Here is a 226036-nt window from a genome sequence, read left to right as displayed (position 1 = left end):
GAACTCATCGTCGTCGTTGGCGGCAGCGTGATCTCTCCGGAAGTGGCAAAGACTGTCGCGATGCCGATCCCGGCCATCACCGAGCGCACCAATACCGCCGCTCTCGGCGACGTGCTCTATACGAATTACATCTACTTCTTCCAAATCGCCGGCCTGATCCTTCTCGTCGCCATGATCGGTGCGATCGTGCTGACGCTGAGGCACCGCACCAACATCAAGCGGCAGAATATTCCGAGGCAGGTTGCCCGCACGCCTGCGACCGCCGTCGAGGTGGTCACGGTCAAGCCGGGGCAGGGCCTCTAAAGGCAGGGATAAGGAACAAAGAACATGGTCATCGGTCTTTCCCACTACCTGACGGTCAGTGCCATCCTCTTCACGATTGGCATTTTCGGCATCTTCCTCAATCGAAAGAACGTCATCATCATACTGATGTCGGTCGAACTTATCCTGCTTTCGGTCAACATCAACATGGTCGCTTTCTCGTCGTTCCTGAACGATATCGTCGGCCAGGTTTTCGCATTATTCATTCTGACGGTTGCTGCGGCTGAAGCGGCGATCGGTCTTGCAATTCTTGTTGTCTTCTACCGCAACCGCGGCTCGATCGCGGTCGAAGACGTCAATATGATGAAGGGCTGAGCGGCTCATGTTCCTCTATAAGGCTATCGTCTTTCTTCCCTTGATCGGCGCGATCATAGCCGGCCTCTTCGGTCGTGCGATCGGCGCCAAGGCATCGGAATACGTCACCTGCGGTCTGATGATCGTCGCTGCCGTCCTGTCCTGGTACGTCTTCGTCACCGTCGGCATGGGCCATCTCGAAGGCGGACCGATCAAGGTCGAGGTTCTGCGCTGGATCCAGTCCGGTGGCATCGATGCTTCCTGGTCGCTGCGTGTCGACACGCTCACCTCCGTCATGCTGATCGTCGTCAATACGGTCTCGACGCTGGTGCACGTCTACTCGATCGGATACATGCATCATGATCCGCATCGCCCGCGCTTCTTCGCCTATCTCTCGCTTTTCACTTTCGCCATGCTGATGCTGGTGACCTCCGATAACCTCGCCCAGATGTTCTTCGGCTGGGAAGGCGTGGGTCTGGCCTCGTATCTGCTCATCGGTTTCTGGTACAAGAAGCCGTCGGCAAACGCGGCCGCCATCAAGGCCTTCGTCGTCAACCGCGTCGGCGACTTCGGCTTCGTGCTTGGTATTGCGGGTATTTTCGTTCTCTTCGGTTCGATCAACCTCGACACGATTTTCGCCAATGCCTCGAGCTTCGCGCCGCAAGAAGGCGCCGAAGCGGCGGGCGATGTCGTCCTCAACCTCTTCGGCATGCAGCTCGACAAGGCGCATGCGCTGACCGGCATTTGCCTGCTGCTCTTCATGGGCGCGATGGGCAAGTCGGCGCAGTTCCTGCTGCACACCTGGCTGCCAGACGCCATGGAAGGCCCGACCCCGGTTTCGGCGCTCATCCATGCCGCAACCATGGTCACCGCCGGCGTCTTCCTCGTCGCCCGCATGTCACCGCTCTTCGAACTGTCGCCCGATGCGCTGGTCTTCGTCACCTCCATCGGTGCGATAACCGCCTTCTTCGCGGCGACCGTCGGTCTCGTGCAGAACGACATCAAGCGCGTCATCGCCTATTCGACCTGCTCGCAGCTCGGCTACATGTTCGTGGCCCTGGGAGTAGGGGCCTACGGCGCGGCGATCTTCCACCTCTTCACGCACGCCTTCTTCAAGGCGTTGCTCTTCCTCGGCGCCGGCTCGGTAATCCATGCCGTCGATGGCGAGCAGGACATGCGCTACATGGGCGGCCTTCGCACCCACATCCCGGTCACCTTCTGGATGATGACGATAGGCACGCTGGCGCTCACCGGCGTTGGCATTCCGTTTACCCCGATCGGCTTCGCGGGCTTCTTCTCGAAGGACGTGATCATTGAAGCGACCTACGCCTCGCATTCGCCGGTCGCAGGCTTTGCCTTCACGCTGCTGGTGATCGCGGCTCTGTTCACGAGCTTCTATTCCTGGCGCCTGGCGTTCCTCACTTTCTTCGGCACCCCGCGTGCTTCCCACGAGGTGATGCACCACGTCCACGAATCGCCGCAGGTCATGCTCGTGCCGCTCTACCTTCTGGCGATTGGCGCGGTTCTCTCGGGTGTCGTGTTCGAAGGCTACTTCTACGGCCACGACTATGCGGAGTTCTGGAAGGGCGCGCTCTTCACCGGTGCCGAGAATGAATTGCTGGAAGAATTCCACCACGTTCCGGCCTGGGTGGCGCTCAGCCCCTTCATCGCGATGCTCCTCGGCTTCGTCACGGCCTGGTACTTGTATATCCAGTCGCCCTCGACGCCCCGTGTTCTGGCGCAGCAGCACCGCGTGCTCTATCAATTCCTGCTCAACAAGTGGTACTTCGACGAGCTCTACGATTTCCTCTTCGTCCGTTCCGCCAAGGCGCTCGGCCGCTTCCTGTGGAAGAAGGGTGATATCGGCGTCATCGACGCTTACGGCCCGAACGGCGTTGCCGCCCGCGTCGTCGACGTCACCAATCGCGTCGTCCGCCTGCAGACCGGTTACCTCTATCACTATGCCTTCGCGATGCTGATCGGCATTGCCGCACTCGTTACCTGGATGATGCTCGGGAGTTCCTTCTGATGACCGATTGGCCCATTCTTTCAACGGTCACCTTCCTGCCGCTCGTCGGCGTGGTGCTTCTGCTGCTGATGAACGAAAACGGCCCGAGCGGCCGGCGCAACGTGCTCAACATCTCGTTGGTCACGACCATCGTCACGTTCATCGTTTCGCTGTTCATCTGGATCGGCTTCGACAATGCGAATCCGGGCTTCCAGATGATCGAGAAGCACGGTTGGCTCGGCACCGGCATCGGCTATCACGTAGGAGTCGACGGCATCTCGATGCTGTTCGTCATCCTAACGACGGTCCTCATGCCCTTCTGCATTCTGGCGAGCTGGCTCTCCATCGAGAAGCGCCTGAAGGAATACATGATCGCCTTCCTCATCCTTGAAGTGATGATGGTCGGCGTCTTCGTATCGCTTGATATCGTGCTTTTCTACGTCTTCTTCGAAGCCGGCCTCATTCCGATGTTCCTCATCATCGGCGTCTGGGGTGGCAAGGACCGCGTTTACGCGAGCTACAAGTTCTTCCTCTATACGCTGCTCGGCTCCGTGCTGATGCTGCTCGCGATCATGGCGATGTACTGGCAGGCCGGCACGACGGATATTTCCGCGCTGCTCGCCTATAAGTTCCCGCCGGCCATGCAGACCTGGCTGTGGCTTGCCTTCTTCGCCTCCTTTGCCGTCAAGATGCCGATGTGGCCGGTTCACACCTGGCTGCCGGATGCGCACGTCCAGGCGCCGACGGCTGGTTCCGTCATCCTGGCAGGCGTGCTGCTGAAGCTCGGCGGCTACGGGCTCATCCGTTTCTCGCTCGGCATGTTCCCGGTCGCGTCCGATTTCTTTGCGCCGCTGGTCTTCGCCCTGTCGGTCATTGCCATCATCTATACCTCGCTCGTCGCGATGATGCAGGACGATATCAAGAAGCTGATCGCCTATTCCTCGGTGGCCCACATGGGCTACGTCACCATGGGCGTCTTCGCGGCGAACATGCAGGGCGTGCAAGGCTCCATCTTCCAGATGCTGTCGCACGGCATCGTCTCCGGCGCGCTCTTCCTCTGCGTCGGCGTCATCTATGACCGCACCCATACCCGCGAGATCGTGGCCTATGGCGGGCTGGTCAACAACATGCCGAAATATGCCGTGGCCCTCATGGTCTTCACCATGGCGAATGTCGGCCTTCCGGGCACCTCGGGCTTCATCGGCGAATTCCTGACGCTGATCGGCGTCTTCCGCGTCAATACGTGGGTAGCGCTCTTCGCTGCAACCGGCGTGATCCTATCGGCGGCCTACGCTCTCTGGCTCTATCGCCGCGTGATCTTCGGCGCGCTGGAGAAGGAAAAGCTGAAGGCGCTTCTCGATCTTTCGCCGCGTGAGCAGATGATCCTCTATCCGCTGGTGGCGCTGACGATCTTCTTCGGCGTCTATCCAGCCCCGGTCTTCGATGCGACCGCCGCTTCCGTGGACCTGCTGGTGAACAACTATACGGCCGCTGTAAACGCCGCGCACGACGTTGCGCTGTCGATGAAATGATGACGGGACTTTTTGCACATGACTGCTGAAACCATTCTCGCAAGCCTGTATCTTTCCGCGCCGGAGATCATCCTCGCGGTCGGCGCCCTTGTCCTGCTCATGATCGGCGTCTTTGCGGGCGAGCGGTCGGGCCGCATGGTGAGCGTTCTAGCGCTGATCCTGTTTGCGGCTTCGGCGCTGTGGCTGATCTTCGTGCCCGGCGATGGCCTTGCTTATGGCGACGTCTACCAGGCAGACGGCTTCTCCCGCTTCATGAAGATCACCGCGCTCGTCGGCTCCTTCGCGGCGCTCTTCATGTCGATCGGCCTTGCCAGGGAAAACCAGCTCGACAAGTTCGAGTTCCCGGTCCTGCTCGTGCTCTGCACGCTCGGCATCATGCTGATGATCTCGGCAAACGACCTGATCGCCCTCTATCTCGGCCTCGAGTTGCAGTCGCTGGCGATCTACGTCGTGGCGGCGATCAACCGGGAAAACCTGAAGTCCACGGAAGCGGGTCTCAAGTACTTCGTTCTAGGCGCGCTTTCCTCGGGCTTGCTGCTCTACGGCATGTCGCTGGTCTACGGCTTCACCGGCCACACGCATTTCGCCGATATCGCCCAGGCGCTGTCCGCTGAAGGCGCCCGCTCGCTCGGCCTGGTCTTCGGTCTGGTCTTCATCCTCGCAGGCATCGCCTTCAAGATCTCGGCCGTTCCCTTCCACATGTGGACGCCGGACGTCTACGAAGGTGCGCCGACCCCGGTCACCGCCTTTCTGGCTAGCGCGCCGAAGGTTGCCGCCATGGCCATGATGACGCGTATCGTCATCACTGCCTTCCAGCCGGTCGCTGCCGACTGGCAGCAGGTCGTGGTCTTCATCTCGATCGCTTCGATGCTGCTCGGCGCCTTCGCCGCCATCGGTCAGCGGAACATCAAGCGGCTGATGGCCTATTCCTCGATCGGTCACATGGGCTACGCGCTCGTCGGCCTTGCCGCCGGCAACCAGACGGGTGTGACTGGCGTCATGCTTTACATGGTCATCTACATGGTCATGACGCTCGGCTCGTTTGCGATCATCATGTCGATGCGCCGCAAGGACGGCACGATCGTCGAAGCCGTCGACGATCTGGCAGGTCTTTCCAGCACGAACCCCTTCATGGCGACGGTGCTGACGATCCTGATGTTCTCGCTCGCCGGCATTCCGCCGCTTGCAGGCTTCTTCGCGAAGTATTTCGTCTTCGTCGCCGCCATCGAAGCCAAGCTCTATGCCCTCGCCATCATCGGCGTTCTCGCATCGGTCGTCGGCGCCTACTATTATCTGCGTGTCATCAAGCTGATGTGGTTCGATGAGGCGACGGATGAGTTTGCCCGCGTTTCCGGTCCGCTTCGCCTCGTCTTCGGCCTTTCCGGGCTGTTCGTTCTTGCCTATGTCGTCATCGGCGGGCCGATCGGCGGGGCGGCCGAACTCGCGGCTGCGACGCTCTTTTGATGATGTCTCCCGCGCGGCGCCGGATATCGCTCGGCGATTTCCGGCACGAGGCGCTGTCGGAGACATCATCCACCAACAGCGAATGCCTTGCCCGCGCCAGGGCAGGGGACGGCGGTTTCCTGTGGGTGACCGCGCAGAAGCAGACGAGCGGCCGTGGCCGCCGCGGCCGCACCTGGGCTTCGGAACGCGGCAATCTTTACGCCTCCCTTCTCTTGATCGATCCGGCGCCGATGGAGCGTCTTTCGTCGCTCCCGCTGGCGATCGCCGTTGCCGTGCATCGAGCGATCCGCATGGTTCTGCCGCCCGGCGCTGCACCGCTTGAGGTGAAATGGCCGAATGATATCCTGATCGGGCGCAGGAAGACCTGCGGGATCCTCGTCGAAGGTGAAAAGCTTGCGGATGGGCGCTATGCGCTGGTGATCGGCATCGGCATCAACGTTTCGGTCATGCCCGACAATTCGCTCTACCCGGTGACTTGCCTGCGCCAAGAGGGAAGTACCGCCGCCCCCGAGGAACTTTTCGCCCATCTCTTCGCTTCGATGGCCGAGGTGCTCGATATCTGGAACGAGGGGCGCGGCGTTCGCGAGATCGCCGCCCGCTGGCGAGATGTGGCCTGCGGCATCGGCGAAAAGATCACGGTCAACCTGCCGGACCGCTCGATTTCCGGACAATTCGCCGGGATTGATGATAATGGCGTGTTGATGCTCGAAACCGGCGCGGGCAATATGATGCGGATTGCCGCCGGGGATGTATTTTTTGGATAGTGGAGCTTATGGCTAAGCAGGACGAACTGGTATTTCTGCCCTTGGGCGGTGTCGGCGAGATCGGCATGAATCTCGCGCTGTACGGTTACGGCCCGGCGGGAAACCGCCAGTGGATCATGGTCGATTGCGGCGTCACCTTCCCCGGTCCGGATCTCCCGGGCGTCGATCTGGTGCTGCCCGACATTCGCTTTCTCGCCGCCGAGCGCAAGAACCTCAAGGCGATCATCATCACGCATGCGCATGAGGATCACTACGGTGCGTTGGCCGATCTCTGGCCGGGCCTGAATGTTCCCGTCTACGGCTCGCCTTTCACCGCGGGCCTGCTCGAGGCTAAGCGCAATTTCGAGAAGGATGCGATCGGCGAAGTGCCCGTGACGATGTTCAAGGCGGGCGATACGATCAATGCCGGTCCCTTCAGCATCGAAGGCGTGGCCGTCAATCACTCGATTCCAGAGCCGATGTCGCTGATGATCCGCACGCCGCTGGGCAATGTGATCCACACCGGCGACTGGAAGATCGATCACGAACCGTCGCTCGGGCCGCTGACCGACGAGACCCGCTTCCGCCAGCTCGGCGACGAAGGCGTGCTGGCACTGATGTGCGATTCCACCAACGCGCTGCGCGACGGCGTCTCGCCGTCCGAAAGGGACGTTTCGGAAAGCCTGAGCAGGATCATCGAGAATGCCGAAGGTCGGGTGGCAATCACCAGCTTCTCGTCGAACGTCGGCCGTATCCGCACTATTGCTGAGGCCGCCGAAGCCGCGGGCCGTGAGGTGTTGCTGCTCGGAAGCTCGCTGAAGCGCGTCGTCGACGTTTCGCGTGATGTTGGCCTGATGGAAGGCGTAAAGCCCTTCATCTCCGAGGACGAATACGGCTACATTCCGCGCGACAAGGTTGTGGTCATCCTGACCGGCAGCCAGGGCGAGCCGCGCGCCGCGCTTGCCAAGCTGTCGCGCGACGAGATGCGCAACGTGGCGCTTGCCGCCGGCGATATCGTCGTCTTCTCCTCCCGCGCCATTCCCGGCAACGAGAAGGCGATCCAGGATATCAAGAACGGCCTGACGGAGCAGGGCGTGCACGTCATCACCGACAACGAAGCCCTCGTTCACGTCTCCGGCCATCCGCGCCGCAACGAGCTGCAGAAAATGTACGAGCTGACGCGTCCGAAGATTGTCGTGCCCGTGCACGGCGAGGCGATACATCTGTCGGCCCATAAGGAGCTGGCGGAACAATCCGGCATCGGCATCGTTCCGCGCGTGCGCAACGGCGACATCCTGCGGCTTGCGCCCGGTCCGGTCGAAGTCATCGATGAGGCGCCGCACGGGCGTATCTACAAGGACGGCTCGCTGATCGGCGATTTCGATGAGATGGGCATCGGCGATCGCAAGAAGCTTTCCTATGTCGGCCACGTCGCGGTCAACGTCGTGATCGACAGCCGCTACGACATCGTTGGCGATCCTGATCTCGTCGCGATCGGCCTGCCGGACTACGACGACGAGGGCGACGAAATGGAAGACACACTCTTCGACGCTGTCGTCGGCGCCATAGAAAGCATCCCGCGTGCCCGCCGCAAGGACCTCGACATGATGCAGGAAGCGGTGCGCCGCGCAGTCCGTGCCGCGGCAAACCAGACCTGGGGCAAGAAGCCGATCGTAACCGCGTTCATCACAAAGGTCTGATCGATGCTCGGCCGCGTCAACCATATAGCCATCGCCGTTCCCGACCTTGCCGCAGCAACGGCAAGCTACCGCGATACCTTGGGCGCCAGGGTCTCGCAGCCGCAAGTTTTGCCTGAACACGGCGTCACCGTCGTCTTCGTGGAACTGCCGAACACGAAGGTGGAGCTGCTGGAGCCGCTCGGCGAATATTCGCCGATCGCCGCCTTCCTCGAAAAAAATCCTTCTGGCGGCATGCACCACATCTGCTACGAGGTTTCGGACATCATTGCCGCGCGCGAGCAACTTGTGAAATCAGGGGCAAGGATGCTCGGCAGCGGCGAACCTCAGACTGGTGCCCATGGAAAGCCCGTGCTCTTCCTGCATCCGAAGGACTTCTTCGGCACGCTGATCGAGTTGGAACAGATTTGAGGCGAATTCTCTAAGAATCCACCACTCTTGGTTGCTTTCAGTGCTTGGTGCTGTCCGTTCATGAAGAACAGAGGGATCGACATGCGAGGTTCAGCAGCCATTTTGCTTGCTATGTTGCTTGTGGTTTGGAGCCCCACCTTTTCGGCGGCGAAAGAAAGACTGCCCCCAGTTCAGGAGAAGGGCACACGGCAGTTGGAATGTGCGGCCTTATACCGGCTGCTGGTCGAGATTTATCCCGCCAATTGGCAGACGATACGACGCGAAAGCATGAATGACCGCTATGTACTCTTGCGAAGCGTTGGCCGCCGTAACCTGCAGCGCGCCGGCAATGCGGCGACGGACGCAGACAGACTTATGAAGGCCAGCATCACCCAATACATTAAGCTTGCCGAAAATAATGAAGCACGGCGGCTGACGGATAGGCTCCCAGCATGCAAAGAGCTTTATGACCGGGCGCTGCATGAAGATTGATGCTGCGGCAGAGCGAACCGACTGCGCAAGGCGGCCGGACACCATTTGAGCTATCCGCCATTTCGCTCTATAAGCGCGTCTGTTGCAATGTTTGCAACGGCGTCTTAGGACACAGGAAATGCTGCAGGTTTTTCTACAGGGCTTTGCCGTCTATTTCATCGTCTGGTGGATCACGCTTTTTGCCGTGCTGCCGATCGGCCTGCGCACGCAGGCGGAGGACAATGACGTGGTTCTCGGCACTGTACCGAGCGCGCCGACGCGTTTTCGGGCGCTCTTCACCTTCTCGCTGACGACCATCGTTTCCGCGGTCATCTACGGCGCCTGGTATATCTCCTCGACCTATTTCGGCTGGGGTTTTGACGCTCTCCCGCAGATAGGCCCAAGCTTCCGGTGAGGCGGAGCTTTTGCTCAAACTTTGGGCATGTGTAACTCCGAGGGCTTCGGAGCTGTCATGCACGTGTCATGGAATTGCTGCATGGAACTCACGCTACGGCATGAGAAACGTGCCGTGAGGGAATGAAGACGGTTTTTCTGCGAACGAGCAGGTCGAAAAACCAAAAAAAAACAAGGCTGAAAGCCTTGTTTTAAGTATCGCGTGATCTGTAACCGTTGCCGGGGCTGCGACGAGCGCGCCTAAGATCTGATCCTCCCAAGACTTGACCGCGAATTCGACAGGAATTTAATCTCCCTGCCTGTTTTGTGAGCTAAAGCTAGCTCAAAGAATAAGCTTTGTCACCAGCTTTTTTTGCATTTTTGCTACACTTCAGAAAAAAATTCCTGTTGACAACATTTTGATGCAAACCTTTAGAAACGCCCGCTTTTCTTTGCATTGGCATTTTTCGGCCGCAAACTTGCGTCTACGATAGGCTGCTCGCGCGTCACGCGGGTTTCTTTCCGGCCGCGAAGCGGTTATGAACGCACCCGATATCAACGATTGCTGTCGATTCCGCATGAGATGCGGAATCCCAACTGCTCTGGAATCCGTCATGCGACTGTCCCGCTATTTCATGCCTATCCTCAAGGAAAACCCCAAGGAGGCGGAAATCGTCTCCCACCGGCTGATGCTGCGCGCCGGCATGATCCGCCAGCAATCGCAGGGCATTTATTCCTGGCTGCCGCTAGGCAAGCGCGTTCTCGACAAGGTGAACACCATTATCCGCGAGGAGCAGAACCGCAGCGGCGCAATCGAGCTTTCCATGCCGACGCTGCAGTCCGCCGAGCTCTGGCAGGAGAGCGGGCGCTACGACGCCTACGGCAAGGAGATGTTGCGCATCAAGGACCGCCAGGACCGGCCGATGCTCTATGGACCGACGAATGAGGAGATGGTGACGGATATCTTCCGTTCCTACGTCAAGTCCTACAAGAACCTGCCGCTGAACCTCTATCACATCCAGCTGAAGTTCCGCGACGAGATCCGTCCGCGTTTCGGCACCATGCGCTCGCGCGAGTTCATGATGAAGGACGCCTATTCCTTCGACCTGACGCGCGAAGGCGCCGAGCACTCCTATAAGAAAATGTTCGCGGCCTATCTGCGCACCTTCGACCGCCTGGGCCTGCGCGCCATTCCGATGCGCGCCGACACCGGTCCCATCGGTGGCGATCTCAGCCACGAATTCATCATTCTCGCGGAAACCGGCGAATCCGAAGTTTATAGCCACAAGGATTTCGTCAATTTCGATATCCCGCCGGCCGACACCGACTTCGACGATGTCGCCGGCCTGAATGCGATTTTCGACAAGTGGACCTCTGTTTATGCGGCCACCTCGGAGATGCACGACGAAGCTGCGTTCAACGCCCTTCCGGAAGGCGAGCGTCTTTCCGCCCGCGGCATCGAGGTCGGCCACATCTTTTATTTCGGCACCAAATACTCCGAGCCAATGGGCGCTAAGGTGCAGGGTCCGGACGGCAAGGAACACACCGTCCACATGGGTTCCTACGGTATCGGGCCGACCCGCCTTGTTCCCGCCATCATCGAAGCATCGCATGACGACAACGGAATCATCTGGCCGGCTTCTGTTGCGCCGTTCGATGCGATCGTAATCAACATGAAGGCGGGCGATGCCGCCTGCGACGGTGTCTGCGATAAAATCTACGCGGCACTTTCGAAGGCCGGCAAGGACGTCCTCTATGACGACACCGATGATCGCGCCGGAACGAAGTTCGCCACCGCTGACCTGATCGGCATACCCGTGCAGGTCATCGCCGGCCCGCGCGCGGTCGCAAACGGCGAAGTGGAACTCAAGGACCGCAAGACCGGTGCCCGCGAAACGATGACGATCGACGCGGCGATCAACAAGCTCTTGGCGTAAGGCCGAACGGAGGCGAAATGGCAGATGCGGCGGTGGACCAGCGGGGTTCGAAATCCGGCCTCGGTCCGGCGGGCAGGCCATTTTCCGCCTTCGAACGCCTCGTGGCGTGGCGCTATCTGCGCGCTCGCCGCAAGGAGGCCTTCATCTCGGTCATCGCGGGCTTTTCCTTCGTCGGCATTATGCTGGGCGTCGCAACGCTGATCATCGTCATGGCGGTCATGAACGGTTTCCGAACCGAGCTGATCTCGCGCATTCTCGGCATCAACGGTCATATGATCGTCCAGCCGGTGGACGGGCCTTTCAATGATTATGCGGCATTGACCGACAAGTTCGCGGCGGTGCCCGGCATCAGGATGGCGCTGCCGCTGGTCGAAGGTCAGACGCTGGCCTCCGGCCAGGCGGGTGCCGGGACCGGCGCCCTGGTGCGTGGCATCCGCGCTGAAGATCTCACCAAGCTCAAGACGGTTTCCGACAACATCAAGTCCGGAGACCTCGTCGGTTTCGCTTCGGGGCAGGGCGTTCTCGTCGGCTCGCGCATGGCGGAGCAACTCGGCCTGCAGGCAGGCGATACCATCACGCTGATTTCCCCCGAAGGCGACGTGACGCCGATGGGCATCAATCCGCGGGTCAAATCCTACACCGTCTCCGGTATCTTCGAGATCGGCATGTCGGAATATGATGCGGCGATCATCTATATGCCGCTCGAAGAGGCGCAGCTCTATTTCAATGCCGAGGGCCTCGTTCAGTCGATCGAGCTCTTCGCCAACAATCCCGACGACATCGACAATCTCCGCCCCAGGGTGGAGGAAGCGGCCGGCCGCCAGATCGGCATCACCGATTGGCGCCAGCGCAACCAGACCTTCTTTTCCGCTCTGCAGGTGGAGCGCAACGTGATGTTCATGATCCTGACGCTGATCGTGCTCGTTGCGGCGCTAAACATCATCTCCGGCCTGATCATGCTGGTGAAGGACAAGGGCAGCGACATCGCGATCCTGCGCACTATGGGTGCGACGTCCGGCGCCATCATGCGCATCTTCTTCATGACCGGTGCTGCGATCGGCATCGTCGGCACCATTGCCGGCGTGCTGCTCGGCGTCGTCGTCTGCATCAATATCGAGTCGATCCGCCAGTTCTTCTCCTGGATTACGGGCACTGTGCTCTTCAATCCGCAGCTCTATTTCCTGAGCCAGTTGCCAGCCGAGATGAGCATTGGCGAGACGGTCTCTGTCGTTGTCATGGCGCTGTCGCTCTCCTTTCTCGCGACCATTTTCCCAGCTTGGCGGGCCTCGAAGCTCGATCCGGTGCAGGCGCTCCGCTACGAATAAGGAATGCTGATTTCAATGAAACGGAATGTCGTTCTCAAGCTTTCGGGCGTCGAGCGTCACTATGGCCAGGGCGATACCGTGCTCACCATTCTGAAGGGGGCCGATTTTGTTCTCCACAGCGGCGAGATCGTCGCGCTGGTCGCTCCGTCGGGCACAGGCAAATCGACGTTGCTGCATGTCGCCGGCCTGCTGGAGCATCCGGACGGCGGCGAAGTCGCCGTCAATGGTCAAGCCTGCGAAGGGCTGAACGACGAGAAGCGCACGGCAATCCGCCGCAGCGAGATCGGCTTCGTCTACCAGTTCCACCATCTCCTGCCGGAGTTCTCGGCGCTCGAAAACATCATGATGCCGCAGTTGATCGCCGGTTTGCCGCGCAAGGAGGCGGCCGAGCGCGCTAAGCAGTTGCTCGACTATATGCGCATCGGCCATCGCGCCAATCATCGTCCCGGCGAGCTGTCGGGCGGCGAGCAGCAGCGGGTCGCGATTGCGCGCGCCGTTGCCAATGCGCCGACCGTGTTTCTCGCCGATGAGCCGACCGGAAACCTTGATCCGGAAACCGCGCATTACGTGTTTGACGCGCTGGAGGCGCTGGTGCGCCAGTCCGGTCTCGCAGCGCTGATCGCCACCCACAACCACGAACTCGCCGGCCGCATGGACCGCCGCGTGACCATCAGCGACGGCAAGATCGTCGAATTCTGATTAGGGGCGGATGAGGCCGCCGCGATAGTCCAGCTCGTAGGCTCTCCGCTCCTCGACGATGATCATTTCCCGCCCGCTGAAGTGGTCGCAATCGCCGGTGCTGTCGTCGGCGTAGAAGCCGAAGGCATGTTCAAATTCCATGCCGCCCAGAAAGCGCTGGTGCTCGGCATACATCGTCGAAAGCGCAGCCTTGATCACCACGCCTGCCTTCTGCCCATCGATCAGCGACGGCTCGACGATGCGGCCGAAATAATTCATCACCCAGATAGGCTCGCCGCTCAGCCACACGACTTCCTGTCCGGCGAAATCCGTTCCGCCAAAGTAGCTGTCGAGATAGCGCCAATCTCCGCGCTCGTAGCCGATGTCGTGCGACCCGGCGCGGCAGGCGCCTAACGTTTTCCCGCCGCCGACATAGGTATTTGCCTTCGCTTCGACGATAAAGCTGTTCAATGCTGCAAGATTCATAGCGCTCGGCCCCCGCGCCGAACCTCTCCGAAAAACGTATGCCTGTAAAGAACAAAATGAGAACTCGTCACTACTGGCCGCAGATCGATTGACCGGTCTCGTCGCTCCATTGCTCGATCGCGATGACGCGCGGCACGGTCTTCACGTCCTTTCCGTCCTTCTGCAACTTGCCAGTCAGCGCATTGTAGTCGCAGGAACCGCCGGCATTGGCGAGCGTGTCGTAGTGATTATAGGTGTAACCGGCTACCACGAACTGCTTGTTACGATAGGCGAGCGTCAGCGTCTGGTCCCAGCGCTCGCGGCCGATCGCGCTGTTCTGGGAACGGACGGCAATGGAGGTCTTCCCGGCCGCCTTGATCGACGGTTCCTGACCGAGGACGCCGTCTGCATCCGTGCTGCCCCAGATTTTGTCGGGCGCTCTCGCCGAAAGCCTGAGCAGCTCGTGATCGGCGTCGCGCAAATAGATATAGATGCCGATCTGCTCGTCGCTTGCAGCTTCGGCCGGTCCGGCGAGGATTGCGAGATCCGGCTTGCCGTCGCCGTTCCAGTCTCCGGTCGCGGCATCGACGATATGGCCAGCGTCTATGTCCGCAGCCGATGTCGCCGTTGCAGCGAGAATGGCGATGAATGCGATGGCGGTCCTCATGATTCTCCTCCGGTTCGGCCGTTAACTATGCGGAAAAGATCCCTGTTGACAACAGAACAATAGCGGAACAAATTGGAAACATAACGAGTAAGGAGAGCAAGATGACTGACATGATCCGTGATATCGCAGCATTCACCTCCATCGCAATGTTTGTTGCCAGCTTCTCACTGATTCTCATGGCAATGTAATTTTTCAGGGGACCGCATCGCTTCATGTGGTCCGCGCAAGGGACCGCTTCTGGACATCGCCGTCATCAACACCGACAATGCAAATCGATTCATTCGGGCGATTGGAAGGGTATAAGATGGCGGATGCGGAGAGCGGCTTTGTCAGCGGGACTCCGGGTTTCGTGCATCTGCGCGTCCACTCGGCCTATTCGCTGCTTGAAGGCGCGCTGCCGCTGAAGAAGATTCTCTACAAGGCATCGGGCGACAGCCAGCCGGCGATCGCCATCACCGACACCAACAACCTGTTCGTCGCTCTCGAGTTTTCGCAGAAAGCGATGGAAGAGGGGCTGCAGCCGATCATCGGCTGCCAGCTGTCGATCGACATGGAAGACGGTCTGGAGACCGAAAGGCGCGGCGGCCACCAGGCGCTGGCCAAGCTACCGGCGATCGTCGTGCTTGCCTCGACCGCGGCAGGTTACGAGCGCCTGGTTGATATCGTCAGCCGCGCCTATCTCGGCGGCGGCGACGATCAGGCGGTCCATATCCGCGCCTCCTGGCTGGAGGAGGCGGGAACGGAGGGCCTGATCGCGCTGACGGGAGCGCTTGGCGGTCCCGTCGATGTGGCACTGAAGCAGGGGCATGCCGCACAAGCGGAAAACCGGCTGCTCGCCATGAAGCGCCTTTTCCCTGGCAGGCTCTATGTCGAATTGCAGCGCCATGGAACCTACGACAAGCGTCATGAGCAGAGGGTCGTGGGGCTTGCCTACGAGCACGATCTGCCGCTGGTGGCGACCAACGAGGCATTCTTCCCGGCACGCGACGACTACGATGCCCATGACGCGTTGATGGCCGTTGCCCATAACGCCATCGTGTCGGACGACAGCCGCTTCCGCCTGACACCGGACCATTATCTGAAGAGTCGCGCCGAAATGGCGAAGCTCTTTGCCGATCTGCCGGAGGCGCTGCAAAACACGGTCGAGATCGCCCGGCGCTGCTCCTTCGTGCTGAAGACCCGCAAGCCGATTCTGCCGCGCTTTACCGGCGCCACCGACGATCCGGAGGAGGCGGACCGCGCCGAATCGCTCGAGCTCCGCCGGCAGGCCGAGGAGGGGCTCGACATGCGCCTCGCCACCCTCGGCATGTCGCCCGGTTATGAGGAGAAGGATTACCGCGAACGGCTGGAATTCGAACTCAGCGTCATCGAGCGCATGAAGTTCCCCGGCTACTTCCTGATCGTTGCGGACTTCATCAAATGGGCGAAGCAGCATAGTATCCCGGTCGGTCCCGGCCGCGGCTCGGGCGCGGGCTCGCTCGTCGCCTATGCGCTGACGATCACCGACGTCGATCCGCTGCGCTTCTCGCTGCTTTTCGAACGCTTCCTCAATCCGGAACGCGTCTCGATGCCCGACTTCGATATCGACTTCTGCCAGGACCGCCGCGAAGAGGTGATCCGCTACGTCCAGCAGAAATACGGTCGCGCGCAGGTGGCGCAGATCATCACCTTCGGTTCGCTGCAGGCGCGGGCCGCCCTTCGCGATGTCGGCCGCGTGCTGGAAATGCCCTATGGCCAGGTCGACAAGATCTGTAAGCTAGTGCCGAACAACCCGGCCAATCCGACGCCGCTTTCCAAGGCGATCGAAGAGGAGCCTAAGCTCCAGGAGGAAGCGGCAAAGGAGCCCGTGGTGGCGCGCCTGCTCGATATCGCCCAGAAGATCGAGGGCCTTTACCGCCATGCCTCGACGCATGCCGCCGGCATCGTCATTGGCGACCGGCCGCTCTCGAAGCTGGTCCCGATGTATCGCGACCCCCGCTCGGATATGCCGGTTACCCAGTTCAATATGAAATGGGTCGAGCAGGCCGGCCTCGTCAAGTTCGACTTCCTCGGCCTGAAAACGCTGACTGTGCTGAAGGTCGCCGTTGATTTCGTCGCCAAGCGCGGCATCAACATCGACCTCGCTGCAATCCCGCTCAACGACAAGAAAACCTACGAGATGCTTTCGCGCGGCGAAACGGTCGGCGTGTTCCAGGTGGAAAGTGCCGGCATGCGCAAGGCGCTGATCGGCATGAAGCCGGACTGCATCGAGGATATCATCGCCCTCGTCGCCCTCTATCGCCCGGGCCCGATGGAAAACATCCCGACTTACAATGCCCGCAAGCATGGCGAGGAAGAGCTCGAGTCGATCCATCCGATGATCGACCATCTGCTCAAGGAAACGCAGGGCGTCATCGTCTATCAGGAACAGGTGATGCAGATCGCCCAGGTCCTGTCCGGCTATTCGCTTGGCGAAGCCGATCTCTTGCGCCGCGCCATGGGCAAGAAGATCAAGGCGGAAATGGACCAGCAGCGCGAACGCTTCGTCGACGGCGCCATCCGCAACGGCGTTTCGAAACCGCAGGCCGATAACATCTTCGAACTGCTGGCGAAGTTCGCGAATTACGGCTTCAACAAGTCGCACGCAGCAGCTTATGCCATCGTCTCCTATCAGACGGCCTATATGAAGGCGCATTATCCGGTCGAGTTCCTCGCCGCGTCGATGACGCTCGACATGTCGAACACGGATAAGGTCAATGATTTCCGGCAGGATGCCAAGCGCCTAGGCATCGAGGTCATTGCGCCTTCGGTTCAAAGCTCATTCCGCCAATTTGAAACGGGCGACAACCGCATTTATTATGCACTGGCGGCGCTGAAGGGCGTCGGCGAAAATGCCGTCGATCACATTGTCGAGGTGCGCGGCGACAAGCCTTTTACCAGTATCGAGGATTTCTGCCTGCGTATCGATCCGCGCCAGGTCAACCGTCGCGTGCTGGAAAGCCTGATCTATGCCGGCGCCTTCGATTGCTTCGGCCAGGATCGCGCCCAGCTCGCCGCCGGCCTTGATCGAATTCTGGGTTATGCCCAGCGCGCGCAGGAAAACAAGCTGAGCGGCCAGTCGGATATCTTCGGCGGCGCGCTGTCGTCCGGTCCGGAGAAGATCGCGCTGCCGCCGTTTTCGCCCTGGCTCGCCTCCGAGCAGCTGCTCAAGGAGTTCCAGGTGCTCGGCTTCTACCTGACGGCGCACCCGCTCGACAGCTACAACAACATCCTGCAGAAGATGCGGGTCCAGACCTTTGCGGAGTTCTCCGCCGCAGTGAAGCAGGGAGCAACCAATGCCCGCCTTGCCGGAACTGTGATTTCGAAGCAGGAGCGCAAGACCCGCACCGGCAACAAGATGGGGATCATCGTCTTTTCGGATTCGTCCGGACAGTTCGAAGCCGTGCTGTTCTCCGAAATGCTGAACCAGTACCGCGATGTGCTGGAGGCCGGGAAATCCTTCGTGCTCACCGCCACCGGCGAAGAGCGTCCGGAAGGCGTAGGGCTGCGCTTGCAGACGATCCAGTCGCTCGAGGAGAAATCGCTGCAGATGCAGAAGGCGCTGCGCGTTTATGTTCGCGATTCCGGCCCGCTGCGCGCCGTTGCAGCACATCTGAACGCCAAGGGCGACGGCCTCGTCTCCTTCATCGTCATCAAGGAGGACGGCAAGCGCGAGGTCGAGGTGGAGCTGCCGCAGAAATACCGCATCACGCCGGAAATCGCCGCCGCCTTGCGCGCCGCCCCCGGCATTGTCGATGTCGAGCTTGTCTAGGTCGTGAACTGAACCTGCACTTTGAAGCGCTCAGTTCTTCAAGGAAAGCTTGGGTGATCTGCTCCGCTAGCCGTGCCATCTCGTCGGCCGGAATCTGCAGCACGCCATGCTCGGCCATGAGTGCGTGGTACTGTTGCTCCTGGAGCGGAACGCCTGCGGGCAGAGGGACCACATGGAAATGGATGTGGCTGTTGGCTTGCTGGCTGCCCAGCGAAAGAACGTAGATCCTTTCGGCCTTGAGTAGCTTTTTCAGAGCACGAGACAAGACGTGTATATGCCTTTGCAATCGCAGGTATTCTTCGGTCGAGAGATCCTGCGCCAAGTCTTCGCGGTGTTTCTTCGGGGAAACCAAGCAGTATCCGGGCAATGTTGGATACTTGCTGAGAAAGATGATTGTCTCCTCATCCTCGAAAATGCGATGATGGAAGAACGCGGGATCTCCGCTCACCACACCGCAGATAAAGCAGGGCCGTGTCGTGATATCACGCAGGTATCCATCGAGATCGAACGGCGTGCGCTTGCTCATGCTGAATCTCATCAGGGCCATGTGCATAAATCAAGATTTCCTGCGCTCGCTCTCAAGCGAAGGTCGTTTGAGCGCCTTCGCCGCATCTTGCGTGTAGCGGCACTCTAACGCGTGATCGTGATGAAATCCGTGCCGGCGCCGGTCTCCGGGCCGATGCCGGTGTCGGAGATCGTCAGCGTCGAGCCTTTGGCCAGCATGCCGTCGATCCGGCTGCGTGTTCCGTCTGGTATTGTGATGCGGTCGAGCGCATCGGCGATCGGCGTACCGCCGGTCACGATCGAGCTCTCGTTGGCGACGATCCCGAGCCGCTTCATCGCCTGCCTGGAAAGATTGTTCTTGAGCGTCACGCCCAGCCAGTCAGCCCTGCCGTTTTCGACGTCGACGGCGTGCAGCGTGAAAAAATGCGTGCCGAGCGCCTGCCGCGGATTGCCGATCGTGATCGGCGCCTCGAAGACCGGTTTGAAATCCTGGCGCACCATGATGACGCCATTCGGCGGTTCGCCCTTGCCTGCCGCCGCGTAAATTTCCCTCAGGAGAGTGTCGCTGACGAGCGCCTTGTCGTCCTTGAACTGCATGGATCGAAGCGCTTTGAAGGCATTGATGGCCTGAATGGTTGCAGCACCGAGAAGCCCATCAGGAGCGCCGGCGGAAAAGCCGAGCTGGTTGAGATAGGTCTGGATATTGATCACCGTCTCGCGCTCGGTGCGGCGGGTGATGAGAATGCGGATCGGATTGGTGTTTTCCGGTACTGCGGCCCGCGCGACCGGAGGAGGCACTGCGCTGTTCATCGCCAGTCGAACCGGCTCGCCGCCGGTTTCGCCGATCGCCGGACGCAGTGCCGCATCCGAAAGCAGCAGCGGCGGTTCCGGCAGATCGGGACGGAAGAGATTCGGATGCGCAACCGGCTCGGGCGCCACTTCCGCATCGCTGATGATGACCGGCACGCTGAGGCTCGTCATCTGGTAGAGCTGTTTGGCAAAGGCGGCGGGCATGCGCACGCAGCCGTGGGAGGCCGGATTGCGCGGCACAGAATTCGATTCATGAAGCGCGATGCCGGACCAGGTCAGCCGCTGCATCCACGGCATCGGAGCCGCCGAGTAGAGGTTGGACTCGTGATATTTCTGCTTCTCGAGCACGGAAAAGATGCCGCTCGGCGTCGTGTGGCCGGCCTTGCCGGTCGAGACTTTCGACGTTGCGATCACATCCGCGCCGTCATAGACGGCAAGCGACTGCTTGTCCTTTGAAACGAAGATTTGCAGCGTGCGGGCATCCGCCGCAAAAGCGGGGTGATGCACGAGTGCGGTCGCCGACAGCAAGCCGAGGCCGAAAACAAAACGCGAGAACATGTTAGCCAACCAATACGCAATACTTGACCGGCATATTACGGCACGATGCTTAAGGAAGGCTTGAGCATTGGTCGCTGGATCGGCGTTCACGCATTGGTGATCTATAGCCGGCTCAGCATGTAGTTGCGATTGCCAGATTATCCGTCGCGTTTGCCGCTGCCGAACGTGGAGCCGGTCTCCACGGTCTTCTTGCCAAATTTCTCGCGCAGCTTGTCCATCGCGGCTTCCGCCGCCGCCCGACGCGTGGATTGCTGGTCGATGAGATCCGGCGGGTCGGCGCGTGCCGGGTCGCAAAGGTCGGTGACGCCGATGCCGATCAGGCGGAATTTCGTGCCGTCCGTTTCCTTCTCCAGAAGCTCGATGCCGGTGTGGAAAATCCTGTCGGCAAGCTGCGTTGGGTCCTCCAGCTTGCGGTTGCGTGTACGGGATTTGAAGTCCGCCGTCTTCATTTTCAACACGACGGTGCTCCCGGCAATGCCGCTCTTCTTCAGCCGCCAGGAGACCTTCTCGGAGAGACTGCGCAAGATCGGCACCAGATCCTCATAGCGCGAAATATCGTCGAAGAAGGTCGTCTCCGAGGAGACGCTCTTTGCCGGATCGTTGAGGTGCACCTTGCGGTCGTCGATGCCGCGCGAAAGGCGGGCAAGCCTCTGGCCGATACTGCCGTAGCGGCGCATCAGATCGGTCTCCTCCATCGTCTGAAGCTGGCCGATCGTGCGGATGCCGTCCGCTTCGAGCGTTGCCGCAAAGGCCTTGCCAACGCCCCAGATGGTCGTCACCCGCCGCGGCGCCAGAAACGCCACGGCTTCTTCGCGGCCGATGATGGAAAAGCCCCGCGGCTTCTGCAGGTCGGAAGCCACCTTGGCGAGGAACTTGCAGTAGGACAGCCCGACGGAAACCGTGATGCCGATCTCCTTTTCCACGCGGCGGGCGAATTTCGCCAGCGTCCGCGCCGGCGGATCGTGGTGCAGGCGCTGGGTGCCGCCGAGTTCGAGGAATGCCTCGTCGATCGAAAGCGGCTGCACCAGCGGCGTCAGCTCCTGCATCATGGTGCGGATCTCGCGGCCGACCTTGACGTATTTCTCCATATCGGGGCGGATGACGACCGCCTGCGGGCACGCCTCCAGCGCCTTGAACATCGGCATGGCGGAGCGGACGCCGTGGATGCGGGCGATATAGCAGGCAGTGGACACGACGCCGCGCTTGCCGCCGCCGATGATGACCGGCTTGTCGGCAAGCTCCGGATTGTCGCGCTTTTCGACCGCGGCGTAGAAGGCGTCGCAATCGATATGCGCGAGCGTCAGATCGTAAAGCTCCCTGTGCCGCACGAGACGCGGGCTGCCGCAGGCCATGCAGCGGCGTGCCTCGCCCTTCTGCTCGGCAAGGCAGTCGCGACAGAAGCCGGGTGTCTTGTCAGGCGTTGGCGTCATCGTGATGAGAACAAAGATTGAACATCGAGAGATTACGCCTTAAGCTTCCGAGTCTCAAGAGACGGGAGAGGTTTGGCTTTGGACATCGATCTGCGTTTTGAGCCGGTGACGCCGGAGCGCTGGACGGATTTCGAGACGCTCTTCGGTCCGCGCGGCGCGTTCTGCGACTGCTGGTGCGTGGCGCTGAGGCTGCCGCATGCGGTGCGCACCAAAATGCGGCCGGAGGAGCGGAAAGAGCATATCAAAAGCCGCATCGCCGCCGGTCCGCCGCCCGGCATTCTCGCCTATGCGGATGACCGGCCGGTCGCCTGGGTGCAGATCGGTCCGCGCCATGACGTTCCGCAGTTCAACTCACCGCGCGTCGTTTCCCGGCCGCTAGAGGATGGCGATGCACTGGACGCGTCCATCTGGGCGATCAGCTGTTTCTTTCTTGCAGCACCGTTGCGCGGCAAGGGCCTCAGCCACCATCTGCTGCAGGGCGCAATCGACCACGCGAGGCAGAACGGCGCGCGCTATCTCGAAGGCTGCCCCATCGATCATACGAAGCAATCAAAGTCGGTCACGCTCTGCATCGGCTCGACCGCGATCTTCGATGCGGCGGGCTTCGAGCCGGTGGCGCGGCGAAAGGACGGCCGGCCGCTTATGCGGCTGGAATTGCAGCAGTGAGGCTTCGAGCCGCGTTGGCTTCGGCAAAATGCCGTCCGATCATGGATGCGGCTTCGTTCCAGTTGTTGACGCGTGGAGTGCCGTCCATCGCCGCAGGCGCGAAACGGTGAATTTCGGAGACCGGCATCAGATGTAGCAGAAGGCAGTTATCGACATGTTCGCGCACCGAATGAAGATTGACCGCCATGTCGTCGATGAAAGCGACGGGCAGGGGGCGAGCGCCATGCAGCATCTTGACGATCGGCCCTTTCGGCTCACGCGCCGCCAAAAGAGGGTGGGTCAGGCCGAAGCGGTCGAGCAGCCGCCGCCGCTGATCGGCATAGACCGGCGGCATTGCGGTCAGGAAAACGATATCGGCCTCGGCGGAGAGCCTGCTGAGCGTCTCCGCGGCCAGTGAAACCGGCAACTGCCACTCTTCCTGCCGTTCGAAGAAGGTTTCGACCAGCCGGCTGACGTGGATATCCTCGAGCGCAACCCCATCTTTAGAAACGATATTGCCATGAAGACGGAAGGAACGCGGCAAAAGCTCATGCCCTTCGCTGAGAAGAAACCGCTGGAAAGGATCGATAAACTGCAGCACGACGTCATCGACGTCGCAGACGATCAGCGGCCGGTCGCCGAGCCGCACATGCGAGATGTCGAAGGTCACGGTCTCCATTGCGCTCAGTATTCTCCGGAATCGAGGCCGGGAGAGGAGAAATGCCGCCACGCGGCAGTGAGCGTATCAGGCGCCGTGCCGGTCGTTTGGCAGAAAGCCACCGCCGTCGGCTCGTGGTTCATCAGGAAATCCAGCATGCCGGCAAGGAAGCCCGGATCGTTGATGGCGTTGCGGACCTGGGCAGGCTCCACGCCCGTCAGCGCCAGGAAACGCGAGAACATGTCGGGCTCGTTTGCCAGCCAGCCGAGAACGGCGATCGCCGTTTCCTGCGGGTCTGTGGCTAAATGTTTGGAAGTCTTGAAGTTGCTTTGCATTTCGCTGGGTAAGTTACCTTTTCTTCAACCAAATACCGGTAGTTTACCACTATCGGTTTCCCGGATTCGCGCGCGCAGTGTTCTGTCACGGCGCGATCGGCTGCAGGGACGAGACGTAGGGACAAGCGTGCAATGCCCAAACAGGTGATGATTGTAGAAGATAACGAGCTCAACATGAAGCTCTTTCGCGACCTGATCGAGGCGTCCGGCTATACGACGATTCAGACCCGTAACGGAATGGAAGCGCTTGATCTTGCTCGAAAATACAAGCCGGACCTGATCCTGATGGATATCCAGCTTCCGGAGGTTTCCGGCCTGGAGGTCACCAAATGGCTGAAGGAAGACGACGAACTGCATGTCATCCCGGTGATCGCGGTGACCGCCTTTGCCATGAAGGGCGACGAGGAGCGTATCCGTCAGGGCGGCTGCGAAGCTTACGTGTCCAAGCCCATCTCGGTTCCGAAATTCATTGAAACGATCAAGACTTATCTCGGTGATGCATAGCGCATCTGAAAGACGTTTATGACGGCGCGCATATTGGTGGTTGATGATATTCCGGCGAATGTGAAGCTGCTCGAAGCGCGGCTCCTCGCTGAATATTTCGACGTGCTGACGGCCGCCGACGGTTATCAGGCGCTGGCGATTTGCGAGCGCAACCAGGTCGATCTCGTCCTGCTCGACGTGATGATGCCGGGGCTCGACGGCTTCGAAGTCTGCGCGCGCCTGAAGGCGAACGCGAAGACCTCGCATATTCCCGTCGTGATGGTCACGGCGCTCGACCAGCCGGCCGACCGCGTGCGAGGCCTGAAGGCGGGCGCGGACGATTTCCTAACCAAGCCGGTGAACGACCTGCAGCTCATCTCCCGCGTAAAGAGCCTTTTGCGCCTGAAGACGCTGAGCGATGAACTGCGTATCCGCGCCGAAACGGCTGAGACGATGGGGATCGACGACCTCATCCGCGCCGGCGAAACACGTCCGGAAGAGGCCGGTCAGATTTTGCTGGTCGACAGCCGCGCCAATTCGCAGGAGCGCGTCATCAAGGCGCTGAAGCCGATTGCCGACGTGACCGCCATCTCCGACCCGCAGGCAGCTCTGTTCGAAGCCGCCGAGAACGCCTTCGAACTTGTGATCGTCAATGCCAATTTCGACAATTACGATCCCTTGCGGCTCTGCTCCCAGTTCCGCTCGCTGGAGCGTACCCGCTTTCTGCCGATCCTGATCATGACGGAGCAGGGCGCAGATGACATGGTGATCCGGGCGCTCGATCTCGGCGTCAACGACTACATCGTCCGTCCGGTCGATCCGAATGAACTCGTCGCCCGCAGCCTGACGCAGATCCGCCGCAAGCGTTTCAACGACCGTCTGCGCGCGAGCGTCAAGCAGACGATCGAACTTGCTGTCACCGATCCGCTGACAGGCCTCAACAACCGCCGCTATCTCGACAATCATCTCAAGGTTCTCTTCAACCGCTCGATGGCGCGGGGCCGGCCGCTTTCCGTGCTCATCACCGACATAGACCGCTTCAAGCAGGTGAACGACACGCACGGCCACGATGCTGGCGACGAAGTGATCAAGGAATTTGCCAATCGCATCCGCTCGACCGTCCGCGGCGCCGATCTCGCCTGCCGCTACGGCGGCGAAGAGTTCGTCGTGGTGATGCCGGATACGTCGCCCGAGGTGGCCGCTGCGGTTGCCGAGCGTCTGCGGGCCTCCGTCGAAAGCATTCCTTTCGAGCTGAAATCGGCGGGGCAGGAGCTGAAGGTCACCGCCTCCTTCGGCATTTCTTCGCGCCTCTCTTCGGTCATCACGCCGGATCAGCTTATGAAGCAGGCTGATCTTGCTCTTTATGAAGCAAAGAACACCGGCCGGAACCGCGTCGTTGCTGCTGCGGCTTGACGGCAATACTGTTTCAAGAACGGCTCCGGACACCGTTTTCCACCGGAAAAGGGTGAAGCTTACAAATTTGTAATCGTCGCGCAGGCAAAAGACATATTTCTTTTGTGGAAAAGATCTGGAAATGGATTTCTGCCTTCGGTGACCTTCTTATGGTGCATCTCCGGCGGCGGGAAGAACAAAGGCGTACCGCCAAAGAATACACCCATCGCGACCGGTAACTGTGCAAGCAGTGCTATTTCCTCAGCGAAAATGTTGCGACATTACGTAACGTCAGTATCCGACAAAGTTACTGCTATGTGCCTATAGGTTTCTTCGCAAAACTGGTTCATTTCCTGAGCGCCTAAGTCATTCGGCTGATCTCCACCTGCCCCAAAATTGGACTTTTAACCATAGGAGCAGGCAGGAATTTCTCATCATTAAGAATTTGTTGATTTTCTTTCTTTTTTGCGCAAATTATCGGCTCATAAGAGAAAGTGCTCCCTCTTGAGGAGCCCGCATACCCCATGATGCTCAGGTCCGCCGCATCTCCTGGGTCGTGGGGTCGGTCGGCTAGCATGCAACTTACGCGGTTCCTCGTGCCGCGTTGCCTGCTGGCCGACCCCTTATCGGAAAAACGCCGTCGTTCCCATCATAGGGAAAGACGGCGTTTTTGTTTGCGCTTTTGCGGAAAATAACAATCCAGAAATGAAAAAAGCGCGCAACCATGTGGCGCGCGCTTCCTGAAAGAACCTGAAATCAAGGGTTACTTGATCTTGGTTTCCTTGAACTCAACGTGCTTCTTAGCAACCGGGTCATACTTGGTCTTCGTCATCTTGTCCGTCATCGTACGGCTGTTCTTCGTCGTGACGTAGAAGAAACCGGTGTCGGCCGTCGACAGCAGCTTGATCTTGATTGTGGTAGCCTTGGCCATGGTCGTCCTGCCTTTAAGAAAATGAAAGCCGTGGAAAGCCGGATGGGCTCCACGGCAAATTCTGGCGCGAAACTACGAATCCAGCCCGAAAAGTCAAGCCCGCTTTCGGAGGAAAAGCAGCCTTATGCCCGCCAGCAAGGCATAAAGGCCGAAGAAACAGGCAATCGCCCATGCAAAACCATTGTTTCCGGCAACGTCGATAGCAACTCCGATCGCCTGCGGGCCGGCAACGGTGCCGACCGCATAACAGAAGACGAAGGCGGCATTCGCCGCCGCAAGGTCGGATCCTGTTAGCCGGGAGCCGAGATGGCTGAGGCCGACGGTATAGAGACCGGCAACGCAGCCGCCCCAGAAGAGCAAGACCCCTGCCATCATGATCCAGCTGTGGGAGAGCAGCGGCAGCATCAGCGAGCCGATGAGGCCCATGAAGGCCATGGCGGCAAGCAGCGGGCGCTTGTCGGAAATCCGATCGGAGAGCATTCCGACCGGGATCTGAAAGATGACGTTGCCGATGCCCATGACCGTCAGCAGCAGTGCCGCCTGAGATTCGGTGAAGTTCGCGCGGATCGCATAGATTGGAAACAGCGAAAGGCCACCCGCCTCGACCGCGCCGAAAATGAAGACCGCGGCTGTTGCCGTCGGCACCAGGAAGACGTAGCGCATGAAATGCAGTTCCGGCTTCTCTTCGAGGATCGGGCTTTCGTGCCGCGCGATAAAGATCGGAATGGCCGCAAGCAGAATCGCGGCCGCACCGACAATAAATGGGAGAATTCCATCGCTGCCGAGAATCGAAAAGAGCAGAGGCCCCGCCGCGAAGCCGAGCGAAAGCACCGTCGCGTAAATACCAAGCACGAATCCGCGTTTCGTGGGCGGTGAGGCGGCGTTGATCCAAAACTCGGACAGGATGAACAGGGTGGTCGTCGCACCGTGGAAGGCAAAGCGAAGAGGAAACCAGAGCCAGAAATCCTCGGCGTAGTAAAATCCGAGCGAACTGAGCGCCGAAATCACCACCGCCCAGAGCATGGTAGGGGCCACTCCGTATTGATGCGCGAGTTTCGTTGTGATCGGGGCGGCGGCCATGGCGGCGACCCCCGCCATGGCCGTATTCAGGCCGATGAGCGTTGAGGGGATGCCGCGTTTTTCCAGGATGATGCTGAGAAGCGGAAGGCCGAGGCCGATCGCGATGCCGACAGCGGAAATCGACGAGACGGCGGCAACCAGCGACGGCCAATGGATTTCTTCGACATCGCCAGGTGTGCCGTTTCTCGGCTGAGACATGAATCCATCCTTGAATGACTGAAACGAATCGCCCGTTTTGTGGCACATAGAAAGGCACATGCGTGCCAAATCCAAGTGACGGGCTGTGCTTTATGGAAAGTCCGGCGCCGATGGCAATAGATCAAATAATCCAGCTCATGTTCACTCAGGACTGGCGCTGCAACCTTGCAGCGCCGGCGAGCGTTGCCCACTACACGCGAATTATGTCTGGACGGTGAAGGTGCAGGACTGCTTACGATGAGCGCCCGCGGCCGGGGATATCGTAATCATCGTGGTCATCGCTCTGGCCGCCGAAACCATGCAGGCGCAGCGCCCATTGCAGGCCGATCACGCCGCCCTTGATCGGCTGGATCGAGGCCAGGGCGGTCAGAACGGTGATAGGAGCCCAGATTGCCAGCGTCAGCCAGAGCGGCAGCGGCCAGATCATGTCAGTCATCATGTAGCCGCCGACCACGACGTGTCCGATAACGAGGATCACGAGATAAGGCGGCAAGTCGTCGGAGCGGTGGTGGTGCATGGCCTCGCCGCAGGCGGCGCAATGGTCGACAGGCTTCAGGAAAGCCCTGAAAAGCTTGCCGCTGTTGCAGTGCGGACAGCGGTTCAGCATGCCGCGAATGATGGAGCGGCCGAGCGGACGCTCGGTCTTTTCTGCATCCCCATAGCGGACCGGTTGTTCGGTCGAGGCAGTGGTCATGATCGTTCCTTTTCGAGCGTCCCTACACGCATGGAGCGCCGCAAGCCCGCCTCGCGGGCAAGGGACGCTCCTTACTTCAAATGCAGAGCATCCCGAAAGAAGGACGCCCTATCGCCGCCCTCTTGGCGGCCTTGTTCCGGCCATCTTGCGGGCCTGCCGGTTGTCCCGGCGGCCTGCCTTGTGGAACGAGCGCACTGCCGTCGGCATGTTGCGTCCTTCGCTGACCATCTCGAAACGAAGCGCGCCGGCGAGCGGGATCGCTTCGGCAAGCTTCACGGTGACATCATCTCCGAGACGGTAGCCCAGTCCGGTCTTCTCACCCGACAGCGCCTGATGCGCCTCGTCGTAGATGAAGTAGTCCGTACCGAGCGTAGATATAGGTACGAAGCCGTCGGCTCCATAGTCAGGGAGGGCGACAAATAGTCCCGATTTCGTGACGCCTGATACGCGCCCCTTGAACTCTTCGCCGACCCGCGTGCTGAGATGGTGGGCGATCAGCCGGTCGACCGTCTCACGCTCCGCGGCCATTGCACGGCGCTCGAAGGTGGAGATTTCGGCGGCGATGTCGTCGAGTGCGGCTTCCTCCTCCGGCGTGATGGCGCCTTCGCCGAGACCAAGCGAGCCGACCAGCGCGCGGTGGACGATCAGGTCCGCATATCTCCGGATCGGCGAGGTGAAGTGCGCATACTTCATCAGGTTCAGCCCGAAATGGCCGATGTTTTCCGGGCTGTAGATCGCCTGGCTCTGCGAGCGCAACACCATCTCGTTGACCATCGTCTGATGCGGCGTGTTCTCGGCCTTTGCCAGGATGCCGTTGAAGCTGTTCGCCCTCACATTGCCGCCCTTGGCAAGCGAGATGCCGAGCGTCGCCAGAAAGTCGCGCAGGATCTCCTGCTTGGCAAGCGTCGGGCTATCGTGGATGCGATAGATCAGCAACTGGCGCTTCTTTTCGAGCGTTTCGGCCGCACAGACATTGGCCTGGATCATCATCTCTTCGATGAGCTTGTGCGCGTCGAGCCGCGGCGGCACGAAGACGCGGTCCACTGTGCCGTCCGGCTTCAGCAGGATCTTGCGCTCGGGCATGTCGAGCTCGAGCGGCTGGCGCTTGTCGCGGCCGCGTCTTATTATCTCGTAGGCATGCCAGAGCGGCTTCAGGATCGGTTCCAGCATCGTCCCGGTCTTGTCATCCGGCGTGCCGTCGATCGCCGCCTGCGCTTGGCTGTAGGAGAGCTTCGCCGCGCTCTTCATCATGACGCGGTGGAACGTATGCCCGGCCTTCCGGCCATCCTTCGAGAAGACCATGCGCACGGCAAGCGCCGGGCGGTCGACGCGTTCCTTCAGCGAGCAGAGGTCGTTGGAAATGCGCTCCGGCAGCATCGGCACGACACGATCCGGGAAATAAACCGAATTGCCGCGCTTCAGCGCTTCGCGGTCGAGTGCCGAATTGGATCTCACATAGTAGGATACGTCGGCGATCGCCACGGTGATGATCACGCCGCCGGGATTGTCGGGGGAGGGGTCCGGTTCAGCATAGACCGCGTCGTCGTGGTCCTTCGCATCGGCCGGGTCTATCGTGATCAGCGGCACGTCGCGCCAGTCTTCGCGATGCGACATGGTCGCGGGCTTCGCCGCTTCGGCTTCATCGATCACCGCCTGCGGGAAGACATGCGGAATGCCGTGCGCGTGGATCGCGATCATCGAGAGCGCCTTCTCCGAGGCGACGGAACCGACGACCGACAGCACCTTTGCGCGCGGTAGGCCGATGCGTCCGAGGCGCGCGATCTCGACTTCGACCAAATCGCCATCCTTGGCGCCGCCGGTATCATCCGGATCGATCAGCATTTCCTCGCCGCGCCGTTCGATCGGCAGCAGCCGTCCGGCGCCGCCGGGTGCCGTGCGGAAGACGCCCATGGTCGCGCCGCGGCGCTTGTCGATGATCTTGATGATGCGCGCGGTATAGGCCGGCCCGCCGCGGTCGGCCGCCGGAAATATCTTCGCCACCACGCGGTCGCCCATGCCGGCAACAGGGGCCTTGCCTTTGCCCTGACGCCCGGCCGGCGACGTCTGTCGGATCGCGACAGCGGGCGCAACGCCCTGATCCTCCGGCCATTCCGCCGGCCGGCCGATCAGTTCGCCGTCCTTGTCGCGCGTCGTGATGTCGAGCACCGTCACAGGCGGCAGCGCGCCCGGCCGGATGAGAGACTTGCGCGTCTTCTGCAGCATGCCTTCCTGTTCGAGATCCCGCAGCATGTGCTTGAGTTCGACGCGACTATGGCCCTTGAGCCCGAATGCCCTGGCGAGCTCGCGTTTGGACGCCTTTTGCGGATGCTCGGCGATGAAGCGCAGGACGACTTCGCGCGACGGCAAGGCGCCGTGCACGATGTTCAGCGGCTCGACCGCGGGGGCATCCGGGCTCGCGCGGCCGATTTTGCCCATGGTCTTCGTTCTTTCGCGCGGGATCCTGCTCACACTCAGCTCTTCTTCGTTTTCGCGGGCGCCTTTGCTTTTGCCTTTGGTTTGGCGGCCGTCTTCGCCGCCTTGCCTTCGGCCGCGGCGGCCTTTGCCTTCGGTTTTGCTCTGCCCTTTGCCACCGGCGCCTTGCCGGCCTTGGCGGTGATCAGCGCCAGCGCTTCCTCGACCGTGATTGCCTGCGGGTCCTTGCCCCTTGGCAGCGTAGCGTTCACCTTGCCCCAGCTCACATAGGGGCCGTACTTACCATCACGAACGGTGATCGCTCCGCCATCGGGATGTTCGCCCAACGCCTTCAGCGCAGCTGGTGTTCCACGGCCGCCCGGCGCCTTGTTCGCTTTCTCGGCAATCAGCGTCACTGCGCGGTTGAGGCCGATCGAAAACACGTCCTCGACGCTTTCCAGGTTGGCATAACCGCTGTCGTGCAGGAGGAACGGCCCATAGCGCCCGATGCCGGAGGAAATCATCTTGCCGGTTTCGGGATGCTTGCCGATATCGCGCGGCAGTGAGATCAGGGCCATCGCCTTCTCGTAGTCGATGTCTTCCGGCTTCCAGCCCTTCGGCAGCGAGGCGCGCTTGGCATCCTTGCCGTCGCCGCGCTGGATGTATGGACCGAAGCGGCCGGAGCGCAGCGTCAGTTCCTCGCCGGTCACGGGATCGGTGCCGAGGTTCTTCGGCTCGTTCTGTGCCCCGCCTTCGGCTTCCCCACCGTTTTCGGAGGAGAGCTGGCGGGTATAGTTGCATTCCGGATAGTTCGAGCAGCCGACGAAGGCGCCGTATTTGCCGAGCTTCAGCGACAGGTTGCCGGTGCCGCAGACCTGGCAGATGCGCGGATCGCTGCCGTCTTCCCGCTTCGGGAAGACGAGCGGCGCAAGCGACTCGTTCAGCGAGTCGAGTACGTTGGTGACGCGCAGTTCCTTCGTGTCCTCGATCTGCGCGAAGAAGTCTTTCCAGAAATCGCGAAGCACCTGCTTCCAGTTGAGCTCGCCTGCCGAAATCCGGTCGAGCTTCTCCTCCAGGTCGGCCGTGAAGTCGTATTCGACATATTTGGTGAAGAAGCTTTCGAGGAACGCCGTCACCAGCCGTCCCTTGGAATGCGGGATCAGCTTGCGCTTGTCGATGGTCACATATTCGCGGTCGCGGAGCGTTGCGAGCGTTGCCGCGTAAGTGGAAGGACGGCCGATGCCGAGTTCTTCCATTTTCTTGATCAGCGTCGCTTCCGAATAGCGCGGCGGCGGTTCGGTGAAATGCTGCGTGGAATTGATCTTCTGCTTTGCGAGGTTCTCGCGCGCATTGATCTCCGGGAGGCGGCCGCCCTCTTCGGCGTCGTCGCTCTGCTCGCCGTCTTCCTTCTGGTCGGTATAGGCCGCGATGAAGCCGTCGAAGCGGATCACCGAGCCGACGGCGCGCAGGCCAGCCTTCTGGCCATTGTTGTCGGCGGTGATTTCGGCGGTCGTGCGCTCGATTTCGGCAGACGCCATCTGGCTTGCGATGCCGCGCTTCCAGATCAGGTCGTATAGCTTGATCTGATCGGCATCGAGGAATTTCCGGACGCGGTCGGGCGAACGGTTGAAATCTGTCGGGCGGATCGCTTCGTGGGCTTCCTGGGCGTTCTTCGCCTTGGTGGAATAGAAGCGGGCCTTTTCCGGCATGTAGCGCTCGCCGAACTGATCAACGATGGCGTGGCGCGCCGCATCGATCGCTTCGGACGCCATCTGCACGCCGTCGGTACGCATATAGGTGATGAGACCGACAGTCTCGCCGCCGATATCGACACCTTCATATAGTCTCTGGGCGATCTGCATGGTGCGCGATGCCGAGAAGCCGAGCTTGGAGGACGCCGCCTGCTGCAGCGTCGAAGTCGTGAACGGCGGTCCCGGGTTGCGTTTGACCGGCTTTGCCTCGACGCTGTCGACAACATAGGCAGCACCCTCGAGCAGCGCCTTCAGCTTGCCGGCCTCTTCGCCGTTGCCCACCGAGCGCGCCTGCAACCGCTTGCCATTGGCTGCCACCAGCTTGGCCTCGAATTCGTCACCGCGTGGTGTCTTCAGGAGAGCCGAGATGTTCCAGTATTCTTCCGAGATGAAGCGCTCGATCTCGGTTTCGCGGTCGCAAACGAGACGTAGCGCCACCGATTGCACGCGGCCGGCCGAGCGGGCGCCCGGCAATTTGCGCCAGAGGACGGGCGAAAGATTGAAGCCGACGAGGTAATCGAGCGCACGGCGCGCGAGATAGGCATCGACCAGCGGTACGTCGATGTCCCGGGGCTCGGCCATCGCGTCCAAAACCGCCTTCTTGGTGATGGCGTTGAAGACGACGCGCTTCACCGGCTTGCCATTCAGCACGCGCTTCTTGTTCAGGACGTCGAGCACGTGCCAGGAGATGGCTTCACCCTCGCGATCCGGGTCGGTTGCGAGGATGAGCCCGTCGGAAGACTTCACCGCATCGGCGATGTCCTTCATGCGCTTGGCCGAGGCGCTGTCGACCTCCCAAAGCATTTCGAAATCCTGGTCAGGAAGAACAGAGCCGTCCTTGGCAGGCAGATCGCGAACATGGCCGAAGGAGGCGAGCACCTTGTATCCGGGGCCCAGATACTTGTTGATCGTCTTGGCCTTGGCAGGCGATTCCACCACTACAACATTCATCATGATTCTCTAAAAAACTACCGCGCCCGGCGAGGAGGAGAGCGTAATACTTGCCGCTCGAAGAATACCGGCCCCCCGACATGGACAGGGAAATCGTTCCGGTCAAGGGGTTTGCTGAATTTTAGGCGTTGCAACGCGATACTACCAGCGGGCGATTATAAACGCATTGCAATTTACGATATTTGAGTTATCGCTTTTCAAGTGTGGTCAGATGCTTGCCGAGCTGCGCCAGGTCGCCGAAAAGGAAAAGGCGGATATGCTCTGCTATCTCTTGGAAATGGCCTATGTCGAGGCCGGCGAACTTCACAACCGCATGTAAGAGGCTTAGTCACCCATCGCAAGGGAGACGAGGCCGCCGGGATGCCGGTGCCGCCTTCCGGGGATATCGAGCTCGAGCAGAACGAGATAAACCGCCGAGGCGGAGAGCCCAGTATGCCGGCAACCGGTGCCGAAAAAAGATCGAGCTGCGACAGCGGTGCTAGCGTCTCGACCACATCTTCGGGCGTCGCGCCGCCACGCGAGGAAAGGGCAGGCAGCATCGAAAGCGCCGTTTCCGCTGAGCCGAAATGATTGATAAGATCGCGAAAGGTGGCGGGACCGACCTTGTCGGAGCGGATCAGCCTCAGCCGGGCAAATCCGTTGCCGTTCCGTCAGCGCAAGTCCCTGTGGCCTTGCGCTTGCCGCGTCCATCTTATCCCTTCGCCCCGATCTTGCTTTCCGTCCCGCTCAGCAGGCGGGAGATGTTGGCCTTGTGCCTGTAATAGGAGATGGCCGACATGATCGCCATGACAGCTGCAACCTTCTCGGCCCCTAACATCCACAATGCAACCGGAATGACTAGCATCGCAACCAGCGCCGACAACGAGGAATAACGCGTCGAAAAGGCAACCGCGAGCCATACGGCGCCGAAAAGGAGGACCATGACCGGTGCGATGCCGAGCAGCGTGCCGATGTATGTCGCAACGCCCTTACCACCCTTGAAACCGATCCAGACCGGGAAGAGGTGGCCGATAAAAGCAAAGAAGCCGGCAATGATGCCCGCTTCCTCACCAGCAAAATAGGTCATGATCCAGGCAGCGACGGAGGCCTTCAGCGCATCGAGCAGAAGCGTCGCTGCCGCAAGCTTCTTGTTGCCGGTACGCAATACGTTCGTTGCACCAATGTTGCCCGAGCCGATGTTGCGCACGTCACCGAGCCCGGACGCCCGCGTCAGGACAAGGCCGAAGGGGATGGAGCCCAGAAGGTAGCCGATGACGGCCGCCGCGAGCGCCAGCGGCAGCGTAATCTGCCAAGTGGTAAGATCGGATATCATCGTCCCCTCCCGGACCCCTGTTCTTAAAGAGAATGCACGCACTGTCCCGCGACATAGGTCGCGACAGCCCGTCCGCTGAAGCGTGCATCCTCGAAAGGCGTGTTCTTCGAACGCGAGAGAAGCATGTCTTCCGAGACAAGCCAAGGCTCGTCGAGATCGATCAGCGCGATATCGGCTTTTGCTCCCCGCTTCAGCGTTCCGGCATCGAGGCCGAAGATCTGCGCAGGGCGCGTCGACATCGCATCGATCAGCCGCATCAGGCTCACTTGGCCGCTGTGGTGGAGGCGCAAGGCGGCCGCAAGCATGGTTTCGAGGCCGATCGCGCCGTCGGCCGCTTCGCTGAAGGGCAGGCGCTTGGTATCGACATCCTGCGGGTCATGCGAGGAAACGATGATGTCGATCGCGCCTCTCGCCAACGCTTCCACCATCGCCACGCGGTCGTCTTCGGCCCGCAGCGGCGGATAGAGCTTGAAGAAGGTGCGGTATTCGCCGATGTCGTTTTCGTTGAGCGCCAGGTTGTTGATCGAGATGCCGCAGGTGACCTTGGCGCCGCGACGCTTCGCAAGCTCGATCGCCTCCACCGATTCCGGCACCGAAATCATCGCCGCATGATACGTGCCGCGCGTCAGCTGCGCGATGCGAAGGTCTCGTTCAAGAGGAATGAGTTCCGCTTCCTTCGGAATGCCCCCGAGACCGAGCCAGCTCGCAAGCAATCCTTCGTGCATGACGCCTGTCGCGCCGAGATATTTGTCGCGTGTCTCGCAGGAGATGACGGCGCCGAATTCCCGCGCATAGGTCATGACCCGCCGCAGCACCTGCGTGTCGTGCACGCTGGAGCGGCCGTCCGTGAAGGCAACGGCACCGGCTTCCATCAAGAGGCCGATCTCGGTCATCTCCTCGCCGGCCAGATGCTTGGTGATCGCCGCTGCCGGGTAGACGTTGACAAGCGCCGTGTCTCTCGCCGTCTTCTTGACAAATTCAACGAGGGCGATGTCGTCGATGACAGGATCGGTGTCCGGCATCATGATGATCGAGGTGACACCGCCTGCCGCTGCCGCCCGGCTTGCCGAAGCGATCGTCTCGCGATGTTCGGCGCCCGGCTCGCCGATATTGACGCATGCATCGACCAGGCCCGGCGTTGCGACGAGGCCGCTGCATTCGCGAACCGCGGCGCCTTCCGGCGCCCCCTGGTTTTGGGCATCCTTTCCGGCAGCAGCAATCATGCCGTCCTTGACGATGATCGTTCCGATCTCATCGAGATTGCGCGAAGGATCGATGATGCGGACATTCTTGAGAACGATCGAGTTCGTCATGCGCGCGGCCCCCGGTTCTGAGACACAAGCAAAGTCTCCATCACCGCCATGCGCACAGCGACCCCCATTTCTACCTGTTCGGCAATCACGCTCTGCGGTCCGTCCGCCACTTCGGAGGAGATTTCCACCCCGCGGTTCATCGGTCCCGGATGCATCACCATCGCATCGTCCTTGGCGGCCTTCAGCGTTTCCGCATCCAGACCGTAGAAATGGAAGTATTCGCGCACCGAAGGCACGAAGGCACCGGACATCCGCTCGCGCTGCAGGCGCAGCATCATCACCACGTCGACGTCCTTCAGTCCTTCCTTCATCGAGTGGAAGACCTCGACGCCCATCTCCGCAATGCCGGCCGGAAGCAGCGTCGCCGGTGCGACGACGCGTACCCGCGCGCCCATGGCGTTCAGAAGCAGGATGTTCGAGCGCGCCACCCGTGAATGGAGCACGTCGCCGCAAATCGCGACGATGATGCGCGACAGCTTGCCCTTGGCGCGCCGGATCGTCAGGGCGTCGAGCAGTGCCTGCGTAGGATGCTCGTGCTGTCCGTCGCCGGCATTGACCACGGAGCAGGAAACCTTCTGCGCCAGCAGTGCCGCGGCACCGGCGCTCGAATGGCGGATGACGAGCACATCCGGCCGCATCGCATTCAGCGTCATCGCGGTGTCGATCAGCGTTTCCCCCTTCTTCACCGAGGAATTGCCGACCGACATGTTCATCACGTCGGCGCCGAGGCGCTTTCCGGCAAGTTCGAAGGAGGATTGGGTCCGAGTCGAGGCTTCGAAGAAGAGGTTGATCTGCGTCAGACCTCTCAGCGTCGACGTCTTCTTTTCGCGCTGCCGGCTGATCTTGACGGCCTCGTCCGCCTTGTCGAGCAAATAGGTGATATCCTGCTCCGTGAGGCCTTTGATGCCGATGAGGTGGCGGTGGGGAAAGAAGACCATGAACCTGCCTCTTGCTGTGTCACGCGCTCTATAAAGAGTGGAGAGGTGAGGGGCAAGCATGTGCTGTGGGCAAAGGCTTATGTCCCCATGCAATTTTGCCCCAAATCCATTAGAGCTGGAGGCGGAAATGCTTAAACTTCCGGTTTCCCTTTGCCTGCCTCTTGCACTAGAAGCGACTCATGACATCCGCTGAAGAAAAACTCGCCGAACTGAACCAGCCAAGCCTCTGGTCCGGCATCAATGCCTACCGGTCCGATCCGCTGATCGTCGACCTGACGGCGGCGCTGCCGCGCGGCACGCGCGAGGACCTGGAAAATATGGGCCGCTATGTGACCTCGCCGGAGGCGCAGGAACTGGCGCGCATGGCAAATCAGGGAACGCCGCAGCTTCGTACCCATGGTCCGCGCGGCGAGCGCCTGGATGTCGTCGAGTTTCACCCCGCATGGCATGCGCTGATGCGCCGCTCGATGTCCGTCGGCCTGCATTCGTCCGTCTGGGATCCGCAGGCCGATGCCGACGCAAAGGATCAGGCGCACAAGATTCGCGCCGCCCGCTTTTATCTGACCGCCCAGCTCGAAGCCGGCCACCTTTGCCCGCTGACGATGACAAGCGCTTCGGTGGCGGCACTCTCCGCATCGCCTGCCGTGCAGAAGGATTGGGCGCCGAAGATTCTCTCGCGCAAATACGATTCTTCGAACAAGCCGGCCATGCAGAAGTCGGCGGTGACGATCGGCATGGGCATGACCGAAAAGCAGGGCGGCACCGACGTCCGCTCCAACAAGAGTGCGGCCGAAAAGGTCAGCGAAGGCATCTACCGCCTGTCGGGCCACAAATGGTTCATGTCGGCGCCGATGAGCGATGCCTTCATCATGCTGGCGCAGACAAAAGAGGGCATGGGCTGCTTTCTGGTTCCGCGCCTGCTTGAGGACGGCTCCGCCAACGGCCTGCAGTTCCAGCGGCTCAAGGACAAGGTCGGCAACCGCTCCAATGCTTCCTCGGAAGTCGAATTCAACGACACCTTCGGCTTCCTGCTCGGCGGTCCCGATGCCGGCATCCGCACGATCCTCGATATGGTGACGCTGACGCGCCTCGATTGCGCGCTGGCCTCGTCGGGCATCATGCGTGCCTCGCTCGCCGAAGCCGTGCACCACACCCGCGGCCGCAGCGTTTTCGGCAAGATGCTCGTCAATCAGCCGATCATGACCCGCGTGCTCGCCGATATGGCGCTCGACGTCGCTGCCGCGACGGCTCTGTCCTTCCGTCTTGCAGACGCCTTCGACAAGGCGCGCGGCAATGCGGAAGAGGCGGCCTATGCCCGCGTCATGACGCCGGTTGCGAAATACTGGTGCTGCAAGATCGCGCCTGCGCTGATCTACGAGGCGATGGAGTGCATCGGCGGCAGCGGCTATATCGAGGAGCGCCCGATCGCTCGCCACTATCGCGAAGCTCCGGTCAACGCCATCTGGGAAGGCTCCGGCAATGTGATGGCGCTCGACGTGCTGCGTGTGCTGACGCGAGGCAAGGACCTTTTCGAAACGGTATTCACCGGTCTTGCCCGCGATCTCGGCCCGGCCGGCAAGAAGACGATCGACGTGCTTCGTGCGGCAATGGCGCTCTGCGAACGGGATGAGGGGGCATCCCGCCTGCTAGTGGAACAACTGGCGCTCGCCGCCGCTGCAGCCGAACTCTATCGCCTCGGCGCCGGCCGCATCGCCGACGCCTTCATCGAAACCCGCCTCGCGGGCGGCTGGCGCGCCACCTACGGCATGCTCGATTCCCGCTTCGACGCTACGTATATTGTCGACCTGCTTTATCCGCCGGCAACGTAGGTCGCGCCGGTCAGGATGATCGGGATGGTCACGAACGAGCTCGCGGTCTGGATCGTTGCGGCCGCAGCGTAGAGCGGAGCGTCTCCGCCCATCTGCTTGGCGAGGACATAGCCGTTCATCGCGGTCGGTACGCTGGCGCTTAAGGCGAGCATCACGAGCGGCTGGCCATGGAGGCCGAAGGCGAGACCAATACCGAACATGAGCGCAGGAAAGGCGAGAAGCTTCAGCAGCACGGATACGAGGGCCACGGAGCGCGGCCGAAGAGCGTCGGAAATTCTGAGCCCAGCACCGACCATGATGAGTCCAAGCCCAAGGGAGGACCGGGCAACCAGGTCGACGGTGACCGTCAGCGGCTCATAGACTGGTATTTGTGCGAGATTGACAAGAAGTCCGAGCGCGCAGCCGATGATCAGCGGGTTGGTCACGATCTTCACGAGAAACATCCGCAAGTCGCGCGAAGCGCCTGAGAACCACACCAGCATCCCGACATTGATAAGGTTGATCGGAATGATGACGACCGCCATCACCAACGCGACGATGGCAAGTCCCTGAGGCCCCGCGAGTTTTTCCGCTATCGCGAGGGCGATGAAGGCATTCCAACGTGTGGCCGTCTGGAAAAGGGAGGAATAGGTCGCTGACCCGACGCCGGCGCGGGCGAAAACCGGCCATAGGGCGAAGACAAGTCCCGACATGATGAGGATGGCAAGGATCGATACTGCACCGATCGTGCCCGTCTCCATGCCCGAGAAGTCGGCTTTCGCGAGCGTGAGGAAGAGGAGTGAAGGGAACAGAATGTAGTAGCCGAGCTGTTCAAGCCCCGGCCAGAGGCTGTCGTTGAACAATGGACTGCGGCGGAGCGCAACGCCGAGCACCACAAGAAGGAAAATCGGGAGGATGCTTTCGAAGATTATCAGCATTGGCGGCTCCGGAACGTCTTGCCCCGGTTAACCGGCTGGTGGGATCTTCGCAACCCGTAAATGCACTCGCGGAAACGCTTTTCTCCACAGGGCTTTTGGTTCGCAGGCATCCTCGCCCGTTGTCCGTCCCGCCTTGAGTTGCTAATCACCGTCGGGTGACAGGGTTGGGTTGAAAAGCAATGCTGATTGATGAAGCGGCGGCTGAGGCGCCTTTGGCGACGCCGGTGCCGGAAAAGCGGGTGCGCGACCGCGCCGCGACGGAACGCGCCATTCTGGATGCGGCGAAATCGCTGCTTGCCGAGGAAGGGTTCCAGAATTTCGGCATCAATGCGGTCGCCCGCCGTGCCGGCTGCGACAAGCAACTGATCTATCGCTATTACGGCGGCCTGAACGGTCTTGTCGAAGCGATCGGCGCCGATCTAGGCACCTGGGTTAGGGACCGCATCCCGGAAGATGCCGGCGGCATGTTCCTGCTCACCTACGGCGATCTCATGGAGCGCCTGGCGCTGCTTTTCCTGGAGGCGCTTCGCGACGACCCGCTGATGCGCCGTATCGTCGCCTGGGAGGTCTCGGACAATACCGAGCAGGTGAGGCGGCTTGCTGAATCCCGCTCGAAGGCGCTGTCGCAATGGCTGGAGCGCATGAAGGGCTCGCTGACGCCGCCGAAGGGCATCGATGCCGCCGCCGTCAACGCAATTCTCATCGCCGCGATCCAGCATCTCGTGCTCTCGGCTTCTGCAGGCGGCCAGTGTGCGGGCTTAGCACTGAAGAGCGCCAAGGACTGGGAAAAGGCCGCAACCGCTCTGAAGCGCATCGTTCGCGGTGTTTACGGCTGACGCGGCGTCGCGTTATCCACAGGCGTTCCCCCGCCCGTTAACCTTAACGAATGGTTTACATTGCGCCCTGCCAGTGGACGGGACAGGGTATCCGCAGTCTAAATCTTAGCTGTCGGGATCATGGGAACCAAAGCTGCCAAAGCGATGCTGCTCTTTGCCGCGATGATGTTTTTCGCGATTCTTGCGCTGGACATCGCCGTGCCTGCGCTGGTTCTGAGCGTCATGGCATTGTCGACATGGGCGGTCACTCCCGACGCGTCTTTGAGCCGGCATGAAGGGAAGGCCGCATGAAGTGGTTCCTGGTCTTCTGGTTGGGCCCGATCGCCTTTCTAGGCGGCTGGTACTGGCTTTCCTATTATGACATGAACTTCGGCATCTTCATGCTGACGCGCCAGGTCCATGATCTGACCTTCCAGCTCTATGGCAATGTACTCGGCGTGCCGCCCGAAACCATCCCGCCGCTCGTCGCCCGCGCCATCGCTGTCGACAGCCTCGTCGTCTTCGCCATTATAGGCTTCCGCAAGCGCAGGAAGCTCATTGCCTGGTGGAAGGCGCGTCAAGCCTCGAAATCGTCCGATCTGCCGAGCAGCGAAAGCCTGTCCAGCGCGCCCTGAAGAATGAAGCTGGCGGCCGCCGAATCGATCCGCCCGGCGCGCTTGGCACGCGACACGTCCATCTCGATCAGCGCCCGCTCGGCCGCCACCGTTGAAAGCCGCTCGTCCCAATAGACGAAGGGTAGGGCGGTCTTTTGCTCCATGTTGCGCACGAAGGCTTTCGTCGCCTGGACGCGCGGACCGGCCGAGCCGTCCATGTTCATTGGCAGCCCGATCACGAAGCCGGCGACTTTTTCCTTCGCGGCAAAAGCCAGCAGCACTTCGGCGTCGATCGTGAACTTCTGCCGTTTGATGACCGGCCGCGGCGTTGCAAAGCGCCGCCCGAGATCGGACATCGCGAGCCCTATCGTCTTCGTGCCGAGGTCAAGCCCGGCGATCGCCTGTCCGGGGGCGAGCTCAGCCGCCAGTTCCTCGATCGTCAGCACCGTCATCGTCATTCATCCCGTCAAAAGAAATTGAAGCGCTGCCCGCTTTTCCTTGCGGCCATACCGGATATGTCCTTAGCATCCAACTCTGCTTTTGCATCACGTATTGGAGTGATTCCATGAAGATCACCTGGCTCGGCCATTCCGCCTTCCGCATCGAGACCAAGGCGGCAAAGATCCTGATCGACCCGTTCCTCACCCAAAACCCGTCCTTCGCCGGGCAGGACATCAAGGAGGTTGCGAACGGCATCACCCATATCCTCCTGACGCACGGCCACGGCGACCATGCCGGCGATACTGTTTCGCTTGCGCGCGAGACCGGCGCCGTCGTGCTTGCTAACGCCGATCTTGCCGCCTGGCTGGGCTCCAAGGGCGTCGAGAAGATCGAGATGGGCAATACCGGCGGTACGGTTTCGTTCGATAGCTTCACTGCGACCTTCACCAATGCGCTGCATTCCTCCGCCCAGATCACCGAGGACGGCGTCTCCCATTCGCTCGGCAATGCGAACGGGCTGATCCTGCATTTCGACGACGAGCCGAGCTTGCTGCACATGGGGGATACCGACATCTTCTCCGATATGGCGCTGATCAACGAACTGCACCAGCCGGACATCGGCATCGTTCCGATCGGCGACCGCTTCACCATGGGCGGCGCCGTCGCAGCGCTCGCCTGCCAGCGCTACTTCAACTTCAAGACCGCAATCCCCTGCCACTACGGAACCTTCCCGATCATCGACCAGACACCGGAAAAGTTCGTTGCGGGCCTGGAAGGTTCGAAGACGGCCGTGAAGACGCCAAAGCCGGGTGAGACGCTGTTCATCTAAGCAAAACGCCGTTGCGCACGGCGAACATGGCCTTTATAGCGGGTAGGAAAAATCCTATCGGAGAATGCCATGTCCGTCGATCTTGCCACCGTTAAGCGCGTTGCTCACCTTGCCCGTATTGCCGTTTCGGAAGAAGAGGCAAATCGCATGGTCGGCGAGCTGAATGGCATCCTCGGCTTCGTCGAGCAGCTTTCCGAAGTGAATGTCGAAGGTGTCGAGCCGATGACCTCCGTCATGCCGATGGCGATGAAGAAGCGGACCGACGAGGTGACCGACGGCAGTAAGGCCGAGGACATCGTCGCCAATGCGCCGGTCACCGACCACAATTTCTTCCTGGTGCCGAAAGTCGTCGAATAAGCGCCGGACGCGCCCCTTTCCGACCCCGTTGCCATTCAAAAATTCGAGCGAACACGATGAGCGAACTCACCAGCCTGACCATTGCCGAAGCCCGCGAGAAGCTGTGCGACAAGGAGATCACGGCAACCGAACTGACGGAAGCCTATATCTCGGCGATCGATGCGGCCAATGAACGCCTGAACGCCTATATCAAGATCACGCCCGATCTCGCCCGTGTCATGGCGAAGAAATCCGACGAGCGCATCGCCGCCGGCAAGGCCGGTGATCTCGAAGGCATCCCGCTCGGCATCAAGGACCTCTTTGCGACGGTCGGCGTCCACACTCAGGCCTGCAGCCATATCCTCGACGGTTTCGAGCCGCGCTATGAATCCACCGTCACCCAGAACCTATGGGACGACGGCGCCGTCATACTCGGCAAGCTGAACATGGACGAGTTCGCCATGGGCTCCTCCAACGAGACTTCGTATTATGGCGCGGTCATCAACCCCTGGCGTGCGGCCGGCTCGAACCAGCAGCTCGTTCCCGGCGGCTCTTCCGGCGGTTCGGCCGCGGCGGTCGCGGCCCATCTCTGTGCCGGTGCGACGGCCACCGATACCGGCGGTTCGATCCGTCAGCCGGCCGCCTTCACCGGCACCGTCGGCATCAAGCCGACCTATGGCCGCTGCTCGCGCTGGGGCACGGTCGCCTTCGCATCCTCGCTCGACCAGGCCGGCCCGATCGCCCGCGACGTCCGCGACGCTGCCATCCTCTTGAAGTCGATGGCGAGCGTCGATGCCAAGGACACGACCTCCGTCGACCTGCCGGTACCGGATTACGAAGCAGCCCTCGGCAAGTCGCTGAAAGGCATGAAGATCGGCATCCCGAACGAATACCGCGTCGACGGCATGCCGGAGGAAATCGAGACCCTTTGGCAGCAGGGCATCGCCTGGCTGAAGGATGCCGGCGCCGAGATCGTCAATATCTCGCTGCCGCATACCAAGTATGCGCTCCCGGCCTATTACATCGTCGCGCCCGCCGAAGCCTCCTCGAACCTCGCCCGCTACGACGGCGTGCGCTACGGCCTGCGCATCGACGGCAAGGATATCGTCGACATGTACGAGAAGACCCGCGCCGCGGGCTTCGGCAAGGAAGTCAAGCGCCGCATCATGATCGGCACCTACGTGCTGTCGGCCGGCTACTACGACGCCTATTACCTGCGCGCCCAGAAGGTCCGCACGCTGATCAAGCGCGACTTCGAACTCGCCTTTGACGCCGGCGTCGACGCGATCCTGACGCCCGCCACCCCGTCCTCGGCCTTCGGCGTCGCCGACGAGAACCTCGCCTCCGACCCGGTCAAGATGTACTTGAACGACATCTTTACGGTGACGGTGAATATGGCGGGCCTGCCCGGCATCGCCGTCCCCGCCGGCCTCGACCGCAAGGGGCTCCCCCTCGGCCTTCAGCTCATCGGCAAGCCGTTCGACGAAGAGACCCTCTTCAAGACCGCGCATGTCATCGAACAAGCCGCCGGCAAGTTCACGCCGGCGAAGTGGTGGTAACGGGGCTCATTATCCGCAAGATGACGGCCGCCGACCATGAGGCAGTTGGCACCGTCGGTTTCGCTGCATGGTCTGCAAGCGACGCATTCGAGGAGAGCTAGCTCAATCCTCGGGTCATCGCAAAAGTGCAGCACGAATTCGCGATCTTCCCCTCGCAAACCGACGCCGATATCTATGTAGCGGAGCTTGACAGGAATGTCGTCGGCTGGAGCGCACGAGAAAGTTCGCCAAATTATGTCTCCGACCTCTGGGTGAAGCCGGACCATCAGGGCAGGGGCATCGGCCAAGCCTTGCTTCTGCACCTTTGCGACATAATGGCGGCGCAAGGTCACGTCAAAGTGCGCCTCGATACGCATGCGAAGAACTCAAAGCGATCCGGCTCTATGAGCGCTGCGGCTTCACCATCATCTGGCGCGGTTTGGAATATTCTAAGAATGTGGGCGTCGATCTCGAAAAGGTGCATCTTGAGAAGGCGCTGGCTCTCAAGTAACCAACCGAGGAGGAGGCTTCATGTCGAAATCCGATCTTGCTCAAATGGTCGAGGCTTTTGGCCGCCTAGCGGCAGCGGGCTTCACCATGGGCACTGAATGGCAAGCCGTGCACGAAATCTGCCAGGCCCATGAAGGCGAAACGCCCTTCGATTGGGGTCATGCCCTTTGCCATCGCATCGAAGGCGAGGACTGGAATGCTGATTACTGGTATCGCCGGGCGGGCAAGAAGCGCGCAGCCGGTACCGTGACTGAAGAGTGGTCGGTGATGAAGGCCGAGCTTTCGGAGCAGCTCTGAATCGCACCCTGAGCGCGCGCCGGAAACGACGCGCGGTCAGGGTGATACGGCGAACTATCGGTTGTCGAGCTGCGATCGCACAAGCCTCAGGCCTTGTTCGGTGATCCGGTAGGGTTTTCCGGATTTCGACTTGATCGCCTTCAGCCGTTTCAGCCTGCGGAAAAGCTTCAGATCGAAGCCGGGATAAACCCAGCCGTCGCGGGTGAAGCAACTGGCAGCTTCAAGCTTTTTCCGTTCGTCTCGCCTGATTTCGATGCGGCCGCCCTGGGCCAATAGGTGCAGGATGCGCTGCTCCGTGCGGGAAATGTCCATTTGAATGTTGATCCGGTCTTCGCGCCGTAAGAGCGCGTAAAAAAACGATCCGGCGTTCGCGGCGAACGTCGGGGTTTCGTTTTTTTGGCCCATGCGCGCAAGCAGGCTTGCGGGCAGGGCCTCTACCGGGTCTGAGAAGAGCTCAACATAAGGACTTCGTAGCTCGCCTCGAACACGAGGTCAAGCAAGTGCCGGGCTTCCGGAAAACGGCTGATAACGATGGCACGGCTGCGCAAATCATTGGAAAAGCCGCCGACTCGGTGCTCTACTGAACGTGTTGAGCGGAGGTGCCATTGGTACACATTCGCAATGCCCGCGAGGGCGAAGCGGAACTCTTGAGTGAGATCGGCCTCAGAGCCTGGCAAAAGGCGATGATGGCCATGGGCGAGTCGGACGCGCTGCTGGATGCAGCGCGGAGCGCTTTCGTCAATTTTACACGAAGTACATGGTTGACGATCACCGTCATCGAGTTCAACGGCAATATTGCGGGCTGGGCGGCGCGGGAACATCTGGACGAGACGATTTCAGATTTCTGGATCGATCCGGCCTATACCCGCGAGGGCCTCGGCTCTGCGCTTCTGGAACAGATCGAAAAGGACATCGCCGAGCAGGGTTTCGCGAAGGCGGCAATGCAGACGCATTCGGGAAACACCGAGGCGATCAGCTTTTTCCAGAAGCACGGCTACGCCATCCACTGGCTTTCGATCGCTTATAGCCCCAAGCTCGACCGCGATGTGCCATCGGTCGGATTGACGAAGGCGCTCGGAGCCGAAGGCGACGTCAGCTACGGCCCTGGCTTCTGACGTGCCGAAACCCTTGCACCGGCAGACCATTTCCTTTACCTCACCTGTTGAAAAGAACAGCCTTTCAAAGAGCATCAAATGACCATTGTCGACGTTCGCACGCCTGATCCGAAACGCTTCATCCCCGGCGCCACCGGCGATTGGGAAGTCATCATCGGCATGGAAGTCCATGCGCAGGTGCTGTCCAATTCGAAGCTCTTCTCCGGCGCTTCGACGGAATTCGGCAAGCCGCAGAATTCGAACGTCTCGCTCGTCGATGCCGCCATGCCCGGCATGCTGCCAGTCATCAACGAGGAATGCGTCAAGCAGGCAGTGCGTACCGGTCTCGGTCTGAAGGCCCAGATCAACAAGCGTTCGGTGTTCGATCGCAAGAACTATTTCTATCCTGACCTGCCACAGGGCTATCAGATCTCGCAGTACAAGGATCCGATCGTCGGCGAGGGCAAGATCGTGATTTCGCTCGGTCCCGACCGTCAGGGACAGTTCGAGGATATCGAGATCGGCATCGAGCGCCTGCATCTGGAGCAGGATGCAGGCAAGTCGATGCACGACCAGCACGCTACGATGTCCTATGTCGACCTCAACCGCTCCGGCGTTGCGCTGATGGAAATCGTCTCCAAGCCCGATATGCGTTCGTCCGACGAGGCCAAGGTCTACATGACGAAGCTGCGCTCGATCGTGCGCTATCTCGGCACCTGCGACGGCAACATGGACGAAGGCTCGATGCGCGCCGACGTCAACGTCTCTGTCCGCCGCCCGGGCGAGCCTTTCGGCACGCGCTGCGAGATCAAGAACGTCAATTCCTTCCGCTTCATCGGCCAGGCGATCGAATACGAAGCGCGCCGCCAGATCGGCATTCTGGAAGACGGCGGCACGATCGACCAGGAGACCCGCCTTTTCGACGCGAACAAGGGTGAAACCCGCTCCATGCGTTCCAAGGAAGAAGCGCATGATTACCGCTACTTTCCCGATCCGGACCTGTTGCCGCTCGAATTCGACGATGTCTTCATCAAGGAACTGGAAGCCCACCTTCCGGAGTTGCCTGACGACAAGAAGGAGCGCTTCGTTCGCGAACTCGGCCTTTCGGTCTACGATGCTTCGGTGCTGGTCTCCGAAAAGGCGATTGCAGATTATTTCGAGGCCGTGGCCGAAGGCCGCGACGGCAAGACGGCTGCAAACTGGGTCATCAACGACCTGCTCGGCGCCTTGAACAGGCTCGGCAAGAGCATTGAAGAGACGCCGGTTTCTCCGGCTCAGCTCGGCGCGATTATCGATCTCATCAAGGCGGAAACCATCTCCGGCAAGATCGCCAAGGACCTCTTCGAGATCGTCCTCAATGAGGGCGGCGATCCGGCGGAGATCGTCGAAGCCCGCGGCATGAAGCAGGTGACCGATACCGGCGCCATCGAAAAGGCGGTCGACGAGATCATCGCCGCCAACCCGGATCAGGTCGCCAAGGTTCAGGCCAAGCCGACGCTCGCCGGCTGGTTCGTCGGTCAGGTGATGAAGGCAACCGGGGGCAAGGCCAATCCGCAGGCCGTCCAGGCGCTAGTCAGGGCCAAGCTCGGCATCGAGGAGTAAGATCGTGTATTTCGTGCGCACGGCGAGCGAGCGCGACCTGGAAAAGGTCCGCGCTCTGCTGGGCGAGACGTGGCACGCGACCTACGATGAGCTCTACGGCGCCGATAAGGTGAGGGAATTGCATGACACGTGGCATTCCCTTGTGGCGCTGAAGGCGCGGCTTGCGCGGAAAGACGCCGAGTTCCTCGTTGCCGACAATTGCCGCGATATCGGCGGCATGGGTTATGCCGCCATGTCATCCGAAATACCGAAGACGGTCATGCTGCACATGCTCTATGTCCGCCCGTCCTGCCAGCGGCATGGCATCGGCCGCGATATCTTCGCGGAGATCGAGACATGCTTCCCGGACGCCGAAATCATGCGGCTGGAAGTCGAACCGGGCAACAAGGCGGCGGTCGCCTTCTACCACGCGCACGGCTTCACCGAGGCCGGACGGACGGAAAATTGCGGTCAGGAGCAATCGGGAATTCCAGCACTGATATTCGAGAAGCCTCTTTCGGGTCATTGATGGAAAAGATTGTGGAAACCAGCCTCCTCATTCGCGAAGCCCGTGAAGACGATCTCCCGGAGCTGATCGCCATGTTTGCCGCCGATGATCTTGGCGGTCACGGTGATACGAACGATCCGGCGGCCCTTTCCGGTTATGCCAGGGCTTTTGCTGCCGTAGCTGCGTCGCCCGACCAGACGCTCTACGTCGCAGAGCGCGGCAGCGAGGTCGTCGGCACCTTCCAGACGATGATCACCACGTCTCTGACCGCCCGCGGCTCGTCCTCGATGATCATCGAAGCGGTGCAGACGCGCGGCGACATGCGCGGGCAGGGGATTGGTGCACGGATGATGGAATTTGCGATCGCCGAGGCAAAAGGCCGCGGCATGCGGATGGTCCAGCTGACCTCCAACGCCAAGCGCAAGGATGCGCATCGTTTCTACGAGCGCCTCGGTTTCAAGCCGTCGCATCTCGGCTTCAAGATGGCCTTGAAGTGAGGCTTCGCGTGACGAGAATCGCTGGACAATCCGGCGTTCCGGCGCCATAAGCGAGGGATCGAATTCCAGTCCCGCTCGCCTTCGGCAAGCACGAGGAAAAGACATGAAGAACCTTCTCTTGCAAATCTTCACTTGGTGGAACGGCCAGACGTTAGGCACGCGTTTTGCGACCTGGCGTTTCGGCAAGCGCGTCGGTGAGGATGAATTCGGTAACGTCTACTATGAAGGGGGCATGTCTTCCTACGGCCTACCGAAGCGCTGGGTGATCTACAAGGGCTATGCTGAAGCCTCCGCCATCCCGCCGGGCTGGCACGGCTGGATGCACCACCGCACCGATGTGCCGCCGTCGCAGGAAAGCTACGCCGCCAAGGACTGGCAGAAGACCCATCGTCCCAACCTGACCGGCTCTCCGCAGGCCTACCGCCCGCCGGGATCGCTTGCGGTTTCCGGCGAGCGCCCGCGTGTGACCGGCGACTATGACGCCTGGACGCCCGGCAACTGACATCGCTCTGCGAAGCGGGCCGTCCGGCCCCGCTTTTGGCCACAATTGACCTTTACCCGCAGATTGGCCGCACGAGCTGCGGCCTTTGATCTGAAATGCGCTGGAGACGGGTAGATATGAAGCTTTTCACGCGGAATCATGTCCTGCGTGCCGCCGGGTTGGCCCTGGCGCTTGGCTCTTCCTTCCTGCCGCAGGCGGCGTCTGCCGCACGCATCGACAATCCCGTTGCCGTCTTCTCCGGTCTCGACAAGATCACCGGCCGCATCACCACCTTCGACGTCTACGTCAACGAAACCGTGCAGTTCGGCGCGCTTCAGGTCACGCCGAAGGCCTGCTATTCGCGCGACCAGGCGGAAGCCCAGAAGATCGACGGTTTCGTGGAAGTCGATGAGATTACTCTCGACCGCAAGATCCGCCGCATCTTCACCGGCTGGATGTTCGCCGACAGCCCAGGCCTCAACGCCGTCGAACACCCGATCTACGACGTCTGGCTGAAGGACTGCAAGGCGCAGTCCGAGGTGCCCGCGCCTGTGGGTGATGCGAAGTAGCGCTCCATTCCTATTTCCGCTTAGCTGAAATTCTCGGTGTTGTCGCAAGTCTCTTCTCCCTTTGGGGAAAAGTGCCGGAGCACCAGCGAGGCGATGAGGGGGCGACCCGCTGTGCCTTTAAGCGTGGAGTACTTGGTTCCCCTCATCCGGCTGCCGCCACCCTCTCTCCGTGGGGAGAAGGGAACTCGCGGCTCTCAAAACTCCAGATGCGGTGAATCCATCGCGGCAGCCAGCATCACCGCATAGTCGTCCTTGGGCATGTCGATGGCGCCAAAGGTCTTCAGGTGCTCGGTGGTGAATTGCGTGTCGAGCAGGGTGAAGCCTCTGTCGCGCAGACGCTCGACCAGATGAACGAGACAGATTTTCGAGGCGTCCGTGCGGCGGGAGAACATGCTCTCGCCGAAGAAAGCGGAGCCGAGCGAGACGCCGTAGAGGCCGCCGGCCAGTTCATTGCCGTCCCAAGCTTCGACGGAATGGGCATGGCCCATGCGGTGAAGCATGGAATAGAGCGACCTGATGGTATGGTTGATCCAGGTGCTCGGCCGGCCGGAAGTTGCCTCCGCGCAGGCCGCGATCACTGCGTCGAAATCATGATCGAAGCGGATATCGAAGGGTTGCTTGCGGATGGTCTTCGCGAGGCTTTTCGAGACATGGAAATGATCGAGCGGCAGCACGCCGCGAAGCTCCGGCTCGACCCAAAAGATTTCCGGGTCGTCGGCTGACTCGGCCATCGGGAAGAGTCCGATGGAATAGGCGCGCAGGAGAATCTCCGGGGTAATGCCTGGGGACTTCCTGCGCGAGCCTGCCATTTCCGTTATGCCGGATGGTGGGCCAGGTAGTGTTCCAGCCAGTGGATGTCATAATCGCCATTGGCGATATCCTGGTTGGACACGAGATCCTGGAACAATGGTAGCGTCGTCTTGATGCCATCGACGACGAATTCGTCAAGAGCACGGCGCAGACGCATCATGCATTCCACACGGGTGCGTCCATGCACGATGAGCTTGCCGATGAGGCTATCATAATAGGGCGGGATCTTGTAGCCCTGATAGGCGCCGCTGTCGATGCGCACGCCAAGACCGCCCGGCGCATGGAAATGCGTGATCGTCCCGGGCGAGGGCACGAAGGTGCGCGGATCCTCGGCATTAATGCGGCATTCGATGGCGTGGCCCTCGAAGGTGACCTCTTCCTGCGTGACGGAGAGGCCGCGGCCAGAGGCGACGCGGATCTGCTCGTGCACGAGGTCGATTCCGGTGATCGCTTCGGTAATCGGGTGCTCCACCTGCAGGCGGGTGTTCATTTCGATGAAAAAGAACTCGCCATTTTCGTAGAGGAACTCGATCGTGCCCGCGCCGCGGTACTTCAGCTTCTTCATGGCGTCAGCGCAGATCTGGCCGATCTTCATGCGCTGCTCGACGTTGAGTGCCGGAGAGTTTGCTTCTTCCCAGACCTTCTGGTGACGGCGCTGCAGCGAGCAGTCGCGTTCGCCAAGGTGGATCGCATTGCCTTCGCCGTCGCCGAATACCTGGATTTCGATGTGGCGCGGCTTGCTGAGGAATTTTTCCATGTAGACGGCGTCGTTGCCGAAAGCGGCTGCCGCTTCCGTGCGGGCCGTCGACCAAGCTTCGATAACGTCGGCTTCGGTCTTCGCGACCTTCATGCCGCGGCCTCCACCGCCTGCCGTTGCCTTGATGAGCACCGGATAGCCGATCAAGGCTGCCGTCTTGATCGCATCTTCCGCAGTCTTCACTTCGCCGTCCGAGCCTGGAACGACGGGGATGCCGAGTTCCAATGCGGTCGTCTTGGCGGTGATCTTGTCACCCATGATGCGGATATGGTCCGCCGTCGGACCGATGAAAGTGATGTCGTGGGCATCGAGGATGTCCGCGAATTTCGCGTTTTCCGAAAGGAAGCCGTAGCCCGGATGCACGGCATCCGCACCGGTGATTTCGCAGGCGGCAACGATCTGATGGATGTTCAGATAGCTATCGCGCGAGGGCGGCGGGCCAATGCAGACGCTTTCGTCGGCTAGGCGCACATGCATGGCATCGGCATCGGCGGTGGAGTGAACCACCACGCAGGGAATGCCAAGCTCTTTGCACGCGCGCAGTACGCGCAGCGCAATTTCCCCGCGATTGGCTATGAGGATTTTCGAGACCATGACGTCCGCCTTATTCGATGACGACGAGGAGCTGGCCGTATTCGACGGGCTGGCCGTCCTCGACGAGGATCTCCGTGACCTTGCCGGACTTCGGAGACGGAATCTGGTTCATCGTCTTCATTGCTTCGATGATGAGAAGCGTCTGGCCTTCCTTGACGGTAGCGCCGACTTCGATGAAGGCGCGGGCCCCGGGAGCCGGAGCCATGTAGACAGTGCCGACCATCGGCGCGTTGACGGTGTTGGCCGGGTTGCGCACTGCGGCGGCCGGAGCAGCGGGGGCGGGCTGCGATGCGGCTGCGGAAGAAGCGGCTGCAGCATAGGCCGGAACCCCTATCGGAGCCTGGACGTAATGCGTGTTGCCGGCGCGCGAAACGCGGATACGCAGCTCGTCCTGCTCGACCTCGATCTCCGTCAGGTCCGTTTCGTTGAGGATGTTCGCGAGATCGCGGATCAGCGCCTGATCGATACCTTTTTTCGTCTCAGCCATGAGTGTGCCCTGTCTTCTTCTTATGCCGTGAGGTTCTTCAGCGCGTGCAGCGCCAGGATATAGCTATGGGGGCCAAAACCGCAGATGACACCCTTCACAGCGGGCGCGATCATCGACTTGTGGCGGAATTCTTCCCGAGCATGAACGTTGGTGATGTGGAGTTCCACCACCGGAATGGAAATAGCGCGGATTGCATCGTGCAGCGCGACCGAGGTATGCGTATAGGCGCCGGCATTGAGCACGACACCCGCTGCCTTGCCGTTTGCCTCGTGGAGCCAGTCGACGAGGACGCCTTCGTGGTTGCTCTGGCGGAAGTCGACCTCCAGGCTGAGTTCGCGGCCCGCCGCCTTACAATCCGTCTCGATATCCGTGAGCGTCTTTCCGCCGTAAATGCCGGGCTCTCTGGTGCCCAGCAAATTCAGGTTAGGTCCGTTCAGGACGAAAATGGTCTGCGTCATCGAATGTTCCGTCAAAAGCACGAGGGCCACCTATAGACTCCCCATGCCTTGATTGAAAGCCCTTTGGGGAGGGCAGCCCGAATCGTGCCATCTTTGTCCACATGGCTGAAACACTTGGATTTTGGCGAATTGATGGGCGGGCCCTCAGCAGTTCGTCTTGCCGCAGGCGCGCATGTTCTTGATCTTGGTGTCGAGGTCGGCGGCACCGACCGCCCCCTGTACCAGCTCGTTGCCGATCACATAGGACGGCGTGCCGGTGATGCCGAGGTTCTGCGCCAGTTGATAGGTCTTCTGAACACTCTCGTCGTTCGGGCTTTTCTTCATCTCCGCGCGGATCTGCTCCTTGCCGATACCCAGCGATTCGGCGACGGTAAGCGCCGTATCCTCGTCGGCGCGTCCGCCGCTGCCAAGCAGGGCGACGTGGAAATCCCAGTACTTCTCCGGCGCGAGCTTGCGGAAGGCGTCCGCCACCTTGTGGGCGGCCGCCGATTCAGGGCCGAGGATCGGGAATTCCTTCAGCACGAAACGGACGTTCTTGTCCTTTTCGAGCAGGGTCTGCATGTCGGCAAGCGCTTGGCGGCAATAGCCGCAATTGTAGTCGAAGAACTCGACGATGGTGACGTCGCCCTTCGGATTGCCGACCGTCGCGTCGTATTTCGCGTCGAAGATTTCCTTCTCGTTGTCTTCGATAGCCCTGTTGGCTTTTACGAGACGCGCCTCTTCCTGCTTCTTCTGCAGGGCATTCTGCACGTCGATCATGATCTCGGGGTTCTGGATCAGGTATTCCTTGATAAACGCGCCGAACTCCTTCTTCTGCGCGTCATCGAGGGCTGCTGCCGGAAGCGGCAGGGCAACGCTCGCTGCGAGCGCAAGGGCGGTGAAGGCTTTCGGGAAGAAGGTCATTTTATCCTCGTCTACTACAGATGGGGCGCAATATTTGCCGCATCTTATCATCGCCGTGTTAACAGGTAGAACTGCAAAGCACCAAATTACGGCGCGTGGTCCGGTCCTCAAACAGGATTTTTCGCAGGCGCGGCGCAATCGCGGGATTGTGATGACCCGATTATTGCGGCAATTGTCTGGCGCCAAGTGTGAACTTCCGGAGAGATGCAGCCTTGTTTTCCGTATCGAGACGCAGCGAAGTCGAACCCTTCCACGCCATGGATGTCCTTGCAGAGGCGACCAGACGGCGCGCAAGCGGACATCCGGTCATTTCGATGGCCGTCGGCCAGCCTTCCCATCCGGCGCCGCAGGTAGCGCTCGAGGCGGCACGCGCAGCACTCGCCGAGGGCAGGATCGGCTATACGGATGCGCTCGGGACCGCACGGCTGAAGCAGGCGCTCGCCGGATACTACCGCAATCGGCGCGGGCTCGACATCGACCCGCTGCGGATTGCCGTCACCACCGGCTCGTCCGCGGGCTTCAACCTTGCCTTTCTCTCGCTCTTCGACGCCGGCGATGCCGTGGCGATCGCCAGGCCCGGCTATCCGGCCTATCGCAACATCCTCGGCGCGCTCGGCTTGAAAATCCTGGAAGTGCCGGCAACGGCGGAGACGCATTTCACGCTGACGCCGGAAAGCCTGGAGGCGGCGCAGCACGAAAGCGGCGTCAGGCTGAAAGGCGTGCTGCTCGCAAGCCCGGCAAACCCGACTGGCACGGTGACGGGCAGAAAGGCACTGAAGGCGCTTGCGGATTACTGTGCCGCCAACTCGATCGCCTTCATTTCCGACGAAATCTACCATGGACTGACATTTTCCGGCGAGGAGACGAGCGCCCTGGAGCTGACCGGCGAGGCGATCGTCATCAATTCCTTCTCGAAATATTATTGCATGACCGGCTGGCGCATCGGCTGGATGGTGCTGCCGGACCGTCTGGTCCGGCCGATCGAACGCGTGGCGCAAAGCCTCTACATCTCGCCGCCGGAGCTTTCCCAGATCGCCGCAACGGCGGCGCTTGGCGCTACCGCAGAGCTCGACGTCTACAAGGCAAGCTATGCCAGGAACCGCGATTTCTTGATGCGGCGTCTTCCCGAGATCGGCCTGTCGATCGCTTCGCCGATGGACGGCGCCTTCTATGCCTATGTCGACGTCACCCGCTTCACCAACGACAGCATGGCCTTCGCCAAGCGCATGCTGTCGGAGATCGATGTCGCCGCCACGCCGGGATTCGACTTCGATCCACTGGAGGGCAATCGGACGATGCGCATGTCCTATGCGGGCTCCGAGGCCGAGATCGCCGAGGCGGCGGAGCGGATTGCCGGCTGGCTGAAATAGGCTCCGATTTCCGGGACTTGGCGGGGTTTTTGAAAGCATTTTCGAACGTTCTTGATCGGAATACCAGAGCGCATGGTTTCCCGTTCACGCGACAAGCTCACCGGTGGTTTGATCTTTTATTTCACCTCGGACGGGCGCTGGGAATTGCCGCGTTAAGATGAAAATATATGGCGCATCCCAGCGCCCCGTTCGGCAGTGCTGGGTTTTCGGCGTTTGTTATGCGCGGGGATCTGCCGCATTTCCCCCTCACCAACGAAATATCAGACTTGGCCGGTGGCCAAGGGTAAGGTTTCGTATGCTCTCCCACAGGTGGAGAGGAAGGGTGCCAAGCGCGCCGCGAGGTTCCTCTGTCCACTGCAGGATTGAAGTGCCGAGGGGAAGCGATGCGTTATCAGCCGCCAGCAATCAACGGAGTGCGTGCGAAAGTCATTCGGGCGGATTCGACCCGGGCTGGGAATATGCTCTGACAGGTTATACGTGCCCGGAAGCTGAAAGGTCGCAAGTTCCGGCGGCAAGTGCCTCTAGAACGGTATATCCTCGACTTCGTCTGGCTCAACGCGAAACTCATCGTTCACCTCGACGGATCACAACATGCCGACAATACCTCAAACAAGGCACGGGATGCGCATTTCAGAGCGCAGGGCGTTCTGCGATTCTGGAATGACGAGTTCGAGAGAAATCTGGATTTCGTCTGCTTGGCTACACTCGATCAGTTGCGGGATGCTGGCGAATAGCATTTGCCTCTCGCCCAAAACAAAAAATCCGGCCGCGTCGCCGCAGCCGGATTGATTATTTGATCGCTAGGAGCGCTTCTCAGAAGAAGCCGCGGCGTTGCCACCAGCCGGCTTTTTTCGGCTTGCCGTCATTGTCGGCTTCGGCCGGCTCGCTGCGTGTGGATTTGACCGTCGGGATCGCCGAAGAAGAGATGTTCGATTCGCGGTTGGCGCGAGCCGGCTTTGCTTCGTCCTGCGCCGGCGTTGCGAGGTCGGCGGAGGCTTCGACCGTTTCGGCCTCCGCTTCCACGACGGGCGCTGCTTCGGCGACCGGCTCTTCGACAGGCGACACGGCGGCCTTGCGGCGGCCGCGGGGCTTGGCTGGCTTTACGTCTTCAGCGGCGACAGGGCCGGTTTCGATGGCTGCCATTGCGGGCTGGCCTTCGCCGGCTTGTTCAGCAACGGCTTCGACGATTTCAGCCTGCGTTTCTGCCTCGGTGCCACCCTCTGCATCGGCGTTGGTTTCGTCGCCGGCGCTCAGTTCGCCGCCTTCCTCGCGGTTGCGGCGGCCGCCGCGCTTGCCGCGGCGGCGGCGCTTGCGGCGCTGGGATTCTTCGCTTTCAGCCTGGGTTTCGGAGGCTGCTGCGGCTGCCTCATCGCCCTCGCTGCCCTCGTCGTCGCCTTCATCCTCGTCGCCAGCTTCGCCGGAAACGGCATCCTGGGCGGTGAGCGGTTCACCGGCACCACTGCGGCCACGGCGGCGGCGGCGGCGCTTACGCTTGCGGCCGCCTTCGCTATCAGCCTCGGCGCGCTGCTGGGGCGCGCGCTCGGCGGCTGCGGGCTTTTCGTCGAGCTCCTCGTCTTCTTCCTCCTCCATCTCGATGACGACATCGTCGTCGTCATCCTCGGGAATGGCAGCGAAGTTGAAGAGGGTTTCGATCTTGACCGGGTTTTCGACCGGCTCGCCGCGATCGATCGCGAAATGCTGCGAACCGACCGCACTGTCGGCATCGACGACGATCGCGACGCCGAAGCGGCTCTCATAATCGATGATTGACTGGCGCTTGTGGTTGAGCAGGTAGAGCGCGATCTCCGGGGTGGTGCGCACGGTGATGTCGTGCGTTGTGTTCTTCAGCAGATATTCCTCGATGCCGCGCAGAACATGCAGCGCGACGGAGGACTGCGAACGGACGTGACCGGTGCCGCCGCAATGCGAGCAGACCTGGGTCGTGGATTCAAGCACCGAAGCGCGGATGCGCTGGCGCGACATCTCGAGCAGGCCAAAATGCGAGATGCGGCCGACCTGGATGCGTGCGCGGTCGTTCTTCAGGCATTCCTTCAGTTTCTTCTCGACGGCGCGGTTGTTGCGCTTCTCTTCCATGTCGATGAAGTCGATGACGATCAGACCGGCCAGGTCGCGCAGGCGAAGCTGGCGGGCGACTTCATCGGCCGCCTCGAGATTCGTCTGAAGCGCGGTGTCCTCGATCGAGTGCTCGCGGGTCGAGCGGCCGGAGTTGACGTCGATAGATACCAGCGCTTCCGTCTGATTCATGATCAGGTAGCCGCCGGACTTCAGCGTTACCTGCGGCTGCAGCATGCGGTCGAGCTGCGCCTCGATGCCGGAGCGCGAGAAGATCGGATGGATGTCGCGGTAGGGCTGAACCACCTTGGCGTGGCTCGGCATCAGCATCTTCATGAAGTCTTTCGCTTCACGATAGCCTTCCTCGCCGGACACGATGATCTCGCTGATGTCCTTGTTGTAGAGGTCGCGGATCGAGCGCTTGATCAGCGAGCCTTCCTCGTAAACGAGGCAGGGGGCCGTCGACGCCAGCGTCAGCGTGCGGACGTTTTCCCACAGGCGCATCAGATATTCGAAATCGCGCTTGACCTCGACCTTGGTGCGGTTGGCACCGGCCGTGCGCAGGATGACGCCCATGCCTTGCGGCACTTCGAGCATGCGGGCGATTTCCTTGAGACGCTTGCGGTCCTGCGGATTGGTGATCTTGCGGGAAATGCCACCGCCGCGCGCGGTGTTCGGCATCAGAACCGAGTAGCGGCCGGCGAGCGAGAGATAGGTGGTGAGTGCTGCGCCCTTGTTGCCGCGCTCTTCCTTGGCGACCTGCACGAGCAGGATCTGGCGACGCTTGATGACTTCCTGGATGCGGTACTGCTTGCGCGGCTTGCGCTGCACGCGGTCCGGAACCTCTTCCATCGCGTCTTCGGCGCCGACGGATTCGATCACTTCCTCTTCATGGTCGTCGTCGTCATCGTCGTCATTGCTGCGGCGGCGGGAATCGACGTCTTCGGAGATCGAATCGGTCTCAACGGCAGCGGCCATGCTGCCGCCGACGGGGCCTTCGTCATCGTTATCGGCGACGGCAGCGGAAGGCGCTTCCACGTCGGAGGGCACGGCATCTTCCGTTGCGGTGGTTTCGACGACCTTCTTGCGGCTGCGGCGCGGCTTGGCCTTCTTGGCCGGAGCCTCTTCGGCGGCCGGAGCAGCCTCTTCGGCCGGAGCGGCGTCCCCGGAAGCTTCGGCAGCGGCCGGCTGTTCCTTGGGCATGATGCCGATGTCCGGCTGTTCCTGGGTTGACAGGTCGCTTACCGGTGCGGTTTCGACGTGCTCGACATCCTCGTCGCGGCGGTGCTCCTCGGCCTCGGCGCGCAGCAGCGCCTGACGGTCGGCCAGCGGGATCTGATAATAGTCGGGGTGGATTTCGGCAAAGGCCAGGAAGCCGTGCCGGTTGCCGCCGTAATCGACGAAAGCAGCCTGCAGCGAAGGTTCGACCCTCGTTACTTTGGCGAGATAGATGTTGCCGCGTATCTGCTTCTTGTGCTGCGACTCGAAGTCAAATTCTTCTATGCGGTTCCCGCGAACGACAACGACACGTGTCTCTTCCTCGTGAGACGCGTCGATAAGCATTTTGTCTGCCATGTAAGGTGTGCTCCTCGGCGCAGCCGAAGACTCACATTCCCGCCTGTATCTGTAACAGGGGGCATGCGGCCGAACGTGGGTGCGCCGGATAATGAAAGTCGCGCTTGGTTCGGGCGGGACAGCAGCAGCCAGGCAACAGCGGGGAAATCATTCTCCCGGAGCCTGTAGACTTTGGATAAAACCTGCTGCGAAACCATTATGACCAAGCGAGATCGACAATACTTAAGACCCCTTCGGGTCCGATGAGTTTGCTCCTCGGAGCGTTTGGTGGCTATCCACCGATGAAGTTTCCGCATACGCCGGAAAATTCAGGATCCAGTTTACCTTGGAGAGAAGTGTGTACGACGGCGGACGATTGCCGGTTGTGGCGCCAGGTCCTCGTGGGGTTGGCAGCCGCGCGGCGACTCTATCCCGTCAACACTTCTAACCTGAAAATCGTTGTATGGTTTCTCTGTCACAATAGCAAGGGAAAAGCCAAATGCGCCATAATATTGATGGATTTCGAAACGCATAGACATTCGGGGAATCAGCGGTCCTGATTCGGTGGCGGCGCGACAAACGCTGAAGGCCAGGCGATGCGTGCATCAAGCCGCAGGGATCCATGCAATAACAGATAGGATGTGGCGGTCGATTGTTTAAGAGGGTGCGGCCCGCAGCGGGGGAATCCGGCAAGCGGAAGATGAGATTCGTAGGCGTGCTCGCGGCGGCGGTTTCGCTCCAGGCCACCATCGCGCTTGGTGCCGATCCGAAGAAGCCCGAGGCACTGCTTGCCTATGGCGCACGCATCATCGGCGACGACGCCCGCACGCGCGTCGTCATCGATTTCGACCGGCAGCCAAGTTTCTCCGTTCATTATATCGCCAATCCCGAGCGCATCGTCGTCGATCTGCCGGCGACCGCCTTCGGCTTCCAGGCTAAGGATCTGGCGGCGAGGGGGCTTTTCAAGGACATTCGCTACGGCACGATGGATGAAGGCAGCGCCCGCATCGTGCTGACGGCCGTCAAGCCGGTGAAGCTGGCGGCGGCCAAGGTACAGGCGGACGAGGACGACAAGGGCTATCGCCTTGTGCTCGACGCCGAGATGACCGGCAAGGAGGAGTTCGCAGCCCTCGTCAAGGCGCAATCCTGGAGCGATCCGGCAGACCGTCCGCAGCCAGCGAACGCCATGCCGGCGCCCGAGGCGGCAAAGCCCGGCGATTTCATCATCGCCGTCGACGCCGGCCACGGCGGCATCGATACCGGCGCGATTGGCGTCGATACCAAGACCGAGGAAAAGCAGGTGACGCTCGCCTTCGCCAAGGCTCTCACCGACCGGCTGAACCGCGAGCACGGCATCAAGGCGTTCCTCACCCGCAGCGAGGATGAATTCCTGTCGCTTGCCGAACGCGTGCAGATCGCCCGGCAGAACCACGCGGGCCTCTTCATCTCGCTGCACGCCGACACGCTCAAGCAGAAGGACATCCGTGGCGCGACGGTTTATACGATCTCGGACAGGGCCTCGGACAAGCTCGCCGCCGATCTCGCCGAGCGCGAAAACCTGTCGGATCAGATCGCCGGCAAGGAAACGGTGGCCGAGCCGCCGGCAGTCGCCGATATCCTGCTCGATCTGACGCGCCGCGAGACCCAGGCCTTCTCGATCTCGCTGGCCGAAAGCGTGCTCGGCTCATTCAAGGACCAGATCAGCACGATCAACAATCCACACCGGCATGCGGGCTTCCAGGTTCTGCGCGCGCCGGACGTGCCCTCGATCCTGCTCGAGCTCGGTTTCCTTTCCAATGCCGAAGACGAAAAGCTGCTGCTCGATGAGAAATGGCGCGGCAAGATGGCAGAACTTCTGACCGACGCCGTCAAGCGCTACCGCTCTTCCGTGGTTGCCAATGGCGGCTGAGGCCGTGGCCGAGATGTGACACCTGCTGCGAAAGCAAAGCGGCGCATGTGAATGGGGCAGGCGGGCCCTATTTTGCTCACATTCAGGCCGTTACTCGCCGCTATGTTTCAATAGGCGGGTTGGATTCAGCTTGTCGCGATGCCACTCATGGAGTAAGCCGCGCGGCGTGCAAATCGCCCGCTTCCATGCAAATATAGCGCCTGCGCCGATTGAAGATTTGGAATACCGGTAGCTCAATATGATCAGACTTCTTGGATATTTCTTCGGAATTGCTTGCGTCCTGTTTCTTGGCGCTGCAGCCGTCGTTGCCGTCTACCTGGTAAGCGTCGCGAAGGATCTCCCCGATTACGCTGTCCTGAACAGCTATGCGCCGCCGGTCACCACTCGCGTTCACGCCGGAAACGGCGCGCTGATGGCCGAATATGCCAAGGAGAAGCGTCTTTTCCTGCCAATCCAGGCGATCCCGGATCGTGTCAAAGCGGCGTTCCTTTCGGCCGAAGACAAGAATTTCTATAACCATCCCGGCGTCGACCTGAGCGGCCTTGCGCGCGCCATCGTCGTCAACCTGCAGAATTTCGGCTCTGGCCGCCGTCCGGTCGGCGCCTCGACGATCACGCAGCAGGTGGCGAAGAACTTCCTGCTCACGTCCGACCAGACGATCGACCGCAAGATCAAGGAAGCGATCCTCTCCTTCCGCATCGAGCAGGCCTATAGCAAGGACAAGATCCTCGAACTCTATCTGAACGAGATTTTCTTTGGCCTGAATTCCTACGGCATCGCCGGTGCGGCACTCACCTACTTCAACAAGTCGGTCACCGAACTCACTGTCGCCGAAGCCGCCTATCTCGCCTCGCTGCCGAAGGGCCCGGCCAACTATCATCCCTTCCGTCATCCGGATGCCGCGGTCGAGCGCCGCAACTGGGTCGTCGACCGCATGGTCGAAAACGGCTATGTGAGCCAGAGCGACGGCGCAGAAGCCAAGAAGCAGCCGCTCGGCGTAACCGTCCGCAGCAACGGTCCCTCGCTTTTTGCCTCGGACTACTTCGCCGAGGCCGTCCGCCGCCAGCTCATCGGCCAATATGGCGAAAAGACGCTTTACGAAGGTGGTCTTTCGGTTCGCACCTCGCTCGATCCGCAGATGCAGCTTGTCGCGCGCAAGGCGCTGCAGGACGGGCTGACGAGCTACGACGAACGCCGCGGCTTCCATGGACCACTGAAGACGATCGACACCACGGCCGACTGGGGCAAGGCGCTCGCGGAAATTCCGACACTCTCCGACGTGCCGGAATGGCGCCTCGCCGTCGTGCTTGCCGTCTCCACTGAAAGCGTCGATATCGGTCTCCAGCCCGCCAGGGACGGCGCCGGAAAGGCTGCCGCCGAGCGCGAGCACGGCGTGATCGAGGCGAAAAACATGCAGTGGGCCTACCGCTCCTCGACTGGCGAGCGCAAGACGGCCAAGTCGCCGGAAGGTGTGCTTTCGCCGGGCGACGTTGTCTATGTCGAGCGCCTGGGCGGCGAAGGCTCGACCGCCTACCGTCTGCGCCAGCCGCCCAAGGTTCAGGGCGGCTTCGTCGCCATGGATCCGAAGACCGGCCGCGTTCTCGCAATGGCGGGCGGCTTCTCCTATGGCCAGTCGGAATTCAACCGCGCGACGCAGGCGATGCGCCAGCCCGGCTCCTCGTTCAAGCCGTTTGTCTACGCAGCGGCCATGGACAACGGCTATACCCCGGCTTCGGTGATCATGGACGCGCCCATCGAGATCGTCTCCGGCAGCCAGGTCTGGAGGCCGGAAAACTATGGTGGTGAATTCAACGGTCCGTCGACGCTGCGCTCCGGCATCGAGCACTCACGCAATCTCATGACCGTGCGCCTTGCCAACGACCTCGGGATGAACATCGTTGCCGAATATGCCGAGCGCTTTGGCATCTACGACAAGATGCCGCCGCTGATCGCCATGTCGCTCGGCTCAGGCGAAACCACGGTCCTGCGGATGGTCTCGGCCTATTCGGTTATCGCCAACGGCGGCAAGCAGATCAAGCCGACGCTGATCGACCGCATCCAGGACCGCTACGGCAAGACGATCTTCAGGCACGAGGAACGCCTCTGCGACAGCTGCAATGCCGGCGACTGGCAGAACCAGGAAGAACCGACCATCGTCGACAACCGCGAGCAGGTTCTCGACCCGATGACGGCCTATCAGATCACCTCGATGATGCAGGGCGTCATCACCCGCGGCACGGCGGCAGGCAAGATCGATCTCGGCGCACGCGACGTGGCCGGCAAGACCGGCACCACCAACGATGAGAAGGATGCCTGGTTCGTCGGCTTCACGCCGGACCTCGTGGCCGGCCTTTATATGGGCTTTGACAATCCGGCGCCGCTTGGCCGCGGCAGTACGGGCGGTGGCCTCTCCGCGCCGATCTTCAACGAGTTCATGCAGGCAGCCGTCAAAGACATGCCAGAATCGAAATTCGTCATTCCGCAGGGCATGAACCTGATCCCGATCGACCGCAAGACGGGCATGACGGCGATGGAGGGCGATCCGAACACTATCATCGAGGCTTTCAAGCCCGGCACCGGCCCGGCCGACAGCCTGTCCGTCATCGGCATGGACGGCACCATGGCGCCGGAGGAGATCCTGAAGACCTCGCCGCAGGCGAACCAGGCCGTGCAGTCCGGCGCGGGCGGCCTCTACTGAACAATCCCATAATAGATGCGGCGGCCGCGGCTCTTTACATCCGCGGCCGCCGCAACTATTTGACGGACCAACTCAAGACAACGCAAAGAAGCAGGAAAATGCGAGCGGAAATCGAAAACGTAGTCGATGAAACCAAGCAGGCTATCACCCTGCTGAGGAGGCATCTTTGACTGGGACCAGGCGGTAAGACGGCTGGACTGGCTGAACAACAAGGCAGAGGACCCGAGCCTCTGGAACGATGCCCAGGAAGCACAGAAGCTGATGCGCGAGCGCCAGCAGCTTGATGACGGCATCAACGGCGTGAAGCAGCTCGAACAACAGCTGAACGACAATGTCGAACTCATCGAGATGGGTGAGGAAGAGGGCGATGAAAGCATCGTCAACGAGGCCGAGGACGCGCTGAAGAGCCTGAAGGCCGAGGCGGCGCGCCGGCAGGTGGAGGCCATGCTGTCCGGCGAGGCCGACGCCAACGACGCCTATCTCGAAGTGCATTCCGGCGCCGGCGGCACCGAGAGCCAGGACTGGGCGAACATGCTGCTTCGCATGTACACCCGCTGGGCCGAACGCCAACGCTTCAAGGTCGAGCTTCTCGAAGTCCATGACGGCGAAGAGGCGGGCATCAAGTCCGCCACACTGCTCATCAAGGGCCACAACGCCTATGGCTGGCTGAAGACGGAATCGGGCGTGCACCGGCTCGTACGCATCTCGCCCTATGACAGCAATGCGCGCCGACACACGTCCTTCTCGTCGATCTGGATCTATCCGGTCGTCGACGACTCCATCCAGATCGACATCAATGAAAGCGACTGCCGCATTGACACCTACCGCTCGTCGGGGGCCGGCGGTCAGCACGTCAATACGACCGACTCGGCCGTGCGCATCACGCATATCCCGACGGGCATCGTCGTGCAGTGCCAGCAGGAACGCTCGCAGCACAAGAACCGCGCCAAGGCCTGGGACATGCTGCGCGCCCGCATGTATGAAGCGGAACTGAAGAAGCGCGAAGAGGCGGCAAGCGCCGAAGCCGCCTCCAAGACCGAGATCGGCTGGGGCCACCAGATCCGCTCCTACGTGCTGCAGCCCTACCAGCTGGTAAAGGACCTGCGCACCGGCGTCACAAGCACTGCACCGGGCGACGTGCTCGACGGCGATCTCAACGCGTTCATGGAAGCAGCGCTTGCGCACCGCATCAGCGGCAAACCGGACGCTGTCCTGGAGGACGTCGATTGACGGTGTGACCGGCGATTTGGCTTATAGCCGCTTGCAGCAGGTGGTTGCAGGCGGCTTGCCGCGCCCAGAATATTTTTGCAGCCGGCCCGGCAAACGATTATCGAGATGATTTTCCGATGGAAAACATTGCTTTACCTCCCAATCTACGGGCGCTGCTATCTCAGTACGAGTGGAAACAGGACGATCTCGGATGTTCATCCGCAGACGTGTTCGTGCTTGCCGAAGGTGGCCAGAAGCGATTTTTCCTGAAAGGCGAAATGGCTGGTCCTTTTGCGGAATTGCCGTTGGAGGCGGAGCGTCTGCTGTGGCTTGCCAAACAAGGAATGCCGTGCCCCAGCGTCGTTGCTATGGAAAGCCATGAGGACAGAAACTGGCTGCTGCTGAACGCGCTTCCGGGAAGCGACCTGGCTTCGTCCAAATCAACGGCAGATGCGCGGTGCATTGAGATCCTGGCGGCCGCCTTGCGCCGGTTGCACGAACTTGATCCGGAAACCTGCCCTTTCGACCACGGGCTGACGGCTCGCTTGAGGCTTGCCAGGGCGCGGATGGATGCGGGCGCCGTAGACGAGGATGATTTTGACAAAGAGCGGCAAAGCGAAACGGTTGCGAGCCTTTTTGCCTACCTGGAAGCCAGCCAGCCTGACGTCACCGATGCCGTCGTTGCGCATGGCGATGCTTGCTTGCCGAACTTCATGACGCATGAAGGGCGGTTCAGCGGGTATGTTGATTGCGGCCGCCTGGGCGTTGCGGATCGATATCAGGATATCGCGCTGGCAATGCGAAGCATACGGTACAACCTCGGGGAGGCGGGGGTCCGACATTTCCTCGATTGCTATGGGCTTTCCGGCATCGATGACGCGAAGGTCGCCTATTACCTGGTGCTGGACGAGTTCTTCTAGGTGTCGCGGACCGGGATTTCAGGCAGATCGGACGCAATTCCGTTCAGTTCGGTCAGATCGGAAATTGCAGCGAGAGCGCTTTTCTCGAGCAATTCCAACGTTTCGGATTGTGCTGCCAGTCCTTCCACGTCGTTGCTCGTTGCGACCCAGACACGCTCGTCCTCATCCCACTCCGCGGACAATACTTGACAACTGCTTTCAGTTCTCCTCGCGCCTCTACCTCGGACAATATGCGCCACCGAGGATCATTTAGTTGCTGAATGAAATTTCATCGGTTCGTCCGTGGTGACCAATTGAAAGTCAAGTTGTGACCAATTGGTAGTGGCATCCGACAAATCACACGCTGGCCACTGCAGCGGATCCTGCTGTTGCATGTCGACAACACTGGGCGATCTCTTTCCGCGGTGGTCTTGAATCGGTCGCGGTTGTCCGCGATGCTTGAGCCTTCAATTTGTCCGATCCCGGGGAGACTGACATGAAAGCGAACCTGTCCAACCAGAAAGGAAACATCGCCCACAAGGACATTCCGCTTCATGCACACTCTGTTCCCCCGCGCGAGGAAAAGCCCGCCGCGCCATAACCGCTTCCTGAAATTCTTCCGCGATTATCCAGGCACCGCCGACGGCACCCGGCGCCGTTCGCGCATACGCAAATTCCTCTCCTACTATCGTCCGCACCTGCCTTTGCTGCTGGCGGACCTGCTTTGCGCGATTCTCGTCGCTGGCACGGCGGTGGCGTTGCCGCTTTGCGCCAACTTCGTGACAAGCCACCTTCTGGCTCTGCCCAACGCGCCGGAGGCCTACGGGCAGATTCTTGCCTTCGGCGGCTTCATGCTTGCCATCCTGGCGGTCCAAATCGCCGCCATCTTCTTCGTCGACTATCAGGGGCACGTGATGGGCGCCCGGATCGAGGCGGCCGTCCGGCAGGAGCTCTTCGAACACTGCCAAAAGCTCTCGTTCAGCTTCTACGACCGTCAACGCACAGGCCAGCTGATGAGCCGCATCACCAATGATTCCCTGTGGTTGGGCGAGCTCTTCCACCACGGCCCGGAAGACATCTCCATCGCCGTGCTCAAGTATGGTGGTGCGATGGTGGTGCTGTTTTTCATCGATCCTCCTCTGGCGAGCCTCATCCTGCTGCTCACGCCGGTGGCGGTGGCCTATGCGCTGCATTTCAACCGGCGCATGAACCGCGCACTCGAAGCCAGCAAGCGGCAGATCGCCGCCGTCAACGAGCGCGTGGAGGACGCCCTGGCGGGTATTCGCGTTGTCCAATCCTTCGCCAACGAGGCGCTGGAGCAGCAACGCTTCGCCAAGCTGAACCGGCGCTTCCTGGAGGGCCGCGCAGACGGCTACCGCAGCGAGGCCTGGTTTTCGGTGGGCACAGAATCCTTCGCGCAGCTCATCACCATACTCGTCATTGTCATCGGCGGGCTGCGCATCCTGACGGCGGAGCTGAGCGTCGCAGAAATGCTTACCTTCCTGCTCTGCGTGGCGGTGCTGGTCGATCCCGTGCAGCGGCTCGCGAATTTCGTGCGCCTCTGGCAGGAGGGCTATACGGGCTTCGTCCGGGCCATGGAGGTCCTGGAGATCGCACCGGACGTCACCGACCGTCCGTCCGCGCGTCCCATGCCGGTCCCGGGCGGCGAGATCAGTTTCTCCGATGTCGCCTTCGGCTATGAGGCTGATGGCCCAAAGGTGCTCGAGCGGTTGTCGCTCACCATCGCACCGGGCGAGTTCGTGGCCCTGGTTGGCCCTTCAGGGGTCGGCAAGAGCACGTTGTGCGCACTCATCCCGCGCTTCTACGATGTGCAGGCCGGGGCGATCCGCATCGACGGCACCGACATTCGCGACGTGACGCTGGCGTCGCTCCGGCGCCATGTCGGGGTGGTGCAGCAGGATGTCTATCTCTTCGCCGGCACCGTGGCGGAAAATCTCCGTTACGGCCGGCCAGGCGCCACAGGTGCCGAGGTGGAGGCAGCCGCCCGTGCCGCCAACGCGCACGACTTCATCATGGCTCTGCCGGGGGGCTACGACACCGATATCGGCCAGCGCGGCGTCAAGCTCTCGGGCGGCCAGCGGCAGCGCCTTACGATCGCCCGCGCCTTCCTCAAGGATCCGGCGATCCTGATCTTCGACGAGGCGACCAGCGCGCTCGACAACGAGAGCGAACGGGCGGTTCAAAAGGCGCTGCTCAGTCTGGCGAGCGGCCGCACCACTCTGGTGATCGCCCACCGCCTCTCCACCGTCCGCCATGCCGACCGCATCCTGGTGCTCACAGGCGATGGCATCATCGAGCAGGGGACCCATAGCGACCTCATGGCGCAGGAAGGTGTCTATGCCAACCTCCACAGCGTACAGGCAAGCATCTAGCGGCCTGGCCGAAACAGAAGCAAGCGGAGTTCAGGCTGTGTTAGACCGGCCCGTCTCCGCGGGGCGAAGGACGCATTGCAAGGGCGCGGCCGCCGGCGGCGATGATGATCGCGACGGCGGTCAGAGCTGCCGCGACGGCGAAGGTGACCTGCATGCCGCTGGCGACGGCTTCGGGACGCGCAGTTGTGATGTCGGCCGTCATCGCGGCAAAGGCGAACACGGCGCCTATGACGGAAGCGCCGGTGATGAGCCCGAGATTGCGCGACAGGCTGAGCAGACCGGAGACGACGCCGCGCCGATCGGCGGGTACATCCATCATGGCGGCGGTGTTGTTAGCGGTCTGAAACAGCTGATAGCCCGGAGTCAGGACGACGATGGCGGCAATATAGCCGGAAACGCCGAACATTGCCGGAAGCACGGATAGGGCAACTGCACCGAGAGCCATTCCGATCAGTCCGGCGATGACCACGAACGGCGCACCCAGACGGTCGACAAGACGGCCAGCCGGAGCGCCGCTCAGCGCGGAGACGATCGGGCCAATCGACATGACGAGTCCGACAAGAGCCGCGTCAAGCCCCAGCGCACGGGAAAGGTAAAACGGGCTCACCACCAACGTCGCCATCATCACCGTCGAAACGAGCGCGTTCGCAGCCAGGCCGGCGCTGAACGCCGCATTGCAGAATGCCGCCAACCGGATCAAAGGCGATGCCACCTTCGCCTCGGTGAAAACAAAGAGCACGGCGCCGGCGAGGGCGGCGATCAGGAGCGCCGCATTCAAAGCGCCGAAATGGCCGCGCCCCATCGTCATGGCGAGCGCATAGGCGGCGAGCGTGCCTGCAAGCAGCAGCGTGCCGAGAGCGTCGAAGCCGGGGCGGCCCGTTCTTGGTGTTTCGCGGTCGACGGGCAGGAAACGGTGGGCAAGAAAGAAGGCCAGCAGACCGAGCGGGATGTTGACGAGAAAGACCGCACGCCAGCCAAGCCAGGCGATCAAAACGCCGCCAAGCGACGGACCGAGCGCGGTGCCGATTGCCGACATCGTGCCGAGCAGCCCGATGGCGCTGCCGGTTCTCTCCCGGGGGACCGTCTCGCCGACGAAGGCCATGGTAAGCGCCATCAGGACGGCGGCGCCGAGGCCCTGCGCGGCCCGCGCGGCAATCAGCCACCAGAGCGAGGGAGCAAGGCCGCAGAGCGCCGAGGCGGCGGTAAACACCATCAGCCCCGCCAGGAGCACCCGCCGGCGTCCAGCGATGTCGCCAAGCCGCCCGACGCTGACGATCAGGATCGTGATCGTCAGGAGATAGGCAATGACGACCCATTGGACTTGCTGGAATGGTGCGGCGAACATCTGAGCCAATGCCGGCAAGGCGACATTAGCGATGCTGGTGCCGAGCGAAGACAGCAGCATCGACAGGCAAAGGCCGGCAAGCGCCCATCGAACCGAGGCTGCGGAGGGTATGCCTTTGTCAGTGGCGTCAGGGAAGGCGGCGCGGGCAGAGCGGACCGATGTCATGAAGAGCTACTCCAAGATTGCGTTTGGGCAGAGATAGCTCGCGGGTAGACAGGGCGGAAGGCGCATCATATGCATTGCATTCGTGCGTCTGGCGCCATGTCATATTGCGCCGGCCGTGCTATGGTCGCTCCCATGTCGCATCCCGATCTCAATCTGCTGGTCGCCCTTGATGTGCTTCTGACGGAGGGCAGTGTCGCCCGCGCCGCCAGAAGGCTGTGGCTGAGCCCGTCGGCGATGAGCCGCGCATTGGCGCGGTTGCGGGAGGCGACCGGCGACCCGCTGCTCGTGCGGGCCGGGCGCGGCCTTGTTCCGACGCCGCGGGCGCTCGAGCTTCGCGAGCGCGTCGGCCAGCTCGTGCGGGACGCCGGAGCCGTTCTGCGGCCTGCCGAAACGCTCGACCTGTCACGGCTTGTGCGAACATTCACGCTCAGAAACCAGGATGGCTTCGTCGAGAATTTCGGGCCGGAGCTCATTGCGCTCGCCGGCGAACAGGCGCCCGGCGTGCAGTTGCGCTTCGTCCCGAAGCCGGACAGGGACAGCGCGCCGCTGCGCGACGGCAGTGTCGACCTGGAAACCGGCGTCGTCGGAAAGGCCATGGGGCCGGAGGTGCGGGCACAAGCGCTGTTCCGCGACCGTTTCGTCGGCGTCGTCCGGATAGGGCATCCGTTGTGCGAGGCTGCGATCACGGCCGCCCGCTACGCTGCCGGCCGGCATATCCTCATCTCGCGGCGCGGGCTCGACAGGGGACCCATCGATGACGCGCTTGAGCCGTTCGGCTTGAGACGGAAGATCGTGACGGTCGTTGGCGGCTTTTCGGAAGCTCTGGCTCTGGCGCGTGCCTCGGATCTGATCGCCAGCGTCCCCGAACGCTATACCGGGAACCTGCGCGACGGGATGTTCTCTTTCCCCATGCCGGTTTCGCCGCCGGATACGACGATCTCGCTGTTGTGGCACCCGCGGATGGACGCCGACCCGGCACATCGCTGGCTGCGCGAATGCGTCCGGGAGGTTTGTGCGGGCAGGCCCGCCGGCTCAAGCAATCTTCTGGAGTCGTAATTCGTATCATTGAAACGAGCGGTTGTGGCTGCGCTGGACATCGCGACGGGCGCAGTCATCGGAAAATGCTACAAACGCTGTCGTGCGACCGAGTTCTTCGACTTTCCCAAGCGCATCCACGCAGCTGTTTCCGGAGGGCCGGACGTGCATCATGCCACCGAATTGGAGGCCGACATTGCCGCCTTCATCGAGGCCTACAACGAAAACCCGAAACCCTGCAAATGAGTCAAATCCGCAGACGAGATCCTCGCTTCCGTAAAACGGTTCTGCCGGCGAACGCAGCAAGTCTTATGCCGCGAACTTTAGATTCAGGTGACTAATCTAGTTCGTCGACTTCTCGATCTTGATCTCGCCGAGTTCGTCGATCAGCACGGTCCAGCCCTCGGCTTCGGCGTTCGGATCGGTCTTCAGGTAGACGGTGGCGAAGAGGCCAGGCTGCTGAGCCATGCCCGTGGAACCTTCCGGACGGATGTCGGTGACATAGGGCTTCAGCGGCGTGAACTCGTGCAGCTCGACGCTGGAGACGATCTCCGGGCCGCTCTCGGCCTGCGCGATCTGCTGCAGATAGATTTTCGAGGTCCTGTCCGGCTGGCGGACGGCAAAGAGCTTGTAATAGCCGCGGCGCGGCTGAGGTTCCGCCTTTCCTGGATCGTCGCCGCCGGGTGCACGTTCGATGGCAATATCCGCGCGGCTTTCTTCCCAATAGCCGGTGCTGGTTGCGAAGATCACAGCGGGCGGAAGGATGGTGTCGCCCGGCGAAGCGGCCTTCGCAAGGTCTGCCGGGCCGGTGAAGAGCATTGCGGCGAGGAGAGCGGTTCGAAGCTGCATGGCCTCAATCCTCGAATTGTTCGGCAAGGATGCGATCCGACCAGGAGCGGTCCGGATCGGAAAGGATCCGCGCCGTCATGTGCTCCGACTGGCCGATGCGGATATGCAGCACTGACTTCACCTCGGCGTTGTCGGCAACCGCATTCACCGGGCGTTTTTCGGCCTCGAGAATATGGATGTCGACCGTCACCTTGTTCGGCAACAGCGCGCCGCGCCAGCGCCGCGGACGGAAGGCGCTGACTGGCGTCATGGCAAGCAGCGGCGCTTCGAGCGGCAGAATTGGGCCGTGGGCCGAAAGATTGTAGGCGGTGGAGCCTGCGGGCGTTGCCACCATCAGGCCGTCGCAAATCAGTTCCGCGAGGCGCACATGCCCGTCGACCTCGACGCGCAGCTTGGCGGCCTGATAGGACTGGCGGAAGAGCGAAACCTCGTTGATGGCGAGCGCGGTGGAATTGGTGCCGTCCGCATTGGCCGTCGTCATCTGCAAAGGATGGAAGGCATTTTCGACGGCCGAGCAGATGCGGTCGTGCAGTTTCTTGGTGCGGTAGTCATTCATCAGGAAACCGACGGAGCCGCGGTTCATGCCATAGACGAGCTTGCCGGAATTCATTGTGCCGTGCAGCGTCTGCAGCATGAAGCCGTCGCCTCCGAGCGCCACGATGACATCGGCTTCCTCGGCGGGGACATCCCCATAAAGGCGAATCAACTCCTCCCGCGCAGCAAGCGCCTCCGTTGCCGATGAAGCGAGGAAACAAAGTGTCTGAAATGAACGGCCCATGCGATGCCCTTTATGATCTTCGCCTAGCTAAAGGATAAAGGGCTTCTGCGACAAGGTTTTTTGCGCGCAAGCAAATAGCTCCGCCTGCGCTGCGCGCGCCGCCGGAGAGACGATGGAGACCGCTATTTCTGTTCTCTCGTGCCCGGCGCTGCTTCGCGCTGATCCTGGTCTTCCAGGTCGGATTCGACGATGTAGGCGTCGCCGTGCAGGCGCGCGTGTTCCTTCACGGCGGACTGTTTCGCGCGTTCATCGGGCTCGATTTCCCCTGCGCGCTGGTCCCGCGCTCGATTGACGTCCTCGGGCTTGATGTCCAGCGAGCCTTCGTGCAGATGGCCCATGCCGGATGCCAGCCCGCGCGCGGCCCGCGATTTGGCCTCCTCGCGGCGCTGCGCAGCGGCCGCAGAGTCCGAGCAGCGCGCATCATCGGTGCCCGAATCAAATCTCTTGTCCTGAGCAGCCATCTCGACCTCCTACTGTGACTGGTCGATCGCGTGAGGCGAGGGCCGGCCGGGCGTTTCGGTCGGCTGGAAATAGCCGGCGCTCTCGGCGGCGAGGACTGCGGCAAGCGCCAGAGCAACGGCGACGCCCCAAGCGAACCGGCGGTTCATCGCGATGCCTCGTGCGGCGGTTTCTCGTAGAGTTTCCGCACCTTGCGGTCCTGCGCGTCCTGCTCACTGTGCGAGAGTTTGCGGTTTGTGAGCATGCCATAGGCGATCGCGCAGCCGAGAAGGAAGGCGCCGCCGGCGATAGCGAAGAGCCAAAGATAATCTGCAACCATGCTTTGATCCTCCTTTGATGATTCGAACCGGCGGAGGACGGATTTGTTCCGTTCCGGCAAAAGCACGCAATAATGTAGATCTGAGGGAGGGTGGAGGGTGGATAGTGGTCGGCGCTTCGGATCGGTGAGCTGCAACGGGCATGCTTGCCTCCAAGGTAGGATGTTTGTGGTTAAGCGACCCTCACTTTGACTTTGCCACAGCGCTGATTGCTATCCACCCCTCCTCATAGGATCTACCCAATTTCGAAGAAGCAGGCCGACCGGTTGCCGACAGGCAGGATCAATCTTCGACTGCAGATTTTCAGGAAACGCAAAAAAAGGCCGTCAGGCGCTCCGGCGCGAGGACGTCGCGTAGCGATCCGACGCCCGTTCGATGCTGTCGAGTGTATTCATGAGATCGACCATATCGCAGGCTTCCGCCCACTGCATGCCGCAGATCGGGATACCGTCCAAAGCGGCCGGCTGCATTGTCATTCCATCAACAACAAGCCAGCGATCATCGGCTTCATGCCGGAGATTGTACCGTCGCATCACCTCTCTCCCGCGGCGACCATACCATATTTTAGCATGAGCGCGAACGCGTTGGTCAAGCGGCGGAATAACACGTGCGCCGGGGTCAGTGCACGGATGGCTCACTGTCGTCCAGGAACGACCGAATGCCGTCGCGCGCAACTGTCGCCAGGAATTCGTCGAACGCCTCGCGATCGGTCGCAAAAGGCTCGTCCCAGCGGATCAGGTCCTCATCCTGCGTCACGACCTCCATCGACCAGTCCTCATTGGAACCGGCCGTCCGGAAGATGTCGACGAGTACGGTAACGTCGTCCTCTGTGAATTCGCCGGCGAGTTCCGAATGTTCGAGTTTCGGCTTCTTGGGCATTCGATATCGCAATCCATAATTGTCAAAGCGCGCACGAGCGGGATACTTTCAAGTGCGCCTGGTGGATTTGTCAAGGAAACAGCCATGCAAAAGCAATACCGCGCGCGGTTGCGCCGGGCTCCCCGCAAAGGCGGAACTCTCTTGGCCGCGTGTCGTTGTTCCCCTGTCACCACCATCCAATGGAGCGACAAAATGAGCAAGACAGACGTCAAAAAACTAGTGAAGCGGGCCGAACGCCAGGTCGAAAATACCAGCGCCGGCGGCCATCTAGGCGGCACCTATTTCGGCCAGCAGCCCGACGGGAAGACGGCGTCATCAACCAACAACGAGGCCCGGAAGTCGCGGTCGAACGACGGCAGCAACTGAGAAGTAGGCTGGAAGCCTGTTCTCGGCGGACGATGCGATCGGGAGCGTCCGGGGGTCCGGGCGCAAGCTCTACGTGAGGATCGACAAATCTACTGGCCGCTTCAAAGAGAAAGAGCTGTTGACGAAAGGGGCGATCTTCGAATGACGCGAATGGCCTGTTCGAGATTACTTAAATAGCGGCTGCAGAATGGTTCCGAAATCTGGTGGCTGTAGGCCTGCGATCCCGCGCAGCACGTTTGCCAATTCATAGGCTCTCTTGCCAATCGTAAGCGGTGCATTGACCCCGTCTGGCGCGAATAGACCCTCGGCTTAGCCGTCGCTAGATGGGGTTGTTTCATCGCTTACCTTCAATGTGTTCTCTGTACCATCGGAAAGAAGGTGTGGTCGTGAAGCTGAGAGACGATCTGATGTCGGCCTTGCGCTATGGCGTGATGATGCTGCTGAATTCAAGGCAGCACGCCCGACGAAGCGGCGGTCCGATGCGCTCGCTGGCTTTCGATGATCCGGGAGCCGTTACGACTCCTTCATCTTCCAATGGAAAATCTCAACGCTTCCTGGCCCTACCCATGTCACTTTCCCACTTCCGTTCCCGCCGCACGCTGAGCATTGCCAACGAACATAGGCGCCGACAGGATCGGGAGGGACGAAAAAGTGACTGCCCGCATGTTTGACAACCGAATCGAGCATCAGCCGATCGACATATTGCAAACAGTCGGCGCTCCCGCATTTTGGGCATTTTGTCTGGTCGGGCATGACAAGCCTCGCTGACACTCACTCGATCGGAGAATGTAATGCAATTCGCCAACGCTGTAACCGTGACGGAAGTGTGCCGGATCGAATTCGTACAACGGCTGTCCCGGCCGTGTCATCGGTGAACCGTCGAAGGCAAAGTTTAACGATCCGGCCGGCCGACTCATCGAAGACATTGAGCCGAGACGATCACACGGGAGCTCGGCGGCACCCCGACGTGTACCAGAAGGCGGAGAGGGTGGAATTCGCTCCTAACAGCCATGCCGCATTTCGAGTGTGGTGCGCAGATTTTGGCCGTCAGTTGGCGGCGCTTGCCCGCTCCAGTTCGGAAAGACGCTCCTTACAAATCGCCGCGACAATCTGATGCAAGTGTTCTGTCCGCTCAAGTAGCCAGCCAAGCGCCTCGTCGGTGATCTCGAAGTGCTTCGAGTAGCGCGCCTTGACATAGGCTTCGTTGAGAATGTTGTACCAGGCGGTATAGCGGTGCTGGTCGCGCGGCCATGCGTCGATCAGCCGGCGGTCCTGATCTTCAGCCAGCCCGCGCAGGAATTTCAGATTGTGCGATGGCGGGCTGTAGTTGGTCAGGGTGAGAAGCAAAGCGGAGTACGCCGACTCGACGGACTGGTGTAGTTCGAATGCCGCGTGGCTGAGTTGGTCTTTCCCAAGCAGATACTGAGTGGTATCCAGAAAGCTCAATGCTGAGGGAAACTTGTTCGCGAAATGCTCCTTCGCCACCCTATAGGAATCGAGAGCGGAGAGTTTTCTCGGTTCGGCCAACGGCCGGTCGTCGAGCTCGTAGAGCACGATGCCCTCGCGCAGGATGTCGACGAAGAAATACTGGCCGTCGGCGAGGAAGTTGTTCACCTCCCTGGCGCCATGGACGATCAGCCCGACCGGCGTCTTCACATCCCTATCCCACATCAGCCGGTCGGCGCTTTCTCCCAGTATTGTGGCTCCGCCAGCTGTTTGGAATTGACGAGCACCAGGATGTCGTAGTCGGAGCGGTAGCCCTTCATCGTGTGCGGCTCGTCGACCCAGGTGCCGCGGCTATACGAACCGAAGAGCAAAATCTTTAAGATCCGGCCGCGCTTCTTGAAGGCGGCAGATGTGCCTGACAGCGCATCGGCGAACTCCTCATGGATGATCGCAACGACGCGGGCAAGCTCGCGCTGCTTTTCTTCCGGCAGATGTTCCAGGGACGATCGCATGGGTCCATCGATAGGCCAAAGACGATTCGCCGTCTACTACTGGAAACTGTAGGAACTGCGGCGGCTTGCAAGCCGACGAAATCTCCCGCGGCTACGGGGAGTGGGATGGTTTCTTGTATTTTTTTTGGGGGGCAAGCTGAAGCCAAAGCACGTCCGCCGATCTCGGAATCGGAATTGTGCTGACAGCGGTCGCTCGCGACCCCCGCGAGAGTTTTCTCGGACCGTTCGTCGGCTCCGATGACTTTTCTGCGCCGCATTTTACCCGCCGGAGCGACGGAATCGAGGGAGTTTCATCCGCGCCGCTTGCGTGTTTAACGATGAGGCGAAACTGGAGTGTGCGGCAATCTAGCCTCGTTCAACGGCGCGCCGCAAAAAAGAGAACAGAAAATGAAGAAGCTACTAGCGTCATTCGTAGCGATAAACGGGTTTCTCGTTTGGAGACTTCGGAAAACCAGGAATTAGGCTGCGGCGGCTGTCCCTTGTTCCAGCATGCGGATGCGCACTTCCAATTGCTCGATCCGCTGATCACTGGCGAGTTGTTCCGCTGCACGTCGCTCTTTTTGCCTTGCATCGGCGACCAACTCCAAGAATGAGACGATCGCCGTAACCATTGCCGAGGCCATTGCGCACCCAAAGGCGAGCTGTTTTGCGCTGATAGAGACGTCGCCATAAAATGCAACTGACATAATCGACGCGGTAGTCCCAAACGCCGCAATAGGAAGCGCCACCAGCTTATAAGCTTTGTACTTGTCCGTATATTTTTCCCACATCAATGTAATCCCCAGTTGCTGCGCCCCGAATACAGGAGTCAACGGCAACCGAGAGGAATGGTTGGTGATAGAGACAGAGAAACGGTATCGATAGGAGATATTTTCAGAAGCGATGGGGTGTACGACATGGGATTGTTTGACGGGTTTCTTGGTCATGGTTCAAAGGTCGATCCGACCGAGCTCAACAAGCGTTTGAATGGCGTCTTGATCGAAGGCGAGCAGCCCCAACTGGCGTTCAAGATTATCCGCGATTTCTTTGTCTTCACGCAGTGGCGCCTCATTCTGGTGGACATTCAGGGGATCACCGGTAGCAAAGTCGACTACATGTCAGTGCCCTATAAGGCGATAACCCGTTTTTCGGTAGAAACTGCGGGCACGTTCGACCTGGAATCGGAACTCAAGATTTGGGTCTCCGGAACATCCGATCCCATCCAAAAAACCCTTAAGAAGGGCACGGATGTTCGCGGCATTCAGCGCGCACTGGCCACCGCTATTTTTCGCTAGTCGAGCGGGGAGGCGGATGATCAAGCGCATTGGAATGTGGGCTGCTTTCGCCATTGCAGCAGTCGTCGTCGCCGTCCAGAAGCAATTCAACATTCCCGATTACGTCATCGGGCTGGGTGTCCTGACTGTCGTGCTTCTCTGGATAGGAAAGCAGGCTACAGGCGCTTGAGGAGCGAGTGGTCCGCAAGGAATACAGCGGCATCATCGCGGCCTTAGGGGGCGAACGTCACAAGCCGGAGCATAAACAGCCGGCATCTCTCGCGGCGGGCCGCGCTATTGCATCATGGATCACTCCAGCGCACGAAATCCTGTTCGACGATTTCCGCTGGTTCGCCGCCCTCCTGAATATGCAACTCACGGATCCTTGGGCCATTGAAGAGCTGAACGACACGAGCATTCGAGGTTTCGAAGGGCAGGAGTTCGGTCGGCGATATCAAGTCTGGTACAACGCCTGCAAGGTCGGCACCATGCAAGTGATGATGAGCTTCGACGGGATGCTGAAGCGGAACAATTTCTCCGAGAACAGGTCGGCGAGGGTAAAGCTCGATCTGGACTATCTCCGGTTCATCCCATGTATCGACGCTGGCTCCCTAATCTACCAAATCGTGTTGATGGTAAGCGACTTCGACTTCACGAACGGCGACGCCTCCCGCGCAAAAGCGCGGGCCACCGCAGCGGACGCTCTCGGCGGCTATCTGTGGGAAGCCGTCAGGGAGCCGGAGTTCGATCCGTCGTTCGACTTCTCCATTGACGGCTCCTGTGACCTTCTCCGGCACGTGGTCGATGACTGGAAGAAGCAGGGCATCGATCCGATGGTGAAGTGGGGCGGCGACCGAGAGAAGGCCTGATCGGTCTGACCGCGATCATCAAACGAAGCGAAAAGCGGATTTGACGACCGGCAGTGGCTGCGTTTGCGATTCGGGCCGCGCCAAAAAATGCGCCAAAATTTGCAAATCGATGTAGCCGGCTAACATGCCGTTTTCTTTAGTATATTGATTTTATTGAGGATTATGGTGCCCCCGGCAGGGTTCGAACCCGCGACCCCCTGATTACAAATCAGGTGCTCTACCAACTGAGCTACAAGGGCAATGCGTGCCAACTAGCAGATTCTTCCCGGGTGTAAAGGGAAAATCCAGCCCGGGCGCGATTTCGTGATCGATCATAACCCAATCGCTCTCCATTTCATGAACAAAAGCTGAAGTACCGATTCAGGAGAAGTTCAGGGCAGGAGGAGCAGATTTCGCTCACAGTCATCAAGGAGGTGAGCCATGAGAATTGTCCATTTTGCTGTTGCAGCGCTTCTCTCGGTCGGCTCGGCCGCCGTTGCCGGTGAGCCCGTGGTTGCCGCTCCCGTCTATACACCGGTTGCTTCCGTCGAAAAGAGCGACGTCGTGAAGGTGCATTACCGGGATCATCACCGCCATTGGCGTCATTCGTGGCGGCATGAACGTCGTGACTGGCGCCACGATCCGTATGCCTATGAGCGCAGCTATTACTACCGGCCCTGGCGCGCCGAACGGCGATGGAGGGAACGCCATTATTGGCGTCATCACCACCGACCGCACCATTACCTGCAATTCCGCATCGATCTGTGATCGTCCGCTGGGCTTCGTCTGACCGGCACTCAAAAAGGCGGCATCATCGGGATACCGGGAGTGGGCCGCCGGTGCGGACGTCGATCAGCAAACGCGATGCCGCCGCGTGCGATTCCCGGCGGCTATTGCGCAGGCGGTGTCGGTGTGGGTGCCGGCGTTGTCGGCGCCAGGGGATCCGGCTGGCGCGTCGGCTGGGTGGGATCGACCCATATTATACTGAGAACGATGGCGACGAAGACCGCGATGAACAGGATGCCGAACAGGAGGGGCCGGATTGCCATGCCGGATATTTTCCTTCTCTCTTGCTGTTGCTCTCTTTGCTGCTGCGCTCAAGCGGCTCTTAGGGCCGCCATTCGTTCATTTTGAGACGCCTGCTTATTTCTTCAGGTGAAGCCGGGCGGCATACATCGCGATCGCAGCCGCATTCGAGACGTTGAGCGATTTGATCGCGCCTGGCATGTCGAGCCGCGCTAGCGCGCTGACGGTCTCCCGCGTCTTCTGCCTGAGGCCCTTGCCTTCGGAGCCGAGAACGAGCGCAACCTTTTCGCCTGAGAACGTGCCCTCGATCGGCGCTGGCCCTTCTGAATCGAGGCCGATCGAGAAGAAGCCGAGCCGGTGCAATTCACCGAGCGCGTCGGCAAGATTGGTGATCTGTATATAAGGAATGAGTTCGAGCGCGCCGGAAGCCGATTTCGCAAGCACTCCCGATTCGGTCGGGCTATGTCTCTGCGTGGTGATGACGGCGCCGGCATTGAAGGCGACGGCTGAGCGCATGATGGCGCCGACATTGTGCGGATCGGTGACCTGGTCGAGCACGAGGAGCAACGGGCTGTCCTTCAGCGCCTCCAGACGCCGGACGGGCAGGGGGCGGGTTTCCAGCATCACGCCCTGGTGGATCGCCTCGGGGCCGAGCACCTTGTCGATATCCTGCGGTGAGACGATCTCGACGGGAATGCCGAGCCGTTCGGCATCGATTTCGAGGCGTGCAAGCGCATTCTGCGTCGCACTCAGCCTGACGTTTTTCCGCTCGGGGTTTTCAAGTGCTGCGCGCACGGTGTGCAGGCCGTAGAGATGGACCTGGTCGGCCGCGAGTGCCGGCGGTTTCCAGTCGTCGCCGCCGCGTTTGCGCTTCTGCGGATGCGGCGTCGGGATTTCGCCGCGCTCGCGCTTGGCATCGCGATGGGCGCGCCGCAGAGTGGCGTAATGCGTGTCCTTGGGGGACTTGTCGGTTGCGGACTTGCCGCCGGATTTGTTGTCTTTGCTCATGCGGCTTTATAACGGTAGCACTTCACCGCGCATAGGGTTTCTTTGCCGGCGGCGGCTTTCAACAGGCGATGAAGTTTTTCGTATTTTTTCTATTGTCTTCATGTTGACATGGGCAAATGCTCCGGTCATATACGCGGCGCAGATCGAGGGGCGGCAACGCTCCTGGGTCTTCGAGCTTGGTTCTTACGATCCAGACGAAAAACTGGAGAGATGCCCGAGTGGTTAAAGGGGACGGACTGTAAATCCGTTGGCTCAGCCTACGTTGGTTCAAATCCAACTCTCTCCACCATTCGTCACTTGGATCGGACCACCCCGCGGGTATAGCTCAATGGTAGAGCAGCAGCCTTCCAAGCTGAATACGCGGGTTCGATTCCCGCTACCCGCTCCAGCTCTCAGAGATTTAAGCATTGCGTCCGACCGGCGCGTTGGCCGCACGCATTCAAAGGCGTGAAATTTCCGTTTGAATGCCGTGGGCACTGCTGCTTAACATGGCCCTCATGAGAGGTCCTATGCGAAACCTGATATTAGCCGCCTTATTCTTGCTTCCCTCGGCAGCCTTTGCTGCCCAGACCTTTGAAGTCAAAGCCCGCGATCACAGCTGCAGCGCGCTTGCGCAGATCATCCGGCAAAACAAAGCGGTATTCGTGCGAATCGGCATCGGAGGCCGCAGCTTCCGTTACCCGCCGGCCAGCTGCAGGCTGGGTGACAAGCGCTCGACGACCAGTTTGCGGGATGCCGGAGGAAGGCTCTGCGTCCTCGATTACGCCTGCGTCTATGATCCGGACTCTTTTTATAACAAGATTCCGAATTAGGACTTGGAGCTAAGCCAAGGTAAGCCATGCAACTTCGCCACCTGACGCGGTCTTCACCTCCGGTCCAATCAGCCCCATAAAAGGACGAAGGGCGAGGCGAGGGCGACGATCGCGGCGATGATCCACCTTGCCTGCCCGTAGGAACGGAGTTCCGCCACGGAAAGCCATTTGCGGAAGACGAAGAAGCCGATCGCGATGACGGCGCTGTAGATGAGCGCGCGAACGAAGATCGTCCAGCCTCCGCCGAAAAGGCCGATCGCTAGGCCGAAGCCCGTCAGCGCTCCGAGAATGCCGTATCCGACATCGAACATCAGCGTTGTGGTCGTGGACAGGGGCGTCAGTATCCTGGGAAATGCGATCGCAAGGGCAGCCGTCAGAAGCCATATGCTGACGAGCGCCTGCAGCGTCGACGAACTGGTAATGGACGTGGCGACAGCCGTAAGGCGCTCCGGCGTCGACAGATGCACGATCTGGGCCACCCAGTCGATTGCGCCCGCCATTATCCAGAGTACGAATGCGCAGGCAGCAAAGATCAGAAAGTTGCCAGCCGATCGTTTTGCAATTTCTGCCGGTTCCATTCTTCCCCCCTAGGAATCGCGCTTCAGCAGCGCCAAGACGGCATAATATCATATGCACGGGCGGCTGTGCCCCTGTTCGGAAATATGCTGGTTTTGCCGGCTGATATTGCCGATTGACGATCCGTTCCCATATGCGGTTCCAGGCCTGGAATGGCGTTCACAATTAGGTCTTGCGCAATCCCGCCGAAAGCCTTAAACGGCGGCACTAAACCGGTTCGCCGGGGTCACCCATTTCGTTCACAGGAAGCATTCAAATGGCAAAGAGTAAGTTTGAGCGCAACAAGCCGCACGTTAACATCGGCACGATCGGCCACGTTGACCACGGCAAGACGTCTCTGACGGCGGCGATCACGAAGTATTTCGGCGAATACAAGGCGTATGACCAGATCGACGCTGCACCGGAAGAAAAGGCCCGCGGCATCACGATCTCGACGGCGCACGTCGAATACGAGACGGCTGCCCGCCACTACGCGCACGTCGACTGCCCCGGTCACGCCGACTACGTGAAGAACATGATCACCGGTGCGGCGCAGATGGACGGTGCGATCCTGGTGTGCTCGGCTGCTGACGGCCCGATGCCGCAGACCCGCGAACACATCCTGCTCGCCCGCCAGGTCGGCGTTCCGGCGATCGTCGTGTTCCTGAACAAGGTCGACCAGGTTGACGACGCCGAGCTTCTCGAGCTCGTCGAGCTGGAAGTGCGCGAACTTCTGTCGTCCTACGACTTCCCGGGCGACGACATCCCGGTGGTCAAGGGTTCGGCGCTGGCCGCACTTGAAGATTCCGACAAGACGATCGGCGAAGACGCGATCCGCGAGCTGATGGCCCAGGTCGACGCCTACATCCCGACGCCGGAGCGTCCGATCGACCAGCCGTTCCTGATGCCGATCGAAGACGTGTTCTCGATCTCGGGCCGCGGCACGGTCGTCACCGGTCGCGTCGAGCGCGGCATCGTCAAGGTTGGCGAGGAAGTCGAAATCGTCGGCATCCGCCCGACCTCGAAGACGACGGTGACCGGCGTTGAAATGTTCCGCAAGCTGCTCGACCAGGGCCAGGCCGGCGACAACATCGGCGCGCTGATCCGCGGCGTGAACCGTGACGGCGTCGAGCGCGGCCAGATTCTGTGCAAGCCGGGTTCGGTGAAGCCGCACAAGAAGTTCAAGGCCGAAGCCTACATCCTGACGAAGGAAGAAGGCGGCCGTCATACGCCGTTCTTCACGAACTACCGCCCGCAGTTCTACTTCCGCACGACGGACGTGACGGGCATCGTGACGCTGCCGGAAGGCACGGAAATGGTGATGCCGGGCGATAACGTCACGGTTGACGTCGAGCTGATCGTGCCGATCGCCATGGAAGAAAAGCTGCGCTTTGCCATCCGCGAAGGCGGCCGCACCGTCGGCGCCGGCATCGTCGCCAGCATCGTCGAGTAATCTTCGGATTAGCTTGGATTGGAGAAGCCCCGCTGGAAACGGCGGGGCTTTTTGTTGTGGTGCGCCAGGCATGGGCGCATTCTTGTGGGTGCAAGTCCCACCGTAAGCTGGTCATAGCGAGCGAAGAGAAGCGCAACTGCGGTAGGGTGAGCGACCGTGGGAAGGAAGCGTGGGCAGGACGATCTTCCGGGGACTGACGGCGAGGGGAGGACCGTAAGCATGGAGGCTTTGGTTATGTCCATCAGCAAATCGCCCGCCATTCATCCCGGTGAAATTCTCAGAGAAATCTATATGGAGCCTTTGGATCTGACGCCCTATTCTCTCGCGAAGAAACACGGTGTTCTCCGAACCAGAATCGAGAGGATCGTCTCGGAATAAAATCGGAATCAGTACCGATACCGCGCTCCGGCTCGCCAAGTTCTTCAAGACTTCGCCCGAGTTCTGGATGAACCTCCAGGTGGCTTACGACATCAAGACTCCAGCGCTGAAAGAGGCGCTTTCCGCCATCGCGGAAGTGGAAGCCGCATGGGCGGAATTGAGCCGTGACTTGAGAATAGCGGCGCCTTCACCTTGCACCCTGTTGCGGAGCCTTTATCTATTTCTTCGATTTCATGACGCGGAGGAGATTTCATGAAGAAGCGCATTCTTTTTACGGGCGGCTCGGGCAAGGCGGGGCGCCATGTCGTGCCGTGGCTGGTGAATGCCGGCTATGAGGTCCACAACGTCGATCTCGTGTCGCTCGACAGCCCCGGCGTCACCAACCTGATTGCCGACATCACCGACAGCGGCCAGGTTTTCAACGCGCTGTCCATGCATCGCGATTTTCCCGATCTGGAGACGGGCAAGGGCGTCCAGGGCTTCGACGCTGTCGTGCATTTCGCTGCGATTCCGCGCATTCTTATCAAGTCGGACAACGAGACGTTCCGCGTCAACACGATGGGTACTTACAACGTCCTCGAGGCGGCGGTGAAGCTTGGCGTCCGGAAAATCATCCTCGCGTCAAGCGAGACCACCTATGGCGTCTGCTTCGCCGAGGGGCAGAAGGATTTTCATCAGTTTCCGCTGGAGGAGGACTATGACGTCGATCCGATGGACAGCTACGGCCTGTCGAAGGTGCTGAACGAAAAGACGGCGCGCGCCTTCGCCGAGCGCTCCGGTGCCGATATCTACGCGTTGCGGATCGGAAATGTCATCGAGCCGCATGAATATGACAGGTTTCCCAGCTTTATCGCCCATCCGGAGACGCGCCGGCGCAACGCCTGGAACTACGTCGATGCCCGCGACCTCGGGCAGATCGTCCATCTGTGCATCGAAAAGAGCGGATTGGGTTTCCGGGTCTTCAATGCCGTGAACGACACCGTGACCGCCAACATTCCCTCCAAGGAACTCGCCAAACGCTTCTTCCCCAACGTGCCCTTCACCCGCGAGATCGGCGAATATGAGGGCCTGCTCTCCAACCGCACTATCCGCGAGGTCCTAGGTTTCAAGGAAGAGCACGACTGGCGCAAATATGTGAAGGTCTGATCGTAGCCTATGCCGGGCGACGGCGGATTGGGAAAAATCGAAAATCGCACTTGCATATCCCGTGCCGCCGTCTTAAAGGAGCGCCATGCTTGCAGGAAGCGCTTCGACCCTCAAGGTCAACGGGCTGAATGTAAAGCATAAAGGGGTATAGCTCAGTTGGTAGAGCGGCGGTCTCCAAAACCGCAGGTCGTAGGTTCGAGCCCTGCTGCCCCTGCCATCCTCTTCGAACGGAAAGCGCGAACGTTCTTGCAGCGTTTCGTTGGGGAGGGTATATGGCAAATTTCGCTAAATGGCGGTTTCCCTCTTGTGCAATTGGGAATCGGTGTTTATGTAGGGTTCAACAGACACGCGGTGCGTGGGGCTGATATATTCAGCTTTACGCGCCGTAATTGCGTGGGCAGTCGATGGCATCCAAATCCAATCCGTTTGCGTTCCTGCAGCAGGTGCGCGCCGAAACGTCCAAGGTTACCTGGCCGTCTCGCCGTGAAACTATGATCTCGACGATCATGGTGCTGGTGATGGTGGTATTTGCCGCGCTGTTTTTCTTTGCTGCTGACCAGCTGATTGGCTGGGCTTTGAGCTACGTGCTCAACACCGGCAACTGATCGGGTGGAGATATAAGATGGCGGCACGTTGGTATATCGTCCACGCGTATTCGAATTTTGAAAAGAAGGTGGCTGAATCCATCGAGGAGAAGGCCAGGCAGAAGGGTCTCGGGCATCTTTTCGAAAAGATCCTCGTGCCAACCGAGAAGGTGGTCGAAGTGCGCCGCGGCCGCAAGGTCGACAGCGAGCGCAAGTTCTTCCCCGGCTATGTCATGGTTCGTGCGAACCTGACGGACGAGGCCTACCACCTGATCAAGAACACGCCGAAGGTCACTGGTTTCCTCGGCTCCGACAACAAGCCCGTTCCGATTCCGGACTCCGAAGCCGAGCGCATTCTCGGTCAGGTCCAGGAAGGCGTCGAGCGGCCGAAGGCTTCCATTACCTTCGAGATCGGCGAACAGGTCCGCGTTTCGGACGGCCCGTTCGCGTCGTTCAACGGCACGGTTCAGGATGTGGACGAAGAGCGTTCGCGCCTGAAGGTGGAAGTGTCGATCTTCGGCCGCGCGACCCCGGTCGAACTGGAATACGGTCAGGTCGAGAAGGTCTGATTTTTTTGAGATCGGAAGTCAGTCGGTATTGACTGGCTTCTGCGCGGCGAAAGCCGCGAACCGCGTGGAAGGTGAGAGGGGTCTTAGCCGGGCCTTCGAGATCCGCACCACGCAACCGCAGCCGCCGGAGAAATCCGGCATCACTGGCCGGGCGACCGGTCATCAATGAAAGGCAGAGAGTTATGGCTAAGAAAGTTGCAGGCCAGCTCAAGCTTCAGGTCAAGGCAGGATCGGCAAACCCGTCCCCGCCGATTGGCCCGGCGCTTGGTCAGCGTGGCATTAACATCATGGAATTCTGCAAGGCGTTCAATGCCGCCACGCAGGAAATGGAAAAGGGCATGCCGATCCCGGTCGTCATCACCTATTACCAGGACAAGTCCTTTACCTTCGCGATGAAGCAGCCGCCCGTCAGCTACTTCCTCAAGAAGGAAGCGAAGATCCAGTCCGGCTCGAAGACGCCCGGTAAGGGCGCCGTCGCAGGCAAGCTGACCAAGGCTCAGGTCAAGGCGATTGCCGAAGCGAAGATGAAGGACCTGAACGCCGCGGATATCGAAGGCGCAATGGCCATGATCGAGGGTTCTGCCCGCGCCATGGGCCTGGAAGTGGTGGCGTAACATGGTAAAGCTTGCAAAGCGTATTCAGAAGATCCGCGAAGGCGTGGATCCGACCAAACTGGTCGCCCTTAACGACGCCATCTCGATGGTCAAGGAACGTGCGATCGCCAAGTTCGACGAAACGATCGAAATCGCCATGAACCTCGGCGTCGATCCGCGCCACGCAGACCAGATGGTCCGCGGTGTGGTCAATCTGCCGAACGGTACGGGCCGCGACGTTCGCGTCGCCGTTTTCGCTCGCGGCGTCAAGGCTGACGAAGCCAAGGCAGCCGGTGCCGACATCGTTGGCGCAGAAGAGCTGGTTGAAATCGTCCAGGGCGGCAAGATCGATTTCGATCGCGTTATCGCGACCCCGGACATGATGCCGCTCGTCGGTCGTCTCGGTAAGGTACTCGGCCCGCGCGGCATGATGCCGAACCCGAAGGTCGGAACGGTTACGATGGACGTTACCGGCGCGATCAAGGCTTCCAAGGGCGGCGCCGTCGAGTTCCGCGTCGAGAAGGCTGGTATCGTGCATGCCGGTATCGGCAAGGCTTCGTTCGACGCCAAGGCTCTTGAAGAAAACATCAAGGCTTTCGCTGATGCCGTCATCAAGGCGAAGCCGGCTGGTGCGAAGGGCAACTACCTCAAGCGCGTGGCGATCTCTTCGACCATGGGTCCGGGTGTCAAGATCGACCCGTCGTCGGTCACGGCCTCTTAACGAATTTCATCGGGCTCTGCCCGGTGGCAAGAATTCCGGCCTCGAAAGGGGCCGGAATATTCCGGAGAAATCCGGAATCCTGTCCGAGATTGCAGGTGGTTTTCCCTTAATCACTTTGGCCTGCATGAGACGGGTAAGACCCGAATTTCGATGAAGCCTGGCTTCATGGATTTGGTTCGAGCCTTGGATGCCTTGTGCCTTCGGCCTTTTGGCGCGAAGCGCGAGGGGACAGGATCCTCAAGCGCCGCTTGGGATCGCTTCTGATCCCGGGAGGCAAAGGCAACCCGGTGGGGTCCGTTTCACGGTCCCGCCAACTGGAGATAGGCAGTGGAAAGAGCGGAAAAACGCGAATTCGTCACGGAACTGAACGAAGTCTTCAAGGCTTCGGGCTCGGTTGTCGTGGCCCACTATGCTGGTGCTACAGTCGCGCAGATGAACGACTTCCGTTCGAAGATGCGCGCTGCTGGCGGCACCGTCAGAGTCGCGAAAAACCGCCTGGCCAAGATCGCCCTTCAGGGTACGGAAGCGGAAGGGATTTCCAATCTCTTCACCGGTCAGACGCTGATTGCATACAGCGCCGATCCGATCACCGCTCCGAAAGTCGTCGTGGATTTCGCCAAGGGCAACGACAAGATCGTTGTGCTCGGCGGCGCCATGGGAACAACCACGCTCAACGCCGATGCAGTCAAGTCGCTTGCGACCCTGCCGTCGTTGGACGAACTGCGCGCGAAGCTACTGGGCATGATCCAGACACCGGCTACTCGCATCGCAAGCGTTGTTGCAGCACCGGCAAGCCAGCTTGCCCGCGTGTTTTCGGCTTACGCCAAGAAGGACGAAGCCGCTTAAGGCGGTTTTTCGCTGTTTATAGAAAACCGGTTCGAACCGAACAAAAGGAACTGAAAAAATGGCTGATCTCGCAAAGATCGTAGACGACCTCTCCTCGCTGACCGTTCTGGAAGCTGCAGAACTGTCCAAGCTTCTCGAAGAAAAGTGGGGCGTTTCCGCCGCTGCTCCGGTAGCTGTTGCTGCCGCTGCTGGTGGTGCTGGCGCTGCTGCTGCCGTTGAAGAAGAAAAGACCGAGTTCGACGTCATCCTCACGGATGCCGGCGCAAACAAGATCAACGTCATCAAGGAAGTCCGCGCTATCACCGGCCTCGGCCTCAAGGAAGCCAAGGACCTCGTTGAAGCCGCTCCGAAGGCTGTCAAGGAAGGCGTTTCCAAGGCTGAAGCCGCTGACCTCAAGAAGAAGCTTGAAGACGCCGGCGCAAAGGCCGACGTCAAGTAATCTTGAACTGCATCTGGGAGGCGGTGCTTACCGTCTCCCATTTGCCGTTTTTGTGAACGAATTACCCAAAAGCCGCGTGAAACCGGCTTTTGGGTAATGGGTTCTTCAAGAGCATAGTCTCGAACCGAAGCGCAGGGCGATCCGGCCATGTGGCTTCGGGAAGTGGGACGAGATTGAATTATCCATTGATCGACGGGATCGCCTGGCCAGCGGTTCCCGTCCGTTGCAGGCCCGGATGCAATTTTTGAAGGAGCGACGATGGCTCAGACCCTTTCGTTCAACGGTCGTAGGCGCGTACGCAAGTTTTTTGGTAAAATCCCCGAAGTCGCAGAAATGCCGAACCTCATCGAGGTTCAGAAGGCGTCCTACGACCAATTCCTGATGGTTGAAGAGCCCAAGGGCGGCCGCCCTGACGAAGGTCTCCAGGCTGTCTTCAAGTCAGTTTTCCCGATCACGGACTTCTCCGGCGCTTCGATGCTGGAATTCGTGTCCTATGAGTTCGAGCCGCCGAAGTTCGACGTCGACGAGTGCCGCCAGCGCGACCTGACCTACGCCGCGCCGCTGAAGGTCACCCTCCGCCTTATCGTGTTTGATATCGACGAGGATACCGGCGCGAAGTCGATCAAGGACATCAAGGAACAGTCCGTCTACATGGGCGACATGCCGCTCATGACGAACAACGGTACCTTCATCGTGAACGGCACCGAGCGCGTTATCGTGTCCCAGATGCACCGTTCACCGGGCGTCTTCTTCGACCACGACAAGGGCAAGAGCCATTCTTCCGGCAAGCTGCTCTTCGCCGCTCGCGTGATCCCGTACCGCGGTTCCTGGCTCGACATCGAATTCGACGCCAAGGACATCGTCTACGCCCGCATCGACCGCCGCCGCAAGATTCCGGTGTCGTCGCTGCTGATGGCCCTCGGCATGGATGGCGAGGAAATCCTCGACACCTTCTACACGAAGTCGCTCTACAAGCGCGACGGCGAAGGCTGGCGTATTCCCTTCCAGCCCGAAACGCTGAAGGGCGCCAAGGCGATCACCGAGATGGTCGACGCCGACACCGGCGAAGTCGTTGTCGAAGCCGGTAAGAAGCTGACCCCGCGTCTGCTCCGCACTCTCTCCGACAAGGGCCTCAAAGCTCTGAAGGCGACGGACGACGATCTCTACGGCAACTACCTCGCAGAAGACATCGTCAACTACTCGACGGGTGAGATCTATCTCGAAGCCGGCGACGAAATCGACGAGAAAACCCTGCCGGTCATCCTCGCCAACGGTTTCGACGAAATTCCGGTTCTCGGCATCGACCACATCAATGTCGGCGCCTACATCCGCAATACGCTCAACGCAGACAAGAACGAGAACCGCCAGGACGCGCTGTTCGACATCTACCGCGTCATGCGTCCGGGTGAACCGCCGACCATGGAATCAGCCGAAGCCATGTTCAACTCGCTGTTCTTCGATGCGGAGCGTTACGACCTCTCCGCCGTCGGCCGCGTGAAGATGAACATGCGCCTCGACCTCGACGTCGAAGACACCGTCCGCGTGCTGCGCAAGGACGACATCCTGGCCGTGGTCAAGATGCTCGTCGAGCTGCGTGACGGCAAGGGCGAGATCGATGACATCGACAACCTCGGCAACCGCCGCGTCCGCTCGGTCGGCGAGCTGATGGAAAACCAGTACCGCCTCGGTCTGCTCCGCATGGAGCGCGCGATCAAGGAACGTATGTCCTCGATCGAGATCGATACGGTGATGCCGCAGGATCTGATCAACGCGAAGCCGGCCGCTGCCGCCGTTCGCGAGTTCTTCGGCTCCTCGCAGCTGTCGCAGTTCATGGACCAGGTCAATCCGTTGTCGGAAATCACCCACAAGCGCCGTCTTTCGGCACTTGGTCCGGGTGGTCTGACCCGCGAGCGCGCCGGCTTTGAAGTCCGCGACGTTCATCCGACCCACTACGGCCGTATTTGCCCGATCGAAACGCCGGAAGGCCCGAACATCGGTCTTATCAACTCGCTGGCGACCTTTGCGCGCGTCAACAAGTACGGCTTCATCGAGAGCCCATACCGCCGCATCATCGACGGCAAGGTGACGAACGACGTTCTTTACCTGTCGGCGATGGAAGAGGCGAAGTACTATGTCGCGCAGGCCAACGCCGAGCTCGACAAGGAAGGTTCCTTCGTTGACGAATTCGTCGTCTGCCGTCACGCCGGCGAAGTCATGCTCGCCCCGCGCGACAGCATGAACCTGATGGACGTCTCGCCGAAGCAGGTCGTTTCGGTCGCTGCCGCTCTCATCCCGTTCCTGGAAAACGACGACGCCAACCGCGCCCTCATGGGTTCGAACATGCAGCGTCAGGCAGTTCCGCTGCTGCGCGCTGAAGCACCGTTCGTCGGCACCGGCATGGAGCCGATCGTTGCTCGTGACTCGGGTGCTGCCATCGGCGCACGCCGCGGCGGTGTCGTCGACCAGGTCGACGCGACGCGTATCGTCATCCGCGCAACGGAAGACCTCGAAGCCGGCAAGTCCGGCGTCGACATCTACCGCCTGCAGAAGTTCCAGCGTTCGAACCAGAACACGTGCGTCAACCAGCGTCCGCTGGTCACCGTCGGTGACGTTGTCAACCGCGGCGACATTCTCGCGGACGGTCCGTCGACCGACCTCGGCGACCTGGCTCTCGGCCGCAACGCGCTCGTCGCGTTCATGCCGTGGAACGGCTACAACTACGAAGACTCGATCCTGCTTTCGGAGCGCATCGTTGCCGACGACGTGTTCACCTCCATCCACATCGAAGAATTCGAAGTGATGGCGCGCGACACGAAGCTCGGTCCGGAAGAAATCACGCGCGACATTCCGAACGTTTCGGAGGAAGCGCTGAAGAACCTCGACGAAGCAGGCATCGTCTACATCGGCGCCGAAGTTCAGCCGGGCGATATCCTCGTCGGCAAGATCACGCCGAAGGGCGAGAGCCCGATGACGCCGGAAGAAAAGCTCCTGCGCGCCATCTTCGGCGAAAAGGCGTCCGACGTCCGCGACACCTCCATGCGCATGCCGCCCGGCACCTACGGCACAATCGTCGAAGTGCGCGTCTTCAATCGTCACGGCGTTGAAAAGGACGAGCGCGCCATGGCGATCGAGCGCGAAGAGATCGAGCGTCTTGCCAAGGACCGCGACGACGAACAGGCGATCCTCGACCGTAACGTCTACGGCCGCCTGATCGAGATGCTCCGCGGCCAGATGTCCATCGCCGGCCCGAAGGGCTTCAAGAAGGGCGCGGAGCTTTCGAACGCAGTCGTTTCCGAATATCCCCGCTCGCAGTGGTGGATGTTCGCGGTCGAGGACGAGAAGGTCCAGAGCGAACTCGAAGCACTCCGCGGCCAGTACGACGAATCCAAGTCGCGCCTTGAACAGCGCTTCATGGACAAGGTCGAGAAGGTCCAGCGCGGCGACGAAATGCCTCCGGGCGTCATGAAGATGGTCAAGGTCTTCGTTGCTGTGAAGCGCAAGATCCAGCCGGGCGACAAGATGGCCGGCCGTCACGGCAACAAGGGTGTCGTGTCCCGCATCGTACCAGTCGAAGACATGCCGTTCCTCGAAGACGGCACGCATGTCGACGTCGTTCTGAACCCGCTCGGCGTGCCTTCGCGCATGAACGTCGGCCAGATCCTCGAGACGCACCTCGGCTGGGCTTGCGCCGGCATGGGCAAGCAGATCGGCGATCTGATCGAAGCCTACAAGGCGAACGGCAATATCGAGCCATTGCGCAAGACGATCGGCGACGTTGTCGGCGACGGTCCGAAGGCCGAACAGGTCAAGGACTTCGACGACGACTCGGTTCTGCGTCTTGCGGACCAGTGGAAGCGCGGCGTTTCGATTGCAACGCCGGTCTTCGACGGTGCCCATGAAGGCGATGTAAACGACATGCTGCGTCTGGCTGGTCTCAAGGACTCGGGCCAGTCGACGCTGTACGACGGCCGTACCGGCGAGCAGTTCGACCGTCAGGTGACCGTGGGCTACATCTACATGCTGAAGCTCAACCACCTGGTCGACGACAAGATCCATGCCCGTTCGATCGGTCCTTATTCGCTAGTGACCCAGCAGCCGCTGGGCGGCAAGGCGCAGTTCGGCGGTCAGCGCTTCGGCGAAATGGAGGTCTGGGCTCTGGAAGCATACGGCGCGGCCTACACGCTGCAGGAAATGCTGACGGTGAAGTCGGACGACGTTGCCGGCCGCACCAAGGTCTACGAAGCCATCGTCCGGGGCGACGATACGTTCGAAGCGGGTATTCCCGAAAGCTTCAACGTTCTCGTCAAGGAAATGCGCTCACTGGGCCTTTCGGTCGAGCTGGAGAACTCGAAGGTCGAGGACCTGCAGCAGGCGAACCAGCTGCCGGACGCGGCCGAGTAACCACTTGATAGGGTGTGCGCCTTTAAGAGGCGCACACCGTTCCCGCCAAGGCCCCGCAACGTGTCGGCCGGGCAGGGACGTTTCTGCCGCATTGTGCGGTTATTGTCGTTTTGAGCGTTGGCGCGGCTCCCGGGATTTGCCGCCGACCATCGCAAGCCAAGGGCGCATTCGCCCATGAAGGAGACAGGCATGAACCAAGAGGTCATGAATCTTTTCAATCCGCAGGTGCCTGCACAGAATTTCGACTCCATCCGGATTTCGATCGCCTCTCCGGAGAAGATCCTTTCCTGGTCCTACGGTGAGATCAAGAAGCCGGAAACCATCAACTACCGCACGTTCAAGCCGGAACGCGACGGTCTCTTCTGCGCGCGCATCTTCGGGCCGATCAAGGACTACGAGTGCCTTTGCGGCAAGTACAAGCGCATGAAGTACAAGGGCATCATCTGCGAAAAGTGCGGCGTCGAAGTCACGCTGTCGCGCGTTCGCCGCGAGCGCATGGGCCATATCGAGCTTGCCGCGCCCGTTGCCCACATCTGGTTCCTGAAGTCGCTGCCGAGCCGCATTTCCACGCTGCTCGACATGACGCTGAAGGATGTCGAGCGCGTCCTCTACTTCGAGAACTACATCGTCACCGAGCCGGGCCTCACTGCCCTCAAGGAGCATCAGCTCCTCTCGGAAGAAGAGTACATGCTCGCCGTCGACGAATATGGCGAAGACCAGTTCACGGCGATGATCGGCGCTGAAGCCATCTACGAGATGCTCGCCTCGATGAACCTCGAGAAGATCGCCGGCGATCTGCGTTCCGAGCTTGCCGACACCACGTCGGATCTCAAGCAGAAGAAGCTGATGAAGCGCTTGAAGATCGTCGAGAACTTCATGGACTCCGGCAATCGTCCGGAATGGATGATCATGAAGGTCGTTCCGGTGATTCCGCCGGACCTGCGTCCGCTCGTTCCGCTCGATGGCGGCCGTTTCGCGACGTCGGACCTCAACGATCTCTATCGCCGTGTCATCAACCGTAACAACCGTCTGAAGCGCCTGATCGAGCTTCGTGCGCCGGGTATCATCATCCGCAACGAAAAGCGTATGCTGCAGGAATCCGTTGACGCGCTATTCGACAACGGCCGCCGCGGCCGCGTCATCACGGGCGCCAACAAGCGCCCGCTGAAGTCGCTCTCCGACATGCTGAAGGGTAAGCAGGGCCGCTTCCGCCAGAACCTGCTCGGTAAGCGCGTCGACTATTCCGGCCGTTCCGTCATCGTGACCGGTCCGGAACTGAAGCTGCACCAGTGCGGCCTGCCGAAGAAGATGGCGCTCGAACTCTTCAAGCCGTTCATCTATGCCCGCCTCGACGCCAAGGGTTACTCCTCGACCGTCAAGCAGGCGAAAAAGCTGGTCGAGAAGGAAAAGCCGGAAGTCTGGGATATCCTCGACGAGGTTATCCGCGAGCATCCGGTTCTCCTGAACCGCGCACCGACGCTGCACCGCCTGGGCATCCAGGCCTTCGAGCCTATCCTGGTCGAGGGCAAGGCGATCCAGCTGCATCCGCTCGTCTGCACTGCCTTCAACGCCGACTTCGACGGCGACCAGATGGCCGTTCACGTGCCGCTGTCGCTCGAAGCCCAGCTCGAAGCCCGCGTCCTGATGATGTCGACGAACAACATCCTGCACCCGGCAAACGGTGCACCGATCATCGTTCCGTCGCAGGACATGGTTCTCGGCCTCTACTACCTCTCGATCATGAACCAGAACGAGCCGGGCGAAGGGATGGCCTTCTCGGACCTCGGCGAGTTGCATCATGCTCTCGAAAGCAAGGTCGTGACGCTGCACACCAAGATCCGCGGCCGCTTCAAGTCGATCGGCGAGGACGGCAAGCCGTACTCCAAGATCTATGAAACGACGCCTGGCCGCCTGCTCATCGGCGAACTACTGCCGAAGAACGGCAAGGTGCCTTTCGACATCTGCAACCAGGAAATGACCAAGAAGAACATCTCCAAGATGATCGACACGGTCTACCGTCATTGCGGCCAGAAGGACACGGTCATTTTCTGCGACCGCATCATGCAGCTCGGTTTCTCGCATGCCTGCCGCGCCGGCATCTCGTTCGGCAAGGACGACATGGTGATCCCGGATACCAAGGTGAAGATCGTCGGCGATACCGAAGCGCTCGTGAAGGAATACGAGCAGCAGTACAACGACGGTCTCATCACCCAGGGCGAAAAGTACAACAAGGTGGTCGACGCTTGGGGCAAGGCCACCGAGAAGGTCGCCGAAGAAATGATGGCCCGCATTAAGGCCATCGAATTCGACGAGGCAACCGGCCGTCAGAAGCCGATGAACTCGATCTATATGATGAGCCACTCCGGCGCCCGCGGTTCGCCGAACCAGATGCGTCAGCTGGGCGGCATGCGCGGCCTGATGGCCAAGCCCTCGGGCGAGATCATCGAAACGCCGATCATCTCGAACTTCAAGGAAGGCCTGACCGTCAACGAGTACTTCAACTCGACGCACGGCGCCCGCAAGGGTCTGGCAGACACCGCCTTGAAGACGGCAAACTCGGGCTACCTGACCCGCCGTCTTGTCGATGTCGCGCAGGATTGCATCGTCAACTCCGTGGATTGCGGCACCGACAAGGGCCTCACCATGACCGCCATCGTCGATGCCGGTCAGGTCGTCGCCTCGATCGGCGCACGCATCCTCGGCCGTACGGCGCTCGACAACATCGATCACCCGGTCACGGGCGAGCGCATCGTCGATGCCGGCAGGATGATCCTCGAGCCCGATGTCGTCGAGATCGAAAAGGCTGGTATCCAGTCGATCCGCATCCGTTCGGCACTGACCTGCGAAATCCAGACGGGCGTCTGCTCGGTCTGCTATGGCCGCGACCTCGCGCGCGGTACGCCGGTCAACATGGGCGAAGCAGTCGGGGTCATCGCGGCTCAGTCGATCGGCGAGCCGGGCACGCAGCTCACCATGCGTACCTTCCACCTTGGCGGTACGGCAACCGTGGTCGACCAGTCGTTCCTGGAAGCGTCGTATGAAGGCACGGTTCAGATCAAGAACCGCAACCTTCTGCGCAACTCCGAGGGCATCCTCGTTGCCATGGGCCGCAACATGACCGTGCAGATTCTGGACGAGCGTGGCGTTGAGCGCTCCTCGCAACGCGTTGCCTACGGTTCGAAGCTCTATGTCGATGAGGGCGACAAGGTGAAGCGCGGCCAGCGTCTGGCTGAGTGGGATCCGTACACCCGCCCGATAATGACGGAACTGGCCGGTACCGTTCAGTTCGAAGACGTTGTCGACGGTCTCTCCGTTCTCGAAGCGACCGACGAAGCCACCGGTATCACCAAGCGTCAGGTCATTGACTGGCGTTCGACGCCGCGTGGTTCCGACCTCAAGCCGGCAATCGTCATCAAGGACGCAAGCGGCAACGTCGCGAAGCTTTCGCGCGGCGGCGATGCCCGCTTCCTGCTCTCGGTCGAGGCAATCCTTTCGGTCGAGCCGGGCCAGAAGGTGTCTCAGGGCGACGTGCTTGCACGTTCGCCGCTGGAAAGCGCCAAGACCAAGGACATCACCGGCGGTCTGCCGCGTGTCGCCGAATTGTTCGAAGCCCGCCGTCCGAAAGACCATGCCATCATCGCTGAGATCGATGGTACGATCCGCCTCGGCCGCGACTACAAGAACAAGCGCCGCGTTATCATCGAGCCGGCGGAAGACGGTGTCGAGCCTGTCGAATACCTGATCCCGAAGGGCAAGCCCTTCCACCTTCAGGAAGGCGACTATATCGAAAAGGGTGACTACATCCTCGACGGTAACCCGGCACCGCACGACATCCTGGCGATCAAGGGCGTGGAGGCTTTGGCTTCCTATCTCGTCAACGAAATCCAGGAAGTCTACCGCTTGCAGGGCGTTGTCATCAACGACAAGCACATCGAGGTGATTGTCCGTCAGATGCTGCAGAAGGTGGAAATCACCGATGCGGGCGACTCGACCTATATCGTCGGCGACAATGTCGACCGTATCGAGCTTGAGGACGTCAACGACGGCCTGATCGAACAGGGCAAGAAGCCTGCCTATGGCGATCCGGTTCTTCTCGGCATCACCAAGGCGTCGCTGCAGACGCCGTCCTTCATCTCCGCCGCTTCCTTCCAGGAAACGACGAAGGTGCTGACGGAAGCTGCGATCGCCGGCAAGACTGACGGCCTGCAGGGTCTCAAGGAAAACGTCATCGTCGGCCGCCTCATCCCGGCCGGTACCGGCGGCACCATGACGGCGATCCGCCGCATCGCCACGTCGCGCGACGAGATGATCCTCGAAGAGCGCCGCAAGGGCACGGGCGCGGATGCCGCAACCCCGATGCTCCAGGACATGGCCAGCGAGAATGCCCCTGCTGGCGAATAACCGGCAGCCTCGGCCCTAGAATTGAAAAACCGCCCGGATCACCCCGGGCGGTTTTTTGTTTGGATTCGCGAGAGCATGAACGCCGGGGACGGTTCTCCTTTTGGTTGGCAACGATTACCGGGTCGGCACCAGAGTAACTTATGGAGGTAGTTCACATGGCTCAGAAGGGCGCGCGCCTTGTCAATGAACGGGAGAATTTGCTCGATGCCGCTTTGGCCCGCGCGATGGCCGACATCGAGGCTGGTCGTGTTCGACCGGCAGAGGACATTTTTGCAGAGTTGAAGGATCGATATGAGCGCCTCGTGGGACGTACATATTCTGCACGTCTTCAAGAGTGCGATAAACTAAGACGCGGATTAGTTAGGGAAGCTGGATGAGGCAGTTCTGCATTCCGTAACCGAGCTTGGTCTTTGCCGACGCTATGTCCATCCAGAAGAAGCGAAACAGAATCGGCTTGCCGCCGTCGAATGGCGTCATTTCGTGATGACGCCAGGTGTGGGGGTAGGGGTCTGCGAGAGCTGCATGATAATAATGCCGCCGGTGGCAGATGGTGGTGCCGTTCTTGATGAAGCGATAATCGTCGATTGCAAGCGGACGAAGAGGGTTGCTCAGCGCAAGACCTGTTTCCTCGGCGAATTCGCGGGCCGCCGCTTGCGCAAGGTCTTCGCCGCGTTCGACTGTCCCACCCGGAACCTGCAGTTTGATCTCCGGAAAATCCGGCTCGTCGAAAACCAGGAGCCGGCCGCGCCAGGTGGCGTAGATCAGCACCTTTTGCGCATCCGGCATAGTCACCTCTCAGTTGAAGCGGATGATCGCGACTTCGCCGTCGAGCGCGCCCTGGTAGGCCGACGCATGCGGCTCTTCGTCCGGCGCGTCGGTCAGCATGCCGATCTGGTCGAGGTCGGCTTCGATGAAGCCCTCTTCGGCAAGCGCGTTCAGCGCCTCGCGCACCGCGCTGTCGTCGTCGGCCGCCTTCAGCATCACATGCAGGTCAACACCCTCGGCGCCGTCAGACTCGTAGCCCTTGCCGATGATGATGAAGATCATCGGGCCCACGCTATTATTGTCGTTATCAGGCTTTTCGATCATTCATCGGTCCTTTGGCTCTGGCGATTCGAAAACGCGAATCTGCTTTGACAGGGCGTGCAGCCCGCGATCGCTGATTCCTTAGCCGTTTTTGCTGCGATGCCCAAGTTCAACTTGGCATGCGGCGTCCATTTCGTCTAAAAGCCTTCAAAGAGCGCACGGAGCCCGGGTTTCAAGGCGATCCGCCGAAGATTATTTATTAACCGGCCTTGACGAACCTGCGGGAAACCAGTAGTACCCGCGCCATCGGAACCCATGTGAGGCATGGCTGTCTGAGGCGTCTCGCCTTAGAGTTCTCCTCAAACAAGGTTCGAAACGCACGTTGAAGATATGATGCCTGCACGCATGACGCATGTCTTTTTTGCGTCCTCTGCCTTCGGTGGTCCATCTGCGCAAGCAGATCGGGCCACATTTTGCGCATTGACGTCAGTCGTGTGATCTTGCCGGAGACGGCGCGAGTTACGCCCGCAAGGGTTTGAAAGATAAACGTAAGGGATGGTTGAATGCCTACCGTAAACCAGCTGATCCGCAAGCCTCGCCAGGCAAGTGTAAAGCGTAACAAGGTTCCTGCACTGCAGGAAAACCCGCAGAAGCGCGGCGTTTGCACCCGCGTCTACACCACGACGCCGAAGAAGCCGAACTCGGCTCTGCGTAAGGTTGCCAAGATCCGCCTCACCAACGGCTTCGAAGTCATTGGTTACATCCCCGGCGAAGGCCACAACCTTCAGGAGCACTCCGTCGTCATGATCCGTGGCGGCCGCGTGAAGGACCTTCCGGGTGTCCGTTACCACATCATCCGCGGCGTTCTCGATACCCAGGGTGTCAAGAACCGCAAGCAGCGCCGTTCGAAGTACGGTGCGAAGCGTCCGAAGTAATTCGGGTTTGGTTTTCCGGCGCTGCGCGAGGTTCTCCGCGTGGTAAAGCGCCTTAACAGTTGAAGAGACGAGAAGTATGTCCCGACGTCACAGAGCAGAAAAGCGCGAAATCAACCCGGACCCGAAGTTCGGCGATCTGGTTGTCACGAAGTTCATGAATGCCATCATGCTCGACGGCAAGAAGTCCGTCGCTGAAAACATCGTATACGGCGCATTCGACGTCGTGCAGGGCAAGTCGAAGCAGGAGCCGGTTACGGTTTTCCATGCTGCGCTCGACAACATAGCCCCGCACGTTGAAGTCCGCTCGCGCCGCGTTGGTGGTGCGACCTACCAGGTCCCGGTCGACGTCCGTCCGGAGCGCCGTCAGGCTCTCGCCATTCGCTGGCTCATCGCTGCTGCCCGCAAGCGCAACGAAACGACCATGGTTGACCGCCTTTCGGGCGAGCTTCTCGATGCATCCAACAACCGCGGCAGTGCCGTTAAGAAGCGCGAAGACACGCACAAGATGGCTGACGCCAACCGTGCATTCTCGCACTATCGCTGGTAATTCCGCACGGTATCGAAAGGCAGTCCACAATGGCCCGCGAATATAAAATCGAAGACTACCGCAATTTCGGTATCATGGCGCACATCGACGCCGGCAAGACCACGACCACCGAGCGTATTCTTTACTACACCGGTAAGTCGCACAAGATCGGCGAAGTCCACGACGGCGCAGCCACGATGGACTGGATGGAGCAGGAGCAGGAGCGTGGCATCACGATCACGTCCGCGGCTACCACGACCTACTGGAAGGGCCGTGACGGCAAGACGCGCCGCTTCAACATCATCGACACCCCTGGCCACGTCGACTTCACCATCGAAGTCGAGCGTTCGCTGCGCGTTCTCGATGGTGCCATTGCGCTTCTCGACGCCAACGCCGGTGTCGAGCCGCAGACGGAAACCGTCTGGCGCCAGGCCGAGAAGTACAATGTTCCGCGCATGATCTTCTGCAACAAGATGGACAAGACCGGTGCGGACTTCTATCGCTCGGTCGAGATGATCAAGACACGTCTCGGCGCAACGGCTGTCGTCATGCAGCTGCCGATCGGTGCGGAGACGGAATTCAAGGGCGTTGTCGACCTGATCGAGATGAACGCTCTCATCTGGCGCGACGAGTCGCTCGGCGCGCAGTGGGACGTCGTCGAAATTCCGGAAGACATGAAGGCCAAGGCTGAAGAATATCGTGAAAAGCTGATCGAGACGGTTGTTGAGATCGACGAGGCCGCGATGGAAGCCTACCTCGAAGGCAACATGCCCGACAACGATCAGATCCGCGCGCTCGTTCGCCGCGGCACCATCGACGTCAAGTTCCATCCGATGTTCTGCGGTACTGCCTTCAAGAACAAGGGCGTTCAGCCGCTGCTCGACGCAGTTGTCGATTACCTGCCGTCGCCGCTCGACATTCCGGCGATCAAGGGTATCGACGTGAAGACGGAAGCTGAAATCGAGCGTCACCCCGATGACAGCGAACCGCTCTCCATGCTCGCCTTCAAGATCATGAACGACCCCTTCGTCGGTTCGCTCACGTTCGCCCGCATCTACTCCGGCAAGCTCGAGAAGGGCGCGTCGGTCATGAATACGGTCAAGGACAAGCGCGAGCGCGTCGGCCGCATGCTGCAGATGCACTCCAACTCACGCGAAGACATCGAAGAAGCCTTCGCCGGCGACATCGTCGCGCTCGCGGGCCTCAAGGAAACCACGACTGGCGATACGCTCTGCGATCCGCTGAAGCCGGTTATCCTCGAGCGCATGGAATTCCCCGAGCCGGTCATCCAGATCGCCATCGAGCCGAAGACCAAGGGCGACCAGGAAAAGATGGGCCTTGCGCTCAACCGTCTGGCTGCCGAAGATCCGTCCTTCCGTGTGAAGACGGACCAGGAATCGGGTCAGACGATCATCGCCGGCATGGGTGAACTTCACCTCGACATCATCGTCGACCGCATGCGTCGCGAGTTCAAGGTTGAAGCGACCGTCGGTGCGCCGCAGGTTGCCTACCGCGAAACCATCACGAAGAAGCACGAAGAAGACTACACGCACAAGAAGCAGTCCGGTGGTACCGGCCAGTTCGCACGCGTCAAGATCGTCTTCGAACCGAACCCCGAAGGCGACGACTTCAAGTTCGAGTCCAAGATCGTCGGCGGTGCTGTTCCGAAGGAATACATCCCGGGCGTCCAGAAGGGCATCGAAAGCGTTCTGTCCTCTGGTCCGCTGGCTGGCTTCCCGATGCTCGGCGTCAAGGCGACGCTCATCGACGGTGCCTACCACGACGTCGACTCGTCCGTGCTCGCGTTCGAAATCGCTTCCCGCGCCTGCTTCCGTGAAGCAGCGAAGAAGTCCGGCGCTCAGCTGCTCGAGCCGATGATGAAGGTCGAAGTCGTCACGCCGGAAGATTACGTCGGCGACGTCATCGGCGACCTGAACTCCCGCCGTGGTCAGATCCAGGGCCAGGAGAGCCGCGGTATCGCTGTCGTCATCAACGCCAACGTTCCGCTGGCGAACATGTTCAAGTACGTCGACAACCTGCGCTCCATGTCGCAGGGCCGCGCTCAGTACACGATGACCTTCGATCACTACGCGCCGGTCCCGTCGAACGTCGCAACTGAAATCCAGGCAAAGTATTCCGGTCAGAAGTGACCGGAATACCAATTGACCGATAACAAGAATTAGATCCCTTCGGGGACTAGCAGAATGGAGAGCCGGAAATGGCAAAGAGTAAGTTTGAGCGCAACAAGCCGCACGTTAACATTGGCACGATCGGCCACGTTGACCACGGCAAGACGTCTCTGACGGCGGCGATCACGAAGTATTTCGGCGAATACAAGGCGTATGACCAGATCGACGCTGCACCGGAAGAAAAGGCCCGCGGCATCACGATCTCGACGGCGCACGTCGAATACGAGACGGCTGCCCGCCACTACGCGCACGTCGACTGCCCCGGTCACGCCGACTACGTGAAGAACATGATCACCGGTGCGGCGCAGATGGACGGTGCGATCCTGGTGTGCTCGGCTGCTGACGGCCCGATGCCGCAGACCCGCGAACACATCCTGCTCGCCCGCCAGGTCGGCGTTCCGGCGATCGTCGTGTTCCTGAACAAGGTCGACCAGGTTGACGACGCCGAGCTTCTCGAGCTCGTCGAGCTGGAAGTGCGCGAACTTCTGTCGTCCTACGACTTCCCGGGCGACGACATCCCGGTGGTCAAGGGTTCGGCGCTGGCCGCACTTGAAGATTCCGACAAGACGATCGGCGAAGACGCGATCCGCGAGCTGATGGCCCAGGTCGACGCCTACATCCCGACGCCGGAGCGTCCGATCGACCAGCCGTTCCTGATGCCGATCGAAGACGTGTTCTCGATCTCGGGCCGCGGCACGGTCGTCACCGGTCGCGTCGAGCGCGGCATCGTCAAGGTTGGCGAGGAAGTCGAAATCGTCGGCATCCGCCCGACCTCGAAGACGACGGTGACCGGCGTTGAAATGTTCCGCAAGCTGCTCGACCAGGGCCAGGCCGGCGACAACATCGGCGCGCTGATCCGCGGCGTGAACCGTGACGGCGTCGAGCGCGGCCAGATTCTGTGCAAGCCGGGTTCGGTGAAGCCGCACAAGAAGTTCAAGGCCGAAGCCTACATCCTGACGAAGGAAGAAGGCGGCCGTCATACGCCGTTCTTCACGAACTACCGCCCGCAGTTCTACTTCCGCACGACGGACGTGACGGGCATCGTGACGCTGCCGGAAGGCACGGAAATGGTGATGCCGGGCGATAACGTCACGGTTGACGTCGAGCTGATCGTGCCGATCGCCATGGAAGAAAAGCTGCGCTTTGCCATCCGCGAAGGCGGCCGCACCGTCGGCGCCGGCATCGTCGCCAGCATCGTCGAGTAATCTTTTAAGCAAGCGGCCTCAGGGCCGCTTGCTTATGACATAAAAATGTAGCAAATGGCGCGCGAGCGCGATTTGCTTCTGCTTCGGCTTCGAGGCAGGCAATGAACAGATAAGGTGGGCCTTAAGGCCCGGAGACTGGAAAGGGACCTCGTTTCGGTGTCCCCTTCGATCTTTGAAACCGGTGGTCCGCCTTAGGAAAAGAAGAACAGCCCGTGCCGTTTTGCTGGCACGCGGAGTAACAAAGACAAGGATAACGTCGAATGAACGGCCAAAATATCCGCATTCGCCTGAAGGCGTTCGATCACCGAATTCTCGATGCTTCCACGCGCGAGATTGTGTCGACGGCGAAGCGCACCGGCGCAAGTGTCCGGGGCCCCGTTCCGCTTCCGACCCGCATCGAGAAGTTTACGGTCAACCGGTCCCCGCACATCGACAAGAAGAGCCGCGAGCAGTTCGAGATGCGCACGCATAAGCGCCTCCTCGACATCGTAGACCCGACCCCGCAGACGGTAGACGCGCTGATGAAGCTCGATCTCGCCGCCGGTGTCGATGTTGAGATCAAGCTCTGAGCCTGGCTCGAGCGGATTTGGAAGGATTGAACCGATGCGTTCAGGTGTGATTGCACAGAAGGTGGGAATGACCCGCGTCTACAACGACGCCGGCGAGCATGTCCCGGTAACGGTATTGCGTATGGAAGGCTGCCAGGTCGTTTCTACGCGCACCGTCGAAAAGAATGGCTATACCGCAGTTCAGCTCGGTGCTGGCCAGGCGAAGGTTAAAAACACGTCCAAGGCGATGCGCGGCAACTTTGCCGTTGCCAACGTCGAGCCGAAGGCCAAGCTTGCTGAATTCCGCGTGACGGAAGACAATCTGCTGGAAGTCGGCACGGAGATCAAGGCTGGTCACTTCGCTGCAGGTCAGCTCGTCGACGTGACGGGTACGACCATCGGTAAGGGCTTTGCCGGCGCCATGAAGCGCCACGGCTTCGGCGGTCTGCGCGCCACGCACGGTGTGTCCGTTTCGCACCGCTCGCATGGTTCGACGGGTTCGCGCCAGGATCCGGGCAAGGTTTTCAAGAACAAGAAGATGGCTGGTCACATGGGCCAGACGCGCGTAACGACTCAGAACCTGGAAGTGGTTTCGACCGATGAAGATCGCGGTCTGATCCTGATCAAGGGTGCAGTACCGGGTTCCAAGGGTGCCTGGATCATCGTGCGCGATGCCGTCAAGTCGGCAGCGAAGTAAGGGAGCCGGACCAATGGAATTCAACGTCAAGACCCTCGAGGGAAAAGACGCAGGGAAGGTTTCTCTTTCTGATGCGATTTTCGGCCTCGAGCCCCGCGAAGACATTCTCGCCCGCGTTATCCGCTGGCAGCTTGCCAAGAAGCAGCAGGGCACGCACAAGACCAAGGGCCGCGCCGAAGTCTGGCGCACCGGCGCCAAGATGTACAAGCAGAAGGGTACGGGCCGCGCTCGTCACCATTCAGCTCGCGCTCCGCAGTTCCGCGGCGGTGGCAAGGCTCACGGCCCGGTTGTTCGCAGCCACGAACACGACCTTCCGAAGAAGGTTCGCGCTCTCGGCCTGCGTCTCGCTCTGTCGGCAAAACTGAAGTCCGATGATGTCATCGTCATCGACAACCTGGTCGCTGCTGAAGCAAAGACCAAGGCTCTCGCCTCCGTTTTCGAGACGCTGGGCCTGACCAATGCGCTCTTCATTGGCGGCGCTGAGCTTGATGGCAACTTCAAGCTTGCAGCAAAGAACATCCCGAACATCGATGTTCTGCCGATCCAGGGCATCAACGTTTACGACATCGTGCGCCGCGGCAAGCTCGTGCTTTCCAAGGCAGCCGTTGAAGCGCTAGAGGAGCGATTCAAGTGACCGATCTTCGCCACTATGATGTGATCGTCTCGCCGGCGATCACCGAAAAGTCCACGCTGGTATCGGAAAACAACCAGGTTGTTTTCAATGTCGCCAAGGCGGCCACGAAGCCGGAAATCAAGGCTGCAGTCGAGGCGCTCTTCGGCGTCAAAGTCACGGCCGTCAACACTCTGCTCCGCAAGGGCAAGACCAAGCGTTTCAAAGGTTTTGTCGGCAAGCAGAAGGACGTGAAGAAGGCTGTCGTCACTCTGGCTGAAGGCCAGACGATCGACGTCTCCACCGGTCTCTGAGGAATAAGAAAATGGCATTGAAAACATTCAATCCTACAACCCCGAGCCAGCGCCAGCTGGTCATCGTCGATCGCTCCTCGCTCTACAAGGGCAAGCCGGTCAAGGCGCTGACGGAAGGCCTGACGAAAAGCGGCGGTCGTAACAACCTCGGCCGCATCACGGCCCGCTTCATCGGCGGCGGTCACAAGCGTACGTATCGTCTGGTCGACTTCAAGCGTCGCAAGTTCGACGTCGAAGGCACCGTCGAGCGTATCGAATACGACCCGAACCGCACCGCGTTCATCGCGCTCGTCACCTACGCCGACGGCGAAAAGGCCTATATCCTCGCTCCGCAGCGCCTTGCTGCCGGCGACAAGGTTATCGCTTCGGAGAAGGCTGTCGACGTGAAGCCCGGCAACACCATGCCGCTGCAGTTCATCCCGGTCGGCTCCATCATCCACAACGTGGAAATGAAGCCGGGCAAGGGCGGTCAGATCGCACGTTCGGCTGGCGGTTACGCACAGCTCGTCGGCCGCGACGCTGGCATGGCTATCCTTCGCCTCAACTCCGGCGAACAGCGCCTCGTGCACGGCAGCTGCCTGGCGTCGATCGGTGCGGTTTCGAACCCGGACCACGGCAACATCAATGATGGCAAGGCCGGTCGTACTGTCTGGCGCGGCAAGCGTCCGCATAACCGCGGTGTCGTGATGAACCCTGTCGACCATCCGCACGGCGGTGGTGAAGGCCGCACGTCGGGTGGCCGTCATCCGGTTAGCCCGTGGGGCAAGCCGACCAAGGGCAAGCGTACCCGGTCGAACAAGTCGACCGACAAGATGATCATGCGCTCGCGTCATCAGCGTAAGAAGTAAGAGAGGAAGTCTCCAATGGCTCGTTCAGTATGGAAAGGTCCGTTCGTTGACGGCTATCTTCTCAAGAAGGCTGAGAAGGTTCGTGAAGGCGGACGTGCAGAAGTAATCAAGATCTGGAGCCGTCGCTCCACGATCCTGCCGCAGTTCGTCGGTCTCACCTTCGGCGTCTACAACGGCAGCAAGCATGTTCCGGTCAGCGTCAATGAAGACATGGTCGGCCACAAATTCGGTGAATTCTCTCCGACCCGGACCTATTACGGTCACGGTGCGGACAAGAAGGCAAAGAGGAAGTAACAATGGGCAAGGCAAAAGCCGAACGCCGGCTGAAGGACAACGAGGCGCAAGCAGTCGCCCGCACGCTCCGCGTCAGCCCACAGAAGCTCAACCTGGTTGCTGCGACCATCCGCGGCAAGAAGGTTGACCGTGCACTCGCTGAGCTGGAATTCTCCCGCAAGCGCATCGCAGGCGCCGTCAGGAAGACGCTCGAATCTGCGATCGCCAACGCCGAGAACAACCATGATCTCGACGTTGACTCGCTGGTCGTGGCGGAAGCCTATGTCGGCAAGTCGATCGTCATGAAGCGCTTCCACGCTCGTGGCCGCGGCCGTGCATCTCGCATCGAGAAGCCGTTCGCGCACCTGACGATAGTCGTCCGCGAAGTGCAGGCACAAGAGGAGGCCGCATAATGGGTCAGAAAATCAATCCAATCGGTTTCCGTCTTGGCATCAACCGTACCTGGGATAGCCGCTGGTTCGCGGACAATGCCGAATACGGTCAGCTGCTGCACGAAGACCTGAAGATGCGTAAGTTCGTCATGAGCGAACTGAAGCAGGCTGGTATTGCAAAGGTCGTCATCGAGCGTCCGCACAAGAAGTGCCGCGTCACGATCCACTCGGCTCGTCCGGGTCTGATCATCGGCAAGAAGGGTGCAGACATCGACAAGCTCCGCAAGAAGCTGTCGGACATGACGAACTCGGAAACGCACCTCAACATCGTCGAAGTGCGCAAGCCGGAAGTCGACGCGACGCTCGTCGCCCAGTCGATCGCCCAGCAGCTGGAACGCCGCGTGGCCTTCCGCCGCGCCATGAAGCGTGCTGTTCAGTCTGCAATGCGTCTTGGCGCCGAAGGCATCAGGATCACCTGCGCAGGCCGTCTCGGCGGTGCGGAAATCGCTCGTACCGAATGGTACCGCGAAGGCCGCGTTCCGCTGCACACCCTGCGTGCGGACATCGACTACGGTACGGCTGAAGCCGAAACCGCATTCGGCATCTGCGGCATCAAGGTCTGGATCTTCAAGGGCGAAATCCTTGAGCACGATCCGATGGCCTCCGAGCGCCGCGCACTCGAGGGTGACGCTCAGGGTCCGGCAAGCCGTGACCGCGATCGTCGCCGCGACAACGCTTAATAGCGTTGGTGGCAGATAAGTTCGGAGAATAAGAAAATGTTGCAGCCAAAGCGTACCAAGTACCGCAAGCAATTCAAGGGCCGCATCAAGGGCGTCGCCAAGGGTGGTTCCGACCTCGCCTTCGGTGAATTCGGCCTGAAGGCTCAGGAGCCCAACCGCGTCAACGCACGTGAAATCGAAGCGGCCCGCCGCGCGATCACGCGCTACATGAAGCGCGCCGGCCGTGTATGGATCCGCGTGTTCCCGGACGTTCCGGTAACCGCAAAGCCGACCGAAGTCCGCATGGGTAAGGGTAAGGGCTCCGTCGAATATTGGGCATGCAAGGTCAAGCCTGGCCGAATGATGTTCGAGATCGACGGCGTCACCGAAGAAATCGCCCGCGAGGCGCTTCGTCTCGGCTCGGCCAAACTCTCGGTCAAGACGCGTTTCGTTCAGCGCATTGCAGAGTAAGGAGAGGCAGATGAAAGCCGAAGAAGTCCGCGGCCTCACGGCCGATCAGCTCAAGGACAAGCTCGCCAACCTCAAGAAGGAGCAGTTCAACCTGCGCTTCCAGAAGGCAACCGGTCAGCTCGAAAAGTCCTCGCGCATCAACGAAGTCCGCAAGGACATCGCCCGCGTGAAAACCATTGCCCGCCAGAAGGCGGCAGAAGCAAAGGCGTAAAGGAAAAAGAACATGCCGAAGCGCATTCTGCAGGGCGTTGTCGTTGGCGACAAGAACGAGAAGACTGTCGTAGTTCGCGTTGAGCGCCGTTTCGCTCACCCGCTGCTTCAGAAGACCGTTCGTCGTTCCAAGAAGTACAAGGCCCACGACGAGAACAACCAGTATAAGATCGGCGATACCGTATCCATCGAGGAATGCGCACCGATCTCCAAGGACAAGCGCTGGACGGTCATTTCCGCCCAGGGCAAGTAACAGAATTTTGTGCGAGGCCTTGCGTCTCGCTGAAATTTCTGTATGAAGCAGCGTCAGAACGCTCGAATGCCGGGCGTTCTTTTGCTTTGAGCGCATGGAAGGTCCCGTCGGGAAACCACCTTGGCACGATTTTTCCCGCGCTATTCAAGCTATTGCCGTGTCTGTACCCGTCCTTGAGGCGGGTTCGGTGGGCTGACAATTTTCATGAGCCGGGGTAGGGGGCGAAAGCCCAACCATTCCGGTAAAACAAGAAGGCGACCTGATATGATTCAGATGCAAACAAACCTCGACGTCGCGGATAATTCCGGCGCGCGTCGTGTCATGTGCATCAAGGTGCTGGGCGGCTCAAAGCGCAAGTATGCCTCGATCGGCGACGTCATCGTCGTTTCGATCAAGGAAGCGATCCCGCGCGGCCGCGTGAAGAAGGGTGACGTGATGAAGGCGGTGGTTGTTCGTACCGCCAAGGAAATCCGTCGCGTAGATGGCAGTGTCATCCGCTTCGACACGAATGCAGCAGTCCTCATCGACAACAAGAAAGAGCCGATCGGCACCCGTATCTTCGGACCGGTTCCGCGCGAACTTCGCGCCAAGAACCACATGAAGATCATCTCGCTGGCTCCCGAAGTACTGTAAGGAGCGGGAACGATGCAGAAGATTCGTAAAGGCGACAAGGTCGTCATGCTCGCAGGCAAGGACAAGGGCCGTACCGGCGAAGTCCTTCAGGTTCTTCCGAAGGAAGATCGCGCGGTCGTCCGTGGCGTCAACGTCGTCAAGCGCCATCAGCGCCAGACGCAGTCGCAGGAAGCCGGCATCATCAGCAAGGAAGCCTCGGTTCACCTGTCAAACGTTGCAATCGTCGACAAGGACGGCAAGCCGACTCGTGTCGGTTTCAAGGTCGTTGACGGCAAGAAGGTCCGTGTGGCCAAGCGTTCTGGAGATGTGATCGATGGCTGAGGCAAAATACGAGCCGCGGCTCAAGAAGGAATATGTCGAGCGCATTCGCAAGGCGATGCAGGAGAAGTTCTCCTACGCCAATGAGATGCAGATCCCGAAGCTCGACAAGATCGTAATCAACATGGGTATTGGCGAAGCCACGGCTGATTCGAAGAAGCCGACGGTTGCCGCAGCCGACCTGGCAGCGATCGCTGGCCAGAAGGCGGTCATCACCCGTGCACGCAACTCCATCGCTGGCTTCAAGGTCCGCGAGCAGATGCCGATCGGCGCCAAGGTTACCCTGCGCGGCGCCCGCATGTACGAGTTCCTGGACCGTCTCGTGAACATCGCGCTTCCGCGCGTTCGCGACTTCCGCGGCCTGAACCCGAAGAGCTTTGACGGCCGTGGCAACTTCGCCATGGGCATCAAGGAACACATTGTGTTCCCTGAGATCAACTACGACAAGGTTGATCAGATGTGGGGCATGGACATCATCGTTTGCACGACGGCAACGAAGGACGACGAAGCGCGGGCTCTGCTGACAGAGTTCAACTTCCCGTTCCGTCAGTAACCGTAACGACGAGCGTAGAAAAGGAACCTGACATGGCGAAGACAAGCGCAGTTGAAAAGAACAAGCGCCGCCGTACTACGGTCGCAAATCAGGCTGCCAAGCGCGCAGCCCTGAAGGCGATCATCATGAACCAGTCTCTTCCGATCGACGAGCGGTTCAAGGCCTCGATCAAGCTGGCATCCCTGCCGCGCGATGGATCAAAGACCCGCATTCGCAACCGTTGCGAAGTATCGGGCCGCCCGCGCGCGTACTACCGCAAACTGCGCATGTCGCGTATCGCGCTGCGTGAACTGGGCAATCTCGGCAAGGTGCCGGGCATCGTCAAGTCGAGCTGGTAAGGAGCAGGTTAGATGACAATGACTGATCCGTTGGGCGATATGCTCACTCGCATCCGCAACGGCGCTTCCCGCCGCAAGTCGTCGGTTTCGACGCCTGCGTCCAAGCTCCGTGCACGCGTTCTTGATGTTCTGCAGTCCGAAGGCTACATCCGTGGCTATTCCGTTGTCGATTTCGGCAATGGCAAGTCGGAACTCAGCATCGAGCTGAAGTACTACGAAGGCACATCGGTGATCCGTGAGATCGGCCGTGTGTCCAAGCCGGGCCGCCGGGTTTATGTCTCGGTCAAGTCCATTCCGCAGGTTGCGAACGGCCTCGGCATCACCATCCTTTCGACCCCGAAGGGTGTGATGGCCGATCACCAGGCTCGCGAACAGAACGTTGGTGGCGAGGTTCTTTGCTCTGTCTTCTAAGACAGGGCAGGGATCTCCATAGCGAACAGACAGGATTGAAACATGTCTCGTATCGGTAAGAAGCCCGTTCAGGTACCTGCTGGGATCACGGCTACGGTCGATGGCCAGAAGGTTACTGCAAAGGGCCCGAAGGGCGAGCTGTTCTTCGTCGCAAACGACGAAGTCGGCGTAAAGCTCGAAGATAATGCGGTCGTGGTCACGCCGCTCAACCAGACCAAGGATGCTCGCGCAAAGTGGGGTATGTCCCGCACGATGATCGAGAACATCTTCAAGGGCGTCAAGGACGGTTACGAGCGCAAGCTCGAAATCAACGGCGTCGGTTACCGTGCATCCTTGCAGGGCAAGAACCTGCAGCTGGCTCTCGGCTTCAGCCACGACGTGGTCTATGAGCCGCCGGTCGGTATCTCGATCGCTGTTCCGAAGCCGACGGAAATCGTCGTCACGGGCATCAACAAGCAGCAGGTCGGCCAGGTTGCAGCGGAAATCCGCGAGTACCGCGGCCCCGAGCCCTACAAGGGCAAGGGCGTGAAGTATGCTGACGAGCGTATCGTCCGCAAAGAAGGCAAGAAGAAGTAAGGATCACGCGAAATGGCTAGCAGGAAAGAAGCACTTGCACGTCGTGCCAACCGCGTGCGCCGTCAAATCAAGTCGGTGGCCAATGGCCGTCCGCGCCTGTCGGTTCATCGCTCCTCGAAGAACATCTACGCTCAGGTCATCGATGATGTGGCCGGCAAGACGCTCGCGTCTGCCTCCACGCTCGACAAGGATCTGCGCGGTTCTCTGAAGACCGGTGCCGACACCGCAGCAGCTGCCCTCGTCGGCAAGCTCGTTGCAGAGCGCGCCTCCAAGGCCGGCGTCAACGAAGTCGTATTCGATCGTGGCGCCTTCATCTATCACGGCCGCATCAAGGCTCTGGCAGATGCAGCCCGCGAAGGCGGTCTGACCTTCTAAAGAGATTTCCGGCCGCACGTCTTTGACGGCGGCCGGATTTTCACCGGACCGCAAACGCTCCCGCAGGGGAGGCCGATGCGGTCCTCGTTTTGTTTGCCGATTGCACCCGGAAAAGAAAAAGGAAGAGGACAATGGCACAGGAAAGAAGGGGCTCTCGCGACGATCGCCAGAGCCGCGAAGAGCGCGACAGCGAATTCGTCGACAAGCTTGTCGCGATCAATCGCGTCGCCAAAGTCGTCAAGGGCGGCCGCCGTTTCGGTTTTGCCGCTCTCGTCGTCGTCGGTGACCAGAAGGGCCGCGTAGGCTTCGGTCACGGCAAGGCACGCGAAGTGCCGGAAGCCATCCGCAAGGCAACAGAAGCCGCCAAGCGCGAGCTGATCTTCGTTCCCCTGCGTGAAGGCCGCACGCTGCATCACGACGTCCATGGCCGCCATGGCGCCGGCAAGGTTCTGCTGCGCTCGGCCAAGGTCGGTACCGGTATCATCGCCGGCGGTCCGATGCGCGCCGTTTTCGAAACGCTCGGCGTTCACGACGTTGTCGCCAAGTCGACCGGTTCCTCGAACCCGTACAACATGGTTCGCGCAACCTTCGACGCCCTGAAGCACCAGGTTCACCCGAAGGACATCGCAGCTCAGCGCGGCATCAAGTATGCTACGCTTCAGGCTCGCCGTGCCGCCTCCGGCAACGCCTCTGAAGAATAAGAGGAGTCTGACCCATGGCTAAGGCTACCAAGAAGACCGAAGCGAAGACGGTTACCGTCGAGCAGATCGGCAGCCCGATTCGTCGGCCGGCAGTACAGCGTCAGACGCTGATCGGCCTCGGCCTCAACAAGATGCACCGGACCCGCACCCTGGAAGATACGCCTTCCGTTCGCGGCATGATCCGTGCTGTCCAGCATCTCGTTCGCGTCGTCGACGAGAAGTGAGACGGAGGTTATCATCATGAAACTCAATGAAATCAAAGATAACGAAGGTTCGACCCATAGCCGTAAGCGCCTCGGCCGCGGTATCGGTTCGGGCTCCGGCAAGACCGGTGGTCGCGGTGTGAAGGGTCAGAAGTCCCGTTCCGGCGTCGCCATCAACGGTTTCGAAGGCGGCCAGATGCCAATCTACCGCCGTCTGCCGAAGCGCGGCTTCACGAACATCTTCAAGGACGACTTCGCCGTCGTCTCGCTTGCACGCATCCAGGCTGCGATCGACGCCGGCAAGCTAGACGCCAAGGCGACTGTCGACGCCGCTGCCCTCAAGGCGGCCGGTGTGATCCGCCGCGCCAAGGACGGTGTTCGCGTTCTCGGCGACGGTGAGCTGAAGGCAAAGATCAAGCTCGAAGTCGCAGGCGCTTCCAAGCCTGCCGTCGAGAAGATCGAAAAGGCCGGCGGTTCGATCACGCTTCTTTCTGCCGCAGCGGCAGAATAATAATCTTATGATATGTCGCCCGGGGTGGCTTCACACCGGGCGATTTTGCTCCCATATGTGGGCCTCACAAGAATCAGCATCGTTGCACACAGCAGCGTGCCGGTTTCGACGAAATCAAGGGTGAGGCATAGGTTGCGCCAGCAATCCATCCGAAGCCCGGTTGTGAATAATTTGAATACCGATTCCGGGTCCGGCACTCGCTCGAAGCGCCCGAATTGGTAGCGCGGAGAATCGCATGGCGTCTGCAGCGGAACAGTTGGCTTCCAACCTTAATTTCTCGACCTTCGCCAAAGCCGAGGATCTCAAGAAGCGCCTGTGGTTCACGCTGGCAGCTCTCCTCGTCTATCGCCTTGGTACGCACATTCCGCTTCCGGGCCTGAATCCTGAAGCCTATGCCCAGGCCTTCCGCGGCCAGGCAGGCGGCATTCTCGGCCTCTTCAACATGTTTTCGGGCGGCGCCGTCGAGCGCATGGCGATCTTCGCGCTCGGCATCATGCCCTATATCTCCGCCTCCATTATCGTGCAGCTGATGACCTCGGTCGTGCCGGCGCTCGAAAACCTGAAGAAGGAAGGCGAACAGGGCCGCAAGATCATCAACCAGTACACCCGCTACGGAACGGTGCTGCTCGGCGCGCTGCAGGCCTACGGCATCGCGGTCGGCCTTGAAAGCGGCAGCGGCCTCGTGGTCGATCCGGGCTGGTTCTTCCGCGTTTCCACGGTCATCACTCTGCTCGGCGGCACGATGTTCCTGATGTGGCTCGGCGAGCAGATCACCTCGCGCGGCATCGGCAACGGCATTTCGCTGATCATCTTCGCGGGCATCGCCGCCGGCCTTCCGAGCGCGCTTGCCGGTACCCTCGAGCTCGGCCGCACCGGCGCGCTTTCGACGTCGCTGATTCTCGCGGTCATCCTGATCGCAATCGCCGTTATCGCCGTCATCGTCTTCGTTGAACGTGCCCAGCGCCGGCTGCTGATCCAGTATCCGAAGCGTCAGGTGGGCAACCGCATGTTCCAGGGCGATACGTCGCACCTTCCGCTGAAGCTCAACACCTCCGGCGTCATTCCGGCAATCTTCGCTTCGTCGCTGCTGCTTCTGCCGGCAACCGTGGCGGGCTTTGCCAATACGACGTCCCTCCCGTCCTGGGCAACCACGATCGTTGCAGCGCTCGGCCATGGCCAGCCGCTCTACATGCTGCTCTATGCGGCATTGATCGCCTTCTTCGCGTTCTTCTACACGGCCATCGTCTTCAATCCGAAGGACACGGCCGATAACCTGAAGAAGCACGGCGGCTTCATCCCCGGCATTCGTCCGGGCGAGCGCACCGCCGAGTATATCGATTTCGTCCTGACCCGCGTCACGGTCATCGGCGCGATCTATCTCGTCTTCGTCTGCATCCTGCCTGAGATCCTGGTGTCGCAAACCGGCATCCCATTAGCCCTTGGTGGTACTTCGCTTTTGATCGTGGTTAGCGTAACTCTTGATACGGTGGCTCAGATCCAGGGTCATCTGATCGCACAGCAGTACGAAGGCCTGATCAAGAAATCGAAGTTGCGTGGAGGAAAGAGGGGGCGATGAGACTCATACTTTTGGGGCCGCCGGGTGCGGGCAAGGGAACCCAGGCCCAGCGGATCGTGGAAAAGTACGGCATTCCGCAACTTTCCACGGGTGATATGCTTCGTGCAGCCGTTCACGCCGGAACCGAGGTCGGCAAACGCGCAGATGCCTTGATGAAGGCGGGCAAACTGGTTCCTGACGAAGTCGTCAATGCCATCGTCTCCGAACGCATCGACCAGCCGGACTGTGCGAAAGGCTTCATCCTCGACGGCTTTCCCCGGACGCTGGTCCAGGCGGACGCCACTGAAGCGATGCTTCGCGCAAAGGGTCTCGACCTGTCCGTCGTCATCGAGTTGAAGGTCGACGATGACGAGCTCATTCGCCGTGTTGCAGGGCGCTATTCATGCGCGCAGTGCGGCAGCGTGTACCACGACACCGACAAGGCTCCGGCCAGCGAAGGCGTCTGCGACAAGTGCGGTTCGACGCATTTCAAGCGCCGGCCGGACGATAATCCGGAGACGATGACGGCGCGACTTCAGGTCTACTACAAGGAAACCTCGCCGTTGATCGGCTATTACCACGCCAAGGGGAAGCTCAAGAGCGTGGATGGTATGGCCGATATGGATCACGTCACGCGCGAGATCGAAGCCATTCTTTCGAAGCTGTAAAGCTTTGAAAATAAACTTGGCGGGACCAGTTGCCATTCGGCGCTGATTCCGCTAAACACCGCGCCAACTCGCGACATTCAATGCGATCGGCGCGGATTTCCCAAGGAAGTCCGGGTTCGGTCGTTTTGACATGTTACGAACCCAAATTTGCACGAGCGGCCCTTCGGAGGGCGGCATAATCGAAGCCCTCTTGCCGGATGGCAACTGGAACTCAAGGAGAATAGGCGTGGCACGTATCGCTGGCGTCAACATCCCGACTGCGAAGCGCGTCGTTATCGCGCTGACCTACATTCACGGGATCGGTTCGAAATTCGCACAGGAAATCGTCGAGAAGGTCGGCATCCCGGCTGATCGCCGCGTGCACCAGCTCACGGACGCTGAAGTTCTTCAGATCCGCGAAACGATCGACCGCGACTATCAGGTCGAAGGTGATCTTCGTCGCGAAACCTCGATGAACATCAAGCGCCTGATGGACCTCGGCTGCTACCGCGGCCTGCGTCATCGCCGCGGCCTGCCGGTTCGCGGTCAGCGCACGCACACCAATGCCCGCACCCGCAAGGGCCCGGCAAAGGCGATCGCTGGTAAGAAGAAGTAATTTTGAGGCAGTAGGCAATAGGCAGCAGGCATGAGGGGAGTCCCTATTGCCTACTGCCTAAATCCTATTGGCTCGAAGGTGTAGCCGCTGGCATTACGGCGGTGAAGATATCCAGGAAAGGGATACAATGGCCAAGGAAGCCGTCCGCGTTCGCCGTCGCGAACGTAAAAACATCTCGTCGGGTGTGGCTCATGTCAACTCGACCTTCAACAACACGATGATCACCATCACTGACGCGCAGGGCAACGCGATCGCCTGGTCCTCCGCTGGTGCCAAGGGCTTCAAGGGTTCACGCAAGTCGACCCCGTTCGCGGCCCAGATCGCTGCTGAAGATGCTGCCAAGAAGGCGCAGGAACATGGCATGAAGTCGCTGGAAGTCGAAGTTTGCGGTCCGGGTTCTGGCCGTGAATCGGCTCTGCGCGCGCTCCAGGCTGCCGGTTTCATGATCACGTCCATCCGCGACGTGACGCCGATCCCGCACAATGGCTGCCGCCCGCGCAAGAAGCGCCGCGTCTGATCATCGCCACTCACAACACCGGTGAGCGTTTTGTTGACGCTCCCGGTGCTTCTCAAGCTCGGTTGCCACGATTGGATGGTGGCAACGAACGGAAGGCAAAACAATGATTCAGAAGAACTGGCAGGAATTGATCAAGCCGAACAAGGTCGAGTTCGCTTCGAGCTCGCGCATCAAGGCGACGCTCGTTGCAGAGCCGCTGGAGCGCGGTTTCGGCCTGACTCTCGGCAACGCGCTTCGCCGCGTTCTGCTCTCGTCGCTGCGCGGTGCCGCTGTGACGGCCGTGCAGATCGACGGCGTGCTGCACGAATTCTCCTCGATTCCGGGCGTCCGCGAAGACGTGACGGATATCGTGCTCAACATCAAGGAAATCGCCATCAAGATGGATGGCGATGACGCAAAGCGCATGGTCGTCCGCAAGCAGGGCCCGGGCGTTGTGACGGCTGGCGACATCCAGACGGTCGGCGATATTGAAATCCTCAACCCCGAGCATGTGATTTGCACGCTCGATGAGGGCGCCGAAATCCGCATGGAATTCACCGTCAACAACGGCAAGGGCTACGTTCCGGCCGAACGCAACCGTGCGGAAGATGCTCCGATCGGTCTCATCCCGGTCGACAGCCTCTATTCGCCGGTCAAGAAGGTGTCCTACAAGGTTGAAAATACCCGCGAAGGACAGGTTCTCGACTACGACAAGCTGTCGATGACCATCGAAACCGATGGCTCGATTACCGGCGAAGATGCCGTCGCTTTTGCGGCTCGCATCCTCCAGGACCAGCTTGGCGTCTTCGTCAACTTCGACGAGCCGCAGAAGGAAACCGAAGAAGAAGCAGTCACCGAACTCGCTTTCAACCCGGCGCTCCTCAAGAAGGTAGACGAACTCGAACTGTCGGTCCGCTCGGCAAACTGCCTAAAGAACGACAACATCGTCTACATCGGCGACCTCATTCAGAAGACCGAAGCAGAAATGCTCCGCACGCCGAATTTTGGTCGCAAGTCGCTGAACGAAATCAAGGAAGTTCTCGCTTCCATGGGGCTGCACCTCGGCATGGAAGTGCCGGCATGGCCGCCCGAGAACATCGAAGATCTCGCCAAGCGGTATGAAGACCAGTACTAACACCATCAAACGGCGGGCGAGATGCCTGCATGTGAAGGAGAATAGCCATGCGCCACGGTAAAGCCGGCCGCAAGCTGAACAGAACCGCAAGCCACCGCAAGGCGATGTTCGCCAACATGGCGGCTTCGCTCATCACGCATGAGCAGATCGTGACGACCCTGCCGAAGGCAAAGGAAATCCGTCCGATCGTTGAAAAGCTCGTCACGCTCGGCAAGCGCGGCGACCTGCACGCCCGCCGTCAGGCGATCTCGCAGATCAAGGACGCCGCTGTCGTTGCGAAACTCTTCGACACGATCGCTTCGCGCTACGCAACCCGCCACGGCGGCTACCTGCGTATCATGAAGGCCGGCTTCCGCCAGGGCGACAACGCCGCTCTCGCCGTCATCGAATTCGTTGACCGCGACACCTTCGCCAAGGGCGCAGCCGACAAGGCCCGCACCGCTGCCGAAGAGCAGGCCGTCGCCGCTTAATATTGCCCGGTTCGCCGGAAGCAGAACAGCCGGGCTGAGAAGCCCGGCTGTTTTTGTTATGCGCCCAGCATGGGCGCATTCTTGCGGGTGCAAGTCCCACCGTAAGCTGGTCATAGCGAGCGAAGAGAAGCGCAACTGCGATCGAACGGAAATAGGACGACGACGAGTACAAGGAAGATCAAGTCCAAGCGCGGTGCTCGGCCCCATGCACGGCTATTTTCGGAACTGACTGCTCGGTCACACGGGGGCACCGTAGCGTCAAGCCTTGTTGAGGTCGGCTGCAAAGATGTCGCTCCAAGGTCAGGAAACCGCTGCGGGGACTCCGGTTCGTGCCTTCTGTTGCCCGCGCTTCCTGCTGCGCGCGATCGGCCGCCAGGAGCGGTAGAGGATCAAGAAGATCAGCAGGCTGACATAGATATATTGCTCGAGGCTGAGGACCTTGGTCGACAGCGCGAAATGCAGCGCGCCACAGGCGGCCACGATATAGACGAGGCGGTGGAGGCGGACCCAGTTCGGGCCGAGACGGCGGATCGAGAAATTGTTGGATGTCAACGCAAGCGGAATGAGCAGCGTCATGCCCGCCATGCCGAACATGATGAAGGGGCGTTTCACGACATCGTCGATGACAGCTTGAATGATGAAGGCTTGGTCGAGCACCATGTAGACGGTGAAGTGCATCGCGACATAGTAGAAACAGAGCAGACCGAGGGCGCGGCGGTAGCGCAAATAGTTCCAACCGAAGAGCTCGCGGGCAGGGCTGACGGCAAGCGTCAAGATCAGGAAGCGGATTGCCCAGAGGCCGAGGAAAAGCTCGAAGATCTTCACCGGATCGGCGCCGAGCCCGCCTGTGGCGCCGAGGTAGAAATACCAGGCGGCAGGCAGGAGACCCACGACATAGAGCGCCCAGACGGAGGCAGGCTGCCAGCGTTTCGGTAGCGCGAGCGGAAATTCAGCCATCAGAAATTCGCCTTCAGGTCCATGCCGGCATAGAGGCTCGCGACCTCATCGGCGTAGCCGTTGAAGGGCAGCGTCGGATGGCGGCTGGCACCGAAGAAGCCGCTTTCGCCGATGCGGCGTTCGCTCGCCTGGCTCCAGCGCGGATGGTCGACCGCCGGGTTGACGTTGGCATAGAAGCCGTATTCCTGCGGGTTGGTAACCTGCCAGGTGTTCTTCGGCTGCTGGTCGGTGAGCGTGATCTTCACGATCGACTTGATGCCCTTGAAGCCGTATTTCCACGGCACGACCAGGCGGATCGGCGCGCCGTTCTGGTTCGGCAGCGTCTGGCCGTAGAGCCCCACGGCAAGCAGCGTCAGCGGATGACGGGCTTCGTCGAGGCGCAGGCCCTCGACATAGGGCCATTCGAGCGATTGGAAGATGCCCTTCTGGCCCGGCATCTCGTCCGGACGGACGACGGTTTCGAAGGCGACGTATTTGGCGCTGCCCAGCGGCTCCACCTTGTCGAGCAGGGCTGCGAGCGGGAAGCCGTCCCACGGGATTACCATCGACCAGGCCTCGACGCAGCGCATGCGATAGATGCGCTCCTCGATCGGGAATTCCTTGATGAGCGCTTCGATGTCGAAGGACCCTGGCTTGGCGACCATTCCGTCGATCTCGACGGTCCAGGGCAGGGGCTTGAAGTCGCCGGAAAGCGCTGCGGGGTCTCCCTTGTCGAGGCCGAATTCGTAGAAGTTGTTATAGGTCGTCACATCCTTCAGCGGCGTCGTCTTCTCGTCGACCTTGTACTTGCTCTCGATGACGGAAAGTGCCGCGGCGCTTGCCTTGCCGGCCCCATAGAGCGCCACGGCGCCGAGTGTTGCAGCCCCGAGAAACTCGCGGCGGCGGAGATAGACCTGGCGCGGCGTGATCTCCGAAGACGGGATCTTTGGCGGATAATAAGCCGGCATTTCGAAATCCTCCTGGGCAGGAACGGCCCGATATCTCAATAAACGCATCAGCAGCGTCTTTGGATGACTGTGTAGGCCTTGAAGATTGCATTCGGGAAGCCAATTTTTTGTGTTCGGGTGTGATGGAATAGCTTGTAACAAAAGGCTGCGACCCGCCGTATATGTCCGATGGGCGCAAACCGGCGGCGTACCGGATTTGCCCTTGCCGGTAGTGACAGCCCTCGCCGATTGGATTAGGACAATTCCAAAGTGCAGCGACTGCCGGCCTGCAAGCTTTCTTGCCGTCCCGCATCGTCCGCGCAATTTCCGCAGATCGAGGAAGAAACCGATGCCAGCTTACCGTTCCAGAACCACGACCCACGGCCGCAATATGGCGGGCGCGCGCGGCCTTTGGCGCGCGACGGGCATGAAGGATTCGGACTTCGGCAAGCCGATCATCGCGGTGGTGAATTCCTTCACCCAGTTCGTGCCCGGCCACGTGCACCTCAAGGACCTCGGCCAGCTCGTCGCCCGCGAGATCGAAGCGGCCGGCGGTGTTGCCAAGGAGTTCAACACGATCGCCGTCGACGACGGCATCGCCATGGGCCATGATGGCATGCTCTATTCGCTGCCGTCGCGCGAACTGATCGCCGACAGCGTCGAGTACATGGTCAACGCCCATTGCGCCGACGCCATGGTCTGCATCTCGAACTGCGACAAGATCACCCCCGGCATGCTGATGGCGTCGCTGCGCCTCAACATCCCGACTGTCTTCGTTTCCGGCGGCCCGATGGAAGCCGGCAAGGTGATTCTGCAGGGCAAGACGCATGCGCTCGATCTGGTCGATGCCATGGTTGCCGCAGCCGACGACAAGATGAGTGACGAGGATGTTCAGACGATCGAGCGCTCGGCCTGTCCGACCTGCGGCTCGTGCTCCGGCATGTTCACGGCCAATTCCATGAACTGCCTGACAGAAGCGCTCGGCCTGTCGCTGCCCGGCAACGGCTCGACGCTTGCAACCCATGCGGACCGCAAGCGCCTCTTCGTAGAGGCCGGCCACCTGATCGTCGATCTCGCCCGCCGTTACTACGAACAGGACGACGAAATGGCCCTGCCGCGCAGGATCGCCTCGAAGCAGGCATTCGAAAACGCCATGACGCTCGATATCGCCATGGGCGGCTCGACAAACACCGTTCTGCACATTCTGGCTGCCGCCCATGAAGGCGAGGTCGATTTTACGCTGGCGGACATCGACGCGTTGTCGCGCCGCGTGCCCTGCCTCTCCAAGGTCGCGCCCGCCAAGGCCGACGTGCACATGGAAGACGTCCACCGCGCCGGCGGCATCATGTCGATCCTCGGCGAACTCGACAAGGGCGGCCTGCTGAACCGCGATTGCCCGACCGTTCATGCCGAGACGCTGGGCGATGCCATCGACCACTGGGACATCACCCGCACCAGCAGCGAGACGGTTCGCGATTTTTATCGCGCGGCCCCCGGCGGCATCCCGACCCAGGTCGCCTTCAGCCAGAGTGCCCGCTGGGACGAGCTGGATACCGACCGCGAAAATGGCGTCATCCGCTCGGTCGAACATCCGTTCTCGAAGGATGGCGGCTTGGCGGTCCTCAAGGGCAACCTCGCGCTCGACGGCTGCATCGTCAAGACCGCGGGCGTCGATGAATCGATCCTGAAATTCTCCGGTCCGGCCAAGGTCTTCGAAAGCCAGGATGCGGCCGTGAAGGGCATTCTCAGCAACGAAGTCGTGGCGGGCGATGTGGTCGTGATCCGCTACGAGGGCCCGAAGGGTGGCCCCGGCATGCAGGAAATGCTCTATCCGACCAGCTACCTGAAGTCGAAAGGTCTCGGCAAGGCCTGCGCGCTGATCACCGATGGCCGCTTCTCCGGCGGCACTTCCGGCCTCTCGATCGGCCACGCTTCGCCTGAAGCGGCAAACGGCGGCACGATCGGCCTCGTGCGTCCCGGCGACATGATCGATATCGACATTCCCAACCGAACAATCAGCCTGCGTGTCAGCGACGCCGAGCTTGCGACCCGCCGTTCCGAGCAGGAAGAGAAGGGTTGGCACCCGGCCGAACACCGCAGGCGCAACGTCACGACGGCACTGAAGGCCTACGCGGCCTTCGCGACGAGCGCGGACCGCGGTGCGGTGCGGGACCTCGGCGGCCGCTGAAAAGGCTGCAAGATTTAATCGAACGACGGCGCCGCTGGAATGCGGGCGCCGTTTTTGTTTGTATGCTCGGACAAATATGGAGCACCTTGCATTCCGTAAGGAAATTCCTTACCTTCCGCATGGAGGTGAGACCCTATGATTGCCAGCAAATTGACGAGCAAGGCACAGACGACGATACCGCAAGCTGTCCGCACGGCCCTTCATCTGAAGGAAGGGGACTCGATCATCTATACTTTGGAGGCCAACGGCCGGGTGACGATATCGCGCGCTCCACATGAGACGCCATTGGAAGATCCATTCGGCACTTTCTCCGAATGGGACAGCGAGGCGGATCGCAGAGCCTATGCCGATCTTTAAGCAGGGCGACATCGTTCGCGTGCCTTTTCCCTCCACTGATCGCGACACCCGCCAGCGCAGGCCGGCGCTCGTCGTATCGGCTGGTCAGATCGGTGAAAACGCTGCGCTGCTCTGGGTCGTGATGATCACTTCAGCGGAGAACCGACCCTGGAATGGCGATGTCGCGATTCCCGATTACGTCGCTTCTGGTTTGCCCGCTCCCTCGGTCGTCCGTCCGGTGAAAATCGCCACGGTGGAAAGCCGCCATGTCGAAACGATCGGCAAATTGTCGGACTCGACGGTGGGGGTAGTCCTGACCCACGTGCGGGCTCTGATCGAGGGCTGACCAGATACAGCTACAGCGGCCGGTTGATGTTCTTGTAGGTCTCTTCGAACTGCTTCATCCGCTCGTCATAGGCGGCCTTGATGCAGGCAGCATCAGCCTTGCATTCTTGGCGCTTTTTCAGCCAGGCCGTCTGCTCGTCCTGCAGCGTGCCGCGCGAGCCCATCGCGAGGAGGCCCGAAAGAAGATTGAACGTCGTCGTCATTCGCACGTCGGCGTCGTTGAGCGCGCGGTTGTCGCAGATCACTTTCTCATCCGGCTTCAGTTCCTTCGCATCGCAGTCGAAGCTCGCGGCCCAGGTCGCGCCAGAGCCCAAGCCAGTTGCGGAAATGGCAAGGATGGCGAGGGTGAGGGAACATCTCATGCAACTCTTCCTGTTCTCGGGGATGCGGGGCGCCTCAAAGGAAGGCCAACACCAGAAAGATGAAGCAGCAGGCCCAGACGGCAAGGACGAAAAGAAGCCCCGCTCTGCTACGGCCCGGACGGCTGGCGCGCAATGCGGCCTCCTTCCTGAGGTCGGCCATGATCTGCGGCGGGACGAGCTTGACGGCGAGCAGAATGCCGAGCGGCAGGATGACGAGGTCGTCGAGATAGCCGAGGACCGGGATGAAATCCGGGATCAGGTCGACAGGTGAAAGCGCATAGGCGGCCACTGCTGCAGCCGCCGCCTTGGCAAGCCATGGAACGCGTGGGTCACGAGCGGCAAGCCATAATGCGGCGATGTCACGCTTCAGTGACGTCGCCCATGTTTTCGCTTTTGATATCAGTTCCATGCCGCAAGTTCCTCATGTGCTTTCAAACCCGTCTTATTCCTCCATGCTTCCGCCCTCTTTCCTTTCTAGCGTCCAGCGCTACAACACTTTCTCAATACGAAGTTCAAAAGGGATCTCAATGCAAGGCCTGTTGAAACGCGCTTCCATCTCGCTCTTTGCGCTGGTCGTCGCTGTGCCGCTTGGCGCATATGCGCAGGATGCGAAGACCGTACCGCAGAGCCGGACGGAAATGCAGCTTTCCTTCGCGCCGCTCGTCAAGCAGACGTCAGGCGCTGTGGTAAATGTCTACGCAGAGAAGATCATCCAGCGCCGATCTCCCTTCGCAGGCGACCCCTTCTTCGAGCAGTTCTTCGGCCAGCAGATGCCGAATCGTACCGAGAAGCAATCCTCGCTCGGCTCCGGCGTCATCGTCGAGGCCGACGGCACGGTGGTGACCAACAACCACGTCATCGAAGGCGCGGACGACATCAAGGTGGCTCTGTCGGACGGCCGCGAGTTTCCCTGCAAGGTCGTGCTCCGCGATGACCGATTCGATCTCGCAGTGCTGAAGATCGAAACAAAGGCGAACTTCCCGGCGCTTGCGATCGGCAATTCGGATGCAGTGGAAGTCGGTGATCTGGTGCTTGCGATCGGCAATCCCTTTGGCGTCGGCCAGACGGTGACGAGCGGCATCGTTTCGGCGCTGGCGCGCAACCAGGTGGTCAAGAACGAGTTCGGCTTCTTCATCCAGACCGACGCCTCGATCAATCCGGGCAACTCGGGCGGCGCGCTGATGAACATGAAGGGCGAACTGATCGGCATCAACACGGCGATCTTCTCGCGTGGCGGCGGCTCGAACGGCATTGGCTTTGCAATCCCTGCCAACCTGGTGAAGGTGTTCCTGGCATCGGCTGATGCAGGCTTGAAGTCGTTCGAGCGCCCCTATGTCGGCGCCACTTTCGATGCGGTGACCTCCGAGGTGGCCGAGGCGCTCGGCCTCGACAAGGCGCGTGGCGCGCTGATCGTGAAGGTGACGGATGACGGTCCCGCGGCCAAGGCCGGGCTGAGGACCGGTGAGATCGTGACAGCCGTAAACGGCGTTCCGGTCGAGCATCCCGATGCGCTCCTCTATCGACTGACGACGGCAGGCCTCGGCAATTCCGTCAACCTGACTGTGGTCGAAAACGGCGGCGAGCAGCAGGTGGCGCTGAAGCTCGACCGCGCTCCGGAAACCTCGCCACGTGACCAGCGCACGATCGGCGGGCGCACACCATTCACCGGCACCGTCGTCGAGAACCTCTCGCCGCGCGTGGCCGACGAACTGCGCATGCCGACCGAATCGACCGGCGTCGTCGTCGCCGACGTGAAGGACGGCTCGCCCGCGGCGCGTCTCGGCTTCGAGCCCAAAGACATCATCGTTTCGATCAACGGCGCGCCGGTGAAGACAACGGAGGAATTGGTGCAGATGGCCGACACGGATCCCGGCTTCTGGCGCGTCGAGATCGAGCGCGACGGCGAGCGGATACGGCAGTTCTTCCGATGAGCGACGATCTCTTCGCGCCGCGCATTCCTGAGGATGTCGCCAACAGGCGGCCCCTGGCCGATCGGCTTCGGCCGCAGACGCTTGCCGACGTCACCGGCCAGGAACATCTGACGGGCGAAGACGGCGTTCTGCGCCGGATGATCGCGAGCGGCTCGCTCGGTTCCATGATCTTCTGGGGTCCGCCCGGCACCGGCAAGACGACCGTTGCCAGGCTGCTTTCCGGTGAAGCGGGTCTCGCCTTCGAACAGATCTCGGCGATCTTCTCCGGCGTCGCCGACCTCAAGAAGGTTTTCGAGGCGGCGCGCCTGCGCCGCATGGACGGCCGCCAGACCTTGCTTTTCGTCGACGAGATTCATCGTTTCAACCGCGCCCAGCAGGACAGCTTCCTGCCGGTCATGGAAGACGGCACCGTCATCCTTGTCGGCGCCACCACCGAAAATCCGTCCTTCGAACTCAACGCCGCGCTTTTGTCTCGCGCCCGCGTGCTGACCTTCAGGTCGCTCGATGAAGAAAGCCTGGAAGTGCTGCTGAAGCGCGCCGAGACGGCCGAAGGCAAGGCGCTGCCGCTGACGGAAGATGCACGCGCCAGCCTCCTGCGCATGGCGGACGGCGACGGTCGTGCCGTGCTGACGCTTGCCGAGGAGGTTTGGCGTGCTGCCCGCGATGGCGAGAGCTTCGATACCGAGGCTCTCACCCGCATCGTGCAGCGCCGCGCCCCGGTCTACGACAAGGCGCAGGACGGCCACTACAATCTGATCTCCGCGCTGCATAAGTCGGTGCGCGGTTCCGATCCGGATGCGGCGCTCTATTACCTCGCCCGGATGTTCGATGCCGGCGAAGACCCGCTCTATCTCGGGCGGCGGCTGGTGCGCATGGCGGTGGAGGATATCGGCCTTGCGGACCCGCAGGCGCTGGTGATCTGCAATGCGGCCAAGGACGCCTACGATTACCTTGGGTCTCCGGAAGGTGAATTGGCACTGGCGCAGGCCTGCGTCTATCTGGCGACCGCTCCGAAATCCAATGCCGTCTACACGGCCTTCAAGGCGGCCACGCAGGCGGCAAAAGAGAACGGCTCGCTGCTTCCCCCGAAGCATATCCTGAACGCGCCGACCAAGTTAATGAAGGGCGAGGGTTACGGCGAGGGCTATCGCTACGACCACGACGAGCCCGACGCCTTTTCGGGCCAAGATTATTTCCCGGAGAAGATGGGCCGCCAGACCTTCTACGATCCGCCGGAGCGCGGCTTCGAGCGGGATATCCGCAAGCGGCTGGAATATTGGGCGAAGCTCAGAAAAGAGCGCAATCCGCGCTAGTCGCCGTGCGGTGACATGCTATGAGGCACGCTTCTGGCCCGCCGGCGCCGTGATCAGCTTCACCGAAGATTCGGCAAGCCCATGATGGCCTTCCATATCCACGACCAGATGCCAGTGGCCACTCTCCGGAACGGCGAGCCTGACGGGGGATTTCTTGGCGACGCCGCCGACATATTTGAAGTCGAGAACTTCGGTAAAGCGCTGATAGTTCGGCGCTGTCATCAACCGCACATTGTTCACCGCGTTCAGCGTCACCTCGATAACGGTTCCGGCGCGCTGCTCGTGAAGATCGTAATGGGTAAAGCGGAAGTTCGGTTTCGGCATCGGTCTTTGCGGATAGAATCTCTATAGCCGCTAATTTTAGGGGATGCCGGTTAAGGAAGAGTTTGGCTGCATGAGGTCGCAGCGCATCGGGCGCTCCCGCTCTGGGACAGCGCGAGCAGCGCGGTCAGGGCATCTTACCTTACGGTAGCTGCCAGAGATTGCCGACGATGACGTAGAGTTCGACGCAGGCAAGCACGACGCCGAAGATCATCAGGATCTGCGCCGTACGGCGTTCGCGCATCTGGCTCGTTCCGGTCTTGTGACGCGGCGGAGGAAACGAAAAGGGCGGAAACATCAGACGCATGGCATTCACCTTTGCATGGATGTCAAAGATTACTGCCGGTGCGGATAGGAAATCCATTCGCGCTAAAGGCTGAAGATATAGGAATCTCATAAAGATAGCCGATGTCTGAGAGCGTGTTTGAGAAGTGCATTCCCAGCATGACTCTGGTGTGATTCATTGGGTATCGGATTGATCGGGGGCCGACACGATGGGACGCTGGGCATAGAATGGCCGGGCAGCCGTGGAATGCAGGCTAGATGCGTATTATAAGAAAGGTCGTTTCGACCGAATTCAGGTGAGGCCATGAACCAGGAAATCCGGCTTTTTGGCGCTATTGCGGTCCGACCCGCCATCCTTGCTCTCATATCCCAGTTCGAAGCGGCTACAGGATTCACAGTTGCGGTCAAGTGGGAGCTCAATCCGACGGTAAAGAAGCAGATTGAAGCTGGGGAACCTTTTGACCTCGTCATCATCAATCCGGACCTGATTGAGGATCTGACCGCCTTGGGAAAAATCAAGGCGGCGAGCCAGGTAGCGTTCGGCCGGATAGCAATGGGGGTGGCGGCCAAGGCAGGCGGTCGACCGCTCAACATCGGGTCCGTGGAAGCATTCGAACATGCGTTGAAGAGCGCCAGATCAATCGCCTACGCCAGTGAAGGAACCAGCGGCGGCTACTTCTCCAGTTTGCTGGAACGCTTGGGAATAGCAGACGAGGTGAAGCCCAAGCTGGTGGCCGTACCAGGAGGGCAGACAGCGCCGGCCGTAGGCCGTGGGGAAGCCGAGCTGGGGGTTGTTCCCGTGACTTCGATTCTCGCCGCCGCTCCCGAGGTCATGCTTGTCGGTCAGTTTCCGGCAGAACTCCAAAGTTACATTGACTTCGCCATTGGCATCAGCGCCGATTCAAGGGACGCAGAAGCTGCCAAGCAGCTGTCTGAATTTCTGATGTCAACAGCCGCTGATGACATCTTGGCGGCAAAGGGCCTCGAGCGCCGCTAAAAGCGTACTTGACAAACAGCGATCGGCTCACGGCCATCGTCTGATGAGTTTGCGGTGGCGGCGATAGTGATATTTCCGGAGACGGAAAAGCTATTGCCGGTTTTCGCGATCGAGCTGTGAGACCAGTGCAAATACCGCCTCGGATACCGGTGTCTGCACGGCAACAAGCCGCCCCAGCGAAACGACCATTCCCGTGAGCGGCACGATTTCCAGCGGCTTTCCGGCCAGCAGATCCTGCAGCATCGATGTGCGCACCGGGCCGAAATTCCGGGACTGCTCGAGGCGCTCCTCGACGGTGACATCGAAACGGGCGCCGAGCGCGGTGCCGACGGCACGCACTTCGTTCATCACCTTGCCGGCGATATCGCAAAGCGCCGGGTTGGCCATGATGTCGCTCATCAACGCGCGCGTCAGGGCGCTGATCGGGTTGAAGGCGGCATTGCCAGTAAGCTTGTTCCAGATTTCGTCGCGGATGCGGTCCGTCGCTGTAATGTTGAGGTCAGCACGGGTGAAGAGCGCAGCGATGGTTTCGAGGTCGGCGGATGTTTCTCCTGATGGTTCACCCAGGATGAAGCGGCCATTGTTCGAGAGCTTCACCTGGCCAGGATTGATCACTTCCGCACCCTGATAGGCAACGCAGCCGATGACGCGCTCCGGGCCGATCAGGCGCCAGAGACGGCCGCCAGGATCGAGTTCCTGCAACTGCAGTTCGGCATGCGGGCTTTGCCTGTCGCGGTGAAAATACCACCACGGAATGCCATTCAGGATCATGACGACGCGCGTGCCGTCCTTCAGCAGTTTCGTGATGCCTTCGGCGGCCGGGCCAAGCTGGTGGCCCTTGAGGCCCGTGACGATCAGATCCTGCGGCGGAAGCGCAGACGGGTCGTCCGTCGCGGTGAGGCGGGCGTTGATCGGCGTCTCGGAGCCGGCCTCGAAGAGGTCAAGGCCATTCTTTCTGATCGCATCGAGATGGGCGCCGCGCGCCACCACGGAAACCGTTGCCTCAGCGCCGAGCCCGGCAGCGAGCTTTACTGCCATGGCACCGCCCAGCGCGCCGGCGCCATAGATGCAGATGGTTCTGAAAGTCATGAAAGAACGCTCCGCGATCATTGCTGTCGCGCTAGACCTAGGTCGCGTTCGCCGGATGGCGAGTCGATTTTCAACACCCGCGTCAATGCGCCGTAGCGTCCGCTACAAGTTCATTGCGGCGGAGCTCGTCGATCGCGGCGACGGCATCTTCTGCCGGCCATCCGGCGCGGAGCGCGGCGGCGATCATCTTGACCTCGACCTCCTGCTCCAGCGCCAGAAAGAGCGGCTCCAGCGCTTCCTGGACGGTGAGGATATGCTCGCGCGGCGAGGCCACGGTCTGGCGTGCTGTCGATAAGGGCATCAGAGTTTTCCCCCCAAGAATCATTGTAAATGCGCGAACGGCAAAAAAGTTCCACACGACATTTCAGAAAGCGCACATCTTGTGCTTTCGCCCTGCCTCTGCCTTGTTGCGTGCTTAGCCTGACACGCGATTCGGTTTGCCGCAACGAGGGCGGGGACGAGAGCTGGCACAAAGGAGAATATGATGACGGACGCCAAGAGCGGGATTTCGGGATTGCGGCCGCGGATAACGGTGATCGGCGTCGGCGGCGGCGGCGGCAATGCGATCAACAACATGATCTCCGAAAATCTGGAGGGCGTCGATTTCATCGCCGCCAACACGGATGCGCAGGTGCTTGCGACGTCCAAGGCGTCGCGCCGCATCCAGCTTGGCGCGCATGTGACCGAGGGACTGGGTGCCGGATCGCTGCCGGAAGTCGGTCGTGCGGCGGCCGAAGAATCGATCGACGAGATCATGGATCATCTGGCGGGCTCGCACATGTGCTTCGTCACCGCCGGCATGGGCGGCGGCACGGGCACGGGCGCAGCGCCGGTGATCGCGCATGCGGCGCGCTCCGCCGGCATCCTGACGGTCGGCGTCGTCACCAAGCCCTTCACCTTCGAAGGGAACCGGCGCCTGAGAACGGCGGATATCGGCATCGAAGCGCTCAGGCAGGCAGCCGACACCGTGATCGTCATTCCGAACCAGAACCTCTTCCGCATCGCCGATGCGAAGACCACCTTCGCCGACGCCTTCATGACCGCCGACCGTGTGCTCTTCGCCGGTGTCGGCTGCATCACCGACCTGATCGTCAAGGAAGGCCTGATCAATCTCGACTTCGCCGACGTCAAGTCGGTGATGCGCGGCATGGGCCGGGCGATGATGGGAACCGGTGAGTCATCCGGCGACGAGCGCGCGCTGAAGGCCGCCGAAGCGGCGATCGCCAATCCGCTGCTCGACGACATCTCGATGAAGGGCGCCAGGGGAGTGCTGATCTCGATCTCCGGCGGTTCGGACATGACGCTCTTCGAGGTGGACGAGGCCGCAAGCCGCATCCGTGACGAGGTGCAGGACGACGCCGACATTGTCGTCGGCGCGATCTTCGACCGTAATCTCGACGGCAAGTTCCGCGTCTCCGTCGTCGCAACGGGTCTCGACGCTGAGCTCTCCGCATCGGCACCGGACGCCGTCGCTCAGCAGGTCCATACGCGCACGCTTCAATAGGCGATTGGGCGCTTCGCCTGGCTTTGCAGCATGGCCATTTCGGTTGCGACCATCAATCGGAGGTCGATCTCCTAAAGTGCGGTCGGCAAAGGCCTTCAACTCGTTGCCGCAGGACGGTGGAGCACCAGATCGAGCAGCGCCCTCAGACGCGGCGCGATGATAGCCGAGCCAGGTATCCCGGCCCGGCGGCGAGTCGTTAAGCTCCAGTCTTTTCAGGCCGGGGAAACCGTCGCCGAGGGGACGGGCAGCGACGCCACGCCTGCACCGCGGGCACAGAGTACGGACTGGACGTGGCGACTGTTGCTTCGCATCACGATATTGGCGTTGGGAAATTGGTGCTTGAGCCAATCAACGTCCGGCGTGGCGGAGAAGCTTGGTCCATCGCCACTATATTGAAGCCGCGGCCGTCGCCCATAACGGGTGGCCGGCTGTCCTTCGCGGCATAGGGCCCATATTCGATGTGCATCAGCTTTCGCGATATGATGTCTGGTTCGGTGAACGGGCGGATAAGGGCGACGAGCTCAGCCTCGCGGCGGAAAAGGTTGCGGGCGGTGAGCAGTTCGACAACGATCTTCGGATGGGCAAGCGAGAACTCCGCAAGGATTGGCGAGAGAACGTGCAGGCCGAACCATTCGGAGCAAGAAATACGCAGCATGCCTTCCAGTTCGAGGACGTTGCCAGCAAGCTGCCGTTCGAGCGCAACCGTTTCCTCCTCGACGCGCAGGCAGGAAGCCAGGCGATATTCCCCGGCCGCTCCACGAAACGGCTGCAGCCGGCAGGTGGTGGAAAGCGCCGGGGCGATTGCAGGGCTGCGTCAGGCAAGTCCCATGACTGGGCGACCGACGGTGAGGGCCTTGCGCAGGTTGGGGTCGAGCCGTTCGGCGTAGACATGGTCCGGTGCCGCGCCCAGCGCATCCAGCATCTTCGAGAAGAAGCAGCGGGCTGCCGCCGCCGCGGTGATGTCGAAGATCTCGGCATCGGTGAGCCCATGTTTTTTTAACCCGTCGACATCCTGCTGCGTCACCGAGGTCGCGTCGCGCACCACCTTGGCGGCAAATGCCATGACGGCGCGCTCGACGGCATCGATCGGCGCCTTTTCCGTCTCGTTCGCGACCGCTGCCAGTCCGTCATTGGTGAAGCCTTCACGCAACAGCACGGAGCCGTGCGCCAGCATGCAATACGAGGACTTGAGCTCCTTTGCCGCCGCCAGCGTCACGAGCTCGTAGCGCCTGGGGCTCATATGGCTGCGGATGCTCGAAAGCAGCGTGCCCCAGTGCTCCATAACCTCGGGCCGGTGCCCGAAGGTGCGGTACATGTTTGGCAGATAGCCGTAATTCGACTCGGCGGACGCGTACATGGACGCGGTCTTCTCGCTGGCGGATGCATCGGGGGTGTGGATGAAGGGCATGCGTGGTCCTCCTCTGTTTATGTAAGAAGGATAGACTGAAAAATGCGGACGGCAATCTGTTCGAGGAAGCTAAGATCGAATCCGCCCCCGGACACCCACGAACTCGCGTCGCGATCGGCTGAAGCGATGATTGCGTTCGTTGGTGCTCATGGCTTGCTCCTGACCGGCCATTTCCAGTTCCGGACCTCCGGCATGTCCTCGCCGTATTCCCGGACATAGGCTTGGTGTTCGGCGAGTTTCGCATGCAGCCGGTCGAGGATCTCCGGCACCTTCTCCTTCAGCTCGGGGACGCGCTGGATGGCTTCAATGGCGAGGTGGAAGCGGTCGAGCTCGTTCAGCACCGTCATGTCGAAAGGCGTCGTCGTCGACCCTTCCTCGATGAAGCCGCGCACGTGGATGTTTTCGTGGTTGGTGCGTTTGTAAGTCAGCCGGTGGATGAGGTAGGGATAGCCGTGATAGGCGAAGATCACCGGCTTGTCCTTCGTGAAGATCCGGTCGAATTCATCGTGCTCCAGCCCGTGTGGATGCTGCTCCTTGGACTGCAGCGCGAGCAGGTCGACGACGTTGACGACGCGCATCTTCAGATCGGGGATCATCTCGCGAAGGAGGCTGACGGCCGCCAGTGTTTCCATCGTCGGCACGTCGCCGGCGCAGGCCATGATCACGTCGGGCGCGATCGTGTTGTCCTCGTTGCTCGCCCATTCCCAGATGCCGATGCCGGCCTTGCAGTGCTCGATCGCCTCATCCATCGTCAGATATTGCGGCTCCATCTGCTTGCCGGCGACGATGACGTTGCAGCGGTCGTAGGTCTTCAGGCAATGGTCGCCCACCCAGAGCAGCGTATTGGCATCCGGCGGCAGGTAGATGCGCACGGTATCGGCCTTCTTGTTGGCGACGAGATCGACGAAGCCCGGATCCTGGTGGGAAAAGCCGTTGTGATCCTGCCGCCAGACATGCGAGGTCAGCAGGTAGTTGAGCGAGGATATCGGCTTTCGCCATTCCAGCTCGCGGGTGACCTTCAGCCATTTGGCATGCTGGTTGAACATGGAATCGATGATGTGGATGAAGGCTTCGTAGCACGAGAAGAGGCCGTGCCGGCCGGTCAGCAGATAGCCTTCCAACCAGCCCTGGCAAAGATGCTCGCTCAAGACCTCCATCACGCGGCCGTCGGGGGAGAGGTGCACGTCATAGGGCTCGATGCCTTCCATCCAGACGCGATCAGTCACTTCGAAGACGCTGCCGAGGCGGTTCGATTCCGTCTCGTCGGGGCCGAAGATGCGGAAATTCGCGTTCGCGGCGTTGAGCTTCAGCACATCGCGCAGATAGTGGCCGAGAATTTCGGTCGACTGCACGGCCTGGCTGCCGCGGTCTCCAATCCTGATCTCGTAATTGCGGATATCGGGAACGGAGAGTTCCTTGCGCAGCAGACCGCCATTGGCATGCGGGTTGGCTCCCATCCGGCGGCGGCCTTTGGGCGCCAGCGCGCGCAGATCATCCTTCAGGCGCCCGTCCGCATCGAAGAGGTCTTGCGGATCATAGCTGCGCATCCAGTCTTCGAGGATTTTCCTGTGGCCGTCGTCGCCGCGGCAGTTGGAGACCGGCACCTGATGGGCGCGCCAGAATCCCTCGACCTTTTTGCCGTCGACTTCCTTCGGCCCTGTCCAGCCTTTCGGGCTTCGCAGCACGATCATCGGCCAGCGCGGCATGCCGGAGCCACCTGAGCGCGCTTTCGCCTGGATGTCCGTGATCCGGTCGAACACCGCGTCGAAGACTGCCGCCATCTTCCTGTGCATGTCGGCCGGCTCGTGTCCCTCGACGAAGAAGGGCTCATAGCCATGCCCCTGGAAAAGATCGCGGAGATCATCTTTGCTGGCGCGGGCGAGAATCGTGGGGTTGGCGATCTTGTAGCCGTTGAGGTGGAGGATCGGCAGCACCGCGCCGTCGCGGGCGGGGTTTAGGAACTTGTTCGAATGCCAGCTGGCGGCAAGCGGGCCGGTTTCGGCCTCGCCGTCGCCGACGACGCAGGCGACGAGCAGCTCCGGATTGTCGAAGGCGGCGCCATAGGCGTGGACGAGGGCATAGCCGAGCTCGCCGCCCTCATGGATCGAGCCGGGCGTTTCGGGTGCTGCATGGCTCGGAATGCCGCCAGGAAAGGAAAACTGGCGGAAGAGCTTGCGCATGCCTTCCGCATCCTCGGAAATATCCGGATAGATCTCACTGTAGGTGCCTTCGAGATAGGTGTTGGCGACCATGCCCGGCCCGCCATGGCCGGGTCCGCACATGTAGATGACGTCGAGGTCGCGGGCGCGGATCATTCGGTTGAGGTGCGCATAGATGAAGTTCAGTCCCGGCGTCGTGCCCCAGTGGCCGAGCAGGCGCGGCTTGATATGCTCGGGCTCCAGCGGTTCGCGCAACAGCGGATTGTCCAAAAGGTAGATCTGGCCGACGGAGAGGTAGTTGGCGGCCCGCCAGTAGCGGTCGAGCAGCTTGAGGTCGGCGTCAGAAAGCGTGGAAGGGGCGGTGTTCGAGGCGTGCTGTTCCATGGATTTCCCCTGTTCGAAACGTGTTCAGGTTCAACTCTAGCGGCCTGCGCCGGGCCGTTTCTTGATCTGGATCACCCTGCACCGAGAATAGCGAGCGCCTCGTCGGCGATAACCTGCTCCTCGTCGGTGGGGATGACGAGCGCGGCGATCCTGCTGTCGCCCGCGCTGATGACCGCCGCGTTAGCCTCGTTCCGGCTATCGTTGAGATGAAGGCCCATCCAGCGGAGATGGGCGGCGACGCGGCGCCTGATCTCCGGTTGATTTTCGCCGACACCGGCGGTGAAGACGACCGCGTCCAGGCCGCCGAGCGTCACTGCCATGCGGCCGATCTCGCCGGCGATGCGGAAGCAGTAGAGGTCGATGGCCTGGGCGGCTTCCGGCCGCTTGTCCTTCAGAAGAACCCGGGTGTCGCCGCTGATACCGGAGACGCCCAGCAGGCCGCAGGCATGATAGAGGAAGTCTTCCAGTTCCCCGGGATCACGCTTTCCCTTCCGCATGAGATAGAGGAGGGCGCCGGGATCGAGCCATCCCGGCCGCGTCGCCATCGGGATGCCGTCAAGCGCCGAGAACCCCATACTGCAATCACGGCTGATGCCGCCCTCAAGGGCGCAGAGGCTCGCTCCGCTGCCGAGATGGGCGGCCACGACCCTTCCGCCGGCCACCTCCGGCGCCTGCCGCTTCAGCGCGCTGGCGATGAACTTGTAGGACAAGCCATGAAAGCCGTAGCGCCGCACGCCTTCGTCATGCAGCGAGCGCGGGATCGCCAGGCGTCGGACGAGGTCGTCCTGCGTCGTGTGGAAGGCCGTATCAAAGGACGCCGTCTGCACTATCTGGGGCCGCAGCTCCTTTAGCGCGCGGATCACCCGCAGCGCCTGCGGCTGGTGCAGCGGGGCAAGCGGAACCATCGCATCGATCTCACCGATCGTCCGTGCGTCGAGCGCTGCGGCCTCATGGAACCGAAGGCCGCCATGGACGACCCGGTGCGACGCGAGCCTTAGGGAGCCGGGCGGCAGATGAGCCAGCAAGTGATGCAGCGTGCCTTCGATGACCTCGGCGAACCGCTCGCCATTGCCGCCCGGAAGCGGGCGCTCGAAGCGGTCGTCTCCAAGCGAATAGCGCAGGACAAGCTTGCCGTCGTCGAAGTCGATCTTTCCCTTGCCGATCGGCCGGGCGGCGCCTGTGCCGGCATCGAAGATGCCGATCTTCAGCGTCGACGATCCGGCATTGAAGGTCAGGCAAACTGTATCGGCATCCATGCTCGGCCTCTCCGTGGAGGTCCGGCGGCAGGAATCACCGCCGGCTTCGATTGTCATCTAGGGCCTTTCACAGTCACGTAAACCACGGTGCGGCGTCGCGACAAGGCGTGATCCAGTGCCGTTGCGACAGCCTCAGGCGCAGACATTCAGTTTTGAACGTCGCTTGGCAGTTCGGGCGGGGACGGGCAGGGCGCAGAATCCAGCGCACACTGGGCGGATTGCATGACAGGCTACACGGCCATATCCGGACTTCTGGACGTGCAAACCGAGCAGAGTTTGGAAATATGCTGAAGGATACTGATTTCGCGTTCATGGGTGCTGGCGAAGCGCTATGGTCGCTTCAGCATCGTGACAGGATGCTGATTTCACGCTGGAGCCGCCGAAACTACGGCAACGCCCGATCAGCCGCTGTGGGGGAACGATATCGTAGTTTGGAGGGTTTAAAGCAGCTAGAGCGCACCAATGGCGCGCTCTAGCGAAAAACTGGCTCCCCGGGCCGGATTCGAACCGGCGACCTGTCGATTAACAGTCGAATGCTCTACCGCTGAGCTACCAGGGATCACCGCTTGCGGCGGCGTGAGTGGGCTAATACAAATGCTTGCTCGATTTGCCAAGCGGTTTTTTCAAAAAAATGACATCCGCTTGTATTCGCGGCGTTTGTCCCCATCTCCTGTGCATGACTGACGGGAAAGACAATAGCAGAAACCGGCGCGAAAAGCACTTCGGCATCGATCATACGACGGGAAAGCTCGTTCTCGGTTCCCTTCACATACCGTTGCCGCGCTCGCGCATTGCGCGCGTATTCATTGGCGTACTGCTGATCGTGTGCGGCATCCTGGGTTTTCTGCCGGTTCTCGGCTTCTGGATGCTGCCACTCGGTTTCATCGTTCTTTCGCACGACCTACCGATCGCTCGCAGATGTCGCCGCCGATTCTCCATCTGGTGGCACCGGCGGCGGAAGCCTGCCGGTTGATCGTGCGAAGTGGCGGGCGAAGGCACGGATGCGAGGTTGCCGGAGTGCGATTTTCGGCTGCACTTACTGCAAGCATTCGCAATGCGCGTTTTTCCGGATTGGCCTCTTGCGCGCTTCGTGGATTCGTTCTAAACGCCCGCCATCACTCGCCTTGCATATAGCAAATCGGATGGCCTCGTGGCGGAGTGGTGACGCAGAGGACTGCAAATCCTTGTACCCCGGTTCAATTCCGGGCGAGGCCTCCAAATTTCTCAATGCTTTAGCATTTCGGCGTTAGACACAATTTCGGAAGGTGTCTAAGCCGGTTGGCAAGCTTTTGCCGCGAGTGACCGGTAGGGCTCACTGGTGGACGCATTGGCCGCGTCTAATTTCATTTCGATTTTTAGGTTTGGAGTACCTCGCGATCATACCGGCCGGGCACCGCTTGTCGTCGTACAGAACGTTCTCGCCCGGAGCTAATGACGAAACGGTCGGCTTTTGCGTTACGACCTTCGTCGCAGCCTCTGCTGGCACGAAGTCAGCCAGGAACAGAACTGCCCATGCGAAGAAAATGATTATCATGCGTTTCATTGTCCCCTCCATATATTCATGAACGTTAATATATAGCGAAAGTGGACATGCAAGGAACCTTCGCAATCGGATTAGCCCGTCACCGTAACAGTCCGGACGTTTTCTACGCGGATGCATCCAGCGCGCGCCAAGTAATTATTTGACAAACAACCATATATTTGAAAATGAGGGGGCCATCCAGGAGCAAACCTCCAAGGTAAAAGCCGGCCTCTGCGGCCTGGCTGCTTTGCCGAAATCAGTCCGCTGTGATCCGACATGCCGGCCATTGAACAGGAAATTCGACAAGACGCGCGCATTCCGTCCGGCTACAGCGTTCAGGAACTTCTGGCGTCGCCGCTGTTTGCAACGTCGCTGACGGAAGCGGCAAGCCGTCTTATCGGCATCTATCATGAGGCGCCGCGCGCGGTGCGCTATACCTCCGACCTGCGCCGCTGGCTTGTCGCTCAGGCGGCACTGGCCTTTTATTTCGAAAACAGAACGGGTGTGAGCCGTGAGGATTTGACGGTAACGCGCCTTACCGAGTTCGGGCCGCTGCACGAATTCGCCAGCAGGAATACGATCGCTTCCTACATGGCGCAAATGCGCCAGTACAAGCTCTTCACCGAACGGGAAAGCCGCGACAAGCGATTGCGGCCGCTGGTGCTTTCCGAGGCAGCGGAGCATCTTATCCGCAACTGGTTCGACAGCCACATGGCATCGCTTGACCTGTTGGATGGAGGCGAGCGGCTTGCTGTTTCTCAGGCCGACCCGCGGCTGCTCTATTACGCTCATCCGCCCGCTGCCCGGGCGCTCATCGCCGATCCGCGCTGGAACGATCCGCCGGAAAGCGTAAAGACCTTCACGTTTACCAATCTCGGCAGCAATGTGATTCATGATCTGGTTGCTCGCTTTCCATCCGGCAGCACGCTGTCGGAACGATGCTACGTCGGTGAACTGAAGCCGGGGACGCTTGCAGGCCATTACCATGTCTCGCGTACGCACATCGTGCGCGTGCTGAACCGTGCGAAAGCCCTGGGCGACATCGGCTGGGACGGATTGCAATATGGCGACAATTTTTGGATTTCCGCTCGCCTGATCGAAGATTACCGGCGGTGGCAGGCCGTCAAGTTCGAAGCGCTGTCGAGGTCGATACACGGCGCTTGCGTGCGGCTATACGCATAGGGCGGCGTTCAGGTGCCGCTGCACTTCGCAACTCTCTGCGCACTGAACGCTATCGTGTCGTTTCGCTGTCCAACAGCCCGCAGCAGAATATGGCGATGAGCGCTGCGATGATGAAGAAGTCGAACAGCGTAAGATACTCGAAAAAGGCAGACATGGCCTGCACCTCCTCCATTTCCTCCGGTTGCAAGAATACCACAAACCACCTCTTTGTTCCAAACAAGAGTTGCAGCCGTGGCCGCGCCGTAGGGCAGCCGGTTCAAGCGGGAGGATTCTTGCCGCAGTTGCTTACTGTGCCTTGAAAGCGCACGCCGCGGAGATTAAGAGGACGGGTGACAATGCCGCGTTCAAGGGGCGAGAGGATATGATGGATTTCGAAGCAGCACGCGCAAAGATGGTCGACAACCAGATCCGTACGACGGACGTCACGTCGCATTCGGTGCTGACGGCCTTCCTGACGGTGCCGCGCGAGGTGTTCGTGCCGGAGAAGTCCAAGGCTCTCGCCTATGTCGACAACGATGTCGAAATCTCGTCGGCAGCGGACGGCAAGCCGGCGCGCTTCCTCATGGAGGCTTCGCCGCTGGCAAAGCTGCTGCAACTCGCTGCCATCACCAAGGATGATGCGGTTCTCGAAGTCGGCTGCGGCACGGGTTATACCTCGGCCCTGCTGTCGATGATTGCCGGTTCGGTCGTCGCCCTTGAATGCGACGAGACGCTCGCAGCCGAAGCGAAGAATAATCTTGCCGGTTACACGAACGTCTCCGTCGTCATCGGCGCCCTGGAGCAGGGCAACAGTGCCGGCGCACCCTACGACCTGATCTTCATCAACGGCTCCGTGGAGGAGGTTCCGGCAGCGCTTCTCGGCCAGCTCGCCGAAGGCGGCCGCCTCGTTACCGTCCAGGGCTACGGCCACGCGGCCCGCGCCAAGGTGTTCTTCAGCGAGAAGGGCGCTGTTTCGGAAAATGTGTTCTTCAACGCTTCGGTCAAGCCACTGCCGGGCTTTGCCAAGGTTCGAGAGTTCGTCTTCTGAGCGTATTTTTTGGCTTTTATGCAACGGGCGCCTAAGGCGCCCGTTTTGTTTTCCGCCTGTCGCAAAAGCTTGGCGGCGCCGGCGTAGACTGCCGCAACAAAGCTGTGCACGGGCGCATTCATTTGATTCGCGCTGATTTTTTTCATGTCTGGGGTATTCTAAGGTCGAGGTGATTCGGATGCCCACTCCACGCAATCCGATCGTTGTTGCAGGGATAACGGGGATAGATATGGCTCAGCCAAGCGTAGTGCGTGAACCGTCCATGGAAGAGATTCTGGCGTCGATCCGCCAGATCATCGAAAGCAATGAGCCGGGTGCGGGCAGGGCGATTTCGCCGTCCCTGCCGCCCGTCTACGGTGCCGACGACGAGGAGAGCGACTCCAACATCCATCTGACGGTTGACGAGACTTACGCTGACGTCGAGTTCCCCGAGCCTATGATGCCGTCCGATCCGCGTTTCGTTGCGGCGAATTCGGCAGGCAGCCGCGAAGCGGAAGCGCCGTCGCGCGCGATGTCGCTTGCCGATGTCGCAGCCCGTGTTCGCGCCGCCTCGGAGCGTACCACACCGCAGCCGCAGCGCGAAGCGCCGCCGGTCTTCCGTCAGCCGGAGCCGGTCGGACGCCTGGAGCAGGAAACCCACCGTCCGGTGGAAGCTCACTCGACTCCTGCCGTTGCTCCGCCGCTGGCAGTAATGCCGGCACCGGCCGTTGCGCAGGCAGAACGAGTTGAAATGCCGCAGCCGACCGTCGCAGAACCGGCGCCGCAGCCGCAGGCGGTTGTCCCGCCGGCAATCGCATCTGCAGAGAGCCGTCTGCCGGGCGTTGGCGGAGAGGCCCAGGGCCTGATTTCGCAGAGTGCGGGCCAGCAGATCGCGCGCTCGTTTGAGGAGCTGGCGCTGGCGATCGATGGCGCCGAGCGCCGGTCGCTGGACGAGATTGCCGAGGACATGCTGCGTCCGATGCTACGCGAGTGGCTGGACGACAACCTGCCGACGCTCGTCGAGCGGCTGGTGCGCGAAGAGATCGAACGCGTGGCGCGCGGTCCGCGCCGCTGACTGGAACCGCTTTTTATCGAACAAGCCGCTCCGGTCTCCGGGGCGGCTTTTTTATTGACTTGCCGTCAGCCATCCTATTTACAACCCCCATCCTAAAACCCCGAAGTTTGGTCATAAAATGCTCGACAAGACCTATGATTCCACCGCAGTCGAACCGAAAATCGCCGCGAAATGGGATGAAGCCGATGCGTTCCGCGCGGGCGCCAACAAGAAGCCTGGCGCCGAGACCTTCACGATCGTCATCCCGCCGCCGAATGTGACCGGTTCGCTGCATATGGGGCATGCGCTGAACAACACGCTGCAGGACATCATGATCCGCTTCGAGCGCATGCGCGGCAAGGATGTGCTGTGGCAGCCGGGCATGGACCATGCGGGCATTGCCACACAGATGGTAGTCGAGCGCCAGTTGATGGAGCGGCAGCTCCCTGGCCGCCGCGAGATGGGCCGTGACGCCTTTGTGGAAAAGGTCTGGGAGTGGAAGGCGGAATCGGGCGGCCTGATCTTCAACCAGCTGAAGCGCCTCGGCGCCTCCTGCGACTGGTCGCGCGAGCGGTTCACGATGGACGACGGGCTCTCGGAGGCGGTTCTCGAGGTTTTCGTCACGCTCTACAAAGAGGGGCTGATCTACAAGGACAAGCGCCTCGTCAACTGGGACCCGAGGCTTCTGACGGCGATCTCCGACATGGAAGTCGAGCAGGTGGAGGTCAAAGGCAATCTCTGGCATTTGCGCTATCCGCTTGAAGAGGGCGTCACCTATCAGCATCCCGTTGCATTCGACGAGGAGGGTAAGCCCACCGAATTCGAAACGCGTGACTACCTGGTTGTTGCAACGACGCGGCCCGAGACCATGCTCGGCGATACTGGCGTCGCGGTGAATCCCGAAGACGAGCGCTACAAGCCGATCATCGGAAAGCACGTCATTCTGCCGATCGTCGGCCGCAAGATTCCGATCGTTGCCGACAACTACGCTGATCCGACGGCCGGCACCGGCGCCGTCAAGGTCACCCCTGCACACGACTTCAACGACTTCGACGTTGCGAAGCGGACGGGCCTGCGCGCCATCAACGTGCTCAATACCGATGCTTCGGTTACGATCAAGGACAACGAGGACTTTCTGGAAGGCCTCGACCATCCAGCCGCCTTGCATGGTGCCTGGGACCGGCTGGAAGGCCAGGATCGCTTCACGGCGCGGAAGATCATTGTCGAGATCTTCGAGGAAGCAGGCCTGCTCGACAAGATCGAGCCGCACATACATACGGTCCCGCACGGCGACCGCGGCGGCGTGCCGATCGAGCCGCGTTTGACCGAACAATGGTGGGTGGATAACAAAACGCTTGCGAAGCCTGCCATCGCATCGGTCCGTGAAGGCCGCACCAAGTTTGTTCCGAAGAACTGGGAGAACACCTACTTCCAGTGGATGGAGAACATCCAGCCGTGGTGCATTTCGCGCCAGCTCTGGTGGGGCCATCAGATCCCGGCCTGGTACGGTCCGGATGGCCAGGTCTTCGTCGAAAAGACCGAGGAAGAGGCGCTGCAGGCGGCAATACAGCACTACCTCTCGCACGAGGGCCCGATGAAGGCCTATGTCGAGGACCTCCTGGAAAACTTCAAGCCGGGCGAAATCCTGACGCGCGACGAGGACGTACTGGACACCTGGTTCTCCTCGGCGCTTTGGCCTTTCTCCACTCTCGGCTGGCCGGAGAAAACGCCGGAACTGGCGCGATACTACCCGACGAATGTCCTCGTCACAGGCTTCGACATCATACCGTTCTGGGTCGTTCGTATGATGCAGATGGGCCTGCATTTCATGAAGGACGAGGACGGCAATCCGATCGAGCCCTTCCATACCGTCTATATCCACGCGCTCGTCCGCGACAAGAACGGTCAGAAGATGTCGAAGTCGAAGGGCAACGTCATCGATCCGCTCGAACTGATGGACGAATACGGTGCCGACGCATTGCGCTTCACGCTGGCGATCATGGCCGCCCAGGGCCGCGACGTTAAGCTCGATCCGGCCCGCATCGCCGGCTATCGCAACTTCGGTACCAAGCTTTGGAACGCGACGCGCTTTGCCGAAATGAACGGTGCCAAAAGCGATCCGAACTTCGTTCCGGAGGCGACGGGGCTGACGATCAACCGCTGGATTCTGACGGAGCTTGCCCGGACGGAACGTGACGTTACGGAAGCGATCGAATCCTACCGCTTCAACGACGCGGCCGCGGCACTTTACCGCTTCGTCTGGAACCAGGTCTGCGATTGGTATCTGGAACTGCTGAAGCCGGTCTTCAGCGGTGAAGACGAGGGCGCGACGAAGGAGGCTCAGGCCTGCAGCGCCTATGTTCTCGAAGAGATCTACAAGCTGCTGCATCCCTTCATGCCGTTCATGACCGAGGAGCTTTGGGCGCATACGGCGGGCGAAGGCGTCGAGCGCGACACGCTGATCTGCCATGCCGAATGGCCGGCGCCGTTCTATGCCGACAATGCTGCGGCCGACGAGATCAACTGGCTGATCGACCTCGTCTCCGGCATCCGCTCGGTTCGCGCCGAAATGAACGTCCCGCCGGCGGCGACCGCGCCGCTCGTCGTCGTCAAGGCCAACAATCTGACTCGCGAGCGACTCGCCCGCCATGAGGCGGCGATCAAGCGCCTTGCGCGGGTCGATGCGGTTTCGCTTGCCGACAGCGCGCCGAGGGGTGCGGCGCAGATCGTTATCGCCGAAGCGACCGCCTGCCTGCCGCTCGGCAGCCTGATCGATCTTTCCGTTGAGAAGGCCCGCCTGGAGAAGGCGATCGCCAAGACTGAAGGAGAGATCGCGCGCATCAACGGCAAGCTTTCCAACGAGAAGTTCGTTGCAAATGCCAATCCGGACGTGGTGGAAGCGGAGCGCGAGCGGCTGGCCGAATTCCAGAGCCAGATCGCAAGCCTCAAGGTGGCGCTGTCGCGCGTCGTCGAGGCCTAAGCTATCCATGAGGATATAATACTTGAGGCGTCCGGCCTAGCCGGACGTTTTTTTCATGGTGGTTGGAATGATTCGATCGTCCCGGCTGAATATTCGCTATTTCGCAGACGCAGTTTTGCGAGTTTATGAAATGAATTGCCCTCTCAGGCGAAAAACGCGACTGTTGTCAGATTGATACAGTTTGTCCGCGGTGTGGAATGGCAATCCAAAAATACCCATAAATGATTAGGGTATTAGGATAAAATTTTATGAACAAAAAAGATTGACGTGTCCGTCAATTTCTTACGTCAATTTAACACCTCCCCTCCATTATGGCGGCAAGAAGGCACGAGTTGCCATTTGTGGTGATCGCTTGCACTGTGCCGCCATCAGATTGCTTGAGTGGGGGAGACACAATTGGCATCTCGTATGTTTTTCAGAGGCGTAGCATCGCTCGCCATTCTTTCGTCCATCGCTTCGCCATCGTTTGCAGGCGGCTTGGATCGCGGCGGGTATAATATTGATCTTCTGTTTGATCCTTCGCGCTTTGCGGTCGAATCCACGGCTACTTTCGTGATGCCGCAGCGCAAGCTGAAGAATGTGGACGATATCAATCCCTTGAACGGTGATCTCAACGCGATCCCGGGATATTCCACCTCGGCGGACGACAGCGAGGACTACTGGTCTCCTCGTATCGGTGCCAAGGCTGCGATCAGCGATGCGGACTGCATGTTCGATTATTCGCAGCCCTATGGAGCTCACACCAATCCAGGTGCTCGCTGGGCGGGCGCAAGCGATAACATCGAGACGAAGGTCAACAGCGACAATTATGCTCTGACCTGCTCCTACAAATTCGACATGGGCCCTGGTCAGTTTCGCGTGATTGGCGGCGCCAATTACCTTGAAATGGACGGTTTCAAGGAACGCCTTCTAGTGCCGCCTGAAGCGATTGGTTTCGTAGCGACTGGCGTCGGGCGGCTTGACCTTGAAGGGGACGGCTGGGGATGGCGAGCCGGCGTTGCTTACGAAATTCCGGAATATGCGCTTCGTGCGAGCTTGATGTACTACAGTGAAGTCAAGCTCAACGACGTCACTGGAACGGTGGACATGACGCAGGTGCCGGCCGCCCTTCATCCTCTCGGCGGCCTGGTCATTCCGGTCGAGGGATCGACGGCGATGCCGGATGCGCTGGAATTGAAGGTCCAGTCGGGTATTGCGCCAGATTGGCTTGCATTCGGCTCGGTCAAGTGGACGGACTGGAGCCAGTTGCAGCGCATCCCGTTCTATAATGGCGGCGTCGAAATCACTTCCCTTGATCTAGGTTATCGAGACGGCTGGACGATCACCGGCGGTGTCGGTCACAAGTTCAATGATCAGTGGAACGGTGCCGTCAGCGTCACTTGGGACCGCGGCACATCTCAGGAATACGGTTCGCAGACCGACAGTTGGCTGCTCGGTGCTGGTGTCTCTTATTCGCCTAACCAGAACGTCGAGTTCCGCCTTGGTGGGGTGCTCGGCATCCTGACGAGCGGGGATTCATCTCCCACGACGATTGACGGCGTTGCTGTGGGCGACGAGGCGACCTACGAGTTCGACAATGATTTGGTGACGGCGCTCTCGACATCGCTCAAAGTCAAATTCTGATCTTGCATCAACGAACTAGAAGAGCCCGGCAAAAACGCCGGGCTTTTCTTTGCGCCGGCCGTATTAACCTTGCTCCAAGTCATCCCATTTTGTGACGATTCAGCAACACATTTTTACGACAGTTCGCATATGTTGGCGGCGGGGCGAATTTGTCCATTTCCCGCCACAAACAGGGCGCAGCGATATTTGCGGGCGAGGGAATGGCAGGCGTAGGGTACGTTTAAGAAGCAAGATGGGTCGATTTTTTTCCGGGACGTGCGGTGAGCGTATGAGCGTCGGCTTTGATGCCGCTTCATGTGCGATTCAGCTTTTCCCGCAAGGCGATTCCGCCGAAAAAATTCACTCAGAAGTCGCGTCCCTAAACTGTCTTTTCCACAATGATACGGCGTCCGTTGCCGCCGCACGCAGGCACTGCGATCACGCCGATACCGGTTTGGTCACATTTGGTGTTTACGAATATTCGAAAGGCGGAAGGACGCTTGTTCGCTCCGCAGGAATGACGCCGCAGGCATTGCAGGCGGACCAGCCCGGAACCCGGGTGGTCTATCGCGATGCGCAGGAAATTCAGGCTCTCGAAGAAGGGCCGAAGGCTAGATGCGACGCGGGCAAAGGGGTCATTGAGCCCGCCGCGGGATCGCTCGCCTGGAGGAATACGCCGGGAAGCCGGGCAGCGGAGTATGTGCTGCCGTGGCGGTCTGCGATGGAAGCGAAAGAAACCGAGTGAAATGCTGACATCCGAGTTCAGACTTTTCAGATTTACGCTTATGGGGCTGTCTATCGTGCTTTCCGCGGCGATGTCCTCCCCGGCCAAGGCATTCGATATCAATGCCGGCGTCACCAAGGAATCCGGTCCTTTCGATCTCTTCAAGTTCGGTTTCAAGGCCTATAAGAGCGGCCAGAAGGAAGAGGCTGTCGAAGCCTATAAATACGCCGCCGAAAAGGGCCATACCGGTTCGCGCTGGGCGCTCGCCAACATGTATGCCGATGGCGACGGCGTTGCTCAGGACGATTTCGAAGCCTTTAAGATCTACAGCGAAATCGCGCAGCAGGGCGTGGAGCCCGGCTCCGAAGATACCGGCTTCTTCATCAATGCGCTTTTGTCGCTCGCCAATTATTACAAACACGGCATTCCGCGCAGCCCCGTGCGGACCGATCTCAATCAGGCCCGTCAGCTCTATTTCCAGGTCGCATCGACATTCGGCGTTGCCGAAGCGCAGTTCCAGCTCGCGCAGATGATGCTGTCGGGCGAGGGCGGCACGCGCAGTCCGCAGCAGGCGAAGAAGTGGCTGAACCAGGCCCGCAAGAGCGGCCACCCCGGCGCCATGTCGGTCTTTGGCAACATCCTTTTCCAGGAAGGCCAGTCGGCACGCGGCTTGGCGCTGATGACGGCGGCGCTCGACCGCTGCAAGCCGAAGGATTGCAGCTGGATGCAATCGCTGCAGGAACAGGCCTTCTCGGTCGCGACCGAAGGCGATCGCCGCACGGCTGTTTCGCTCTCCCACAAGATCGCGACCGGCAGCGACTGAATTAGTCCTAGAGCTCTCCTTACGCTGGGAAATCGAAATAGGCGACGACCGGAACATGGTCGGACGGCTTTTCCCAGGCGCGCACGTGCTTTTCGATCGCAACCGACGTCATGTAATCGGCGGCCTCCGGCGAAAGCATCACGTGATCGATCCGGAGGCCGTTGTTCTTCTGCCAGGCTCCTGCCTGGTAATCCCAAAAGGAGTAGAGCTGAACGGCGTCGGTCGAGGCGCGGACGGCATCGGTAAGCCCGAGATTTTCGAGCCTGCGGAAGGCCTCGCGCGTTTGCGGCAGGAAGAGCGCATCGCTTTCCCAGATCTTCGGATCGAAGCAATCATGCGGCTCGGGGATCACGTTGTAGTCGCCGGCGAGGATGAGGATGTCCTCATAGGCGAGGCGCGAGACCGCAAACTGGTGCAGCCGCTCCATCCAGGCGAGCTTGTAAGGGTATTTTTCGCTGTCGACCGGATTGCCGTTCGGCAGATAGAGGCAGCAGATGCGCAGTGCGCGATTGCCAGGGATCGAGAACACCGCTTCGAGAAAACGCGCCTGCTCATCGAGAGCATCGCCCGGCAGCCCGCGGGTGACTTCGTCCGGCGTGGTCTTGGAAAGGATTGCGACGCCGTTGAAACCCTTCTGGCCATGCGTTTCGACGTGATAGCCCATCGCTTCGATCTCGAGCCGCGGGAAAGCCTCGTCGATAGTCTTGATCTCCTGCAGGCAGACGATATCCGGATCGGAGTCCTTCAGCCATTGCGTGAGGTTGTCGATGCGCGCCTTGACGCCGTTGATGTTCCAGGTCGCGATCTTCATAGGCTGTTCCTTTGCCGCTTCGTGCCCGACCTTTTATCGTGCCGTCCCACGTGCGGACAAGACGATAAACCGGCCGGAAGGCATTCTTCGGCCGGTTCGGTGTGGATAGACAGGGAAGCTTAAATCGAGAAGCTGGTGCCGCAGCCGCAGCTTGCAACCGCGTTCGGGTTCTTGATCTGGAAGGATTGGCCGAGAAGGTTGTCGACAAAGTCGATTTCCGAGCCGGCCATATAGACCAGCGACAGGCTGTCGATCAGCACCCTGGCGTTGTTCTTCTCGATGACGATGTCATCGTCCCGGGCATCGCCGGTAAGATCGAACTTGTAGGAAAAGCCCGAGCAGCCGCCGCCTTCGACGGAAACGCGCAGCGCGCTCTTGCCGGTCTCGGCACCGACGATCGCCGCGATTCGTTTTGCCGCCGCGTCGGAAAGGGTTACACTCGTATCCGTCATGTTTCCTCCTGCCGGGGTCAAGATCCGGAGAGAATTGATACCGGCCGATAAACGTCAAACGGCTGATATCAAAAGAATTTATCACATGCGTTGCTAAAACGCACTCTTCGGCGAAGCTTTTAAGAAAGCGCCTCTTTGCCGTTTGTACCGGCTATAGGTATGAAGAGCGGAATGCGGCGTCAATGGGCGAGGTGCTGCGCGATGTTGAATGACGGTGAAAAATGAAGATCGACAGGCAGGCATTGGGTTTCGGAAATGGGGAGCGGGCGACCTATGCGTCAGACCCCTGGACGACGCGCGGAAGGCTTTACGCCGAAAGTTCCAGCCCGACTCGCTCCGAATTCCAGCGTGACCGCGACCGCATCGTCCATACGACGGCCTTTCGCCGTCTGAAGCATAAGACGCAGGTTTTCATCGCGCAGGACGGCGATCATTACCGCACGCGTCTCACGCATACGATCGAAGTTGCCCAGATCGCCCGCGCGCTGGCGCGGGCCCTGAAGCTCGACGAGGATCTGGCCGAGGGCGTTGCGCTCGTCCACGACTTCGGCCACACACCGTTCGGCCACACTGGCGAGGACGCGCTGCACGACGTTCTCTTGCCCTATGGCGGTTTCGACCATAATGCCCAGTCGCTTCGCATCGTCACCAAGCTGGAGCGACGCTATGCCGAATTCGACGGCATCAACCTGACCTGGGAGAGCCTGGAAGGCCTCGTGAAGCACAATGGGCCGCTGCTGACGAAGGACGGGCAGGGCAAGCGCGGACCGGTGCCACAGCCGATCCTCGATTACTGCGAAATCCACGACCTTGAGCTTGCGACTTTCGCCAGCCTCGAAGCACAGGTGGCGGCGATCGCCGACGACATAGCCTATAACACGCATGACATCGACGATGGTCTGCGTTCGGGCTACCTGACGTTCGAGATGCTGGAGGAAATTCCGTTCCTTGCTGGATTGATGGCCGAGGTCCGGGGGCTTTACCCTCATCTTGAGAAGAGCCGGTTCACGCATGAGATCATGCGCCGGCAGGTCACGCGTATGGTCGAGGACGTCATTGCCGTTGCCCAGGAGCGCCTGTCCGAGGTGAAGCCAAAAAGCGTCAAGGATATACGCGAGGCGGGCAGGGTGATCGCGACCTTCTCGAAGGAGATGTCGGAGACCGACAGGCAGATCAAGCAGATGCTCTTCGAGCGAATCTACCGCCATCCCGATATCATGCGGATCCGGGCAGGTGCTGCGCAGATCGTCACCGATCTCTTCGCCGCCTACATGGCCAATCCCAAGGAGATGCAGAGCCACTACTGGGTCGACCATATCGCAGGTCTTGCCGATGCGCCGAAGGCCCGCCATGTCGGCGATTATCTGGCGGGCATGACGGACACCTATGCGATCAGCGCCCACAGGCGATTGTTTGACCACACTCCGGATTTGCGATAGGCAGCGGTCGCCGCGGCAGGAGTTGCGGCAGAGCCTATGCATGGAAGAGTGCGATGAACCTTTTTACCGACTTCGAAGCCAGGATTAAGAACGCCCTTGAACAGATTGATATCGTCAAGGAAAAGCGATCCGAGCTCGATTTCGGCCGCATCGCCGTTGAGCCGCCGCGCGACGCAAGCCACGGCGATGTCGCGACCAATGCCGCGATGGTGCTTGCAAAGCCGCTAGGCACCAATCCGCGCGCGCTCGCCGAAATCATCATCGCCAAGTTGAAGGAAGATGCCGACGTCGCCGACGTCTCAGCCGCCGGCCCCGGCTTCATTAACATCAGGCTGTCCGTCGGTTACTGGCAGCGCTTGCTTACCGCGATCATCGAGGCGGGAACCGATTACGGCCGCTCGACGCTTGGCGCGGGCAAGAAGATCAATGTCGAATATGTCTCGGCAAACCCGACGGGTCCGATGCATGTCGGCCATTGCCGCGGCGCCGTCGTCGGAGACGCGCTTGCGAACCTTCTCGCCTTCGCAGGCTACGCCGTCGAGAAGGAATACTACATCAACGATGCCGGCTCGCAGATCGACGTGCTGGCGCGCTCGGTCTTCCTGCGCTATCGCGAAGCGCTCGGCGAAAGCATCGGCGATATTCCGCCCGGCTTTTATCCGGGCGATTACCTGATCCCGGTCGGCCAGTCGCTTGCCATCGACTACGGCGTGCGGCTGCACAACATGCCGGAAGAGCAGTGGATGCCGATCGTCAAGGATCGCGCGATCGACGCGATGATGGTGATGATCCGCGAGGATCTCGCAGCCCTCAATGTGCATCACGACATCTTCTTTTCCGAGCGGATGCTGCATGGGGCCGGGGGTGCGGCCATCCGCACGGCGATCAACGACCTGACTTTCAAGGGCTATGTTTACAAGGGGGCGCTGCCGCCGCCGAAGGGTCAGGTGCCGGAAGACTGGGAAGACCGCGAGCAGACGCTCTTCCGCTCGACCGAAGTCGGCGACGACATGGACCGCCCGCTGATCAAGTCGGACGGCTCCTATACCTATTTCGCCGCGGACGTCGCCTATTTCAAGAACAAGTTCGATCGCGGCTTCGACGAAATGATCTATGTGCTGGGCGCCGACCACGGCGGTTACGTGAAGCGCCTGGAGGCCGTTGCGCGCGCCGTTTCCGAAGGCAAGTCGGAGCTTACCGTGCTGCTTTGCCAGCTCGTCAAGCTCTACCGCAACGGCGAGCCGGTGAAGATGTCGAAGCGCTCCGGCGACTTCGTGACGCTGCGCGAGGTCGTCGAAGAAGTCGGCCGCGATTCTGTACGCTTCATGATGCTCTACCGCAAGAATTCCGAGCCGCTCGACTTCGATTTCGCAAAAGTAACGGAGCACTCGAAAGACAATCCGGTCTTTTACGTGCAGTATGCGCATGCCCGTTGCATGTCGGTTTTCCGCCAGGCGAAGGAGGCGTTTCCCGATCTCGACCTGTCGCCCGCAGACCTTGCCGAAGCGGTCGTCGGCATCTCGGATCCCACGGAATTGCAGCTGGTTGCGAAAGCTGCGGAATTCCCACGTATCATCGAATCTGCGGCCCAGTCCCACGAGCCTCATCGCATCGCGTTTTACCTCTATGATCTCGCGAGTTTCTTCCATGCGCACTGGAATAAAGGTAAAGATCAAACGGAATTACGATTTGTTAACGATAAGAACCGAGAATCGAGTATTGCCAGACTTGGGCTGGTGTATGCTGTCGCTTCGGTTTTGAAGGCAGGACTTGCCGTTACAGGCACTGCCGCTCCGGATGAAATGCGATAACGTCACCATTTCCCCACATTGCGCTGGCATTTGACCGCGTGGGTTTACGGGTGGGATGAGTATGGCTGACAAACAACTGGCGTATGATACGCGAAAGAAGACGGAGCTTTTCGATGAAGGCGATCCGCTGGCTGAGCTTGCGCGTATCGTCGGCTTCGAGCCGCGCGTAGCCGCTAATACGGTTCCGGATGTGCCCCGGCAGGAGCCGGCATTCAATCTCGAGGACGAGCTTCTTCGCGAATTCGAGCGTTTCGACGCTCCCCGTCCACTTGCGGCCCTCGATCGTCCGGCCGAACCTGCCACCGCGGAATATGACTATCCCGCCGCCGACGCCATTGTCGAACCCGAGCCTGTCGATCCGCCAGTCGCCGCATCGCTCGCCTCGGAGGGGGTCGAGGTTCTTTCCGCCGCCGATTGGGCCGCGCCCCAGGGGTCCGAACCCGTTTTTGGTGGTGCCCGCGATCTGATCGAGGAGCTTGAGCTTTCGATCGGCGGCCCCACCGTTCAAATTCCGCAGGCAACCCCTGCCAAGGCGCCGCAGTGGTCGGCCGCCAGCATCAAGCTGCCCCTCGCAAACTTCCATGCAGCTCGCCGTGACGAGCCGGTTGAAGCGCCCGTCGAAGCGGTTGCGCCTATCGAAGCGGTCGCTGCTCCCGAGCCGCAGCCCGAGCCTGTTGCGCAGGTTCAGCCCATTGTCCAGCCCGAACCTGTCGCGGAGCCGGTCGCCTTTGACCCTGCCGAGGAATTTGAAGCGGCAGCTCCGCAGGGCTTCCCCGCCGAACTCGATCGCCATGACGACATGGTCGTGGAAGAAGCGCCAGTGCAGGAAATGCTCGCGCCGGTCGAGACGCCAGTTGCGATGGAGCCCTCCGTTGAGGCTGAACCCTTCGATCTGGTTGCTGCCGCAACGGAAGGCGTCGTACAGGCGGATGCCGCGCTGACTGAAGCGCCTCCCGAAGATCAGCCGATCGCCTTTGATTTCGATGACTTGTTGGCGGACGTCTCCCGTTATCCGGTTCCTCAGCGGGCGGCATCTGCGCCTGTGGAGCCGAAGGCGGCACCTTTCGAACAGTGGGAGCCACTGGTCCTCGCACCCGCTGTTGCTGCGTCTGTCGCCGCTCCAGTAGCTGATGCTCCTGCCGCTGCTGCTGAAGTTCCCGATGTGGCTGCACCTGCTAGGCAGGACGCTGATAGCGAAGATCCGTTTGCCGGCCACGATTTCGAACTCGATCTCGAAGGCATCGAACTCGAACTCGCCGATCTTGATTTTGCCGAGCCTGCAAAAGCGCAGGAGCTTGCCCCTGTCGTTGCGATGGAGCCTTCTGCCGTGGCTGCCGCCCGGCCGGTTGGGCATGCTGCCGCCGTTTCAGTTTACGAAGCGCCGCATCCCGTAGCTGTGGAGAGCAAAGCGGCCGCAGTCGATGCCGAGGAAGAGCTGCCCTTCGATGCCTCGATGATTACCGAGGCCGACCATCATCCAGAGACCGTCGAAGAGATGCATGTGCCCTCGCTGCCGCCCGTCGAGCAGCCGACGCCGGTTGCGCCGGTGAACGACTTCGATTTCGACGTCGACGCGGAAATCGCGAGCCTTTTTGAGACGTCGACCCAAAAAGCGCCGGCTGCGGCTGCACCTGCCTGGGCTCCTGCAGCCGCGCCCGCTTGGGCTCCTGCAGCAGCGGCAGCGGTTGTTGCGGCAGCGCCGGCGGCCGTTCGGCCGCAGGCGGCCAGTGGTTCTGACGAATTCGAGCGTGCGCTTGAGGAGGATTTCCGCCGCAGTGTTCGCGAACCCGTTCGCCGGGCCGATGCGCCTACCGAGGTCCGTATCCAATCCGCGGCTGAGGCCGAGGACATGGGCCGTGCCCGTTCCATGAAGCGGCTGCTTGCGGCTGCGGCTCTGATCGTTGTCTTCGCCGGTGGCGCCTATGGCGTCTATTCGGTTGTGACCGACGGCGGCCTCGGCATCGCCGGCGGAGAACCGCGGGTGATCGTGGCAGACAAGGAGCCGGTCAAGGTCGTTCCGGAAAATCCGGGCGGCAAGACCGTGCCGAATCAGGACAAGGCGGTCTATGACCGCGTTGCCGGTGCCACAGAGGCGCCGAAGCAGAAGGCGCTCGTTTCATCCGATGAAGCGCCGGTCGATGTCGTTCAGCGCACGCTGACGCCCGAAGTTCTGCCGGAAGACAACGACGGACCCATCATCGACAATCCGGCAAGCACGCCGGTCGGTGACACGCAGGATCCGCGTCTGCTGCCGAGCGAGGATACGGCGGAGAACGGTGCTGCGGCCGATGATGGCCCGGATGGCGATCGTCCTCCGGCCGTTGCGCCGCGCAAGGTCCGCACGATGGTCGTCAAGCCGGACGGAACGCTGGTCGCCCGCGAAGAGCCTGCCGCACCGGTTGAAGAGCCCGCCGTTCAGCCGCCTGCGGCTGCGACGGCCTCTAGCGGTTCCGCCGCAAGCTTCCCGGCGAGCAGGGAGGTTGCCTCCGCCGATATCCGCGCGACGCCCGTTGAAACGACGACGGTCGCGCCGCTGCCCGCCGCGCAGCAGCCATCCACGTCTAGCCTGGACACGTCTCCCTTGGAAAAGGTTGCCGCTGCAAACCCGGAAAATGCGAAAATCGATCAACCGGTCCGCCCGATCCAGACGCCGCCGGTAGCTGAAAAGCCGGCCGATACGGCGCCGGTACCGACGGCCCGTCCTGCCGAGCAGCCGGTGAATGTCGTCAGCACGGTGACCGAGAAAGGCAACGTCCGCCCGGCGGAACAGCAGCCGAAGCCGGCTGAAGTCGCATCGGTCGAGCCTGCCGCCGCCAAGCCGCAGCCGGCTGCACCGGCTGGCGGGTACGGCATGCAGATCGCGTCGCTGCCATCCGAAGCGGAGGCGAACAAATCCTATGCGAACCTGTCGAAGAAGTTTGCAAGCGTTCTCGGCGGCCGCAGCTTTGAAATCCGCAAGGCCGAGATCGCCGGCAAAGGCACGTTCTACCGCGTCCGTATCCCGGCGGGCTCCAAGGACGAGGCCGCAGCCCTTTGCGAGCAATATCGCTCAGCCGGCGGAAGCTGCCTGATTTCGAAGTAAGCGGTTGACCGTTCGATCCAGAGCGGCGGGCACGTCCCGCCGTTTTTTATGCGCTGCTTTCCTGTGAATGGCGCTTGACCTTACTCGCAATTCCCCGGCAGGCCTCTATGATTCGGATATGACCGAATCAAAAGCGATGATCCTGGGCTGTAGCGGCCTGTCACTCACCTCGGAAGAAACGGCCTTCTACAAGGCTGAACGACCTTGGGGCTTCATCCTCTTCGGGCGTAATATCTCCGAGCGGCAGCAGATTGCCGACCTGGTTGCCGAAATGCGTGAAAGCGTCGGCTGGCACGCGCCGGTTCTGATCGATCAGGAAGGGGGCCGTGTGCAGCGCATCCGCCCGCCGATCCTGCCGCATTATCCCTCCGGGCAGACGCTCGGGGATATCTACCGGCGAGACCGGGAGCAGGGGCTGCGCGCCGCCTGGCTGATGTCGCGGCTGCACGCGTTCGATCTTTTGAAGTTCGGAATCAATGTCGACTGCCTGCCTGTTCTCGACGTCCCGGTGGAGGGCAGCAGCAGCGTCATCGGCAACCGCGCCTATGGCGGCGATCCGAAAACGGTTGCCGATATGGGACGCGCGGCGGCGGAGGGGCTGAAGGCGGGCGGGGTACTGCCGGTGATGAAGCATATGCCGGGCCACGGCCGCGGCCGTGCCGATTCCCACCACGAACTGCCGGTCGTCACCGCCTCGCGCGATGAACTGGAAGCGCACGACTTCCCACCCTTCATCGCCATGAAGGACGAGCTTGCGGCCATGACCTGTCATGTCGTCTTTACTGCGATCGATCCGGACAATCCGGCGACGACCTCGCGCAACGTGATCGACGGCGTGATCCGCGAGCGCATCGGCTTCGGGGGGCTGTTGCTTTCCGACGATACGTCGATGAACGCATTGGCCGGGACAATCGGTGAGCGTGCTGCGAATATCATTGCAGGCGGATGCGATATCGTGCTGCATTGCAACGGGGATATGGACGAGATGCAGCAGGTCGTGGCAAATACGCCGGTATTGGCGGGCGCCTCGCTGGAGCGCGCGAATGCCGTGCTGGCGGGCTTCCCCGAAGCTGATCAGGCAGACGAGGCGGCGATCCGCGCCGAATTCGACGGCATGTTCGCAGCCGTCTGAGCGATGGAAGAGAGGCAGCGGTGAACACGGTCAAGGGCACAGAGCGGACACAGGCGGCAACGCCGATGGAGAAGCTTTGGCAGGACAACGGCGCCGAACGCGCCAGCCATGAGCCGGCGCTGGTGATCGACGTCGCCGGCTTCGAAGGTCCGCTCGACCTCCTCCTTTACCTCGCCCGCAATCAGAAGGTCGATCTTTCGCGCATCTCTGTGCTGGCGCTTGCCGAGCAGTATCTCCAGTTCATCGAAACTGCCCGCCGAATCCGCATCGAGCTTGCCGCTGACTATCTCGTGATGGCGGCGTGGCTCGCCTATCTCAAGTCCCGGCTGCTGATCCCGCAGCAGGTTAAGGACGATGGTCCCACCGGCGAGGAGATGGCCGCAACGCTTGCCTTCCGCCTGAAGCGCCTCGAAGCGATGCGGGAGGCTGCAAGCGGGCTCGTCAACCGCAATCGTCTCGGCCGCGATATCTTTGCCCGCGGCGCGCCGGAGCATATTCCAGACAGACAAAAATCCGCTTACGAGGCAAGCCTTTACGACCTTTTGACCGCCTACGCGTCGCTGCGCCAGCGCCAGGCCGTGACCCAGGTCACGATTGCGCGCCGCACCGTCTGGTCCCTGACCGATGCCCGCGACCTGCTGACGCGCATGATTGGGGAGGTCAGCGGCTGGACGGCGCTGGAACATTATCTGCTACGGTATATGGCATCGCCGGACGAGCGCGTCACGGCAATCGCCAGTGCCTTTGCCGCCTCGCTTGAACTCGTGCGCGAGGGCAAGCTGGAGATCCGCCAGGACGCTGCCTTCGAGCCGCTCTATCTGCGCCGGGGACCGAAACATGCGACCCTGCAGGTCGTCGAGCAGGAGGGGTCCGCTTGATGGATTCCAGAGACTATATTGGCCGCGACGAAGGCGAGGGCGCTTCCCGGCAAAATTTCCAGGCGGAAATGGAGGCCGAGCGCATCGCGGAGGCTCTGGTCTTCGCCTCCGCGCAACCGGTTTCCGAAGCTTTCATCGCCGATCGTCTGCCGGGGAATTTCAACGTCCGCGCCGTCATGCTCCGGATCAAGGAGCAATATGCGCCGCGCGGCGTCAACCTCGTCCAGGTCGATGACGCCTGGGCATTCCGCACCGCAGCCGATCTCTCCTTCGTCATCCGCCGCGACGAGAACGAGGTCAAGAAGCTATCGCGCGCGGCCCTCGAGGTGCTGGCGATCATCGCCTATCACCAGCCGGTGACCCGTGCCGAAATCGAAGATATCCGCGGCGTGCAGACCTCACGCGGCACGCTGGACGTGCTGATGGAAGCAGGCTGGGTGCGTTTCCGCGGCCGCCGCCGCACGCCCGGCCGGCCCGTGACGCTCGGCACGACCCGCGATTTCCTCGATCATTTCGGCCTCGAGGAACTTCGCGACCTGCCCGGAATCGAGGAGCTGAAGGGTGCCGGCCTTCTTTCCGGCCGCATCCCTGCAAATTTCAATATCCCATCGCCCTTGATGAGCGACGAACTGACCGAGGACGAGGATCCGATCACGCAGATGGACCTTGAGGAATTGGGCCTTCTCGCCCCGCGCGGCGCCTCCGAAGATTAGTGTGATCCGGTCTTTGTTTTGACACCGACGGCGAAAACAATAGAGATCACTATAATTCGATACCCGGACGGCTTGTCATTATGGGCGAACCCGTGACATTAAGCGTCAATCCGAGGGGAGTTTTGATGTTGGAAACGATGTCGGAAGCTCTTACATCGAAGGAAGATCGCAACAGGGAGTATGCGTAAATGGGTTCTTTTAGTATGTGGCACTGGTTGATCGTTCTGGTCATCGTGCTGTTGCTGTTCGGCCGCGGTAAGATTCCGGAGCTTATGAGCGACGTTGCCAAGGGCATCAAGAGCTTCAAGAAAGGCATCAACGAAGACGAAACGCCGGACACAGCAAAGACCGTCGATCACAAGGCCGACGAAACGAAGTAACACGCCCGGGAACGGGCGGCTTTTGCCCCGCTTCCCCCAGGAGCCTTGAATGTTCGATATTGGCTGGACCGAGCTGCTTGTCATCGCGGTCGTGTTGATCGTCGTTGTCGGTCCGAAGGATCTGCCGCCGATGCTGCGCGCTTTCGGCAAGATGACGCAGCGTGCCCGGAAGGTCGCGGGCGAATTCCGCGCCCAGTTCGACGAGGCGCTGCGCGAAGCGGACCTTGACGATGTACGCCAGACGATCAGCGATGCGCAGCGCCTTAATCCGGCAAACAGCCTGCGCGAGGCGATGAACCCGCTTCGCCAGATGGGCAACGACATCAAGGCTGACCTGCAGAAGGCAACGGCAGTCGAAAACAAGACCGAAGCGCCGCCGGTCAGCGCGCCGGAGCCGTCGATGAGCCTGCCGGAAACGCCGCCTGTCGTCGCGCCGGCGCCGGAACCCACTGTTGTCGAAAAGCCGAAGGCCGCGCGCAAGCCCCGCGCTGCCGCCGGGAAGGCGCCGCCTGCGGCTGCAATTGCCGCCGCTCCCGCTGCAAAGCCGAAGCGCGCGGCTGCTGCAAAGACCGTCGCGGCCGCAGCAACAAAGGCTGGGCCGGCCAAACCTGCTCCGGCAGAGAAGACTGCGGCCGCTTCGAAGAAGACGGCGACCAAGAAGAAGGACGAGGCATGAGCGGTGACATTGAAGACAAGCCGCAGCCGTTGATCGAGCACCTGATGGAGCTGCGCACGCGGCTGATCTGGGCAATCGGCGCGTTCTTTGTCGCCTTCATCGCCTGCTTCATCTTCGCCAAACATCTCTTCAACGCCTTGGTCTACCCTTACAAATGGGCAGTCATCTGGGCCGGTCTCGATGTGACGAAGGCGCAGCTCATCTATACCGCGCCGCAGGAATTCTTCTTCACTCAGGTAAAGGTCGCGATGTTCGGCGGCCTTGTGATCGCCTTCCCGATCATTGCCGCGCAGGTCTACAAGTTCGTCGCCCCCGGCCTCTACAAGAACGAGCGTGCGGCCTTCCTGCCGTTCCTGATCGCTTCGCCGGTCCTGTTTCTGCTGGGTGCATCGCTTGTTTATTTCTTCTTCACGCCGATGGTCATGTGGTTCTTCCTGACTATGCAGCAGGCGCCGGGAGAGGGCGATGTCGCAATCTCGCTGCTGCCGAAGGTCTCGGAATATCTGAGCCTCATCATGACGCTCGTCTTCTCCTTCGGCCTCGTCTTCCAGCTTCCGGTCGTCACGACGCTGCTTGCCCGCGTCGGCCTGCTCACCTCGCAGTGGCTCGCCGAGAAGCGCAAGTTTGCGATCGTGCTCGCTTTCGTCGTGGCCGCCGTGCTGACGCCGCCCGATCCGCTGTCCCAGATCGGCCTTGCACTGCCGACGATCCTTCTCTACGAGATTGCCATCTACGCTGCGCGACTCGTGGAGCGCCAGCGTTCCCGGCAGGCGGTCGAAGAGGCGGACGGGTCTGCGGACGTTGCCAAGACGGACAGCGTCTGAACGGTGCTCCGAAATTCTCTCCTGAACGCATGCAGAATATCCGGTCGAGGCCCGGTCAGGCTTTGGCCGGGTCATGTCCTTCGTAACGACCCGGAACGACAATGCTCGATATCAAATGGATCCGTGAGAATCCCGAGGCGCTCGATGAAGCACTTGCCAAGCGCGGTGCGGAGCCCCTGGCCCAAAGCCTCATAGCTCTCGACGAGAAGCGCCGCTCCGCCGTGCAGAAGGTGCAGGACCTGCAATCCCGCCGCAACGCCGCCTCCAAGGAGATCGGCGCGGCGATGGCGCAGAAGAACGGCGAGCTTGCCGAAAAGCTGAAGGCCGAGGTCGCCGAAATGAAGGTTTCGCTGCCGGCCGCCGAAGAGGACGACCGCCAGCTGACGGCCGAGCTCAACGACGCCCTGGCGCGTATTCCCAACATTCCGCTCGATGACGTCCCAGTCGGCGAGGACGAGCACGACAACGTCATCGCTCGCACCATCGGCGAAAAGCCGCGCTGGAACCACACGCCGAAGGAACACTTCGAAATCGGCGAGGCGCTTGGCTACATGGATTTCGAGCGCGCCGCCAAGCTTTCCGGTTCACGCTTCACGGTGCTGACCGGCGCGCTGGCCCGCCTCGAACGGGCGCTCGGCCAGTTCATGATCGACCTCCATACGAGCGAGCACGGCTATACCGAAGTCAGTTCGCCGCTGATGGTGCGTGACGAGGCGGTGTTCGGCACGGCACAACTGCCGAAATTCGCGGAAGACCTCTTCAGGACGACGGACGGCCGTTGGCTGATCCCGACGGCTGAAGTAACGCTAACCAATCTTGTCTCGGGTGAGATTCTCGAGCAGGAAAAGCTACCGCTCCGTTTCACCGCGCTGACCCCGTCCTTCCGCTCGGAAGCCGGTTCGGCTGGGCGCGATACGCGCGGCATGCTGCGCCAGCACCAGTTCTGGAAATGCGAACTCGTGTCGATCACCGATGCCGAGAGCTCGTTCGCCGAGCACGAACGCATGACAGCCTGCGCCGAGGAAGTTCTCAAGCGCCTCGGCCTGCATTTCCGCACGATGACGCTCTGCACCGGCGACATGGGCTTCGGTTCGCGCAAGACCTACGATATCGAAGTTTGGCTGCCGGGACAGAACGCCTACCGCGAAATCTCGTCCTGTTCGGTCTGCGGCGATTTCCAGGCGCGGCGCATGAATGCGCGCTATCGCGGCAAGGACGATAGGAGCACGAAGTTCGTTCACACGCTGAACGGCTCCGGCACTGCTGTCGGCCGCTGCCTGATCGCAGTTCTCGAAAACTACCTGAATGAGGATGGGTCGGTCACTATCCCCGACGCGCTGCTGCCCTATATGGGCGGATTGACGAAGATCGAACGGGCGGCCTGAGGCGATGCGCATTCTGCTCACCAATGACGACGGCATCCACGCCGAAGGTCTCGCGGCACTTGAGCGGATTGCGCGTACCCTTTCCGACGACGTCTGGATCGTCGCGCCGGAAACGGATCAGAGCGGCCTGGCGCATTCGCTGAGCCTTTCCGAGCCGCTTCGCCTGCGTCAGGTGGCCGACAAGCATTTCGCGCTGCGCGGTACGCCGACCGATTGCGTCATCATGGGCATCAAGCAGGTGATGGACATCAAGCCTGACCTCGTGCTTTCTGGCGTCAATTCCGGCTCGAACGTCGCCGACGACGTCACCTATTCCGGCACCATCGCCGGCGCCATCGAAGGCACGATGCAGGGCGTGCGTTCCTTCGCGCTGAGCCAGGCCTACACTTATTCAGACGGCGCGCGCATCGTGCCGTGGGAAGTCGCCGAGGTTCACGCGCCGGCGCTGCTTGACAGGCTGATGAAGGTTGACTTGCCTGAAGGCACCTTCCTCAACCTCAATTTCCCGAACTGCCGTCCGGATGAGGTGCAGGGCGCCGAAGTCACCGCCCAGGGCAAGCTTGCCTTCAACCTGCAGGTCGACGCGCGCTCCGACGGCCGCGGCTTGCCCTATTACTGGCTGAAGTTCGGCGAGCGTGCCGGCGCCTTCACCGAGGGCACGGATATTCACGCGCTGAAGCATAATAAGATTTCGGTAACACCTTTGAAACTGGATCTGACCGATTATTCCGTGAAGGACCGCGTGGTGCGGGCGCTTTCTGGTACGGAGTAGGACATTTTGACGGCACGGCTGGTCGAGAAGGAAGGTTTTGCAGCACTTGTCCTGAGGCTGCGGGCGGAGGGGATATCGGACATCGACCTCCTGACCGCCGTCGAGCAGACGCCGCGCGCGCTCTTCGTGCCGCCGCAATTTGCCGACGATGCCTATTCCACCCGGACGATCCCGATCGAGTGCGGCTCGTTCCTGGAGGGCGTCGATCTCGCTGTCCGTATCCTTTATCTTTTGAAGGTGAAGCCCGGCCAGCGTGTGCTGGAAGTGGGTACCGGCAGTGGTTTCACCGCAGCTGTCATCGGCCGCATTGCCGAGCGCGTTTTGACGATCGACCGCTACAAGACGCTGACGGCCAACGCGCAGCGCCGCATGGATCAGCTCGGCCTTCGCAGCGTCATCGTCCGCCAGGCCGACGGCAGCAATGGCCTGCAGGGCGAGGGGACTTTCGACCGCATCCTTGTTACAGCCGCTTTCAATTCCATGCCGCGCTTTTATGCGGACCAGCTCGTCTCCGGCGGTTCGATGATCGCACCGCTGATGATGTCCGAGGACCAGTGCCGCATGGTGCGGCTGACGAAGACCGGCAGCCGTTTCGAGCGCGAAGAGCTTTTCGACGTGCCCTATCTGTCGATCGTGCCGAGACTGGCTTCCCAGCTCTGACGGGCATTCCCTCGCCATTTTCCGGGTGTCGGGCGTCTGCGATTTCTCACCCGCAAAACTATGGTTATCAATTCCTCAAAAAAATCGCACTGATTCCAGCGCTTTAACCGGGTGGTAACACTAACGCGCTTTAATATGCCCACGAATGGTTGAGTTATGAGTGGGTCGAGTCATGCGTTTTAGCGTTTCGCCAAAGTTCGGAAAGCCGGCCGGCAATATCTTGTTTGTTGCCTTGTTGGCAAGCGCCGCTACGGGCTGCAGTTCGGATGTGACCCGCTTCGGCGGCCTCTTTGCCGGGTCGGGTCAAGATCAGATGACGACCGGTTCTGTACCGAGGCGGAACATGAGTGGCTCACAGGGCGATCCTGTCCCGAGCGCCGATCTTCAGTCCGGAATGGCGCAACCCTCATACAATGCCAGCAATAATGCATTGAATCAGCCTTATCCGGCGACAACCGCAACGACCCGCTCCAGCGCGCGCCTTGCCTCCGCTCCGGTTTCCGTCCAGCGCACCGAACTTGCGGCGCCGGCGGGCGCATCCTCGATGCCGTCGCGTGAAAAGCAGGTCGCGATGGCGCAGGCGTTCCCCGCGTCGTCCTCGGGATCGCAGGCTCCGCGCCAGATGCAGGCCGCTCCGAAGCTGGCTGCACCCGATCAGATGACAACAGGCACGACGCCGAAGGTTTCTGGCTGGTCCGCCGCTAATGCGCCTTCCGTCCTGGTTCGTCCGGGCGAAAATCTGACGACCCTCGCCAACCGCTACGGCGTTCCCGAAAAGGAAATCCTTCGCGTCAACAACATGAAGTCGGCCGCTGCCATCAAGCCGGGCGAAACGATCCTCATCCCGACCTTCAACGGCGGCAGGAATGCGGCCAAGGCTTCGGCGCAGGCCGCCGACATTTCCAAGAGTGGCAAGCTTCCGCAGCCGTCGAAGACGCCGGACCAGAACCTCGCGGTACTGCCGGCTGCGAACGCTGCTCGCGACAAGTCGCAGGCAAGCACAGATGCTGCCGCGGGCAAGATTGCGGCCGGTGCCGGAAAGGATCCGAAAGCAGGCGGCGGCACTTACACGGTCAAGCCGGGCGATTCTCTCGCCAAGATTGCCAGGGCGACTGGCACGAAAATCGACGACATCAAGGCTGCGAATAATCTCTCGGCAACCTCGATCCGCATCGGCCAGACGCTGACGATCCCGAACGGCTCCGCTTCCGCCGATCAGACGAAGACTGCGTCCATTCCGGCCAAGGCCGAACCGAAGCCTGCGTCCCCTGCCGCAGTTGAAACGGCCTCCGCTCAGCCGGCCTCCTACCAGCCGCCGGTTGCAACGCAGACCGTCGATGAAGTCCAGAAGAAGTCCGACGTCGCCTCAGCCGCCCCGGAATCGACCGGCATCGGCAAATATCGTTGGCCGGTCCGCGGGGCCGTCATCGCGGCCTATGGCGCAAACGTCAACGGCAGCCGCAACGATGGTATCGACATCTCGGTGCCGCAGGGCACGCCGATCAAGGCCGCCGAAAACGGTGTGGTCATCTATGCGGGCAACGGCCTGAAGGAACTCGGCAACACCGTTCTCATCCGCCACGACGACGGCACCGTGACCGTCTACGGCAATGCCGACACGCTGAGCGTCGCCCGCGGCCAGAAGATCCAGCGCGGACAAACCGTCGCCGTCTCCGGCATGAGCGGCAGCGTCAAGCAGCCGCAGGTCCACTTCGAAGTCCGCAAGGACGCCTCGCCGGTCAATCCGATCACCTTCCTCGAATAGGTAAAGCGTCTCGGGGAAGTGCAAAAGCCCGGCCGACCGCCGGGCTTTTGTCGTTTTGCACTGGATATAGCCTGTTTAGCTGCGGGCGAGAGCGATCCGCATGCGCCCTGCAAGATCCTGGATATACTGCCATGCGACGCGGCCGGAGCGCGCACCGCGCGTGGTCGCCCATTCCAGCGCTTCAGCATGCATCTTCTCGCGGTCGAGTGTCAGCTTGAAATGCTCGGCATAGCCGTCGATCATTGTGAGGTAGTCTTCCTGGCTACATTTGTGGAAGCCGAGCCAGAGACCGAAACGGTCGGAAAGCGATACCTTCTCTTCGACGGCCTCGGATGGATTGATGGCGGTCGACTGCTCGTTCTCCATCATGTGGCGCGGCAGCAAGTGGCGGCGGTTGGAGGTGGCGTAGAAAAGCACGTTGTCCGGCCGGCCTTCGATGCCGCCGTCGAGCGCTGCCTTCAGTGACTTGTAGGCGGTATCGTCATGGTCGAAGGAAAGGTCGTCGCAGAAAACGATGACGCGATGCGGCGCTTCCTTCAGGATATCGAGCAGCGTCGGCAGGCTCGCAATGTCTTCGCGATGCACCTCGACGAGCTTCAGCGAAACGCCGCTTTCCTGGCGAACGTCTTCATGGACCGCCTTGACCAACGACGACTTGCCCATGCCGCGCGCACCCCAGAGCAGCACGTTGTTGGCAGCAAACCCGTCGGCAAAACGCACCGTATTCTCGTGCAGGATGTCGCGCACATGGTCGACGCCACGGATGAGTTTCAAGGCCACACGGTTCGGCCGTGCGACGGGCTGCAGGTGCGTGCGGGCGGGCGACCAAACGAAACAGTCGGCAGCATTCCAGTCGTTGGGGCCGGGTGCCGGACCCGCCAACCGCTCGACCGCGTCGGCAAGCCGCCGCAGCTCCTGCAAAATGACGCTGTTCAATTCTTCGGCCATCGCATGTCCTCCTGAATTTCCTGCCGTGGCGTCCGCGCCAAAATTTTCGATGCGGAGTAGCATGGCCTTTCCAAAGCGGAAAGGTTATGAGACAGGGGAATCGGTACGCCCGCAGGCTGTTTTTGTTGCATTCATCCTTGCCGCAACTATAGTCCGGCCACCCGAAAAAGAGAGGCGGATATACGCCGCCCGTAGTTGAGGAGCCTATCAATGTTCATCACCCCGGCATTTGCCCAGGCCGCACCGGATGCCGCTGCGTCGCCATTCGGCTCCGGCTTCGAAATGATCATCCTGTTCGTGCCACTGATGGTCGTCTGGTACTTCCTGCTGATCCGTCCGCAGCGCGCCCAGGCCAAGAAGCGTGCAGAAACGCTGAGCGCGATCCGCCGCGGTGACCAGGTGGTCACGGCCGGCGGCCTCGTCGGCAAGGTGACCAAGGTCGTCGACGACAAGGAATTGGAAGTCGAAATCGCTGAAGGCGTGCGCGTCCGCGTGGTCCGTAGCGGTATCGCAGACGTTCGCGTGAAGGGCGAGCCCGTAAAAGCAGACGCCGCGTAATTCCGGCAGGCAGAGCAGCCGGATCAGAGGTGTCGAGACTGAAATGCTCCATTTTTCGAGTTGGAAAACAGTTCTGATCTGGCTCATTGTCTTTGTGGCGGCGCTCTGCGCCGCCCCAAATCTTTTCACGGACGCCTCGCTGCCAAGCTGGCTGCCGCACAAGCGGGTGGCCCTCGGCCTCGATCTTCAGGGCGGCTCGCATATCGTGCTGAAGGCGGAGCGCTCCGATATCGTTAGGGAGCGGCTCGAAAGCACGGTTGCGAGCGTGCGCGGCAGGCTGCGCGAAGCCGGAATTCGCTATACCGGGCTGGCCGGCACCGGGCAGACCATTCGGGTCCGCATCACCGATCCGAGTGAGGTCGATCGCGCCGTCACCATTCTGACCCCGGTAACGGCACCGGCCGCCGGCGCCCCGGATCCCGAAGTCACGCTCTCGAAAGGCAATGACGGCCAGCTGACGCTGCAGATCACCGGCAAAGCGATCGACCGCAGCCTGTCGGCGACTCTCACGCAATCCGTCGAGATCGTCGGCCGCCGCGCCGTCGAAGCGGGCGGGATCGATCCCGTCATCGAAACCCGCGGCGCTGATCGATTATCCGTCCAGGTGCCGGGTCTCGCCGACTCGCAGCGGTTCAAGGATCTCTTGAGCCAGGATGGCCGGCTCTCCTTCCACTTGATTGATAGCAGTGTGTCGCCGCAGGATGCGATGCGCGGCACGGTACCGTCGCGCTCGCGGATCGTCTATTCGCCGGACGATCCGCCGGACGTCTACCTTGTCGAGCGCGCTGAAGTGTTGTCGTCGGCTGATCTCGGCGATTTCCAGGTCAAGCCTGGCAACGACGAAGACAGCTCCATCCTGACCTTTCGCTTCAATCCCGAGAGTGCCAGGCGGTTTGGCGAGCTGACGCGAAAGAATGTGGGGCGGTCGTTCGCAGTCCTGTTGGACGATCAGGTCATTGCCACGTCTGATATCCGCGAACCGGTCACGGGCGATAGAGGACAGATAGCGCTTAACTATTCTCCGGAGGAGACTGAAGATCTTGCCGCGATACTGCGCTCCGGCGCGCTTCCCGTCACGCTGACGATCGTCGAGGAACGGACGATCGATCCCGGCCTCGGCGCCGGCTCGATCCGCTCCGGCCTCGTCGCAGGGGGCGTCGGCGCCGTTCTGGTGATCGGCCTGATGGTGGCGCTCTACGGCGTGCTCGGTGTGATTGCCGGCGCCGCGCTTGTCGTCAACATCATGATGATCCTTGCCGTTCTCAGCCTGTTCGGAGCGCCGCTGACCTTGCCGGGTGTTGCCGGCATCGTGCTGACGATCGGCATTGCGGTCGATGCCACCGTTCTGATCTACGAGCGCATGCGCGAAGAGGTAAAAGGCGGCATGCATCTCGATCAGGCGATCGGCGTGGGCTATTCGAGAGCCTTTATGACCGTCGTCGATGCCAATATCACGACCTTGATTGCCGCCGCGATCCTCTTCTATCTCGGAAGCGATGCCATCCGCGGCTTTGCGGTCACGCTTGCGATCGGCATTCTAACGACGGCTTTCACTGCTTTCGTCTTCACGCGCCCGCTGGTCGTTGCCTGGGTGCGCCACCGTCGCCTCAAGCATCTGCCGAAGAGCGTCCATACCGATCTCTTCGACGGCACGAACATCCGCTTCATGGGCATCCGCCGCTACAGCTTCACCGCGCTTGCGGCCCTTTCGCTCGTCTCTATGCTGGCGGTAACGGCGATCGGCATGAAACTCGGCATCGATTTCACCGGCGGCTCCGTCATCGAAGTGAGGTCGAAGCAGGGGCCGGCCGATCTCGATGACATCCGCGCGCGGCTGGGCGAACTCAATATCGGCGACGTCCAGACCAGGCGCCTCCGCGATGCCTCAAACGCCATCATCCGCATTGAAGCCCAAGGCGGCGGCGAAAATGCCGAACAGTCGGCAATCACGCTTGTGCGGAGCGAGCTTGCGGACCAGTATGATTTCCGACGCGTCGAAACTGTCGGCCCCGCGGTTTCCGGCGAGCTGACGAAGACGGCGACGCTCGGCATCCTTGCCTCGCTCGCCGCGATCCTCATCTACATCTGGTTCCGCTTCGAATGGCAGTTCGCCATCGGCGCCATCATCGCGACGTTGCACGACGTCATTCTGACGCTCGGTTTCTTCGTTGTCACCGGCATCGAGTTCAATTTGACGAGCGTCGCCGCATTGCTCGTGATCGTCGGCTATTCGCTGAACGATACGGTGGTCGTTTACGACCGCATGCGCGAAAACCTGAGGCGCTATGCGCGCATGCCGCTGCCAATCCTGATCGACGCCTCGATCAACCAGACGCTGTCGCGCACGATCCTGACCGCGGCCACGACACTTCTTGCGCTGCTCGCTCTCTATCTTTTCGGGGGCGAGGTCATCCGCTCCTTCGCGCTCGTCATGCTTTTCGGCGTTGCCGTCGGCACCTTCTCCTCCATCTATATAGCTGCACCGGTACTGATCCTCTTCCGCCTTCGCCCGAAGGCCTTCGACGACAACGAGGATGGCGCCACCGATGAAAAATCCGGAAAGGCCACAGTGTAAGCCATGGCGAAAGGAATTGAAATCCGGGAGGCCCATTTCCCCGGCCGCGCTCCGGTCGACACGTACGGCAATGGCGGCTTCCGCTTTGCCGATATGTCGCATCGCGGCTCCATCCTCTGCCTTCCATCCGGTATCTACGGCTGGGAGATGGATATGTCGAAGCCGCTCTCCGTCGATAATTTTCAGAGGGTGCTGGACGAGGCGGGCGATATCGAGGTTCTACTGGTCGGGACGGGCACCGAACTTCGCCGCCTGCCGTCGGAGCTGAAGCATGCACTGAAGGTCCGCGGCATCTCCTCTGATCCGATGAGCACGGGTGCTGCCGTCCGCACCTTCAACATCATGCTCGCGGAATCCCGCGCCGTTGCGGCCGCCCTGATTGCGGTCTGACGATGACGGAACAGCCGATGAGCAACCAGGAGATTTGCCTGGCGATGCTGCGCGACAGTGATCGCGACCGCTATCTCGCCTGCCTACTGTCCTCGGAGGACAAGCGCGGCGCGCTCGCCGCCCTTTACACCTTCAATGCCGAACTCGCCCGCATCCGCGATCTCGTGCACGAGCCGCTGCCCGGCGAGGTCCGCATGCAATACTGGCGCGATCTGTTGGAGGGCAGCGCCCACGGCTCGACCGAGGCTAATCCTGTTGCCGCATCCTTGCTGAGCGCGATCGAAGCCCACCGCCTGCCGCGTCAGACACTCGTCAACATGATCGATGCGCGCATCTTCGATCTCTACGACGATCCGATGGAAACCCGCACCTCGCTCGAAGGCTATGCCGGTGAAACGGCGTCCGCTCTGATCCAGCTGGCAAGCCTCGTCCTGTCGGCGGAGGAGGCGGCGAAATCTACCGAAGCCGCAGGCCATGCCGGCGTCGCGCAGGCCGTCGCCGGCGCGTTGCTTCTGATGCCGCTGCACCGCCACCGGGGCCAGCTCTATATTCCACTTGAAATTCTGAGCGCCACCGGCCTCGACCGCGAAAGCTTTCTGGCGGGCAAGGACAAGGCGCGCATTTCTGCCGCTATCGAGGCCTTCGCCGGCCTCGGCCGCGATCACCTGGCAAAGGCCCGTGCCGCGCCGCTCCCGCCGACCGTTTTCCCGGCCTTCCTGCCTGTGACGCTTGCTGAGCCGGTGCTCGTGAAGGCGCAGAAGGCCGGTGCCGCGCTTTTCGACCAATCGCTGCAACCGCCGCAATGGCGCCGCCAGCTCGGCATGATGTTGGCGCTGATGCGCAAGAAAATCTGAATCTGTTCAAATTCGCGCAAGGCTCGGGCACTATAAGTGGATAACAGCTATGCCTGAATCGGAGAAACGGCGTTGAGCTTTATCGTCTGGTCCGTCATCTTTGCCCTCGTGGTCCTCCTAGCCTTCGTCGCGACCCGCATGGCCGCCAGGAACAAAGACGAGGAAGGCTTTCGCGACACCGGTCTCGCGATCCTGGAGTTCAACCGCGCCTTCCCGCACGAGGCGATCCGCCAGCTTCAGGCGACGGCCGACGGCCGGGTGGTGTTCGTGCGTCTGCATGACAACAAGGCGGGCTTCATGCGCAACATGCACCGCCACTTCTCCTGCCATGTGCTGGAGCCGGGCAGGGTGCGCGTCGTCAGTTCGGAAACGGGCAAGGGTCTGGTCATCGATTTCCTCGATCACCCGCACCATAACGGTGTCTTCGAATTCGCCTCCGCCAAGGAGGCGGCCGAGGTCTCGCTCTGGCTGCTCGGCAATTACGTCGCCGACGCAGACCTTGCGCTGCCGCCGGCCGAAAAGCCGGCAGCCAACAAGCAATAAAAATCAGGCGCTTTCTGCAAGAGGCGCGCTCTGGCCGAGCCATGCGGCGCAATCGCCAAGCGCGCGCTTGGCGATCAACTGGCGTTTCAGGATGGTCTTGTCCTTGCCGCGGAAGCGCTTCACGCCTTCTGGCTTGACGATCGAACCCGGCTGCAGCTCCGGAAACAGGCCGAAGTTGATGTTCATCGGCTGGAAGGAGCGCTTTCCCGGTTCCTCGTCGGTGACGAGATGCCCGCCGGTGATATGGCCAAGCAACGAACCGAGGGCGGTCGTTGCAGGCGGCAGCGAGACCGTTTCGTCTTTGCGCTCGGCAGCGGCGAAACGCCCCGCTAACAGCCCGACGCTGGCGCTTTCGACATAACCCTCGCAACCGGTGATCTGGCCGGCAAAGCGCAGTCCTGGTCGCGATTTCAGCGTCAGCGACGGATCGAGCAGCGTTGGCGAGTTGATATAGGTGTTGCGGTGCAGGCCGCCGAGGCGGGCGAATTCGGCGTTCTGCAAACCGGGGATCATCCGGAAGATTTCCGACTGTGTGCCGTATTTCAGCTTCGTCTGGAAACCGACCATGTTGTAGAGCGTGCCGAGCGCATTGTCCTGACGCAGCTGAACAACAGCATAGGCCTTCACCGATGGATTATGCGCATTGGTCAGTCCCATCGGCTTCATCGGGCCGTGGCGCAGCGTCTCGCGGCCGCGTTCGGCCATGACCTCGATCGGTAGGCAGCCGTCGAAATAGGGCGTGCCTTCCCATTCCTTGAAACCGACCGTATCGCCGGCAATCAGCGCGTCGACGAAGGCGCTGTACTGGTCTTCGTCCATCGGGCAGTTGATATAGTCCTTGCCGGTGCCGCCCGGGCCGACCTTATCGTAGCGCGATTGATACCAGCAGATATCCATGTCGATGCTGTCACGATAGACGATTGGCGCAATCGCATCGAAGAAGGCAAGCGCGTCCGCACCTGTTTCCTCCTGGATTGCGGCAGCCAGCGACGGCGCCGTCAGTGGTCCGGTGGCGACGATCGCCAGATCCCATTCCTTCGGCGGCAGCCCGGTCACTTCCTCACGAACGACGGTAACGAGGGGATGCTCGTGGATTGCCTTCGTCACCGCGTCGGAAAAGCCGTCGCGATCGACGGCGAGCGCGCCGCCCGCCGGAACCTGATGCTTGTCCGCGCACGCCATGATCAGCGAGCCTGCCATGCGCATTTCCGCATGGATCACGCCGACGGCATTGCTCGTCGCATCGTCGGAGCGGAAGGAATTGGAGCAGACGAGCTCCGCAAGGCCGTCGGTCTTGTGCGCATCCGTGCCGCGCAGGCCGCGCATTTCGTGCAGGATAACCGGCACGCCGGCGCTGGCAATCTGCCATGCGGCCTCAGAGCCGGCGAGCCCGCCGCCAACGACGTGGATCGGGGAATAGGAGGAGGTCTTGTTCATGCGCGGCTGATATCACGCCTGACACGAACAGGGAACTCCCGGCATGAAAAAGCGCAGGCCTCATGCCGGCACCAGTTCCGTCGCTCCGCGCTCGAATTTTGCCGAAACCCTGCTCGTCTGGTTCCGTCGCGATGCCTTCTGCCGTTTGGCGGCCGCAACCGGCGCCGCTGCGGCTTGTTCGGTTTCGCTGACGATCCGCCGCAGAGCCTCGCGCGCCTTCTCGGCGAATTTCCGCTGCACTGGATTGTCGTAGTGATAGCGCTCGACCATGGCGAAGACGCGTGCAGCTTCCGGCTGACGGCCGGCCGCCGCTAGTGCCACGCCTTGCTTGTAGTGCGCCTGCGCGTCGTAGGGCGAGCGCTCGATGATGCGGCTGAATGTCCTTGCAGCTTCCGCGTAGCTGCCAAGCGCGAGGTGTGTGTCTCCAAGACGCAGATAGACAGGATTCGGATCGTCCACACGGCCGATAAGCGCCGTGAAGCCGGCTTCGGCCTCGTGCAGCTTGCCCTTCTCGAACAGCAGGCTCGCCAACCCGAATTCGGCACCCATATGGCCGGGGACGGTTTCGAGAAGCTGCCGGAACGCCGCTTCGGCATAGGCCTTGGCGCCGTCGCGGTACATCTGCAGTGCTTGCTCGTAGACGAAGCGGATGCTGCGGGGATGGATCACGTCGCCGAGATTGCGGCCGCTGCGCGTGCGAAACAATGTGCAGCTGACTCGGCGCTCTTCGGCGCCGAACATGTACTTGTAGGGCTCGTTGCCGCGCAGGAAGTCATATGTCTTGAAGCCGTCTGCTATCGCTCGGCGAATGCAGTAGCCATGCAGGATGAGGCCGGGCGAGGGCGTCTTCCAGGTCTCGTCGCGGCCGGTGATGTAAAAGAGGATCGACTTCTTCTGCCGGTCGATGATGTTGGCCAGTGCGCCGAGCGGCCGGTTGCCGTACCACACCACCGGCACATCGAGGTTGCCGTCCTTGAAGCTGTCCATCAGCAATTGGCGCGTCGCCCCGATCAGCCGTTCGGTGCGTTCCTTGCCCTTGCGTCCGACCCATTTCGTCCGCCACAGGTCGAAGAGAATATCGAGGTCGCGGTCGATGGTTTCCGGCGTCGCCATGGTGATGCGATAGTCATCGTCGCCCTCGACCTTGCGCAGGAAGCGCCGCAGTTTCTGACGCGTCTGGCTGCTCATCTTCTGTTCCAGATAGTCGTCGAAGCTCGATGGCAGGGTGACGACCGGGCAGATGCAGTTGTCTATGTTCTCGGGATTGCGCACAGAATTGTCGCGGAACATCACCTCCGGACCCTGCAGCGCGCGGACCAGTCCTTCACGCCGCTCCGGAGGGCCGCCGAAGTATTCCAGCTTCAGATGCGTCCAGTTCTGTCGCTTCAGATAGGCGGCAAATCCGGCGATCGCGTGCCGCTCATAGTCCGGCTGCGCGAGGAAGCCGGTATAGTCGGCCGAAAAATTGCCGGCCATGATGATCTCGTCGAAAAAGACGCCGTTCTTCTGATCATGCTGGGTCGTGATACGCAGCGGAAAGAAGGCGACGTAAGGCGAGCGCCCCTCGCGTTCGCGCAGCGCTAGAATAAACCAGCGTTTGCGATGAAAAAGATAGGACTTCAGCCATGTCCAGGACAGGAAGTGTTGCGCATGAGGATCGGCCATATAGACCCGATCCCACTCTTCGCGGACAGCCTCGAAACCGGCTTCGGTGTCGATCACGTCAATGCGCATGGTCCCCTCCCAATACCCAATACATATTCGGGAGGCTTCATTTTAAGGGCAAATGCGGGGCTTCAAATATGCCGTTCGGATGAAACGTTTGCACTAAATATGATTAGCCGCCGGGGGTAGGGCCAGGGGCTAAAGCTCGCCGGAAACATGCGGGCTTGCGTTGATGAAGTTCCAGAGCGATTGGCTAATCGAGACGATCTCGGCGATCGATTTCTCCAGTGCCGCAATCTCTTTTTCGTCGAGCTGCTCGACCTTGCCGTAGCTAATTTCCTTGTCATCCTCGACGAAGCGCATCATCTGTGTACTGGAGATCTGGCCCTTGTCGTCGAAGGAATAGATGCAGTGGTTATACTTGTTGCGCATCTTGGATTCCTTCTTCATGCGCGCCATCGCGTGAAGAACGGCCTTGCGGTCCGCCGCGGGCGTTGAATGCAGCTTGGCGAGGCGCTCGACCAGGTCGATCCTCGCCCGCGTCGTGTTGAGCGTCAGGAACACGACGATCGCCGCGTCCTTGTCGATTTTGAGAAGATGGGCAATGATGTAAATCAGCAGGCTTTCCGTATTGGTCCAGACATAGTTCAGGCGGCCGACCCGCAGCAGCACGTCAGACATCGCCGCCATGATAGCCTCCCTCCGTCGATCCTTTACTGAAACGATACTTCAGATCGCAGCGGGAGGCTTTCGTTTTCTTTTCCTGCCTGCTGCCATCAGTGTTCCTTGAATGCACGCGACATGCTGTCGGTGATCGGTTTCGTCAGATATTCGAAGAACGTGCGTTCGGATGTTTGGATCAGCACATCGGCCGGCATGCCGGGTACCGGACGGAAACCATGAACGCGGCGGATCTCGTCGTCGTGTATCTGAACACGCACGATATAAACATCCTTCACTTGCTGTCCGGCATTCTCCTCGATCGAGTCCGCGGAGACGTAGAAGACCTTGCCGTCCAACACCGGCGTCGTGCGCCGGTTGAGCGCGGAAAGGCGGATGGAGGCCGTCTGTCCCTCATGCAATTGATCGATCGACGTGCGCAGCACCTGCGCTTCAATGATGAGCGGCACATGTGCAGGCAGAATTTCCATGATCGGCTTGCCGGTGGTGATGACACCGCCGGCCGTATGATAATAGGTGCGCACCACGGTGCCGTTGACCGGCGATCGGATGATCGTGCGCTCGAGAATGCCTGCTGCTTCGCGAACCTGCTCGCGCACGCTGTCGAGTTCGGATTCGGCGGTTTCCAGCGCGTCGAGTGCGGCCTGCTTGTTGGAGTTTACGGCGATGACCGCTTCTTGGCGGAACTTGGCGATTTCCGCCTCGCTTTCATTGAGTTCGCCGGTCAATCGCGAAATATCGCCTAACACATCGGCCATGGCGCGTTCGATTGCCAGGAGATCGGTCTTGCGCATGTAGCCTACCTTGACGAGGCGGGCCTTGGAATCGCGCTCTTCGGTCAGAAGCGCCAGCTGGCGCTCGAAGGACTCCCTCTGGCCGTTGTAGCCTTTGAAACGGTATTCCAAAGATTTGATGTTCTTCTCGATGAGATTGAGTTGTTCTTCCAGCTTGATCTGCTTGCTGTGGAAGATGACGTTCTGGCTCTGGATGATCGCGTTGACATCCGGATCGCTCACTTCGGCCATGACGATTTCGGGTATCTTGAATTGCTGGACGCCTTGGGCTTCGGCGCGCAACCGCGCCACCACCGCTTCCAGGCGCAAGCGCCGCAGTTTCAGCATCCGCTCGTTGGAGACGGCCGCCGTCGGGTCGAGCGTCACGAGGACATCGCCTTCCTTGACAACATCGCCCTCGTTGACGCTCATGTCCTTGATGATGCCGCCTTCGAGATGCTGCACTATCTTGTTGTTGCCGGTCGCAACGAAGCTGCCCTGCGCAATGATTGCGGAGGCAAGCGGGTGCGGTTGCCGCCCAGAAGCCGAAGCCGCCGAAAGAGGCGAAAAGGACGCCGAGCCCGATTATGCTGTGATAGCGGATGGAGCGCGGCACTTCGCTGTACCATTCGATCGCGTTGCCGGCCGGTTGCAGTTTCTTACTCACCATTGTCGTTACCTTCAATACGCGGTTGCGGCCGGCCGTTATTCTTGGAAAGCGCCTCCAGGACTTCGATGCGCTCGCCGAACATGGCGACGGAGCCCTCCTTCAGAAGCAGGATCTTGTCGACGCACTGAAGCAGGGCGGGGCGCTGCGTGATCGTTACCGTCGTGATGCCCTTTTTCTTCGCGTGGATGAGGGCACGCGCAAGTGCTGCCTCGCCCTGCGAATCGAGATTTGAGTTCGGCTCGTCCAAAACGACGAACTTCGGATCGCCGAAAAACGCGCGGGCAAGCGCGATGCGCTGCTTTTGGCCACCGGAAAGCGGAGCACCGTCGGCGGCAACCATTGTCTCGTAGCCCTGCGGAAAGCTCGCGATCAGCTCATGCACGTCGGCAAGCACGGCCGCCTCGAAGATCTGCTGATCTTCGACGTCATCGCGCATGCGCGATATGTTGGCCTTGATCGTGCCGGGGAAGAGCTGAACGTCCTGCGGCAGATAGCCGATGCTTTCGCCGAACTGCCGCTGGTCCCAGTTGCGCAGATCCATAAGGTCCAGGCGCACGTTGCCGGAGGTCGGCAGGATCGAGCCGACGAGCATCTTGCCGAGCGTCGTCTTGCCGGAGCCGGAATTGCCAATGATCGCCAGCGACTCGCCTTTCTTCAGGGAAAAGGAGATGCCGTTCAGGATAACCTTCTTCTGTGGCGGCGGAACGAAGAGGATGCGCTCGACATCCAGCCGGCCTTCCGGATTGGGAAGGCGCAGCCGCGGGAAGTTCAGTGGCGAGGTGACAAGCAACTGCTTGATCCTGCCGAAGGCAGACGCCGACTTGTTGAATTGCTGCCAGCCTTCGATTGCACCTTCGATCGGCGCCAGCGCGCGTCCAGAAACGATCGACGCCGCAATCACCATGCCACCCGTCATTTCGCCCGAAAGCGACAGATGGGCGCCCCAGCCGAGCAATGCGACCTGCGTGATCATACGGCAGGCCTTCGAGACGCCGGAGAAGACAATATTCCGGTCCTGCGCCGAGACGTGGGATTTCAGCGAGCCGGCCGTCTCGCGACCCCACATCTTCACCGCTTCGGGGATCATGGCGAGCGCGTTGATGATCTGTGAGTTGCGCGACATGGAATCGAGGTGGAAGTTCGCGCGGCTGAGATAGCCGTTCGCCTCTGCAAACTGGCGGGCTGTGAACTTCTGGTTCAGATAGGCGATGACGAAGAGCACCGCGCAGCAGATCATGATGATCAAGCCGAGATGCGGATGCACGAGATAGACCACGACGACGAAGAGCGGCATCAGCGGCGCATCGAGAAAAGCGATGAGTGTCCCCGAGGTCAGGAAGGAGCGTAGTTGCTGCAGATCCTGCAGCGTCTGGTAGTCCTTCCCGTTGCCGTGCAGCGAGGCGCGGGCGGCGGCACTCAGGATTGGCGCGCCGAGCTGCACCTCGAGTTCGACCGCCGTGCGCATCAGAATGAAGCGCCGGATCGAATCCATGAAGGCCTGCAGGATGACGGCGCCGAGAACGGCAACCGTGAGCATGACCAGCGTATCCACAGAGCGGCTTGTCAGCACGCGGTCCGATATCTGGAAGAGGTAGAGAGGGATCGCCAGCAGCAGCACGTTGATCGCGATCGTGAAGGCCATCACGATGACCATGTTGCGCCGGACGGCAGCGATGCCCCTGGCAAGGCTGACGGCAAAATTCACCGGTTCGCTTCGCTTGTGGAAGCCGGCGCCGCCGCCACCGCCACCGCTGCCACCGCCGAAATCCGGAGTCTTGCCGTTGCTGCCACCATCGCTGCGCTGGCGGCGCTCGTTTTCCTTGATCGGGCCGCGGTTGCCATCGATGGTTTTGCCGAAGGGAATTGCGGGGTTAGCCTTTGCTTCGCTCTGATCGGCCGGTGGCTTGAGCGGCAGGACCGGCGTGTCGGGTGTCTGCCGGGCAACGAATTCCTCTGCATCCGCCTGCCGTGGCGATGGCGCGGGGTGAACGGCGGCTCGGGAGCGCAGGGGAACCAGCGGGAGCGGTTCTTCCGCTGGATTCTCACTCGGTTTCGAAGCTTTTGCGGCCTCCGGCTTGGTGGGCGAAACGGACTGTGCCGGCGCCGTGCGGTTCTCCGTGAGTTTTCGCAGGCTCGCCACCGCGTCGTCGATCGCCGATATGCAGGCGCCTGTTAGCGTGTCGTCAATACGGTCTGTGGGGCCCAGTCGGAGCGAGCGGTTGGCGGCAAGTGTATGTTTTGAGATATGATTCATGTAACGTCTCCCACTGGCTCCGGTTATGCGACGACGGTTTGCATTACGTCGGCCGGTTGCGCCAGCGTCCATGAAAGGTCATGATCTGGGTTGATGACGCCGTCCTCGGATCCGCTTAGCGGCTCGTCCTCCCCGAGGAATGCGATAACTTCATTGGCGAGATGATCGCTGTTGGGCTGTGATGCGCCGTGCTCCACCAGACCGCCCTGGATCAGGATGGCATCCGAATAGAGTTGGCCGGCCAAGTAGGTCGTCTGGCCGAGGCTGTCGTAGTCGGTGATCTGCGCGATGTTGACGACCGCATTGCTGCCGGTATCGATCTGGATGTGGACGCCCGCGTTGTGCTCGAGAATGTCCGAGACCGCCAGCGTCACGTCGTCGGAATCACCAAGGATGCTCACCTGCTTGACGATGTTTACATCGTAGAGATTGCCGGTGATGTAGAGAACGTTGAGTCCGGCATAGCCTTCGAAATTGACGTCATGCGCCAGTCCGGCCGGCATCGCCGCTTCGCGGTCTTCAATTGCCTTCTGCGTCTGTACCACATAGTCCGGCATCGCCTCGAAACGGTCGTTCCCGCCGACGTTGTGGATGGAAGCGAGGTTCCAAATCAGATTGTTGCCGGCTTGAACGGTTGCTCCCGGAGCACCGTCTTCGGCGCGTACCCAGTCATTGTCGTAGAGTATGGCGATCTGTGAAATGACATTCATGTCGAGAATGTCGCCGCCGACGATGATCAGGTCATATTGAATGCCGATCCCGAGGAAGGAGGCAAGGTTGACGGTGGAATTACCGCCGGTCAGCACCGTTGCCTCCGAACCGCTGGTCGTCACGGTCATCGTGTCGTTGTCGCTGATGAAGTGGTACTGCTCGATCCAGTTCACAAACGAGACATCGCCCTCGACCACGCTGACGCGCCAGGCCGTCGGGAAGATCGTCTCCTCCGACGATGCTGCGGCTTCCGGCTCTCCATTGTCGTAAGTGCTGCGCTCGAAAATCGCGATGTTCTTCGCAACGGTCGCCGCGCTGTCGTCCTGGTTGAAGACGGAAGCGATCTCGTCGCGATCGCTGTAGACGTAAACCTGCGAGATTGCGTCAATCTGATGGTAGTCCCCCATGACGGCGGTAACCGGCGACATGATCGCCGTCGCGGTGACCTCCACTACGTTTGCAAGCACATTCGCGCCTGCCGCCACATCGAGGCTGTTGCCGTCCTGTTCCAGCGGTACGTCGCTCTTTTCCGGTTCCGTCGGCGGCGTTGCGATGCCGCGGTCGGGCATGAAGTCATCGATTGAAGGCGCTTCTGCGACAAGTTGACCGTTCACATAGGGGCCGTCGATTTGGTCGTCGGCGAGCACGAAAACCTGCGGTGGGCCACCTTCCATGACCGGAGGGCCGCTCGCGCGTGCCGCCTGGATGTACTCGTGAATATCGTCCGCGATCGCCCGCAGGCCCTCCTGCGTATCGACGCGATCATAAGAAGAGAAGGGCGTAAAGACTTCCGCCTTCTCGCTGAATTCCATGAGGCGGTGCGTGACGAAGCTCGTGTCGCGCAGTTCCGGCTGCTCGCCGGTCATATTCAGATTGTCGTCGTCGATCAGCATATTCGCCTGGGCGACATGACTGATGACCGACCCGGGTCCCTGGAAGACCTCAAGTTCTTCTTCCTCGCCCGGAAGATAGACATTGGCGCCGAAGTGCGGAGCGCTGAGATCGCGCGATGCAATCTCGGCAAGCTTCTTCAAGGTCTCTTCGAATATGCCGCCGAGTTGGCGGGGATGCTCGTAGTTCACATCATAGCTGACGGAGCGGTAATCGACGCCCGGATCGTAATCTTTCAGTTGAAGGTGCGAAGCGAAGGCCGGGCTGAAAGGCTCGTCCTCTGACAGCGAAGGATCTGCTTCGCGCGGACGGGCGCCGTCCAGGTAATTGCTTCGCATCCGCGCTTCATCGGTGGCAGCGCCGAATAAGCCGATGAAATGGGCAACGATTTCGGAAATCTTCTCTGCATGCATGACGACCCCTCCCGTTCAACACGGTGTCCGGCCCGAAAGGCGGCAAACTCATCGATGACGAGTCCTTCCCAGCCGCGCCTCAAGCCGCCAAGCTGCACCGGCCGAATGCCGGTGCAGCTTGTTTCTGGACTGGTTGGAGGTCAGGCTCCAGCGTCGGTGTCGTCGCCGGCCACGTTGCTGCCCACGTTGCTTTCGAAGGCATTGCTGAGCAGGTTGGCGCCCTGGACGACTTCCAGATGGAAGCCGGAGTTGGCAATGATCGCAGACGCGTCTGTCGTGCTGGCGCCTGTGACGTCATCGCCCGCGCCGCCTTCCCAGCCGCAATCGTTGATATCGATGCCGTCCGAGCCGAAGGCCTTGCCGCCGTCTGCGTTGAGATGGTTTTGGGCCCCTGAGTTATCCATCCTGATGTTCCAGGCGCTGTCCTGGTCGGCAAGATGGTTTGCCTGGACGGCGCTGAAGCCGTTGCCGCCGGCACCGAGCGAGCTGTTGAGGATGTTGTCGACATCAAGCGTGAACGAGAAGTTGTCACCGATGTTGAGGTTGCCGCCGGCGATCCCGAGGTTGTCGAAATCCTTGACGTCTTCCAGAACGGCGAAGTCTGTATCCGTCTTGTTGAAGCTGTCGGTTGTCGTCGTATTGTGGCTGTTCGTATCGGTTATCGTCTTGATATCGGTGTCGGTAATCGTCTTGATATCCGTTTCCGTCTTTGTACTGGTGATGACGTCGTTGTCACTGTACGACTTGCTGTCGTAGCTCCAGTCATAGTCGGTTTTGACGTCGGTATCGGTGATAGTGGTCGTCTTGATATCCGTATCGATATCAGTGACGGTCACTTCCTTGTTGTCGTAGCTCCAGTCATATTCATTGTCGCGGTTGTCGCCGTTATTGGCATCGACATCGATCTTGGAGTCCACGTCGACATCGAGGCTGTTGTCTGTGTTGTTGCGATTGTCACCATTGGCGATGCCGCCGACATAGCCGGTGGAGCCGTCATCGACGTCAGTATCATTGATGGCGGTATTGGCGAAACCATCGGCAAGTGCGCCGACATTCGTCTCGGTCTCATCGCCGCCACTCGGATAGTTGTAGTTAGTCATTTCGCTTTATCTCCAAAAAAAATTCGGAGCAGCCTTCGAAATCCCTTTCATCTCAACGGGATTTTGCTCGCGCTTGCTCCGATACTGTTACAGATCGGCAGATGTAAGCACTACCTTTTCATCTGCATTTGACGTTTTGGTTTGTAGACCAAACCCTTGTTTAACTGCGCGTTACTCAGTACAAAGGCGCAGGCATCCGGCTCCGCAATAGTAATATTGCAGATTTCATGCGCTTATTTCCTTGAATTACCCCAGCTGAGACGCCGCGATACCGCAGGCACTAGGTGATATTCGACGCCTCCCATGTCGCCATTTGGCAACGATGCGACTGTGGCCGAGAAAATAGTTTGTTGATAGATACCAATTCGGGCTAGCGAATCAGGAGTTACTAGTAATGGCCAAAGGTAATCATGGAAGAACAGATCGGTGGGGCACCCGGATATCCAGCCGCGCCCTCGCAAACTGGTGCGGGGGGGCGCCGACCGGCGTTCTGAAGGTTCAGCTTGCCGGATTTAGGGCAGGAAGGTTTTCATAAGTAACTTTTTAGTTCATTGCCCCAATGGCAAAATACCGAAAATAGTCTGTCTTTTATTATTGGCACATGAATACCATTTTGAGCCAAAAATATTGGAACATATAGCCCAGAAGTTAGCTATCTTACGTCTATGCAACCGTAACAATAGAAAATATCACTTTAAATTGGCAAAAACTAACCCATTTGGGCCATTTATTTTCGTATCTGTTCATATTACCATAATTAAGAAATGGCTAATAACTAAGGCAGAAAATTTTTAGGTACACCTCTTTGGGTGTTTTCACAGTATCGCCCAAAGCATCTGTAACGTGTAGCGCTATGGGGAGGCGTAAATGTTCATGACGGCGTCAAAGACGGGGGATGCCGACCAAAGCCGAAAGTTCGGCCCGGCCGGCGACACAATACTGGTTATTGCAAATGCGGATTTGTTCTCCGAATGCCTGGCAGAGGCTTTGGCGAAGAAATTTGCCGGCTGCGAAGTGGTCAGCAAGGGCTATTCAAAGGCCATGCTGGAGAACGACGCAAACGATGCCAAGCTCGTGCTCTTCTATCATATAGCAGGCGTCGAATTGAACGAGGCGCTTCAGGTCGTGCGGGAAAATCACCCCTCGACGTCGATCGGTCTCGTCGTCGAGGCGATCGACATGCTGGAACCCTACATAAACCGGCTGGTCGAAGCACGGGTCATCGACGGCGTGCTGCCGCTCAATCTTCGCTTGGACGTGTTCATGGCGGCCGTCGATCTTTTGATGAAAGGCGGCGAGCATTTCCCTTCGGCGTTGCTTAACCGGCTCACAGCCGCGCAGCCGGAGAAATCGCTTTACGAGACGAAGTCGGTCGCGGCAGCTGGTGCCGGTGCTCTAAGGCTTCGCCAAGGCGACCTTTCCGCGCTCACCACCCGCGAAGTTCAGATCCTTGATCTGATCTGCAAGGGCACGCAGAACAAGATCATCGCCGATGAGCTGCATCTTTCTGAAAACACGGTGAAGGTTCATGTACGGAACATCTATAAGAAGATGAACGTCCGCAACCGCACCGAGGCCGCATCGCGCTTCTTCAATAATGAAGCTGCCAACGCATCCGGTAGATGGCGAAACTAATTCTGTCTGGCCGTTAGATAGCCGGTCGCGCGAAACAACGCGACTTCTGGCCGAAGCCGCTTGGCGTACAGATCCACGGTGCGGATCCGTGATAAACCTTGGCACCCGCGCTCACCGGCGCTTTGCCGTTCGCCGCCGAATAGCTGTAGACCTTGCTGGTGTGCGGCACCTTGGCAACCACCGTCTTTGCCGGCTTCGCGTTGGATGCGAGAGCCAGGTCATCGACGGCGGCGCAGGAAATTGGCCCTGCCGCCATCAGCATCAGCCCGAAAGCCAGCGCAGTCCTGCGGGCAGCATCCGAAGTCCGTATTCCGGTGAAATCAAAGTTCCGCATTGCGCAATCCCCGAACACGGCAGTCCTTTTGCCTGCCTTCAGCTCCAATGTCTAGCCCGTATCGGTTGAGCGAAGCTTGCGTTGCGATTTTATAATCAAATCCAATATAGTTAAGCAGGATTAAACACGCTTATCTCAACTGTATTATAAGAGTAATCAATTCGAAATAGTCAATGCTTTTCATGTTGACGGGACAGCAAACCGCCATATCATCAACCACAGATAGACTTGAATTGGCAAATGAAGAGTAAATCGACTTTGGTAATGCAAGTATTTATCTATTCCGCTTCGGAGTAATTCTGGAGACTGAAGGAGAGTTACTAGAATATAGGGATCAGCGTTTGTGATCCTACTGGGAAGGAGTTTGTAATGCGTAGTTTCGTTCCCAACGAAATCTGTTCCGGTTATGATCGTCTATCTGGCCGGACACCCAAGAAAGTGCTCGTCAATGGAGGTGCCGGGTTCCTCGGTTCCCACCTGTGCGAGCGGCTTCTCAAGGGCGGCCACGAGGTTATCTGTCTGGATAATTTCTCCACCGGCCGCCGATCCAACGTCCACCATCTCCGGCCATTTTCGCGGTTCCGCATCATCGAGCACGATGTTCGCAGTCCGTTTGACGTGGACGCGGCGCTGATTTTCAATTTCGCGTCCCCGGCTTCTCCGCCGGATTATCAACGCGATCCGGTCGGAACCCTGCTCACCAACGTGCTTGGCGCCGTCAATGCGCTTGACCTGGCACGGCGCAACGGAGCGACGATCGTGCAGTCCTCAACTTCCGAGGTCTATGGCGATCCGGAGCATAGCCCGCAGCGCGAGAGCTACTGCGGCAACGTCAACCCGGTCGGTCCGCGTGCCTGCTATGACGAGGGAAAGCGCAGCGCCGAGACGCTGTTCTTCGACTATCATCGAACCTACGGCGTCGATATCCGGGTCGGCCGGATATTCAACACCTATGGGCCGCGCATGCGACCGGATGACGGCCGCGTGGTGTCGAACTTCATCGTCCAGGCCCTGCAGAACAAGAACATCACTATTTACGGCGATGGCTCGCAGACCCGTTCCTTCTGCTACGTCGACGATCTGATCGAAGGTTTTCTTCGTTTCGCGGCGGCCGGGAAAAAATGCACCGGACCGATCAATCTCGGCAATCCCGCCGAGATCCCGGTGCGTCAGCTCGCCGAAATGATCCGCGAGATGACGAATTCGCGCTCGCGCATCGTTCATTTACCGCGTGTCACCGACGACCCCAAGCAGCGGCGGCCGGACATTACGAAGGCGCAGGCGAAACTTGGCTGGCAGCCGCGTATTCCGCTGGAAATGGGTCTTGGAAGGACGATCGATTATTTCGAGGCGCGTCTTTCCGAGGCAAGGGTAGTGGAGGCTGTATGAGATGTCTCCCTACATCATCGTCACGGGTGGCGCCGGCTTCATCGGCAGCCATATCTGCAAGGCGCTCGCCGGCGCAGGATTCACGCCGGTCGCATATGACAACCTCTCGACCGGCCATCAGGACGCGGTTCGCTGGGGACCGCTGATCGATGCCGATATCGCCGATGCCGGTTCCCTGAAAAAGGCGCTCGCCCGCTTCGAGCCCACGTGCCTCATCCATTGCGCGGCAAATGCCTATGTCGGCGAGTCCGTCGCAGATCCACGCAAATACTATCGCAACAATGTTTCCGGCAGCCTTGCGCTCTTGGAAGCATGCTTGGACCAGAACCTCGATCGCATTGTCTTCTCGAGCAGCTGCGCGACTTATGGCATTCCGGCGGCATTGCCGATCCGCGAGGAGATGGTTCAGCTGCCGGTCAATCCCTACGGGCGAACAAAACTGATCTTCGAAATGGCCCTGGAGGATTATGCCGCCGCCTATGGCCTTCGTTTCGTGTCGCTGCGCTATTTCAACGCCGCCGGAGCCGATCCGCAGGGCGATCTTGCCGAGCGTCACGAACCGGAAACCCATCTCATTCCGCGGGCCTTGCTTGCGGCTGCGCACCGTCTTCCGTGCCTGGAGGTTTTTGGCTCGGACTATGAGACCGAGGACGGCACCTGTGTTCGCGATTACATCCATGTCAGCGATCTTGCGCAGGCCCATCTTGCCGCTGTCGATTACCTCGCAAGCGGCGGCGAGACCTTGCGCGTCAACCTCGGCTCCGGCCATGGCACCTCCGTCGGCGAGATCTTGAGCGCAATCCAGCGCATCACCGGGCAGGAGGTTCCTGTTCGCTACGACTGCCGTCGTGCAGGCGACCCACCGGTGCTGTTTGCCGATACGGCACGGGCGCGGGCGGTTCTTGGCTTTACGCCGCAGTTCTCCGACATCGATACGATCATCCGTACGGCGAGTCCGAGCTTCGGTCTGGAGGTACGGGCATGAACGTGGCGCCATTCGTGACCAGACAGCCAAGGGCGACGGTGGCTGTTCGTGCTGCCAGGCCGGATGCGCTCGAGCCCGTCTTTGCAGGCTGGAGCCGTACCGTCTACTGGTTCGGCGTTGCCTGCTGGCTCGCCGCGCTCGCCTATTTCTGGACGTGGTGGCTGCAGCCCGCCCACGTGATCTCAAAGTCCGCATTCATCGGTATCACGGCGACCGTTGCCTGGGTCACGCTGATCCCGGCCTATTTCATCTTCATCTTCGTCAACGCAAAGCGGATGAAACCTTCGGCAGCCGTTCCCGCGGGTCGCATCGCGATGGTGGTCACCAAGGCACCGTCCGAGCCTTTCGACGTGGTGCGGAAGACATTGCTCGCGATGCTCAATCAGAAAGGCGTCGAGTTCGACATCTGGCTTGCCGATGAGGATCCGGCGGAAGAGACGAAGCTCTGGTGCGCCCGGCATGGCATCTTCATTTCGACACGCAAGGGCGTCGCCGCCTATCACCGGACAGTATGGCCGCGCCGGACGCGCTGCAAGGAAGGCAACCTTGCCTATTTTTACGATCGCTACGGCTATGATCGCTATGATTTCGTGGCGCAGTTCGATGCCGACCACGTGCCTGAGCCGACCTATCTGCAGGAGGTCATGAAGCCCTTTGCCGATCCCCGTGTCGGCTATGTCTCGGCTCCCAGCATCTGCGATGCGAATGGCGCCGGCAGCTGGGCCGCAAGAGGCCGGCTCTATGCCGAGGCAAGCCTGCACGGTTCGCTTCAGGCGGGCTATAACGGCGGCTGGGCGCCGCTGTGCATCGGCTCGCATTATGCCGTGCGCACCGCAGCTCTGCGTCAGATCGGCGGTCTCGGGCCGGAACTTGCGGAAGATCACTCGACGACGTTGATGATGAATGCCGGCGGTTGGCGCGGGGTGCATGCGCTCGATGCGATCGCCCATGGCGATGGCCCGGCGACGTTTGCCGATCTCGTCGTCCAGGAATTCCAGTGGTCGCGGAGCCTGGTGACGATCCTGCTTCAATATTCGCGCACCTATGTGCCGAAGCTGCCGCTGAAGCTGAAGTTCCAGTTCCTGTTCTCGCAGGCCTGGTATCCGCTGTTTTCGGCCTTCATGGCGCTGATGTTCGCCCTGCCGGTCGTGGCGTTGCTGACAGGCCATGTTTTCGTCGGCGTCACCTATCCGGAATTTCTGCTGCATTTTGCGCCGCTGTCGCTGGTGCTGATCGGGCTTGCCCTCTTCTGGAGGCGCAGCGGAACCTTCCGGCCAAGCGACGCGAAGCTTTTCGGCTGGGAAGGCATCGCCTTCGTTCTCCTGCGCTGGCCGTGGTCGCTTGCAGGAAGCCTTGCTGCGCTGCGCGATCACATCTCCGGCTCCTTTGTCGATTTCCGCATCACGCCGAAGGGAGCGCAAGCGCAGAGGACGCTGCCGCCGGTTGTTCTGCTTCCCTACGTGCTGCTGGCGGGTATTTCCCTTGCAGCGATGGTTCTCGCGCCTTCCGAAAGCACTGCCCGCGGCTTCTATATCTTCGCCGGTATCAACGCCGTCATCTATGCCGCGCTGACTATCCTGATCGTCGCACGTCACGCAGGCGAGAACGGCTTGCCGCTTCTGACGCGCTCGCGCGGTCTGAGGATCGTGGCGGCCAGCGCGCTGGCGCTTCTTGTCGCGGGCAGCGGCGAAATCCGCCTGCACGGCCTGAGTGGTCTCGAAGCGCTATCGCATGGCCAGGGCATCGTCAGTTTCACGGAAGCTAAATTCGCAGTCGCAGGCGCCGGTCTCGGGGGCGGCAAGACGAGGATCGTCAAATTCCGGTTCAAGTGGAATGGGTTCCGGCAGCAGGCTGCTGTCGCAGGATCAGAGAGAGTGAAGCCGAGCGCGTAGAGTCAAAGCCATGTCGGCGGGTGCGATTCGGTTGAAGGAGGGTGCAATGAGAATAGGAACAAGAACAAATGGCGCGGCGGCTGCCGTCCTCAGCCTGGCCCTCTGTTTGCCGGGCGCGGCAGCGGGGGCCGAAGCAAAGACGGGGCCTGTGCCGCTCAGCGCCTACGAACTTTACCAGCTCTATCGCGACAAGACCTGGACCTGGGGCGCCGGTGGCGGCCGCTTCATGGACGAGGGCCGTCGCTTCGTCGCCTGGACGAATGACGGCGGCAAGCAATGGGTGGCCGAGGGCCGGTGGGCCGTCGACGATCTCGGGCAGATGTGCATGCGCGCTACCTGGACGAACGAAGAAGGCCCGGCCCGCGCCAGCACCTGTTTCGGTCATCGCAAGATCGGCAAGGTGATTTATCAGAAGCGTCAGCCCGACGGCAATTGGTACATCTTCCGCCACGCCTCGGCGCGCGCGGGCGATGAATATCTGAAGCTCGTGCGGGCGGACACCGTCAGCGCCAGTGCGGATGCCTACAGGCAGAAGCTGATGGCTCGGAGGTAAGAGGACAAGCCATGAAGAAGCTAAGAGAACGAATAGTCTCGGCCACCGCGATCGCGTTGCTGCTGTCTATCGCCGCCGATCCGGCAAGACCGAGCCTGGCGCAGGAGGTGGCGGGCGTTCCCGCATCGCCCGGCCAGACGATCGTCGACAAGCGCCCCGTCCTGCATGCCACTGGCATCAAGTTCGGTGCCTATGACCCGCACGGCGATTTCACGTCGCAGCAAGGTGTTGCGACCGAACACCTGTTCCTGCCGTGGGAAGACGTCGATCTTGAAACGCTGAAAGTCGCGGACGCCTATGCGCAGGCGAGGCGACGCAATCTGCTGATCACGATCGAACCCTGGTCATGGGATGTCGACTGGCGTTTGACCTCCGCTGAACTGCGGCAGAAGGTCCTGCGCGGCGATTACGACGCCAACATGCGTGCCATCGCCCGGATGATTACCGAGCTCAAGAGCCCGGTCATCGTCCGCTGGGGACAGGAAATGGAGGACAGGGACAGCCGGTTTTCCTGGGCGGGCTGGAACCCGCGCGATTATATCACCGCATACCGGCGGATGATGGATATCGTGCGCGCCGAGGCACCGGCGGCGGAAATGATGTGGTCCCCAAAGGGGCTCGACGGGCTCGATGCCTACTATCCTGGTGACGACTATGTCGACCTCGTTGGCCTCTCCGTCTTCGGCCTGGAACCCTACGACGCGCTCGCCTATGGTGGTCCCCGTGATTTCCGTCAGGCACTGACGGACGGCTACCGGCGCGTCTTGGGATACGGGAAGCCCATCTGGGTGGCCGAACTCGGCTATGAAGGGAAGGACGCCACATGCGGCCGTGGATCGACACCGTGACCTTGAAGCACAGCGATTTTCCAAAATTGGAAGAAGTCGTCTATTTCAACGACCGCGACGTCCATGCCTGGCCTTTCAATCTCGGCCGTCCGAACTGGAGGGTCATCAAGGGCGACGAGACGAATTAAGCGTCGTCGAGCACGAGCAGTGGATGGCTAGCCCGGATTTCTCACGATTGCATCGGGCTAGCAAAGGCCAGGAGAAGTGGATTATAAGCGAGCTCTCGACCCCGATCTCCTGATAGGCCCACGCGACATGACTGACTCTGGCTCGGTGATCGACTGGCTTCTCGACTCCGACCCATCGATCCGATGGCAGGTGATGCGCGACCTGATTGACGCCCCGGAGCCGGAGTGGGCGGCGGAGCGGGCCAAGGTGGAGACCGAGGGTTGGGGAGCCAGGCTTCTCTCTTACCAGGATGAGGACGGGCAATGGGCGGGGGGCTCCTTCGTCCCAGCCGATTTTGATCCTTGCGAGTGGCAGGAGCGTGGTCAGCCGTGGACAGCCACGACATTTTCGTTGTCGCAACTCCGGGAGTTTGGTCTCGATCCCGCCTCGGACCGGGCCAAACGAACTGTCGAATTGATCGGCGCCAATTCGCGTTGGGATGAGGGCGGCCAGCCCTACTGGGAGGGCGAGGTCGAGGAGTGCATCAACGGCCGGACCGTTGCCGATGGCGCCTATTTTGGGGCTGATGTCTCGTCCATTGTCGACAGGCTGGTAGGCGAGCGTCTCGCTGACGGCGGCTGGAACTGCGAGAGGCTCAAGGGCTCAGTCCGCTCGTCGTTTGCCAGCACGATCAACGTGCTGGAAGGGCTCCTGGAGTACGAGAAAGTCGCCGGTACGCCTGAATCTCAAAAGGCGCGTAGGTCGGGCGAGGAGTATCTCCTAGAGCGCAACCTCTTCCGTCGTCTCGGCACGGGTGAGCCGGCAGACGAGCGGTTTCTGCGCTTCCTGCATCCGAACCGTTGGCGCTACGATGTCTTGCGTGCGCTCGACTATTTCCGCTTCTCTGCGATGTTGACCGGCGCTGATCCCGATCCGCGACTTGGCGAGGCTATCGGCCACGTTCGTTCCAGACGCCTGGAGAACGGCACCTGGCCCCTCGACTGGAGCCTGACGGGGCGGGTATGGTTCGAGGTCGACGACGGGCAGGGCCAGCCCTCGCGATGGGTGACCCTCCGGGCGATGCGAGTGCTTAGATGGTGGGAGAGTTAGCCGATCGGGAAATCCCCACCAGGCCTACGAAGGTTCCACCAAGGGTGAGAGAGTGAGGTTGCTCGTTTCGTTGGAGCACAGGCCTAGGGCAGAAGGGCCAAAAAACGAAAACGGCGCCAAAGCGGCGCCGTTTTTGATGTATCACGCTTGCCGCGATTAGCGGAACGAGCGGGATGCGATGTTGCGGATCTCGTAGCGGCTGATGCCGATGTCGGAGAGCGTCTGGTTCGAAAGGCTGCCCAGCTCGTTGAGCGTGCGGCGGTAGCTAATCCAGCTCTTGGCAATGCGGATCGGGTTCATTGTCGTCTTCCTCGGAAGGTTGCTTCGCGGGCGGCGCCATCGCCGTCTTTGCGGATGACATTGATATAGTGGTTCCCGGTCGTATTGTGCAGTGCAAAGAAACGGCATCTGCTATGCGTTTGTGCACTGTGATGCACGATAAATGCGCAGGAGTTATTTTTTAAGCGGTAAAAGGGAGGGCGATTTTCATCGCAACTACTACGAAAGTGTAAATTTGAACAAAAGAAAACGCCCGTTGCCGAAGCACCGGGCGTTTTTGAAAGGAGATCAGCTTGGGAGGACGCTGATCGCCTGAATTAGCGGGCAGAAGCCTCGCGAGCGACGCGATGGATGTCCGAGCGGTCGATGCCGAGGTCGTGCAATTCGCGGTTGGTCATGCGGCCGAGTTCGGTAACCGTCTGGCGGTACTTGCGCCAGTTGTTGAAAGAGCGTGAGAAGTTCATTTTAATCCCCTTTCCTAGGGTTCGCCATCTGCCAGCTGCTGCCCCAGCGCTGGCTTCCGTTTGATGACCAGAATATATGTTGCACCGCGAAGAACTAACAGAGACAAGATTTCATTCCACCTATGCATTCGATGCAAGTCTCTAGCTGAAAAACATGTGATTTCGCCGTTCTTTGGTCAATGAATAGGCAGAATGACTTTTCGCGGGCATGGGCTTTGGGTTGGCTGCTCAAATTGCCGGCGTCCGGGCCTCGCTGCCGATGTGGTCGCTTTCAAAATGAAATCGGCGCCGATCTCGCCCTTCGAGACAGCTTGGTTCCGGCAAAGAGCTGGCGGCTTCCCAAATGGCCGGATCCAGGCGCTCCTGCAGCTTGGTCGAGCCGTTGGCGAAGTCCCTGAAAACCAGCAGGCTAATCGTTTTATGTCGCGAATACCAAAACGCCCACCGGGGGAGGATCCGGTGGGCGTCATGTTGGTGACTGACAACTGGGAGGAGGAGTGTTGTCAGTCTATCGGAGGGCGCTGGGAGGAGGAGTGCGCTGCTCCGAATTCCGTTACGGACATCATATCCACAGGCGTTCCGGTAAACCGGGACGGGCTGCCACGCCCGCGCTTCTTGGTAATCAATATAGTATGACTAATGATTATTTTGCAGTGCAATATTATCATGGTGGCCATGCGCTTCACGCATGGCTTATCTGAAAGAATCAATATTAGCCTATTGCTGTTAATAGCCGGTTAAGTCCGTGCCAAGTTCGCACAGTGAAGTATCTTGAACGGCTTAGGGTCCGGGAGATTGCGAAAGACGCTGCGCCATCTATAAGATTGATCGGGAAAGCCGCTGGAGGCGGCACGGAGGCAGCAATGTATCGGGGACGGTTGGAGCGGGATCTGTCGCTCTGGGTGGAAAAGGGTCTGCTGCCCGAGGCGACGGCGGAATCGCTGCTTGTCGAATATGACAGTCGGCCGGCGAGCTTCAGCCTCGGCAACGTGCTGATGGTGCTCGCCGCGATCCTGCTCGCGGCTGCAGTTCTGTTGCTCGTCGCCTCCAACTGGGAGGCGATCCCGCGGCTGGTCCGCGTCGGCGCGATCCTCGCCCTGATCTGGGCTGTTTATATCGGCGCGGCGCTGCTGTTTGCCCGCGGGGCTTCGGCGGCTGCCAGCGGCCTGCTCGTCATCGGCGCCCTGAGCTTCGGCGGTGCGATTTCCCTCGTCGGCCAGATGTATCATCTGTCGGGCGACGAGCAGACGGTCATGTATCTCTGGTTCGCGGTTGCGGCTGTGTCTGCAGCCCTTTTCCGCTCAGGCGCCGCGACCGCTATATCAGGCTTCCTGTCCTGGGCTTCATTCGCGGTCTATCTTTCGAATTACGACTCGCGGTGGGTCGGCTTCGATCCCTGGGCGCCGCCGATCATGGCATTGATCGTTGTGGCATTGGTGCGCTTCACGCGCGCTCATCGCGCACGGCATCTTGCCTATCTGCTCGTCGTGGGCTGGCTCACATGGCTCTATGCGTTGCACGAAGATATCCGGGTGGCGATTGCCTTCGTGCTCTGCGGCATGGCGGCGTTCGTAGCCGTCAGCCTGCCGCCGCTGCGTGGCTCTGCGTTTATAAGGAGTGCGGGTGCTGCACCGGCATTTTATGCATTCCTGGTGGCGGCGGTCGGATTGCTGTTGCTCAACATAGAGCTCGATGAAGGCTGGCCGCTCGTTCTGGTCGGTATCGCGACGCTCGCAATGGCGGTGCTTGCGATCGCATTGCAGGGTCGAGACAACGGCGCCGTGCGCTATCTTGCCTACGCCACCTTTGCCGCCGAGGTTTTCTATCTTGCTTCCGTCACAGTCGGGTCCATCCTCGGAACCTCAAGCCTCTTTCTTCTGTCCGGTCTGCTGGTGGCGATCGTCGCCTGGGTGGTGATCCGCCTCGAGAGACGTTTCGGTGTAAGAACGGAGGTGACGGAATGAACGCGCTGTCTTCGAAGCGTCGATCGGTGAGGGGTTACCTGATCGCGGCCGTCATTGCTGCCGCCCTCCAGACCATCATTCTGGGCTATATCATCGAAAGCCGCGCGGCGATCCTGCGCAGTGGCGCCGCAGTCCTGCTGAAGACGACACCTGTCGATCCGCGTGATTTTCTGCGTGGCGACTACGTCGTGCTGAATTACGAGATTTCGTCGGTGCCGGCACAAACGGTGATCGGCGAACTCCCCACCGTACCGGGCGAGCAGGCGCTCTGGGTCCGCTTGAAAAAGCAGCCGGACGGGTTCTGGGCAATCGCCGAATCGTCGTTCATGCCGCTTCCCGAGCAGCCTGAAAGCGTCGTGCTCAAGAGCCGTCCTTTTTACAGCTACGGTGTGCGCGCGACTGATACGATCCGCGCCGAATACGGCATCGAGCGCTACTATGTGCCGGAAGGCCAGGGCAAGCCGCTGGAGGAGGCCCGCCAGGACGGCAGCGTTTCGATCGCAGCCCGCGTATCGAACGATGGGTCGGCGCAGATCCGCAACCTGCTCGTGGACGGCAAGCCCGCATACGAGGAGCCGCTTTACTGACTTTGGCGAAATGACGGGATGGGGTCTTGGAGGCCATAAAATCCCTGTCATTTGGCCTTTATTTTTCCTTTGCCTCCACCAAATCGGGTGTTATAGAGACGCGCGCTCCGGAAGGCCTCATGTCCAGGCATATGCATGCGGTTTTGCGAACGCGGGTATGGTGAAATTGGTAGACACGCCAGATTTAGGTTCTGGTGCCGCAAGGCGTGGGAGTTCAAGTCTCTCTACCCGCACCAAAGCTGGCTTGCAGGCGGGGAGACCGGATAGGTCGCCCCCAATTACCCGGCAGGATGGCGCCGTCCCCCTTCGGGCGGGATGCAATGGAATCTGAGAAAAGCCACGCGCGGCAAATTTTTCCGGCGTCGTGCTCATCGAAACGAAACGGCGTCTGGGCACGGCCGCCACGAAATGAAGGTAGGAAGACATGCAGGTTATCGAAACGCTCGCTGAAGGGCTGAAGCGCGAAATCAAGGTCGTTATCCCGGCCAAGGACATGGAAAACAAGATGAACGAGCGCCTTGCCGACGTAAAGGACAAGGTGCGCATCAATGGTTTCCGTCCCGGCAAGGTTCCGGTCGCCCACCTCAAGAAGGTCTACGGCAAGTCGATCATGGCCGATCTCGTCAATGAGATCGTTCGCGAACAGCCGACCCAGATCCTTTCCGGCCGTGGCGAAAAGTCTGCCACGCAGCCGGAAGTCGCGATGACGGAAGACAAGGACGAGGCCGACAAGATCCTCGCCGCTGAGCAGGATTTCGAATTCACGCTCTCCTATGAAGTTCTGCCGCCGATCGAGCTGAAGTCCGTCAAGGGAATCAAGATCACCCGCGAAGTCGTTGATATTTCTGACGAAGAGGTCAACGAGCAGGTTCTTAAGGTCGCTGAAAGCGCCCGTTCCTACGAAACCAAGAAGGGCAAGGCCGCTGATGGCGACCGCGTCACGATGGATTACGTCGGCAAGGTCGACGGCGAAGCCTTCGAAGGCGGCACCGATCAGGGCGCTGAACTCGTCCTCGGCTCCGGCCGCTTCATTCCGGGCTTTGAAGATCAGCTCGCCGGCGTCAAGGCTGGCGACGAGAAGACCATCACCGTGACCTTCCCGGCCGACTATCCGGCCAAGAACCTCGCCGGCAAGGAAGCCACTTTCGACGTCACCGTCAAGGAGGTTGCTGCTCCGGCCGACGTGGAAATCAACGACGAACTGGCAAAGAAACTCGGCCTCGAATCCGCCGATCGCCTGAAGGAAATCGTCCGCGGCCAGATCGAATCGCAGTACGGCTCGCTGACCCGCCAGAAGGTTAAGCGCCAGATCCTCGACCAGCTCGATGAGATGTACAAGTTCGAGACCCCGAAGTCGCTTGTTGAAGCCGAATACAACGGTATCTGGAGCCAGGTGAACAACGACCTCGCTCAGTCCGGCAAGACTTTCGAGGACGAAGACACGACGGAAGAGAAGGCCAAGGAAGAATACAAGACGCTCGCAGAGCGCCGCGTCCGCCTCGGCCTCGTCCTCTCCGAAATCGGCGAAAAGGCCGGCGTCGAAGTGAGCGAAGACGAAATGCAGCGCGCAATCTACGAGCAGCTGCGCCAGTATCCGGGCCAGGAAAAGCAGATCCTCGAGTTCTTCCGCAGCCAGCCGGGTGCCGCCGCTTCGATCCGTGCACCGATCTTCGAAGAAAAGGTCATCGACCATCTGCTGACCGAGATCGACGTCACGGACAAGAAGGTCACCAAGGAAGAGCTGCTCGCCGACGAAGAGGGCGAAGGCTCCGAGAAGACCAAGAAGGCCGCGCCGAAGAAGAAGGCAGCCGCCAAGGCCGAAGCTTCTGAAGGCGAGGAGGCAGATGCTCCGAAGAAGAAGGCCGCTCCGAAGAAGAAGGCCTCCGAAGGCGACGCCGAGTAATCGGCTTTTCCGGTTGAATACTTCAAGGCCCTGCCGGTTCGGCGGGGCCTTTTTCTTTGGCGCAATGCGGGTGCTATGCTGCGGCACTCGCCAAAATGAGGCGGATTAGTCTAGAGTTCCGACTTGATGTCGCCCATGCGGTTCCAGGCGTCGAGGCCGGCGATCTTGTAGGCTTCGGCAAGCGTCGGATAGTTGAAGGTATTCTCGACGAAGTATTCGACGGTGCCTTTGAGATTGAGCACTGCCTGGCCGATATGCACCAGTTCGGTGGCCCCTTCGCCGACGATGTGGACGCCCAGCAGACGGCGGGTCTTCAGCGAGAAGATCATCTTCAGGAGACCGGTGTCGAGGCCCATGATGTGGCCGCGCGAAGTCTCGCGGAAGCGGGCGATGCCGCATTCATAGGGAATGCCGCGTTCATTGACCTCTTCTTCCGAAAGGCCGCAGGTCGAAATTTCCGGCACGGCGTAGATGCCGTAAGGGAAGTATTTCGGAGGCTCCTTGGCGATCGCGCCGACGGCAACGCGGGCGGCGATGCGGCCCTGCTCCATCGACGTCGAGGCGAGGCTCGGAAAGCCGACCACGTCGCCGGCGGCATAGATGTTCGGCACCGAGGTCTGGAAGGTTTCCGGATTGACCTTGAGGCGGCCGCGGCTGTCGGCCTCGAGGCCGGCGGCGGCAAGGTTGAGCGCGTCCGTCGCCCCCATGCGCCCGGCGGCGAAGAGCACCATGTCCGTCGTCAGGTGGCGGCCATTGTCGAGCGTCAGGGCGACTCTGCCGTTGTCGAGCGTCTCCACCTTGTCCGCCTTCTGGCCGAGCAGCAATTTCATGTTGCGGTCACGGAGCTGGTAGGTGAAATCCTCGATGATCTCCTTGTCGATGAAATCGAGCATGGTCGACTTGGGATCGAGGACGGTCACAGCCGTATCGAGGGCGCTGAAGATCGTCGCATATTCGATGCCGATGACGCCTGCGCCGATAACGACCATCGAACGCGGCAATTCCTCGATATCGAGCAGTTCGTCGCTGTCGATCACCGTCTTGCCGTCGAAGGGCATGTATTCCGGGCGGAAGGGCTTGGTGCCGACGGCAAGCAGGATGCTGGCGCAGCTGACCTGCATGGTCTCGCCGTCGTCCTTGATCACCTGCAGCGTTGAGGGATCGATGAAGCTCGCCCTGCCGCGGATATGCTGGACGCGGTTGCGGGCGAACTGGTGCTCGAGCACCTCGACTTCATGGTCGAGCGTGATCAGCAGGCGGCGGCGCAGATCCTCGGCACTGATCTCTTCCTTGACCCGATAGGCGCGACCATAGAAGCCGCGCTCGCGCCAGCCGGAGAGGTTGAGTGCCGTCTCGCGGATTGTCTTGGATGGGATGGTGCCGGTATGCACTGAGACGCCGCCGACGCGCTTGCCCTGTTCGATGACCAGGACCTTCTTGCCGAGCTTCGCAGCCTGGATGGCGCCGCGCCGCCCTGCCGGACCGCTGCCCACAACAACAAGATCGTACTGAAACATGGCTTTGCCCCGGAAATAGGAAATTGGAATCATATTTTGCAGCGCAAAATGTCGCTCATTCACCGGTAGCTGGTCAATGTTACAGTTTCTATTCCGGCGACGTCACGAGTTCAAAAAGCCAAACATCGGCTCCAGCTTTTCGAAAGTCCGGTCCATCGCATAGGCGCCGATGAAGAACAAGGAAAGGTGCCCGTAGGTCAGCGAGATCTGCGATTCGGCCGCGATCTCGCCGAGCTTTGCGACGCCGGCTACATAGATGGCCGAGGCAAGCCCAGTACGGTCGGCGCCGGCCCGACAATGGATGAGCAGCGGCTTCGGGGCGGACGCCATGATCGCCATGAGCCGGCTTCCTTCCTCGATCGTCAACTCCTTGGAGGCCGACATGCGGAAATCGATGTAGTTGAGGTTGAGGCTCTTCGCTGTCGCCACTTCATCGTCATACCAGGCCTTGCCGTTCTCGTTACCGCGCAGGTTCAGCACCGTCTTGATGCCATAGTCCTTCGCCAATTCCTTGAGTTCGTCCGGAGATGGCTGGGAAGCGCGATAGACTTCGCCCGCCACGACCGCGTGAACATTGTTGGAAAGCTGCAGGTAGCCGAGATAGAGTCCGATGACGGCCAGTGTTATCAGGGCGAGCCGCGCGATCGATTTGTATGTCAGGGGAACATGGAAACGATCGGTCAGTAGGGCCATAGTTGGGGTCCGGTTGGCGTGAAAGCCTGCTAGAGAATGCTATGATGGCTTTTTCATGCCTCCATCTTTGGAAAATCGCAAATGTCAGATCAGCTGGATGCCCTTGAGCTCGCATGGCTGTCCTTGCCGATGATGATGTGGTCGTGGACGGTGACGCCGAGCGGCTTCGCCGTTTCGATGATCGTCTTCGTCATATCGATATCGGCGCGCGACGGCGTCGGATCGCCGGATGGATGGTTGTGGACGAGAATGATGGCCGTCGCCGAGAGTTCATGAGCGCGTTTGACGAGCTCGCGCGGATAGACCGGCGTATAGTCTACCGTTCCGCGGCTCTGGTCCTCCTCGGCGATCAGCGCATTCCGTTTATCGAGGAACAGGATGTTCGCGCCTCATGCGGCGTGGCAATACTCGATCACCGCGGTGACCGTGATAGTGCTCTTCCTTCGAAGAGCCGGGGGGCAGGACGGTCTGTTTGCCGAGTGCGGGTTTTGCGAATCGGCGCTCGTCAGCGGGCGAATGGTGGTCTACGTCGAAAGGCAGTTCACCGTTCGGGAGGAAGAGAGGACCTTTGCCATTGCGTTCACCCGTTGAGCGGCAGGCCTGGCCGGTCGAGGCCGCCGGGCGAAAGCGTGAAGATCTCGCAGCCGCTGGCCGTAACACCGACGGTGTGTTCGTATTGCGCCGATAGCGACCGGTCGCGGGTCACCGCCGTCCAGCCGTCGGCCAACACCTTCACATGCGGACGGCCGAGATTGATCATCGGCTCGATCGTAAAGATCATGCCTTCGCGCAGTTCCGGACCCTCGTTTGCGCGGCCGTAATGCAGGATATTCGGCGAATCGTGGAACAGGCGGCCGACGCCATGGCCACAGAAATCGCGGACGACCGAGCAGCGCTCGCTTTCCGCATGGGTCTGGATCGCTTCGCCGATCGCGCCAGTGCGTGCGCCGGCGCGGACGGCGGCAATGCCGCGCATCAGCGCTTCATGCGTGACTTCGAGAAGTCGTTCGGCGGCACGCTTGATCTGCCCGACCGGATACATGCGGCTGGAATCGCCGTGCCAGCCGTCGAGCACGAAGGTGACGTCGATATTGACGATATCGCCTTCGCGCAGCGGCTTTGCATCCGGAATGCCGTGGCAGACGACATGGTTGATCGAAGTGCAGGTCGATTTGGTATAGCCGCGATAATTGAGCGTCGCCGGATAGGCGCCGTTGTCCATCCCGAATTCGAAGACGAACCGGTCGATCGCATCGGTGGGCAGCCCCGGCCTGACGATCGCGGCAAGCTCATCGAGGCAGCGGGCGGTCAGCTGGCATGCCTTGCGCATGCCCTCGAACGCCTCGGGGCCGTAGAGCCTTATGGCACCGGTATTCTTCGACGGCGCGGAGGAGGCTTCGATATAATTCACCATTGGAGGGCCTTAGCAGAAATTGTCTTCATCGTTCATAATGCAGCTATGCCGCGTTCGTCCATCGTGTTCAACTGCGGCCACGAGATTTGTCTCACTTTGATACGGTGCACCGGCACGCCTTTCCGTTCACGCTGTGGAATCGACCCGTGTTTTGCCCTTGTATTTCAACTCGGACGAGGCGCGGGAAATTGCCGCGTTGAGATGAAACTATATGGCGCTTCCCAGCGCCCCGTTCGACGGTTTTTATCCCCATCTTAGGCGCCTCTGCTCGGATACCGGCACCTTGGGGCGCAAACCCTGGGAGTTGACGATCAGCTTCACCCTGAGGTTGCGATTTCGTGGGGCGTAGCCTCGAAGGGCGAGGGCAGGTGTGGTGGCGTGGCGCCCGGCTGCGGACCGAACTGGATCGGCTATCCCGAGGGACTATTTTCATCGGTGGCAAGCAGATACCTTGAGAAATGGGAGAAGAGAATGGAACTCGTGACCCACAGGAAATTCAAAAGCGGCTTGTTGATGCCGTGGGGAAAGGGGACGGTCGTGAGCGGAGCCAGGGGATTCGTCTACCTTTCCGGAAACACGGCGACCGCCGAGGATTATGATCCGGCCGGCAGGAAGGGAGGGGGCTTCGTTGGCGATGCAGCGGCGCAGTGGCGCGCAATCCTCACGAACATCGAAGCGGACTTGGAGGAACTCGGCAGCGCGCTCGAATATCTCATTCGGCTGACCTTCTTCGTTAAGGGGCCATTTCCCGATGGCGGCGTTCTGAGCTCTCCGAATTTTCGCCTGGACGTGATGGACGACTTTTTCGCCGAGCACTGCCCAAAGCACTGCAGCTATAACAACCCGCCGCCCTCGGAGGTGATCGGCGTTGCGGCGCTGGCGCAACCCGACGTCCTTGTTGAGATTGTTGCAGTCGCGGCGCTGGCGGACAAGCCGTCATGAGCGAAACGCGACGCAAGCTGACGACCATCTTCTGCGCCGACGTGCAGGACTATACGCGCCTGATGGGGGCGGACGAGGAGGGTACGCTGGCGATGCTGAAGCGGCATCGCGATGCGATGTCGCGGCTCATCGGCTCGCATGGCGGGCGGGTGATCAATACCTGGGGCGACGGATTGATCGCCGAATTCCCGAGCGTCGTCGAGGCCGTGCGCGCGGCCGTCGACGTTCAGAACGAGCTCGCCGGCCTGAACGCTGCGCGGCCGGCGGACGGGCGCATGCTATTCCGGATCGGCATCAATCTCGGCGACGTGATCGTCGAAGGCGACGATCTCTATGGCGACGGCGTCAATATCGCCGCGCGGCTCCAGGCGTCTGCCCCTGCCGGCGGGATCGTGATCTCGAACACCGTCTACGACCAGGTCCGCAACAAGGTGGCCGTCGGGTTCGATTTTCTCGGGCCTTTGGTGGTGAAGAATGTCACGGAACCCGTGCCAAGCTATGCCGTGCGCATCGGCGAAGGCATGGAGAGCACGCCGCAGCCGGCGGCTGCAGCGAACCGTCCAGAGGCCCCGGCAGCGACCGATCGGCCGCTCGGCACGAAGGCTCGCAGGATGTTCGGTCTGCTCGCCTTGTTGAGCGCTGTTCTGGTCGTCATCAATCTTCTCTCCTGGCGGGGCGTCTTCTGGGCGGCATGGCCGCTTCTCGCCTTTGCTGTTCTCTCGGCCATGATATGGGTGCGGCGCCAGAACCATGTCGACCGGGGCATTGCCGCCCTCGGCGTCGCCGGGCTTGGCATGATTGCTATCAACCTTCTGTCGTGGCACGGGATATTCTGGGCGATATGGCCGCTTCTGGGGCTGGCCGCCGCTGCCGCCATTCGATGGGTGATGCGCAGCTGACCCAAGAGTGTATTGGCCGTGCCTGCGGAGCGTTGCCGTGTTCCCGAATTGCGTATCTTGCGGCGGTATTCAGTTGATCGACGAAAAGGCATGATGACAGAAAAACTAGATCAGCTCCGGAACGTCATTCTCAGCGAGTATCCGGACTTGGCTGCATCGACGTTCGAACTCGCGCCGGTAGGCTGGGATTCGATTGCCGTCGATGTGGATGACCGGCTGATCTTCAAGTTTCCCCGCCATGAGGTCGCGCAAAAGGCGCTTGTGAGGGAAGCCGCGCTGCTTGCCGTTGTCCGGCCCAGGGTCTCAATGGCCGTCCCCGACCTGCGCATTTTCGAGAAAAGTGGGGCGCTGTTTTCCCTGCACGAGAAGCTGAAGGGCGAACATTTGCTCACGGCCGAATATGACAAGCTGCCGAAGGATGCGCGGCAGCGCCTTGGCGATGATCTGGGCCAGTTTTACGCCGAGCTTCACCGGCTCGACAGCGAGCGGATGGCGGACGCCGGCGCCGCGCCAGTCGGCGCATGGCAAAGCCCCGCAACAGTTCGCGAGAAAGCCGTGCCGGCGCTTCCCTCCGAGCTTCGTTCCGTGGCGGAGGATATCATCGCGGGTTTCGAGCGACTTCCGCCCGATCCGCACGGACAGACCTACGGCTTTTTCGACGGCCATGGATGGAACATGGCATTCGACCATGCGCGCAGCCGCCTCAACGGCATCTACGATTTCGCCGATTCCGGCTTCGGTCCGGTCCACCAGGAGTTCATCTATTCGAACCTCATATCGCCGGATCTCACAGAGCGGATCGTGGCTGCTTATGAGAGAACATCGGGCCTGACGCTCGACCTGCGCCGCATCGAAATCCTCACCGGCTTTCACCGGTTGTCGGAACTGGCGGAGCTTCCGGAGGATTGCCGGCACACGCCGGCCATGACCTACCATGCCGTGGCATGGCTCGAGGACGTGTCAGGCAGCGGGTTCACTGCGAGCTAGTGTGCGGGAGAGGCGGCGGCGACGATGTCAGTCAACGGACCCAAAGAACCGGGCTGCGATGCTGGCGACTTCGTCGTGAATGGACCGCCGGTCGACGCCGTCGGCATCCGTGAAAATGTCCGGTGCGAGTTTCCTCCCTTGCGGCGTCGGTTCCGGCACAAAGACGTAATGGTCGATTCCGCCTTTCAGAATATCCAGCCAAGCGCCCGGTAGATGGCTGTGCAGCCAGCCGCAGCACTCCTCCGCAGGTGCAATGGTGTCCGCATCGCCGCCGATAATTCGAACCGGCTTTGTGACCCGCTTCAGGCTCTCGGCCAAAAAGCCCAACACCGAGCGGCCCGGCGCAAGGACAAGGGCAGCATCAAATCGAGGGTCGCTGTAGTCCTTCGATCTACGATCCCACGACGCGCGAAAGACCTCGCTGCGCTCCAGCAAGGGAGCTATGTGGTCCGCCAGATCGGGAAACTCCCTCGGTCCGCGACGCGGGCCTTTGATCGGGTTTGCAGATTCAAACTGGGAGTAAGCCACGCGTGCGCCCATCAACAACATCGCCGTGTAGGCACCGGCGGAAAAACCGGCAACGAATGCACGAGCGCTGACCGTTCCGCCCAGTTGCCTTCGCCAGCCGTGATCGTCGAGCATTGCACGTAGGTCGCTTGCCCGTTCCCAAAGGCAGAGGAAGCCTTCCGGCCTATAGGGTTCGGCACCGGTGTGGCCGTGGTGATTGACCGCAAGGGCAACGAAGCCCCGCTGTGCTAGGCGATGGGCCAGCCATTCAAGACCGGCGGCAACTCCCCCGCTACCATGAGAGAGGAGCACGAGGGGACGAGGCGTCGTTGCCGGCTTAAGAGCCGCATCAGGCGCAACGGGCTCCATCTGAAACCAGGATGCGCCAGATACGGGCATCTCGATTGCGGCATCATCTGCAGGATACCAAGCCGCCCAGGAAAGAGGGCGGGGGCCGGTACCGGCCCAATTCGTCCTGTTCTCATCAAAGCAGACGCCTTCCGCGAAGCCGACCGGCATATGATTGCTCCAAATTCAGGAAGCGATATGCCTCAGCTTTGTTTCGAAAACAGCGACGCGAGGCTTGGGCGCGGAGAGGGCGGATTTTTCAGGCGCGGTACGACGACGAGGCGCTTGACTTCGCCGCGCTTGAAGGCGGCGAGGAAGCGGCGGTAGTCCTTGAACGAGATGCAGCCGTTGGAATCGCCGCGCTTGCCGAGCAGATAGGTGTGGGCGAGCAGGCCGACGCGTCCGTGGATCTTCTGCGGGCCGCCGACGGGATGGAGGCGGATCGCCTCGACGCCGTGGAACAGGGCTTCGCGCATGGCAAGGTCATAGGTGTGCGGTGGTGTTGGCCCGCGCATTTTCTTGTCGGCATAGCGCGGCTTGTCGCGCATGGCGCCGAGGCCGGAATGGGCTTCGAGCTTTTCGCCGTTCGGCAGATAGACGACGCTGGCCTCGATATCGTAGATCGCCACGCCATTGCGGGCGCTCGGCATCAACGCCGGCTTGGCGAATGCCGGCATCTCCTCGTCGTCATCCTCCGTTTTCGCATAGGCAAGGGCCGGTTCGGCGTCGCGCGCGTCGATCTTCGGCTTGCCGGGGCGTGCCATCGGCAGCGGAATCTCCGTGCCAGGTGCCAGAACGAGGCCGAAAGGTTCGTCAGGCGTTGCCGTTTTGGCGGAAGCGGTTTCGAAGGGAGCGGCGGCGGGTATCGGCTGGGCGGAAGGGAGCGTTGTCGCAAGCGCGAGACTTGACGCCGGTTCAACGGGCTTGGCGGAGGCGGTCTGGATCGAATAGTCGGGTGCCGGAAGGGCAGCAGGTGCTGTGACCGCCGGAACGGGTGCGGCGCTTGCAAGCACCAGCGCCTGCTGTTTCAGGGCGGAAGCCATCTCGGCGCCGTTGTTGCGCTTTGCGAGCAGCGACAGGCCGCGGCGCTGCATGAGAGTGACCATAGCCTTGGGGGATTTCGGCGTAGCCTCGGCGACCATGCGGTCCGAAACCGTCGTCTGGCCGGGCAGGCGCGAGAACTTGCTGACACGGATCAGGGGATGCGAGCGAGTGGCTGCAGGCGAAACTGGCTTTTGAGCGATTGCGACATCGGCGATCATGGCGGCGGCCGGTGGCTGCGGCGTGGCGGAGGTGTGCATTGCCGCGATCGACGCGATGATCCAGGCCGACGCAGCGACTGCGATACCAATTGCGGCGGCTCCGGAGATGAGCCGGAAGGGTCTGGCCGAGCGAAAAAAAGCCCAGCCGAAAGGGTTGACGCTTTCACGCGCCTCAACAGCAAACGCCATACTACTCGGTTTCCCAACGCGTCACATTACCGGCGGCTTACGCGGAACGCCCCTTGCCGGAGCCGGTAATGAAGCAAGAGGGCCAAATTGAGGCTCGCTGCGACTTGCCGACTGTCCGGAAGCATGACGCACTATGGTAACTAATTCCTTTACGGGATGATCGGCGCTCGCCGAAATGGCACGGGCGATCACTCGCTGTCGGCTAGGTGCCTTCGATTTCGAATATTAGCAATACGTGTAATTCGTTCCATCTTCTGCTATGGTTCGGCCGTGACTGATGGCTCAATTTGGGGGGAACCAATGTCTTCATTAGATGATATGGCCAAGAGCGAAGTCTCTCCGGCGTTGCTGGTTGATGCCATGTTCGCATTCCAAAAGACGGCTGCGATCAAAGCGGCAATAGAACTCGATCTGTTCACGATGATCGGCAGCGAAGCCCGCACGGCCGGATCGCTCGCCGCTGAAGCAGGGAGTGCCGAACGCGGATTGCGCATTCTCTGCGACTTTCTGGTTATTGCCGGTTTCCTGATGAAGAGCGGCGACAGCTATGCACTGACACCCTCAAGCCAAGTGTTCCTTGATCGGCGTTCGCCGGCTTTCATGGGCACTGCGATCGAGTTTCTGGCCTCGCCGGAGATGCTGACTCTGTTCCTGGACGACCCGGCTGCTTGCGTGCGCAACGGAGGTGCGGTCGGTCTGGCGAACGTGGCGCCGGACAATCCCGTTTGGGTGAGATTTGCGCGGGCCATGGGTATGTTCACCGGCGCCAGCGCTCAAGGATTGGCATCGGAAGTCGCCGGATGGCCGAAGCCGCCGGCCAAGGTGCTGGACGTTGCCGCAGGCCCTGGGCGCTTCGGGATCGAGATCGCGAAGGTGGCGTCATCGGCCAGGATCGTCGCTCTGGATTGGAAACCGGTCCTTGCCGTGACCGAGGAGAATGCAAGGAATGCAGATGTGGCTGACCGTTTCAGTTTCTTGCCGGGCAGCGCTTTCGATGTGGACTGGGGCACGGGTTACGACCTGGTGCTGCTGCCGAACTTTCTTCATCACTTCGACAAGAACGGCTGCGTCACGCTTTTGAAGAAGGCACGGGCGAGCCTGGTGCCGGAGGGCCGGGTTGCTGTCGTCGAGTTCGTCCCGAACGAGGACCGGGTGTCTCCCGAATTCCCCGCCGCTTTTGCCTGGGTGATGCTGGCCACGACGCCAACGGGCGACGCCTATACGGAGCGGGAGCTTGCCGATATGGCAAGGCTTGCCGGTTTCAGCACCGCCGCGAGCAAGCCGCTGCCGCCGACGCCGGCAAGCCTGATGTTCTTTAAGTGATATTTTACCGGGCCGCGCGCGATATCGGGTTCAGGCCCGCGCCATGACATAGCTGCCCGGTGCTTCCTCGATGGCGTTGAGCGCCGTGCCGCCGGGTTTGCGCGCGGGCACGCGTTTGGCATCCTTGGCTTCGATCCAGGCCTGCCAGTGCGGCCACCAAGAGCCCGGATTTTCCTCGGCCTTGGCAAGCCAGGTGTCGTAATCGCCCCTGGTCGGGCCGCCGGTCCAGAACTGGTACTTCTTCTTGTCGGGCGGGTTGACGACGCCGGCGATGTGGCCGGAGCCAGCCAGCACGAAATCGACTTTTCCGCCGAAGAACCGGCTGCCGAGGAAGACGGAATTCGCAGGAGCGATATGGTCTTCGCGGGTCGCGAGATTGTAGACCGGGATCTTCACGTCCTTCAGCGACACGGTCTTGCCGTCGAGCATCATCTCGCCAGCGGTGAGCGCGTTCCTGAGATAGCAGTTACGCAGGTAGAAGGCGTGGTTGGCGGCCGCCATGCGGGTGGAATCGGCATTCCAGAAAAGCAGGTCGAAGGGCATCGGCATTTCGCCCTTCAGATAGTTGTTGACGAAATAGGGCCAGATCAGTTCGGAGGCGCGCAGCATGTTGAAAGCCGTCGCCATCTTCGAGCCGTCGAGATAGCCGGTTGCCTGCATATGCGCCTCGAGCGCTTCCAGCTGTTCCTCGTCGACGAAGACCTTGAGGTCTCCCGCATGGGCGAAATCGACCTGTGTGGTGAATAGCGTCGCGGTCTTGATGCGCTTGTTTTTCTCCTTGGCGTGCAGCGCCAATGTTGCCGCAAGCAGCGTGCCGCCGACGCAGTAGCCGACGCTATTCACGTCCTTTTCGTCCGTCGCCTTCTCGATCGTTTCCAGCGCGAAATCGATGCCCTCGCGGGCATAGGCCGTCCAGTCCTTCCCGGCATGGCGGGCATCGGGGTTCACCCAGGAGATGACGAAGACCGTATGGCCCTGGTCGACGCACCATTTGATGAAGGATTTCTGCGGGTTGAGATCGAGAATGTAGAATTTGTTGATCCACGGCGGGCAGATGAGGAGGGGGCGCTTCAGCACCGTATCCGTGGACGCTTCGTACTGGATGATCTGGCAGATGTCGTTCTGGGCGATCACCTTGCCGGGGGTCAGCGCCATGTCCCGGCCGACCGCGAATTTGGTCATGTCGGTCTGACGCATTTTCAGGTCTCCGCCGCCCGCCGCGATGTCCTCGGCCAGCATCTTCATGCCGCGCACCAGGTTTTCGCCGCTCGTCGCAATTGTTTCGCGGTAGAGCTGCGGGTTGGTTACGACGAAGTTAGCCGGTGAAAGGGCGGCGGTGATCTGCTTCACGTAGAAGCTCGCCTTGTGTTTCGTGTGCTCGTCGAGCCCTTCGGTCTGGGCGACAATTTTCTCTGCCCAGTCGGCGGTGGTGAAATAGACCTGGCGCAGGAAATCGAAGAAGGGGTTCTTCTGCCAGTCGGCATCGGAAAAGCGCTTGTCCTTGCGCTCCGGCTCGGGTTCCGGGTCCTCGCCCTGCAAGCGTTGCATCGAGCGCATCCAGACGCCGAAATAGCTGCTCATCAGCTGGGTTTGCGCCTCGAACGTCCGGCGCGGGTCGGACATCCAGTATTCGGTGACCTTGGAGAGCGTCTTGACCATGTCGGTCATCGGCGCGGCGAGCCGGTCGTTGATTTCCCCGCTCTCACGCGGCGCAAGCCAGGCGGAGGCCGCCTTGCCGAGGTTTTCCAGCGCGCGGGCAATGTTCACCGCCATCGCCTCCGGATCCTTCAACAGGTAGGGATCAAGATTCGGTTCGAAGCCCGGGGTTTTCGTCTTTCCGGTATCTTTCTGCTTGCTGTCGGTCACGTATCTCCTCCGGCGGCAGCAATCCTCGTGCAAATTCAGTTGTACATCGTGCCGGATCGATAAAACAAGTTCAACGCAACGGCACTCGTGCTATTGCTTTGTCGGTGCGACAAATTTAACAGTCGGTGAGGCTTCAGCGTTTTGGAAGGTCTGGCATGACGACGAACGGCATCTTTGGCATCGTACTCGCAACCCGCATGGCCCTCGTTGCCGCGGCCGCAGCGATGACGCTTGCCGGATGCACATTGACGCCGGAGCAGAAGGCGGCCGCCGCGGCGCGGCGCGCGCCTCCGACGGCAGTCGTCATGACCCCGACCAAGGGCGAGGAGCCGGCACAAAGCGGCCTTGCTCATTATCCGGACGGCTATCCGAGCTTCGGCGCGCCGCTGACGGCGGCAAACGTCCAGATGAGTAACGAGGAAGCCGCAAGCCTGGGGCAGAAGCTTTCGGCACTCCGCGTCCAGCGCGACGCCGGCGCGATTTCGGAAGCCGAGTATCAGCGGCGGGTCGCTGAATACCGCAAGCTTGCCGCCGAGCACGGCACAGACGCGCTCTCTGCAATCGGCAATTAAGCCTTGCCTTTCAGGCGATTTGGACGCAAAGCCTTCCGCAGCTGGCGGGAGATGCAATTTTCCCGATAATATGCGTCTGTCGCGGCCTTTCGTCAAAGATTCGCCGCGGGACGAAAGTCTGATGAATACGGCGCTCGCGATTCTGAAGTTCGTGTCGCAGGCAGCCGTGAACAAACGAACTTCGAGCGCGGTCACAGTGGCCGCATTTCCATGGGGAAAGAGATGGAAGAGTTTCACAAAGTCCGGCGTTTGCCGCCTTACGTTTTCGAACAGGTCAACCGTTTGAAAGCGAGCGCGCGAGCGGGCGGCGCCGACATCATCGATCTCGGCATGGGAAACCCTGATCTCCCCACTCCAAAGGCGATCGTCGACAAGCTGTGCGAGGTCGTCCAGGATCCGCGCACGCACCGTTACTCCTCCTCCAAGGGCATTCCGGGCCTTCGCCGCGCGCAGGCCGCCTATTACGCCCGCCGCTTCGGCGTAAAGCTCAATCCGGATACGCAGGTCGTTGCGACCCTTGGTTCGAAGGAAGGCTTTGCCAACATGGCGCAGGCGATCACCGCGCCGGGCGACGTCATTCTCTGCCCGAATCCGACCTATCCGATCCATGCCTTCGGCTTCCTGATGGCGGGCGGCGTGATCCGTTCGATCCCGGTCGAGCCGGACGAGAACTTCTTCCAGCCGCTGGAGCGGGCCGTGCGCCATTCGATCCCGAAGCCCTTGGCGCTGGTTCTCAACTATCCGTCCAATCCGACGGCCTTCGTCGCAACGCTCGACTTCTACAAGGATGTCGTCGCTTTCGCGAAGAAGCATGACATCATCGTGCTCTCGGACCTCGCCTATTCGGAAATCTATTTCAATGGCGAGCCGCCTCCGTCGGTGCTTCAGGTTCCGGGTGCGATGGACGTCACCGTCGAGTTCACCTCGATGTCGAAGACCTTCTCGATGCCCGGTTGGCGCATGGGCTTTGCGGTCGGCAACGAGCGGCTGATCGCAGCCCTGACGCGCGTCAAGTCCTACCTCGACTATGGCGCCTTCACGCCCATCCAGGTGGCGGCGACGCATGCGCTGAACGGCGACGGCTCGGACATCGCGGAAGTGCGCAACGTCTACAAGCGCCGCCGCGACGTGATGGTGGAGAGCTTCGGCAAGGCCGGTTTCGACGTGCCGCCGCCGGCAGCGACGATGTTCGCCTGGGCGAAGATCCCGGAGAAGTTCCGTCATCTCGGCTCGCTGGAATTCTCCAAGCTGCTTGTCGAGAAGGCGGATGTTGCGGTAGCACCGGGCGTTGGCTTCGGCGAGCAGGGCGATGACTACGTGCGTCTGGCGCTCGTGGAGAACGAGCATCGCATCCGCCAAGCAGCCCGCAACATCAAGAAATTCCTGTCGACGGCCGACGAGACGATGCATAACGTCATCTCGCTCAACGCGCATCGCTGATATCATCACAGTCCAACGGCAGCCGCTTTCGGGCGGCTGCCTCTCATAAACACGCAGGATCGTTCCATGACAGACGCCCTCAAAATCGGCATTGCGGGCCTTGGCACCGTTGGTGCTTCGCTCGTCCGTATCATACAGAGCCGCAGCAATGAGCTTGCTGCCACGTGCGGGCGGCCGATTCTGATTACGGGCGTTTCGGCTCGCGACAAGACCAAGGACCGCGGCCTTCATCTCGCCGGCGTCGAGTGGTTCGACCAGCCGGAAGATTTGGCTGAAAAGGGCGATATCGACGTTTTCGTCGAGCTCATCGGCGGCGTCAACGGCCCGGCCAACAGCTCGGTGCGCGTGGCCCTCGAACGTGGTCTCCATGTGGTGACAGCCAACAAGGCGTTGCTTGCCTACCATGGTGTGGAACTGGCGACGATCGCGGAGGAAAAGGGCGCCCTGCTGAACTTCGAAGCGGCCGTTGCCGGCGGGATTCCGGTCATCAAGGCGCTTCGTGAATCGCTGACTGGCAACACGATTTCGCGCATCTACGGCATCATGAACGGCACCTGCAACTACATCCTCACCAAGATGGAGAAGGAAGGCCTTTCCTTTGCCGACTGCCTGAAGGAAGCCCAGCGCCTGGGCTACGCCGAAGCCGATCCGGCCTTCGACATCGAGGGCAACGATACGGCGCACAAGCTCTCGATCCTGACGACGCTGGCCTTCGGCAACCGGATCGCGGCTGACGACATCTATCTCGAGGGGATCACGAACATCTCTATCGAGGATATCCATGCTGCGGCCGAACTCGGCTATCGCATCAAGCTGCTGGGTGTCGCGCAGCGCACCGATAGCGGCATCGAACAGCGCGTGCACCCAACCATGGTGCCCGTCGATTCCGTTATCGCTCAGGTGGACGGCGTCACCAACGCCGTGGCGATCGAGTCGGATATCCTCGGCGAGCTTTTGATGGTCGGGCCCGGCGCCGGCGGCAATGCGACGGCATCCTCGGTGCTTGGCGATATCGCCGACATCGCAAAGAGCCAGCCGGGCGCTCAGCGCGTGCCGGTTCTCGGCCATCCGGCAAAGGCGCTTGAGCCCTACCGCAAGGCCCGGATGCAGAGCCATGAGGGCGGCTACTTCATCCGCCTGACGGTGCTCGACCGCACCGGCGTCTTCGCAAGCGTCGCGACGCGCATGGCGGAAAACCACATCTCGCTGGAATCGATCGTGCAGCGGTCGCAGCAGCATCTGGCGCCCTCGCACCACCAGACGATCATCCTCGTCACCCACGCGACGATGGAGGATTCCGTGCGCAAGGCCGTCGCCGCCATCAAGAGAGAGGGCTATCTCGTCGGCGAACCGCAGGTGATCCGCATCGAGCGTCCCAAGGAAGATTGAGACATCTCGCCATCCGTAGAGGACTGTGACCGAACGGGCGGGCATTCGTGCGTGTCCACAGCTAACATGAGCCTTTGCGCCCAAAATCGTTGTGTGCTCCGCCAAAGCCAAATAAATCTGCCGATGCGCTCCGGTCTCGGGGTGGTGACAAGCGATGGGCGATCAGAGAGGCATTGTGGATATAGCCGCCGATCCGGTACAGCGGGCGTTCCTGGGCGTGGAGAAATCCGTCCTCGATAACCGCTGGGTATCGCGCCTGGACCAGGCCGGCCAGAACCGCGCGCTCGCCATGTCTCAGACGCACGGCCTGCCGGATCTTATTGCGCGCGTGCTTGCCGGGCGGGGTGTCGGGGTCGACGAGGCCGTCGAATTCCTCGATCCGACGATCCGCAGCCTGATGCCCGATCCTTATATGCTGACGGACTGCGAGAAGGCGGCCAAACGTCTGGTCGAGGCGATCCGGCGTGGCGAGAACGTTGCGATCTTTGGCGATTACGACGTCGATGGCGCGGCCTCCTCGGCGCTGGTGTACCGCTTCCTCAAGCATTTCGGCGTGAGGGCCAATATCTACATTCCCGATCGCATCTTCGAAGGCTACGGACCCAACCCGGCGGCGATCAACCAGCTGATCGATAACGGCGCGCAACTGATCGTGACCGTCGATTGCGGCTCCACGAGCCATGAGGCCCTGGGGGCTGCCGAAAAGCGGAACATCGACGTCGTCGTCATCGATCACCACCAGGTGACACACGATCTGCCGCACTGCCACGCGCTGGTGAACCCGAACCGCGAGGACGACCTTTCGGGGCAGGGGCATCTCTGCGCCGCGGGCGTCGTCTTCCTCGTACTGGTCGCGACGCTGAGGTTGCTGCGCGAGGCGGGCGACAAGCGGATCCTCGCGATCGACCTGCTGCAGTGGCTGGACATCGTGGCGCTGGCGACGGTGTGCGATGTCGTACCGCTCAAGGGGCTGAACCGGGCTTATGTCGTCAAGGGTCTGGTTGCCGCGCGCCACCAAAGCAATGCCGGGCTTGCGGCGCTCTTTCGCAAGGCGGGCCTTTCCGGGCCAGTGACGCCCTATCATTTCGGCTTCCTCATCGGCCCGCGCATCAACGCCGGCGGCCGCATCGGCGATGCGGCACTCGGGAGCCGGCTGCTGACGCTGGACGATGCCGGCGAGGCGGAGATGATCGCGCTGCGGCTGGACGAACTCAACCGTGAACGCCAGGCGATGGAAGCGGCCATGCTGCAGGAGGCCGAGGCGGAGGCGCTTGCCGAATATGGCGACGGTGAGGGCGCTTCGGTGATCGTCACCGCGCGGGAAAAGTGGCATCCGGGCATCGTCGGGCTGCTGGCGGCGCGGCTGAAGGAGAAATTCAAGCGTCCGGCATTCGCCATCGCCTTCGACCCGTCGGGCCGCGGAACGGGGTCCGGCCGCTCGATCAACGGCTTCGACATGGGCAGGATGGTGCGTGCGGCGGTCGACGAGGGGCTGCTTCTCAAGGGCGGCGGGCATGCAATGGCCGCGGGGCTGACAGTCGAGCGCGAAAAGCTTGGAGCGCTGCGCAGCTTCTTCACCGAACGGGCCGAGAAAACCGTGGCGGCGCTGGTCGCAGGCGAGACATTGAAGATCGACGGGGCGATCGGCGCCAGCGGCGCCACAATCGAACTGATCGACCGTCTGGAAACGGCCGGACCCTATGGGTCGGGGCATTCGCAGCCGATCTTCGCCGTGCCGGCCCACAGGCTGCGCGACGCGCGGATGGTCGGCGAGAAACATGTGAAAGTGACGTTGGAGGCGATGGACGGCTCCCGCCTCGACGGCATCGCCTTCCGGGCCGCAGACACCTCGCTCGGAAATCTTCTGCTCAATTCCCGCGGCGCGAACCTGCATGTCGCGGGTATGCTCGGCGCCGATCACTATCAGGGCGCGCGGCGCATTCAGCTGCGTGTCTGCGACGCGGCGCCGGCGCGGTAAGTCACCAGTCGGATGAGAGCTTCGTCAGGTACTGCCCGTAGGCGCTCTTGCCGAGTCTTTTGGCAAGTTCGGCAAGTTCGTCCTGCGAGATGTAGCCCATGCGCCAGGCGACTTCCTCGGGGCAGGCGATCTTGAAGCCCTGGCGCTTTTCCAGCGTGCTGACGAAACCGGCGGCATCGAGCAGGCTGTCGGGCGTGCCGGTGTCGAGCCAGGCATAGCCCCGGCCCATCAGTTCCACGAAGAGCTGACCGCGCTCCAGATAGATGCGGTTGACGTCGGTGATTTCCAGTTCACCGCGCGGTGACGGCTTCAGGTTGGCGGCGATGTCGACCACCTGTTGGTCGTAGAAATAGAGGCCCGTCACCGCCCAGTTGGATTTCGGCTCTTGGGGTTTCTCCTCGATCGACAGCGCATTCATCTTCGCATCGAAGCCGACGACGCCGTAGCGCTCCGGATCGGTGACGTGGTAGGCGAAGACCGTCGCGCCTTCCCGGCGGCTCGTGCCGGATTTCATGATTTCCGGCAGGCCGTGGCCGTAGAAGATGTTGTCGCCGAGGACGAGCGCAGAGCTGTCGCCATGGATGAAGTCGGCGCCGATGGTGAAGGCCTGGGCGAGGCCGTCCGGGCTCGGCTGTACGGCATAGGTTAGCGAAATGCCCCATTGCGAGCCGTCGCCGAGGAGGCGCTTGAAGGCTTCGACGTCGTGCGGCGTTGTGATTATCATGAGGTCCCGAATACCGGCGAGCATGAGCGTCGTCAGCGGATAGTAGATCATCGGCTTGTCATAGACCGGCATCAGCTGTTTCGAGACGGCCTGCGTGATCGGGTGCAATCGCGTGCCCGTTCCCCCAGCGAGAATAATCCCCTTCATGTCCTTCTCCCCTAAAGGCCTTTGTTCAAAAGCTCTTGCATGACGATCTTCATGGATTGCTTCCACTCCGGCAGGCGGATGCCATATGTTTCGGCGAGCCTGTCGCCAACGAGCCGTGAATTGGCGGGGCGTTTCGCCGGCGTCGGATAGTCCGCCGTCGTGATGCGTTCAATTCGGACGTTCTTGCCGCCGGACCGGTGAAGCTCTGCGAATATTTCTCCGGCGAAATCCGCCCAGCTTGCCTCGCCACTGCCGGTGAGGTGAAAGATCCCGCGCTGCGATGGTGCCGGGTCCGTAACGAGACGGGCTGCGATCGCAAGGATCGCGTCAGCAATATCGAGCGCAGACGTCGGGCATCCCGTCTGATCGGCGACGACTCTGAGATGATCGCGGGTCTCGGCAAGCCGAAGCATCGTTTTCAGGAAATTGGCTCCGAAAGGCGAATAGACCCAGGCGGTGCGCAGGATGACGTGGTTGGGGTTCGCCGCCGCCACCGCCTTTTCGCCCGCAAGCTTCGAACGCCCGTAGACGGAGACCGGCCCAGTGTCATCGTCTTCGGCATAGGCCGACGGCTTGTCGCCGCTGAAGACGTAGTCGGTTGAAAGGTGGACGACCGGGATGCCGAGCCGCGCGGCAGCTTCGGCAACCGCCGCAGCACCTACCGCATTGACGGCGAAGGCGAGTTCGGGTTCGCTCTCGGCCTTGTCGACAGCCGTATAGGCTGCGGCCGAGACGATGAGGTCCGGGTGCAGGGCTGAGAATACGGCCGCGATGCTTGCAGGGTCCGCAAGATCAATCTCCGGGCGCCCGATCGCGATGATTTCGACACCCCTTTCGGCGCCGCGCCTGAGCAGCGACTGGACGACCTGGCCCTGTTTGCCGGTGACGGCGATGCGCATCGTCACTGCCCTTTGAAAACGCCGAGGCGTTCGCCGGAATAGACATTCTCGCGCAGCGGCCGCCACCACCATTCGTTTTCGAGATACCAGTGCACGGTCTTCTCGATGCCGGTTTCGAAAGTTTCCCCAGCCTTCCAGCCGAGCTCGCCTTCGAGTTTCGAGGCATCGATCGCGTAGCGTGCGTCATGTCCAGGCCGGTCGGTGACGTTGGTGATCAGGCGCGCATGCGGGCCGTTGTCGTTGTAGACCCCGTCGAGAATGACGCAGATGCGGTGCACGACATCGATGTTCCGGCGTTCGTTGCGGCCGCCGACATTGTATTTTTCGCCGGGGCGGCCGCGGGAGGCGATGGTGAAGAGCGCGCGGGCATGGTCTTCGACATAGAGCCAATCGCGGACATTGGCACCATTGCCGTAAACCGGCAGAGGTTTGCCCTCCAGCGCATTCAGGATCATCAACGGGATGAGCTTTTCCGGGAAATGGAAGGGCCCGTAATTATTGGAGCAATTGGAGACGACGACGGGCAGGCCGTAGGTGCGGTGCCAGGCGATCGCCAGATGGTCGCTCGCGGCCTTGGAGGCGGAGTAGGGCGAGGACGGATCGTAGGGTGTCGCCTCCTCGAAGAGGCCCTTGTCGCCAAGCGAACCGTACACCTCGTCCGTCGAGACATGCAGGAAGCGAAAGGCGTTCTTTCCGGCAACGTCGAGACCGTCCCAATAATGCCGCGCAACGTCCAGCAGGCTGAATGTACCGACGATGTTGGTCTGGATGAAATCCGCAGCACCGGAGATCGAACGGTCGACATGGCTTTCGGCGGCAAGATGCATGACGATATCCGGGCGGAAGGCGGCGAATGCCTCCTGCATTTTTGCGCGGTCGCAGATGTCGGCCCGCAGAAACTGATAGTTCGGCGCCGATTCGACGGATGTCAGTGACGCCAGATTGCCGGCATAGGTCAGCTTGTCGACATTCAGCACCTCGGCACCGACCTCGCCGACGAGATGGCGAACCAGTGCCGATCCGATGAAGCCTGCTCCGCCCGTGACCAATATGCGCATCGTCGGATCAATCCTTGGGTTGTTTTGCTTCGTAGGAAAAATGGCTCGGCACGTCGGCGAGCCGCGGCAGCGCCTTGTCCTTGTCGGACAGCACCATTGCTTGCTCCTCGACCGGCCAGCGGATGCCGATCGCAGGGTCGTTCCATGCGATGCCGCGGTCGTGCTGCGGGCTGTAGGGAGCTGTCACCTTGTAGCTGATGACGCTGTTGGGCTCGAGCGTCGCAAAGCCGTGCGCAAAGCCGGGCGGCACCCAGAGCTGCATGCCGTTCTCTGGCGAAAGCTCCTGGGAGAGCCATTTGCCAAAACTCGGCGAGCCGGTGCGGATATCGACGACGACGTCCATTATCCGGCCAGCAATGCAGCGCACCAGCTTGCCCTGGGAGAAAGGCGGCATCTGAAAATGCAGACCCCGGACGGTGCCGGGTTGCGCCGACATCGATTCATTGTCCTGGACGAAAGCGACGTCGGCCACGTGCTCGCGGAACCAGGCATCCTTGAACACTTCGGAAAAATAGCCGCGGTGATCTCCGAAGCGCGGCGGCGTGATTGCGACGATGCCGTCAATGGCCGTGGTTTCAAGACGCATGACGCACCCCTTCTGCGGACTTCATCAAGTGCCGGCCTTCATGACGCTCATCAGCATCTCCGCCTGTGAGCGGCTCTGCATGGCTGCAAAACCGTTAGCGGCGATGGAATCACGCTCGGCCGCATCGGCGATCAGCCCATGGCAGCGCTCGATCATTTTGTCATAGGGCTCGATCACCACGCCGCCGATGAAGGGCTGGATATCCGGGTCGCGGATGTCGCCTTCTGTCAGAACGCAGACTCGGTTGGCGAGCAGATAGGAAATGCGCACGATCTCGAAGACGCCGCTCGCATAATGATGGATATTGATGACAATCTTGGCGCGGGCAATGGCTGCATCGCGCTCCGCACCATACACGTTGAAGAGGTGCGCGACCTTGAGCCCGCCTTGCTCCAGCGTCTTCAGGATATGGTGGCGGCGCTCGTTCAACGAACCGTAAAAGAGCACGTCGATATCCTTGACGGGGGCGTGCTCTATCTGGCTGAGGCAGCGGCTGTAGCCGATTTCGAGCACGCCGGCATGGTCAATGCCCTTGGTTGCGAGATTTTCACGGTTGCGCGGGCTGTAGTCGAGAACCGGCAGTGACTTCAGGATGGACGTGTAGCGCGAGTTGATCCAAATGCTTTCTTCCGACACCTGCTCGAGATTGATGACGACGCTGTCCTTCGGCAGATGCCCAACGATTTCAGCGGGGAGAAGATTGCCGCCGTAGATGATCGGCGCACGGCCCGCGAATGCGTTCATGTCGCGGACGATCGGTGCCGAGCCGCCGAGTTCCTCGAAGGCGCCCTGCAGACCGAGTGCGACTTCATCGAAAGCGTGGCTGTGGTTGTAGCTGTCCGGCGTGACGATCCAGATACAATGACGGTCCTTGTGGGCTGGCCATCCCCCGGCAAAGGGCTGCAATGCGGTGCGGAGCGGCTGCTCGATCCTCGGCGCGGCCTGTGCCGGCTGCTGCGGCTCCGGGATGGCGCTTAAAGCCTGCGGAGCATAGGAACGCATCAGTTCGCGGCCGACGGCGAACTGGCCGCGCGGCATCCAGGCCGGCGGATCGTCGGCGCCCCAAATCAGATGCGGCTGCTTGATCAGCGGCTGGCGGCCCTCTTGCCAGGCGGTCAGCAAAGCCTGGTCGCGGCTTTGCAGAAAGGCTTCCTTGGCGGCGAAGAGGCCATGCAGCATGCGGCCGAGGCGGGCACCGAACTTCCACTCGAAATCGGCAACAGTCGGCACAAAGGCGGCGATTTTCAATCCGGAGGCGGCTGCCTGCTGGACATAAAGCCCGAGCAGACGCTCGATCACGAAGGGGCGCATCTTCGCGTTGGCGTCGCGTGAATAATGTGCCACGCCGGCATACGCGGTGCCTGCCGGCGTGCCGAGACGCGCCTCGTCTTCCAGTGATTCGAGAATGCGTTCGCAGAAGGCGAAATATCCGGACCAAAATTTCCGGTTGCCGCAGAAATAGTTGCAGAACACGAAGACCGTCTTGTCCTGCGGCGGCGCGATCGGGTAGCCGAGCTTCTGGAGATGCAGGAAGATCGGCTCCATGCCGGGATGACCGCCCAGCAGCGAATGCTCCCAGACGTTGCTGTAGATCGCAGCATGGCCGATCAGCGGATTATAGACATAGGCATCGGCACCTTCCGCTCTCGCCTTTTCCGCCTCGGTGACGAAGGACGGGAAGCTCGTCACCGACTTCATCTCGAACTTGCTGGAGAGCAGCCCCCAGAACATATCATCGCCGAGACCAATCGCATCGTGGTGCTGCTGCACGATGCGGAAGAGCTCATATTCGCGGGTCGAAGTCTGCGTATTGAACGAGATGTCGAGCGGCACCGCGGCGGCGTCGAGTTGGCTGCGCTGCGAAAGATCGAGATAAGGCTGATAGATGATGACGGACCCCATGCCGGCGGCTTTTTCCGTCAAAAGCGCCAGATCAGGAAGACCGGCCGGCAGAGCGGAAATGGGCTGATTGATCGTCAAGGCATCGTCCTTCGCGCATGGCCGCCGTTCGGATCGCGACCCGCAAAACGGCATTCGGGCTTGTTTGGTGCAGACTATTGGACGTGAAGCTTGCGCCACACTGTTCGCATGACTTTACGCTGGTCAGCCTGGGAACAGGTTAAGACGTGATGTTTGTATCAAGCCCATTTTGCGCGATATGCCCAACCTTTGGACGGCGTCATGAAAAACGAGAAGATCTATGTAACGAAGCCCAGCCTGCCGCCGCTCGAAGAATTCATTCCTTCACTGGAAGCGATCTGGAACAACCGCATCCTGACCAATGGCGGGCCATTTCACCAGCAGCTGGAGCAGGAACTCTGCAACCATCTCGGCGTGAAGCATATCAGCCTCTTTTCTAACGCCACTGTGGCGCTGCTGACCGCGCTTCAGGCGCTGCGCGTCACCGGCGAGGTCATCACCACGCCCTATTCTTTCGTGGCCACCTCGCATTCGCTCCTCTGGAACGGCTTGAAGCCTGTCTTCGTCGACATCGACCCAGTGACGCTCAATCTCGATCCAGCAAAAATCGAGGCTGCGATCACGCAGCAGACGACGGCGATCATGCCGGTGCACTGCTACGGCCACCCTTGCGATGTCGATGCGATCCAGAAGATCGCCGATCTTTATAATCTCAAGGTCATCTATGATGCCGCCCATGCCTTCGCCGTGGAGGACGAGCGGGGAAGCATCCTCAATCATGGCGATCTTTCCATCCTGAGCTTCCATGCGACGAAGGTGTTCAACACGTTCGAAGGCGGGGCCATCATCTGCCCGGACGCGAAGACGAAGATCCGCATCGATCAACTCAAGAACTTCGGCTATGTCGATGAAGTGACTGTCGTGGCACCCGGCACGAACGGCAAGATGAGCGAATTCAACGCCGCGCTCGGCCTGCTGCAGCTGAAATACATCAACTTCGCGCTCGAAAGGCGAGAGGTCATCGATCGCGCTTATCGCGAGCGGCTTTGTAGCGTCTCGGGGATCGAATGCCTGGACCGCTCCGGCGAGACCGTCTCCAACTTCTCCTATTTTCCGATCCTGGTACGCCCCGGCTATCCCATCTCGCGCGACGCGCTCTATGAGCGGCTGAAGGAAATCGGCATTCATCCGCGCCGCTATTTCTATCCGCTGATTTCCAGCTTCTCGATGTACCGCAGCCTGCCGTCCGCTCAGCCGTCGAACCTGCCGGTCGCAACCGAAGCCGCCCAGCAGGTGCTGTGCCTGCCGATCTATCCGGACATGGAGATAGAGATCGTCGACAAGGTCTGTGGGCTGATCGTGTCTGCTTAAACATACGGTATTCCGACTGCCATCGCGCGCTGCGGATCGAAATATCGGAGGTGCGAGATTGTGCGCCAATAGCCGGCCAGGCCGCCTCGTTTGCCTTCAGACTTTAAGCGTCAGCTCTGCCTATCAGATAAGAAATCACGGATCGGCGTTTTGTAGACGGCTGGTCATATGAAGGCGGCATGATCATTGATCGCGCCGCCTTCATTTGTTTCATAGGAGCCGCGTCAGAGCGCCAGTTGCGGCGCTCGGATTTCGATCCGCTCCCTCGCGGGGCGGTGCATGTTTTGCGGTTCGACCTCGACCCAGCGGTTTTCAAGCCGCGAGCATTCGATCGCCTCCAGTAGCCGCAGCCCCTCTTCGGCTTCCTCAAGTCCAAGGACATAGGGATGGGGCAGGCGTGCAGCATTGGCCTTGCGTTGCAGCAGAGCATCGGCAAGGTCGGCATAATAATTGGCGAAGGCTTCGATGAAGCCCGACGGATGGCCTGCCTTGAAGCGCTCATAGCGTGCATCGTTGGCGATCATGATGTCCGGGCTGGCGCGATCGAGGATCTGCTTGCGGCCGTTATGGTCGTAGAAATTCGCGAATTCTGGGGCCTCCTGGTGCCATTCAATCGATGCCTTGGAACCATAGAGCCGCACACGCAGTCCGTTGCGTTGCCCGAGCGCGGTCTTGCCGTACCACATGCTGCAATGCAGGCCCCCGGCGCAGCGCACCAACGCCTGCACATTGTCGATCACCTGCGGAAAGTTGCCGAAGCTCTGGCTGGTCGCGCAGACTTCTTCCGGCTCGCGCTGGGTGAGGAACTGGAGCAGCGAGTGCACATGAACACCGAGATCGAGCGAAACCGTCGGCACGATGCCATCGTGCAGGCGCCACTGCTGCGGCGTCATCGGTGTCCCGTCGCTGCGGAAGCGGAGAAAGGTTTCCTGCGGCATTTCGATATGGATCTGCTGCAGCTCGCCGAAGATGCCGTGCTCGACCATGCTGCGGATTTCGCGGAGCATGGGGTATCCTGTGTAGTTGTAGGTTACGGCCAGAAACGCGCCGTTCCTGCGCGCACTACCGATCATCCGCGTCTCGGCGCTCGAACCGGCAAGAGCCTTTTCCGAAATCACCGCGATGCCTGCCTCGAGCGCAGCAACAACCTGCTTCGTGTGCTGCTGCGTCGGCGTGAGCACGACGAGTGCGTCGATATTGCCGGCTTCTCTTGCAAGCAGGGTATCGAAATCGGCATGGCAGCGTTCCGACAATATGCGGTACTGCCGTGCCGTTTCGCGATTGATGTCGTCGTGGCGGCTGAAGCAGCCGGTGACGAGGTCAAATTTCTGATCAAGCTCGATCGCATCGCGATGAGCGCGGCCCACGGCGGAATTGACGGCACCGCCTAGAAAAGCAAGACGCAGCTTCTCCGGTACTCCCTGGCTCGAGCGGGTCATGCGAGATCTCCTTGCATCGTTTGGAGCGAAATGAACGTTTTGAAATCCGGCACCACTTTCAGCATCTCGTCGTGCGTCTCGAAGCGCGCGTAGAGAATGGCGAGCTTGTCGAACGGCGCCGAATTCATCGGCTTGCCGGTGGTCTTGACCTGCGCGATGCGGACATCGGATGACGGAATGGAGTGCGAGAAGGAAAACGGCGTCGAGGGCGTGTCCGAGGTGATCGTGTGGCGCCCGAAGAACAGCGGCGGATCGAAACGTGGCGTGACCGAAAATTCCTCGCCAAGTAGCAGTGTTATGACGAGGTCGGCATAGTCGATGCCGAGAGACTGATCGACGAGCGAGCCGAAAAGATCGCCCGGGCAGCGTCGCATGCATTCGATGACCCAGACATCGTGGCCGTTCGACAGGAACTGCGTGTGGAGCAGGCCGTCCTGCAGCCCGAGCAGCTTGACGACGCGCGCCATGATGGCCCGCGTCTTCGAACGGACAGTCTCGGCAAGGCGCGAGGGATGGTTGGATGAATCGACCTGGTAGGGATAGACCGTGCAATATTCGTCGACGAAGACGTCGAAGACGATCTCCTGATCCTTGATGAAGGCGGAATGGCTGTGCAGGCTACCTTCGATGAATTCCTCGATGACAATCTCCGCCGAGCGCGAGTTTCGCTGGGCATCGGCGACGGCGGCGGCAAGTTCCGTCGGGTCGAAAACCTTCGTGACACCGCGGCCGCTGAAGCTGTCGCTCGGCTTCACCAGCAGCGGATAACGCAGCGCCCGGGTTTCGATCGGGGCATCGCCCTGGAGGCGCACCGAGCGCGGGGCAGGGATATCGTATTGCTCGGTAAAGCGGCGGAACGCCTGCTTCGTGTGAATGATGGTCGCGGTTTCCATCGAATCGAAGCGCGGGAAGCCGAGTTTTCCGGCAACGAAAGTGGTCGACATGTAGGCGACATCATTGCCCGACGGCACGATGAAGTCGAAATCGCCTCTCTCAACGACGGCGAGCAGCGTGTTCGGATCGCTGTAGTCGATGAAATGCGATTGATCCGCATGCGCATGGCAGGGCTCATCAGGCCGGTTTCCGCAAACGGAAATATGCAGGCCGCGCCGTTTCAAAGCGAAGAGAAGGGGAACTGCGCTGAAGTTACTGCCGACGAGCAATGCTTTCTTGGTCATTCTCAAATCCATTCCACGTGCCCCTGACCGGTCGGGGCGTCGCGCATCAAACTGCTGGAACCGCAAATGCCAGCTCTCCGCCGTCCGTTTTCGATACAAGGAAGACTCAACCGGACGCGGTACCCAGAGTCGTAGGACGCGGGCGTTACCCGAGGCTTGCCACTGGAAGCGTTTGGCCCCCCGAATCCATCCCGAAGTCACCGTGTTGCTTGTGGGAAGCAGACCGGTCGCCTTGTTAAGCTGATGGTCATCTCATAGGCTTTTGGCGTGATTCCAACGTCCGCATCGGCTAGAGATGCAGACTGCAGCTGCGAAAAGAGACACCGCGCGATGAATGAAAAACTGCCTGACTTGATCGAAGGCGAGCGTATCTTCTTCCAAAGGGTGTTCGAAAGGCAGTCCCGCGCGACAGTGGAGATACGGGAGCAATGGCGCGCGGAAACGATTCTGCAGCGGAGAAGGCGCGTGTCGTCGGAGATCTACGACCTGCTTGGCGGGGTTGTAAAATATGGCCCGTTGAAGGGGCTTTCGCTGGCGAAGAACAACTGGTGGGGTGGCGGCGACTTCGGCTCGATGCTGCTAGGCCTCTATGAAAAGGAAGTGCTGGATTTCCTATTTTCGGCGAGAGCCGACGGCTTCGAGAGCTTCGTTGATATCGGTGCCGCCGATGGATATTACGCGATCGGCATGCTTCGATCGGGCCGAGTGAAAAACGCCATCTGCTTCGAGCTGAGCGAAGAAGGGCAGCGCACCATTGCATCGAATGCCGAGGCGAATTTCGTCTCCAACAGGATCGAAATATTCGGCGCCGCAGACAGGCTGTTTTACGAAAAGCTCAGCCACCTTGACCTGACGAAAGTAGTCGTCCTCGTTGACGCGGAGGGTGCGGAATTCGAAATCTTCGACGACGGCTCTTTGGCGGCTCTGAGAGAGGCGACGATCGTCATAGAGATACACAACTGGGTCGAGGATTTCTGGGAGAAGTACACGCGGTTCCTCACTTCGGCTTCAGCTTTGTTCAATGTCGAATTCATTGCGCCTGCGGTCAGGGACCTCACGCAGTTTCCGGAATTGAACGATTTTACCGACGACAACCGCTACCTCATTTGCTCCGAAGGGCGGCCGAACGTCATGCGCTTCATGGTCTTGACGCCCAAGGCATAATCTCGTTGGGAGGACTGGAGTATAAAATCTCCAGCCCGTCATTCCGTCACGGCGACGACTTCCAGCCTTGCCGATGTTCCCACCGAGCTCCAAAAGTCGCGAGTGAATAGATAGCTGAATTCCTTTTCCTCACGCTCCGTTTTGAGCTTGGCGTTCAGGATATCGTGCAACTTGGGCAGATTGTAGTAAGGCACCGACGGCAGCAGGTGGTGCTCGGCGTGGTAGTTCATGTTGGCATAGAAGAATGCAACCGGTGCCGGCAGATTGACCGTTCTTGAAAAGAGAAGCGCGCTTTCGTCCTTGTGGTCCTCAAGACCAACGTGCTGCGCAAGCGCCAGGACGCGATTGGGGAGTTGTCCGACGAACGGCGTAATGAAAAGCATGAGCGTCAGAGCGGGTGAGCGGGTCATGAGGAGAAACAGGCCAAGCCAGACGACGTTGAGCAAAACCATATAGACTGCGTCGGTTTGGGCGCCGCCCCGTTCGGCGGGCATTGCCTTCAACCGGATGCCCCTGCCAAAATAGGCCTCGTAGCCGAAGGCATTGCAAAGCGCATAGACAATTCGTCTGCAAAGGCTCTGATAATCAAGCAGGATCAGACGTGCTGCGCCCAATAAATCGAGCGGAAAATCGCGATAGATTTCGCTGTCATCCTCATGGAAAGTGGAAGTGTGGTGGAACTGATGGCTCTTTTCGAAGTAGCTCGGATTGTTCCAGGTCACATAGGAAAACAGCTTGAAGAACAGAGTGTTCAGCCATTTCCTGCTGAAGACCTTCTTGTGAAACAGCTCATGGCCGATGCCGGCATAACCGGCGAACTGCCACAGGACGGCGTTCAGATAAAAGGCTGCGAAAGCAAGCGCCGGATAGCCGCCTTCCCATGCGCGGACCATCGCGAAGAGCAGTCCCGCGTGGATGCCGAGCCTGAGCACGAGATGGGTATAGGCGATCCGGTCGTCCGACGCCGTGAGCTCCCGGAACTCGTCCTTTGTCAGCAGACTGCCGATCTTGATCTCGTTCGCACTCATGATCAGAGCTCGAAATTGACCAGCGCAAAAGCCACAAGGCTGTTTGCTACATGGAAGACTGCCCGTGATTTTGAGAATTCCGCCAGGTATTCGGTGACGTCGCCGTGGATCTTGGAACTGTAGTCATGCCAGACGATGACGCCACTCTTGACAATGCCGAATGCATTTTCCGTGTCTGCCCGCACGATCTGGTGCTCATGCCCGCCATCGATGAAGATCATCTCGGCTGACTGGAAGGCTTCCTTGAAATTGATCTTCGTTGAGTCTTCCTTGACGAGCGTCAGGCGTTTTCTTTGCGCCTCGGTGATCGATGCAAGATAGATTTCCCCGTCGATCTCCTGGCGCTTGCGGAGATAATCGTCATTCTGCTCGGCAGACGACAAGGCGCTGCGTTCATCTGTCTCGGCGAGATGCGCCGTCAGGCCTTTGGGCAGATCGATGGACACCACGTCGCAGCCTTCCGGCGTATTTTCGATGAACAGCCGGGTTGTGAACCCCTTGTAAGTGCCAATTTCGATGATCTTCCGGGGATTCACGATCTTGGCGAGCAGCACCAGGACAACCTGGTCGACAAGCGTGATGCTGCCGATTTCGATCGGGGGCAAATTGGCGGTGTATTCCGTCGCGACTTTCAATTCGTTGCCGAGTTCCAGCAGCGCACGCAGCTTCAGCTCGTGAATGCCCGATTTCGCCGCAACCGCCGATCTCAGTGCCGCAGCGCTATCAATAACCTTCTGCATCCCTGATCCTGTGATTCCGTCCATTGTCATTCTGTCCTTTGCGATGTCGGTTGCGCCTACCTGGGACTCAGAGAAACGTGCTGATGCGGGCGATCCGTTCGTCCAGTTCCGGGAACGATTCTCTCCAGTAGGAGTAGTGATTAATGAGGTTGCGATAGGCGATTGGCAGGTCGAGGGGCTGCAGGAAGCCGTTCGCGATCGCAAGCTCGAGCACTTCCTCGTAATAGATGATGGAATAGATGAAATAGCGGTTGGTCGCCGGATTGGATTGCGAATTGGAGTGTTGGCGGAAGTAGGAGAGGGGCATGGGATGACCAACGATCGCTCCCTTAAGGGAGAGCCCAACCCAGGACGAAAGATCGAGCGGCCCCGAAATGATGCCGTCGACGACCTTGAATAGACTGAAACGGCCGGCTTCATCGAAGCAATCGGCTGTTCTCAACAGCACCGACGAGAACTCGCCAAGCAGATTATGATGTTTGACGGCTGTGATGCGTATGAAATCTCGGCCCTCGATCACCTTGAGGGAACTTTCGACCATCAACCCGTTGCCCAGATTCGTCACCTGGTTTTTCTCGTCGATGAAATAGCGCGGCGAGAAGGCGAGTCTCGTTCCTCTGTCCCGCGTCGCCTCGAGCGCCTGGAGCAGGTATTGGATGCAGAAAGGATTAAGGACATCGTCGTCGAAGAGATATTTGATGTACTCGCCGTTGGCGAGCCCAGCGAGCCGTATGACGTTTTTGTATTCGGCAGGATTCGGATTGCGGCTGTAGTGGACAACGCCCGAGTATCTCTCGCAGATTTTCTCGATTGCATCTGTTGGGCAATCGTCCGACACGATGATTTCCGTATCAGCGAAGCTTTGTGCGATGGCGCTCTTCAAGGCGAGTTCAAAGAAATCAGGCTTGTAGGCCGGGATGCAGATCGACACGCGCGGCAAATGTTTCTCCCCTTCAGACGCCTCTCTCAAGCCATTTGACGCGTGGCACGCTTCCAACAGCGAGGACGGTGGCCGGCGCTCCGAAGGACCGAAGCAGACCGCTTGCAAGGCTCATAAAGCCCGGACGTTACGCGAGGCTTGCGGGGCAAGGAAAAGAAGCACAGACGCCAGAGAGGACCGCGCGGCGGGTCTAGCAAATGCCCTGAATTCTAAAGGGAAAATGGCACGCCCTAGGGGAGTCGAACCCCTCTTCCCAGAATGAAAATCTGGTGTCCTAACCGATAGACGAAGGGCGCTTCCTTCGTGGTGGCGCCCTTATAGTCAGCACCATTGTGCACCGCAAGCGGCAAAATGCGAAAATGCAGATTTTTTCGAGGCTTGTGGAGAAGGCGGAAATTGGAGCCTGTGCTGGAGAAAGCGTGACTAGTATGGGGGATGAAACTCATAACGGTGGCGTTCGCTTTCCGCTAAAGAAAGAAAACGGCTGATAATCCCGCCCTTCATACAATTCTGAGCAGATATAAATCCGAATGCATTGGCTTGTGACACTTTGCAATGCTTGCGAAAATTTGGATTGGCATCGAGACCAGGAGGTACCCAAGTGATCAGCTGTCGCCTGCGACTTCACCAATGCGCCGGTTGTTCCAGTGATCCCCACGTCAATAATGTAGTGATCGCGGCCATTACCACCACGCTGGAAGAGGTACTTGTTTACGGAACCCCTGCACCTTGAGGTATAGCTTTACAGCCGCGCGATCTTTGAGATAACACGCTCTCGTTGTTTTTGCACTTGAGGGGGATCTTATGGGAGTGCGACGGGCGATTAAAACCGCTCTAAGTTTGGCGGGCGTCAATTATCGGTCATGGGGTAACTATCGTCATCTGCCGAGATATCTGCGTCATCGGTCAGAATGGCTTACCCAGGGCGGTGTCATATCCAAATCCGCAATGGTGCTCGGCAACTACACGTCCACCGCTGGAAAGGCGAGCGGGCATTACTTCCATCAGGACCTTTTGGTGGCGTCGTTCGTGAACGAGAGGAAGCCGGAACGGCACATTGACGTAGGATCCCGCATCGATGGGTTCGTGGCGCATGTCGCGTCGTTCCGCGAGATCGAGGTATTCGACTTCCAGCCACTGCCGCTCAAAGCGCACCCGAACATTGTCTTTACGCAAGCCGACCTGATGAACGATGCCGGGACAGAAATCACCGACTCGCTATCATGCCTGCACGCACTGGAACACTTCGGCCTTGGCCGATACAACGATCCGATCGATGTGAACGGTCATATCAAGGGCGTTGCCAATCTTGTTCGGATGGTGAAGCCCGGTGGCGTATTTTATCTCGGTGTCCCGATTTCGGATCGGGATGAGGTTCGTTTCAATAGCGAACGCGCTTTCCACCCCGAAAGCGTTGTGAACTTCGAACCAATCAAGTCTCACATGACGCTGCAGCGCTTCGATTATGTCGATGATGCCGACGGCGGCCTGGTCGTCAACGCCGATATCAAGTCTACCGTTGCAAAGCGCATCAAAGGCTGCGGCATCTATACCTTCATAAAGACGGCCTAGTGATGTTAGGGGTTCCTAAACGGATGAGATCAATTTAGGGCACTTGCTTCCACCAAATGTCCGGGAGAATGACGTCCTCCTTGGACGGTACGTTCTTCCTGTCGAGTTCATGCGGGAATAGAAGGACGTCGCCATCGCGGACGGGCTTCACCCTATCTTTTCGCAAGAACGTGACTTCCATGACGGGAGGAACGCTAATTCCGAAGCGTTGCACAGCCGTCTTGCAGTTGTTGGGATGAATATGGGCAACGACGAACTCGCCGGCCAGTTTTTCAAATATTGCCTTGAGAAATTTGAGAGATTTGGCGTGAAACATCATGTCCATTCCATGAAACTCCACGACCATAATCCGGAACCTTCGCAGTGTTTCAATCGATGAATCGATAAACACATCGTACTCCGAGCCTTCGATATCCATTTGAAGAATCAGATCGCCGGCATCTCCAGCCGGGATCTTCTTTTCCATCCAAGTGGACAGCTTCATAAACTCAGCTTGGTCTCTGCAGCCTAGAAATTTC

221 protein-coding genes, 8 tRNA genes and 9 pseudogenes (2 of these 238 running past the window's edge) are annotated in these 226036 nt (G+C 60.5%); 149 read left to right on the top strand and 89 right to left on the bottom strand.

The features are described 5' to 3' along the window. From N2599_RS10595 to N2599_RS10535, 13 genes are all read left to right on the top strand, one after another. A protein-coding gene (locus N2599_RS10595) for an NADH-quinone oxidoreductase subunit J (protein WP_027508540.1) crosses the window boundary here: on the top strand, window positions 1–303 show its 3' end. It extends 312 nt beyond the left edge of the window; only the last 303 of its 615 coding nucleotides appear in the window; the start codon falls outside the window, past its left edge; the stop codon is at window positions 301–303. Between the two features lie 24 nt (window positions 304–327). Further along, complete coding sequence (gene nuoK, locus N2599_RS10590) at window positions 328–636, top strand: NADH-quinone oxidoreductase subunit NuoK (protein ID WP_027508541.1); 309 nt, start codon at window positions 328–330, stop codon at window positions 634–636. 7 nt (window positions 637–643) lie between these two features. Next, on the top strand, window positions 644–2644 hold the full coding sequence (gene nuoL, locus N2599_RS10585; RefSeq protein WP_027508542.1) for an NADH-quinone oxidoreductase subunit L: 2001 nt from the start codon (window positions 644–646) through the stop codon (window positions 2642–2644). Beyond that, a complete protein-coding gene (locus tag N2599_RS10580) occupies window positions 2644–4155 on the top strand; it encodes an NADH-quinone oxidoreductase subunit M (RefSeq protein ID WP_027508543.1) in 1512 nt (503 codons plus the stop codon). Before nuoL ends, N2599_RS10580 begins: the two co-directional genes overlap by 1 nt. An 18-nt stretch (window positions 4156–4173) precedes the next feature. Next, window positions 4174–5619: an NADH-quinone oxidoreductase subunit NuoN gene (gene nuoN / locus N2599_RS10575; protein ID WP_027508544.1), complete on the top strand. Its 1446-nt coding sequence runs from the start codon at window positions 4174–4176 to the stop codon at window positions 5617–5619. Then, window positions 5619–6383 carry a biotin--[acetyl-CoA-carboxylase] ligase gene (locus N2599_RS10570; protein WP_027508545.1) on the top strand — a complete coding sequence of 255 codons (765 nt, stop codon included), beginning with the start codon at window positions 5619–5621 and terminating at the stop codon, window positions 6381–6383. Before nuoN ends, N2599_RS10570 begins: the two co-directional genes overlap by 1 nt. Window positions 6384–6391: 8 nt before the next feature. Then, entirely contained in the window at window positions 6392–8062 is a 1671-nt protein-coding gene (locus tag N2599_RS10565; RefSeq protein WP_027508546.1) for a ribonuclease J, read from the top strand. Between the two features lie 3 nt (window positions 8063–8065). Then, window positions 8066–8470 carry a methylmalonyl-CoA epimerase gene (gene mce, locus N2599_RS10560; protein ID WP_027508547.1) on the top strand — a complete coding sequence of 135 codons (405 nt, stop codon included), beginning with the start codon at window positions 8066–8068 and terminating at the stop codon, window positions 8468–8470. A gap of 60 nt (window positions 8471–8530) precedes the next feature. Further along, window positions 8531–8941 (top strand): hypothetical protein, encoded by a 411-nt coding sequence (locus N2599_RS10555; protein WP_156915214.1) that lies wholly within the window; start codon window positions 8531–8533, stop codon window positions 8939–8941. A 118-nt stretch (window positions 8942–9059) separates the two neighbouring features. Continuing rightward, entirely contained in the window at window positions 9060–9335 is a 276-nt protein-coding gene (locus N2599_RS10550) for a DUF1467 family protein (RefSeq protein WP_027508549.1), read from the top strand. A 592-nt stretch (window positions 9336–9927) separates the two neighbouring features. Continuing rightward, the gene (proS, locus tag N2599_RS10545) at window positions 9928–11250 is read left to right on the top strand and encodes a proline--tRNA ligase (protein WP_027508550.1); all 1323 of its coding nucleotides are present in this window, start codon (window positions 9928–9930) and stop codon (window positions 11248–11250) included. Between the two features lie 17 nt (window positions 11251–11267). After that, complete coding sequence (locus N2599_RS10540) at window positions 11268–12575, top strand: lipoprotein-releasing ABC transporter permease subunit (RefSeq protein ID WP_027508551.1); 1308 nt, start codon at window positions 11268–11270, stop codon at window positions 12573–12575. A gap of 15 nt (window positions 12576–12590) precedes the next feature. Further along, entirely contained in the window at window positions 12591–13274 is a 684-nt protein-coding gene (locus N2599_RS10535; protein ID WP_027508552.1) for an ABC transporter ATP-binding protein, read from the top strand. Here the strand turns inward: N2599_RS10535 and N2599_RS10530 are convergent, their stop codons facing one another. Both N2599_RS10530 and N2599_RS10525 read right to left on the bottom strand, forming a co-directional pair. Beyond that, window positions 13275–13739 (bottom strand): DUF5680 domain-containing protein, encoded by a 465-nt coding sequence (locus N2599_RS10530; protein WP_027508553.1) that lies wholly within the window; start codon window positions 13737–13739, stop codon window positions 13275–13277. Between the two features lie 70 nt (window positions 13740–13809). After that, entirely contained in the window at window positions 13810–14385 is a 576-nt protein-coding gene (locus N2599_RS10525; RefSeq protein WP_027508554.1) for a hypothetical protein, read from the bottom strand. Between the two features lie 304 nt (window positions 14386–14689). Between N2599_RS10525 and dnaE the strand changes: the two genes are divergently transcribed. After that, a complete protein-coding gene (gene dnaE, locus N2599_RS10520) occupies window positions 14690–18175 on the top strand; it encodes a DNA polymerase III subunit alpha (RefSeq protein WP_027508555.1) in 3486 nt (1161 codons plus the stop codon). Window positions 18176–18200: 25 nt separating this feature from the next. Here the strand turns inward: dnaE and N2599_RS10515 are convergent. The 3 genes and pseudogenes from N2599_RS10515 to N2599_RS10505 form a co-directional block, all read right to left on the bottom strand. Further along, window positions 18201–18701 (bottom strand): annotated as a pseudogene (locus N2599_RS10515) (HIT family protein); the annotation flags it as partial. Between the two features lie 104 nt (window positions 18702–18805). After that, a complete protein-coding gene (locus N2599_RS10510) occupies window positions 18806–20047 on the bottom strand; it encodes a L,D-transpeptidase family protein (RefSeq protein WP_027508557.1) in 1242 nt (413 codons plus the stop codon). A gap of 137 nt (window positions 20048–20184) precedes the next feature. Continuing rightward, window positions 20185–21477 (bottom strand): DNA polymerase IV, encoded by a 1293-nt coding sequence (locus N2599_RS10505; RefSeq protein ID WP_027508558.1) that lies wholly within the window; start codon window positions 21475–21477, stop codon window positions 20185–20187. A gap of 78 nt (window positions 21478–21555) precedes the next feature. Between N2599_RS10505 and N2599_RS10500 the strand changes: the two genes are divergently transcribed. After that, on the top strand, window positions 21556–22143 hold the full coding sequence (locus tag N2599_RS10500; RefSeq protein ID WP_100772301.1) for a GNAT family N-acetyltransferase: 588 nt from the start codon (window positions 21556–21558) through the stop codon (window positions 22141–22143). Here the strand turns inward: N2599_RS10500 and N2599_RS10495 are convergent. Together N2599_RS10495 and N2599_RS10490 are read right to left on the bottom strand one after the other, a co-directional pair. Then, window positions 22118–22801: a hypothetical protein gene (locus N2599_RS10495; protein WP_027508560.1), complete on the bottom strand. Its 684-nt coding sequence runs from the start codon at window positions 22799–22801 to the stop codon at window positions 22118–22120. The two genes, N2599_RS10500 and N2599_RS10495, sit on opposite strands and share 26 nt — an antisense overlap. A 5-nt stretch (window positions 22802–22806) precedes the next feature. Continuing rightward, window positions 22807–23115, bottom strand: a complete 309-nt coding sequence (locus N2599_RS10490; RefSeq protein WP_027508561.1) for a DUF3572 domain-containing protein — start codon at window positions 23113–23115, stop codon at window positions 22807–22809. Window positions 23116–23247: 132 nt separating this feature from the next. Between N2599_RS10490 and N2599_RS10485 the strand changes: the two genes are divergently transcribed. Together N2599_RS10485 and N2599_RS10480 are read left to right on the top strand one after the other, a co-directional pair. After that, entirely contained in the window at window positions 23248–23619 is a 372-nt protein-coding gene (locus N2599_RS10485) for a response regulator (RefSeq protein WP_022714852.1), read from the top strand. An 18-nt stretch (window positions 23620–23637) separates the two neighbouring features. Continuing rightward, window positions 23638–25011, top strand: a complete 1374-nt coding sequence (locus N2599_RS10480) for a PleD family two-component system response regulator (RefSeq protein ID WP_027508562.1) — start codon at window positions 23638–23640, stop codon at window positions 25009–25011. Between the two features lie 742 nt (window positions 25012–25753). Here the strand turns inward: N2599_RS10480 and rpmG are convergent. From rpmG to N2599_RS10430, 10 genes and pseudogenes are all read right to left on the bottom strand, one after another. Then, window positions 25754–25921, bottom strand: coding sequence for a 50S ribosomal protein L33 (gene rpmG, locus N2599_RS10475; protein WP_003547442.1), 168 nt, complete (start codon window positions 25919–25921; stop codon window positions 25754–25756). A gap of 93 nt (window positions 25922–26014) precedes the next feature. Continuing rightward, a complete protein-coding gene (locus N2599_RS10470) occupies window positions 26015–27199 on the bottom strand; it encodes an MFS transporter (RefSeq protein WP_027508564.1) in 1185 nt (394 codons plus the stop codon). Between the two features lie 232 nt (window positions 27200–27431). Then, on the bottom strand, window positions 27432–27893 hold the full coding sequence (locus N2599_RS10465; protein ID WP_027508565.1) for a DUF983 domain-containing protein: 462 nt from the start codon (window positions 27891–27893) through the stop codon (window positions 27432–27434). 108 nt (window positions 27894–28001) lie between these two features. Further along, window positions 28002–30362, bottom strand: coding sequence for a ribonuclease R (rnr, locus tag N2599_RS10460; RefSeq protein ID WP_027508566.1), 2361 nt, complete (start codon window positions 30360–30362; stop codon window positions 28002–28004). A 2-nt stretch (window positions 30363–30364) separates the two neighbouring features. Beyond that, window positions 30365–33007 (bottom strand): type I DNA topoisomerase, encoded by a 2643-nt coding sequence (gene topA, locus N2599_RS10455; protein ID WP_027508567.1) that lies wholly within the window; start codon window positions 33005–33007, stop codon window positions 30365–30367. Window positions 33008–33331: 324 nt separating this feature from the next. Continuing rightward, the gene (locus tag N2599_RS37810) at window positions 33332–33406 is read right to left on the bottom strand and encodes a hypothetical protein (RefSeq protein WP_375714125.1); all 75 of its coding nucleotides are present in this window, start codon (window positions 33404–33406) and stop codon (window positions 33332–33334) included. A gap of 104 nt (window positions 33407–33510) precedes the next feature. Next, a pseudogene (locus tag N2599_RS10445) lies at window positions 33511–33697 on the bottom strand (DNA-processing protein DprA); the annotation flags it as partial. A 1-nt stretch (window position 33698) separates the two neighbouring features. Beyond that, window positions 33699–34319, bottom strand: coding sequence for a glycerol-3-phosphate 1-O-acyltransferase PlsY (plsY, locus tag N2599_RS10440; RefSeq protein ID WP_027508569.1), 621 nt, complete (start codon window positions 34317–34319; stop codon window positions 33699–33701). A gap of 23 nt (window positions 34320–34342) precedes the next feature. Then, a complete protein-coding gene (locus tag N2599_RS10435) occupies window positions 34343–35632 on the bottom strand; it encodes a dihydroorotase (protein ID WP_027508570.1) in 1290 nt (429 codons plus the stop codon). Continuing rightward, window positions 35629–36570: an aspartate carbamoyltransferase catalytic subunit gene (locus N2599_RS10430; RefSeq protein WP_027508571.1), complete on the bottom strand. Its 942-nt coding sequence runs from the start codon at window positions 36568–36570 to the stop codon at window positions 35629–35631. Before N2599_RS10430 ends, N2599_RS10435 begins: the two co-directional genes overlap by 4 nt. A 179-nt stretch (window positions 36571–36749) precedes the next feature. Here N2599_RS10430 and N2599_RS10425 point away from each other — a divergent pair, with 179 nt between their 5' ends. Beyond that, a complete protein-coding gene (locus N2599_RS10425) occupies window positions 36750–38399 on the top strand; it encodes an acyl-CoA dehydrogenase family protein (RefSeq protein ID WP_027508572.1) in 1650 nt (549 codons plus the stop codon). Here the strand turns inward: N2599_RS10425 and N2599_RS10420 are convergent. Beyond that, entirely contained in the window at window positions 38381–39316 is a 936-nt protein-coding gene (locus N2599_RS10420; RefSeq protein ID WP_027508573.1) for an AEC family transporter, read from the bottom strand. The genes N2599_RS10425 and N2599_RS10420 overlap by 19 nt on opposite strands. A gap of 179 nt (window positions 39317–39495) precedes the next feature. On the opposite strand from N2599_RS10420, the gene N2599_RS10415 reads away from it, so the two are divergent. The 3 genes from N2599_RS10415 (at window position 39496) to N2599_RS10405 (ending at window position 40766) form a co-directional block, all read left to right on the top strand. Continuing rightward, window positions 39496–40152, top strand: coding sequence for a TetR/AcrR family transcriptional regulator (locus N2599_RS10415; RefSeq protein ID WP_156915215.1), 657 nt, complete (start codon window positions 39496–39498; stop codon window positions 40150–40152). Window positions 40153–40272: 120 nt separating this feature from the next. Beyond that, window positions 40273–40443 carry a hypothetical protein gene (locus tag N2599_RS10410; RefSeq protein WP_165928149.1) on the top strand — a complete coding sequence of 57 codons (171 nt, stop codon included), beginning with the start codon at window positions 40273–40275 and terminating at the stop codon, window positions 40441–40443. After that, a complete protein-coding gene (locus tag N2599_RS10405) occupies window positions 40440–40766 on the top strand; it encodes a DUF6105 family protein (protein ID WP_027508575.1) in 327 nt (108 codons plus the stop codon). The genes N2599_RS10410 and N2599_RS10405 overlap by 4 nt, the downstream gene beginning before the upstream one ends. Here N2599_RS10405 and ruvX read toward each other — a convergent pair. Further along, the gene (gene ruvX, locus N2599_RS10400; RefSeq protein WP_027508576.1) at window positions 40709–41197 is read right to left on the bottom strand and encodes a Holliday junction resolvase RuvX; all 489 of its coding nucleotides are present in this window, start codon (window positions 41195–41197) and stop codon (window positions 40709–40711) included. The two genes, N2599_RS10405 and ruvX, sit on opposite strands and share 58 nt — an antisense overlap. A gap of 113 nt (window positions 41198–41310) precedes the next feature. Between ruvX and N2599_RS10395 the strand changes: the two genes are divergently transcribed. From N2599_RS10395 to N2599_RS10375, 5 genes and pseudogenes are all read left to right on the top strand, one after another. Continuing rightward, the gene (locus tag N2599_RS10395; protein WP_027508577.1) at window positions 41311–42015 is read left to right on the top strand and encodes a metal-dependent hydrolase; all 705 of its coding nucleotides are present in this window, start codon (window positions 41311–41313) and stop codon (window positions 42013–42015) included. Window positions 42016–42084: 69 nt separating this feature from the next. Further along, window positions 42085–42372: an Asp-tRNA(Asn)/Glu-tRNA(Gln) amidotransferase subunit GatC gene (gene gatC, locus N2599_RS10390; RefSeq protein ID WP_027508578.1), complete on the top strand. Its 288-nt coding sequence runs from the start codon at window positions 42085–42087 to the stop codon at window positions 42370–42372. Between the two features lie 56 nt (window positions 42373–42428). Further along, complete coding sequence (gene gatA, locus N2599_RS10385; protein ID WP_027508579.1) at window positions 42429–43910, top strand: Asp-tRNA(Asn)/Glu-tRNA(Gln) amidotransferase subunit GatA; 1482 nt, start codon at window positions 42429–42431, stop codon at window positions 43908–43910. Window positions 43911–43930: 20 nt separating this feature from the next. After that, window positions 43931–44400: pseudogene (locus N2599_RS10380) on the top strand (GNAT family N-acetyltransferase). 20 nt (window positions 44401–44420) lie between these two features. Continuing rightward, window positions 44421–44696: a hypothetical protein gene (locus N2599_RS10375; protein WP_027508581.1), complete on the top strand. Its 276-nt coding sequence runs from the start codon at window positions 44421–44423 to the stop codon at window positions 44694–44696. 54 nt (window positions 44697–44750) lie between these two features. Here the strand turns inward: N2599_RS10375 and N2599_RS10370 are convergent, their stop codons facing one another. Then, window positions 44751–45008, bottom strand: a complete 258-nt coding sequence (locus N2599_RS10370) for a YjhX family toxin (protein WP_027508582.1) — start codon at window positions 45006–45008, stop codon at window positions 44751–44753. Between the two features lie 293 nt (window positions 45009–45301). Here N2599_RS10370 and N2599_RS10365 point away from each other — a divergent pair, with 293 nt between their 5' ends. From N2599_RS10365 to N2599_RS10340, 6 genes are all read left to right on the top strand, one after another. After that, complete coding sequence (locus N2599_RS10365) at window positions 45302–45811, top strand: GNAT family N-acetyltransferase (RefSeq protein WP_027508583.1); 510 nt, start codon at window positions 45302–45304, stop codon at window positions 45809–45811. Window positions 45812–45889: 78 nt separating this feature from the next. Continuing rightward, the gene (gene gatB, locus N2599_RS10360) at window positions 45890–47392 is read left to right on the top strand and encodes an Asp-tRNA(Asn)/Glu-tRNA(Gln) amidotransferase subunit GatB (protein WP_027508584.1); all 1503 of its coding nucleotides are present in this window, start codon (window positions 45890–45892) and stop codon (window positions 47390–47392) included. A 4-nt stretch (window positions 47393–47396) separates the two neighbouring features. Next, complete coding sequence (locus tag N2599_RS10355; protein WP_027508585.1) at window positions 47397–47900, top strand: GNAT family N-acetyltransferase; 504 nt, start codon at window positions 47397–47399, stop codon at window positions 47898–47900. Between the two features lie 71 nt (window positions 47901–47971). Next, entirely contained in the window at window positions 47972–48376 is a 405-nt protein-coding gene (locus N2599_RS10350) for a GNAT family N-acetyltransferase (protein WP_375714124.1), read from the top strand. A 103-nt stretch (window positions 48377–48479) separates the two neighbouring features. Continuing rightward, window positions 48480–48878: an NADH:ubiquinone oxidoreductase subunit NDUFA12 gene (locus tag N2599_RS10345; RefSeq protein WP_027508587.1), complete on the top strand. Its 399-nt coding sequence runs from the start codon at window positions 48480–48482 to the stop codon at window positions 48876–48878. Window positions 48879–48994: 116 nt separating this feature from the next. Continuing rightward, window positions 48995–49426 (top strand): DUF2155 domain-containing protein, encoded by a 432-nt coding sequence (locus tag N2599_RS10340; protein WP_027508588.1) that lies wholly within the window; start codon window positions 48995–48997, stop codon window positions 49424–49426. A 194-nt stretch (window positions 49427–49620) separates the two neighbouring features. Here N2599_RS10340 and aat read toward each other — a convergent pair whose 3' ends face one another. The 5 genes from aat to N2599_RS10315 form a co-directional block, all read right to left on the bottom strand. Next, entirely contained in the window at window positions 49621–50235 is a 615-nt protein-coding gene (aat, locus tag N2599_RS10335) for a leucyl/phenylalanyl-tRNA--protein transferase (RefSeq protein ID WP_027508589.1), read from the bottom strand. Between the two features lie 5 nt (window positions 50236–50240). Then, complete coding sequence (accC, locus tag N2599_RS10330; protein WP_027508590.1) at window positions 50241–51587, bottom strand: acetyl-CoA carboxylase biotin carboxylase subunit; 1347 nt, start codon at window positions 51585–51587, stop codon at window positions 50241–50243. Between the two features lie 10 nt (window positions 51588–51597). Beyond that, complete coding sequence (gene accB / locus N2599_RS10325) at window positions 51598–52074, bottom strand: acetyl-CoA carboxylase biotin carboxyl carrier protein (RefSeq protein ID WP_027508591.1); 477 nt, start codon at window positions 52072–52074, stop codon at window positions 51598–51600. Between the two features lie 20 nt (window positions 52075–52094). Continuing rightward, on the bottom strand, window positions 52095–52532 hold the full coding sequence (gene aroQ / locus N2599_RS10320) for a type II 3-dehydroquinate dehydratase (RefSeq protein WP_027508592.1): 438 nt from the start codon (window positions 52530–52532) through the stop codon (window positions 52095–52097). Between the two features lie 144 nt (window positions 52533–52676). Continuing rightward, window positions 52677–53435 carry a DsbA family protein gene (locus N2599_RS10315; RefSeq protein WP_027508593.1) on the bottom strand — a complete coding sequence of 253 codons (759 nt, stop codon included), beginning with the start codon at window positions 53433–53435 and terminating at the stop codon, window positions 52677–52679. Window positions 53436–53647: 212 nt separating this feature from the next. On the opposite strand from N2599_RS10315, the gene N2599_RS10310 reads away from it, so the two are divergent. After that, on the top strand, window positions 53648–54805 hold the full coding sequence (locus N2599_RS10310) for a pyridoxal phosphate-dependent aminotransferase (protein WP_027508594.1): 1158 nt from the start codon (window positions 53648–53650) through the stop codon (window positions 54803–54805). 515 nt (window positions 54806–55320) lie between these two features. Next, window positions 55321–55539 carry an endonuclease domain-containing protein gene (locus tag N2599_RS10305; protein ID WP_311319498.1) on the top strand — a complete coding sequence of 73 codons (219 nt, stop codon included), beginning with the start codon at window positions 55321–55323 and terminating at the stop codon, window positions 55537–55539. Window positions 55540–55618: 79 nt separating this feature from the next. Here the strand turns inward: N2599_RS10305 and N2599_RS10300 are convergent, their stop codons facing one another. Then, window positions 55619–58453, bottom strand: coding sequence for an Rne/Rng family ribonuclease (locus tag N2599_RS10300; protein WP_027508595.1), 2835 nt, complete (start codon window positions 58451–58453; stop codon window positions 55619–55621). A 679-nt stretch (window positions 58454–59132) separates the two neighbouring features. Between N2599_RS10300 and N2599_RS10295 the strand changes: the two genes are divergently transcribed. The 4 genes from N2599_RS10295 to N2599_RS10280 all read left to right on the top strand — a co-directional run bounded on the left by N2599_RS10295 (window position 59133) and on the right by N2599_RS10280 (window position 65168). After that, window positions 59133–60341, top strand: a complete 1209-nt coding sequence (locus N2599_RS10295) for an N-acetylmuramoyl-L-alanine amidase (protein ID WP_051336464.1) — start codon at window positions 59133–59135, stop codon at window positions 60339–60341. A 238-nt stretch (window positions 60342–60579) separates the two neighbouring features. Further along, window positions 60580–63039, top strand: a complete 2460-nt coding sequence (locus N2599_RS10290) for a penicillin-binding protein 1A (RefSeq protein WP_027508597.1) — start codon at window positions 60580–60582, stop codon at window positions 63037–63039. A gap of 98 nt (window positions 63040–63137) precedes the next feature. Continuing rightward, window positions 63138–64269, top strand: a protein-coding gene (prfB, locus tag N2599_RS10285; protein ID WP_100772280.1) for a peptide chain release factor 2 whose coding sequence is annotated in 2 segments (ribosomal slippage) — window positions 63138–63206 and window positions 63208–64269 — 1131 coding nt in all. Because the reading frame shifts where the segments join, the coding sequence is not laid out codon by codon here. Window positions 64270–64385: 116 nt separating this feature from the next. Further along, a complete protein-coding gene (locus N2599_RS10280; protein ID WP_051336470.1) occupies window positions 64386–65168 on the top strand; it encodes an APH(3') family aminoglycoside O-phosphotransferase in 783 nt (260 codons plus the stop codon). On the opposite strand, the gene N2599_RS10275 is transcribed toward N2599_RS10280, so the two are convergent. After that, window positions 65165–65350 (bottom strand): DUF1902 domain-containing protein, encoded by a 186-nt coding sequence (locus N2599_RS10275; protein ID WP_037141091.1) that lies wholly within the window; start codon window positions 65348–65350, stop codon window positions 65165–65167. The genes N2599_RS10280 and N2599_RS10275 overlap by 4 nt on opposite strands. A 351-nt stretch (window positions 65351–65701) precedes the next feature. On the opposite strand from N2599_RS10275, the gene N2599_RS10270 reads away from it, so the two are divergent. Continuing rightward, on the top strand, window positions 65702–67540 hold the full coding sequence (locus N2599_RS10270) for an ABC transporter ATP-binding protein (protein ID WP_027508600.1): 1839 nt from the start codon (window positions 65702–65704) through the stop codon (window positions 67538–67540). A 40-nt stretch (window positions 67541–67580) separates the two neighbouring features. On the opposite strand, the gene N2599_RS10265 is transcribed toward N2599_RS10270, so the two are convergent. After that, on the bottom strand, window positions 67581–69050 hold the full coding sequence (locus tag N2599_RS10265; protein WP_051336465.1) for an MFS transporter: 1470 nt from the start codon (window positions 69048–69050) through the stop codon (window positions 67581–67583). A gap of 132 nt (window positions 69051–69182) precedes the next feature. On the opposite strand from N2599_RS10265, the gene N2599_RS10260 reads away from it, so the two are divergent. Both N2599_RS10260 and N2599_RS10255 read left to right on the top strand, forming a co-directional pair. Further along, a complete protein-coding gene (locus tag N2599_RS10260; RefSeq protein ID WP_027508601.1) occupies window positions 69183–70106 on the top strand; it encodes a LysR family transcriptional regulator in 924 nt (307 codons plus the stop codon). 27 nt (window positions 70107–70133) lie between these two features. Then, a pseudogene (locus tag N2599_RS10255) lies at window positions 70134–70412 on the top strand (IS630 family transposase); the annotation flags it as partial. A gap of 15 nt (window positions 70413–70427) precedes the next feature. Here N2599_RS10255 and N2599_RS10250 read toward each other — a convergent pair. The 7 genes from N2599_RS10250 to N2599_RS10220 all read right to left on the bottom strand — a co-directional run bounded on the left by N2599_RS10250 (window position 70428) and on the right by N2599_RS10220 (window position 73367). Continuing rightward, window positions 70428–70934 (bottom strand): hypothetical protein, encoded by a 507-nt coding sequence (locus N2599_RS10250; RefSeq protein ID WP_027508603.1) that lies wholly within the window; start codon window positions 70932–70934, stop codon window positions 70428–70430. Window positions 70935–70938: 4 nt separating this feature from the next. Then, window positions 70939–71712: an NAD kinase gene (locus tag N2599_RS10245; protein WP_027508604.1), complete on the bottom strand. Its 774-nt coding sequence runs from the start codon at window positions 71710–71712 to the stop codon at window positions 70939–70941. Between the two features lie 122 nt (window positions 71713–71834). Continuing rightward, a complete protein-coding gene (locus tag N2599_RS10240; protein ID WP_156915216.1) occupies window positions 71835–72173 on the bottom strand; it encodes a hypothetical protein in 339 nt (112 codons plus the stop codon). A gap of 9 nt (window positions 72174–72182) precedes the next feature. Further along, a complete protein-coding gene (locus N2599_RS10235) occupies window positions 72183–72320 on the bottom strand; it encodes a hypothetical protein (RefSeq protein ID WP_156915217.1) in 138 nt (45 codons plus the stop codon). Continuing rightward, complete coding sequence (locus tag N2599_RS10230; protein WP_165928152.1) at window positions 72317–72490, bottom strand: hypothetical protein; 174 nt, start codon at window positions 72488–72490, stop codon at window positions 72317–72319. The genes N2599_RS10235 and N2599_RS10230 overlap by 4 nt, the downstream gene beginning before the upstream one ends. Before the next feature lie 324 nt (window positions 72491–72814). Then, entirely contained in the window at window positions 72815–73021 is a 207-nt protein-coding gene (locus tag N2599_RS10225) for a hypothetical protein (protein ID WP_027508606.1), read from the bottom strand. 85 nt (window positions 73022–73106) lie between these two features. Continuing rightward, entirely contained in the window at window positions 73107–73367 is a 261-nt protein-coding gene (locus N2599_RS10220; protein WP_027508607.1) for a hypothetical protein, read from the bottom strand. 192 nt (window positions 73368–73559) lie between these two features. On the opposite strand from N2599_RS10220, the gene N2599_RS10215 reads away from it, so the two are divergent. Beyond that, window positions 73560–73733 (top strand): hypothetical protein, encoded by a 174-nt coding sequence (locus N2599_RS10215; RefSeq protein WP_087005371.1) that lies wholly within the window; start codon window positions 73560–73562, stop codon window positions 73731–73733. 1047 nt (window positions 73734–74780) lie between these two features. Here the strand turns inward: N2599_RS10215 and N2599_RS10210 are convergent. Continuing rightward, a pseudogene (locus N2599_RS10210) lies at window positions 74781–75691 on the bottom strand (nucleotidyltransferase and HEPN domain-containing protein). A gap of 458 nt (window positions 75692–76149) precedes the next feature. After that, window positions 76150–76617: a hypothetical protein gene (locus N2599_RS10205; RefSeq protein ID WP_156915218.1), complete on the bottom strand. Its 468-nt coding sequence runs from the start codon at window positions 76615–76617 to the stop codon at window positions 76150–76152. Between N2599_RS10205 and N2599_RS10200 the strand changes: the two genes are divergently transcribed. The 3 genes from N2599_RS10200 to N2599_RS10190 are packed head-to-tail and all read left to right on the top strand — an operon-like array spanning window position 76588 to window position 77813. Beyond that, on the top strand, window positions 76588–76965 hold the full coding sequence (locus N2599_RS10200) for a PH domain-containing protein (RefSeq protein WP_027508609.1): 378 nt from the start codon (window positions 76588–76590) through the stop codon (window positions 76963–76965). The genes N2599_RS10205 and N2599_RS10200 overlap by 30 nt on opposite strands. Before the next feature lie 16 nt (window positions 76966–76981). Continuing rightward, window positions 76982–77134, top strand: a complete 153-nt coding sequence (locus N2599_RS10195) for a hypothetical protein (RefSeq protein ID WP_156915219.1) — start codon at window positions 76982–76984, stop codon at window positions 77132–77134. 7 nt (window positions 77135–77141) lie between these two features. Continuing rightward, window positions 77142–77813: a hypothetical protein gene (locus N2599_RS10190; protein ID WP_027508610.1), complete on the top strand. Its 672-nt coding sequence runs from the start codon at window positions 77142–77144 to the stop codon at window positions 77811–77813. 163 nt (window positions 77814–77976) lie between these two features. Here the strand turns inward: N2599_RS10190 and N2599_RS10185 are convergent. Beyond that, window positions 77977–78052 (bottom strand) — tRNA-Thr (locus N2599_RS10185). A 181-nt stretch (window positions 78053–78233) separates the two neighbouring features. On the opposite strand from N2599_RS10185, the gene N2599_RS10180 reads away from it, so the two are divergent. Further along, window positions 78234–78560, top strand: coding sequence for a hypothetical protein (locus tag N2599_RS10180; protein WP_037141094.1), 327 nt, complete (start codon window positions 78234–78236; stop codon window positions 78558–78560). 122 nt (window positions 78561–78682) lie between these two features. Here N2599_RS10180 and N2599_RS10175 read toward each other — a convergent pair whose 3' ends face one another. Then, entirely contained in the window at window positions 78683–78841 is a 159-nt protein-coding gene (locus N2599_RS10175) for a hypothetical protein (protein ID WP_167333884.1), read from the bottom strand. Window positions 78842–78935: 94 nt separating this feature from the next. Next, entirely contained in the window at window positions 78936–79826 is an 891-nt protein-coding gene (gene rlmB / locus N2599_RS10170; RefSeq protein WP_027508611.1) for a 23S rRNA (guanosine(2251)-2'-O)-methyltransferase RlmB, read from the bottom strand. A gap of 204 nt (window positions 79827–80030) precedes the next feature. Here rlmB and N2599_RS10165 point away from each other — a divergent pair. From N2599_RS10165 to N2599_RS10155, 3 genes are all read left to right on the top strand, one after another. Next, a tRNA-Tyr gene (locus N2599_RS10165) sits at window positions 80031–80115 on the top strand. 25 nt (window positions 80116–80140) lie between these two features. After that, a tRNA-Gly gene (locus N2599_RS10160) sits at window positions 80141–80214 on the top strand. A 121-nt stretch (window positions 80215–80335) separates the two neighbouring features. Next, window positions 80336–80638 carry a hypothetical protein gene (locus N2599_RS10155; RefSeq protein ID WP_027508612.1) on the top strand — a complete coding sequence of 101 codons (303 nt, stop codon included), beginning with the start codon at window positions 80336–80338 and terminating at the stop codon, window positions 80636–80638. Window positions 80639–80706: 68 nt separating this feature from the next. Here the strand turns inward: N2599_RS10155 and N2599_RS10150 are convergent, their stop codons facing one another. Next, a complete protein-coding gene (locus N2599_RS10150) occupies window positions 80707–81216 on the bottom strand; it encodes a hypothetical protein (protein WP_027508613.1) in 510 nt (169 codons plus the stop codon). 254 nt (window positions 81217–81470) lie between these two features. Here N2599_RS10150 and tuf (N2599_RS10145) point away from each other — a divergent pair, with 254 nt between their 5' ends. From tuf (N2599_RS10145) to rpoC, 12 genes and pseudogenes are all read left to right on the top strand, one after another. Beyond that, the gene (tuf, locus tag N2599_RS10145; protein ID WP_027508614.1) at window positions 81471–82646 is read left to right on the top strand and encodes an elongation factor Tu; all 1176 of its coding nucleotides are present in this window, start codon (window positions 81471–81473) and stop codon (window positions 82644–82646) included. Between the two features lie 234 nt (window positions 82647–82880). Continuing rightward, a pseudogene (locus N2599_RS10140) lies at window positions 82881–83172 on the top strand (HigA family addiction module antitoxin); the annotation flags it as partial. Window positions 83173–83276: 104 nt separating this feature from the next. Further along, window positions 83277–84170 carry an NAD-dependent epimerase/dehydratase family protein gene (locus N2599_RS10135; protein WP_027513635.1) on the top strand — a complete coding sequence of 298 codons (894 nt, stop codon included), beginning with the start codon at window positions 83277–83279 and terminating at the stop codon, window positions 84168–84170. Window positions 84171–84311: 141 nt separating this feature from the next. Further along, window positions 84312–84387: transfer RNA gene (locus N2599_RS10130), tRNA-Trp, on the top strand. Between the two features lie 187 nt (window positions 84388–84574). Then, entirely contained in the window at window positions 84575–84775 is a 201-nt protein-coding gene (gene secE, locus N2599_RS10125; protein ID WP_027513636.1) for a preprotein translocase subunit SecE, read from the top strand. Window positions 84776–84792: 17 nt separating this feature from the next. Beyond that, window positions 84793–85323 carry a transcription termination/antitermination protein NusG gene (gene nusG / locus N2599_RS10120; RefSeq protein ID WP_027513637.1) on the top strand — a complete coding sequence of 177 codons (531 nt, stop codon included), beginning with the start codon at window positions 84793–84795 and terminating at the stop codon, window positions 85321–85323. Window positions 85324–85505: 182 nt separating this feature from the next. Continuing rightward, window positions 85506–85937 (top strand): 50S ribosomal protein L11, encoded by a 432-nt coding sequence (gene rplK / locus N2599_RS10115; protein ID WP_027513638.1) that lies wholly within the window; start codon window positions 85506–85508, stop codon window positions 85935–85937. Window position 85938: 1 nt separating this feature from the next. Continuing rightward, window positions 85939–86637 carry a 50S ribosomal protein L1 gene (rplA, locus tag N2599_RS10110; protein WP_027513639.1) on the top strand — a complete coding sequence of 233 codons (699 nt, stop codon included), beginning with the start codon at window positions 85939–85941 and terminating at the stop codon, window positions 86635–86637. Between the two features lie 327 nt (window positions 86638–86964). Beyond that, window positions 86965–87483, top strand: coding sequence for a 50S ribosomal protein L10 (rplJ, locus tag N2599_RS10105; protein WP_027513640.1), 519 nt, complete (start codon window positions 86965–86967; stop codon window positions 87481–87483). Window positions 87484–87541: 58 nt separating this feature from the next. After that, on the top strand, window positions 87542–87922 hold the full coding sequence (rplL, locus tag N2599_RS10100; RefSeq protein WP_027513641.1) for a 50S ribosomal protein L7/L12: 381 nt from the start codon (window positions 87542–87544) through the stop codon (window positions 87920–87922). A gap of 258 nt (window positions 87923–88180) precedes the next feature. Beyond that, window positions 88181–92323, top strand: a complete 4143-nt coding sequence (gene rpoB / locus N2599_RS10095; protein ID WP_027513642.1) for a DNA-directed RNA polymerase subunit beta — start codon at window positions 88181–88183, stop codon at window positions 92321–92323. Window positions 92324–92512: 189 nt separating this feature from the next. Next, window positions 92513–96724, top strand: coding sequence for a DNA-directed RNA polymerase subunit beta' (gene rpoC / locus N2599_RS10090; RefSeq protein ID WP_027513643.1), 4212 nt, complete (start codon window positions 92513–92515; stop codon window positions 96722–96724). 360 nt (window positions 96725–97084) lie between these two features. On the opposite strand, the gene N2599_RS10085 is transcribed toward rpoC, so the two are convergent. Then, window positions 97085–97510, bottom strand: a complete 426-nt coding sequence (locus N2599_RS10085; protein ID WP_037144119.1) for an NUDIX hydrolase — start codon at window positions 97508–97510, stop codon at window positions 97085–97087. Between the two features lie 9 nt (window positions 97511–97519). After that, window positions 97520–97813, bottom strand: a complete 294-nt coding sequence (locus N2599_RS10080) for a hypothetical protein (protein WP_027513645.1) — start codon at window positions 97811–97813, stop codon at window positions 97520–97522. 500 nt (window positions 97814–98313) lie between these two features. Between N2599_RS10080 and rpsL the strand changes: the two genes are divergently transcribed. The 31 genes from rpsL to rplQ all read left to right on the top strand — a co-directional run bounded on the left by rpsL (window position 98314) and on the right by rplQ (window position 117478). Continuing rightward, entirely contained in the window at window positions 98314–98685 is a 372-nt protein-coding gene (gene rpsL / locus N2599_RS10075) for a 30S ribosomal protein S12 (RefSeq protein WP_022719193.1), read from the top strand. 76 nt (window positions 98686–98761) lie between these two features. Then, window positions 98762–99232 (top strand): 30S ribosomal protein S7, encoded by a 471-nt coding sequence (gene rpsG / locus N2599_RS10070; RefSeq protein ID WP_027513646.1) that lies wholly within the window; start codon window positions 98762–98764, stop codon window positions 99230–99232. 29 nt (window positions 99233–99261) lie between these two features. Next, complete coding sequence (fusA, locus tag N2599_RS10065) at window positions 99262–101361, top strand: elongation factor G (RefSeq protein WP_027513647.1); 2100 nt, start codon at window positions 99262–99264, stop codon at window positions 101359–101361. Window positions 101362–101429: 68 nt separating this feature from the next. Continuing rightward, window positions 101430–102605 carry an elongation factor Tu gene (gene tuf, locus N2599_RS10060; protein ID WP_027508614.1) on the top strand — a complete coding sequence of 392 codons (1176 nt, stop codon included), beginning with the start codon at window positions 101430–101432 and terminating at the stop codon, window positions 102603–102605. Window positions 102606–102865: 260 nt separating this feature from the next. Then, window positions 102866–103174, top strand: a complete 309-nt coding sequence (rpsJ, locus tag N2599_RS10055) for a 30S ribosomal protein S10 (protein WP_003547547.1) — start codon at window positions 102866–102868, stop codon at window positions 103172–103174. Window positions 103175–103208: 34 nt separating this feature from the next. Next, window positions 103209–103850: a 50S ribosomal protein L3 gene (rplC, locus tag N2599_RS10050; RefSeq protein ID WP_027509258.1), complete on the top strand. Its 642-nt coding sequence runs from the start codon at window positions 103209–103211 to the stop codon at window positions 103848–103850. Window positions 103851–103863: 13 nt separating this feature from the next. Continuing rightward, entirely contained in the window at window positions 103864–104484 is a 621-nt protein-coding gene (gene rplD / locus N2599_RS10045) for a 50S ribosomal protein L4 (RefSeq protein WP_027509259.1), read from the top strand. Next, window positions 104481–104774, top strand: a complete 294-nt coding sequence (locus N2599_RS10040) for a 50S ribosomal protein L23 (RefSeq protein WP_027509260.1) — start codon at window positions 104481–104483, stop codon at window positions 104772–104774. The genes rplD and N2599_RS10040 overlap by 4 nt, the downstream gene beginning before the upstream one ends. A gap of 11 nt (window positions 104775–104785) precedes the next feature. Continuing rightward, entirely contained in the window at window positions 104786–105622 is an 837-nt protein-coding gene (gene rplB, locus N2599_RS10035) for a 50S ribosomal protein L2 (RefSeq protein WP_027509261.1), read from the top strand. Window positions 105623–105637: 15 nt separating this feature from the next. Next, window positions 105638–105916, top strand: a complete 279-nt coding sequence (gene rpsS / locus N2599_RS10030) for a 30S ribosomal protein S19 (RefSeq protein ID WP_007531666.1) — start codon at window positions 105638–105640, stop codon at window positions 105914–105916. 2 nt (window positions 105917–105918) lie between these two features. After that, window positions 105919–106308 carry a 50S ribosomal protein L22 gene (gene rplV / locus N2599_RS10025; RefSeq protein WP_027509262.1) on the top strand — a complete coding sequence of 130 codons (390 nt, stop codon included), beginning with the start codon at window positions 105919–105921 and terminating at the stop codon, window positions 106306–106308. Then, a complete protein-coding gene (gene rpsC / locus N2599_RS10020) occupies window positions 106308–107027 on the top strand; it encodes a 30S ribosomal protein S3 (RefSeq protein ID WP_027509263.1) in 720 nt (239 codons plus the stop codon). The genes rplV and rpsC overlap by 1 nt, the downstream gene beginning before the upstream one ends. A 36-nt stretch (window positions 107028–107063) precedes the next feature. Continuing rightward, complete coding sequence (rplP, locus tag N2599_RS10015) at window positions 107064–107477, top strand: 50S ribosomal protein L16 (protein WP_022718386.1); 414 nt, start codon at window positions 107064–107066, stop codon at window positions 107475–107477. A gap of 10 nt (window positions 107478–107487) precedes the next feature. Next, complete coding sequence (rpmC, locus tag N2599_RS10010) at window positions 107488–107688, top strand: 50S ribosomal protein L29 (protein ID WP_022718385.1); 201 nt, start codon at window positions 107488–107490, stop codon at window positions 107686–107688. A 12-nt stretch (window positions 107689–107700) separates the two neighbouring features. Then, window positions 107701–107940, top strand: a complete 240-nt coding sequence (rpsQ, locus tag N2599_RS10005) for a 30S ribosomal protein S17 (RefSeq protein ID WP_003547557.1) — start codon at window positions 107701–107703, stop codon at window positions 107938–107940. 264 nt (window positions 107941–108204) lie between these two features. Beyond that, window positions 108205–108573, top strand: coding sequence for a 50S ribosomal protein L14 (rplN, locus tag N2599_RS10000; RefSeq protein ID WP_027509264.1), 369 nt, complete (start codon window positions 108205–108207; stop codon window positions 108571–108573). A gap of 12 nt (window positions 108574–108585) precedes the next feature. Beyond that, entirely contained in the window at window positions 108586–108894 is a 309-nt protein-coding gene (gene rplX, locus N2599_RS09995; RefSeq protein WP_027509265.1) for a 50S ribosomal protein L24, read from the top strand. Beyond that, a complete protein-coding gene (gene rplE, locus N2599_RS09990) occupies window positions 108887–109444 on the top strand; it encodes a 50S ribosomal protein L5 (protein ID WP_027509266.1) in 558 nt (185 codons plus the stop codon). The genes rplX and rplE overlap by 8 nt, the downstream gene beginning before the upstream one ends. A 32-nt stretch (window positions 109445–109476) precedes the next feature. Then, a complete protein-coding gene (gene rpsN / locus N2599_RS09985) occupies window positions 109477–109782 on the top strand; it encodes a 30S ribosomal protein S14 (RefSeq protein ID WP_027509267.1) in 306 nt (101 codons plus the stop codon). Between the two features lie 12 nt (window positions 109783–109794). Next, the gene (gene rpsH / locus N2599_RS09980; protein WP_022718381.1) at window positions 109795–110193 is read left to right on the top strand and encodes a 30S ribosomal protein S8; all 399 of its coding nucleotides are present in this window, start codon (window positions 109795–109797) and stop codon (window positions 110191–110193) included. A gap of 42 nt (window positions 110194–110235) precedes the next feature. Further along, on the top strand, window positions 110236–110769 hold the full coding sequence (gene rplF / locus N2599_RS09975; RefSeq protein ID WP_027509268.1) for a 50S ribosomal protein L6: 534 nt from the start codon (window positions 110236–110238) through the stop codon (window positions 110767–110769). Window positions 110770–110781: 12 nt separating this feature from the next. After that, the gene (gene rplR / locus N2599_RS09970) at window positions 110782–111144 is read left to right on the top strand and encodes a 50S ribosomal protein L18 (protein ID WP_027509269.1); all 363 of its coding nucleotides are present in this window, start codon (window positions 110782–110784) and stop codon (window positions 111142–111144) included. A gap of 131 nt (window positions 111145–111275) precedes the next feature. Continuing rightward, window positions 111276–111845, top strand: coding sequence for a 30S ribosomal protein S5 (gene rpsE, locus N2599_RS09965; RefSeq protein ID WP_027509270.1), 570 nt, complete (start codon window positions 111276–111278; stop codon window positions 111843–111845). A 14-nt stretch (window positions 111846–111859) separates the two neighbouring features. Beyond that, entirely contained in the window at window positions 111860–112069 is a 210-nt protein-coding gene (gene rpmD / locus N2599_RS09960) for a 50S ribosomal protein L30 (RefSeq protein ID WP_022718377.1), read from the top strand. 16 nt (window positions 112070–112085) lie between these two features. Next, entirely contained in the window at window positions 112086–112559 is a 474-nt protein-coding gene (gene rplO / locus N2599_RS09955; protein WP_027509271.1) for a 50S ribosomal protein L15, read from the top strand. A 235-nt stretch (window positions 112560–112794) separates the two neighbouring features. Continuing rightward, window positions 112795–114135 carry a preprotein translocase subunit SecY gene (gene secY / locus N2599_RS09950; RefSeq protein ID WP_027509272.1) on the top strand — a complete coding sequence of 447 codons (1341 nt, stop codon included), beginning with the start codon at window positions 112795–112797 and terminating at the stop codon, window positions 114133–114135. Beyond that, window positions 114132–114782, top strand: coding sequence for an adenylate kinase (locus N2599_RS09945; RefSeq protein ID WP_027509273.1), 651 nt, complete (start codon window positions 114132–114134; stop codon window positions 114780–114782). The genes secY and N2599_RS09945 overlap by 4 nt, the downstream gene beginning before the upstream one ends. A 226-nt stretch (window positions 114783–115008) precedes the next feature. Then, the gene (gene rpsM, locus N2599_RS09940) at window positions 115009–115377 is read left to right on the top strand and encodes a 30S ribosomal protein S13 (protein WP_022718373.1); all 369 of its coding nucleotides are present in this window, start codon (window positions 115009–115011) and stop codon (window positions 115375–115377) included. Window positions 115378–115504: 127 nt separating this feature from the next. Then, window positions 115505–115894 carry a 30S ribosomal protein S11 gene (gene rpsK, locus N2599_RS09935; protein ID WP_022718372.1) on the top strand — a complete coding sequence of 130 codons (390 nt, stop codon included), beginning with the start codon at window positions 115505–115507 and terminating at the stop codon, window positions 115892–115894. A gap of 103 nt (window positions 115895–115997) precedes the next feature. Further along, window positions 115998–117008, top strand: a complete 1011-nt coding sequence (locus tag N2599_RS09930) for a DNA-directed RNA polymerase subunit alpha (RefSeq protein WP_027509274.1) — start codon at window positions 115998–116000, stop codon at window positions 117006–117008. A gap of 47 nt (window positions 117009–117055) precedes the next feature. Then, window positions 117056–117478 carry a 50S ribosomal protein L17 gene (gene rplQ, locus N2599_RS09925; protein WP_027509275.1) on the top strand — a complete coding sequence of 141 codons (423 nt, stop codon included), beginning with the start codon at window positions 117056–117058 and terminating at the stop codon, window positions 117476–117478. Window positions 117479–117778: 300 nt separating this feature from the next. On the opposite strand, the gene msrQ is transcribed toward rplQ, so the two are convergent. Both msrQ and msrP read right to left on the bottom strand, forming a co-directional pair. After that, complete coding sequence (gene msrQ / locus N2599_RS09920; RefSeq protein ID WP_027509276.1) at window positions 117779–118435, bottom strand: protein-methionine-sulfoxide reductase heme-binding subunit MsrQ; 657 nt, start codon at window positions 118433–118435, stop codon at window positions 117779–117781. After that, window positions 118435–119382, bottom strand: a complete 948-nt coding sequence (gene msrP / locus N2599_RS09915) for a protein-methionine-sulfoxide reductase catalytic subunit MsrP (RefSeq protein WP_027509277.1) — start codon at window positions 119380–119382, stop codon at window positions 118435–118437. The genes msrQ and msrP overlap by 1 nt, the downstream gene beginning before the upstream one ends. Window positions 119383–119710: 328 nt before the next feature. On the opposite strand from msrP, the gene ilvD reads away from it, so the two are divergent. From ilvD to N2599_RS09900, 3 genes are all read left to right on the top strand, one after another. After that, entirely contained in the window at window positions 119711–121549 is a 1839-nt protein-coding gene (gene ilvD / locus N2599_RS09910) for a dihydroxy-acid dehydratase (RefSeq protein ID WP_027509278.1), read from the top strand. A 135-nt stretch (window positions 121550–121684) separates the two neighbouring features. Next, window positions 121685–121906, top strand: a complete 222-nt coding sequence (locus N2599_RS09905) for a type II toxin-antitoxin system PrlF family antitoxin (RefSeq protein ID WP_027509279.1) — start codon at window positions 121685–121687, stop codon at window positions 121904–121906. Continuing rightward, window positions 121893–122231 carry a type II toxin-antitoxin system PemK/MazF family toxin gene (locus N2599_RS09900; RefSeq protein ID WP_037141538.1) on the top strand — a complete coding sequence of 113 codons (339 nt, stop codon included), beginning with the start codon at window positions 121893–121895 and terminating at the stop codon, window positions 122229–122231. Before N2599_RS09905 ends, N2599_RS09900 begins: the two co-directional genes overlap by 14 nt. A 10-nt stretch (window positions 122232–122241) precedes the next feature. Here N2599_RS09900 and N2599_RS09895 read toward each other — a convergent pair whose 3' ends face one another. Both N2599_RS09895 and N2599_RS09890 read right to left on the bottom strand, forming a co-directional pair. Next, entirely contained in the window at window positions 122242–122592 is a 351-nt protein-coding gene (locus N2599_RS09895; protein ID WP_051336510.1) for a lysozyme inhibitor LprI family protein, read from the bottom strand. 34 nt (window positions 122593–122626) lie between these two features. Continuing rightward, window positions 122627–123001, bottom strand: a complete 375-nt coding sequence (locus N2599_RS09890; protein WP_027509281.1) for a YkvA family protein — start codon at window positions 122999–123001, stop codon at window positions 122627–122629. A gap of 118 nt (window positions 123002–123119) precedes the next feature. On the opposite strand from N2599_RS09890, the gene N2599_RS09885 reads away from it, so the two are divergent. Then, a complete protein-coding gene (locus N2599_RS09885; RefSeq protein WP_027509282.1) occupies window positions 123120–124523 on the top strand; it encodes a DegQ family serine endoprotease in 1404 nt (467 codons plus the stop codon). Beyond that, window positions 124520–125836, top strand: a complete 1317-nt coding sequence (locus N2599_RS09880; protein WP_027509283.1) for a replication-associated recombination protein A — start codon at window positions 124520–124522, stop codon at window positions 125834–125836. Before N2599_RS09885 ends, N2599_RS09880 begins: the two co-directional genes overlap by 4 nt. Before the next feature lie 18 nt (window positions 125837–125854). Here N2599_RS09880 and N2599_RS09875 read toward each other — a convergent pair whose 3' ends face one another. Together N2599_RS09875 and N2599_RS09870 are read right to left on the bottom strand one after the other, a co-directional pair. Then, window positions 125855–126160, bottom strand: a complete 306-nt coding sequence (locus tag N2599_RS09875; RefSeq protein ID WP_027509284.1) for a DUF1883 domain-containing protein — start codon at window positions 126158–126160, stop codon at window positions 125855–125857. Between the two features lie 139 nt (window positions 126161–126299). Continuing rightward, complete coding sequence (locus N2599_RS09870) at window positions 126300–126464, bottom strand: hypothetical protein (protein ID WP_156915246.1); 165 nt, start codon at window positions 126462–126464, stop codon at window positions 126300–126302. A 282-nt stretch (window positions 126465–126746) separates the two neighbouring features. Here N2599_RS09870 and modA point away from each other — a divergent pair, with 282 nt between their 5' ends. Beyond that, window positions 126747–127439: a molybdate ABC transporter substrate-binding protein gene (gene modA, locus N2599_RS09865; RefSeq protein WP_027509285.1), complete on the top strand. Its 693-nt coding sequence runs from the start codon at window positions 126747–126749 to the stop codon at window positions 127437–127439. Between the two features lie 90 nt (window positions 127440–127529). On the opposite strand, the gene N2599_RS09860 is transcribed toward modA, so the two are convergent. After that, a complete protein-coding gene (locus N2599_RS09860; protein ID WP_027509286.1) occupies window positions 127530–128528 on the bottom strand; it encodes a ketopantoate reductase family protein in 999 nt (332 codons plus the stop codon). A gap of 82 nt (window positions 128529–128610) precedes the next feature. Then, window positions 128611–128829 carry a hypothetical protein gene (locus N2599_RS09855; protein ID WP_027509287.1) on the bottom strand — a complete coding sequence of 73 codons (219 nt, stop codon included), beginning with the start codon at window positions 128827–128829 and terminating at the stop codon, window positions 128611–128613. Between the two features lie 183 nt (window positions 128830–129012). Here N2599_RS09855 and ftsZ point away from each other — a divergent pair, with 183 nt between their 5' ends. Beyond that, on the top strand, window positions 129013–130032 hold the full coding sequence (gene ftsZ / locus N2599_RS09850; protein ID WP_027509288.1) for a cell division protein FtsZ: 1020 nt from the start codon (window positions 129013–129015) through the stop codon (window positions 130030–130032). Window positions 130033–130342: 310 nt separating this feature from the next. On the opposite strand, the gene N2599_RS09845 is transcribed toward ftsZ, so the two are convergent. The 5 genes from N2599_RS09845 to N2599_RS09825 form a co-directional block, all read right to left on the bottom strand. Beyond that, window positions 130343–130687 carry a LysR substrate-binding domain-containing protein gene (locus tag N2599_RS09845; RefSeq protein ID WP_027509289.1) on the bottom strand — a complete coding sequence of 115 codons (345 nt, stop codon included), beginning with the start codon at window positions 130685–130687 and terminating at the stop codon, window positions 130343–130345. A gap of 159 nt (window positions 130688–130846) precedes the next feature. Further along, window positions 130847–131440 carry a carboxymuconolactone decarboxylase family protein gene (locus tag N2599_RS09840; RefSeq protein WP_027509290.1) on the bottom strand — a complete coding sequence of 198 codons (594 nt, stop codon included), beginning with the start codon at window positions 131438–131440 and terminating at the stop codon, window positions 130847–130849. Window positions 131441–131586: 146 nt separating this feature from the next. Further along, a complete protein-coding gene (locus tag N2599_RS09835; RefSeq protein WP_027509291.1) occupies window positions 131587–133983 on the bottom strand; it encodes a phosphoketolase family protein in 2397 nt (798 codons plus the stop codon). 71 nt (window positions 133984–134054) lie between these two features. After that, the gene (locus N2599_RS09830; protein WP_027509292.1) at window positions 134055–135239 is read right to left on the bottom strand and encodes an acetate/propionate family kinase; all 1185 of its coding nucleotides are present in this window, start codon (window positions 135237–135239) and stop codon (window positions 134055–134057) included. A gap of 484 nt (window positions 135240–135723) precedes the next feature. Continuing rightward, window positions 135724–135798: transfer RNA gene (locus N2599_RS09825), tRNA-Asn, on the bottom strand. Window positions 135799–135915: 117 nt separating this feature from the next. Here N2599_RS09825 and N2599_RS09820 point away from each other — a divergent pair. Together N2599_RS09820 and N2599_RS09815 are read left to right on the top strand one after the other, a co-directional pair. Continuing rightward, window positions 135916–136212, top strand: a complete 297-nt coding sequence (locus tag N2599_RS09820) for a membrane protein (RefSeq protein WP_027509293.1) — start codon at window positions 135916–135918, stop codon at window positions 136210–136212. 171 nt (window positions 136213–136383) lie between these two features. After that, window positions 136384–136457, top strand: a tRNA-Cys gene (locus tag N2599_RS09815). Between the two features lie 94 nt (window positions 136458–136551). Here N2599_RS09815 and N2599_RS09810 read toward each other — a convergent pair. Beyond that, a complete protein-coding gene (locus tag N2599_RS09810; RefSeq protein WP_027509294.1) occupies window positions 136552–136782 on the bottom strand; it encodes a DUF6719 family protein in 231 nt (76 codons plus the stop codon). 255 nt (window positions 136783–137037) lie between these two features. Here N2599_RS09810 and N2599_RS09805 point away from each other — a divergent pair, with 255 nt between their 5' ends. The 7 genes from N2599_RS09805 to exoR all read left to right on the top strand — a co-directional run bounded on the left by N2599_RS09805 (window position 137038) and on the right by exoR (window position 146132). Next, window positions 137038–137943, top strand: a complete 906-nt coding sequence (locus tag N2599_RS09805) for a hypothetical protein (RefSeq protein ID WP_051336511.1) — start codon at window positions 137038–137040, stop codon at window positions 137941–137943. Window positions 137944–138304: 361 nt separating this feature from the next. Further along, window positions 138305–138970, top strand: a complete 666-nt coding sequence (locus N2599_RS09800) for a protein-L-isoaspartate O-methyltransferase family protein (protein WP_027509295.1) — start codon at window positions 138305–138307, stop codon at window positions 138968–138970. Between the two features lie 229 nt (window positions 138971–139199). After that, complete coding sequence (locus N2599_RS09795; RefSeq protein WP_027509296.1) at window positions 139200–140024, top strand: DUF2497 domain-containing protein; 825 nt, start codon at window positions 139200–139202, stop codon at window positions 140022–140024. Window positions 140025–140142: 118 nt separating this feature from the next. After that, window positions 140143–142983, top strand: coding sequence for a valine--tRNA ligase (locus N2599_RS09790; RefSeq protein WP_027509297.1), 2841 nt, complete (start codon window positions 140143–140145; stop codon window positions 142981–142983). A gap of 396 nt (window positions 142984–143379) precedes the next feature. After that, entirely contained in the window at window positions 143380–144606 is a 1227-nt protein-coding gene (locus tag N2599_RS09785) for an OmpP1/FadL family transporter (protein WP_027509298.1), read from the top strand. A gap of 496 nt (window positions 144607–145102) precedes the next feature. Further along, the gene (locus N2599_RS09780; RefSeq protein ID WP_156915248.1) at window positions 145103–145330 is read left to right on the top strand and encodes a hypothetical protein; all 228 of its coding nucleotides are present in this window, start codon (window positions 145103–145105) and stop codon (window positions 145328–145330) included. A gap of 1 nt (window position 145331) precedes the next feature. Next, window positions 145332–146132 carry an exopolysaccharide production regulator ExoR gene (gene exoR, locus N2599_RS09775; protein WP_027509299.1) on the top strand — a complete coding sequence of 267 codons (801 nt, stop codon included), beginning with the start codon at window positions 145332–145334 and terminating at the stop codon, window positions 146130–146132. A 19-nt stretch (window positions 146133–146151) separates the two neighbouring features. Here exoR and xth read toward each other — a convergent pair whose 3' ends face one another. Together xth and erpA are read right to left on the bottom strand one after the other, a co-directional pair. Further along, window positions 146152–146943 (bottom strand): exodeoxyribonuclease III, encoded by a 792-nt coding sequence (gene xth, locus N2599_RS09770; RefSeq protein WP_027509300.1) that lies wholly within the window; start codon window positions 146941–146943, stop codon window positions 146152–146154. A 119-nt stretch (window positions 146944–147062) separates the two neighbouring features. Further along, complete coding sequence (gene erpA / locus N2599_RS09765) at window positions 147063–147395, bottom strand: iron-sulfur cluster insertion protein ErpA (RefSeq protein ID WP_027509301.1); 333 nt, start codon at window positions 147393–147395, stop codon at window positions 147063–147065. Window positions 147396–147616: 221 nt separating this feature from the next. On the opposite strand from erpA, the gene N2599_RS09760 reads away from it, so the two are divergent. The 13 genes from N2599_RS09760 (at window position 147617) to N2599_RS09700 (ending at window position 162912) form a co-directional block, all read left to right on the top strand. Next, complete coding sequence (locus tag N2599_RS09760) at window positions 147617–148834, top strand: deoxyguanosinetriphosphate triphosphohydrolase (RefSeq protein WP_027509302.1); 1218 nt, start codon at window positions 147617–147619, stop codon at window positions 148832–148834. A 53-nt stretch (window positions 148835–148887) separates the two neighbouring features. Next, window positions 148888–150645, top strand: a complete 1758-nt coding sequence (gene argS / locus N2599_RS09755; protein WP_027509303.1) for an arginine--tRNA ligase — start codon at window positions 148888–148890, stop codon at window positions 150643–150645. Between the two features lie 61 nt (window positions 150646–150706). After that, window positions 150707–153727, top strand: coding sequence for an SPOR domain-containing protein (locus N2599_RS09750; RefSeq protein ID WP_027509304.1), 3021 nt, complete (start codon window positions 150707–150709; stop codon window positions 153725–153727). A gap of 118 nt (window positions 153728–153845) precedes the next feature. Then, complete coding sequence (gene nagZ, locus N2599_RS09745) at window positions 153846–154859, top strand: beta-N-acetylhexosaminidase (protein ID WP_027509305.1); 1014 nt, start codon at window positions 153846–153848, stop codon at window positions 154857–154859. Window positions 154860–154879: 20 nt separating this feature from the next. Continuing rightward, on the top strand, window positions 154880–155737 hold the full coding sequence (locus N2599_RS09740; RefSeq protein WP_027509306.1) for a segregation and condensation protein A: 858 nt from the start codon (window positions 154880–154882) through the stop codon (window positions 155735–155737). After that, on the top strand, window positions 155737–156450 hold the full coding sequence (scpB, locus tag N2599_RS09735) for an SMC-Scp complex subunit ScpB (protein WP_051336513.1): 714 nt from the start codon (window positions 155737–155739) through the stop codon (window positions 156448–156450). Before N2599_RS09740 ends, scpB begins: the two co-directional genes overlap by 1 nt. Before the next feature lie 188 nt (window positions 156451–156638). After that, a complete protein-coding gene (locus tag N2599_RS09730) occupies window positions 156639–156830 on the top strand; it encodes a twin-arginine translocase TatA/TatE family subunit (RefSeq protein ID WP_027509308.1) in 192 nt (63 codons plus the stop codon). Window positions 156831–156879: 49 nt separating this feature from the next. After that, entirely contained in the window at window positions 156880–157506 is a 627-nt protein-coding gene (gene tatB / locus N2599_RS09725; RefSeq protein WP_027509309.1) for a Sec-independent protein translocase protein TatB, read from the top strand. Further along, window positions 157503–158330, top strand: a complete 828-nt coding sequence (gene tatC, locus N2599_RS09720; RefSeq protein WP_027509310.1) for a twin-arginine translocase subunit TatC — start codon at window positions 157503–157505, stop codon at window positions 158328–158330. The genes tatB and tatC overlap by 4 nt, the downstream gene beginning before the upstream one ends. A 101-nt stretch (window positions 158331–158431) precedes the next feature. Further along, on the top strand, window positions 158432–159715 hold the full coding sequence (serS, locus tag N2599_RS09715) for a serine--tRNA ligase (RefSeq protein WP_027509311.1): 1284 nt from the start codon (window positions 158432–158434) through the stop codon (window positions 159713–159715). A 4-nt stretch (window positions 159716–159719) separates the two neighbouring features. Then, entirely contained in the window at window positions 159720–160487 is a 768-nt protein-coding gene (surE, locus tag N2599_RS09710) for a 5'/3'-nucleotidase SurE (protein ID WP_027509312.1), read from the top strand. A 6-nt stretch (window positions 160488–160493) separates the two neighbouring features. Then, a complete protein-coding gene (locus tag N2599_RS09705; RefSeq protein ID WP_027509313.1) occupies window positions 160494–161147 on the top strand; it encodes a protein-L-isoaspartate(D-aspartate) O-methyltransferase in 654 nt (217 codons plus the stop codon). A 172-nt stretch (window positions 161148–161319) separates the two neighbouring features. After that, window positions 161320–162912 carry a peptidoglycan DD-metalloendopeptidase family protein gene (locus N2599_RS09700; RefSeq protein ID WP_027509314.1) on the top strand — a complete coding sequence of 531 codons (1593 nt, stop codon included), beginning with the start codon at window positions 161320–161322 and terminating at the stop codon, window positions 162910–162912. 75 nt (window positions 162913–162987) lie between these two features. Here N2599_RS09700 and N2599_RS09695 read toward each other — a convergent pair whose 3' ends face one another. Next, window positions 162988–163860, bottom strand: coding sequence for an ATP-binding protein (locus tag N2599_RS09695; RefSeq protein WP_027509315.1), 873 nt, complete (start codon window positions 163858–163860; stop codon window positions 162988–162990). Between the two features lie 210 nt (window positions 163861–164070). Between N2599_RS09695 and yajC the strand changes: the two genes are divergently transcribed. The 5 genes from yajC to N2599_RS09670 all read left to right on the top strand — a co-directional run bounded on the left by yajC (window position 164071) and on the right by N2599_RS09670 (window position 168780). Then, window positions 164071–164418, top strand: a complete 348-nt coding sequence (gene yajC / locus N2599_RS09690) for a preprotein translocase subunit YajC (RefSeq protein ID WP_022715367.1) — start codon at window positions 164071–164073, stop codon at window positions 164416–164418. A 43-nt stretch (window positions 164419–164461) separates the two neighbouring features. Then, complete coding sequence (gene secDF, locus N2599_RS09685; protein ID WP_027509316.1) at window positions 164462–166993, top strand: protein translocase subunit SecDF; 2532 nt, start codon at window positions 164462–164464, stop codon at window positions 166991–166993. A gap of 3 nt (window positions 166994–166996) precedes the next feature. Continuing rightward, complete coding sequence (locus N2599_RS09680; RefSeq protein WP_027509317.1) at window positions 166997–167383, top strand: Mth938-like domain-containing protein; 387 nt, start codon at window positions 166997–166999, stop codon at window positions 167381–167383. Between the two features lie 2 nt (window positions 167384–167385). Continuing rightward, window positions 167386–168237 (top strand): phytoene/squalene synthase family protein, encoded by an 852-nt coding sequence (locus tag N2599_RS09675; RefSeq protein ID WP_027509318.1) that lies wholly within the window; start codon window positions 167386–167388, stop codon window positions 168235–168237. Between the two features lie 72 nt (window positions 168238–168309). Next, on the top strand, window positions 168310–168780 hold the full coding sequence (locus N2599_RS09670; RefSeq protein ID WP_027509319.1) for a hypothetical protein: 471 nt from the start codon (window positions 168310–168312) through the stop codon (window positions 168778–168780). 3 nt (window positions 168781–168783) lie between these two features. On the opposite strand, the gene trmFO is transcribed toward N2599_RS09670, so the two are convergent. From trmFO to N2599_RS09635, 7 genes and pseudogenes are all read right to left on the bottom strand, one after another. Then, complete coding sequence (gene trmFO, locus N2599_RS09665; protein WP_027509320.1) at window positions 168784–170217, bottom strand: methylenetetrahydrofolate--tRNA-(uracil(54)-C(5))-methyltransferase (FADH(2)-oxidizing) TrmFO; 1434 nt, start codon at window positions 170215–170217, stop codon at window positions 168784–168786. 60 nt (window positions 170218–170277) lie between these two features. Further along, window positions 170278–171951: a GNAT family N-acetyltransferase gene (locus N2599_RS09660; protein WP_084606423.1), complete on the bottom strand. Its 1674-nt coding sequence runs from the start codon at window positions 171949–171951 to the stop codon at window positions 170278–170280. Between the two features lie 129 nt (window positions 171952–172080). Beyond that, window positions 172081–172572 (bottom strand): hypothetical protein, encoded by a 492-nt coding sequence (locus N2599_RS09655; protein WP_027509321.1) that lies wholly within the window; start codon window positions 172570–172572, stop codon window positions 172081–172083. Between the two features lie 86 nt (window positions 172573–172658). Then, window positions 172659–174006 (bottom strand): annotated as a pseudogene (locus N2599_RS09650) (HlyD family type I secretion periplasmic adaptor subunit). Beyond that, on the bottom strand, window positions 173996–176260 hold the full coding sequence (locus N2599_RS09645) for a type I secretion system permease/ATPase (RefSeq protein ID WP_027509322.1): 2265 nt from the start codon (window positions 176258–176260) through the stop codon (window positions 173996–173998). Before N2599_RS09645 ends, N2599_RS09650 begins: the two are co-directional and overlap by 11 nt. Before the next feature lie 23 nt (window positions 176261–176283). After that, window positions 176284–178275 (bottom strand): hypothetical protein, encoded by a 1992-nt coding sequence (locus N2599_RS09640; protein ID WP_027509323.1) that lies wholly within the window; start codon window positions 178273–178275, stop codon window positions 176284–176286. A gap of 140 nt (window positions 178276–178415) precedes the next feature. Then, entirely contained in the window at window positions 178416–179375 is a 960-nt protein-coding gene (locus N2599_RS09635; protein WP_027509324.1) for a hypothetical protein, read from the bottom strand. An 867-nt stretch (window positions 179376–180242) separates the two neighbouring features. On the opposite strand from N2599_RS09635, the gene N2599_RS09630 reads away from it, so the two are divergent. Beyond that, entirely contained in the window at window positions 180243–181010 is a 768-nt protein-coding gene (locus tag N2599_RS09630) for a helix-turn-helix transcriptional regulator (RefSeq protein WP_027509325.1), read from the top strand. Between the two features lie 13 nt (window positions 181011–181023). Here N2599_RS09630 and N2599_RS09625 read toward each other — a convergent pair whose 3' ends face one another. After that, window positions 181024–181344 (bottom strand): hypothetical protein, encoded by a 321-nt coding sequence (locus tag N2599_RS09625; protein WP_051336514.1) that lies wholly within the window; start codon window positions 181342–181344, stop codon window positions 181024–181026. Between the two features lie 369 nt (window positions 181345–181713). Between N2599_RS09625 and N2599_RS09620 the strand changes: the two genes are divergently transcribed. From N2599_RS09620 to N2599_RS09595, 6 genes and pseudogenes are all read left to right on the top strand, one after another. Beyond that, a complete protein-coding gene (locus N2599_RS09620; RefSeq protein ID WP_027509327.1) occupies window positions 181714–182733 on the top strand; it encodes a UDP-glucuronic acid decarboxylase family protein in 1020 nt (339 codons plus the stop codon). Window position 182734: 1 nt separating this feature from the next. Continuing rightward, window positions 182735–183718: a UDP-glucose 4-epimerase GalE gene (gene galE, locus N2599_RS09615; RefSeq protein WP_027509328.1), complete on the top strand. Its 984-nt coding sequence runs from the start codon at window positions 182735–182737 to the stop codon at window positions 183716–183718. Next, a complete protein-coding gene (locus N2599_RS09610) occupies window positions 183715–185610 on the top strand; it encodes a glycosyltransferase family 2 protein (RefSeq protein ID WP_051336515.1) in 1896 nt (631 codons plus the stop codon). Before galE ends, N2599_RS09610 begins: the two co-directional genes overlap by 4 nt. A gap of 46 nt (window positions 185611–185656) precedes the next feature. Beyond that, a complete protein-coding gene (locus N2599_RS09605) occupies window positions 185657–186163 on the top strand; it encodes a DUF995 domain-containing protein (protein WP_027509329.1) in 507 nt (168 codons plus the stop codon). Window positions 186164–186174: 11 nt separating this feature from the next. Beyond that, window positions 186175–187139, top strand: a pseudogene (locus N2599_RS09600) (glycoside hydrolase family 26 protein). 127 nt (window positions 187140–187266) lie between these two features. After that, window positions 187267–188229, top strand: coding sequence for a hypothetical protein (locus tag N2599_RS09595; RefSeq protein WP_027509330.1), 963 nt, complete (start codon window positions 187267–187269; stop codon window positions 188227–188229). Window positions 188230–188385: 156 nt separating this feature from the next. Here N2599_RS09595 and N2599_RS09590 read toward each other — a convergent pair whose 3' ends face one another. Both N2599_RS09590 and N2599_RS09585 read right to left on the bottom strand, forming a co-directional pair. Continuing rightward, a complete protein-coding gene (locus N2599_RS09590) occupies window positions 188386–188529 on the bottom strand; it encodes a DUF1127 domain-containing protein (protein ID WP_084606424.1) in 144 nt (47 codons plus the stop codon). Window positions 188530–188825: 296 nt separating this feature from the next. After that, entirely contained in the window at window positions 188826–188972 is a 147-nt protein-coding gene (locus N2599_RS09585) for a DUF1127 domain-containing protein (protein ID WP_003558908.1), read from the bottom strand. 863 nt (window positions 188973–189835) lie between these two features. Here N2599_RS09585 and N2599_RS09580 point away from each other — a divergent pair. The 4 genes from N2599_RS09580 (at window position 189836) to tig (ending at window position 193426) form a co-directional block, all read left to right on the top strand. After that, window positions 189836–190936, top strand: coding sequence for a DUF2157 domain-containing protein (locus N2599_RS09580; RefSeq protein WP_027509331.1), 1101 nt, complete (start codon window positions 189836–189838; stop codon window positions 190934–190936). Then, entirely contained in the window at window positions 190933–191523 is a 591-nt protein-coding gene (locus N2599_RS09575) for a GDYXXLXY domain-containing protein (protein ID WP_027509332.1), read from the top strand. Before N2599_RS09580 ends, N2599_RS09575 begins: the two co-directional genes overlap by 4 nt. Before the next feature lie 151 nt (window positions 191524–191674). Further along, a tRNA-Leu gene (locus N2599_RS09570) sits at window positions 191675–191759 on the top strand. Between the two features lie 188 nt (window positions 191760–191947). Then, window positions 191948–193426, top strand: coding sequence for a trigger factor (gene tig, locus N2599_RS09565; protein WP_027509333.1), 1479 nt, complete (start codon window positions 191948–191950; stop codon window positions 193424–193426). A 110-nt stretch (window positions 193427–193536) separates the two neighbouring features. Here tig and sthA read toward each other — a convergent pair whose 3' ends face one another. The 3 genes and pseudogenes from sthA to N2599_RS09550 form a co-directional block, all read right to left on the bottom strand. Then, complete coding sequence (sthA, locus tag N2599_RS09560) at window positions 193537–194943, bottom strand: Si-specific NAD(P)(+) transhydrogenase (RefSeq protein ID WP_027509334.1); 1407 nt, start codon at window positions 194941–194943, stop codon at window positions 193537–193539. A gap of 102 nt (window positions 194944–195045) precedes the next feature. Then, a complete protein-coding gene (locus N2599_RS09555; RefSeq protein ID WP_027509335.1) occupies window positions 195046–195636 on the bottom strand; it encodes a tyrosine-protein phosphatase in 591 nt (196 codons plus the stop codon). A gap of 84 nt (window positions 195637–195720) precedes the next feature. Further along, window positions 195721–196058, bottom strand: a pseudogene (locus N2599_RS09550) (JAB domain-containing protein); the annotation flags it as partial. Between N2599_RS09550 and N2599_RS09545 the strand changes: the two are divergent. Next, window positions 196015–196227 (top strand): hypothetical protein, encoded by a 213-nt coding sequence (locus tag N2599_RS09545; RefSeq protein WP_027509337.1) that lies wholly within the window; start codon window positions 196015–196017, stop codon window positions 196225–196227. The pseudogene N2599_RS09550 and the gene N2599_RS09545 sit on opposite strands and share 44 nt — an antisense overlap. Here N2599_RS09545 and map read toward each other — a convergent pair. After that, window positions 196217–197050 (bottom strand): type I methionyl aminopeptidase, encoded by an 834-nt coding sequence (gene map / locus N2599_RS09540; protein WP_027509338.1) that lies wholly within the window; start codon window positions 197048–197050, stop codon window positions 196217–196219. The genes N2599_RS09545 and map overlap by 11 nt on opposite strands. A gap of 471 nt (window positions 197051–197521) precedes the next feature. On the opposite strand from map, the gene N2599_RS09535 reads away from it, so the two are divergent. The 3 genes from N2599_RS09535 to N2599_RS09525 all read left to right on the top strand — a co-directional run bounded on the left by N2599_RS09535 (window position 197522) and on the right by N2599_RS09525 (window position 199878). Next, window positions 197522–197992 (top strand): RidA family protein, encoded by a 471-nt coding sequence (locus tag N2599_RS09535; protein WP_027509339.1) that lies wholly within the window; start codon window positions 197522–197524, stop codon window positions 197990–197992. After that, window positions 197989–198891 (top strand): adenylate/guanylate cyclase domain-containing protein, encoded by a 903-nt coding sequence (locus tag N2599_RS09530; protein WP_027509340.1) that lies wholly within the window; start codon window positions 197989–197991, stop codon window positions 198889–198891. The genes N2599_RS09535 and N2599_RS09530 overlap by 4 nt, the downstream gene beginning before the upstream one ends. A gap of 93 nt (window positions 198892–198984) precedes the next feature. Continuing rightward, complete coding sequence (locus N2599_RS09525; RefSeq protein ID WP_051336524.1) at window positions 198985–199878, top strand: phosphotransferase family protein; 894 nt, start codon at window positions 198985–198987, stop codon at window positions 199876–199878. Window positions 199879–199905: 27 nt separating this feature from the next. Here N2599_RS09525 and N2599_RS09520 read toward each other — a convergent pair whose 3' ends face one another. Both N2599_RS09520 and N2599_RS09515 read right to left on the bottom strand, forming a co-directional pair. Further along, window positions 199906–200904: an alpha/beta hydrolase family protein gene (locus N2599_RS09520; protein WP_027509341.1), complete on the bottom strand. Its 999-nt coding sequence runs from the start codon at window positions 200902–200904 to the stop codon at window positions 199906–199908. 32 nt (window positions 200905–200936) lie between these two features. Next, window positions 200937–202184: a DUF2778 domain-containing protein gene (locus N2599_RS09515; protein WP_027509342.1), complete on the bottom strand. Its 1248-nt coding sequence runs from the start codon at window positions 202182–202184 to the stop codon at window positions 200937–200939. Window positions 202185–202484: 300 nt separating this feature from the next. Here N2599_RS09515 and N2599_RS09510 point away from each other — a divergent pair, with 300 nt between their 5' ends. Continuing rightward, window positions 202485–203507 (top strand): SAM-dependent methyltransferase, encoded by a 1023-nt coding sequence (locus N2599_RS09510; protein WP_027509343.1) that lies wholly within the window; start codon window positions 202485–202487, stop codon window positions 203505–203507. 30 nt (window positions 203508–203537) lie between these two features. On the opposite strand, the gene phaC is transcribed toward N2599_RS09510, so the two are convergent. After that, entirely contained in the window at window positions 203538–205373 is a 1836-nt protein-coding gene (phaC, locus tag N2599_RS09505; RefSeq protein WP_037141562.1) for a class I poly(R)-hydroxyalkanoic acid synthase, read from the bottom strand. A gap of 155 nt (window positions 205374–205528) precedes the next feature. Here phaC and N2599_RS09500 point away from each other — a divergent pair, with 155 nt between their 5' ends. From N2599_RS09500 to recJ, 4 genes are all read left to right on the top strand, one after another. Next, the gene (locus tag N2599_RS09500; protein WP_027509345.1) at window positions 205529–205945 is read left to right on the top strand and encodes an SHOCT domain-containing protein; all 417 of its coding nucleotides are present in this window, start codon (window positions 205529–205531) and stop codon (window positions 205943–205945) included. A 222-nt stretch (window positions 205946–206167) separates the two neighbouring features. After that, the gene (locus tag N2599_RS09495) at window positions 206168–207385 is read left to right on the top strand and encodes an LL-diaminopimelate aminotransferase (RefSeq protein WP_027509346.1); all 1218 of its coding nucleotides are present in this window, start codon (window positions 206168–206170) and stop codon (window positions 207383–207385) included. A 66-nt stretch (window positions 207386–207451) separates the two neighbouring features. Further along, window positions 207452–208774, top strand: coding sequence for a homoserine dehydrogenase (locus N2599_RS09490; RefSeq protein ID WP_027509347.1), 1323 nt, complete (start codon window positions 207452–207454; stop codon window positions 208772–208774). A gap of 154 nt (window positions 208775–208928) precedes the next feature. Next, window positions 208929–210752: a single-stranded-DNA-specific exonuclease RecJ gene (gene recJ / locus N2599_RS09485; RefSeq protein WP_375714123.1), complete on the top strand. Its 1824-nt coding sequence runs from the start codon at window positions 208929–208931 to the stop codon at window positions 210750–210752. 1 nt (window position 210753) lies between these two features. On the opposite strand, the gene rfbA is transcribed toward recJ, so the two are convergent. The 5 genes from rfbA to N2599_RS09460 are packed head-to-tail and all read right to left on the bottom strand — an operon-like array spanning window position 210754 to window position 216146. Next, window positions 210754–211623, bottom strand: coding sequence for a glucose-1-phosphate thymidylyltransferase RfbA (rfbA, locus tag N2599_RS09480; protein WP_027509349.1), 870 nt, complete (start codon window positions 211621–211623; stop codon window positions 210754–210756). Window positions 211624–211634: 11 nt separating this feature from the next. Next, complete coding sequence (gene rfbD, locus N2599_RS09475) at window positions 211635–212522, bottom strand: dTDP-4-dehydrorhamnose reductase (protein WP_027509350.1); 888 nt, start codon at window positions 212520–212522, stop codon at window positions 211635–211637. Window positions 212523–212524: 2 nt separating this feature from the next. Continuing rightward, complete coding sequence (gene rfbB, locus N2599_RS09470; RefSeq protein ID WP_027509351.1) at window positions 212525–213580, bottom strand: dTDP-glucose 4,6-dehydratase; 1056 nt, start codon at window positions 213578–213580, stop codon at window positions 212525–212527. Between the two features lie 7 nt (window positions 213581–213587). Continuing rightward, on the bottom strand, window positions 213588–214166 hold the full coding sequence (gene rfbC / locus N2599_RS09465) for a dTDP-4-dehydrorhamnose 3,5-epimerase (protein ID WP_027509352.1): 579 nt from the start codon (window positions 214164–214166) through the stop codon (window positions 213588–213590). A 24-nt stretch (window positions 214167–214190) separates the two neighbouring features. After that, window positions 214191–216146 (bottom strand): CgeB family protein, encoded by a 1956-nt coding sequence (locus N2599_RS09460; protein WP_027509353.1) that lies wholly within the window; start codon window positions 216144–216146, stop codon window positions 214191–214193. Between the two features lie 201 nt (window positions 216147–216347). On the opposite strand from N2599_RS09460, the gene N2599_RS09455 reads away from it, so the two are divergent. Next, window positions 216348–217457 (top strand): DegT/DnrJ/EryC1/StrS family aminotransferase, encoded by a 1110-nt coding sequence (locus N2599_RS09455; protein ID WP_027509354.1) that lies wholly within the window; start codon window positions 216348–216350, stop codon window positions 217455–217457. Between the two features lie 224 nt (window positions 217458–217681). On the opposite strand, the gene N2599_RS09450 is transcribed toward N2599_RS09455, so the two are convergent. Both N2599_RS09450 and N2599_RS09445 read right to left on the bottom strand, forming a co-directional pair. Then, on the bottom strand, window positions 217682–218896 hold the full coding sequence (locus N2599_RS09450) for a Gfo/Idh/MocA family protein (protein ID WP_027509355.1): 1215 nt from the start codon (window positions 218894–218896) through the stop codon (window positions 217682–217684). Further along, on the bottom strand, window positions 218893–220074 hold the full coding sequence (locus tag N2599_RS09445; RefSeq protein ID WP_245209223.1) for an ATP-grasp domain-containing protein: 1182 nt from the start codon (window positions 220072–220074) through the stop codon (window positions 218893–218895). Before N2599_RS09445 ends, N2599_RS09450 begins: the two co-directional genes overlap by 4 nt. A gap of 330 nt (window positions 220075–220404) precedes the next feature. Here N2599_RS09445 and N2599_RS09440 point away from each other — a divergent pair, with 330 nt between their 5' ends. Beyond that, a complete protein-coding gene (locus N2599_RS09440) occupies window positions 220405–221238 on the top strand; it encodes a class I SAM-dependent methyltransferase (protein WP_027509357.1) in 834 nt (277 codons plus the stop codon). 38 nt (window positions 221239–221276) lie between these two features. Here N2599_RS09440 and N2599_RS09435 read toward each other — a convergent pair whose 3' ends face one another. The 4 genes from N2599_RS09435 to N2599_RS09420 all read right to left on the bottom strand — a co-directional run bounded on the left by N2599_RS09435 (window position 221277) and on the right by N2599_RS09420 (window position 224242). After that, entirely contained in the window at window positions 221277–222266 is a 990-nt protein-coding gene (locus tag N2599_RS09435) for a fatty acid desaturase family protein (protein WP_027509358.1), read from the bottom strand. Between the two features lie 2 nt (window positions 222267–222268). Then, window positions 222269–223006 (bottom strand): class I SAM-dependent methyltransferase, encoded by a 738-nt coding sequence (locus N2599_RS09430; protein ID WP_027509359.1) that lies wholly within the window; start codon window positions 223004–223006, stop codon window positions 222269–222271. A gap of 67 nt (window positions 223007–223073) precedes the next feature. Then, on the bottom strand, window positions 223074–223937 hold the full coding sequence (locus tag N2599_RS09425) for a glycosyltransferase family 2 protein (protein ID WP_245209226.1): 864 nt from the start codon (window positions 223935–223937) through the stop codon (window positions 223074–223076). Between the two features lie 230 nt (window positions 223938–224167). Next, window positions 224168–224242 (bottom strand) — tRNA-Glu (locus N2599_RS09420). A 733-nt stretch (window positions 224243–224975) separates the two neighbouring features. On the opposite strand from N2599_RS09420, the gene N2599_RS09415 reads away from it, so the two are divergent. Further along, a complete protein-coding gene (locus N2599_RS09415; protein ID WP_244564529.1) occupies window positions 224976–225518 on the top strand; it encodes a DUF268 domain-containing protein in 543 nt (180 codons plus the stop codon). Between the two features lie 34 nt (window positions 225519–225552). Here the strand turns inward: N2599_RS09415 and N2599_RS09410 are convergent, their stop codons facing one another. Beyond that, on the bottom strand, window positions 225553–226036 hold the 3' portion of the coding sequence (locus N2599_RS09410) for an FkbM family methyltransferase (RefSeq protein WP_051336516.1). Its footprint extends 329 nt past the window's final position; only the last 484 of its 813 coding nucleotides appear in the window; its start codon lies off the right edge, out of view — the gene reads right to left on this strand; it ends in the stop codon at window positions 225553–225555.

Origin of the sequence: Rhizobium sullae (assembly GCF_025200715.1) — a bacterium.
In the GTDB taxonomy this organism is placed as follows: domain Bacteria; phylum Pseudomonadota; class Alphaproteobacteria; order Rhizobiales; family Rhizobiaceae; genus Rhizobium; species Rhizobium sullae.
The sequence above is the reverse complement of the archived record's forward strand: the minus strand, read 5'-3'. Positions and strand labels throughout refer to the sequence as shown.

Coding starts and splice junctions, on each gene's coding strand:
- nuoK (WP_027508541.1), top strand. CDS start 328: ATGGTCATCGGTCTTTCCCACTACCTGACGGTCAGTGCCATCCTCTTC.
- nuoL (WP_027508542.1), top strand. CDS start 644: ATGTTCCTCTATAAGGCTATCGTCTTTCTTCCCTTGATCGGCGCGATC.
- N2599_RS10580 (WP_027508543.1), top strand. CDS start 2,644: ATGACCGATTGGCCCATTCTTTCAACGGTCACCTTCCTGCCGCTCGTC.
- nuoN (WP_027508544.1), top strand. CDS start 4,174: ATGACTGCTGAAACCATTCTCGCAAGCCTGTATCTTTCCGCGCCGGAG.
- N2599_RS10570 (WP_027508545.1), top strand. CDS start 5,619: ATGATGTCTCCCGCGCGGCGCCGGATATCGCTCGGCGATTTCCGGCAC.
- N2599_RS10565 (WP_027508546.1), top strand. CDS start 6,392: ATGGCTAAGCAGGACGAACTGGTATTTCTGCCCTTGGGCGGTGTCGGC.
- mce (WP_027508547.1), top strand. CDS start 8,066: ATGCTCGGCCGCGTCAACCATATAGCCATCGCCGTTCCCGACCTTGCC.
- N2599_RS10555 (WP_156915214.1), top strand. CDS start 8,531: ATGAAGAACAGAGGGATCGACATGCGAGGTTCAGCAGCCATTTTGCTT.
- N2599_RS10550 (WP_027508549.1), top strand. CDS start 9,060: ATGCTGCAGGTTTTTCTACAGGGCTTTGCCGTCTATTTCATCGTCTGG.
- proS (WP_027508550.1), top strand. CDS start 9,928: ATGCGACTGTCCCGCTATTTCATGCCTATCCTCAAGGAAAACCCCAAG.
- N2599_RS10540 (WP_027508551.1), top strand. CDS start 11,268: ATGGCAGATGCGGCGGTGGACCAGCGGGGTTCGAAATCCGGCCTCGGT.
- N2599_RS10535 (WP_027508552.1), top strand. CDS start 12,591: ATGAAACGGAATGTCGTTCTCAAGCTTTCGGGCGTCGAGCGTCACTAT.
- N2599_RS10530 (WP_027508553.1), bottom strand. CDS start 13,739: ATGAATCTTGCAGCATTGAACAGCTTTATCGTCGAAGCGAAGGCAAAT.
- N2599_RS10525 (WP_027508554.1), bottom strand. CDS start 14,385: ATGAGGACCGCCATCGCATTCATCGCCATTCTCGCTGCAACGGCGACA.
- dnaE (WP_027508555.1), top strand. CDS start 14,690: ATGGCGGATGCGGAGAGCGGCTTTGTCAGCGGGACTCCGGGTTTCGTG.
- N2599_RS10510 (WP_027508557.1), bottom strand. CDS start 20,047: ATGTTCTCGCGTTTTGTTTTCGGCCTCGGCTTGCTGTCGGCGACCGCA.
- N2599_RS10505 (WP_027508558.1), bottom strand. CDS start 21,477: ATGACGCCAACGCCTGACAAGACACCCGGCTTCTGTCGCGACTGCCTT.
- N2599_RS10495 (WP_027508560.1), bottom strand. CDS start 22,801: ATGGAGACCGTGACCTTCGACATCTCGCATGTGCGGCTCGGCGACCGG.
- N2599_RS10490 (WP_027508561.1), bottom strand. CDS start 23,115: ATGCAAAGCAACTTCAAGACTTCCAAACATTTAGCCACAGACCCGCAG.
- N2599_RS10485 (WP_022714852.1), top strand. CDS start 23,248: ATGCCCAAACAGGTGATGATTGTAGAAGATAACGAGCTCAACATGAAG.
- N2599_RS10480 (WP_027508562.1), top strand. CDS start 23,638: ATGACGGCGCGCATATTGGTGGTTGATGATATTCCGGCGAATGTGAAG.
- rpmG (WP_003547442.1), bottom strand. CDS start 25,921: ATGGCCAAGGCTACCACAATCAAGATCAAGCTGCTGTCGACGGCCGAC.
- N2599_RS10470 (WP_027508564.1), bottom strand. CDS start 27,199: ATGTCTCAGCCGAGAAACGGCACACCTGGCGATGTCGAAGAAATCCAT.
- N2599_RS10465 (WP_027508565.1), bottom strand. CDS start 27,893: ATGACCACTGCCTCGACCGAACAACCGGTCCGCTATGGGGATGCAGAA.
- topA (WP_027508567.1), bottom strand. CDS start 33,007: ATGAATGTTGTAGTGGTGGAATCGCCTGCCAAGGCCAAGACGATCAAC.
- plsY (WP_027508569.1), bottom strand. CDS start 34,319: ATGATATCCGATCTTACCACTTGGCAGATTACGCTGCCGCTGGCGCTC.
- N2599_RS10435 (WP_027508570.1), bottom strand. CDS start 35,632: ATGACGAACTCGATCGTTCTCAAGAATGTCCGCATCATCGATCCTTCG.
- N2599_RS10430 (WP_027508571.1), bottom strand. CDS start 36,570: ATGGTCTTCTTTCCCCACCGCCACCTCATCGGCATCAAAGGCCTCACG.
- N2599_RS10425 (WP_027508572.1), top strand. CDS start 36,750: ATGACATCCGCTGAAGAAAAACTCGCCGAACTGAACCAGCCAAGCCTC.
- N2599_RS10420 (WP_027508573.1), bottom strand. CDS start 39,316: ATGCTGATAATCTTCGAAAGCATCCTCCCGATTTTCCTTCTTGTGGTG.
- N2599_RS10415 (WP_156915215.1), top strand. CDS start 39,496: ATGCTGATTGATGAAGCGGCGGCTGAGGCGCCTTTGGCGACGCCGGTG.
- N2599_RS10410 (WP_165928149.1), top strand. CDS start 40,273: ATGGGAACCAAAGCTGCCAAAGCGATGCTGCTCTTTGCCGCGATGATG.
- N2599_RS10405 (WP_027508575.1), top strand. CDS start 40,440: ATGAAGTGGTTCCTGGTCTTCTGGTTGGGCCCGATCGCCTTTCTAGGC.
- ruvX (WP_027508576.1), bottom strand. CDS start 41,197: ATGACGGTGCTGACGATCGAGGAACTGGCGGCTGAGCTCGCCCCCGGA.
- N2599_RS10395 (WP_027508577.1), top strand. CDS start 41,311: ATGAAGATCACCTGGCTCGGCCATTCCGCCTTCCGCATCGAGACCAAG.
- gatC (WP_027508578.1), top strand. CDS start 42,085: ATGTCCGTCGATCTTGCCACCGTTAAGCGCGTTGCTCACCTTGCCCGT.
- gatA (WP_027508579.1), top strand. CDS start 42,429: ATGAGCGAACTCACCAGCCTGACCATTGCCGAAGCCCGCGAGAAGCTG.
- N2599_RS10375 (WP_027508581.1), top strand. CDS start 44,421: ATGTCGAAATCCGATCTTGCTCAAATGGTCGAGGCTTTTGGCCGCCTA.
- N2599_RS10370 (WP_027508582.1), bottom strand. CDS start 45,008: ATGGACATTTCCCGCACGGAGCAGCGCATCCTGCACCTATTGGCCCAG.
- gatB (WP_027508584.1), top strand. CDS start 45,890: ATGACCATTGTCGACGTTCGCACGCCTGATCCGAAACGCTTCATCCCC.
- N2599_RS10350 (WP_375714124.1), top strand. CDS start 47,972: ATGTTTGCCGCCGATGATCTTGGCGGTCACGGTGATACGAACGATCCG.
- N2599_RS10345 (WP_027508587.1), top strand. CDS start 48,480: ATGAAGAACCTTCTCTTGCAAATCTTCACTTGGTGGAACGGCCAGACG.
- N2599_RS10340 (WP_027508588.1), top strand. CDS start 48,995: ATGAAGCTTTTCACGCGGAATCATGTCCTGCGTGCCGCCGGGTTGGCC.
- aat (WP_027508589.1), bottom strand. CDS start 50,235: ATGGCAGGCTCGCGCAGGAAGTCCCCAGGCATTACCCCGGAGATTCTC.
- accC (WP_027508590.1), bottom strand. CDS start 51,587: ATGGTCTCGAAAATCCTCATAGCCAATCGCGGGGAAATTGCGCTGCGC.
- accB (WP_027508591.1), bottom strand. CDS start 52,074: ATGGCTGAGACGAAAAAAGGTATCGATCAGGCGCTGATCCGCGATCTC.
- aroQ (WP_027508592.1), bottom strand. CDS start 52,532: ATGACGCAGACCATTTTCGTCCTGAACGGACCTAACCTGAATTTGCTG.
- N2599_RS10315 (WP_027508593.1), bottom strand. CDS start 53,435: ATGACCTTCTTCCCGAAAGCCTTCACCGCCCTTGCGCTCGCAGCGAGC.
- N2599_RS10300 (WP_027508595.1), bottom strand. CDS start 58,453: ATGGCAGACAAAATGCTTATCGACGCGTCTCACGAGGAAGAGACACGT.
- N2599_RS10295 (WP_051336464.1), top strand. CDS start 59,133: ATGAGATTCGTAGGCGTGCTCGCGGCGGCGGTTTCGCTCCAGGCCACC.
- N2599_RS10290 (WP_027508597.1), top strand. CDS start 60,580: ATGATCAGACTTCTTGGATATTTCTTCGGAATTGCTTGCGTCCTGTTT.
- N2599_RS10280 (WP_051336470.1), top strand. CDS start 64,386: ATGGAAAACATTGCTTTACCTCCCAATCTACGGGCGCTGCTATCTCAG.
- N2599_RS10270 (WP_027508600.1), top strand. CDS start 65,702: ATGCACACTCTGTTCCCCCGCGCGAGGAAAAGCCCGCCGCGCCATAAC.
- N2599_RS10265 (WP_051336465.1), bottom strand. CDS start 69,050: ATGACATCGGTCCGCTCTGCCCGCGCCGCCTTCCCTGACGCCACTGAC.
- N2599_RS10260 (WP_027508601.1), top strand. CDS start 69,183: ATGTCGCATCCCGATCTCAATCTGCTGGTCGCCCTTGATGTGCTTCTG.
- N2599_RS10250 (WP_027508603.1), bottom strand. CDS start 70,934: ATGCAGCTTCGAACCGCTCTCCTCGCCGCAATGCTCTTCACCGGCCCG.
- N2599_RS10245 (WP_027508604.1), bottom strand. CDS start 71,712: ATGGGCCGTTCATTTCAGACACTTTGTTTCCTCGCTTCATCGGCAACG.
- N2599_RS10240 (WP_156915216.1), bottom strand. CDS start 72,173: ATGGCTGCTCAGGACAAGAGATTTGATTCGGGCACCGATGATGCGCGC.
- N2599_RS10235 (WP_156915217.1), bottom strand. CDS start 72,320: ATGAACCGCCGGTTCGCTTGGGGCGTCGCCGTTGCTCTGGCGCTTGCC.
- N2599_RS10230 (WP_165928152.1), bottom strand. CDS start 72,490: ATGGTTGCAGATTATCTTTGGCTCTTCGCTATCGCCGGCGGCGCCTTC.
- N2599_RS10225 (WP_027508606.1), bottom strand. CDS start 73,021: ATGCGACGGTACAATCTCCGGCATGAAGCCGATGATCGCTGGCTTGTT.
- N2599_RS10220 (WP_027508607.1), bottom strand. CDS start 73,367: ATGCCCAAGAAGCCGAAACTCGAACATTCGGAACTCGCCGGCGAATTC.
- N2599_RS10215 (WP_087005371.1), top strand. CDS start 73,560: ATGAGCAAGACAGACGTCAAAAAACTAGTGAAGCGGGCCGAACGCCAG.
- N2599_RS10200 (WP_027508609.1), top strand. CDS start 76,588: ATGGGATTGTTTGACGGGTTTCTTGGTCATGGTTCAAAGGTCGATCCG.
- N2599_RS10205 (WP_156915218.1), bottom strand. CDS start 76,617: ATGACCAAGAAACCCGTCAAACAATCCCATGTCGTACACCCCATCGCT.
- N2599_RS10195 (WP_156915219.1), top strand. CDS start 76,982: ATGATCAAGCGCATTGGAATGTGGGCTGCTTTCGCCATTGCAGCAGTC.
- N2599_RS10180 (WP_037141094.1), top strand. CDS start 78,234: ATGAGAATTGTCCATTTTGCTGTTGCAGCGCTTCTCTCGGTCGGCTCG.
- N2599_RS10175 (WP_167333884.1), bottom strand. CDS start 78,841: ATGGCAATCCGGCCCCTCCTGTTCGGCATCCTGTTCATCGCGGTCTTC.
- rlmB (WP_027508611.1), bottom strand. CDS start 79,826: ATGAGCAAAGACAACAAATCCGGCGGCAAGTCCGCAACCGACAAGTCC.
- N2599_RS10155 (WP_027508612.1), top strand. CDS start 80,336: ATGCGAAACCTGATATTAGCCGCCTTATTCTTGCTTCCCTCGGCAGCC.
- N2599_RS10150 (WP_027508613.1), bottom strand. CDS start 81,216: ATGGAACCGGCAGAAATTGCAAAACGATCGGCTGGCAACTTTCTGATC.
- tuf (WP_027508614.1), top strand. CDS start 81,471: ATGGCAAAGAGTAAGTTTGAGCGCAACAAGCCGCACGTTAACATCGGC.
- N2599_RS10135 (WP_027513635.1), top strand. CDS start 83,277: ATGAAGAAGCGCATTCTTTTTACGGGCGGCTCGGGCAAGGCGGGGCGC.
- secE (WP_027513636.1), top strand. CDS start 84,575: ATGGCATCCAAATCCAATCCGTTTGCGTTCCTGCAGCAGGTGCGCGCC.
- nusG (WP_027513637.1), top strand. CDS start 84,793: ATGGCGGCACGTTGGTATATCGTCCACGCGTATTCGAATTTTGAAAAG.
- rplK (WP_027513638.1), top strand. CDS start 85,506: ATGGCTAAGAAAGTTGCAGGCCAGCTCAAGCTTCAGGTCAAGGCAGGA.
- rplA (WP_027513639.1), top strand. CDS start 85,939: ATGGTAAAGCTTGCAAAGCGTATTCAGAAGATCCGCGAAGGCGTGGAT.
- rplL (WP_027513641.1), top strand. CDS start 87,542: ATGGCTGATCTCGCAAAGATCGTAGACGACCTCTCCTCGCTGACCGTT.
- rpoB (WP_027513642.1), top strand. CDS start 88,181: ATGGCTCAGACCCTTTCGTTCAACGGTCGTAGGCGCGTACGCAAGTTT.
- rpoC (WP_027513643.1), top strand. CDS start 92,513: ATGAACCAAGAGGTCATGAATCTTTTCAATCCGCAGGTGCCTGCACAG.
- N2599_RS10085 (WP_037144119.1), bottom strand. CDS start 97,510: ATGCCGGATGCGCAAAAGGTGCTGATCTACGCCACCTGGCGCGGCCGG.
- N2599_RS10080 (WP_027513645.1), bottom strand. CDS start 97,813: ATGATCGAAAAGCCTGATAACGACAATAATAGCGTGGGCCCGATGATC.
- rpsL (WP_022719193.1), top strand. CDS start 98,314: ATGCCTACCGTAAACCAGCTGATCCGCAAGCCTCGCCAGGCAAGTGTA.
- rpsG (WP_027513646.1), top strand. CDS start 98,762: ATGTCCCGACGTCACAGAGCAGAAAAGCGCGAAATCAACCCGGACCCG.
- fusA (WP_027513647.1), top strand. CDS start 99,262: ATGGCCCGCGAATATAAAATCGAAGACTACCGCAATTTCGGTATCATG.
- tuf (WP_027508614.1), top strand. CDS start 101,430: ATGGCAAAGAGTAAGTTTGAGCGCAACAAGCCGCACGTTAACATTGGC.
- rpsJ (WP_003547547.1), top strand. CDS start 102,866: ATGAACGGCCAAAATATCCGCATTCGCCTGAAGGCGTTCGATCACCGA.
- rplC (WP_027509258.1), top strand. CDS start 103,209: ATGCGTTCAGGTGTGATTGCACAGAAGGTGGGAATGACCCGCGTCTAC.
- rplD (WP_027509259.1), top strand. CDS start 103,864: ATGGAATTCAACGTCAAGACCCTCGAGGGAAAAGACGCAGGGAAGGTT.
- rplB (WP_027509261.1), top strand. CDS start 104,786: ATGGCATTGAAAACATTCAATCCTACAACCCCGAGCCAGCGCCAGCTG.
- rpsS (WP_007531666.1), top strand. CDS start 105,638: ATGGCTCGTTCAGTATGGAAAGGTCCGTTCGTTGACGGCTATCTTCTC.
- rplV (WP_027509262.1), top strand. CDS start 105,919: ATGGGCAAGGCAAAAGCCGAACGCCGGCTGAAGGACAACGAGGCGCAA.
- rpsC (WP_027509263.1), top strand. CDS start 106,308: ATGGGTCAGAAAATCAATCCAATCGGTTTCCGTCTTGGCATCAACCGT.
- rplP (WP_022718386.1), top strand. CDS start 107,064: ATGTTGCAGCCAAAGCGTACCAAGTACCGCAAGCAATTCAAGGGCCGC.
- rpmC (WP_022718385.1), top strand. CDS start 107,488: ATGAAAGCCGAAGAAGTCCGCGGCCTCACGGCCGATCAGCTCAAGGAC.
- rpsQ (WP_003547557.1), top strand. CDS start 107,701: ATGCCGAAGCGCATTCTGCAGGGCGTTGTCGTTGGCGACAAGAACGAG.
- rplN (WP_027509264.1), top strand. CDS start 108,205: ATGATTCAGATGCAAACAAACCTCGACGTCGCGGATAATTCCGGCGCG.
- rplX (WP_027509265.1), top strand. CDS start 108,586: ATGCAGAAGATTCGTAAAGGCGACAAGGTCGTCATGCTCGCAGGCAAG.
- rplE (WP_027509266.1), top strand. CDS start 108,887: ATGGCTGAGGCAAAATACGAGCCGCGGCTCAAGAAGGAATATGTCGAG.
- rpsN (WP_027509267.1), top strand. CDS start 109,477: ATGGCGAAGACAAGCGCAGTTGAAAAGAACAAGCGCCGCCGTACTACG.
- rpsH (WP_022718381.1), top strand. CDS start 109,795: ATGACAATGACTGATCCGTTGGGCGATATGCTCACTCGCATCCGCAAC.
- rplF (WP_027509268.1), top strand. CDS start 110,236: ATGTCTCGTATCGGTAAGAAGCCCGTTCAGGTACCTGCTGGGATCACG.
- rplR (WP_027509269.1), top strand. CDS start 110,782: ATGGCTAGCAGGAAAGAAGCACTTGCACGTCGTGCCAACCGCGTGCGC.
- rpsE (WP_027509270.1), top strand. CDS start 111,276: ATGGCACAGGAAAGAAGGGGCTCTCGCGACGATCGCCAGAGCCGCGAA.
- rpmD (WP_022718377.1), top strand. CDS start 111,860: ATGGCTAAGGCTACCAAGAAGACCGAAGCGAAGACGGTTACCGTCGAG.
- rplO (WP_027509271.1), top strand. CDS start 112,086: ATGAAACTCAATGAAATCAAAGATAACGAAGGTTCGACCCATAGCCGT.
- secY (WP_027509272.1), top strand. CDS start 112,795: ATGGCGTCTGCAGCGGAACAGTTGGCTTCCAACCTTAATTTCTCGACC.
- N2599_RS09945 (WP_027509273.1), top strand. CDS start 114,132: ATGAGACTCATACTTTTGGGGCCGCCGGGTGCGGGCAAGGGAACCCAG.
- rpsK (WP_022718372.1), top strand. CDS start 115,505: ATGGCCAAGGAAGCCGTCCGCGTTCGCCGTCGCGAACGTAAAAACATC.
- N2599_RS09930 (WP_027509274.1), top strand. CDS start 115,998: ATGATTCAGAAGAACTGGCAGGAATTGATCAAGCCGAACAAGGTCGAG.
- rplQ (WP_027509275.1), top strand. CDS start 117,056: ATGCGCCACGGTAAAGCCGGCCGCAAGCTGAACAGAACCGCAAGCCAC.
- msrQ (WP_027509276.1), bottom strand. CDS start 118,435: ATGGCTGAATTTCCGCTCGCGCTACCGAAACGCTGGCAGCCTGCCTCC.
- msrP (WP_027509277.1), bottom strand. CDS start 119,382: ATGCCGGCTTATTATCCGCCAAAGATCCCGTCTTCGGAGATCACGCCG.
- ilvD (WP_027509278.1), top strand. CDS start 119,711: ATGCCAGCTTACCGTTCCAGAACCACGACCCACGGCCGCAATATGGCG.
- N2599_RS09905 (WP_027509279.1), top strand. CDS start 121,685: ATGATTGCCAGCAAATTGACGAGCAAGGCACAGACGACGATACCGCAA.
- N2599_RS09900 (WP_037141538.1), top strand. CDS start 121,893: ATGCCGATCTTTAAGCAGGGCGACATCGTTCGCGTGCCTTTTCCCTCC.
- N2599_RS09895 (WP_051336510.1), bottom strand. CDS start 122,592: ATGAGATGTTCCCTCACCCTCGCCATCCTTGCCATTTCCGCAACTGGC.
- N2599_RS09890 (WP_027509281.1), bottom strand. CDS start 123,001: ATGGAACTGATATCAAAAGCGAAAACATGGGCGACGTCACTGAAGCGT.
- N2599_RS09885 (WP_027509282.1), top strand. CDS start 123,120: ATGCAAGGCCTGTTGAAACGCGCTTCCATCTCGCTCTTTGCGCTGGTC.
- N2599_RS09880 (WP_027509283.1), top strand. CDS start 124,520: ATGAGCGACGATCTCTTCGCGCCGCGCATTCCTGAGGATGTCGCCAAC.
- N2599_RS09875 (WP_027509284.1), bottom strand. CDS start 126,160: ATGCCGAAACCGAACTTCCGCTTTACCCATTACGATCTTCACGAGCAG.
- N2599_RS09870 (WP_156915246.1), bottom strand. CDS start 126,464: ATGCGTCTGATGTTTCCGCCCTTTTCGTTTCCTCCGCCGCGTCACAAG.
- modA (WP_027509285.1), top strand. CDS start 126,747: ATGAACCAGGAAATCCGGCTTTTTGGCGCTATTGCGGTCCGACCCGCC.
- N2599_RS09860 (WP_027509286.1), bottom strand. CDS start 128,528: ATGACTTTCAGAACCATCTGCATCTATGGCGCCGGCGCGCTGGGCGGT.
- N2599_RS09855 (WP_027509287.1), bottom strand. CDS start 128,829: ATGCCCTTATCGACAGCACGCCAGACCGTGGCCTCGCCGCGCGAGCAT.
- ftsZ (WP_027509288.1), top strand. CDS start 129,013: ATGACGGACGCCAAGAGCGGGATTTCGGGATTGCGGCCGCGGATAACG.
- N2599_RS09845 (WP_027509289.1), bottom strand. CDS start 130,687: ATGCTGCGTATTTCTTGCTCCGAATGGTTCGGCCTGCACGTTCTCTCG.
- N2599_RS09840 (WP_027509290.1), bottom strand. CDS start 131,440: ATGCCCTTCATCCACACCCCCGATGCATCCGCCAGCGAGAAGACCGCG.
- N2599_RS09835 (WP_027509291.1), bottom strand. CDS start 133,983: ATGGAACAGCACGCCTCGAACACCGCCCCTTCCACGCTTTCTGACGCC.
- N2599_RS09830 (WP_027509292.1), bottom strand. CDS start 135,239: ATGGATGCCGATACAGTTTGCCTGACCTTCAATGCCGGATCGTCGACG.
- N2599_RS09820 (WP_027509293.1), top strand. CDS start 135,916: ATGACTGACGGGAAAGACAATAGCAGAAACCGGCGCGAAAAGCACTTC.
- N2599_RS09810 (WP_027509294.1), bottom strand. CDS start 136,782: ATGAAACGCATGATAATCATTTTCTTCGCATGGGCAGTTCTGTTCCTG.
- N2599_RS09805 (WP_051336511.1), top strand. CDS start 137,038: ATGCCGGCCATTGAACAGGAAATTCGACAAGACGCGCGCATTCCGTCC.
- N2599_RS09800 (WP_027509295.1), top strand. CDS start 138,305: ATGATGGATTTCGAAGCAGCACGCGCAAAGATGGTCGACAACCAGATC.
- N2599_RS09795 (WP_027509296.1), top strand. CDS start 139,200: ATGGCTCAGCCAAGCGTAGTGCGTGAACCGTCCATGGAAGAGATTCTG.
- N2599_RS09790 (WP_027509297.1), top strand. CDS start 140,143: ATGCTCGACAAGACCTATGATTCCACCGCAGTCGAACCGAAAATCGCC.
- N2599_RS09780 (WP_156915248.1), top strand. CDS start 145,103: ATGACGCCGCAGGCATTGCAGGCGGACCAGCCCGGAACCCGGGTGGTC.
- exoR (WP_027509299.1), top strand. CDS start 145,332: ATGCTGACATCCGAGTTCAGACTTTTCAGATTTACGCTTATGGGGCTG.
- xth (WP_027509300.1), bottom strand. CDS start 146,943: ATGAAGATCGCGACCTGGAACATCAACGGCGTCAAGGCGCGCATCGAC.
- erpA (WP_027509301.1), bottom strand. CDS start 147,395: ATGACGGATACGAGTGTAACCCTTTCCGACGCGGCGGCAAAACGAATC.
- N2599_RS09760 (WP_027509302.1), top strand. CDS start 147,617: ATGAAGATCGACAGGCAGGCATTGGGTTTCGGAAATGGGGAGCGGGCG.
- argS (WP_027509303.1), top strand. CDS start 148,888: ATGAACCTTTTTACCGACTTCGAAGCCAGGATTAAGAACGCCCTTGAA.
- N2599_RS09750 (WP_027509304.1), top strand. CDS start 150,707: ATGGCTGACAAACAACTGGCGTATGATACGCGAAAGAAGACGGAGCTT.
- nagZ (WP_027509305.1), top strand. CDS start 153,846: ATGACCGAATCAAAAGCGATGATCCTGGGCTGTAGCGGCCTGTCACTC.
- scpB (WP_051336513.1), top strand. CDS start 155,737: ATGGATTCCAGAGACTATATTGGCCGCGACGAAGGCGAGGGCGCTTCC.
- N2599_RS09730 (WP_027509308.1), top strand. CDS start 156,639: ATGGGTTCTTTTAGTATGTGGCACTGGTTGATCGTTCTGGTCATCGTG.
- tatB (WP_027509309.1), top strand. CDS start 156,880: ATGTTCGATATTGGCTGGACCGAGCTGCTTGTCATCGCGGTCGTGTTG.
- tatC (WP_027509310.1), top strand. CDS start 157,503: ATGAGCGGTGACATTGAAGACAAGCCGCAGCCGTTGATCGAGCACCTG.
- serS (WP_027509311.1), top strand. CDS start 158,432: ATGCTCGATATCAAATGGATCCGTGAGAATCCCGAGGCGCTCGATGAA.
- surE (WP_027509312.1), top strand. CDS start 159,720: ATGCGCATTCTGCTCACCAATGACGACGGCATCCACGCCGAAGGTCTC.
- N2599_RS09700 (WP_027509314.1), top strand. CDS start 161,320: ATGCGTTTTAGCGTTTCGCCAAAGTTCGGAAAGCCGGCCGGCAATATC.
- N2599_RS09695 (WP_027509315.1), bottom strand. CDS start 163,860: ATGGCCGAAGAATTGAACAGCGTCATTTTGCAGGAGCTGCGGCGGCTT.
- yajC (WP_022715367.1), top strand. CDS start 164,071: ATGTTCATCACCCCGGCATTTGCCCAGGCCGCACCGGATGCCGCTGCG.
- secDF (WP_027509316.1), top strand. CDS start 164,462: ATGCTCCATTTTTCGAGTTGGAAAACAGTTCTGATCTGGCTCATTGTC.
- N2599_RS09680 (WP_027509317.1), top strand. CDS start 166,997: ATGGCGAAAGGAATTGAAATCCGGGAGGCCCATTTCCCCGGCCGCGCT.
- N2599_RS09675 (WP_027509318.1), top strand. CDS start 167,386: ATGACGGAACAGCCGATGAGCAACCAGGAGATTTGCCTGGCGATGCTG.
- trmFO (WP_027509320.1), bottom strand. CDS start 170,217: ATGAACAAGACCTCCTCCTATTCCCCGATCCACGTCGTTGGCGGCGGG.
- N2599_RS09660 (WP_084606423.1), bottom strand. CDS start 171,951: ATGCGCATTGACGTGATCGACACCGAAGCCGGTTTCGAGGCTGTCCGC.
- N2599_RS09655 (WP_027509321.1), bottom strand. CDS start 172,572: ATGGCGGCGATGTCTGACGTGCTGCTGCGGGTCGGCCGCCTGAACTAT.
- N2599_RS09645 (WP_027509322.1), bottom strand. CDS start 176,260: ATGAATCATATCTCAAAACATACACTTGCCGCCAACCGCTCGCTCCGA.
- N2599_RS09640 (WP_027509323.1), bottom strand. CDS start 178,275: ATGCATGCAGAGAAGATTTCCGAAATCGTTGCCCATTTCATCGGCTTA.
- N2599_RS09635 (WP_027509324.1), bottom strand. CDS start 179,375: ATGACTAACTACAACTATCCGAGTGGCGGCGATGAGACCGAGACGAAT.
- N2599_RS09630 (WP_027509325.1), top strand. CDS start 180,243: ATGTTCATGACGGCGTCAAAGACGGGGGATGCCGACCAAAGCCGAAAG.
- N2599_RS09625 (WP_051336514.1), bottom strand. CDS start 181,344: ATGCGGAACTTTGATTTCACCGGAATACGGACTTCGGATGCTGCCCGC.
- N2599_RS09620 (WP_027509327.1), top strand. CDS start 181,714: ATGCGTAGTTTCGTTCCCAACGAAATCTGTTCCGGTTATGATCGTCTA.
- galE (WP_027509328.1), top strand. CDS start 182,735: ATGTCTCCCTACATCATCGTCACGGGTGGCGCCGGCTTCATCGGCAGC.
- N2599_RS09610 (WP_051336515.1), top strand. CDS start 183,715: ATGAACGTGGCGCCATTCGTGACCAGACAGCCAAGGGCGACGGTGGCT.
- N2599_RS09605 (WP_027509329.1), top strand. CDS start 185,657: ATGAGAATAGGAACAAGAACAAATGGCGCGGCGGCTGCCGTCCTCAGC.
- N2599_RS09595 (WP_027509330.1), top strand. CDS start 187,267: ATGACTGACTCTGGCTCGGTGATCGACTGGCTTCTCGACTCCGACCCA.
- N2599_RS09590 (WP_084606424.1), bottom strand. CDS start 188,529: ATGAACCCGATCCGCATTGCCAAGAGCTGGATTAGCTACCGCCGCACG.
- N2599_RS09585 (WP_003558908.1), bottom strand. CDS start 188,972: ATGAACTTCTCACGCTCTTTCAACAACTGGCGCAAGTACCGCCAGACG.
- N2599_RS09580 (WP_027509331.1), top strand. CDS start 189,836: ATGTATCGGGGACGGTTGGAGCGGGATCTGTCGCTCTGGGTGGAAAAG.
- N2599_RS09575 (WP_027509332.1), top strand. CDS start 190,933: ATGAACGCGCTGTCTTCGAAGCGTCGATCGGTGAGGGGTTACCTGATC.
- tig (WP_027509333.1), top strand. CDS start 191,948: ATGCAGGTTATCGAAACGCTCGCTGAAGGGCTGAAGCGCGAAATCAAG.
- sthA (WP_027509334.1), bottom strand. CDS start 194,943: ATGTTTCAGTACGATCTTGTTGTTGTGGGCAGCGGTCCGGCAGGGCGG.
- N2599_RS09555 (WP_027509335.1), bottom strand. CDS start 195,636: ATGGCCCTACTGACCGATCGTTTCCATGTTCCCCTGACATACAAATCG.
- N2599_RS09545 (WP_027509337.1), top strand. CDS start 196,015: ATGTTCGCGCCTCATGCGGCGTGGCAATACTCGATCACCGCGGTGACC.
- map (WP_027509338.1), bottom strand. CDS start 197,050: ATGGTGAATTATATCGAAGCCTCCTCCGCGCCGTCGAAGAATACCGGT.
- N2599_RS09535 (WP_027509339.1), top strand. CDS start 197,522: ATGGAACTCGTGACCCACAGGAAATTCAAAAGCGGCTTGTTGATGCCG.
- N2599_RS09530 (WP_027509340.1), top strand. CDS start 197,989: ATGAGCGAAACGCGACGCAAGCTGACGACCATCTTCTGCGCCGACGTG.
- N2599_RS09525 (WP_051336524.1), top strand. CDS start 198,985: ATGACAGAAAAACTAGATCAGCTCCGGAACGTCATTCTCAGCGAGTAT.
- N2599_RS09520 (WP_027509341.1), bottom strand. CDS start 200,904: ATGCCGGTCGGCTTCGCGGAAGGCGTCTGCTTTGATGAGAACAGGACG.
- N2599_RS09515 (WP_027509342.1), bottom strand. CDS start 202,184: ATGGCGTTTGCTGTTGAGGCGCGTGAAAGCGTCAACCCTTTCGGCTGG.
- N2599_RS09510 (WP_027509343.1), top strand. CDS start 202,485: ATGTCTTCATTAGATGATATGGCCAAGAGCGAAGTCTCTCCGGCGTTG.
- N2599_RS09500 (WP_027509345.1), top strand. CDS start 205,529: ATGACGACGAACGGCATCTTTGGCATCGTACTCGCAACCCGCATGGCC.
- N2599_RS09495 (WP_027509346.1), top strand. CDS start 206,168: ATGGAAGAGTTTCACAAAGTCCGGCGTTTGCCGCCTTACGTTTTCGAA.
- N2599_RS09490 (WP_027509347.1), top strand. CDS start 207,452: ATGACAGACGCCCTCAAAATCGGCATTGCGGGCCTTGGCACCGTTGGT.
- recJ (WP_375714123.1), top strand. CDS start 208,929: ATGGGCGATCAGAGAGGCATTGTGGATATAGCCGCCGATCCGGTACAG.
- rfbA (WP_027509349.1), bottom strand. CDS start 211,623: ATGAAGGGGATTATTCTCGCTGGGGGAACGGGCACGCGATTGCACCCG.
- rfbD (WP_027509350.1), bottom strand. CDS start 212,522: ATGCGCATCGCCGTCACCGGCAAACAGGGCCAGGTCGTCCAGTCGCTG.
- rfbB (WP_027509351.1), bottom strand. CDS start 213,580: ATGCGCATATTGGTCACGGGCGGAGCAGGCTTCATCGGATCGGCACTG.
- rfbC (WP_027509352.1), bottom strand. CDS start 214,166: ATGCGTCTTGAAACCACGGCCATTGACGGCATCGTCGCAATCACGCCG.
- N2599_RS09455 (WP_027509354.1), top strand. CDS start 216,348: ATGAAAAACGAGAAGATCTATGTAACGAAGCCCAGCCTGCCGCCGCTC.
- N2599_RS09450 (WP_027509355.1), bottom strand. CDS start 218,896: ATGACCCGCTCGAGCCAGGGAGTACCGGAGAAGCTGCGTCTTGCTTTT.
- N2599_RS09445 (WP_245209223.1), bottom strand. CDS start 220,074: ATGACCAAGAAAGCATTGCTCGTCGGCAGTAACTTCAGCGCAGTTCCC.
- N2599_RS09440 (WP_027509357.1), top strand. CDS start 220,405: ATGAATGAAAAACTGCCTGACTTGATCGAAGGCGAGCGTATCTTCTTC.
- N2599_RS09435 (WP_027509358.1), bottom strand. CDS start 222,266: ATGAGTGCGAACGAGATCAAGATCGGCAGTCTGCTGACAAAGGACGAG.
- N2599_RS09430 (WP_027509359.1), bottom strand. CDS start 223,006: ATGCAGAAGGTTATTGATAGCGCTGCGGCACTGAGATCGGCGGTTGCG.